Genomic DNA, 230,686 nt, shown 5'->3' with positions numbered 1-230,686 from the left:
TTAATGTACATAGATACATTCCGTAATTAACGTTGCGGTGATGCTCTTTTCGTGAATGACATCTGAAGATATAGAAATTCTTCTTTCTTGGATAGATCACAGGCCGACCTTTGAAACAATCCTATGGAGAAGAGTCTTCTTGTACGAATCCTAACCATTTGGTAAAATATTCACTACCGTTAGATAGAAAGAAAGGGGGAAACTACAGATGCCTAAAGGCGAAGGTAAGGTAATTAGCACAAACAAAAAAGCAAATCATGATTATTTTATTGAGCAGACCTACGAAACTGGAATGGTCTTGCAAGGGACAGAAATCAAGTCCTTGCGTGCCGGCCGTGTAAACTTGAAGGACTCCTTTGCCCGCGTGCAGAATGGGGAAGTATTTTTACACAACCTCCACATCAGTCCATATGAGCAAGGAAACCGTTATAACCATGATCCTCTCCGAACGAGAAAGCTTTTGCTGCATAAAAAGCAAATAAGTCAGCTAGTAGGTCTTACAAAGGAAGAAGGCTATGCATTAGTGCCGTTAAAAATTTATTTGAAAAACGGCTATGCTAAATTATTGTTGGGCCTTGGAAAAGGGAAAAAGAAATACGATAAGCGTGAAGACTTGAAGAAGAAAGAAGCAAAACGAGACATTGAACGAGCATTCCGTGAACGCCAAAAGGGTTAATATAGACTATTTTACAGTAACTTACAATTGAAAAGTTCGCTGAATGTGCTATAATATACTTGTCGCTGATAAACAGAGCGGCATGTTGATAATGGAATAGCCAACTTTTTGGCACGATTATCTCTCCCGTTAAACACCCTTGACGTGTTAGTGATGTAACATTCACTAATACTCTTTAACTAGGACAAAGGAGAAGCTGAGGAAGCTTATCGTTTGACCAAGTTCATCGAGGGGACGTTACGGATTCGACAGGGATAGTTCGAGCTTAGGTTGCGAGTCGGGGGGATCGTCCTCGTTACAAACGTCAACGCCAATATAACTGGCAAAGAAAACAACAACTTCGCTTTAGCTGCTTAATAACAGTCTAATGCGGTTCCTCCCTCCATCGCCCATGTGGTAGGATCAGGGACTCACTCTTAGTGGGCTACGCCGGAGATCGCCGTCTGAGGTCAAAGGAAGAGCACAATCAGGCTAGCTGCAGGGATGCCAGTCGATAGGCGGATCTGACAGCGAAACACTAATATATCGACTACACTCGTAGATGCTTAAGTGGCGATGTTTCTGGACGAGGGTTCGACTCCCTCCGTCTCCATAAATTATTTTGAAGACCGCACTTTTTAGTGTGGTCTTTTGTATGTTATAAAAACCTAGTCTAATACTTATTTTGATTTATTTGGAAGTAGCCCTCCGCACTAGTGTATACTATAATGTATGTGAAAATTTGCGTTTCAAAGGATGATAGGATGCTAGAAGAATATTTAACGAATGTACGCGAACGTTGCCACGTGAATGGTTTAGACCCAAAAGTGATACCCACCTTTGAGCGATTAACTGATGAGGAGCTTGAAAAAATTCAGTTAGAATATAAAGACACACTTGATATTATTCGTTTGTTTATGAATAAGTTCCTAGAAAAAAGCAAAGGAATTCCATTATTAGTAGCAGTGACTGATGATAAATGCAATATTATTGAATACTTAGGAGATCCTAGCCTGGAGGACACGGTGGTCAATCAGGTTGGGTTGAAAAAAGGAGTGCAATTTTCTGAAGAGCAAGCTGGTGTCAATTCTGTTTTAGCTGCACTAGAGCTCGGGGTTTCTGTACAAGTTGTGGGAGAGGAGCACTTCTATTCCTTCCTTGCTGAGACGGCCTGTTATAGTGTTCCTTTAATTCATCAAAATCGAGTGGTTGGGACAATTTCGATCATGACGTTTCTTCAAGTAGCAAATCCTTTGATTATGGCATCCTTGGAAACCGTGGTTGATTCCATCCAACGTGAGCTTGACCTTTTAGAGAAGAATCGCTATCTTAATGAAATGAATCACATGGTACTAGAGCAGTCTAATTCTGGTTACATTATAGTGAACAAATATAGTGAAGTAATAAAGATAAATCCAAAAGCGTATGGGATTTTCGATTTGAATCACAATAAGAAACCATCCTCCATTAAGGAGTTAAACCTATTGAGGGAAGTTCACGACCTTCACTTACAGGGGAATGATATTCATGATTATAAGATTTTTTTCCAGCATGGAAAGGAAACGAGAACTTGTTTGATAAATTTCTTTCCTTTTCAGGAAGGAACCCTTATTCAACTTCATGATATTACGGAATATACAAAAACGGAATCCTATATCCAAAATGCCGAAAAGCTGGCAATTGTCGGGCAAATGGCAGCAGGAGTGGCGCATGAAATCAAAAATCCTCTAACTACATTAAAGGGCTTCATTCAAATATCTCAGCAAACTAATGAGGATAATTTTTATTCTGAGATTATGCTAAAAGAGATTGAAAGAATCAATCAGATTACCAATGAGTTTCTTGTGCTATCAAAACCAACTGTTCAAAAAAAGGATATCTACGATGTTCGTGACTTAATCAGTGAAATGGGTATTTTACTTTCAAGCTTTACGATAGTCAAAAATGTGAATATTATCTATGATTTTGAGGAAGTTCCGTTAGTTTTTATTGATGGCAATCAATTGAAGCAGGTTTTTATTAATTTGGTGAAAAATAGTGTAGAAGCAATGGACAAAAATGGAACACTAACCATTAGTGTGAAAAAGCTTGCTAATAATATGCTTCTTATTTGTTTTGCTGACAACGGCAAAGGGTTTCCTGACGAGATTCTAATGCGTATGGGTCAGCCCTTTTTGACAACAAAGAAGCATGGAAATGGGCTGGGACTGATGGTTTGCAAACGCATTGTTGAAACAATTCATCATGGTGAACTGCATATTAGAAATGCCCAAGACAGTGGAGCAGTGGTGGAAATTCTTTTGCCACAGACTAACTAAAAATCCATTTTTATTCACACCAACGTTCATATTTTACAAATGATAGACCGCACATGGTGTGGTCTTTATTATTGCCAAGTATGTTAAGTCAGTAGGTTGGTTCATCCTCTATCTTTGTCTTCCTTCCCTAGAAAGCGTTATACTATGAAAAATACTATAATTTTGGGAGGATTTTTAAGTGGAAAACAAAATCGTCATTGTCACTGGGGCTGCGAATGGTATTGGAAAAGGCATTGCCGAAGCTTTTATCGAGAAAGGTGCAATTGTAATCCTCGCTGACCTTAATCTTAAAGCTGGACAAGCGCTTCAAAAAGAACTAGGAGATCATTCGCTGTTTGTACAGACTGATGTGCGTAAAGAGGAAGATATCATCAATTTAATGAACACGACGTTGACGCAATTTAACAAAATCGACATTCTCATCAACAATGCAGGTGTTTTTCGGTTTACCCCCCTTCATGAGTTTACCGTGGAAGCATGGGACGATGTGATTCACACGAATTTGCGAAGTGTGTTCATCGCATCAAAGGAAGCATCCAAGCACATGAAAAACGGCGGGTCCATTGTAAATATCGCTTCTACACGGGCAAAAATGTCTGAGCCGAACTCAGAAGCTTATGCGGCCACAAAAGGTGGAATTGTCGCACTTACTCATGCACTGGCTGCATCTTTAAGTGATTACAACATCACTGTAAATGCGATTTCCCCAGGGTGGATCCAGACAGAAAACTATGAGGACTTACGAGAAAAAGATCACACCCAACATTTATCCAATCGAGTTGGGAAGCCTTCGGATATTGCTAAGGCCTGTTTGTATTTAACTGATTCAGAAAACAACTTTGTTAATGGGGAAAACCTGACAATAGATGGTGGCATGACGAGAAAAATGATTTATGAAGGGTAAACTCGAATGAGAGAAAAGGTTAAAAAGGATTTAATCCTTTATCAAAAAGCGCACCAAAACAAATGGAATCAATGGCTTCATTACTTTGCCTTTCTATTTGCATTCTTAGCTTGGATTTTTTTGTTTATTAATTGGTGGGTGACACTTGGGCTTGCTGCATTACACTATGTGTTTTCGTGGGTTGGCCACTTTTACTTTGAACAAAATAAACCAGCATCCTTTAAGTATCCTATACTTGGCTTTTATGCAGGGTTTACTTGGTTTTTTATACGAAGTTTTGAATTGTTATCTGGGAAAAGAATTTTACCGTAATGAACAAAACGCTTCACGGCAGCTTACATACCGTGAAGCGTTTTTACTTTCTATTCTTGAGGTTTCAAATTCCCTTGCCCTTAGTTTTATATATGGGCTTAGAATTGGGTATTCGTTTGATTTTCGAATAATTGAATTCACAAGACACATTAGGCAAAGAAAGGAATAGAATACCATGAAAGATAAAATCCAGCTGAAAAATTTGAGTCATCAAATTTCAAGCAATACATTTCAGATTTAAGTCTTCTGTTTGTTAAACAAAGTAAACATTAGAATTGGAGGGTGAAATATGTCTGGAGGATATGTAGGTGCAGGAGGATTTGCATTAGTAGTAGTGTTATTTATTCTACTAATAATTGTAGGTGCTGCTTTCGTCGGTGGCGGAGGCTACGGTTACTAATATTTCATGAATACTATCATTAATTTTCCTCTTTTTATCTATAAAAGAAAAGGTCTGAATTGAACGATTCTTTTGCAAATGAAGAGGAATATCTAAAATACCTTAAAAGACTGCAGGACGGAAAAACGAATAGTTTTTCGTCCTGTTTTTTCTATTTTATTTAGTAGCACAATGGATTGATTGAAATTGACTGAAAAATAAGTTTTCATTACAATGTTAGTAGCTTAATAAAAATCTTTAACAAGAAGGTGATTATGTGGAAGCAAGAATTAAAATAGTTGAACCTAAAGACGCAGAAGGTAAGCTAAAAGAGCTGTATGACAAATTTAATGGTCAATTGGCCAACATACTCAAGGTGCATTCATTAAATCCTAAATCCCTTGAATCTCATTATGAATATTATAAAGTAATTATGTTTGGAAAATCTCCTTTGCCAAGAGTAACGCGAGAAATGATTGCTACTGTAGTGTCATCAGAGAATGAATGTTTTTACTGAATGGAACATCATGGGGCGGCGCTCCATTTGTTAACGAAAGATCAAAAGCTTGTTAATGATCTTAAGAAAAATTACTTAGAGGTGTCATTAGATCAAAAAACAAAAGCAATTTTGGATTATGCAGTAAAATTGACAAAAAAACCACATAGCATCAGAGATGAAGATGTTGAAAATTTACGATTTAACGGTTGTTCTGATCAAGAAATTCTAGATATATGTCAAATTGCTTCTTATTTTAATTTTGTAAATAGAATGGCTGAAGGGCTAGGAGTGAAACTGGAAAAGATGTAAGTACAAGAAAGGGGTGCTTAACATAGCAACCCTTTCCCATTAATACTAGCACTTGAAGCAAATTGCTCCTACAATGATCAATAGGATGAAAAGGACAACGATTAGAGCAAAACCTGAACCGTATCCGTATCCTCCATAACCATATCCGCCATATCCAAAACAAGACATAAGTTTTCACCTCCTTATTTCGTACACTATATATGTATGTTTCAATTGAATTAACAGATTGGATGTTTGTCTAAGTTTTATTATGAATTATAAAAATACTATTTTTTTCCCAAGATGAATGCCTAATCACAATTGGGAGGTTTTGAATATAGTATTGAAAAGTATGATAAAAACCTCTAGGTAGGAACACTCTTTTTCAAGTGATCTACTTAGAGGTACTAGATTAATTGCCATTCCTAATTAGTAACCACATTTACCAACTGCTGCAGCTCCAACAATTACAAGCAAGATAAACAGCACAACGATTAATGCAAACCCATTTGCATATCCAGACATAATGACACCACCTTTACTAGCTTTAAAGATGAATGAGTTATACCAACAACAAACATCTTTAATATAAAGATATTCGAGATATCTTGGAATGATTGGGTGATTTCCACAGGCTTGGATAACTTTTTACAGTGAAAGAGAAAAATTAGTGGTGTGGTGATAAAGAATTAATTTATGAGGGGGAAACATGGAAAGAAAGAATTAGAAACGTCTTACTCCATGAATCTTAATTTTATGAAGTTTTGAATGGCTAACTTGGAAAAGTATCTTACCGAAGTAAACAAAACGCTTCACGGCAACTTATACCGTGAAGCGTTTTTACTTTTTATTGTTGAGGTTTTGTATAGTTCAAATCCCACTTCACACCGAACTGATCTTGAACGCTTCCGAATTTTGCATTCCAGAAGGTATCTTGAAGCTCCATTAGAACTTTGCCATTTTCACTAAGTTTTGCGTAAAGAGTGTCGATTTGTTCTTCGCTTTCCATTTCCAGCATGAGGGAAACGTTACTTCCTACTTCTACTGTTTGACCTGGGAAGGTGTCAGACGCCATTAATTGCATATTGCCTTTTTCAAAGCGTGCATGCATCACAAGCTCTGCGGCTTCTGGTGGTGTCGGAAAGTCCGCTTCTCCAAATAACATAATGGAAGTGATTTCACCTTCAAACACTTCTTTGTAAAATTCCAAAGCTTGTCTTGCATTTCCGTTAAACGCTAAATAAGGAACAGCTTGATATTTCAACATTCAACACTCCTTTTTATAGAATATGTACTTACTATTTCATTATATAGGACGGTCAAGAAAAAGTAAAGAACATACGTTCGACAAAATAGTGATCTTTTTACTCAGCTATTGATTTTTGAAAAATGCATGGCGTCCTGAGGGAAGATTTGTGTGGCTCTTAGGCTACGCCTGTTCTGGGGTTCCAATGTAGTGGGACGCTTCGTTTTTTCTTCCTATCAACAGCTAGAAAGTATCGGTAATTCACTATGCACTGTTAACATTTTCTAACAAAAACATTGAAAGCGCATTCTTGTGCTCGTATAATATAAAAAGTCGAAACGTTTCAATTATGACAAAAGGGGATGTGACATTCATGGCTAGAATTACTTGTGATTTTTTTTCTGAGGCGTTACAATGCTCCACTTCGATGACGGTTTTGTTGCCACAGCCGAATTCGCATATAGGGGTCACCTCAAAGGTGAAACAGAAAAAGCATCCAACACTTTATTTGCTTCATGGTCTTTCCGATGACCATACGATTTGGACAAGATTCACATCCATTGAGAGGTATGCATCTTCCCTTGGCTGGGCCATTGTCATGCCTGCAGCCGGACGAAGTTTTTATACGAATATGGAGCATGGATATGATTTTTACACCTATGTCAGTGAAGAAGTACCTCAGCTCGCGCAAAGCTTTTTCCCGCTCTCTGAAAAAAGAGAGGAAAACTTTATTGCCGGTCTCTCAATGGGAGGGTATGGGGCATTTAAGGTGGCGTTAAGAAACCCAGAGAAATTTGCTGCAGCGGCCAGTATGTCAGGCTCACTCGATATTAACGAGAGAATGCCGGCGTTTCCACGGGATTTCAAGCATATATTTGGAGATCGTCCGATTGTAGGAAGTGAGGATGATCTATATCATTTGGCAACTAACATCAAGGCACCATCACCAATGTTATATCAATGCTGTGGAACAGAGGATCATAATTATGAGGCGAATGTTCGTTTTCGTGATTATGCGTTACAAGCTGGTCTGAGCCTTACCTTTGAAGATGGTCCAGGGGGACATGATTGGGGTTATTGGGACAAGCAGATTGGGAACGTTCTAGCGTTTTTTGAAAATCAGCTCTAATAGGGGGACTATATGTCATTAATAGAAAGCTATCACTTCACGATACATCCAAAGGGTACCTTATTATTTTTTGCAAAATCAGATATGAACGTAGCTGGTCAGTTTGATGAGTGCTGGCTGGCGATATCAGATAAGGAAATTCTCCTGCTGAATGAAAAGGGTAGTGTATTAAAGAACATTATGTTGGAGGATGTGAACTCATGTAAGCTCGAGCAATATGTTGGTGCCGGGGCACTCATCATAGAAACATGTATTGGAAGAGAAGTGCTGCTTCGTTTTTCCTCCTCCATGCTACAAAAGTTTTCCATAGCGGATAAAGTCATGAGCAGCTTGGCAAAAAATGAACCTGTGCCAACAATCTCAAAAGCGGATCAGCCGAAGCTTTGTCAAAAGTGTCAGCGTCCATTTGAGGATGGCACAGAGGTTTGTTCTGTTTGTGTGGATAGAAAAAAGGTAATTGGCAGAGTGTTAGAATTTGCGAAGCCGTATCGTGGCAAGATGGCACTTGCAGCATTGTTTTTAGTGGCTGCCACCCTTTTGGAGCTTGCACCACCATATTTAACGAAGGTGCTTGTAGATGAGGTGTTAGAACCAAAGGAATTAGGGAGTTCTCTTTTCATTTTAGTCCTGCTGCTTGGAGTTACCGCGCTTACGCTTACCTTAATGCAGTTTTTACAAGGAATCTTAGGTGTTTGGATCGGTAGTAAAATAATGGAGGATATGAGAAGAGAAATCTATGAATCTCTCATGAGGCTTTCTGTGAGCTATTTTGATAGAAGACAAACCTCTCAGTTTATAGGAAGAGTAAACAGTGATGCGGAGTCGATAAGGCAGTTTTTAACGGATGGTGTGTTGTATGTAATTGGGCAAATGATGCTTCTAATCGCTATTATCATCATGATGTTTAGCCTTGATTGGCAGCTAGCGCTATTTGCTCTTCTCCCTTCCCCGCTTGTGGTACTGTTTTCTGTTATCATTTGGCCGCGTGTGCAGCATTTGTGGTATAAGCAATGGCAGTCCATCAATAAATTGAACATGATTGTCGGTGATACGCTGCAAGGAATTCGTGTCGTAAAGGCTTTTGGACAGGAAGGGCAAGAGCAGAATCGCTACATGGAGGGAAACCAGCAGCTTATGCGACAAACGTTGAAAACAGATGGTCTGTGGCAAGGGGTATTTCCGTTGTTTTCGTTTGTGACAGGCTCTGGGATGCTGCTTGTTTGGTATATTGGCGGGCTATCCGTTATTAGTGAGGATATTTCACTTGGGACACTTCTTGCTTTTGTTGCGTATCTTGGAATGTTTTTTGGTCCCCTGCAATGGTTTAATCAAATGATCAGCTGGGTGACAAGGGCAATTTCCTCCGCGAACAGAATTTTTGAAATTATGGACGCACCTTCAGAGGTTCCTGATAAAGAGACTGCAAGGGTGCTGGATAAAATAGCAGGACATGTACAATTGGAAAAAGTAACATTTGGCTATGAAAAACACCTTCCTGTTTTGAAAAACATCAGCCTTGATGTGAAGCCAGGTGAAATGATTGGACTTGTCGGGCATTCTGGTGCCGGAAAGTCAACGCTCATCAACCTGATTACCCGATTTTATGATCCGAATGAAGGCCGAATTTTACTAGATGGTGTAGATCTCAAGGATCTAAAGCAGGAGCAGCTACATCAAAGTATCGGGGTAGTGTTGCAGGAGACGTTCTTGTTTGATGGAACCATTGCCGAAAATATTGCGTATTCCAAGCAGGATGCGACCCCAGAGGAAATTATGAGGGCAGCTAAAATTGCCAATGCTCATGAGTTTATTGTGAAAATGTCCGATGGATATGACATGAAGGTTGGCGAACGGGGCCATCGTTTATCAGGAGGACAAAAGCAACGAATTGCGATTGCAAGGGCGATTTTGCACGATCCGCGGATTTTGATATTAGATGAAGCGACTGCCTCGGTTGATACGGAAACAGAAAGGAAAATCCAAGAAGCCATTTCTAGACTAGTTAAAGGCAGAACTACTTTTGCTATCGCGCATCGTCTTTCTACACTCAGAAATGCAGATAGACTGGTGGTGGTTGATAAGGGAATGATTGCTGAGGTTGGCACACACGAAGAGCTGCTTGAGAAAGAGGGAATCTATTATAAGCTGGTAGAGGCGCAAAAAGAGCTCTCCCAGATTAAAGGAGTAGAGGTAGGATGAGCGAGCTTTACGATATCAAAATCTTTCGGTCTGATGAAGTGGCGTTTTTTAAGTGTGATAGTGGTCCCTTGCAAATGAGAGTTGGAGGGAAAGTATTGGAGGAGATATCGATTCATCGAGCCTTTCCATTTTCTGCTCCTTATGAACACCTATCCGTCTGGAATGGGGAAACCGAATTAGGAATCATCCATAACATAGAGGATTTAGATAAGGAAAGTCAAAAAGCCCTCAAGCAAGAGCTGCATGTGCGTTATGTAATTCCTGAAGTTACTAGAGTCCTTTCGATAAAAGAAGAGCCTGGTTTATGGACTTTCAACTTAGAGACAGACCGTGGGAAAATGAAGCTAATGATGAGAAATATTCATGAACACCTCACAGTGCTACCCCAAAACCGAATTATTATTACCGACATGGACGGGAAAAGATGTGAAATACGTAGTCTAAAATCACTCGATCTCTCTAGTAGAAAAGAGCTTTCAAAAGTAATTTAAACGGAATGTCGTAGATTTATCCTGATTATAAGCAGTACCTAGCTGATGATTGGAGAAAATGGCGGAGACTCCACGCGGGAACGAAGCGATAGACTGGAGACCCCACAGGCGCAGCCGAGGAGGTTTATATATCGCCCCGCAGGACGCGGAGCCATTTGCGGAAATCAACAGCGGCATTCAACGGAAAGTCTTTTCAGATAGTTTTTATCGAATCGATTCTACTAGAGGGATCGGTTCTTTTTTATTTGTTTCACAAACCTAGAAATAAAGGAAATTGATTCCAATCCCTTATGTAGTAAGAACTTTCAAACAAATCTATCAGTCTACGAAAATATTTCGAAAATATTATTGTAATCGTTTTCAAGAGGGAGTATAATGACGTTAGTGAAACGTATCAATTGCAGATGAAACAAAGATAAAAGGTTGATTTTACTCTCCTTTTTATTTTTGCGAACGAATTGAAACGTTTCGATAAGCAGTGAAATAATAAATTGAGGGGTGTATGTTAATGAAGTTGGTAAAGCCTTGGATCGCCATTCTTGCGTCGTTCATGCTTGTGGTTGGGTGCAGTAACAATAATGCATCAAATGAAACAAACGATGAAAAAAGCAAGGAAGATCAAGTAACGATTAAATTTGCAAGCTGGGCTCTTGGAACGGAAGAAGATCAAAATCTTGAGCGTTTAATGATTGATGCATTTGAAGAGGAACATCCAAACATTAAAGTAGAAATTGATGAGTCGATTGCAACGGATGATTGGAACAACTCGTTATCTTCTGCGGCAAGTGCAAATGCGATGCCAGATTTATTTATGGTTTCTCAAGTGCCAACTGGTCTTGCTAATGACTGGTTACTAGATGTAACAGAAATGGCAAAAGCAGATGAGGAATTTGCCAAAATTCCTGAAGTTGTCACAAACTCTGTTACATACAATGAGTCTATTTACGCTATTCCAAGTGCACAGCATTTCCTTGGTTATTTTGTAAATAAAGACCTTTACAACCAGGCAAACCTGGATGTACCTGAATATGGTTTTTCCGTTGATGAATTTACTGAATCTGTACGCTCTATCACAAATGTAAAAAATGGAGTAGTTGGTTTAAACAACCCATTCGCGATTGTTGATTGGTATCCTTCAGCAGTAAACGAAGCAATTGGCTGGTATACCTTTAATGATGGTGAGTATCACTTAGATAGCAATGAATTTATTTCTGGTGTAAACCTAACAAGCAACTTTGTAACAAACGGGTATTCTTATGACAACCTAACGGATGATCAAAAAGCGAACTTTAATGGGGAGCATGCCGGTGAAGTATTTGCTAGCGGTGGAATTGGTCTAAATTGGGACGGTTCTTGGGCAGTAGAAAACTTCTCTAAAAACCTTGATTTTGATTGGGATTTTGTTGGAACACCTGGTGGAAGAACAGTCATCGTAAATGACTTTATGGGAATCTCTAAATCTACAGAGCATCCTGAGGAAGCTTACACATTTGCTAAATGGATGAGCTTTGGTAAAGAAGGATTCTTAAAGCGTATTGATTTAGCGGTAGAACATGAAAAAGCAATTAACAACCTACCTGTTACACAAGACGAAGAAGTATTAGATGCATTCTTTGAAGTGCAGGATATTCCTGGATTACGTACAGCCTATGACAACCTTGGAAAAGGAATTGTAGAGCCTGTGAAAACAGTACCAGGCTTTGTTCAATCAAGATGGGAAGCACCAACTGGTGTCGCTGTTGGAGACAACCCGAACGTCAATATCGCTGGATTGATTGATGCAAGTATTAAAGGCGAACTTAAAATTGAAGATTATGCTGCTCAAATTAATGAATTAGCAAATCAAAAGTACAAAGAAGGTAAAGAAGCGATTGGTCAATAAGATATAATCGTGATGAATGAGCTCAACTGTGAAGGGGATGGGGATTAGATATGAAACGTAAAATGATGTTCTGGTCATTAATATTGCTTTTGCTAGTACCAGGCCAACTCGCATTTGCTGATAAAGAGAAAAGCCTTGAGCAGGTGGCAGAACAAGTCATTGAACCTCGCTATCTATCAATCCTTAAGCAGTGGAATGAAGTGGGACAAGACAACGCGCAAGAAGTCGAGCGCGTTGTTGCTCCCACTGATTTTTTATCCAAGGATGAGAATAGCCTGCTTTCTGGTGCTGAAAGTAAAGAGTATGGGGAACAGGTTTATGCTTGGGGCGATCAAGATGTTATCACGATAGAAGTGGAAGTAGACGAAGACGGTTTATATGAGCTTGGCTTTGATTATTATCCTCTAGGAGAAGGAATTGTTCCTATTGAAGGATCGATTCAGGTGAACGGTGAGTTTCCGTATTATGAGAGCCGCCGTATCATTTTCCCGAAGGATTGGAAAAGTGCCACGAATGATTTTGAGCAGGACCGTTTTGGAGATGAAATCATCCCAGCACAGATGTCGGTTGAAAAATGGCATTTTGTAAAGGCGGAGGATTCCAGTTATTTGCACTCCAGACCTTTAAAGTATGAGTTGAAAAAAGGCAAAAACACGATTACCCTAACGAATTTACGTGGAGAAATGCTGCTTGGCAATGTATACGTAAACAGTGTGGGAACGATCCCTACATATGAAGAATACCAAAAGAAACACGAGGGGAATCTCACCAACGCTGAGACAGTAACAGTCGAAGCAGAGCACCCTTCTATAAAAAATAGCTCTTTTATTAGACCTGTAAATAGACAAGACGCTTCTGTTGTCCCATATAAACGTGACAGACGCCTTCTTAACGCGCTTGGCGGGGATTCATGGCAGACGAGCGGACAACAAGCTTCATGGGAAATAGAAGTAGAAGAAGCAGGCTACTACCAGATTTCCTTAAAGGTCTTACAGGAAAAACAAACCGGGTTTCCGGTGTTTAGAACCGTCATGATTAACGGAGAAGTACCATTTGAAGAAGTGGAGCATTACTCCTTTGAGCAGGAAAAAAACTGGGTGAATGAAACGCTCAGCAACGAAAACGAAGAACCATTATTATTTTACTTAAACAAGGGGAAAAACACCCTAACACTAAAAGTTGATGCCTCACCTGTTAACACGACATTATTTGAAATGGATCAAGTAATGAGAGGAATAGAAGAGCTCAGCTTATCCATTAAACGACTAACTGGAAATAACCAAGATCGCTCACGCGGGTGGAGAATTACCGAGTACATGCCTGAGATTGAAGAAAAGCTTTCTACATGGGCAGATAATTTAGAAGCGGAAAGTGAGTATTTGCTTGAGTTAAGTAATGGAAGAGAATCAGTAGAAATTGTGTCGTTGCAAATTGCAGTGGAAAGACTGCGAGAGCTTGCGGCAGATCCTGATAAAATTCCAGCGCGCTTAACACAGCTTTCTGAAGGCTCTAGCTCTGTCGCGCAGCTTCTTGGAAAAGCAACACTGGACTTGAAAAAACAGCCATTAATAATGGATCGACTATATATTCATGGTGACGATGCGTTACCAAAACCAGAGCTTGGATTTTTTGCTAAAACAAAGGAATCTATTCTTAAATTTTTCCACTCCTTCCAGTCCAATACTTTGGCAACTGAGAAGGTAGACGATGATGTTGTGGAAGTCTGGGTGAACAGACCGCGTCAATATGTGGAATTGATGCAGAACATGGCCGATCAGAACTTTACGCCAGAAACGGGCATTAAAGTCAGGTTCTCCATTATGCCATCGGAGCAAAAACTCATTCTCGCAAATGCTGCGAACAGTCAGCCTGATCTAGCACTTGGAATCAGCAGCTGGCTTCCCTACGAGCTTGCCATTCGTGATGCAGCATATGACCTACGACAGTTTGATGACTTTGATGATACGCTTGGTCATTTTTCACCTGGGGCTTTCCTGCCAATGATGATTGATGATCAAGTGTACGGTATTCCAGAAACACAGGATTTCTTTGTTCAGTTTTATCGGAAGGATATTATGAATGCCCTTGATATCCCTGTTCCTGATACATGGGATGATGTCGTGAACGTTCTACCAGAGCTGCAGCGCTTTGGATTAAACTACTATACCCCAATTGCCGGTGCAGTAGCCTTTAAGCCATTCCAAGCAACCTCTCCTTTCATTTATCAACATCAAGGAGATTTGTATGAAGAGGATGGAATGGGAACGACGATTAATAGTGATGAAACCTTACGTGGAATTCAGCTAATGACGGATTTAAATACAATTTATAGTACGCCGTTGCAGGTGCCAAATTTCTATAACCATTTCCGTTATTCCACCCTGCCAATAGGTGTCTCTAACTTCCAAACCTATGTAGAGCTAACATCAGCAGCCCCAGAGCTTTCTGGTTGGTGGGACATCTCCCCGCACCCTGGTGTGAAGCAGGAGAATGGAACCGTGGAAAGATGGGCAACAGGCTCTGGCCAATCTGGAATGATTTTTAACGGCAGTAAAAATAAAGACGAGGCTTGGGAGCTGTTGAAATGGTGGATGTCCACGGAAACGCAAACCGACTTTGCGACGACCCTGCAAATCATGTATGGTCCTTCCTACATGTGGAATACAGCAAACCTTGATGCCTTTAAGCAATTGCCATGGCCAGAGGAACATAAAGAAGTTATTTTAAAGCAATGGGAGTACTTGAAGGAAGTGCCAAAAACGCCTTACACGTATATGGTGGAGCGCGAAATCAGTAATGTATGGAACCGAGTGGTCTTTGATGGGGAAAATACACGCTCTGCCGTTGATGACGCGGTAGTCACGATAAACCGTGAAATGCGACGGAAAATGGAGGAGTTTGGCTACATGAAGGACGGTAAAGTGGTCAAGCCGTATCATATTCCAACGATTGAACAAGTAGAAAGCTGGGTGGAAGAAAATGAGGAGTAGCCTTCAAAAGCATGCAAGTACATCAATCTTTCTTGCACCATATTTAATCTTTTTCGCTACCTTTATTATCATACCAGTTGTGGTAGCCATTCTCTTGTCGTTTACGTACTTTAACGCAATTGAGATGCCTAGTTTTATCGGCCTTGCTAACTATGTCAGTGTGCTGACACAGGATGAGGTCTTCATGCAAATCGTCCTGCCTAACACGTTAATGTTTGCGGTAATTGTCGGGCCGGGAGGATATATTTTATCTTTCCTGCTTGCTTGGATGCTTGCACAAATTTCTAAGGGGCCGAGAACCATCCTCGCCCTCATAATTTATTCGCCATCGATGACAGCGGGGATTGCAATGGCTGTTGTCTGGACGATTATCTTCAGTGGAGACCAAACAGGATATTTGAATAGTCTTCTTATCACGATGGGGGTTATTTTTGAACCAGTACAATGGCTGCAATCTCCAGATCACCTGATGACGATTATGATTGTCGTTACGCTTTGGGGAAGCATGGGAGTAGGATTTCTTGCCATGCTTTCAGGGGTTTTAAACATAAACAAGGAAATCTATGAAGCTGGCTATATTGACGGGATAAAAAATAGATTTCAAGAAATTCTCTATATTACCATACCTTCAATGAAGCCACAAATGCTGTTTGGAGCTGTCATGGCGGTTGTGGGAACCTTCCAGGCAGGTGCCATTGGAGTAGCGTTATCAGGTGCCAACCCGACGCCGCAATATGCCGGACAGTTGATGGTCAACCACTTAGAGGATTATGGGTTTATCCGATACGAGATGGGGTACGCAGCAGCCATCTCGGTACTATTACTACTAATTGTTTATCTATTTTCAAAGGTTGCCTGGCGTTTATTTGGCGAAAAAGACTAAAGGGGAGGTAATGATGTGTCGGCATTTCATGGAACAAAAATTAATCCAGATCGATTTCACCGAAGTCAATTAAAGTTCTACGCATTTTTAGTACCGCTCGCCATCTTTATGGCTATGCCAATCGTCTTTGTCTTTTCTCACGCCTTTAAGCCGATTGATGAGCTTTTCGCTTATCCGCCACGCTTTTTTGTGCAAAAGCCGACGATGCAGAACTTTATTGATTTAATGAATAACACAAGTACTTCCGGCGTTCCAATGTCACGGTACTTGTTTAACAGTATTTCGATTACCTTGATTGTGGTGTTTGTCACCGTATTAATTTCTACGATGGCAGGGTACGCATTATCCAAGAAACGCTTTAAATTGAAAAAAACGATATTTGAAATTAACACACTTGCGCTGATGTTCGTATCTGCAGCTGTAGTGATACCACGTTATTTGCTCATTGAGAAAGTGGGATTACTGGACACGTTTCTTGTTCATATTTTCCCGCTAATCGCAATGCCAATTGGCCTGTTTCTCGTTAAACAATTCATTGATCAAATACCAAATGAGTTGATTGAGGCAGCTCAGATGGATGGGGCAACAGATTTTCAAATTTTTCGCAAAATCATCATTCCGCTGGTGAAGCCGGCAATTGCCACCATTGCGATATTATCCTTTCAGCTTGTCTGGAATAATACCGAAACCTCAACCTTGTTTGTTGATAATGAAAACTTAAAAACCTTTGCCTTTTATATGTCTACCCTATCATCTGCCACTACAGGCAATACGGTAGCAGGTCAAGGGATGGCGGCAGCCGCATCGTTAATTATGTTTATTCCAAATTTAATCATCTTTATCATCCTGCAAAGTCAAGTAATGAATACAATGGCACATTCAGGTATTAAGTAGAAAGGGGAGAAACGAGTATGAAGCGCATTTTCATAGGCTTACTGACTGTTTGGTTATTTCTCCTTTCTCCTTTGCAGTCTTTTGCTTCCCTGTCGGTTCCGTATAAAACGGAAACAGTGTCTACGGATTGGGAAATCATTGAAACGCAAACCGCCTATATTCCGGTTGGTCTTTTTGGAAGCACGAGTGAGATAGTCAGTCCGGAAGATGTCTATATTGATAAAAATAACCATGTGTATGTGGCAGATTCCGGAACCAAGAAAATTACCAAGTTTGATAAAAACGGCAAAAAGCTTTTGGAAGTAGGAGAAGGAACACTTCAAATGCCTACAGGAGTATTTGTAGATGAAGAAGGTCAAATTTTTGTTGCTGATTACACCAATGAAAAAGTATTTCGTTTTTCAGCAGAGGGTGAAATGCTTCAAGAATACGGACGTCCAGATTCCCCATTGTTTGGAACACGAACTCCATATAAACCGCAAAAAATAACCGTAGACAAACGAGGTAATTTGTACATTATTGGCGAGGGCTCCACAAACGGTATCATTCAAGTGGGGCAGGACGGGACATTCCTTGGATTTTTCGGGGTAAACCGTACAAGACCTTCGTTAATGTCGATTGTTCAGGATGCTCTAACAACAGACCAGCAGCGCTCCAGCATGTTTTTGAAGGTGCCGCCAGCGCCTACCAATATATCAATTGATGAAAAAGGTCTGGTGTACACGATTACAGCTGGGACAAGCTTCGAGGTCATTCGGAAACTAAATATTTCTGGTGGGAATATTTTTTGGCCCGACATTTCGGATGCCACCAATCTTCAAGATATAACAATAGGGCCGCTTGGGAACTTTTTTGTCCTAAGTAAGGATGGCAGAATCTATGAATATGACAGCTTTGGAAACCTGCTCTTTATCTTCGGTGGAAAGGATGATGGCACTAACCGTCTTGGCTTGTTCATGGATCCAACCGGGTTAGCAACAGATAGCTTAGGCCGTATATTTATAACCGATAGAGAGCGTGGCACGGTTCAGCTTTTAGAACCTACTGCCTTTGCAGAAATGATGCATGGGGGAATTGCACTCTACGCTGAAGGGCTTTATCTCGAGAGTGAGGAGTATTGGAGTGAAGTACTTCGGATGAACTCCTCCATTGGGCTAGCTCATAATGCGATGGGGGAAGCCTATTACAAGCAGCAGGAATACGAAAAAGCACTAGAATCCTTTGAGCTTGTTGGGAATGTCTATGGATATTCTGATTCGTTTTGGGAGATTCGAAACAAGTGGATGAATGAAAATCTAGCGTTTGTGTTTGCAATTTTAATAGGTTTGTTTGCCATAAGGGCTACCTTGTTATTTGTAGACAAGAGAAAAGGAATTTTAGCTCCTGTAAGAAATAGATGGCAGAAAATAAAAGATTTCAAGCTTATAAGTGAACTTTTATTCTTAGGAAAGTTCTTACGCCATCCAATAGACAGCTTCTATTATATTAAGCGTCAAAGAAGAGTGTCGATTCTTTCAGCAACGATTCTTTATTTCGTCCTTTACATCGAATTTATTATTGGTAAATACTTTACAGGCTTTATTTTCAGAGGTGGCATCACCTTTGAACAGATAAATTTTGGTGTCGATTTTGTTCTTCTATTCCTTCCTATTCTTCTTTTTGTCATTGCGAATTATCTCGTAAGTACGATCAATGATGGAGAAGGAAAGTTTTCGGACATTTACATAGGAACCATCTATTCTTTGGCTCCTGTTATTCTACTAATCGTGCCTATCACCTTGATGTCGAATGTACTGACCATGAATGAAGAGTTCTTGTATGTGTTTTCGAATCAAATAATGATTGGCTGGTCGCTCGTTATTCTCTTTATCATGATTAAAGAGATTCATGCCTTTGAATTCTGGGGGACAGTACGTAATATTCTCACCACGATATTCTGCATGATCATCATCGTGCTTGTCTGCTTCATCATTTATGTCTTGATGGATCAAGTTATTGATTTTGTTACAGCAATCATTCAGGAGGTGATTCTCCGTGTATAAGAAAATACTGTTAGCCATCCTTATCGTCGTGTTACCTGTTTCTGTCTTTGCTGAGTCGCTCACATCTACTAAGAAGCAGGAAGAAACGGAAGTGGAAACAGAGCTCGGAGAAGAAACTCTCCGCTTTGATTCTAATCAGTTCACACAGCCAGAAAAAGAAAACAAACCATTGCCAAAAGGAACATTGGAAGGCTTTACGAAAGTAACAGAAAATGACCAGCTTGTATTATTCGTTCAGGAAGAGTCACTGGCCATTAAAATTCAAAACAAAGAAACAGGCTATATTTGGCACTCTGGGGTCGATAATGCCGAAAATTATCGCTTAAACAATACTTGGACAGATATGGTGCAATCAGCACTTACCATTGATTATTTGGACCGTCGAGGGAACATCAAGACCGAGAGTATTTTAACAGAGGATACGGTTCCAGAAATCAAAATGAAGAACAACGGCTTTACTGCAGTGGTTGATTTTCGTGGAGCTAGCATTGAAGTGGAGCTAAACGTCACCCTAGAAGAGGATAACATCGTCATTGATATCCCAAATGAAGGCGTACAGGATGGCACCTATAATAAGATTGTTGCCATGAAGGTCTATCCTTTCCTTGGGGCAGCTCATATGGATGATATTACTGGCTATCTATTCATTCCTGACGGCAGCGGCGCGCTGATGCGATTTGAGAAAAGCGCCTTTCGTTCCGATACCCCATTTGTTGGAAGCATCTATGGAGAGGATGAAGGCTTCACAAAACCAAAAAACACAGAAGAAGGAAACACCTATCCAACACAAACCATTTCTGTGCCAGTCTATGGTGCCGTTCATGGCGTGAAGGAAAATGCTTTTATCACTTCTATTGAAGAAGGACAAAGCTATGGCAGAATTTTAGCATATCCGTCCGGAGCATCTACCGACTTTTTCTGGGCAACATCGGATTATCAATACCGCTTTAATTACTTTCAACCTACAAGTAAAAGCATGGGTGGCTTTAATGTTTATCAGGAAGAAAAGAATAGCTTTAACATCAAGCAGAAAGTGATGTTCCTCACAGGGGAAGAAGCAGATTATGTTGGGATGGCAAATAGATACCAGCAGCATTTAGAAGCCTCAGGTTCCCTTTCTAAAAACGACAGTGACAAAGTGGATGTTCGACTGGAGCTTTTAGGTGGGGAAACGAAGAAAGGTCTTCTCTGGAATACGGTTGAAAAAATGACAGAGCTACAAGACATTCCTGCTTTTGTGGAAGAGTTAGAGCAAAATGATGTGGATAACATGCACGTCGTTCTAAGAGGCTGGACAAAAGGCGGATTAACTGGAACACTGCCGAAGAAGTTTCCATTAGAAAAGAAGCTTGGCAGTAAGGGAGACTTAGATGAAACTATTCGTCAGCTAGAGGAAAAGGATATTTCTTTCTACCTGCACACCGATTTCACCACTGCCTTTGATGGTGCGTCTGGCTTTGCTGGTAGCAAGGATATTTCGAAAAAAATTAATGGGCAGCCGATGATCAAGCGTCAATTTGGCTATGGCAGCTACTATCTTAGCCCAACAAAATCCTTAGAAATTGCCAAAAAAGATGTTTCCCACTTTAAAGAACACGGCGTAAGCAACATTGCCGTTGAAACAACAGCAAGCAAGCTATTTTCTGATTTTAATAAAGGCATGTCTTCTTCCCGAGCGGAAATGATCGACCTTAATCAGAAACTTTTCACACACTATCAAGAACACGACATGGAGCTAGCCTTCTATCGTCCAAACAACTATGCCTGGGGCTACATGGATAAGTATCTTGATATGCCAATGTACTCTTCCAACTATATGTTTGTAACAGACACGGTGCCATTTTTGCAAATTGTGTTAAAGGGATACAGCCCGTATTATGCTACCTTCTCAAACTTCTCCCATAATCCAAAGGAAGAAGTGCTCAGAATGATCGAATTTGGTGCATATCCTTCGTTTTATCTAACGAAAGAATCGGCTCAGCTTCTTCTTAAGACACCATCAAAAGGCTTGTACACATCCGAGTTTGATATTTGGAAAGAGGAAGTCATTCGTCAATACAAACTTGTCGTGGACAGCTTAGGGGAAGTGGAAAACAGTGCGATTACCAATCGTATGATCCATAAACCTGGTGTGTCGGAGGTAATGTATGACAACGGCATTTCGATTATCGTTAATTACACGGATGCAGCGGTTACAGTAGATGGAATTACTGTGGAAGCAACATCCTATGAAGTATCAGAAAGGGGGAACTAAGCATGAAACAGTTATCCATGCGCTCGAAGAACTCGCTAACAGGACTATTATTCATCTCACCATGGATTATCGGATTTCTGCTTTTTACTGCATATCCTCTTTTCTATTCGTTGTTTTTAAGCTTTCAAAAGGTGCGAATCACCACACAGGGTATTCAAACATCTTTTGTGAAGTTTGATAATTTTAAATATGCTTTTACGGTGGATGCTCTTTTTACCCAGAAGCTACTTACCTTCTTGCAGGAGCTGGTCCTATCTGTTCCTATCATTATCGTATTCTCGTTAATCATTGCCATTTTACTGAATCAGCCGATTCGCTTTCGTAATTTTTTCCGGATGATCTTCTTCCTACCGGTGATTATTGCCAGCGGACCTGTTATCAACGAGCTGATCTCTCAAGGAGTCACTTCCATTCCTTCTATTAAGGAATATGCGGTTTTTGAGGCAATGCTAGCGGCAGACAATTTTTTTAGTAATGTGCTTGTTTATTTAATGGACAACTTAATCATTATTCTCTGGTTTTCAGGTGTGCAGTTCCTCATTTTTCTTGCCGCTCTGCAGAAGATTGATAAGCAGGTATATGAGGCTGCTAAAATTGATGGAGCATCCAACTGGGAGTGCTTTTGGAAGGTTACGCTACCTAGCATCTTCCCGATGATTGTCGTTAATACGGTATACACAATTGTGACATTCTCGATTTTCTCCTTAAACCCTGTTATTGAGCATATTAAGAGCAATATGTTCCAGATTAATACGGGCTTTGGCTATGCCTCTGCCTTATCGTGGATTTACTTCTTACTGATAGCATTAGCACTTGCCATTTCCGTTGGGCTACTAACAGTTAGAGGAAAGAAAAATTATGCTTAAAGGAGGCCGATATCATGGCAAGCGAATCGCTAGCTAACCGAAAACCAAAAGGCACAAGTATCATCACTAGGTTAAAAAAGCTCGCTTTTGGAATGCAAGGAAACGACGGCCTTCTGTATAAGCTTTTTATCTACGGCTTATTAATCGGAATCGGCTTTGTCTACTTATTTCCGTTGCTTTATATGATTTCATACAGCTTAAAAAGTCTAGATGATATTTTAAATCCATTGGTCAATTGGATTCCGACTCAGCTTTATCTAGATAACTATCAAGCGGCATATAAAGTACTGAAGTTCCTGCCAACAATGGCAGAATCGTTATATGTAACAGCAATTCCAGCGATTGTTCAAACGGCGGTTTGTGCCGTCATTGGCTATGGCTTTGCACGTTTTGCCTTTCCTTTTAAAAGAACAATGTTTGTTCTGGTACTTGCAACTTTCATCATTCCGCCGCAAGTAACGGTCATTCCTCGTTATGTATTTTTTAACGAGATTGGTATCTTAGGAAGCATTCAGGCTTTCTTGCTTCCCGCATTACTTGGACAAGGAATCAATAGTGCGATATTCATCTTAATTTTTTATCAGTTCTTTAAAATGATGCCAAAAGCATTAGAAGAAGCAGCACAGCTCGATGGTGCAGGGGCTTTACGGATCTTTCTAACACTTGCTCTACCGATGGCGGCACCGGCCATCATCATTTCTTTCCTGTTCTCATTTGTTTGGTACTGGAATGAAACGTATCTAGCAGCAATCTACTTTGGTAACTCGTTAACGACCTTGCCTCTGGAGCTACAGAAGTTTGTCGCAACCTATCAACAGATGTATCCACAGAGTGGCGGAGAAACATCTGAAATTAATGAAGGAATCAATATGGCTGGAACTGTAATGACGATTCTGCCAATGCTGGTGGTCTATGCGATTACACAACGCTGGTTTGTCGAAGGTGTCGACCGTTCTGGTATTGCAGGTGAATAGGGGATAAAGAGCGCCGTATGGGCCTCTTTATCGAAATAAATAGAAACGTTTCGAAAAAACAAAGATAACTAACTTTAAAACTGCTTTATTTTATTCATTTTTAACTATAAAAACGTTTCGTGTAATAGTGACAATAATCGAGGAGGTTCCGAGGGATGGAGAAAAACATGGAAAATCTTTTACAACAAATGACCTTAGACGAAAAAATAGCGCAATTGATGCAGTTAGCGACTTTCTTCTACAAGGGTGCAGCAGGTGATGGGGAAATTACTGGACCGCTTCAAGATATGGGAATTACCAATGAGGTAGTAGAAAACAGTGGCTCTGTCCTCGGTGCCTCAGGAGCGAGAGAAGTAACGAACATTCAACGAGAGCATTTAGCACACAACCGTTTAGGTATTCCATTATTAATGATGGCGGATATTGTTCACGGCTTTAAAACCATCTTCCCGGTACCTTTAGCGATTGGTTGTTCATGGGATACAGAGCTTGCCGAAAAAAGTGCAGAGATTGCTGCCAAGGAAGCCTCTGTTTCTGGTGTGCATGTCACATTTGCACCGATGGTAGACCTTGTTCGTGATCCAAGATGGGGTCGTGTGATGGAGTCCACTGGGGAAGATCCATATCTAAACAGCCTGTTTGCAAAAGCCTTTGTTCGAGGCTTTCAAGGCGATAACTTGACAGAGGAAACCGACCGCGTGGCAGCTTGTGTGAAGCATTTTGCTGCATACGGAGCACCAGAGGGCGGACGTGACTACAACACCGTCAACATGTCAGAGAGACAGCTTCGCGAGTCCTATCTACCAGCTTATAAAGCGGCCCTCGATGAAGGCTGTGAAATGGTGATGACGGCCTTCAACACGGTGGATGGCATTCCTGCCTCTGGTAACAAAAAGCTGATGAGAGAGCTGTTACGAGAAGAATGGGGCTTTGATGGGGTCATCATTTCTGACTGGGGTGCAGTGAAAGAAATGATTCCACACGGCGTTGCCGAGGATGAGCGAGAAGCAGCACGGAAAGGCTTAGAAGCTGGAGTGGACATTGAAATGATGACTGCCTGCTATGCAAAAAATGTTAAGGATCTAGTTGAGAGCGGCGAGCTTGCAGAAGCACTCCTTGATGAGTCTGTGCTACGAATCTTAAATCTAAAAAACAAACTAGGTTTGTTTGAAAATCCATATCGCGGAACAAGTGAAGAGCTGGAGAAAGAACTGATTATGTCAGAAAAGCATCGAAGTGTCGCCAAGGAGCTTGCGGTGAAATCCTCTGTTCTATTAAAAAATGATGGAGTATTGCCATTAAGTAAAGAACAAAAAGTGGCGCTGATTGGCCCGTTTGCGAAAAACGGGGATGTGCTTGGTCCTTGGTCCTGGCATGGTTCAAAGGAAGAATCGGTCCAAGTTTATGACGGATTGTTAACCAAAAGCCCTTCTGCCAATCTGACATTTGCAAAGGGTTCGGATATTGAAACAGTCTCACAAGAACAGCTAGCAGAAGCATGTGAAATAGCGAGGCATGCAGATGTCATAGTTCTAGCACTAGGGGAAGCTTCAGCAATGAGCGGAGAAGGTGGCTGCCGCGCGGATATTCGTTTACCAGAAGCGCAGCTGAAGTTGGTTGGGAGAATAAGAGAATTAGGAAAGCCTGTTGTAACCGTGTTATTTAATGGACGTCCCTTAGATCTTCATGGCGTTATCGATCAAACAGATGCCCTGTTAGAAGCATGGTACCCAGGAACTGAAGCTGGATCAGCCATTGCAGACCTTTTATATGGAGACGCGAATCCATCAGGAAAACTAACGATGTCATTCCCATATAGCGTGGGTCAGGTTCCAGTTTACTACAACTGCTTTAACACTGGTCGCCCTCAAGGGGAAAACAAGCAGGAACGCTATGTGACTCACTACCTCGACATTCCTAATGAGCCCTTGCTGCCATTTGGTTTTGGGTTAAGTTATACCACTTTTGCGTATGGTGAAATGAATCTCTCCACCGATACTTTGACAGTAGATTCAGAGATTACGGCATCTGTGAAAGTAACAAATGTTGGCAAGCTAGCTGGAGAAGAAACCGTTCAATTCTACATTCGTGACCTCTCAGGTGAAATTGTCCGTCCATTAAAGGAATTGAAGGGCTATGAAAAAGTATCGCTAAATCCTGGTGAAACAAAGGAAGTAAGCTTTTCGATTACAGAAGCACAGCTTCGTTATTATCACGGCGACCTGAGCTTTAAAAGTGACAAAGGCAAATTTCATGCAATGATTGGACCGAACAGCAACGAGCTAACCATACTTCCGTTTTCACTAATCTAATAGCTTTGTTAAAGAAGCTTGTTGAATTTAAATTGTTTCTAGCTGTTGATTGAAGCAACTGGCGGAGACTCCCATGGAAATGAAGCGATTCCCACAAGCGAAGCCGAGGAGGCTTACAAATCGACCCGCAGGACAAGGAACCATTTTGCGGAAATCAACTACGGCGATTAACAGAGCTAATCAATCAAGCTATTAAAGGAGGACTTCTAAATAATGCAAACAACAACACAACATTCAAAACTTAACATAGAAGCAGGAAATATTCAGTTTACGTTTTTAAACAGTGGAGATCTATTTGAAGCAATGCACAAAGACATCATGATCAACCAATGGATGTCAAATCCACTGGATGGAGCACTGAACAATTTATTCCTACGTGTTCATGGGGAAAACGGGATAGAGGTTTACCCACTGCTTGGGGTACATTCAACAAGCAAGGTGAAACATGCGACACAAGAGATGACGTGGGAAGGAACAGCAGCAAGCATCCGTTACAATATAAGCTTCCGACTATCTGAAAAAGGCATCTGGTTTTGGGATGTACGAGTAGAAGGCACTGGCCAAACGGTAGATGTTGTCTACGGTCAGGATGTTGGTATTGGAAGTAAGGGGCTTGTTCGTACAAATGAATCTTACCTATCCCAATACATTGACCATACCGTCTTTAAGGATGAGAAAAATGGTTATATTGTTTGCTCTCGTCAAAATCAGCCGCAACCAGGGGGTTTTCCATACCTCCAGCAAGGCTCTTTAACGAAAGCAGTAGGCTATTCAACGGATGGCTTCCAGTTCTTTGGGCTTTCCTACAAGGAAACAAACCAACCAGAAGTGTTAACGAAAGAAAATCTTCCAAACGAAATCTATCAATATGAATTTGCCTACACTGGCTTGCAATCTGAAAAGGTGGAGCTTGACGGATCGGAAAGCTTTGTTTTCTACGGATTATTCAAAGAAAACCATGCCGAGGCTGTAACGGAGCTTGCGTTTGCAGACGAGGTAGCTCAAGCGTGGGCGGAAGTGCAGGCACGTAACAAAGTGGAAGCGGAAGAACTTGAAAAAGTAAGCGGAAAAGACCGTGTGTCTGGTGTGCTTTCAGGTGTGTCTTTTACAAAAAATGAGCTAAACACTCTATTCCCTGTTCGTCAGCAGGAGGAATGGGATGGTGATACGCTGCTTTCCTTCTTCACGGATACATATGAGCATATTGTCTTAAAAGAAAAAGAACTTGTCGTAGAACGTCCGCACGGTCATATCATCATGTCAGGCAACAATGATAAGATGACAGAAAATGTGATTACATCAACATCGTACATGTACGGTATCTTCAATTCACAGCTTGTGGTTGGCAACACCTCCTTCCATAAAATGATGACAAATGCGCGAAACGCTTTAAACGTAATGAAAACTTCCGGTCAACGCATTTATGTTGAAGTAGAAGGAAACTACCGATTACTAACCATGCCGTCCCTATTTGAAATTGGCTTTAATTACACCCGTTGGTTCTACAAAACAACCGATGATATAATTGTTGTCACCAACTACACGGTGGTCGACTCTCCTGAAATTCAGTTAGAGGTTAAATCAGAAAGTGGAAAGGCTTATCGTTTTCTTGTTACCAACCAAATTTCCATGAACAACAACGAGCTGGTTGTTGGGTATAACATGGAACAAGACGGAAAAATGCTCAAGTTTACAGCAGTTAATGGATCAGACAGCAAGCATAGATACCCAGATCTTGCCTACAAGATGACACTTTCAGGAGCAGAATTTACCTTAAGCGATGAAACAACACTAGCTGAAGGTGCTGTATCAGGCACCGCATCTTTAGTTGTGCTGGAAACAGAAGCAACACAAGATTTCAGCATCACTGTTCACGGCTTATTACACGGGGAAGCTAGTGAGTTTATAGCACGTGATTTTGCTACAGAGGTAGCTCGTTACCGTGCCTTCTTCCAAAAAGTGATGAATGGCTTCGAATTAACCCTAAGTGGTGAAAAGAAGAAAGAACTGGAAAAAATGAATGCGACAGCATGGTGGTACACGCACAACATGCTTGTCCACTATTCGGTGCCACATGGCCTAGAGCAATATGGCGGAGCGGCTTGGGGAACGCGTGACGTTTGCCAAGGTCCAACAGAATACTTTATGGCAACCCAAAACTACGAGAGTGTGAAGGAAATTATCAAAAAAGTTTACTCGCACCAATACGAGGATACGGGTAACTGGCCGCAATGGTTCATGTTTGATAAGTACTTCCCAATTCAAAGCCAAGAGAGCCATGGGGACATTATTGTTTGGCCATTGAAGGTATTAAGTGATTACCTCACAATTACAAAGGACTTTTCGATTCTTGAGGAAAAAATTCCTTATACTGTTCGTGGCGCTTTCCATTTTACAGAGGAAACAGCAACCGTGTTTGAACATGCGAAAAAAGAAATTCAATATATGAAAGATCACTTCTTGCATGATACTTTCCTTTCTTCCTATGGAGATGGAGACTGGGATGATACCTTGCAGCCGGCAAATGCGCAGCTAAAAAAATTCATGGTATCCAGCTGGACAGTATCGTTAACGTATCAAGTGTTGAATACACTTTCTAAAGTGCTTGAGGAAGTTTCCAAAGAAGATGCAGATGAGCTAAGATCACTAGCAAAAGGCATTGAAATCGACTTTAATAAATACATGCTGGCATCTGACGTAATCCCAGGATTTGTTTACATGGAAGAAAAAGGGAAGCCAGAATTAATGGTCCACCCAGAAGACACAAAAACAGGAATCCACTACCGACTGCTTCCAATGACAAGAAGCATGATCAGTGAGTTGCTAACACCAGAGCAAGCGGAATCTCATTATAGTCTTATCAAAGAAAAATTCTACTGCCCAGATGGCGTCCGCCTAATGAATCGTCCAGCGAATTATGCAGGTGGCGTGAGCACCCACTTTAAGCGTGCAGAACAAGCAGCAAACTTTGGACGAGAAATCGGACTACAATACGTGCACGCACATATCCGCTATGTCGAAGCAATGGCAAAGCTAGGGAAAACGGATGAAGTATGGAAAGGCTTAAACACGATTAACCCAATCAACATCCAAGAGGCCGTGCCAAACGCAGAACGCCGTCAAAGCAATGCGTACTTTAGCAGCTCAGACGGTCAGTTCAACAACCGATATGAGGCCCAAGAAAATTTTGATAAGCTCCGAGATGGTTCTGTTAAGGTTAAAGGTGGCTGGAGAATTTACTCTAGCGGACCTGGTATCTACATGAATCAGCTTATCTCCAATTGTCTTGGTATTCGTTTCCAAGGTGGGGACTTGGTTGTTGACCCAATATTACCAGCAGAAATGGACGGTCTAAACTTTACCTACAAAGTGAACGGTCACGATGTAACTTTCGTCTACCACCTTGGTCAGAACGAAAAGAAGATTCTTCTAAACGGTACAGACGTTTTAGGGGAAACCATCTCTAACCGCTATCGTGAAGGCGGTCTTGTCATCAGCAAAGAAACGCTAAACAACCACCTTACGAACGGTGAGAACAAAATAGCAATTTTTATCTAAGGCATTAAGATATATGCAGAGCAACAAAGTATGCGAAAATAGCCTTATCTAAAAAAATAAAATGGAAATACGGCGTAGCCCTCCTGCGCCGTATTTCTTTATGAGGAGCGAGAAAACGATGCAAAAAATGAAAGTAGGCATCATTGGAACAGGCACCATTAGTGGAATTTACCTCGAGGCACCAGCTAAATTTGATATTTTACAAATTGTCGCTGTAGCGGACCTTGACATTGAACGTGCAAAAGCCAAAGCGAACGATTACCACATTGAAAAAGTATACTCTGTAGAAGAAATGTTAGCAGATCCTGAGATAGAAATGATCATCAATCTTACCATCCCTAAAGCGCATTATGAGGTGACTCTAGCAGCACTAAACGCTGGAAAACACGTTTTCGTAGAAAAACCTTTAACACTTGAAGTAGAGGAAGGAAGAAAAATAGTAGAGCTTGCCAAGCAAAAAGATCTGCGAATTGGCTTTGCACCAGATACCTTTCTTGGAGGCGCCCTGCAAACATGTAGAAAATTAATCGATGAAGGAGCAATTGGACGCCCACTTGCTGCAACAGGATTTATGCTGAACAGCGGTCCAGAAGGCTGGCATCCCGCACCTGATTTTTATTACCAAAAAGGCGGAGGTCCAATGTTTGATATGGGACCATATTATTTGACGGCCTTTATTCATCTTTTAGGACCCATCTCAAGAGTAACGGGCTCCGCACAATCTGGATACCCCGAGCGAACGGTAACTAGAGAAGAAGACTATGGTCGGAAAATTTCTGTGGAAACACCAACCCATGTTGCAGGCATACTCGACTTTGAGAACGGTGCAGTTGGGACCATCATTACTAGCTTTGACGTAAAGGGTGGAACAGAGCTTCCTTGCATGGAAATCCACGGTACAAAAGGAACCTTAAGTGTTCCTGATCCCAATAATTTCGGAGGTGTCGTCCGAGTAAGGGCTGTAGGCGAGCATGAATTTAAATCTGTTCCTCTTAGCCATGGATATTCTGAAAACAGTCGTGGAATTGGAGCGGCAGACATGGCACATGCAATCCGAGCAAACAGGCCGCACCGAGCAAATGGTCAACTCGCCCTTCAAGTGCTTGAGGTGATGCATGGCATTCACGAGTCTTCTATAGAAGGAAAGCACGTACACATATCCCATAAATGTGACCGTCCCGCTGCATTACCTAATGGATTATCCCAAGAAAATCAGCACCTATTTCTAAGCTAAAAGGGTAAACTATTGATTTATGAAAGTGTTTACATTATGCTAGAATAAGGAGATTGAAACGTTTCGAAAGGGAGCGGCATCATCACCGATCCATTCCCATAGGGGGTAAAACAAAATGGCAACAATAAAAGATGTGGCAAAGCTAGCAGGGGTGGCCGTTTCCACCGCTTCCTATGCACTTAACAACGTCAACAAGGTTAGTCCTGCCACGATAAAAAAAGTTCAGGACGCCGCAAGAGAATTAAACTATTTCAAAAACGGCTTTGCGTCTGACTTAAAAAGAACGAAAACCAATACGATCGCACTCATACTGCGTGATCTTTCCGGTCCTTTCTATTCGGAGCTCATCAAAGGAGTGCAGGAAGTTTCCATGACAAATGGGTACGACCTGATCGCATGCAGCTCAGTTGGTGGCGCACAATCCACTGCAGCTAAGTTTTTAAAAGAGAAAAGGGTAGACGGAGCAATTATCCTCGCCCATAACATTACCAATGATATTATTCTAGAATCAGCTCGTGAAGGCTTTCCAATTGTCGTATTAGACCGGAAAATGGACCATAAATATGTGTACGAGGTAGAAGTTGATAATTACCATGGCGGCTTTCAAGCAACCGAATACCTCATTAAAAGCGGACATAAGGAAATTGGCTTTGTTAGCGGGCCGCTAAACTCACATGACAACCAAATGCGCTTTGATGGGTATTTACATGCCTTAACAGAGCATGGCATTAAATATGAAAATAAGTGGAAAGTGTTTGGAGACTTTACCCGAGAAAGCGGCTACCGCGCCACAAAAATGCTAATAGCCCAGCGTCAGCTACCAAAAGCTATATTTTATGCGAATGACGAAATGGCGATTGGCGGCATCCAAGCATTTAAAGAAAACAAAATTAGCGTTCCAGGTGACGTATCCATTATGGGATTTGATGACATTCAACTCTCAGAATATATCGATCCACCACTTACCACCATTCGCCAACCGAAATATGAAGTAGGTGCCTTAGCCGTACACGTTATCTTCCAAGCATTATCAAAAGAAGACACCGTCGATAACACCTACAAACTTTCCACGGAGATTGTGGAGCGCAAGTCGGTGAGGTGAACGAAAGTATGTGCCTGTTCCAATTATGGCGGGGCATATATTGTTTATCAGGCTCCGCACTTCAAGTTTAGTCCAATTTATGCGCTCTAGCATTATTGAAGATATAACGGAAGATTTTGGCCTTTGCACTTAGTGTGAAGGTTTTTTTGTGATGGGATTTGAATTTTATGGGGTGAGTCGGGGTGCGGGAGGTGGGGATTAAGACGTTTTTTGGAGTTAATGTGATACTTCGAGAGGTTATTGTGACTCTTTTTGGAGTTATTGTGACATTTCGAGAGGTTATTGTGACTTTTTTTGGAGTTATTGTGACATTTCGAGAGGTTATTGTGACTTTTTTTAGAGTTATTGTGACATTTCGCATTTCGAAGCATTTTCTATTTCCCGCTGCTCCCCGTTATTCCACCAGCCTCTGAGCAAGCGCCCTCCGCACTTCGTGATGTCTGGCTCCGGCGGCTAGCCCCTCGAGGTCATAAGCATTTTTCTACAGAGGTCAAAAAGCGACCTCTTCCGAAAACTGTCTTATGCTTGTCGGGGCTGAACGAGCCGCCTCCGCACTTCGAGTTGTCCGGCTCCGGGCCCTAGAGGCTAGCAAATTTCCCTCACCTCCTTACGATAAGGCGACATCGAATCGCATTCGCTCTTCGTGTCTTCTTTATCTCATACGGTTCAGTCCAATTTGTACGCCTCTGAGCAAGCGCCCTCCGCACTTCAAGTTGTCCGGCTCCGGCGGCTAGCCCCTCGAGGTCATAAGCCATTTTTCTACAGAGGTCAAAATGCGACCTCTTCCGAAAACTGTCTTATGCTTGTCGGGGCTGAACAAGCCGCCTCCGCACTTCGAGTTGTCTGGCTCCGGGCGCTAGAGGCTAGCAAATTTCCCTCACCTCCTTACGATAAGGCGACATCGAATCGCTTTCGCTCTTCGTGTCTTCTTTATCTCATACGGTTCAGTCCAATTTGTACGCCTCTGAGCAAGCGCCCTGCGCACTTCAAGTTGTCCGGCTCCGGCGGCTAGCCCCTCGAGGTCATAAGCCATTTTTCTACAGAGGTCAAAAAGCGACCTCTTCCGAAAACTGTCTTATGCTTGTCGGGGCTGAACGAGCCGCCTGCGCACTTCGAGTTGTCTGGCTCCGGGCGCTAGAGGCTAGCAAATTTCCCTCACCTCCTTACGATAAGGCGACATCGAATCGCTTTCGCTCTTCGTGTCTTCTTTATCTCATACGGTTCAGTCCAATTTGTACGCCTCTGAGCAAGCGCCCTCCGCACTTCTGATAACAAGTCGGAATTTTACTATTTATTTCGGACTTTAACATTGAAAACGCTTTATTATCCACTTATAATGAAAGTGTTGGTGTGGAATGGGTTTCATGTTCATCAATATGGAAACGTTCCCATAAATACAATCATGTTAGTTTACGAGAGTTAGAAATTTTACTAGAAAAATAGATGAGCAGATTGAAAGGAGCATGTGAAATGATTAGAGTCACCGTTTGGAATGAAAACCGTCATGAACAGACTAATGAAAAAGTGAGAGAGGTTTATCCAGAGGGCATCCATGGCGCCATTGCTAGCTTCCTGAAAGAGGAAGAATATGAGGTGAAAACAGCAACTTTAGATGAGCCAGAGCATGGGCTAACTGAAGAAGTGTTAAACAACACCGATGTTCTGTTATGGTGGGGACATATGGCACATGACGATGTGGAAGATGAAATCGTGACACGTGTAAAAAATAGAGTACTAGATGGCATGGGGCTAATCGTTCTTCACTCTGGTCACTTCTCAAAAATTTTCAAAACATTAATGGGAACTACTTGTGATTTGAAATGGAGAGAGGCAGACGAGAAGGAGCGGATTTGGGTTGTTTCTCCTGGTCATCCCATTGCAGAGGGCATTGGTGAATATATCGACATCGAGCGCGAGGAAATGTATGGCGAGCATTTTGACATTCCAGATCCTGATGAGCTCATTTTTGTTAGTTGGTTTGAGGGCGGCGAGGTGTTCCGCAGTGGGTGTACATATAAACGCGGAAAAGGAAAGGTATTTTACTTCCGTCCTGGACACGAAACGTACCCAACGTATTATCACGAAAAGGTACAAAAGGTCATTACTAATGCTGTTAAGTGGGCAAAGCCAACGATAACAGGCGATGTTGTTTACGGAAATGCAAAACCACTTGAAGAAATCAAAAGTAAATAAGGGGAGGAAATCATGATGACAAAATTACGAGTAGGCGTAGTAGGCTGCGGAAGCATTGCAAAACACCGCCATTTACCTGAGTACCATGCAAACCAAAATGTGGAGCTTGTCGCTCTATGTGATGTTGTTTTAGAAAGCGCGGAAAAAGCGGTAGAAACATATGGTGGAAAAGCGTATGAGAGCTATCAAGAAATGATTGATAGTGAAAACCTTGATATTGTAAGTGTTTGTACACCAAACTACCTGCATGCACCTGTTTCTATATATGCTTCTAAGGCTGGTGCCCATGTGCTTTGTGAAAAGCCAATGGCAACATCTAAAGAAGAAGCGGACGAAATGATTGCTGCTGCAAAAGCATCTGGCAAAAAGCTAATGATAGCCCACAACCAACGTTTTGTGCCTTCTCATCAAAAAGCAAAAAGTCTGATTGAAAGTGGCGAAGTTGGAAAAGTATACAGCTTCCGTACTGCATTCGGTCACCCAGGACCAGAAGGCTGGAGTGTGGATGGAAAAGACAGCTGGTTCTTCCGCAAAGAAGAGGCGTTCATTGGTGCAATGGGAGATCTTGGGGTTCATAAGTCTGACCTCATGCGTTATCTTCTAGGCGAAGAAATTGTGGAAGTGGGGGCATTCATCGAAACATCTGCCAAAGAAAACACAGATGTGGATGATACAGCGGTTTGTGCCCTTCGCACAGAAAGCGGCATTGTTGGAACACTTGCGGCAAGTTGGTCCTACAAGCGTGAAGATAACTCTACCATTATCTATGCAGAAAAAGCAGTCCTTCGTTTAGAGGACGATCCAACTCACTCTCTGGTTGTTCAATATGCAACTGGCGAAGTGGTTCGCTATGAGCTCGGAAAAATCCAAAGCAATGATGCTGGAGGCCAAACTGGTTCTCAAGTAATTGACCATTTTGTTGCAAGCATTCTTGAAAATAAAGAAGTACTTGTGGACGGAAACGAAGGGAAAAACTCCTTGATGGTTATTTTAGGAGCATTAGAATCCAACGAAACCAAGCGCATTGTCAACATCCAAAGCGACTTAAACTAAGGAGGGTGACTTAGAATGAAACTAGGAGTATTCACGGTTCTTTTTGCCGATAAAACATTCACAGAAATGCTGGATTATGTAAAAGGTGCGGGTCTAGATGCAGTAGAGATTGGCACAGGCTGCTATCCTGGCAATAAGCATTGCCCACTTGATACCTTGCTTGAGGATGAAGGCGCACGCAATGCCTATATGGATGAAGTGCACTCTCGCGGTCTTCAAATTAGCGCATTCAGCTGCCACGGTAACCCGATTTCACCAGATGAAGCTTTTGCAAAAGAATCGCATGAAACGCTATTAAAAACCATTGACCTTGCTGCATTAACTGGGGTGGAAGTAGTAAACTGCTTCTCCGGTGTTCCTGGTGACAGCGAAACAGCGAAGGCACCAAACTGGCCAGTTGCTCCTTGGCCAAATGAGTACGGTGACGTGCTAACATGGCAGTGGGAAACCAAGCTAATTCCTTATTGGAAGGAAGTTGGGAAGTATGCAGAGGAACGTAACATCAAAATCGGTCTGGAGCTTCATGGTGGTTTCTTAGTACATACGCCACACACAATGCTGAAGCTTCGTGAGTTAACGTCTCCAGCAATTGGTGCAAACCTTGATCCAAGTCATTTATGGTGGCAAGGAATCGATCCGGTTGCTGCGATCAAAATTTTAGGAAAAGCTGGCGCGATCCACCATTTCCATGCAAAAGATACGTACATTGACCAAGATAATGTGAACATGTACGGCTTAACGGATATGCAGCCATACGGCGAAGTGCAAACGCGCGCTTGGAGCTTCCGTTCGGTTGGTTGCGGCCACAGCGTGCAGGAATGGTCGGATATGATGAGTGCCCTGCGCACATATGGCTATGATTATGTGGTCAGCATTGAGCACGAAGACCCAATCATGTCCATTGAAGAAGGCTTTGCACGTGCAGTGACAAACCTTCAATCTGTATTGATAAAAGAACAACCTTCGGATATGTGGTGGGTGTAATAAAAAATAAGTAACCAAGAGTTTCGTACTCTTGGTTATTTTACTAAGGAGGAATTTTTAGAATGAAGCATAAAATAGCAGCACAGCTATATACAGTACGTGATTTGTTAGAGGAAGACTTCCCTGGTGTATTAAGGGAGTTGAGCGAAATGGGGTATGCTGGTGTGCAAATTTCTGGCATGTTTGGCCATGATCCAAAGGAGATTTTTTCTTTAATGCAAGAGCTCGGCCTTCGAACAGCTGGAATGCATGTGGATCTAAACAAATTCAGAAATGAGTTACCGGCTGTGCTCGAGCAAGCGGAGCTTTTTGAAACAAAGGATCTGATTTTACCTTACTTGGTGGAGGAAGATAGAAATGCAGAAAGCTATATTGCGTTAAAAAAAGAGCTTAATGAGATTGCTAGTAAGCTTCAAGGGGATGGCTATCGCATCAGCTACCATAATCATGATTTTGAGTTTGAAACAGAGATTGATGGGCAAAACGCCTTGGATTACTTGTTAGATCCATCTGAGGATAATTTGTTGCTAGCTGAGCTAGATGTCTATTGGCTGAAAAAAGGCGGCAAGGATATTGTGAGTTACCTGGACACATATTCAAACAGAATGCCAATTATCCATTTGAAGGATATGGCGAAAGATGAAAGTGAGAGCTTTGCAGAGGTAGGAACGGGCTCCATTTCATTTGAGCCGATTTTACGCTGGGGAGAGGAAAATGGCGTGGAGTGGTATGCCGTGGAGCAGGATGAGTGTCAGGGTAACCCGCTTGATAGTTTGCGAGTGAGTATTGGGAATTTGCATAAGATGATTGATAAGCTATAAAATATGTGGTGGTCCCCGTTAATTCGAGCTGTTTGCTTGGATTGGCGGGTTTTTTTTTATGGGTTGATGTGGGTGCATGGTAGTAGTTTGAGAGTGATTGGAGCCGAGGTTACGGCGCTAGAGAGCTTCTGTTTGTGCAGATTTTGCTGAAAGGTGTCGAATGGCCTTTATATATGCTGAGTTGGACAAATAAATGAAAAAGTGGCTCAATTATTGAAAAGTTGGACAGAAAAAACGAAAAGTGGCTTAAATAAGGAAAACTTGGATTAATTCTCACTTACAGCCACTCCCAATATCACAAAAAAAGAGGACCGTGCCCCCAACAGGCCGGTCCTCTTCTACTATGAAAAGTAAACAACGAGCTTATCGTCTACTTTTGCGTGTTTTTTTGATGTAATAAGTATTTTTCCATCCAACATTTCTACAGAATAGCTTTCACTTTCCGCAACTTCCCGAGCTGTCTCCAGACAAATCGTATCCGCACTTTGCGTTAGCCTGAATTCAAAGCTATCTTTTTCTACCTTCAGCACCTCAGCGGTAGAATAAGCAATCGTTACATCGTGATAGCTCACATTCATCGGAAGCATCACGCCGTCCTTGCTTTGAAGGGTAAATCTTCGGCCACCTAACAGCTTCTCACCCTGGAAAGTAAGCTGAATGTCCTTGTCAAATCCATCCAGATTCAATAGATGGATAAAGCGTTCGCCCTCAGCTGCAACAGATGTCGAGAAAATCCCATGATATTCGCAGTCATGTGTGAGTCCAGCCTTTGCACCAAGCCTCCCAAGGGCTTTCTCAACAAAATCCAGATCACAGCGGTAAGCAGCCGCAAGCACAATCGCTTTTCCTTTTCCAACCGTTGACTCGAAGCCACAAATATCGTTTGTTTCGGTAACCCGCATAAACGGTACTACCCCATCCGCAGTCTTAAAGGTTTGCGTAAAATACGTGCGTATTTCAGGCCGTGGTGCCGCCCAAGCCTCTGCAGTGAGTGACATATTGTGGCCATGGTGATTGAACGTAACCCCAACCGGCTCTACCCCAAGTGCATCTGCTAAGGCTGTAAAAGGCTTTCCTTCCATATCAAAAGTAGGTACCTCACCATAAAGGAAAAGACCGCCGCCATTTTCCACATACTGAACAAGCTTTTCTTGCACTTCTCTATCCATATAGCGTGCAGATGGGACAACGATAGAGCGAGTGGTGTCAGGGTTTAATTCTTTATTTTGAATATCAACTGAACCAAAGCGGTAGTTAGCTAACAGCATGGCACGAGCAACAAGTTCCCACGCTCCGGCACCTCGATGCATTGTAACATTATCAATGATTTCTTTCATTTTAGCGCTTTTTGGATAACGATATTCGGTCATGTAGTAATCCGGAATAAAGGCAAAAGCAACTTCATCACGCTCTTCATCCATGCCAGCAAGCTTATCACCGACCGCCATCATCGTTTTGATCGATCTAGCCATTCTTGGGAACGTATAGTTTAGCTTTCCTTCCGGATTTACTGGTGCCGCAAATCCATGGCGTTCTCCAGTGGAAGCAATCCGTCCATTACCATCACCAGCGGCTTCTTCTATCTGATAGTTGTAGCCACCAGTAAACAGATAATAGTTGATAAGACGGTTTCCTTGCGCGACACACATGCGCGTTTTGAAATCAGCTGCTGATACATCATAGCGTGCACCATAGGTTTCGCCAAAGTTTCCATCACCGCAGTTAAACTCTACGGAAGTTAATGGTTGATCAGGGTTATGAACAGCATCCATAAAACCGTTGATCAAATAAAGGTCTTGAAACGTTGTCACATCCAAGTCGCCAAAATAAATATCAGAGCCTGATAGATATCCTTCATCTTGAGTGTAAGACTCATAGAGCTGACTGATTCCAATTGGATAGGTTAAGCCACGGCCGCCACCTGTACCATGAATGTTGACGATAAACGGAACATCCTTAACACCGAATTCCTCTGCGTAGTTACGCAAAATGGCAACATAACGTGCAAAGCGGTTTCTCATGTAATGACCAAGGTCCCTTAAAAGCTCTGGTGCATAATCCTCCGATGGTGAGCGGAACTTTTCCACCCGTACCTCATGCTCTGCCAAGTCGAAGGGATAACGCTCTGCTAAAATTGCTGCTTCGTATTCTTCCATCAGCCAGCCAGAAAAGTCCTCGATTACGTGATCGGTTAAGTCTGGACAATTGCTTACCCACGAAAGCATCCCGATTTCGTTATCAAGCTGAACACCAATAATATTTCCGTTGTTGGTATGAAGTCGCGGTGCAATTACACCCATAACTTCCTTGTACCATTTTTTCGTTTCTGCTAAAAAGCCAGGTGCAAGATAGTCTAGGGTGGGGGTAGTGGCATCGTTGCCATCCCACCCAAGGGGAACAATTTCAGGATGTTTTTTTGCAACCCAATAAGGAATGCCTTCATTTTTCATTTCTGCCATGATAAACGGACCAGGACGAACGAAAAAGTAGAGGTCGTTTTTAGCGCAAAGATCGATAAAGCCGCCAAGATCTAGCTCCGGTCTTGTATGGCCATCAAGGTCAAATTGTCCTTCCACCGGCTCATGACAAAGCCATGGAACATAAGTCGCAACCGCGTTACAGCCTGCTTCTTTTAGATTATCAATGCGATCTTGCCAATCTTTGCGGTTGAGACGGTAATAATGAATCTCACCACACATAATAAGGGTGGGCTTTCCATCAATGATAATTTGCTTATTTTTAATTTCAATCAAGGTGAGTTCCTCCTCAAATGGGGTAGGGGTTCTTTAAGTGCGGTTGAAACGTTTCGTATATTGCTAGCTTTTAAGACGGTTAAATTTAAATAAAGCGTTTACAAAGTAATAGTATCATAGAAAGAAAGTTGTTGAAACGTTTTTATTTAGAAAACAGTTGAAGGAAAGAAAGGGGGATGTTAAGATTGGGATTATAAATAAATTTAATGAATTAATCAATTATCTGATTATGCAACATCCATTCTAAGCAGAGAGGTGTAATCTAAGTGAAACTACGAATTGGAATTATAGGGACAGGACGTACAATCGGAGTAGCAACAGATCATTTGCACGGCATTCAAGCAGTTCCGGAGTGGGAACTCACAGCAGTATACGATTTAAATGCAGAAAACGCGAGGAACTGGGTGGAGCGCAATAGCCTGTCTACCGATATTATTTGTCCAAGTTTGGAAGCGCTTTTAGACAAGGTCGATGCGGTTGCCATCTGTACAGACAACCTCTCCCACGGAACGATTGCTAGAGAAGCAATGAAACGAAGCCTTCATGTTTTATGTGAAAAACCGCTCTCTGTTAACTACAAGGAATCACTTCTTCTTGCAAAAGAAGCGGAAGAGGCTGGTGTTGTGAACTACATGGGCATGCAGTACCGCTACCACCCTTATGCACAAGCAATAAAAGAACGGATTCAAGCAGGAGAGCTCGGGGAGATTTTTTCCTACCGTCATAAGCTTGGTGGAGCAAGAATAGGCAATCCAAATGTCTCAATGGAATGGCGAATGAAAAAAGAAACGTCAGGAGCAGGGGCAGTAGCTGATTTTGGTATTCATCAAGTAGACCTGATAAATTTCTTTCTTTCTGATCTTTGTGGAGAAATCATGGATGTTCAAGCCACACTCGGAACGTTTATTGACAAGCGTCATTCAGAGGACGGACAGGAGACTGTCACAAATGATGACCTTTCTGCAGTTGTGTTGCGACTAGAAAACGGAGCAATTTGTACGTTGAATAACTCTCGTCTGTTGCCACAGGAGGGGGATGGATTAGAGATTGTCGGAACAAAAGGCGCAATCTCCATGAACCAGGAAGGAGAAGTGTTTTTCCGTAGTCGTGCAGAACATGGCGGCTGGGCAAATGAAAAGGTGAAGGTTTCCTTTGAAGAAAGACATCAATTTCCTGGGCTTGCACGTGGAAAGCAGTATGCAGAGTTTCATGGGGCAATCGCAAATAGAGAAAATCACGACCTATCTTTTGCATATGGAGCAAAGGCAGCCAAAGTAATTGATGCAGCGGTTTTATCTGATGCGGAAGGTAGAAGAGTACAACTATCTGAAATCACAGAAGGAGGAAATTAACATGCAACAAACAATGGGGAGAGAACTTAAGCTTGCACCACTATTTAATCCAGAGGAAGGAAAAGCAGTTATTTCACCGCTTGGTTTTGAATCAGGTTATTGGGCGGGGGCACCGACGATTCTTTTTGATGAAAAGGACGATACATTCTATTTATACTACCGTTTGAGAAATCCTCGTGGTTTAGGGGAAAATGAGCGCGGCTTTGAGGTGAGAATTGCAGCTAGTAAGGATGGAGAAAGCTTTACAGATGTATGGAGCCTACATAAAAAGGAGCTTGCTTCAAGTTCTATTGAGCGCTCTGCACTTGTCAAAGTTCATGACAATCTCTACCGTTTGTACATTAGTTACGTGGATTCTGCTGATAATCGCTGGAGAATAGATGTGGTAGAGGCCGAAACGCCGAATTCATTTGATGTGAAAACTCGTAAAAAGGTCTTAACAGCCTCAGACCTTTCGGGAGTCGAGGGCGTGAAAGATCCTTATATCGTGAAGCATGACGGTAAGTATTTCATGTATTTTGTTTATGCAAAAGGAGTCGAGGAAGCAGATCTTAGCGGCATGCATGAAACAGGGGATGTTCATAATACAGGTCTTGCGGTTGCACCGACAGGTCTTGCCGTCAGCACGGATGGGGTAAGCTTTACATGGACGGACACTGTATTACCGGTAAGTGAGAAGGGCTGGGATCAGTATCAATCCCGTCTTACTACCATTGTCCCATTTGAAGGTGGATTTACGGTGCTTTGGGATGGAAGTGTTGGAGTGGAGCAGAATTACGAGGAGAAGCTGGCAGTAGCTTACTCTTCAGATTTAAAAACCTTCGCAAAATTAAATGTCGATGGCCCTGCATTGGAAACAAGCCTAAAGAAAGCTGTGCGCTATGCGGATGCCATCATTCATCAAGGACAAATATGGTATTATTATGAATACACAAGAGAAGACGGTGCTCATGAGCTTCGTTTATGTAAGGTGGAGCTCTAAGCAAAAGTGAACTCCCACTAAGGAGATTTAAGAAATGTCGTTTATTGGTCAAAACACGTTAAGAACAAAACAATTAAATAGAACCCTTGTTTTTCAAACACTATTGCGTTTAGAGGCGCCGTCAAGACAGGAAATTGCCGCTTTTACGAAGCTAACACCTGCTACTATTACGAACATCGTCAGTGAGTTGATGGAAGAGGGCTTTGTGGTGGAGCTTGGCAGTGGTGTCCTTGAGAAAAAAAGGGCAGGAAGAAAAACCGTGGTGCTTGGTTTGAATGAAGAAAAGAACCGAGTTGCCGCGGTTCATATTAGAAGCGACCGCGTGGAAATGGGCATTGTAACGTTAAAGGGGAATGTTCGTGCGGCAACGAGCTTTTCAATGCCATTAGGAATTCAGCAAACGGATTTTCTCCAGCTTTTAAATGAAAAATTGGGGGAGTTTTTACAAACCTACTCCTCCCTACCAGTTTCCTGCATTGGAATTGGCTCAGTAGGACTGGTGGATTATGAAAATGGCGGGATCCTTGAGGCCGAGCATTTGAGTTGGACAAACGTCGAGCTAGTTTCAGAGCTCTCTCGCACTTTCCACATGCCAGTTTACCTAGATCACCATGTTCGCGGCATGACCTTGGCGGAAAAGATGTTTGGCGTATCCAAAACGGACTCCGATTTCCTATGTGTTTATATTGGACAAGGAATTGGCGCAGGATTATTTTTAAACGATCAGATTTACCGCAGCCATATGACAGGTGCAGGGGAAATTGGCCATATGACGTTCGAGCCAAATGGTGTGGATTGCTGGTGCGGAAACAAAGGGTGTCTTGAACGCTACGCCTCTGAGGAAGCACTGTTACATGAATTAGACCTTGCCACTGTTGATCAGTTAATGGATGTTCTTCATAACGGAGAGGAACAAGTGGTTCGTAGTCTACAATCAGCAGGTGAGCGTATTGGAATGGTTCTCACTTCTTTTTTAAACATGTTTCACGTGCAAAAAATTGTCCTAGGTGGAAAGCTAGCGCAGGAGGATTTACCGGTCATAAAAGAAATTCGTGAAACCATCCAGTCTCGTTCTTTTTTAGCTAAAAAAAGAGAGGTTGAAGTAGTACCTTCCTTGTTAGGAGAAGCACAAGGGGTGATTGGGGCCGCAAGCATTGCCTTACTGGATGGAATATTTACAGTAAGCTCTCAAAAATGAGCGAACGGGGGACGAACGAAATGAAACTCGGATATCTTACAAATTCTCTCGTACACCACGGAGTAACAGATATTAATGAAATCGTCAGCTGGTCATTAGATCACGGCTTTAAGCATTTAGAAATTGGACCAAATATTCCATTTGAACATCTAGAGAGAGTAGTGCTAAGCGGACAGATAAACATAGCAGCTCTCACCTATTGCCGTAACTTTTTGAGTGAGAATGAAGAGATAGCTAAAGCTCACCGGAAGGAATTAATTACCCGGATAAAGAAAGCAGGAGAACTAGGAATTCCGACAGTGGTGACATCAACAGGAATTGCCCCGAATACATCAGGTGATTTTTACGATAGCTACGATTCCATTCGACCGAAGCCTGCCTATAGTTTGGATAAGGTAGAAGGTTTTTTTGAAGAGATTGTAGAACTGGCCGAGCGAGTGAAAGTGAAGATTGCTTTTGAAAACTGTCCATTAATGGGCAATATCGCTATTTCACCTGAACTGATGCGCACGCTTTTGGATCGACTGAATTCACCTAATGTCGGTCTAGCATATGACCCTTCCCATCTAATTTGGCAATTTATCGATCCTTATTCGCCTATAAAAGAATTCGGTGACCGTATTTTCCATGTACATGCAAAGGATACGGAGATAAAGGAAGAACAGTTGAAAAGAGTCGGGATCCTCACAGATTTTAGCTGGTGGAGGTATCGTCTCCCGGGTCTTGGGTCCCTCGATTGGACTGCATTCTTATCCGAATTACACACGATTGGATACGATGGAGTCATTAGCATTGAACACGAAGATCCTGTGTGGGGCGGAGATTTGGAGAAAACAAAGCAAGGCTTGCTAAAAGCAAAAAACTACCTTCATGATATACCTGAATTAATAAAAGGATAAGAAGAAAGGGAATTTTAATGGCGAGGCTTGCTGTTTAAATTCCTTTTTTTTGACAAAATACCCAAAGGGGTATAATATGTACTTACATGTTAAGGATAGAAAGGAGGAGGTGTTGATGAAAATGGAATATAGCACTCAAGTAAAAAATCGTCTAAAGCGTGCGGAAGGCCAAATTCGTGGTGTGCTTCATATGATGGAACAGGGTGAGGATTGCCGGGATGTGGTGTCACAACTAAATGCAGCAACCACTGCAATAGAGCGTGCCATCGGGGTGATTGTAAGCTCAAACCTGGAACAATGTGTCAGAGAGAGCGTACAAAATGGAGAAGATACAAGCGAGCTAGTACAGCAGGCTGTGAACCTTCTAATCAAAAGTAGGTAACGAAAGAGTTGACAATATACCCCTAGTGGTATATTATAGCTAATGTAATACCTGGTAGGGTATTTAAATATTTTTTTATCTAATCATATACCCCTGTAGGTATATGGAAATTTATAGAGAAATATATACCCGTGTGGGTATAAAAAATAGGAGGAATAAAACATGAATGTTAATAAAGTATTAGACGCAAAAGGGTTAGCATGTCCAATGCCACTGGTAAAAACGAAGAAAGCATTAAATGAAGTGAATTCTGGTGAGATTTTAGAAGTGATTTCAACAGATAAAGGTGCCAAAACAGATCTAACTGCTTGGTGCAAAGCAACAGGAAATGAACTAGTAGACATGAAAGAAGAAAACGACGTCTTCACTTTCTATATTAAAAAAGCATAATGACAATCAAAAGGAGAGAATCAACATGGAAAAGAAGAAAACAACGATTGTACTTTTCAGTGGTGATTATGATAAAGCAATTGCAGCCTATATTATTGCAAACGGTGCAGCTGCCTATGATCATGAAGTAACGATTTTTCACACATTCTGGGGATTAAATGCACTACGTAAAGAGGAGCTTGTTCCAACAAAGAAGAACTTTATTGAAAAAATGTTTGGAAAGATGATGCCACGTGGAGCGAACAAGCTTCCATTATCCACGATGAATATGGCTGGTATGGGGCCAAAAATGATCAAAGGAATCATGAAAAAGCATAATGTACAGTCTTTACCGAGCTTGATTGAAATGGCAAAAGAACAAGATGTTAAACTTATCGGTTGCCAAATGACGGTGGATTTACTTGGCTTAAAGCATGAAGAGATGATGGACGGTATTGAATACGCAGGGGTTGGCGCATATTTAGGGGAAGCTTCTGAAGGAAATGTAAATCTATTCATCTAAAGGAGCGTGCTTAAATGGAGTTTCTTCCTTATATATTTATGGGGCTTGCAGTCGTCTTTCTAATCAGCAGAATGAAGCCGACTTCCGGAGTCCGTCAAATATCAACGGCAGAATTAAAGTTAGAGCTAAACAATAAGAACAAACAGTTTATTGATGTTCGTACACCGATGGAATTCAAAGGGAAGCACATTCAACAGTTTCAAAATATCCCTTTGAACACGATCGGAAACAGCACAAATATGCTTTCAAAAGATAAAGAGATCATTGTGATTTGTCAAAGCGGCATGCGAAGTAATGCAGCCGTCAAGCAATTGAAGAAAGCAGGATTCACAAAGCTTGCCAATGTCAAAGGCGGGCTGAATGCCTGGTAATTTAAATGGAAAAGGAGCTGCCAAACATGAAAGAGATTACACCACAGGAATTAGAGGCGAAGCTTTCTGCAGGCGAGCAAGTATCGATTATTGATGTTCGAGAAGCAGAGGAAGTGGCTGCAGGGAAGATTCCACAAGCAGTAAACATTCCATTAAGTTTATTGGAGTTCCGTACGCAGGATATTGATAAGTCCAAAACGCATATCATGGTCTGCCGTTCAGGTGGAAGAAGCGGGAAAGCATCCATGTTCCTGACAGCACAAGGCTTTGACGTCATTAATATGATTGGTGGCATGCTCGAATGGGAAGGTAATGTAGAATAATATTTTTTGGAGGAGAGGAACGACGATGAATGTAAACTTGACGATTGATGCAAAAGGGTTGGCATGTCCCATGCCGATTGTGCGTACTAAAAAGGCAATGGACCAGGTTGGAGCAGGAGAGGTCTTAGAGGTATTAGCGACAGATAAAGGGTCAAAAGCAGACATTAAGGCTTGGGCGGATAAAATTGGCCATCAATATTTAGGTACACTAGAAGAAGGCGATGTGCTGAAGCATTATATCCGTAAAGCTAGATCTGAAGAAGAGAAAGAAGAACAAAACTATCCGCATGTTGCGACGAACCAAGAGTTTGCTGCCAAATTAGAAGCAGGGATTACAGTACTTGATGTTCGTGAACCAGCTGAGTATGCATTTGGACATATTCCTGGTGCAGTTTCCGTCCCTTTAGGTGACCTTGAAAATGGGATTTTAAAATTAGACAAAGAAAAAGAAACGTATGTCATTTGTCGTACAGGAAGCCGCAGTGATATGGCAGCACAGAGATTAACAGAACTAGGTTTTACTAATGTTAAGAATGTTGTTCCTGGAATGAGCAAGTGGGAAGGACCAACAGCGTAACGTAAATTTTTTTAATGAAAAATATACCATAGGGGGTATTTAGTATATGTTAAATGCAATGACTGCAAAAGATGTAACGAAAAAGATTTTAGCTAATGAATCATTATTTATTTTAGATGTGCGAAACGAAGATGCATTTGCTGATTGGAAAATCGAAGGCGCAGCTGTTGAGCATAAGAATGTACCTTACTTTGAATTAATGGATGGTGTGGAGGAAATTTTAGACCACATTCCATCTGAAAATGTGTTAGTTGTCTGTGCAAAAGAAGGATCTTCCGTTTTTGTTGGGGAGATGCTAGTGGAAGCTGGCATCAAAAATGTTTCTTACCTACAAGGTGGAATGAAGGCTTGGAGTGAGTACCTGGAGCCCGTTAAAGTAGCAGACTTAAAAGACGGCGGGACTTTGTATCAGTTCGTTCGTATTGGAAAGGGCTGCTTGAGTTACCTAGTGGAGTCAGATGGAGAAGCAATGATTATTGATTCTACCAGAATGGTGGATCAATATACTTCCTTCTTACAAGAAAAAGATTTGAAATTGGTTCATGTAGCTGACACCCACTTACACGCTGACCATATATCTGGAGGCCGTATGCTTCGTGAAGCAACAAATGCGATGTATTGGTTACCTCCTAAAGATGCAGAAGATGTGACATTTGAGTATGAAGCATTGGAAGATGGTGTGGAAATCACAGTTGGAAGCACGAAGGTTGCCGTTCAAGCTATCTACTCACCAGGGCATACGATTGGAAGTACGTCATTCATCGTAGATAACCGTTTCTTATTAAGTGGTGATATTCTTTTCGTAGAATCTATTGGACGCCCTGATTTAGCAGGGAAAGCAGAGGATTGGGTAGCAGATCTTCGTGAGACCCTTTACTCCCGCTATAAAGAATTGTCGGATGATTTAATCGTCTTGCCTGCTCACTTCGGCACGATGACTGAGGTAGGAGATGGTGGACTCGTAGCAGCACGTCTTGGGGAATTGTTCAAAAACAATGCCGGATTAAACATTAAAGATGAAGCGGAGTTCCGAAAGCTTGTTTCTGAAAACCTGCCGCCACAGCCGAACGCATACAAAGAGATTCGCGAGCTAAACATGGGTAAAATTAACCCAACAGACGACGAGCAACGTGAAATGGAGATTGGTCCTAACCGTTGTGCGGTACATGGATAAACGCATAGGGTGGGGTTGGAATAAACCTCACCCTCTTTTTTTGAAAAGCTTAAGAAAAAGTCGGCGTTAAGACTTTTCAAGCTTAGAAAAATTGCCACGTGTTTAAAACTCCTAGGCGAAAAGGGCACGACAACAACATTGATGACGGGTGTCTTAACTATATGCAGTAGCAACAAACTTTGCGAAAACAGTACTTTTTGAAAGGAGGACACAATAATGGAATTTGATCTTCTATGGCTTCTCGTTCTTTTTGCCATTGGTTTTGTTGGATCATTTGTTTCTGGTATGGTTGGTATCGGTGGATCCATCATTAAATACCCAATGCTCCTTTATATCCCACCTCTATTAGGACTCACTGCACTTACCGCCCATGAGGTGTCTGGTGTTAGTGCGGTGCAAGTGTTTTTTGCAACAATATCTGGGGTTTGGGCATACCGAAAGGGTGGGTTTTTAAATAAACAGCTTATCCTTTATATGGGAAGCAGTATTTTAGTAGGAAGCTTCATTGGTGGTTTTGGCTCTCAGTTTATGACAGAGGATGCCATCAATATTGTATATGGTATATTAGCACTTATCGCAGTTATTATGATGTTTTTACCGAAGAAAGGGGTCGATAATATCCCTTTCGACCAAGTAAGCTTTAATAAAATGCTTGCTGCCAGCTCTGCATTTATTGTTGGAATTGGGTCAGGAATTGTAGGTGCAGCTGGGGCATTTTTGCTTGTGCCTATCATGCTTGTCCTCTTGAAAATACCAACAAGAATGACCATTGCTACTTCACTAGCTATCACGTTCATTTCTTCGATCGGAAGTACAGTTGGAAAAATAACAACTGGGCAAGTGCTTTTAGTACCAGCAATTGTCATGGTAATTGCGAGTATAGTAGCGGCTCCACTTGGTGCAAAGCTTGGACAAAAAATGAATACGAAGGTGCTGCAATGGACGTTAGCACTGCTTATTTTAGCCACAACGATAAAAATTTGGCTCGATATCCTGTAAAAAAGGAGGTTACTTTTCATAGAGTAACCTCCTTTTTGCATCGTTATTTTTGACTGAGTAACAAACTAGATGGTCACTGTTTATTTTTTTATAAACAATAGTAGTATTGTTGGGTAAGAAAAGTTTGTAGGATATTAAAGAAGATATGATACGATGGTGAAAGAAAGAAATAATTGGTAAAGTAGGTATTCGCATGCTTGATACGATCGTTTTCTTTTACATAATCGTGCCACTTGTGCACCTAATTCACGAGGTAGGACATGTTGTCATGGCAAAATTGCATCATGTGAAGGGGGCGGAGATTTCAATAGGTATTGGCCCAAAAGTAATAGAATCTACCATTTTTGGTACATCCATTCGAATCCACATCATTCCATTCATTGGAGGATATTCCACCAATAGTGTTGACGGAGAGCTGTCTCCAAAAGTGATAGCTTGGATATCGGCTGGAGGACCAATCTTTAATCTCATTTCTATCATGATAGTCTTACCTTTTTGGTCAGAACCAGCATTTTCTTTCCCAACTCTGTTCATTTTATTTAGCCTTTGGATAGGGTTAGGGAATTTACTTCCATATAAACTTGCCGGAAAACAATCAGATGGCTGGCAATTAACGGCTTCTATTATTAAACTAGTAAAAACAAGATAAAGGAGGATGTGTGATGAAATACTTTATTGTAACTGGAGCATCCAAAGGACTTGGTGAAGCCACAGTAAGGCAATTGCTAAAAAAAGGGCATCACCTTATTTGTATTGCCAGAAATGAAAATGAAACATTAAAAGAGGAAGCGAGACTTGCTGGTGCGGAAATAACCATGCTTCAAGAGGATTTAAGTAAGTCCGAAAGGGTTACAGGGATTGTTCAATATGTGTTGGCGAAAATAGAAGAAGAAAACAGAATGGAAGAAATATATTTTATTAACAATGCAGGGATGGTCGATCCGATAAAACCTGCCGGAAGTGCAGATGGAGTCCTTATGACGAAGGCGGTTCATCTAAACCTCCTGACACCAATGCTTTTTACCAATGAGTTTATTCGCTTAACGGAGGCTTGGGATTGTAAAAAGATGATCGTCAATATTAGCTCAGGTGCTGCAAACAACCCAATGTATGGCTGGAATACGTATTGTTCCACTAAAGCAGGATTAGATATGTTTACAAAATCTGTTGGTCTTGAGCAAAAAGAAGCATCACATCCAACCACTATTCTTGCTTTTTCTCCTGGTGTAATGGATACGGATATGCAGGGGGTTATAAGGGCCTCAGATAAAGAGGACTTTTCCGCTGTAAATAAGTTTCAACACTACTATCAATCAGGAGAATTAAGGAGTCCAGGGTTTGTAGCAGAGAAAATGCTCGACCTCATTCTAACCAAGGATGTTGATAATGGGAGAATATACGATATTAAGGAATTCATTTAAGGAGGTGTGTCGCAATTTGACACACTTTTTTTCTGTTTTTTCTATGAGAATGATTTTCAAAGTCATTGACACCCTCTTCTAATTCTCCTAAACTAAAAGATGGAATTAATTTTGCCTCCGTTAGGCAAATATATATAGATGATCGGCACATTATATCGCTTACAGCTCCCATTAGAGCACCATACCTGCTTTATAAAACGAGAAATAACACTAACGAAAGGGTGGAAGGAACATGAATGCGTTAGAAACAAAAGAGCTTACCTTATCCTATGGCGATTCCATTATTATTGAAGAGCTGGACCTGCAAATTCCTAAAGGGGAAATTACGGTCTTTATTGGGGGAAATGGGTGCGGAAAATCCACTTTGTTACGTTCGTTAGCTCGTTTATTAAAACCAAAGCAGGGCAATGTTCTTCTGGAAGGAAAAGCAATCTCTGGACAATCCACAAAAGAAGTTGCCAAACAGCTTGCATTACTTCCCCAAGGTCCGACCGCACCAGAAGGACTTTCTGTGCTGCAGCTTGTAAAACAAGGACGCTATCCTTACCAAAGCTGGCTAAAGCAATGGTCAGAACATGACGAAAAAGTAGTTTGGGACTCTTTAAGAGCTACTGGAATGGAAGAATTCGCTGAACGAGCAGTAGATTCTCTTTCTGGTGGGCAAAGACAACGTGCCTGGATTGCGATGACTCTCGCTCAGGAAACAGATGTTATTTTATTGGATGAACCTACCACTTATTTAGATATGACACATCAAATTGAAATTTTAGATCTTCTTTTTGAACTAAATGAAACAGAAAACCGAACCATTATTATGGTGCTTCATGATTTGAACCTTGCTTGCCGCTACGCTCATCATATTGTGGCGATTCGTGACAAACAAATCTATGCTCAAGGAAAGCCAGAACAAGTTATCAACTGTGATCTTGTCAGAAATGTGTTCGATATGAACTGTCAGGTAACGACAGATCCCTTATTTGGAACACCACTTTGTATCCCGCATGGCCGAGGTCGATGCCTGGTACCAAACCTAGAAGGATTAAGGGCATGATAAGTACCCTTACTAAACAAGAGTTTCGTTTTTTAGAAGAAAGCTGTCGCTTTGTAGCCGGAGATGCCAAGGTCGAAGAAACTATATCTTTGTCTACCTTAATTCATGAAGGTACAGTGGTGTATTTAAATAAAGTAAAATTGTCATTAGGTACAAATGATTTGGATGTAGCAGCCTCTTTGCTTATGAAGCGCTTAGGGTTTCTCGCCGTTAATTGTCTTGTGACGATGACCGTATTTAATAAAACGATGAAGCTAAACGCGAAGGACATTTGGATAGATTCCTATGTAGAGAATGATATTTGGCTTCCAAAGCTCCGATATACAAATTTGTTAGTGGAAGAAGCACCAAGTCATAATCGTGAGGGCTGGAGACAGCGGCATTTTGAAGCGCTTTTTGGTGGTATTTTTACGCCGTTAATTAACAGAATGGCACAGGAAGCAAAGGTTTCGCGCCAAACTTTGTGGGAAAATGTGATGCTGTACGTGTATTGGATGTATGAATCGGTGTTACCGAATCTGGAACTGGATGCTCCATATCAAGAGGAAGACTTCACGAGTCTTTGTCAGGCCAATCCGTCTATTTTCGGAATGCGTAGAAACCCTGCGGCCACTTTTTACAAACCAAAAACCTTTGTAGAAAAACATCAGACACATATAAGAGTCCGGACAACCTGTTGCTACTATTATAAAACCACCGAGGAAGGAACAAAGTGCTCCACCTGTCCATTGAATTGCGAGAAAAACTAGTGTTTTTTCAAGGAAAGGGTGCCAAAGAAAATGAATGATAAATTAGATCAGCAATTAGACGGTTTGCTTGAAAAATATACAGAGCTTTTGTTAGGGGAAGGCACAGAGGAATACAAAGAGAAGGTAAAAGCATGGGTGCTTTATACATACATTTCGAAATCCATGCCTCCTCTTGTGAAGCATTGGAACGAGCAATACCCTGATGCAAAACAGGAAATGATGACGCTCATAAAAGAAATAAAAGAACTAAACGATGCCCATCGAGCCAAAAAATAAAAAAAGCAACAGACAAGCCATAAACACAGCTTATCTGTTGCTTTTTTATTGAGTCATCCCATTATTTCCATAAGGAAACTGGGTAGAGTAGCCTTGAAACTGCTGGTACTCCTGTTGAAGCTTTGTTTGTTCAGCAGGCTCCAAGCCGTACCAACCCTTTTGGAACATCACGTTATATAACTCGCGTTGACAGTTTTGTGTCTCGTTGAAAATTGCCAACAAATCAGAATAAATCTGTCCATTACTAGCTTCATTTAGGGCGGTACAATAAGAATCTGTCATATATTTTTCAGTTGCCAGCATGTCATTAATAAAGTCACGGTCATTCATCTGTGGTGTTTTAGGAACTTGTGTTTCTGGATTTTGAATTTTCTGCTGGTTCATACCCTTTCTCCCTCCCTATTGAAGTGGTTGCTGCTGTTGCTGCATTTGATTTTGTCCTTGTAAATGAGTCAAGACCTTCTGATAATGACGTTGGTGCATTTGTCCAGCCTTCTCAATGGCGGTTTTTACTTCTTGATCCTGACACTGACTCGCAAAGAAATGCGCCTTTTTCATCGCAAGTAGGTTCCAAGAAAGCATATCGGTAAAATATAAAGAATCCTTAACTGTAACAACTGCAGGCGGCTGAGGAAAATAACCAGACTGTTGCATGGTGTTCGGCTGTTGCTGTGGTTGCTGTTGCATCGTAAACCCTCCCAACATATTCTACAACAGTAGAGTAACCGTTTTTCATAATTTTATGTATCGTATTCGTCTACAAATCACCCTGAAAAAAGCCAACAAAATACACTATTTCCCGACAAATAATTTGTATTCAAATATTTCAAAAGATGATAAAATGAGGATATAATTTCATTTTTTCACTCAATGAAAGCGTTTACTATATATGATTTAGAGGAAAGCAATCAGAGAGGGACACCTAGAGATGAAGCGGAAGGAGCAATACAATGGAACAAGTAATGAGAAACACGTTCTTGTATTTATCAAAAAACAAAGCGCTAACGAAAATGGCTAGAAAATATGGCCTGCGCTTTGGGGCAGCTCGGTTTGTAGCAGGAGAAAGAATTGACCAAGCGGTAAAATGCATTAAGGAATTAAACGAAAAAGAGCTTTGTGTGACCATAGACTATCTTGGTGAATTTATTGACACCGAAGCCGAAGCTAATGAGATGGCGGATAACTCAATTGAAGCTATTCGGGCAATCGGTAGAGAAAACCTTGATTCCCAGCTTTCCTTAAAAATGACTTCTATGGGATTGGACATCTCAGAAGCGGTCGTGATGAGAAATATGCGTAGAATCCTTGAGGCTGCCAAGGAAGAGGGAGTTTTCGTCACCATCGACATGGAGGACTATTCTCGCTGCGGAAAAACCATTGATATTTTTAAAAAGCTACGCGAAGAATTTGATAATGTCGGCACAGTTATCCAATCCTACCTATATCGGACCGTGAAGGATATGGAGGATTTAAATCAGTACAGTCCTAACCTTCGTCTTGTAAAGGGTGCGTATAAGGAATCACCCGAAGTTGCCTTTCCTTTAAAGAAGGATGTGGATGACAATTTCAAAAAAATTATTGAGATGCACCTATTGAACGGGAACTACACAGCGGTTGCCACTCATGATGATGCGATGATTGAATATACCAAAGAGATTGTTAAAAAACACGGAATTTCAAAAGATCAATTTGAGTTCCAAATGCTTTACGGAATCCGTCCGGAACGCCAACTTGAACTAGTTAAAGAAGGCTATAAAATGCGTGTTTATGTTCCGTACGGGACGGACTGGTATGGATACTTTATGCGTCGCTTAGCTGAAAGGCCAGCCAATGTTGCGTTTGTATTAAAGGGAATCATCAAGAAATAATGAACGAGCGTGCGATATGCACGCTCGTTTTCTAGTCTTCCATGTTTTGCTTTCCGTATTGCTGGTTGTTGCTTGTCTTTTTTCCGCTGTAGTCCATTTCCACTGTTGGACCAGCATTACCTTTTACGCTTGCCGCACTTTTGGCTGCTTGAGAAGGTTGTTTTTTCATCTTTGCCATTACCATTCACCTCCACGTCTTCATTTTCTCCATCCGCCATTTGCTCATACAGACGCATCACGGAAAATAAATTGGTAATTTCTTATTTATTTATTGCGAAAATTTTCAAAATACTTTATAGTAAAGACTAAGGAACTCTTAAATAAGGAGATTTTTTTTGCGAGAAAAATGAATGAGTATTCATTCAAAAACCTATCATTAAGGGGGAGGAATAATGAAACAAAGTATTAAAAAGGCTGCCGTTATCGGATCAGGAGTAATGGGATCAGGTATTGCAGCTCATTTGGCGAATGTTGGAATTCCAACGATCCTTCTAGATATCGTCCCTAATACGTTAACGAGTGAGGAGGAAAAGAAAGGCCTATCACTCTCAGATAAAGCAGTACGAAACAGATTTACGAATACAGCACTGCAAAAGCTTTTGAAACAAAAACCGGCACCTCTAACCTCGAAGTCTAATCTAGCGCTAATTGAAGCTGGGAATTTGGAAGATGACATCGCAAAAATTGCGGAATGTGATTGGGTTATTGAGGTTATCGTGGAGAATTTGGATATAAAGAAAAAGCTATTTGAAAAAGTGGATGCGTATAGGAAACCTGGAAGCATTGTGAGCTCCAACACATCTGGGATTTCCATTGAAGCGATGGCTGAAGGACGCTCAGAAGAGTTTCAAGCAAATTTCCTTGGAACACATTTTTTCAACCCGCCTCGCTACTTAAAACTATTAGAAGTAATCCCAACGCAGAAAACTAATCCAGAGGTTGTTAGCTTTATCAAGCAATTTGGTGAAGATGTACTAGGAAAAGGAATCGTCCTTGCAAAGGATACACCAAATTTTATTGCTAACAGAATTGGTACGTACGGCTTGCTGGTAACGGTAAAAGAAATGCTTGAAGGTGGCTACAGTGTAGGAGAAGTCGATTCTGTCACAGGTCCTGTCATAAAAAGACCGAAAAGCGCAACCTTCCGTACCCTTGATGTGGTTGGATTGGATACGTTCATTCATGTTGCCAACAATGTGTATGAAAAAGTAGAGGGCAAAGAACAGGAAGTATTCCGCATTCCTGATTTTATGAACAAAATGAAGGAAAAAGGCTGGCTTGGTTCTAAGTCTGGTCAAGGCTTCTACTTAAAACAAGGTAAAGAAATTCTGGAGCTGAATGCCGAAACCTTAGAATATGAACCTCGCAAGAAATTAAAAACTCCTGCACTTGAAATGAGTAAGCAGGCAAAAGGCTATAGCGATAAATTGAAAGCGCTTGTATATGCAGATGACAGAGCAGGAAATCTTTTATGGAGCATTCTAGCACCTGTTCTAAGCTATTCCGCTGAATTGCTTGGAAAAATTGCGGATGATATTGTCGCGATTGATCAGGCAATGAAATGGGGATTTGGCTGGGAGTACGGACCGTTTGAAACTTGGGATGCCATTGGGCTTGAGAATTCCGTAATGAAAATGAAGGAAGACGGAATACCTGTACCAAAGTGGGTAGATGATATGCTCGCAAATGGCTTCCGTTCTTTTTATAAACAAGATAACAGCGTTACCTCCTACTATGACAATGGAGAATATAAGGCTCTTGAGGTGAATCCAAAGCAAATTCATCTAAAAACGTTGAAAGAAACAAAAGGTGTGATCAAGAAAAACTCAGGTGCGAGTTTAATTGACCTTGGTGATGATGTTGCCTTACTAGAATTCACGTCTCCTAACAATGCCATTGGTTTAGACATCATTCAAATGGTGAACTTTGCATTAGAGGAAGTGGATAAAAACTACAAAGGGCTTGTGATTGGGAACCAAGGGAAAAACTTCTGTGTTGGTGCAAACCTTGCGATGATTTTAATGGAAGCGCAAGACGATAATTATTTTGAAATCGACATGGTTGTGAAGCACTTCCAACAAGCGATGATGAATATAAAATATAGCTCAAAGCCAGTGGTAGCTGCACCATTTGGAATGACACTTGGTGGTGGAACAGAAATCTGCCTACCAACAAGCCAGCTTCAGGCTTCAAGTGAAACCTATATGGGCCTTGTTGAGGTTGGTGTTGGACTAATCCCAGGCGGTGGCGGTAACAAAGAGCTTTACATGAAGCATTTAGCAAGCATGCCACAAGGATTAGACTATGATTTACAAAAGGTTGCTAACAAGGTGTTTGAACAGATTGCTACTGCAAAGGTTTCAACATCAGCAGGAGAAGCAAGAGACCTGCACATGTTAAACAACAAGGATCGCATTAGCTTCAATGGCGACCATCTAATTTATGATGCTAAGCAAGCAGTAACAAGCTTGTATGATGCAGGCTACACTGCTCCAATTCGTAAAAAAGTTCCAGTTGTAGGAGAAACAGGCTACGCTACTTTAATGCTTGGTGCACACAACATGCATTATTCTGGCTTCATTTCCGAGCATGACTTAAAAATAGCTAAAAAGCTAGCCTATGTCATTGCAGGTGGAAACGTACCATTTGGAACAGAAGTAGATGAACAATACCTGCTTGACCTTGAGCGAGAAGCCTTCCTAAGCCTCGTTGGCGAAGCAAAATCACAACAACGCATGCAGCATATGCTTGTCAAAGGCAAACCATTAAGAAACTAATGCGATGGCTGTCTCCAAAAGAGGCAGCTCTTAGCTGAAATATTTAATCGAACTCTACTAAACTATGGGAAAAGCGAGGGGAGCATAATGAAAGAAGCGGTAATTGTGGCTGGAGCCAGAACGCCAGTTGGAAGATCAAGAAAAGGGTCACTTGCGACAGTTCGTCCAGACGACCTTGGAGCATTGGTAGTAAAAGAAACATTGAAAAGAGCGGGAAATTATGATGGTCCCATTGATGACTTGATTTTTGGTTGTGCGATGCCAGAAGCAGAGCAAGGGCTTAACATGGCAAGAAATATCGGAGGATTAGCAGGCCTTCCTTCAAGTGTACCTGCAATCACGATTAACAGATATTGTTCATCTGGTCTGCAAACTATTGCGTATGCAGCAGAACGAATAATGCTTGGTCATTCTGAGTCCATTATTGCCGGTGGTGCGGAATCTATGAGCATGGTACCAATGGTCGGTCACACGGTAAGACCGAATGCAAGGCTTGTTGATTCAGCTCCTGAGTACTATATGAGCATGGGCCACACTGCAGAGCAAGTAGCATCCAAATACGGAGTTAGCCGTGAGGATCAGGACGCATTTGCAGTTAGAAGTCATGAACGTGCAGCTCGCGCGATTCAGGAAGGTAAGTTTGTTGATGAAATCGTGCCTGTAGATGTTACTCTTCGTAAGGTAGACAGTAACAACAAACTAAAGGAGTCAACATTTACCTTCAATCAGGATGAAGGCGTACGTGCAGGAACTTCCATGGAGATTCTAAGCAAGCTACGTCCAGCATTCAATGTAAAAGGCTCTGTTACAGCCGGAAACTCCTCACAAACCAGTGATGGTGCAGCATCAGTGCTTGTAATGGAAAGGGAAAGGGCAGAGGCACTAGGCTTAAAGCCAATCGCGAAGTTCCGATCTTTCGCAGTAGGTGGTGTTCCTCCTGAAGTAATGGGCATCGGACCTGTCGTTGCGATTCCAAAAGCATTGAAGCTAGCAGGCCTTGAGCTATCTGATATCGGTCTTTTAGAGCTAAACGAAGCCTTTGCATCTCAAGCAATCCAGGTGATGAGAGAGTTAGGGCTTGATGAAGACAAGGTAAACGTTAATGGAGGAGCCATTGCACTAGGTCATCCACTTGGATGTACCGGTTCGAAGCTGACACTAACGCTTCTCCACGAAATGCAACGTCGCAACGAGCAATTTGGAATCGTTAGTATGTGTATCGGTGGAGGAATGGGTGCAGCTGGAGTATTCGAACTTCTGGCTTAATTTATTCAAGCAAAGGCTTTGATAAAAAATTGTTGATTTCAAGAAGTCCTAGTTGGTAATTGGAGCAAATGGCCGAGACTCCCGCGGGAATGAAGCGACAATCTTCAGAAGATAGCAGGGCTTAACCCCGAGGAAGCTCAAGGTTGTCGCCCTCAGGACGCTAAGTCATTTTCGGAAATCAACAGCGGAGTTTAACAGAGCAAAAAAACAAATGGGAGGAATTTTTCATGTCAAATACAATTGAAAATATTATCAAAGGCGGAAGCTTTTTATTAGATGATATTGCTGCGGAAAAAGTGTTCACACCAGAGGACTTTTCTGATGAACACAAACTGATTGCCAAAACAACAGAGGAATTTGTTGTAAACGAAGTCGTTCCGAATCTTGAAGAAATTGAGCATCACAACTTTGATATTTCTGTAAAACTCTTAAAGGAAGCTGGTGAGCTCGGACTTTTAGGAGCAGATGTCCAGGAGGAATACGGCGGATTTGGATTGGATAAAATCAGCTCCTCTCTTATAACTGAAAAGTTCTCAAGAGCTGGTGGCTTCTCCCTTTCTTACGGCGCGCATGTAGGAATTGGCTCTCTACCAATCGTTCTTTTCGGTAACGAGGATCAAAAGCATCAATATTTACCAAAGCTTGCTTCAGGAGAATTAATTGCAGCTTATGCCTTAACGGAGCCGGGATCTGGTTCTGATGCTCTAGGGGCAAAAACAACAGCAAAGTTAAATGAAGCTGGTACACACTATGTTTTAAATGGAGAAAAACAATGGATTACAAACGCAGGCTTTGCCGATGTGTTTGTTGTGTATGCAAAAGTGGATGGCGAGCACTTCTCCGCATTTATCGTTGAGCGTGAATACGAGGGAGTTTCCACAGGTCCTGAAGAAAAGAAAATGGGAATTAAAGGCTCCTCCACTCGTACACTCGTACTAGAGGACGCACTAGTTCCAAAGGAAAATCTGCTTGGAGAGATTGGCCGCGGGCACGTTATTGCCTTCAATATTTTAAACATTGGTCGTTACAAACTAGCAGTTGGAACCGTAGGAGGATCCAAGCGTGGAATTGAGCTTGCTGCAACCTATGCTAACCAGCGCTCGCAATTTAAAACACCAATTGCGAAATTCTCCCTCATTCAAGAAAAGCTTGCTAATATGGCAACAAAAACATATGCAACAGAAAGCTCCGTTTATCGTACGGTTGGTCTTTTTGAAGACAGCATGGGCCGCTTAACAAAAGAAGAAGAAAAAGATCCAAATGCAGTGGCAAAAGCCGTAGCAGAATACGCAATTGAGTGCTCATTAAATAAAGTGTTTGGCTCTGAAACGCTTGATTACGTAGTAGATGAAGCTGTCCAAATTCATGGTGGTTATGGCTTTATGGCTGAGTACGAAGTGGAAAGAATGTACCGCGACTCCCGTATTAACCGAATTTTCGAGGGTACAAATGAAATTAACCGTCTGTTAGTACCAGGAACATATCTGCGTAAAGCATTAAAAGGTGAGCTTCCACTCATTCAGAAAGCACAAGCGCTACAAGAAGAACTCATGATGCTTATGCCTGAAGAAGTTGGCGATGGCGTATTAGAACAAGAAAAGTATCTTGTGAAAAATGCGAAGAAAATTGCCATCCTCATGACTGGACTAATTGCGCAGAAATATGGAAAAGCGCTAGAAAGAGAACAAGAACTACTTGTGAATGTTGCCGATATCATTAGCAATGTCTATTCGATGGAATCTGCAGTGCTACGTACAGAAAAAGCAATTGCTAAATCTGGAGAAGATAAAAACAAACTGAAGGTTCTTTACACGCAAGTGTTCTGTCAAGAAGCGTTTAACCAAATTGAAGCAGATGCAAAAGAAACACTTGTTGCTGCAGAGTCTGGAGACACTTTAAGAATGATGATTTCCGCCCTTCGTAAATTCACACGCCACACGCCAATCAATGTGGTTGCCAAAAAACGTGAAATCGCAGCAGCGGTTCTAGACGCTCAAAAATATACAGTATAAAAAGCAAGAACTGTAACCAGGCCATTCCATATGGTCTGGTTATTTTTCTTGTCGAATGAATCAAAAATATTGTGTTGAATATTAGGAGAATTTGATTCTGTTATGCTACAATATATGAGTAAAATCCTGTATTGTAAGGTGGTGCAAAAAGGTTATGGCAATGACATTTTATTGGTATCCTAAATGTGGCACATGTCGAAATGCTAAAAAGTGGCTCGAAGCAAACAACATAGCAATAGAAGAAGTACATATTGTTGAGAACCCACCGTCACGTGATACATTAAAGGATCTCTATAAAAAAAGCGGCCTCGAGCTAAAAAAATTCTTTAATACAAGTGGAATGAAATATCGGGAACTTGGACTAAAGGATAAACTAAAGACAGCTTCTGAAGATGAAATGCTTGATCTTTTAGCATCTGATGGCATGCTAATTAAACGTCCCATTACAACAGATGGAAACAACGTAACAGTTGGCTTTAATGAAAAAAGTTTTGAAGAAGTTTGGAAGTAAGCAAGCCCTTTAAATAGGAGCTATAATATTTTATTTTAATGGAGGTTATTTTAAATGAGCACACCTAAAGATTTACGTTATTCTGAAGAGCATGAATGGGTAAAAGTAGAAGGCGAAACAGTACGTGTTGGAATTACACATTTTGCTCAATCCGAGCTTGGAGACATCGTGTTTGTTGAGCTTCCAGAGGTTGGAGACGAAATCACTGCTGATGAGCCATTCGGTAGCGTAGAGTCTGTTAAAACAGTTTCTGAGCTTTATGCTCCAATTAGTGGGAAAGTGGTTGAGGTTAACGAAGACCTAAGTGATAGCCCTGAATTTGTGAATGAATCTCCATATGAAAAAGCGTGGATGATTGTGGTAGAACCTTCAGATGCTGGTGAAGTTGACAAATTAATGTCAGCTGAGCAATATGAGGAAATGACGAAGGAAGACTAATTCCATTTGGAGAGGGTAACCTAACTTTAATGAACTGAAAGTAAAGAAGGTGACCTCTATGACACTTGAGAATAAACGATTAGATATTACGGACCGTGTTAACGGAAAAATGACAGAGCAAGGGTTTGAACTCTTTGTGGAGAAAGAATCCATTGGTCATTTCACCATTACGGAGCACGGAAATCAATATCGTTTGAACAACGGCTATCAACAAGAAGGAAACAGAATTTATCAAAACGTTCAGGTTCCTTCAAAGGAAGATAGCAAATACGTGGACTGCGATTACGAAAATGGTTGGTGCTGACCATCGCAGGGGTTGGGACTATATTAGTTCCAGCCCTTTTTTTATCATCAAACCAATATATAGAAGCCCTTATTTCCATTTATCAGTGTACTTTCCTAATAAAACGAATAAAAATAATATAAAGCAATCTACCTTTATTCCTAATAAGAACAGGTGATGAATATGGATGCAATTCATGAGGAAAAGATCATCATTGTAGAAGGAAAATCTGACAAAAAGCGAATTCTGCAAGTCATCAATGAACCCGTCCACGTAATTTGTACAAATGGCACGATTAGTGTGACCAAACTTGATGAATTAATGGAAGACCTTTTTGATAAAGAAGTATATATTTTGGTTGATGCGGACGACTCCGGAGAGAAGCTTCGTAAATTATTCAAGCGTGAATTTCCAGAGGCAGAGCATCTTTATATTGATAAAATGTATCGTGAGGTTGCAAGTGCCCCACATCACCATCTTGCCACAGTGCTGCTAAGTGCAAATATCGATATACATGCACAATACTTGTAACCAATCTAGCTGTAATTGAGGATGAGTAAATGAAAGTAATGACAAAAAAAGATTTAGTAGAAGAAATTCAATCCGAACAAACGATGATTATGTATTTTTACACCCCACTGTGCGGTACATGTCAGGTTGCCAAACGAATGCTTGACGTAACAAAAGAACTGTTTCCAGATCTTTCATTTGGAATGATAGATGTGAACTATATGCAAGAACTAGCTGTAGATTGGCAAATAGAAAGTGTTCCATGCTTAATTATTTTTAAAAAAGGTGAAATAAAAGAAAAAGTATATGCCTTTCGATCAGTGGAATATCTCTATGAGCTTTTTAAAAAATACCAAGCATCTTAAACACCTCTCAAGGTGTTTTTTTTTGCGGTTTTAAGGAAAATAATATTGCCATTTTTCAAAAAAAGGAGTAAGTTTTATTTAGGGATGCGAAATAAATAGCGAACAAGGGGCAAAACAAAATGATAAAAACAGAATTCCTCCAAACCATTAAGGGATATAACTCCAACATACGTTTACTTTTCATCGTAAATATCCTCACACAAATTGGTCTTGGGGTTTTTATGGTGGTATATAATTTCTACATAAGAGAGCTTGGCTTTGCTGAAACAGTAAATGGAAAAGTAATCGCCATGTCTTCACTTGCAGCAGCGCTGGTACTCATACCTGCAGGAATTTTAAGTGATAAAATCGGTCGTAGAAAAATGATGATTGTCGGCTTAGGAGTTAGCGGGTTGTTCATGGTTTTAAGAAGTGTATTTGCAACTGAATCACTTCTCCTTTCAAGCGCTTTTGTAGCTGGTATTGCAATGGCTTTTATCCAGGTGACAGGAGTACCTTGGCTTGCAGAGAATTCAACCAAGGAACAACGAGTAAAGTTATTCAGCTATCATTTTGCCGTGATGATGGGTGCTAATGTAATTGGGAATCTTATCGGAGGGACGATGACAGATTTTTTGCTTCATGCAGTGGGAATAACCGAAGTGTGGAGTATCCGGATTACTTTGTTGATTGGTAGCATTATCTTTTCATTGGGGATTTTCCCACTCTTGAAAACAACGGAAACCTACCAAACAAACAAGAAAACGGAATTTTCATTTCGTCAATTGAAAGCATCTTTTCCACAAGGTCAACTAAGAATAATTTTAATTTTTGCCTTTTCATCTATATTAATCGGCTTTGGATCAGGGCTTGTCATTCCGTATTTAAACTTATATTTTGCTGATAGGTTTCAAACTAGCAATTCGACCATTGGGATTGTGCTTTCATTAGGCCAGGCTGTTACTGCAGTTGCCATGATTATTGGACCTGCAGTCGTAAGAAGGGTAGGAGAAATGCGAGCGGTTGTTATTTTGCAAGTACTGTCGCTTCCGTTTATGCTCATCACTGCTTTCACTCAAGTTTTTTGGCTAGCTGCACTTGGCTTTTTATTTAGGCAAGCCTTAATGAATGCGGCCAATCCAATCATTTCCTCCATGATGATGGACAAAGTGGATAACTCTTTAAAAGGTTTTGCTAATTCCATGAATCAAATGGTGTTTTCACTAGGTTGGGCAAGTATGGGGCCGGTTTCAATGGGCATTGTCTTAGTTTATGGGGAATATTGGGGATATTCGATTGTTTTCTCCATTACAGCTGTTCTTTATTTGACAAGCTCTATCTTCTTTTATTTGATGTTTAGGGAAAAATCGACGGTAAGTATAGCAAAAGCCGTTGTTAAGACATCATAGACTGACATATTTCTTGGGAAATGAAGAACAATTATCGGAAATTATCGGTAATTGTTCTTGTTATTTTAAAGGGTTTTTCTTTTGCGAAGAGGAATATTTCTTATAAAGGGGGTGGTTGGTGTGGTAAAAGAAATTCTGGAAATGTTTCTAAAAAGAGCGATGGCAAAATCGCATTTAATGGAAATTTTACCGTATTACAATGTCTGCTGCTGCCTGATTGTAGATGGAGAGAAGTTCATTTTTTCTGTTACCAAAAACCAATTACAGCTAGAAATAAAGCCAGTCTCCATTGACGTTAGTATTGAAGGATCGCGGGAAGAGGTCGTGAAAATGCTTAACGGAACTAAGATGAGGGATCTCAAGAGTCTCCAGTTTAAGGGGTCGTTTAGACAATATCTGCTGATGGATTCATTGTTTACCTTAGTAAACAAGCCAGTGCAAAAAGGCGTGAGCTAAAAAGGATAACCTACTGCTTATAGAGAATATAAAGGGTAGAAAAAGAGAAAATAGGCGGTGGGTTTTTTGTATTTTTTTATTGTCAACAAGATCTCAGGTAATGGAAGAGGTCTTAAGGTTTGGACAAAAATAGAGAAGTTAATGAAAGAAAAAAGGGTAGATTTTCTTGTAGAATATACAGAAAAGCAAGGACATGCTAAGGAAATCATTGGAAAACTAAAAAAAGAGGTTTCAGCTGTTGTGGTAATTGGCGGAGATGGAACGATTCATGAGGTCATAAATGGTTTAGTATATAAAAATATTCCTCTGGGCGTAATTCCATCAGGATCGGGAAATGATTATGCAAGAAGTATGAACATTCCCTTTGCACCTCATAAAGCATTAGAGCGCATCCTTACCTTTGAAGCTAAAAAGATAGATATTGGGAAGGCTGGAGATAGATATTTTCTATCCATAGCTGGGATGGGGTTTGATGGAAAGGTAGCAGAGGTAACAAATGCATCCTCATCAAAAAGCTTCTTAAATAAAATTCGCCTTGGAAGTTTAGCATATATCGTAAATATTTTTAAAGTTCTATTTACCTATCAACCTTCTGATGTTGTAGTTAACATAGACGGCAATGAAAGGATTTATAAAGATGTATGGCTCATTGCCATGGCGAACCTGCCTTATTATGGGGGCGGGTTAAAAATATGTCCAGAAGCGGATGCCCGCGATGGAAAGCTGGATATGTGTGTAGTTTCTGGGATCAGTCGCTTTGAGCTTTTGTTTGTATTTCCCCTAGTAATTAAAGGAGCACATGTAAAACATCGTCATGTTAGTATGACGAGGGGACAGAAAGTGTGTCTTAAACAAACAGGTAAAATGGTACTTCAGTGTGATGGAGAAATTATTAGCCACGAAAAATTCAAATTTAAAATAGAGGAAAAAGCACTAAATGTTTTATAGAAAGTTTTTAGTTGACAGTCTAATTATCACCATGATACGATAGCAATCGTTAATTCAAATTACCCAAACTTTATATTTTATCTCTTATCGAGAGTGGTGGAGGGACGTGCCCGATGAAACCCGGCAACCGTCAACAAGTAATTGTTGAAATGGTGCCAAGTCACACAAAGCGTTATTAATTGCTTTGGCAGATGAGAGGAAGGACCCTTTACATATAATCCTTTCTGCTCATTTGGCAGAAGGGATTTTTTAGTTTGGGGTACGCTAACTAGAGGACTATGAGAAAGCAGGTGTAGGTTTTGATATCACTTCAAGGAGTTACAAAGGTTTTTAAAACTAGAAACGGTCCCGTTACAGCCGTTGATAATATAGATCTATCCATTAATCAAGGAGAAATCTACGGAATCATTGGATATAGTGGAGCAGGAAAAAGTACCTTGATTAGAATGTTAAATGGATTAGAAACGCCAACTGATGGTGTAGTCGATGTTGCTGGAAGAAATTTCGGGAAAATTAAAGGCCCTGAGCTTCGTAAGGCACGCCAAGAAATCAGCATGATTTTTCAACACTTTAACCTATTATGGTCGAGAACAGTAAAAGAAAACATCGCCTTTCCCTTAGAGATTGCAGGTGTAGGACGTTCGGAACGAAATCGAAGAGTGGATGAATTAATTAAACTCGTTGGTTTAGAAGGTAGAGGAGATTCTTATCCATCTCAGTTAAGTGGAGGGCAAAAACAGCGGGTTGGAATTGCCAGAGCACTAGCGAACAATCCGAAAGTTCTCTTATGTGATGAAGCAACTTCTGCCTTAGATCCACAAACAACAGATTCTATTTTAGAGCTGCTTGTGGACATCAATAAACGATTGTCCTTAACGATTGTGTTAATCACTCACGAAATGCATGTTATTCGAAAAATTTGTCATCGTGTAGCAGTGATGGAAAATGGAAAGGTTGTTGAGCAAGGGGATGTTCTTCACGTATTCCGAAAACCAGAACAGGATATTACGAAACGTTTTGTCAAACAGGTAACAGAGCCTGAAGAAACACAAGAAACCATCGAGCATTTATTAGCAGAATATCCACGTGGGCAAGTGATTCAATTAACCTTTGTTGGGACTTCTGCCGAACAGCCGTTAATCACAAATTTGATACGTAAGTTTCCTATAGAAGTAAACATTGTGCAAGGGAAAATATCACAAACGCAAAATGGAGCATATGGTTCTTTATTTGTTCATTTAGATGGTGAGCAGGAAGAGCTTGAACGTGCCCTTGATTTTATTAAAGAGCAGCAAGTGGAGTTGGAGGTGATCACACATGCTTGAGCGGGTAAATTGGGACAAGATGTGGGATGCTACCGTTGAAACGCTTTATATGAGCAGTATCTCTGTTGTCGCTACGTTTGTTTTAGGAATCGTCCTTGGCTTACTGCTTTTTTTGACGGCTAAAGGAAACATATGGCAAAATCGTTTCATCAATGGTTTGGTCGCTGCTTTTGTTAATATATTTCGTTCTATTCCCTTTGTAATTTTAATCTTCTTATTGATTCCATTCACAAGAACGATTATGGGTACGATTATTGGGGCTAATGCAGCGCTGCCAGCTTTGATAATTGGTGCAGCACCTTTCTATGCAAGGATGGTAGAGATTGCTTTACGTGAAATAGATAAAGGTGTCATCGAAGCAGCTCGTTCCATGGGGGCAAAGACTACAGAAATCATTTGGAAAGTATTACTTCCGGAATCGATGCCAGCTTTAGTTTCGGGGATCACAGTTACAGCTATCGCGATTGTCAGTTACACTGCGATGGCAGGCATTATTGGAGCAGGTGGACTTGGAAACCTGGCCTTCTTGGATGGATTCCAACGTAATAATTGGGAAGTAACATTAGTATGTACCGTCATTATTTTAATTATCGTATTTATCATCCAATACATTGGTGATTTAATAACAAACAAATTAGACAAACGTTAACAGAAAGAGGGATGTACAGATGAAAAAGGTAATAAGTCTTTTTGCAGTCTCATTATTAATATTGGTTCTTGCTGCATGTGGAAATGGGGAAAAAGAAGGTGGCTCCAAGATAGAAGAAGGAAAATTAGTGATTGGTGCATCTAATGTACCTCACGCAGAAATTCTTGAAGAAGCAAAACCGTTACTTGAAGAAAAAGGAATCGAACTGGATATCCAAACATTTACCGATTATGTTATTCCAAATCAAACACTTCGTGATGGGGATATTGACGCAAACTTTTTCCAACACGAGCCATATTTAAAATCGCAAATTGAAGAAAATGACTACGATTTTGTAAGTGTAGGCGGCGTTCACATAGAGCCAATTGGTGTGTATTCAAAGAAATATGACAGCCTTGAGGATCTCCCAGAAGGTGCGGAAATTCTGATGAGTAACTCTGTTGCCGACCATGGCAGAATTCTTAGTATGCTTGAGGAAAAAGGACTTATCACGTTAAAAGATGGTGTGGAAACAACATCTGCAACTATTGATGATATTAAAGACAACCCAAAAAAATTAGAGTTCAATACCCAATTTGAAGCAGCATTCCTTCCTCAAGCATATTTAAATGGCGATGGAGACGCTGTATTAATCAATGGAAACTATGCGTTAGGTGCAGACATCAATCCACAAGAAGAAGCAATTGCACTTGAGTCTGAAGAAAACAACCCATATGTCAACTTGATTGTTGCTCGTAAGGAAGACAAGGACAACGAGCAAATCAAAGCGTTAGTCGAAGTGCTTCAATCTGATGAGATTAAAGCGTTTATTGAAAACAAATATAAAGGTTCTGTTATTCCTGCTACTGGGGAGTAAAACCTTATAAAATCCCACTCCTATTTTAGGAGGTGGGATTTTTTTATGAATATAACATATCCTTCTAAACACATACTAACCTTGTGAAAATAAGGATAGGAGATGTTTACAATGGACCAACATTATGAACCGAAAAACTATGCAGATGCAGCAATACATGACTATAAAATGGGACTTGGGATGTTTTCTGAAAAAATGCCAGAGCTCGCTCATCACTATAACGAATTTACCGAAGCGTGCTTTAAAGAGGGTGTTTTAGATAAGAAACAAAAGCAATTAATCGCACTTGGAGTTAGTGTATATTCTCAGGATGAGTACTGTATCGTCTATCACACAAAAGGATGCTTAGACCAAGGAGCAACCGAACAGGAAATTCTCGAGGCGTGTGGTGTGACTGCAGCTTTTGGTGGAGGAGCAGCCATGAGTCAGGCTGTTACTTTGGTACAGTCCTGTATTAGCGATTTTAGCGAGATGAAGCATTAGTAATTGTAAGCATCTAAGAGTAATTAAAAGCTATTGTAAGAAATACTCACAACCATTCACCTGGTGTAATGGTAAAATGTCATACCGCGCTAGAAACTGCCATACCGTATTTGGATAAAACCACCAGCCCTGTTATGATTATTAATGTGTTTATAACAAATACTTTGAGGGTATCAGAAAAACTGGTACACGAAATAAACACATATATATAGGAAAGGAATGGTTTATTATCCATCAGGTACGTGTAAAGTACACAGGAGAAATGGAAAAGGCGATGCATCAAGCACATGGTATGGGGTATGAAGAGTACACGAATAAGGTATCAAAGCTTTTAGAAGTGGAAAAAAGACGTGAAGAGGATTACCAGAAAAGCTTGGAGATCGCTGCAGACATAGACCGCAATTCCAAATGACCTTACTATTAACGTAAAAATAATAAAGCAAAACAAAAAGGGTTCGAATCATTCTCACTACAGAGAATCATTCAGCCCTTTTTGTATTCTATAAATTATTTAATTTAGGGTAATGAGAAATGGTTCTTTATTTTTTCAGATGTTTCTAGCTGATGATTGGAGCAAATGGCGGAGACTCCCGCGGGAACGAAGCGACAATCTTGAGACCCCACAGGGCGTTAGCCCGAGGAGGCTCAAGGTCGCCCCGCAGGACGCGGAGCCATTTGCGGAAATCATCAGCGGCGTTACCCAGTATTTTATCGTGAAAATTAGACTTTCCCCCCTTAAATTAGATATAATTTGATGGTATCTTACACAAGGCGGAAATGGTTGCTATCACTTTCTATTTGTTATAAGATTGTAATGAGAATAAAATGAGAATTAAAACAACAAAATGTGTTTTTATATATAGGAACACAAGAACATTGGAGGTTACAAGTTATGGGTTCAACGTTAACAATTAAAGATTTACATGTATCTATCAATGATAAAGAGATTTTAAAGGGTGTAAATCTTGAAGTAAAAGGCGGAGAAATTCACGCTATCATGGGTCCAAACGGAACAGGAAAGTCAACGCTTTCTTCTGCAATCATGGGACACCCTAAATATGAAGTAACACAAGGTAGCATCACGTTTGATGGCGAAGATGTTCTTGAAATGGAAGTGGATGAGCGTGCACAAGTAGGCTTATTCCTTGCAATGCAATACCCAAGTGAAATCAGCGGTGTGACAAACGCAGACTTCTTACGTTCTGCTATTAACGCACGTCGTGAAGAAGGCGATGAGATTTCTTTAATGAAATTCATCCGTAAGATGGACAAAAACATGGAATTCCTTGAAATGGATCCAGCTATGGCACAGCGTTATCTTAACGAAGGTTTCTCTGGTGGAGAGAAAAAGCGTAACGAGATTCTTCAATTAATGATGATCGAGCCTAAAATTGCAATTTTAGATGAAATCGACTCTGGTCTTGATATTGACGCATTGAAGGTTGTTTCTAAAGGAATCAATCAAATGCGTGGAGAAGACTTCGGTTGCCTTATCATCACTCACTACCAGCGCTTACTAAACTACATCACTCCTGACCATGTACACGTTATGATGCAAGGGCGTATCGTGAAGTCAGGTGGTAAGGAATTAGCACAACGTCTAGAGGCAGAAGGTTATGATTGGATTAAGCAAGAATTAGGTATTGAAGACGAAACTGTCGGCCAAGAAGCGTAAGCAAGGAGGATTATCATGACGTTAGAGACGAAATTACCGTTTGATCAAGACTACCTGAGCAACTACTCCAAAGAAGCTGGAGAGCCTCAGTGGCTGTTAGATCTTCGCTTACAAGCTCTTGCCTTGGCAGAAGAACTGCCTTTACCAAAGCCTGACAAGACGAAGATTACAAACTGGAACTTTACAAACTTCCAAAAGCACACTGTGGAAACTTCTATTTCTTCGGTTGACCAATTACCAGAAGAGGTAAAAGCGTTAGTTGACGGGGAAAACCTATACGTACAAGTGGATAACACAGCAGTTGTGTCCACATTAAACGAAGAACTTAAATCACAAGGTGTTATTTTCACAGATATTATCACTGCTGCAAAAAACCATGGTGATCTTGTGCAAAAATACTTCATGCAGGACGGTGTAAAAGTTGATGAGCACAAGCTTTCCGCTTTACACGCTGCATTATTAAATGGCGGAGCATTCTTATATGTTCCAAAAAATGTTGTCATTGAAGAGCCAATCCAAGCGATTTACCTTCATGACAAAGCAGAGGCTGTTTTCAACCACGTATTAATCGTAGCAGAAGATAACGCTGAGGTTACTTATGTGGAAAACTACTTCTCTAACACAGATGGAGAAGGCTCTATCTTCAACATTATCACGGAAGTTATTGCTAACGGGAACTCTAAAGTGCAATATGGTGCAGTAGATAACCTTGGCAAAGGTGTGACAACTTATGTAAACCGTCGTGGTGTTGTTGGCCGTGACGCGACATTAGAGTGGGCACTTGGCTTAATGAATGACGGAGATACAATTTCTGAAAACATTACAAACTTAATGGGTGATGGCTCTGTTGGCGACACAAAAACAGTGGTTGTTGGCCGTGGCGAACAAAAGCAAAACTTCACAACGAAGGTTGTCCATTTTGGGAAAAACTCCGATGGGCAAATCCTGAAGCACGGTGTGATGAAAGACAGCGCTAGCTCTGTATTTAACGGAATCGGTAAAATTGAGCATGGTGCATCTAAATCTAACGCCGAGCAAGAGTCACGCGTATTAATGCTTAGCGAAAAAGCACGTGGGGATGCAAACCCAATTCTTCTTATTGATGAAGATGACGTAACAGCAGGTCACGCTGCATCTGCAGGTCGTATTGATCCATTACAGCTTTACTACCTAATGAGCCGCGGTATCCCTAAAACAGAAGCAGAGCGCCTGGTTATCCACGGATTCTTAGCGCCTGTAGTAAATCAATTACCAATTGAAAAGGTGAAAAACCAGCTGATTGATGTAATTGAAAGGAAAGTGAAGTAATGAATATCCAGGAGATTCGTCAGCAGTTCCCTATTTTACATCAAGAGGTCAATGGAAACCCGCTTGTGTACTTAGATAGTGCTGCTACCTCCCAAAAGCCGCTTGCGGTTATTGAAGCGCTGGAGAAGTACTATAAAGGGTATAACTCAAATGTTCACCGTGGTGTTCATACTTTAGGTACAAAAGCGACCGATGGATATGAGGGTGCGCGAGATAAGGTGAAAAACTTTATTAACGCGGCACACCGGGAAGAAATTGTGTTCACACGTGGCACAACCACTGCATTAAACCTTGTAGCAAGTAGCTATGCTCGTACCAACTTAAAAGCTGGCGATGAAATAGTTATTACCTACATGGAGCACCATAGTAATATCATTCCATGGCAGCAGGCTGCAAAAGCAACTGGTGCTACATTGAAATATATTCCGCTAGAAGAGGATGGCAGCATCTCTTTGAAGGCTGTAGAAGAAACAGTAACCGAAAACACGAAAATTGTTTCAGTGATGCATGTTTCTAACGTACTCGGTGCTATCAACCCTATTAAAGAAATTACTGCAATTGCTCATAAAAATGGAGCAATTATGGTAGTGGACGGTGCACAAAGTACTCCTCATATGAAGGTGGATGTGCAGGACTTGGATTGTGATTTCTTCGCACTTTCCGGTCATAAAATGGGAGCACCAACTGGAATTGGCGCACTTTACGGGAAAAAGCAGCTTTTAGAAAACATGGAGCCAATCGAATTTGGTGGCGAAATGATCGATTTTGTAGGACTGCAGGAATCAACCTGGAAGGAGCTGCCTTGGAAGTTTGAAGGCGGTACACCAATTATCGCTGGGGCAATCGGACTTGGAGCAGCAATTGACTTCCTGGAGCAAGTGGGAATGGACAATATCCTTGCTCATGAACATAAGCTTGCAGACTACGCGATGAACCGTATGTCGGAAATCGAAGGAATCACCATTTATGGTCCGAAAAAGCGGGCTGGCTTGGTAACCTTCAATATTGAAGACGTACACCCACATGATGTTGCAACAGTATTAGATGCAGAAGGAATCGCTGTTCGTGCAGGTCATCACTGTGCACAGCCATTAATGAAGTATCTGAACGTTTCATCCACTGCACGTGCTAGTTTTTACCTGTATAATACAGAGGAAGAAATTGATAAGCTAGTAGCATCATTAGTGAAAACAAAGGAGTACTTTAGTAATGTCTTTTAATAATCTGGACACACTGTATCGTCAAGTAATTATGGATCATTATAAAAACCCACGTAACAAAGGGTCTATCGAGTCTGACAGTATCACTGTGGACATGAATAATCCGACCTGTGGGGATCGCATTCACTTGACACTCCAAGTAGAAGAAGGAAAAGTGAAGGATGCAAAGTTTGATGGAGAAGGATGCTCTATTTCGATGGCATCTGCATCCATGATGACACAAGCAGTCAAAGGACTAGAAGTGGAAAAGGCTTTGGAACTATCCCAAATCTTTTATGATATGATGTTAGGTAAGGACTATGATGACGAAACAATCGACTTAGGGGACATTGAAGCACTCCAAGGAGTGGCTAAATTCCCGGCACGAATTAAATGTGCGACTCTTGCTTGGAAAGCGATGGAAAAGGGAGTCAAGTCGGAATAGCAAGATAGGGAGTGCAGGTGGCCTTTCTTTATCCGCCTGTTGCTCACCTCTTGAATGGAGGGAATAAAAATGGCAAAAAAAATGCCTGAAATCGGCGATTACAAGTATGGTTTTAAGGACAGAGACGTTTCCATTTTCCGTTCCGGCCGTGGTCTTACGAAAGAAATCGTAGAAGAAATCTCTCGTATGAAAAATGAGCCGCAGTGGATGCTGGACTTCCGTCTAAAATCTTTGGAGCACTTCTATAACATGCCAATGCCTCAATGGGGCGGCGACCTTAACAGCTTAAACTTTGATGAAATTACGTACTACGTAAAGCCATCTGAAAAATCTGAGCGTTCATGGGATGAAGTACCAGAGGAAATCAAGCAAACGTTTGATAAACTTGGTATCCCTGAAGCGGAGCAAAAATACCTTGCTGGTGTATCTGCACAGTACGAATCTGAGGTAGTGTACCACAACATGCAAGAAGACTTAGAAGCGCTTGGCGTTGTCTTCAAAGACACAGACACAGCATTAAAAGAAAACGAAGACGTGTTCCGTGAGCACTGGGCGAAGGTTATCCCACCAACAGATAACAAGTTCTCTGCCCTAAACTCTGCAGTATGGTCTGGTGGATCTTTCATCTACGTACCAAAAGGTGTGAAAGTGGAAACTCCACTACAAGCATACTTCCGAATCAACTCTGAAAACATGGGTCAATTCGAGCGTACACTTATCATTGTAGACGAAGGCGCACACGTACACTATGTAGAGGGCTGTACGGCACCTGTTTATACAACAAACTCTCTTCACAGTGCGGTAGTAGAAATCATCATCAAAAAAGATGCGTACTGCCGTTACACAACGATTCAAAACTGGGCAAACAACGTTTACAACCTAGTAACGAAACGTGCAGTGTGTGAAGAAAATGCAACAATGGAATGGATCGATGGTAACATCGGCTCCAAGCTGACAATGAAATACCCAGCCGTTATCCTTAAAGGAGAAGGTGCGCGTGGTATGACGCTTTCTATTGCATTAGCAGGGAAAGGTCAACACCAGGATGCAGGAGCAAAAATGATTCACCTTGCACCAAACACATCTTCCACAATCGTTTCTAAATCCATCTCCAAGCAAGGTGGTAAAGTAACATACCGTGGAATCGTACACTTTGGTAAAAAAGCTTCTGGCGCACGCTCTAACATCGAGTGTGACACGCTAATCATGGATAACCAGTCTACTTCTGATACGATTCCTTACAACGAAGTGTTCAACGACAACGTTTCTCTAGAGCACGAGGCGAAGGTATCCAAAGTATCTGAAGAGCAACTGTTCTATCTAATGAGCCGTGGTCTTTCCGAAGAAGAAGCAACAGAAATGATCGTAATGGGCTTCATCGAGCCATTTACAAAAGAACTTCCAATGGAATACGCAGTAGAAATGAACCGTCTGATCAAGTTTGAGATGGAAGGTTCTATTGGGTAATCAGTTCAAACAATACCTTAAATAAACACTCATAACCGAATGCATACGTACACATTATGTGGACGTATGCATTCGGTTTTTTTGTTATCATCGACTCTTTAGAACAAAAAACAATTCTTTTTAACAATTGTCTAAAACATAGACATTAGTTTAGACACAACAAATAGGTCTTTCATACTATGGATTGTATATTTATTGAATAGGAGGGATGGAAATGTACTGCAACAGTTCAAATTCTTCTTTTTGCTGCCCTGTTCCATGTTCACAGAATCCTTTTGAAACGAGTGGAACATTAATTGGAATAAAAAGGTGTTTGCCAATACGAACCGAATGTCAGGATAGCGATGGACCCCCGGTGCCAGATCTTTTATACACCGCACCTCCAGGGACACCAATTGAAACCCTTGCAAGTGGGATTATATCGATTATTAACACGAGTTCCACCACTAGCGATTGTACGATGACGTTAAGCATTACTGATGATACAGGAACAAACACGTATGATATAAATGCACAGTCTTCTCAAGTAATTCAGGTGACAAATGTTACAGCCATTACCATAGTGTGTACTTCTGATACTCCACCAGATCCAGCAGTTTATTGCACAGCGACAGTGGAGATAGATTTTCAATATACTACAGGTGTTTAAATATTAATTAATACAAAAAATGCTTGAATTTATTCAAGTGTTTTTTTGTGTTCTTGGAAGATTTAGGATAAAGGACAATTCTAATTTTGTATAATCTACGACTTTCGTCTATACACTTATGTCTAGTAATGCATTTAATGAAACAAATGACTATATTGGGATGTGAAAAAATGACTCTATACATTGAAGATTGCTCATGTAAGGACCAAACATGCAAATGTAACGGTAAAAACCAAAAAGGGGTTTCAGATTTAATAAAAGAAGAAATTTGTGGAGTGTTTAACATTGATCCATTAAAAAATCCATATGCGCCAGTTTGGGAAGCAGATTGTTGTATTGATTTAGTGTTTGGAACCTTATCTGTTTATTATGAATCAGGATTTTGTGAGGAAGTAGAAGTCTTTGTAAACTGTGAAAAAGATTCGGGAGTGTCTGTGCCATTAGGAAACACTCGTACAAGAACTTATGCCAATCTAAGGAAGGTAGCAATTGAAATTAAGGATCTAAAAAAAGAGAGTGGCAGGGTCCAATATATTCCTCCATTAAATAAAGAAACAACCTGTAGAGGTAGATATTGTTTAACGATCTATTACAAAGTAAAAAAACCAAAAAGATGCTAACTGTACTGTTTAGCATCTTTAACAGCTACATTGGTTCTTATTGTTCGAACAATGTTGACAAACAGTAGTAAGCACTTGATTACTAGTTGCTACCTTACCGCAGCTAAAGGTAACTTGCGCATCGTTTAATAAGAAGCAACTGCTGGTTACTACTCGAGCCTTAAATGATACAGTTACTGTCTCATCAACTTGAATTGAATTGATGGAAAATCCTACTTCTGGATCCAAGCCCGGCTGAACAATCCCATTAATCCGGACAGTGTCTGGGATAAATGCTCCTCCTGAAGGTAAATCATCTTCAAAAAATACATCTGTTGCCTCTACGACTCCATTGTTTGTGATAGATACCGTATAGGTTAACACATCACCGGTGTAGGAAAATGTTTTATTAACCTCCTTAACCATGTCCATAACAGGATCTCCTAAATCGATCTGGATTCCAATTCCATTTGGCATATAAGCATCGCCACTCGATGTGAATCGGAGAACTGCACTTGTTTGTCCATTAGGCAAGTAATTGAATGCTGACACATTGGTGATATCCCAGCCTTGTCTGCCTGCAAGAACGTTGGTTCCTGGTGTACCAGGAATTTGATTAAACGTTCCATACGATCCACTTGTATCTAGGTTTCCAGAATCATCTGTAATTTGCGAGCCATAAAAGTTGGTAGCTGGGTTAAGCGGGCCGGAAAGATTCGTTAAAGTCAGATTATCTGGTCCAAAAAGTGTTTCATCTCCAGTAATTTCAGCATCTCCTTCTTGAGCGCTTAAAAGAACCCTGGCGTCGACGTCTCCAGTGGCGGGAGTTAAAAATCCTGTCACATTCACATCGATTTGAGGTTGAGTAGTAAAGACAATATTCTCTGCACCAACAAATAAATTCATGGAACGATTGGGAAGGTTACCATTACTATAAACGACAGCAAGGGTCCAACCTGCGTGGAATGTCTGAGAGATAGGAGGAAATATAAGTGCAGGGACGCTTTCCGCACTATACGTTCCAGCCCCACCTGCTTGAACAAGAGCAGTAACGTTGGCAGATCGCATATAAAATCCGGTTGTTCCAACAGTGAACTGATTAGAAGTAGCTGCGTCTGGTGAAATAGAGACATCAATTAGAGCTGGAGTGGTAAAGAGGATATCGTTATCGATGAGGTTTGAAATATCCTGTGTATCAAAACTGAACAAGCCTCCCCAAATCAGCTCTGCATATAAAACCGTGCTGCCGCTAGGGATGACCAACTGTGCTTCAGAACCATTTTGTGTATAGTCTGTTGTTGTGCCAGCTGATCCAGGAGGGACCGGTGGGGGAAAAGCATCAACGGTTGAAGAGCTGTCCAACGTAATGAATGCTCCAATTGTACCGGTTGTGCCAGCTTCGTTGTCCACACCATCGCCGCTTAACCCTAAGGTGTTACCAGTAAATGTCATTGCTCCACAATCAGCAATAGAAAATCGGTTAACAAATGGCATATCGTTTTTTCCTTTCTAATAAAAATAATGAATTTGGCTAAGTGTTAACATTGTTTTTAACTCTATTAGCCATTTTCATTTATTAATATTATATGAAAGGGGTGGTTTCAAAGAATAAACATTAGTCTATAAAAAGTGAAAAATAGTATAAAAATACGTACATATTTTCCGTTTGTCTTGGCCGCAAGTATTAAATTCATATTATATCCAGACCGAGCCAGTGTTTAAGTATTAGGCGGTTTTAGACTTTAAATCATGCGCATAAAATACAGTTGCATACTAAAAACCAAAATATTACTAAAAGAATAAAAATTTACCATTTTTTATATTGTTTAACTTTTAAGATTAATTTACTATGAAAATGTAAGAAAAAAGACTTATAAAAGGCTCTTATCTAGTAAAAAAAGATAAGAGCCTTTTAAGTAGATGCAAATATCTTTTGTAATTTAACTCATATTAAATGTGGAGAGGAAGACTATAACCAATGATCCTTACACTAGAAAACGTAAATAAATCATTCGGAAAAGAAAAGATTTTAAAAGACGTTTCTTTTAAGATTGAGCAACCATCGATTATCGCTTTGATTGGACCAAATGGTTCGGGTAAATCAACCCTTCTGAGTATCATCACCAATCTACAACGGGCTGACAGCGGGGAAATAAGCGTTCTAAACAGAAGAAATAATGATGTGAATTTATTTAAAGAGGTTTCCTTCATGCAAGACAATACCGTTTTGTATGATTATTTGACTGGCTACGATCACCTGCAATTCATAGGAGATGTACAATCTATACCTAAGAAACATCTGGAGGAAACGGCAGAGCGGATAGGCATTACAAGATATCTTCATAAACGAGTTGGCAATTACTCATTGGGGATGAAGCAACATCTCTTATTGGCTATGGCAATTGTCAACAAGCCTAAATTGTTAATATTGGACGAGCCTTTGAATGGACTTGACCCAACAAGCGCGATTAAGGTGAGGAACCTATTGCTAGAGCTACATAATGAAGGAACTGCTATCCTCTTATCCTCCCATAATCTTTCGGAAATTGACCGCATCACCTCCCAAATATTATTCCTAAAAAAGGGTGTGCTAATAAAAGAAGATATCTCCCAATTTGAAAGAACCTGTTATCACCTTACTGTGGATGACGCTTCAAAAGCAGCTTATCATTTAGCCCAGGAAAACTATGAAGTGGAAACCATTTCAAATCAAAAGGTTTCTCTGTTATTGAAAGACACTCCTCTACATATTCCTCTATCTTTGCTTATGCAAAGTGGGGCTAAGATTGTTGAAATGGAAAAAGTAGTATTTGGCTCAGAGGATCGTTATCAAAATATCTTTGGAACAAAGGATGAAGATCATGAAGATATTTCTATTTGAGCTAAAGAAAATACGGAGGCAAAAAAAATTCCTATGGCTGTCAATAATTAGCCTTCTCTGTACCATGGCTATTTTTTCATCCAATGCGGTGGAACAAGAAGGTATGATGGAAAGAGCACACGAGGGTCTGATGGACTACCAAGAAATTGTCAATGGGGTACAAAGGGAATTGGCAGAATTAGAAATGCAGCAGGAACTGCCCGAGCTCCAACAAAATCAACTAGACCTAACAAAACAAATGAACCTAACCTTGATGCAGTTGAATAGAGTGATGGAAAGAGAAGAATGGGAGAATGTTTATCCGTTAAAGCTTTCCTTCCTCGAATTAGTAGAGCAATACGAAGCAAACGGAGAACCTTTCCCTATCTTAACCGGGCAAGAATTAGAGAAGGAAAAAGCAATGACAGAGTGGTTTATTTCACACAATCTTAGCTATGAAGATGAAGAGTATCCTGTTTCCCCCCATTTAATCGTGAAGGAATTAAGTGACTGGGTATTTAGCTTAGCAGGCCTTTTTGTATTGTTATTGCTATTTGGCAATATTTTCACTAGTGAAAGGGAACAAAGTACATGGCTAACCCTAAATACTCAACCGATAAAAAAATGGAAGTTACTAGTTTCCAAATATATTAGTTTGTTATGTTGCACATTGCTCTTCACGGTTTTATTCATATTTAATGGAATAGTCATTTCCAGTATGTTTACGGATTACTCCTTTAGTGGACAATATCCGATCTTGCTACAAGACTCGGAAACATTCTATATACTACCTGTCATCACTTACATTAGTAGGGTAACCATTTTATTTCTTTGTGCGTCTTTCATCCTGTTTGCATTAGTAACGTTCTTAAGCAGTGTGTTAAAGAAAACGTTTATAACGATTATGGTTGCTTCCTTTATTGTCATGATTGGCTTTAGCGTAACCGAATTAAACCACGCCTTACAGGTGGTAGGAAACCCATTCCAGCTTTTTCGTTTCTCTGCTTTATCTGGCGCGATACCTAATGGGGATGACTGGATATATCCTTTTATTGCTATGCTTTGGAGTTCCATGCTGCTTCTTTGCACCAATTTTATCCCAGAAATAAAAACACCGCCATTTTTACAAAAAACTTCTTACCTTCAACCATTTAAAAGTAAAAATGGATTCACATTTAAAAAAATAGTGCTATTTGAGTGGAGAAAGGTAAGTAGAAAGAAACTGTATGGACAGATTAATATTTTGTTATTGTTGTTTGTGACAGTTGGTTATTTTATTCTTTTTCAACAATCTAGTATCCAACAAGACAAGTATCTAGAAGAGTTGCAAAGCACCGAAGAATTAGATCAATGGATTAAAATTACCGAAGAAATCAAACTTCAGTATGAGGAAATCAAAGAACAAACAGGACAATCTATCTATGATGAATTCATCAAAGAAGCTAACGACACTATTGATTTCTTCTTGAATAGATCAAAGTTAGAAATTGCAGCGGTCTATGAATATAACCGTGGGGATTGGTCATCATTTTATTCTCATCAACTTCTTGATAATCAATCTGCAGCTGGGGAAATTGATACAGGGGGTGCTTATCTGGATGATAGAATGGATTATTTTCTTGGGAAATTCACAGTGGAAGCCAGTATTTCTGAAAAGGAATGGTTGATAGAAAACAATATTCAACCTATATTCACCGGAACTTTCATCCCTACCATTTATCATCAGTTTACAGATGAGGAGAGACATCAAAGCTTTGAAGAAGAAAATAGAAAATTGGATAGTAGCGGTCTATTTTCTTTATATTTGTTTAACAAGTATTATCTATACTTTATTCTTATTCTCTTATGTTTATTCTTGTTTGGTGGGGGCTTGGCTTTAGAGAGAGGAAAAAAACAAACATTACATTTATTACAAACGCAACCACTAAAGTTAAGTAGCATTTTCTTAGGGAAAATAATGACAAGTAGTATTTTAGCGATTGCCAGTGGAGTAGGGTTATTTATAATCATTATTTTGATGGGAAGCTTATTCAATCGTTTTGGGGATTGGCTATATCCAATTTTACATTATAACCATGAAGACATCGTTAATTCTTCCAACTACTCTGGCTTGGTTTCAAGTGGATATGGCTATCATTTCATCCCTTTAGGAGAATACCTTGTCTACAGTATGGTATTTTTGGTTTTATGCTTACTTTTTGTCTTGGGACTTACCATTGTTTTGTCCACTTTCATAAAAAATGCATTGACCGTTTTCGCCGTTTCTATCCTTATCAATGTTTCTGGGTATTATGTTACAACTAAATTTGGAATGAAAGTTGCTCATTTACTTCCATTCACATACTTTGATTACCCTAAAGTAATAAATGGCGAACTATCTATTGTGATGGATAACGCAAAAATCAATGTAATACATGGTTGCCTGGTGTTGTCAGGGTTATCCACCGTGTTCGTACTAATCGGTTATATCGTACTTTATAGAAAGAATAAAACGATTGTTAAAGCTGTTAAAAATCAGGTGACTACTAAGATGTAATCTAGAATAACATTGTTATTGGATGCATAAAGAATAGTGGGCGACCAAGGTAATCCTCCTAAGAAGTTACATTAAAGCAAAGCTAGTAGACTATATTAAGTTAATTTCGAGATGGAAGAAACAATCGGATAATATGCTATTAAAAAACCTTAGCAGACATACTTGCTAAGGTTTAATTGTGGGTTTCAACATTAGATTCTGTTAGCTTTTATGATAAAATGAAAAAAATGAGGTGAAGCGGATGATACTTGTTGGTGTCACTGGCTGGGGGGACCATGATTCCCTTTATACAGGAGGAATCTCCCCGAGGGACAAACTTAAAGAATATGGTGCTCATTTTCCGGTAGTTGAGGTGGATGCATCCTTCTACGCGATTCAACCCAAGCAAAACATAGAAAAGTGGGTGACAGATACCCCGGAACGCTTTCAATTTGTCGTGAAGGCATACCAAGGGATGACTGGACACCAACGCGGCGACATTCCCTTTGAAACGAAAGATCAGATGTTTTCAGCGTTTCAAGAATCCTTACAACCATATGAGGAAGCCGGAAAACTTGCCATGGTACTTTTTCAATTTCCTCCTTGGTATGATTGCAAAAAAGAAAATGTCGACTATTTGCGATGGTGCAAAGAGAGGATGGGGGACACAAAAGTAGCCCTCGAATTCCGCAATCGAACGTGGTTTCAGCCAGAATTCTATGACAAGACCCTCTCCTTCATGGAAGATGAAGGATGGATTCATAGCATCTGTGATGAGCCCCAAGCTGGCACCGGTTCCATTCCTACTGTATTACACCCAACAGACCCAGACCAAACGCTTATCAGGCTCCATGGCCGCAATGTAGATGGGTGGACAAAGGCTGTCTCAGGAAAGGACTGGCGTGAAGTCCGCTACTTATATGATTATAATAAAGAGGAACTCCAAGAGTGGAATGAGCATTTGAAGAAGCTACAGCAACAGACAAAGAACTTATTTGTGCTCTTTAACAACAACTCAGGTGGTCATGCTGCGAACAATGCAAAGCAGATGATTGAGCTGCTGGATATTGAATATACAGGTCTTGCGCCACGGCAGCTAGATTTATTTTAAGAGGAGAGAAACAGCGTGCAGCAGATTAGCATTTTACATACAAATGATATACACAGTCATTTTGAAGCATATCCCAAGCTGGCTGCTTTTCTAAAAGAGAACCCTGTTAATAGCTCAACTGCGCTTGTTGACATCGGAGATAATATGGACCGTTTTCACCCGATAACAGAGGCTACTAGAGGAAAAGCAAATACCGAACTCCTTAATCTTCTTAGCTATGATTTTGCGACAATAGGTAATAACGAAGGGATAACCCTAAATTATGAGGAGCTATCTCAGCTCTATGGACAGGCTGAATTTACTGTATTGCTAGCCAATCTTTTCGAAAAGAACGGTGTGCGTCCGGATTGGGTAAAGCCTTATGAAATAAAAGTTATGGCCGGGATCAAGGTTGCTTTTATTGGTGTTTCCGTATTTTATGAACATTTTTATTCGATACTGGGCTGGAAGCTTACAGACCCATACCTTATGCTAGAAGAATTCCTTCCGCTCTTAAAACGGGAAGCTGACGTGATTGTAGTGTTATCTCATTTAGGTATTTCAGATGATGAGGAAATGGCAAGACGATTTCCAGATATTGATGTAATATTGGGAGGACATACCCATCATGTTTTGCCTGAGGGAAGATGGATTGGAGATACATTGGTTTGTGGTGCCGGGAAATATGGTCAGTATATAGGGGAAGTGAGAGTGGATTTTGATATCCAGTCTAGGAGAATTGTAAACCTAGAGGCCTGCCTCCATAAGCTCGAGTTATATACTCCAAATGCAGAAATGGTAGAGCGTATTAAAACGATGCAAGATGAGGCAAATCTGAGTCTGGATCAGCGGGTTTGTACGATAGCTGAGCCCCTTCCTGTTCAATGGTTTTCACCATCTATGTTTCCTGAATTGCTCGCAGACTTCCTAAAGGATTGGTGTGAGGCAGACGTTGGAATGGTCAATGCCGGAGTGCTTCTCGACGGATTAGAAGCAGGTGATATTACGCTTGAAATGCTACATCGAATTTGTCCACATCCGATTAATCCTTGTCGTGTATCTTTAAGTGGCGAAGAATTTCGAGAGGTTGTTCAACAGGCACTTCATCCCGAAATGGAGCAGCTACGAGTAAAAGGCCTGGGCTTTCGAGGAGAAGTGATGGGAAGAATGGCGTTTAGTGGAGTGAGGTTTGATACCGAACCAATTGCTGATGGAAGCTTTCAGGTGACAGCCATTTACGTGGGAGATAAGCTGCTGTCATCATCGGACAAGGTTTCAATAGGCACGATTGATATGTTCACGTTTGGAAGAATGTATCCTGCTATCATTCGGGCAAAAGAGAAGAAGTTTTATCTTCCAGAACTCCTTCGCGACGTGCTTGCCCACGCATTATCAGGTAAATAACCTATTTTGTACACCCTTTCCCTCTATGCACATAAATTGATAGGGGAAGGGAGCGTGACAAGAGTATATGATTGAAATGACACCAATTTCGATTGATGGTCAAACGTTTACTGCGATTACTGTTCGATTACCTAAAACCAACTTTTTAGCTGTAACAAGTGACAAGGGATACATCATGTGCGGAGCGCTGGATGTTGCCCTTTTGAATGAGAAACTAAAGGACCGTAAAATTATCGCTGGCAGAGCAGTTGGAGTCCGTACCATTGAACAATTGCTAGATGCCCCTTTAGAATCCATCACCTATGAAGCCGAAAACCTTGGAATCACAGTAGGTATGTCTGGCAGAGATGCAATGTTGAAAATGCTTTAATAGAATGGGATGATCCCATTTTATATAGATAAGAGAGCTTTCGAAATCACTACCAGAGGGAACTTTGGTGGTGATTTTACTTTTGTGTAGGGATTAGCGGAGGGGGGAGTTGTGAGGGGAGATTGTCCGACTAAGTGCGTTTCAAAACCTCTTTTGAGGAAAAACCAGCGAACATGGAGCGTAACAAGACCTCTCTTTTGCAACTGACGGGGAGGAAAAATCGCTTAGGAGCGAAAATAACGATTTGTGAGCGAAAATTAGCATTTACGAGTGAAAAATTAATTTTGCGAGCGAAAATTCAAATTTACGAGCGAAAAAATGAAAATACGAGCGATAATCTTAATTTGCGAGCGAACGCACTTTTTTCAAGATTAAGTCCATATAATTGTGTAAAAAGAAAGAGTCATTTTATTCCTTCTTGTCAACACTGTTTTCAACGACGATAAACAATGAGAAGAGGAATAAGAATGACTCAATTACAGTTTAACCTAGATATCGACCTTTTAAAAGATGCAGTAATGAATTCTAATATGGAAGCAGTAGTTAGATCTGCGATTGTACTGGTGCTAAATGAATACATGGAAAAAGAAAGAGATGAATACTTACAAGCTGCTGCTTATGAACGCTCAATAGAGCGTTTGGATTATCGTAATGGCTATTATGAACGTGAATTTACGATGAGTATTGGGAAACTAAAGCTCAAAGTACCACGCACTCGAAATGGTGATTTTTCACCTTCCGTTTTCGAAAAATATGCCCGATGTGACCAAGCCTTCGTTCTCTCCATGGTAGAAATGGTCATTAATGGTGTATCCACTCGTAAGGTGACGCATATTGTGGAACAGCTTTGCGGAGAAAATGTTTCCAAATCGTTTGTGTCTTCTCTTACTCAAAAGCTAGATCCTATCGTTAATGACTGGGCCAAGAGGCCTCTTAATGACACCTACTATCCTTTTGTCTTTGTAGACGCTATGTATACCAAGGTGCGGGAGCACCATCGTGTTGTCTCCAAAGCTATCTATATTGCGACAGCTCTGACGGATAAAAACCAACGTGAAATTCTTGGTCTTCAGGTTGATCATGTCGAAAACTATGAAAGCTGGTCTCGTTTTTTCCAACAGCTTAAATCACGAGGGCTTCAATCACCTAAACTAGTTGTTTCTGACGCTCATCAAGGTCTACAAAAAGCTATTCAACGGGAATTTATTGGTACTAGCTGGCAAAGATGTAACGTACACTTCAAACGAAACATTTTTGAGAAACTCCCTAAGAAAGATTCCTTAGAAATCAGAACAATGATTAAACGTATTTTTGAAGCTGTAACGATTGAAGATATGAGAAACTTCAAAGAGGAACTCATGAGCCAATTTGCGGAGAACACGAGATATGAAAAAGCCTTAAAAGTTCTTGATGAAGGTTTTGAAGATACCATTCAATATATGGAACACCCACAAAACATCCGCCCTCATATTAGGAGTACGAATTGTTTAGAAAGGTTAAACCAGGAGGTTCGTAGAAGAGAAAGAGTAATACGGATTTTCCCTAACACTCAGTCAGCTTTTCGTTTAGTGGGGGCTGTCTTACTACACTATCAACAAACTGTTTACGCAAAGAGAAAGTCCTTTAGTAAATAGTTACTATTGTTTGCGTGACTTCCATCATGGATTGTTTCATAGCCAGAATGAGCTGTCAAAGTGAATAACCTTTGACAGCCCACCCTGGCTATGAAGGGATAATACCATGGAAGTTTCGCTCAAAAAATATGAGGGCAATAAACTATAAACTTTTAACAGTTGAAAACACTTGTAAGGAATTTTACACAATATTAAGGACTTGACTTTTTTCAAAGTCAGGTTGGACTCGCAGCAGCCCCGATGCCGCAGCTCCCCCCGATGCCGCAGTTATCCCCGATGCCGCAGCTCCCCCCGATGCCGCAGCTCCCCCCGATGCCGCAGTTATCCCCGATGCCGCAGCTCCCCCGATGCCGCAACTCCCCCCGATGCCGCAGCAGCCTCGATGCCGCAGCTCCCCCCAATCCCGGCGGCTCCCCCAATGCGCAAAGCGTTCGACATCCCCAGTTACTTCCGCACCTACCACCTCCCTAAAAAAGTTTCCAAACTTTTTTCCAAATATCCACCCAATAACCATAAATTTCAACTATAATAGGAAGTAGATATCTGTCGAACTTTGAAGGCTGTACAAAAGTGCCTTGTAGATAGGAGAAGTTATGAGACTATTACCTACAAAATCAATGAAGCCAGGAATGGTATTGGCCAAGTCTATTTTTAATGACTCAGGCAGGGTCCTTCTTAGTGAAGGAATCTCTGTTACTTCCAAGATGATTTCCCGTCTTCAGAATCTAAATGTTACCTATGTTTATATAAAAGATGCGAGAACAGACGGGTTGGAGATACCTACACTTATTTCTGATACCACTCGCAACGCCGCGGTAAAGACCATTACAGATACGTTTAAGTCCATTGAAAACGAAAAAGAGCTCAGCAAGTGGTTTGTGATGGATAGATCCTCAAAGGACTTGAAATCACTTATTCAGCACTTGTTAACAGATATGAAATCAAATGAAGAGGTTGCCACACTTCTGACAGATGTGTATGTGCATGATAATTATGTATTTACTCATTCTCTTAATGTTACCCTTTATTCGCTTTCGATTGGCCTAAAGCTCGGCCTTTCACAAAAAGACCTGGAGATCCTTGGCTTAGGCGGAATATTACATGATATCGGAAAGATGCTTGTGCCAAATGAAATACTTTTTAAACCAGGAAAGCTCTCAAGTGAAGAGTTCAGCGAAATGAAGCGTCATGCAACATATGGATTTGATATTTTACGCAATATGCAAACTATTCCTCTCATAGTAGCACATTGTGCATTTCAGCATCATGAAAGATTAAATGGAAGCGGCTATCCACGAGGAATTAAGAGCGAAGAGATCCATCTTTTTGGAAAAATTCTGGCTGTGGCAGATGTGTTTGATGCCGTCACGTCTCATCGAGTGTATCGCAGTGCGATGCTTCCTCACGAGGGCCTTGAAATTTTATATTCTGGCTCAGGTACGTTGTATGAACCAGCAATTATTGAAGCATTTCGTAAATCCGTGGCGATTTATGCCTATGGGTTGATGGTCACTCTTAATGATGGAAGAAAAGGAATTGTGGTTGGTCAGAATCAAGATTTAACAGAGCGACCTATCATCCGTATTGTTGAAGAGGCTGGAGATGAATTAGACACGCCTTATGACCTAAACCTAAGAGACCACTTAAATCTAGCCATAGTGGATTGCGATAACCAAAAGAACGTAGCAGCAGTAAGCTAATAGGGTAGTGAAATATTTCCTTTGTCCTATAGTAGGATATATGGTATAGTAAGAGCATAAAATAATATACTTCCCTTATCATACGATGAGGTAGAGGCTGCGCAGCATAAGAGTAATGCTACTGGAGGGTGACACCTAGGATAGTAGAAGAAAGGATGCTGTGCCGAAGCAGTGTGAGTGGTCGAACTCACGTTGCTGGGGTTATCTTGAATAAGGATAACACTGCCATTATGACCGGTACGGACGGGTTTTATAATGGAGGGCTACTGATCGGATGGAGGATAACACATTACATAGGTAATGATAGTTATTTTCTATCATTACTTTTTATTTTGTTCTCTTTCAGTGCCTTCCATTGTTGTCATTCGTTTGCCATCGGTCAAACATATTACAGCTTAATGGGGGTTTTTTTGTTATGGAAGGAACGATTTATTCTTTGATTCCTCCTGTGCTGGCAATCTTGATGGTCATTGTGACGAGAAGAGTATTGCTTTCACTTGGAGTAGGTATTTTAGCGGCCGCTTTGTTGGTGGCAGACTTTAATCCTTTGAAAACTGTTACCCTAATTTGGGATACGGTGCTTGGGTTATTTTATTCTGTTGGAGATAGTGAATGGAACCTGTGGAATATTTATATTCTTGTTTTCCTCTTAATACTTGGTGTGATTACTGCATTTATTTCTATCACTGGGGGAAGCAGAGCGTTTGCTGATTGGGCGCAAACGAAAATTAAAACTAGACGTGGCTCCAAATTTTTAACGGCACTTTTAGGAATTGTTATTTTCATTGATGATTATTTTAATGCGTTGGCAGTGGGACAAATCAGCAGACCTTTAACCGATCGTTATAAGGTTTCACGTGCGAAATTAGCCTACCTGATTGACTCCACTTCTGCGCCAATTTGTGTTATTTCCCCTGTATCGAGCTGGGGTGCCGTAATTATCGGTATTATAGGAACAGATGTGATTGTAAAGCAGAATATTAGTGATTTAACAGCGATTAGTGCATTCATGCAAATTATTCCGATGAATCTATATGTCTTTGCTGCCATTCTTATGGTGATTTTAGTAAGTTATTTTAACGTGAATATCGGCCCGATGAAAACTCACGAAAAGCGTGCGATGGAAAAGGGCGAGCTTTATGATTCAGAAAAAGAGGTCCCTGGTGAGCTAACGGATGACCTTCCAACAAGCACGAAGGGTACAATCGGTAACCTTGTGTGGCCGATTGTTGCTTTATTCGTTGGTGTGATTGGAGCGATGCTTTGGTTAGGGGCGTCTGCACTTGAAGGAGAAGTAACGCTGTTAGGTATTTTTGAAAACACAGATCCATCGGCAGCATTATTTTATGGTGGATTGTTTGCGCTAGTAGTTTCCTTAGTACTTCTATTTGGTCAAATCTCCAAAGGTGGAGTGACTAATAAGGTAGTGGGACGTGGCTTTATGGAAGGAGCAAAATCTATGCTTCCTGCCATTTATATTCTTTTATTTGCTTGGACAATTGCCGGGTTAATCGGTGAGCTACAAACGGGAGAATACATTGCCGAACAGGTGCAAAATTCTAATATGAATATTGCGTTCTTACCGGTAATAATCTTTGTGATTGCTGGGTTTACTGCACTAGCAACTGGAACTTCATGGGGAACCTTCACATTGCTTCTTCCTATTGCTGGGCAAATCGCAGCATCTACTGATGTTTCTATCCTTTTGCCAGCATTAGCAGCAGTACTTGCAGGAGCGGTATTTGGGGATCATTGTTCCCCAATTTCTGACACAACGATTCTTTCCTCAACAGGTGCAGGATGTAACCATATTGATCATGTGTTAACACAGCTTCCATATGCATTAATTTGTGCTGGTATTGCGATTGTGGGATACATTGTTCTTGGGTTAACTGGCAGTACTTTATTAGGATTACTAGTCGTTGTTGTAGCATTTGTTATCATTGGCTTTAGTTTTAAAGCAGTGAAAACGGCTCAATAATGAAATAATACTTTTCAAAAAAAGTAAAAAACACCTCCTTTTTATCTAATCTATGAAAGAGATAAAAGGGAAGGTGTTTTTTTTCTGAAAAAATATTTATACAGGAAATTACAGCTTAAATTCTGCTTTCATGCAAAATTTGACGGATTATATGAATAAATATACGGTGTAGAGTATTGTCAAAACGTGTCGAAACTAGTGAGGAAAAAGTTTGTTTTGACATAGTCATAAAGTCTAGTTATACTATGTATAAATTATATTAAATAATCTGAAAAAATAAAACATTTAGACTCTTTTATCTATTTTCTGGTAATTTATAAGATAATCACTAAGAGTCTGAATAGGGGGAGAGAGAGAATGAGTAATCGACCGCAATGGGGGACAAGAGCAGGCTTTATCTTAGCAGCGGTTGGATCAGCCATCGGGTTAGGAAACATTTGGCGTTTTCCAGCAACTGCGTATGACAATGGAGGAGGAGCGTTCTTTGTACCATATTTATTTGCTCTTCTAACAGCAGGTATTCCGCTTTTGATCCTTGAATTCACAATGGGTCATAAGTACCGTGGATCTGCACCACTATCTTACGCAAGAATGAACAAAAAGTTTGAATGGCTTGGCTGGTGGCAAGTTGCAATTGCATTTGTTATTTCTACTTATTATGCCGTTATCATCGCTTGGGCCATGAGCTATTCTGTTTTCTCCTTAAATTTAAAATGGGGAGACGACCCAACAGGATTCCTAGTAGGCGACTACCTAAAGCTTGCTGCTCCAGGTGAGTTTGGATCCGTTGTACCATCTGTATTACTACCATTAATCATCGTTTGGGTTATTACACTTGGCGTTCTGTTTAAAGGTGTTAAAAAAGGTGTGGAAGTTGCCAACAAAATTTTCATCCCAGCACTTGTTATTCTTTTCTTAATCCTAGTTGTGCGTGCGCTTACATTAGAGGGCGCGATGACAGGCTTAAATGCATTCTTCAAGCCTGATTGGAGCACAATTGCTGACGGAAAAGTCTGGGTTGCTGCCTACGGACAAATATTCTTCAGTTTATCCATTGCTTTTGCAATCATGATTACCTATTCCAGTTACTTACCAAAAAAATCGGATATCACCAACAATGCCTTTATTACTGGCTTCAGTAACTCCGGTTTTGAGCTACTAGCAGGTATTGGAGTTTTCAGTATTCTTGGATTTATGGCTGTACAACAGGGTGTAGGAGTAGATGAAGTAGTAAAAGGTGGAGTGGGGTTAGCCTTTATGGTATTCCCAGCCATTATTAATGAGTTTCCTGCAATGAAGGAGCTCTTCGGGTTCCTGTTCTTCGGATCCTTAGTGCTAGCTGGGCTATCCTCACTAATCTCGATTGTTGAGACATTTGTAGCAGGTGTTCAAGATAAGTTCAAAGTTTCCCGTACAAAAGCGGTTGCGATTGGTGGAGGACTATCAGCAGTCATCTCTATCCTTTTTGCAACACAAGGCGGTTTAAACCTACTTGATGTTGCCGACTACTTTATTAACCAGTTCGGTATCGCGCTTGCAGGTCTGATTCAAGTAATCGTAGTTGTATGGGTAGTAAGACAATTAAAGCCTTTACAAGATCATGCAAATGAAGTTTCTGATGTTAAACTAACAGGCCTATTAGGTGGCTGGTACAGAATTTCCCTTTCTGTCATCACTCCGTTAGTACTTGGTTACATGATGTTTGACCTAATTCGCACAAATATTGCTACAGTATATGGGGCAGGAGATGGATATACTCGTATGTTTACTGTCCAATATGGTGTATCAGTTGCCGTTCTTGCCGTACTTGTAGGTATCGCTTTTTCCATCATTAAATGGAAAAAGGATACGTTAGAAATGCCAGGATCCTCAACAAAGGAGGTCAATAAATAATGGAAGCTAGTTCTATTGTCATGATGGTTGTAGGAATGGTCATCATTTGGGGTGGCCTTGTAGGAAGTATCCTTTGGGCTGTGAAAAAAAGCAGAGAAGCTTAACGCTTTGTTAAAGGTGTTAGGTGATTAGAAAGTAGTAGCTAGCTGTTGAGTGGAGCCATTTGCGAAATCAACAGCGTAGTCATACTGTAATAATCATAAAAAAGCAGGTGGCCTGTTATAGGGCCAGCTGCTTTTTAACGTTTTCGTCTATCGCCACGTTCCCAAGACTTAAGATGTGGGAAAGGATCAAACGACCACTCAGAATAACCGTTATCCTTATACATCCCGTAATGCAAATGAGGAGGAAACTTTCCGGCAGTGCCAGGAGGACCATACCCAGAGCTACCCACAGAACCAATCATCTGCCCAGGCTCCACTACTTGCCCAACCTTTAAGTCCTTTGCAAACCCATTTAAATGAGCGAAATAATGATACGTATTATTGATATCACGGATTCCAAGTCTCCAGCCACCAAACTTGTTCCACCCAATGATTTCAATCACTCCATAGCAAGTCGAACGGACAGGCACACCATACCCAGCAAATATATCTGTCCCTTCGTGCATTCTGCGACCACCCCAACCTCTGGCATCTCCCCATGTGTTTCGATAGCTAAAATTTGCGTGAATAGGAAGAGGAAACGCATGTTTATCAAGTTTAAGGGTCTTGTACGTACTATAAAGCTTAAAATGCCCCATAATTAGACCAACAGTTTTATCTCGTTGATAGTAATCCCATAAGGCAATTTTTAAATTTTCCTTATCTGTTCCGTACGTTCGTAAGTAAGTGGCAAATGTAAACAATACATCTTCATCCTTTGTTGCGTCTGCTAAACCGTCCCCATTCCCATCCAACCCAACTCCTCCAAAGAACTGAATACTTAATGGATTCTTATCCTTAGAATTAGGATTAAGTGGGCCAGCCCACACTTCTGGTTTATAGTATATTCCTGTTACACCTGTTGCTTTTGGGATGTCTTTTCTTACCCTACGGACATTGCGCTCATATTGATCAATTGCCGCAAAATAGTACCAAGGAATTTGGGTAACTGACTGCATTCGTTCATATAGTTCTTGTCTTTTTGCATAGATTTGGTCGTCTGTCATCTCTTTTTCCGCTGCGTAGCTATTGGAAGGAAAACAATTTATGATAAGGATGATGCATAAGAAAACTCGTATCAAGTTCTCACTCCTTTCCTTTGTTACATTCTTTGGATATGTAGTTAGTTTGGTGTGTTTTCCAATTTTTCATTTATACTAATTCATGGAAGGTTCGTGGAAGGTTTTGGACTTGTGTATTGACAGGATGTTTGGTAAAGTGACAGTTGAGAAACATGTCATTTTCCCTATAAAGCTTATAAGAATAGTGAAAATATACAGACAATAACCAGTTAAGTCTATCTTGAAAATAAGACAAGTTGGAGTTGATCATATGGCAAAAAAGGAAGAATACATACGTAAACCAGATTGGTTAAAAATCAAGCTAAATACGAATGAAAACTATACAGGACTGAAAAAATTAATGCGCGAGCATAATTTAAATACAGTATGTGAAGAAGCGAAATGTCCTAATATTCATGAGTGTTGGGCCGTCCGCCGTACAGCGACATTTATGATTCTTGGAGCAGTTTGTACAAGAGCCTGTCGTTTCTGTGCAGTAAAAACTGGGCTGCCAACAGAGCTTGATACACAAGAACCAGAACGCGTAGCAGAGTCTGTGAAGCTAATGAACCTTAAGCATGCTGTTATTACTGCTGTGGCACGTGATGATTTGAAAGATGGTGGTGCTGGAATATTCGCAGAAACCATTCGTGCTGTTCGCCGCGAAAACCCTTTCACTACTATTGAAGTGCTACCTTCTGATATGGGTGGTGTGGAGGAAAACATTAGAATGTTAATGGATGCCAGACCAGATATTCTTAACCATAATATCGAAACAGTTCGTGAGCTTACACCAAGAGTACGTGCAAGAGCAACCTATGACCGTTCCCTAGAGTTATTAAGACGGGCAAAGGAAATGCAACCTGATATTCCGACAAAATCCAGTATCATGATTGGTCTTGGAGAAACAAAAGAACAAATCATTGAAACAATGGATGACTTACGTGCAAACCATGTGGATATTATGGCAATTGGCCAGTATTTACAGCCTTCGAAAAAGCATTTGAAGGTACAAAAATACTACCATCCAGATGAGTTCGCAGAGCTAAAGGAAATTGCCATGACAAAAGGATTTAGTCATTGTGAAGCTGGGCCTCTCGTTCGTTCTTCTTATCATGCAGATGAACAAGTTAACGAAGCGTCCAAAGCTCGCCAAGCACAAGCATAAAAAAGGTACAGCTTCCCTTCAAAAGGAGCTGTACTTTTTTTTACTCATTTTTCATCTGCTTTCGATATTTATCGTTAACGGTTTCTTCGTTCATTTCTCCTTCAGCTTCACCGTTGGCATTTTCACCATTGTTTAAAGCTTTCCCTTGAGGAGATTTTAGCATTTCTTTTATCGTTGCTTCCAAAATTTCATCTACTCTTGGGCTAGAAACTCCAAGTGACTGAAAGCGCTCAATATCATGAATCATCTCTGGGTTATCAGAAATATAGACATGATAGAAGCGTGGAACGATAGAAAGTCCCGTTTTACTTACTTGGTCTGCTACCATTTCACGATCACTACTATCCACATTCGTTTCATACGCGATAAGTACTTCTTCATCTGTCACAAGAGTAGCGGAGTCTTCAATGTTTGGAAGTTGCACGACCATTTTATTAATGATATTGGCAATTTCCTCATAATCAACCGCAGCAATGTTTTCGTTATAGCGATTGGAATTTTTAACAGGCTCAGCCTGATCTCTAACATAACCAAAATGTGTTCGATCATGCTCTTTTCCATCCTGTGCATCGTACATATGATAACGATGCCCAGTTTTTGTGTTCATCCCATAAACCTCACTTCTTGATTTTCTTTCTTGGGGTGTGGGGTCAAAAGCACAGGCTGTTGTCATAGTCGTAACGAGACATAAAGTAGCCATGATGATCAATGTTTTCTTCAATGGAAACACCTCCTTAGTTATAGGATGACCAGTGAGATGAAATTTTGACTTAGAAATTCATGGAGAAAAAGTCTATAATGAAGATAAGAGAAGAAATGGAGGAAAATTTCATGATTTGTGTCGGAAATCACTGTTATGAATTGTTAGAAGAGAATCGCGATGGTTTTAATGAAGAAGCTTTTCGCGCTCGCTACATCGACGTGTTAAATAAATACGACTATATCGTTGGCGATTGGGGATACAATCAATTGCGGTTACGTGGATTTTTTGAGGATCAAAACAATAAATCAACTTACGATACAAAAATCAGTACCTTGCCTGATTATATCTATGAGTACTGCAATTTTGGTTGTGCATATTTTGTTTTGAAAAAAACAAAAAAACAACATGAGGCAAAATAAATTCATCCGAATCAAACGAAGATTTTTCTGAGTATGTTTCGGATGAATTTGACATGTTATTCTTTTTTGTCATGAGTTGGATGTGCTCCAGGGTCCTGCCTTGGCATATCCTCATGAAGATTTTTGTTTTCGTAATTAAAAGCACTATAGTATCGCTGCCCTTTTTGCCAAGGAGTACTTTTATTTTCAACAGGTGTATTCTTTCCGCGTGGAGACCCATAAGGTCCTTCAGGTAATGTTTCTGGAATAAGGTAGTTTTGCTGAGCCTCTACATTAGCGAAGTCAGAATACGTTTCTTTATCTTTTTCATTGTGCATATAACAACATCCCCTTTTTCTAAGATATTTTTTACTATCTCCATGAAAAAGGGGATTATGTTTATACTACCTCATATAAAAATGAACGAAGCTCTTCTGCTTCCGCTTCTGAAAGTTGAAATGCATGTTCTATATAACCAGGCTCATCCAGGTCATCCGTTCCAATGATGGCAAAGCGGTTTCCCTGAATGTCTAGCACAAGACTTTTCCCATAATAGCGGTCAGATTTTACAATGGCTAAATCAAAGCGGCTATGCTCCCCCATAAAACTGACAAATCTTGTTTGTGTATCAACAGTATCATCGTATAAAAAGAATTTTTCTCCCACCGTGTTTCCTCCTTTACACACAATCCATTCTTTTTCTAGTATAGCAAAAATTTATTTATTCTTGTAAGAATAATCGAAGGTCTAAATATATGGGACATTATCCTTATTTTTTATGATAAAATAAAGAAAAATAACTCATTATCCTTTAATAGAGAAGGGAGCCAATGAATGGGGCGAAGCTGGGATCGCATAAAGAGATACTATGACAAAAATGGCTCACATCTTGTAAAATTCATGCTTCCAACCAAATATTTACGCTACTATCCACCTGTCTACATCCTGAGAAATCCAATCGAAGAATGTGTCGCATATACCTTGAAAAAGGGGTTTCAAATTGCAGTCGTTTCCTTTTATTTTCCGGATTTAGAGGGTACTATCAAAAGACTGGGTAAGCGTAAGTATTTATCATGCCGAGAAGTGATAAAAACTCAGCTTAGAAAAGTCATTGAAGAAACGTTTACTGATCATCAGGTGGTGTGTCTTCATGAGCAATATAGCGATGGAATTTCACTGCTATTAAAAGTGGACGTTCAAAGCCAGCGTCAAATTAACCTGGTGGATAAATTAGAACAAGTGAAAAAAATAATGGAAGAACAAACATACAGTCAACTTCAGCAAGATAGCCTGAGGATTCAATATGGTTATGTATTTCTAGAGCATCAGGACTATTCTTTATCAGAATGTATGCTGAAAGCCCACTTGCAGGCAATGGCAATGGCGGAAAAGCAAAATAAACTGGCCTATCAGCAATTGTTATTTCAGATGAATCAAATTATTGCAGGGAAAGATATCACTCTGTTAGCACAACCAATTATGGATGTTACCAAGGGTGGAATAAAAGCATGGGAATTGCTGACAAGAGGGCCAATGGGGTCTCAAATGGAAAATCCGTTGCAGCTTTTTTCTATTGCCAAGCAGACTAACCGTTTATTTTCTCTAGAACTCATTATACTAGAAAAGGCGTTTCAGCTTATCTATCAATGCAAAATGAAGGAAGCCGTTTTTATTAACTTCACTCCTACAACCTTAAATGAAGTGGAATTAATTGAGAAAGTAGTATGGTTACTAAAAAAATATCCTGCCATCATTCCTAAAAATATTGCGATTGAAGTCACGGAACAGGACTCTACAGATGGCCTGAAAAACTTTGAACGCAATATTGATGCACTTAGAAAACTTGGTTTTCAAATTGCCGTAGATGATACGGGAGCAGGTTATGCAAGCTTACATACCATTAGCAAAATAATGCCAGATATCATTAAAATTGACCGGTCCGTTATTCAAGATATTGATAAAAGCCAAGTGAAGGAAAAAATGCTGCAGGGCTTGTTATTGATAGCTCATGAAACAGGTTCCCTTGTTGTGGCAGAAGGAATTGAACGACAAGAAGAAGTACAAGTGTTGTTCCGACATAAAGTGGACATGGCGCAAGGGTATTTTTACGCTAGACCAAAAAAACTTCAACCAGTAACCTAACAACAAGACTAAACAAAGGAGTAAAAAATAATGTACTTTGTTGATCGCGAAAAGATAGAGTGGACATTGCGTTACATAGAAGACAACGTGACTCTTTTTAAGAACGAAGCTACCTGGAATTCTCCTATTGAAAAGAAAGCCCTAGAAAGAATTGCAATAGGAATCATTGAAGGAATGCTTGATGTGGGGAATAGTATGATTGACGGTTTTATCATGCGTGATCCTGGAAGCTATGAGGATATTATTGATATATTAGAGGACGAGAAGGTTGTGACTAATGATATGGCGCAATCATTAAAACAAGTAATTCGCATGCGTAAAACACTTGTACAGGACTATTTATCAATCGATCATGAGGAAGTTATAGGCTGTCTCAATGAAAACGAAGCTACGGTTTATGCTTTTTGTGAGAGTGTACGACGATATTTGGTAAATGAACTTGGTCCTGTTTCCGCCTTTAAAAATTGACCATATCTAGCCTTTCAACCATAAACAGCATGAAAAAGACATCATTAGTGGAGTGTGAAAACCATGAAAAAATATCAAGGCTACTTAATAGATTTGGACGGAACAATGTATCGTGGCAAAGAGAAAATTGAAGAAGCAGCAAATTTTGTTCAAAAGCTATATGAGAAGAATATTCCCTATCTTTTTGTAACGAATAATTCCTCCCGCACCCCAGAGCAGGTTGCCCAGAAGCTTAGAAATTTTGGCATTCCTACCGAAGATGAGCAGGTCTTTACAACTAGTAAAGCGACAGCAAACTTTATTTATGAGGCACACCCAGACGCAAAGATCTATTGCATAGGGGAAGAGGGAATAAGACAGGCACTTTTGGAAAAAGGATTTGAGCTTGTCGAAGAAAATGCAGACGTAGTAGTAAGTGGCATTGATCGTAGTATATCGTATGAGAAATTAGCGCTTGGCGCGATTAATATCCGTAACGGTGCCCGCTTTATCTCAACAAACGGAGATATTGCCATACCAACAGAAAGAGGATTGCTACCTGGTAATGGTTCCCTTACATCCGTCCTTACGGTATCAACCGAAACGCAACCAACCTTTATCGGAAAACCAGAAAAAATCATTATGGAACAGGCATTGAAAGTACTAGGTATTCCAAGAGAACAAACATTAATGGTAGGAGATAACTACCATACGGATATCAAGGCAGGAATGAATGCAGGGATGGACACACTCTTAGTTCATACTGGTGTTACAACGGTACTACACCTACAAACCTATCAAGAGCAGCCAACCTACACAGTAAACTGCTTATCAGAATGGGTGCCAAATTTATAATGTACAGGCTGTGATGATGAGTAGTTTCTAGCTGATGATTGGAGCAAATGCGGAGACTCCCGCGGGAATAGAGCGATAGACTGGAGACCCCTCAGGCGTAGCTTAGGAGGCTAACAAATCGCCACGCAGGACGTAGAGCCTTTGCGGAAATCAACAGTGGTGTTTAAAACAGCTAATGTAAAAAAGAGCCGGGCTTCAAGAAGTCCGGCTCTTTTTTTTACTCTGTATTCGCTGCACGGTGGGCAAGCCTGCTAGAAGCCGCAGCTGCAATTGCACCAACGATATCATCTAAGAAGGTATGGACTTTTCCAGAATGCTTGTCATTAAGAGTGCCGAGTATTCCTGGCTTTTGCTTATCAATATAGCCATAGTTCGTAAAGCCAATGGATCCGTACACGTTCACAATAGATAACGCGAGTACTTCATCTACTCCGTATAATCCTTCATCCTTTTGTAAAATCGTAAGCAAAGGCTCTTGAATTTTCCCTTGTTCCGCTAAAATATCCAGCTCAATTCCTGTGAGAATCGTATTTTGGACCTCACGTTTGGAGAGAACACGGTCAATATTTTCAAGGCATTCCGAGCGTTCCAACGAAGGATGATACTTAGATTGTAGAAAATATACTAAATCTGCAATATCCCCCATGGTTACTCCACGTTCCTCTAAGAGCGTTCTCGCTTTTCGTTCTACCTCATCCATACTTTCAAAATTCTTCATATGCTCACCCGTCTTTTATAATATAGTAAAGAATAAACAAGGAATAAAAAACTCTCTTTACCCTTATTCCCTAAATCGTCATAAAAAATAGCCAAGATTTTCAATTATGTTTCCCTTTTGCTTTTTCTGCAAGTTTCTTTCTCTTTGTTCATATAGTTGGTACTAAGGAGAGGGAGGGAGTAGCTTGAAGCAGACAATCTATGAAAACTATGAATTAAGAGTGGAAAGAAAGCAAAAAATTCGTCAATATGATGCCTTTTGGTCAAATCGGGTTCTTTATACCATCGTACCAGTAGGCCACTTAGAGGACGATGAGCTTGATGAGCTTCAAAAGATAAGTGACTATATGATACGCACACACCAAGATATATATGTTAGTTCTTTTGTGAAAAATAAAAAGGAATCCTTTGTAACAGAGCTGGATGGAAAACGAGTCGCCTTATTTCGGATGCCCTACGATTATAGTTCCCGGCAATTAGTTCCAGGCAAGGAGCTTGCAACCTTTCATTCACAGGCAAGAAGTTATCCATCAAAAGTTACCGCGATCAATAGAATCGGTCAATGGAAAAGCCTCTGGGAAAAGCGGATTGATCAGATGGAAAGCTTTTTCCGCGAGAAAGTGAGAAGCAATCCTGTTGATATCTTTGATACACAGTTTGTGGAGTCCTTTCCATACTATCTTGGGCTTACAGAAAATGCGATTCAGTATTTAGTAGACACCGAACTCGATGATAGTCCCATGATGAATGATGCAGCAACCCTTTGTCATCACCGGTTTACTGACCTTACGTGGCAACAAGGTCAGTGGTTAAAGATGCCTACAGACTGGATTTTTGATCATGCTAGTAGAGATATTTCAGAGTGGATCCGGTCCCATTTGCGAAAAGATGCAGATACCAACCCAGCTAAAATTCAATCTTTTTTACAGGAGTACGAAAGAGTATCACCGCTTTCAAGTTTTTCTTGGCGGCTTTTATATGCCCGATTAATTTTACCCGTTCATTATTTTGAATGCGTGGAGGATTACTATACAAGTGGACCAGTCGCAGATAAGAAGTGGCATGAAGAACGTTTACGAGGAGTTCTTCAATCGTCTACCACCTATGAACAATGGATAGCGGGCTTTTATGATTTTGCTGGTGTTCCTGCAAAAACCTATGGCATACCGGTGCTTGATTGGGTCAAAAAATAAGATACCCGTATTCTCTATATAGGTATGTATCGTCGTTAGGATGAGTGATAAAATTACACTATACAACATACTCAAACTACGAGATGTAACAGGGAGAGACCAGCCATGAAGAAACCATCTGTATTTGTAACTAGAAAATTATCCGAACAAGCCATTGCGCCACTTTATGAAGTTGCAGAGGTGAAAATGTGGGGTAGTGAAAGTGAAGCAGTGCCAAGGGAAGTGTTATTAAAGGAAGCAAGCACGGCTGACGCATTATTGACGATGCTTTCTGATAAAATTGATCAAGAACTGTTAAACCATGCCCCAAATGTAAAAGTCGTTGCTAATTTAGCAGTGGGCTATGACAATATTGACGTGGAAGCAGCTGCAAAGAAAGGTGTGACTATTTGTAACACACCGGATGTATTGACCGAAACAACTGCAGATCTCACTTTTGCGCTCTTATTAGCAACTGCCAGAAGAATCACGGAAGCAGAAAGGTACGTAAAAGAGGGGCACTGGCAAAGCTGGAGCCCCTATCTCCTGGCAGGTGCTGATGTGCACTTTAAAACCATTGGGATAGTTGGCATGGGCAAAATTGGACAGGCTGTAGCAAAACGAGCGAATGGTTTTGGCATGAAGGTGCTGTATCACAATCGAAGTCGTCATGAGGTTGCAGAACAGCAGTTGAACGCTACATATGCAACATTTGAGGATCTGTTAAAACAAGCGGACTATGTCGTTTGTTTAACACCCCTAACAGAAGAAACTCGTCATCTTTTTGATAAAAAGGCCTTTGAACAAATGAAAAAGACCGCATTTTTTATAAATGTTGGCAGAGGACAAGTGGTGGATGAAAAAGCACTTATAGAAGCTCTAGAGGAAAAAGAAATTGCAGGAGCGGGCTTGGATGTCTTTTATGAAGAGCCAATAGGAGAAAATCATCCTTTACTCGCATTCCCTCAGGTTGTTGCGATTCCTCATATTGGAAGTGCAACTGTGGAAACAAGAACAACCATGATGGAACTATGCTCAGAAAACATTGTAGCGGTGCTTCAAGGAAATGAGCCAAAAACAAAAGTTTAATCCAATATAAACGCCTTGATTCACTTTATGAAAAGTGGGACAAGGCATTTTTGATTTATCATCTAAAACAAAAAAAATCTTTTCTTACTCCCTCAACACAGTAAACGCTTACAATTAAAAATGCAGAAAATTTCCCCTTGTCAGGCTCTACAAACCAGCCTATAATGTCCTTTATATAAAAACAAATGTTCACGCTAGAAAAACAATAGTCGGGAGTGGAGCAGAGTGAAGGTAATTTCAGTAGGGTTATTAGGTTTAGGTACAGTTGGTTGTGGAGTCGTGAAAATCGTAGAAAACCATCAAGATAAGTTAATGCACCAAGTAGGCTGTCCTGTCAAAGTAAAAAAAGCGCTAGTGAAAGACCTTTATAAAGAGCGGTTGGTAGACCTTAATCCCGAATTGTTAACCTTACATGCTGAAGAGGTTCTAGATGATCCCGACATTGATGTCGTCATTGAAGTGATGGGCGGAGTCGAGGATACTAGGCATCATATTTTACGAGCTTTGCAAAACAAAAAGCACGTAGTAACGGCAAATAAAGACCTGATGGCGGTTTATGGCTCAGAATTATTAGCCGCTGCAGCCCAAAACGGCTGTGATCTATTCTATGAAGCAAGTGTCGCAGGTGGCATTCCGATTTTAAGAGGACTGGTTGACGGGCTAGCGTCCGACCGTATTACCAAAATGATGGGAATCGTTAATGGTACCACCAATTTTATCCTTACGAAAATGAACAACGAAGGCTCCTCCTACCCTGACGTCCTGAAGGAAGCGCAAGAGCTTGGGTTTGCAGAGGCAGATCCAACAGCAGATGTGGAAGGGCTTGATGCAGCCCGCAAAATGGCGATTCTCTCTACACTAGGCTTTTCCATGAATATTGACCTTCATGATGTGGAGGTAAAAGGAATTAGTCAAGTTTCTGAAGAAGATCTCCTTTTCAGTAAAAAACTTGGATATACTATGAAGCTGATTGGCATTGCTCACAGAGAGCAAGAAAAGGTAGAAGTCAGTGTACAGCCAACGCTTTTACCGAGTGATCACCCCTTAGCGAATGTCAAAAATGAATATAATGCGGTCTATGTGTATGGAGAGGCAGTTGGAGAGACGATGTTTTACGGCCCTGGCGCAGGAAGTCTTCCCACCGCAACTGCCGTTGTATCTGACCTTGTTGGTGTCATGAAAAACATGCGTCTTGGTGTAAATGGCAAAAGCATGGTGACACCGCAGTTTGCCAAAACACTGAAAGAAAAAAGTGAGGTAATGGCAAAGCATTTTCTTCGTGTGCATGTGAAGGATGAGGTTGGGGTACTGTCCCATTTGACCAACCTATTTTCACAAAACGGCGTTAGCTTTGAAAAAATCTTACAGCTCCCTTTAAAAGAGGCTGCTTTTTCTGAAGTGGTGGTGGTGACGCATCTCGCTTCCTTACAGGAGTATGAGAACCTGCTTGGCGAGCTTAGAAACAAGGAGTTTGTAAAAGAAATAAAAAGCAGCTACCGAGTGGAAGGAGAAGTGGCGGTATGAAGTGGAGAGGCTTAGTACAGGAATATAAAAACTACTTGCCTGTTAGTGAGAAAACACCAAACATCTCTCTTCAGGAGGGTCATACACCACTATTATTTTTAGAAAGACTCTCAGAAAAGCTTGGTATTGAGCTACATGCAAAAGTGGAAGGTGCCAACCCGACAGGCTCCTTTAAAGATAGAGGCATGGCACTTGCTGTGGCTAAGGCAAAGGAAGAAGGAAGCAATACGGTAGTTTGCGCATCTACAGGTAATACGTCGGCATCTGCAGCGGCATATGCTGCAAGAGCTGGCATGAAATGTATCGTGGTTATTCCTGAGGGAAAGATTGCTCAAGGAAAGCTCGCACAAGCAGTTATGTATGGCGCGGAAATCTATGCCCTTGATGGGAATTTTGATGAAGCGTTGCAAATGGTACGAAAACTTTCGGAAGAGCTCCCTATTACCCTTGTTAATTCCCTCAATCCATATCGCATTGAGGGACAAAAAACAGCAGCCTTTGAAGTTGTGGATCAGCTCGGGAAAGCACCAGATATTTTAGCCCTTCCAGTAGGCAACGCAGGCAATATCACAGCTTATTGGAAGGGTTTCTTAGAATACCATCAAAAATGGCAAACAGGCCTTCCAGAAATGAGAGGCTTTGAAGCAGAAGGAGCGGCGGCAATCGTTCAAAATGCAGTCATCTCTAAGCCGGAAACTATCGCAACAGCCATACGCATTGGCAATCCTGCAAGCTGGGGGCCTGCAGTGGAAGCGGCAAAGAACTCATCTGGAAAAATTGATAGTGTTACAGATAATGAAATCATCGCAGCCTATCGGTTGCTAGCGCAGTTTGAGGGTGTGTTCCCAGAACCTGCATCTAGTGCTTCCCTTGCAGGTATCTTGAAGCAACTTCAAACAGGAGAAATATCAAAAGGAAAGCAAGTAGTAGCTGTTTTGACCGGAAATGGATTAAAAGATCCTGTTGCAGCTACTGAATATGCTGGAGTGGAAGTGAAAAGTATTTCAAATGATTATTCCGAGTTGATTCGTTCCTTCCAGGGTGTCACGGTATGAATAGGCAGCGGGACGGATTTGTCATTAAAGTTCCTGGAAGCTCTGCAAACTTAGGACCCGGCTTTGATTCCCTCGGGATGGCGGTTAGTAAATATGTGACCTTCATTGTTCACTATGCGGAGGAATGGAAATTTACTAGTGTACCACCTTTAGCTATTCATCATGAGGACAATATGTTGCTAAAGGTATGCAAGGAGCTTGAAGTACTTTGGGGGATAAAGGCTCCACCGGCACATGTGCTTACGTTGAGTGATATTCCGCTCGCACGAGGGCTTGGCAGCAGTGCGGCGGCCATTGTTGGTGCAATCGAAATCATGAACGTGCTATGCAACAAACAGCTCTGTCCTGATGAAAAATTACAGCTGGCGGCTAGATTTGAAGGACATGCTGACAATGTTGCTGCTTCCCTTTACGGTGGGTTGGTGGTATCCACACAACAGGATGGGAAATGGGAGTACATTAAGCTGCCTGCGGATGATGTGGAATTAGTAGCTGTGGTTCCAGCCTTTGAAGCGAAAACGGTGGAAACAAGAGAATTGCTCCCAAAAAACCTTGATTTTACTACTGCTGTAAACGGAAGCAGCCATGCGAATGTAATGCTTGCAGCTTTTATCCAAAAAGATTGGAAGCTTGTAGGAAAAATGATGGAAAGTGATGTGTTTCATGAGCCCTACCGACAGAAGTTATTTCCTGAATATCAGCAACTAAAACAAGTGGCTAATCTTGCGGGAGCATTTGGTGTCACCATAAGTGGAGCAGGACCAACTGTAATCTGTTTTTGTGAAGTAGGAAAGGGAAGAGCGGTTGCGAAGAAAGTGGCTGCTAGTTTCCCAGAGCATAAAGTCGAGGTATTGCAGGTAAGTAAACATGGTAGTGAGGTGCATTCCAATCACCTTTGTCAGGCTTCCTCTATATAAAAGACTTTTTTCACAAACTTTGTTGCTCTGCGTATCATTGAAAAAAGTACCAGTGTCAACTTTTTTCTAGTTAATAGCAACAATCTTTTAGATAAGAGCCATAAAAAAACAAAACCGGAAAGTAGCCTATGTGCTACTTTTCCGGTTTTGTTTGAGTTTGAATTAGAATACTTGCTCTACTTCAACGATACCTGGTACTTCTTCTAGTAACGCACGTTCAATACCAGCTTTTAGTGTAATGGTTGAACTTGGGCAAGATCCGCATGCACCAAGAAGACGTAATTTTACAATTCCATCTTCCACATCTACTAATTCACAGTCCCCTCCATCACGAAGTAAAAATGGACGCAATTTATCTAGTACTTCCTGAACTTGCGCATTAATTTCCGGGTTAGACATAGTTATCGCTCCTTTCCTTACATATTTCCATTATAAATAAAATCTCCAGAAAAATCTATTGCTCTGCACTGGGTCTTTTTAGAAAAAGAAAGCGTTTTAGGGTAAAATAGAAGAAAAGCTGTAAAGAGTGGAGAGGACGCTTATGAAGAAAAAGGTTGAAATTTGTGTGTATGGTGCAGAGGTTCTGTGCCCAAGCTGTGTGAATCTGCCATCATCTAAAGAAACGTATGAATGGCTGGATGCCGCAGTAGCAAGGAAATTCCCAAATCAGGATTTTTCTATCTCTTATATAGATATTTTTCAAACAGAAGAATGTGACGAAGAGAAACGCGATTTTGCAGCAAGAGTAGTGGAAGAGGATATGTTTTATCCCGTGGTTGTCATTGAAGGTGAAGTTGTTGGAGAAGGGAATCCAAAATTGAAAACTGTGTATGCGGAAATGGAGAAGTACGGGTACACTGCTTCATAAAATAGAGAAAGAGGGCGCTTCTAGATGAACAGAAGCGCCCTCTTTCTCTATTTTTACCCGTTATGATATTTATACATCCAAAGAATACCGGACTTTAATAATCTCGCAACACGACCAGTTAAAGGACGTTCATTTACAAGACCAAATCCATGTTTTTTCCCTAAGGAGCCTAATACTCCTTTTAGCTTAATTGCTGGGAATTCTTCTGGTGGAGCTTCCCCATTCCAACGCTTCAATAGTACTTGGACAATTTGCTCTGCTTGCCCTTCAGCTAGCTGGGCACTCGGTGCATGAGGCAGGCTTGCACAGTCTCCAACCACATAAATGTTTTCAAATCCAGGAATATTATGCTGTTTCGTTAAAATCACACGACCTTGTCCATCCTTTTCCACTTCAAGATCACGTACGACTTTATTAGGTTGAATTCCTGCTGTCCAAACGATCACATCGCAATGGATTGGCTCATCGTGGTTGAAAAGCGTGTTTTTTTCGACACGAGTGATGTTCGAGCTATTCACTACTTCCACACCATGCGTTTCAAACCAATTTTGTACATATTTGCTTAGTCTTTCTGGGAAGCTAGACAAAATAATTTTTCCTCTATCAAATAGCTTGATGGATAAATCAGGACGACTTTCACGAAGCTCGCTGGCAATTTCAACTCCGCTTAGCCCGGCACCAACGACAGCGACGACTTTATTAGCAGGGAGATCATTTAAAGCCTTGTACGCTTGACGTGACTTATTTATCGTTTGGATAGAGTAAGTATGTTCCTCTGCACCAGGAACGTTATGGTACTTATCCTCACAGCCAAGTCCAATAATTAAATCATCAAAAGAAAGGATACTTCCATCCTCAAAATGCACAGTTTTGCTATTCATATCAACAGAAGTAACCTCTCCATACTTGACTGAAAGCCTTTCATGCTCTGGAAAAGTGACACGAACATGATGATCTGAAATCGTTCCCGCAGCGAGTGCATAGAATTCCGTTTTCAAACTATGATAGGGAGCCCGGTCCACTAATACAATTTCGGTATCAGATGGTAATTGATTAGGAAGTAAGCGTTGTAATACCCGCATTCCGCCATATCCTGCGCCAAGCACAACAAGTTTTTTCATAGCAGCCAAAACTCCTTTTTAAACTAGTGTAAATCTTAAAATAATTCTTTTTATAGGGAAATCTAGTAAACTATTTCCACTTTTATGTGAAATAACATACATAATAAGATAAAATTGCGCTTTCAAAACGGAAAACGTATAACACGTTTAAACAAAATAACATTAAAAGTATATCGGAATTATGACAAAATAACAACATTCTTTCAGAAAATAGTTATGTTTCCCAATGCTTCTGGATTGACGTTTACTGGAAAAAGAGGTAGCATAATAAGGGCAAATAGAGAGGTGAAAGTAATGAAACCCATCATCGAATTTTGTATTAGTAATCTTGCCAGTGGTTCACAAAAAGCAAGAGAAGTACTAGAGAAGGACCCAAATTTTGATATTGTGGAATATGGGTGCTTAGGCTATTGCGGAAAATGCTTTGAACATCTTTTTGCACTTGTAAACGGCGATGTCGTAACTGGTGAGACTCCTGAACAGCTAGTAGATAACATCTATATATACTTGGAAGAAAATCCAATGTTTTAATAAAAGCACATTTCACGATAAGTGGAATGTGTTTTTTTTGTACAAGGATATTTTCGCAAACTTTGTTACAAACTGCTTAATAGTGAAAGGCTGTTTTTGCATACTTTGTTGCTACTGCGTATAGTTAAGCCACCCAACGTTGCTGTCGTGCTCTTTTCGTGGAGGAAGAATTCAACATGGGACAATTTTTCTTTGGTTAAAAACTGAAAAAAGTCTTTGATTAAAAGCAACAAGCTTTCAGAAATGAGATTTGCACAAAAATAATCCAATAGTCCTAATTCTGTCTGATTTACGATTATTTTTTTATCTTTAAAGACAAAATTGCTATTAATTAAAGAAAGAAACTTCATAAAATCATACATTATTATGAAAAAGTTGGGTAATTTATTTAAGAATGTCTGCTTTTGTACATGCTTACAAAAAGCTGTAACAATTTGACAGAAAAAAAGTTCTTTCAAACGCTTTCATTTCATAGTAAAGTGTAATAGTGATAGTTAGATGTCTGACGACAAACAACTTGTTAGAAATTTCTAATTGAGGTGAATATTATGAATAACATCCTTTGGGGGTTAATGGGGATCGCTGTTCTTTTTGCAATAGCATTTCTCCTTTCAGAAAACAAAAGAAAGATAAAGGTTCGTACCATTATTGGCGGACTGGCAATTCAATTGCTATTTGCATTCATCGTATTGAAGTGGGAAGCTGGTAGAGCTGCTTTCCTAAAGCTTACGGAGTATGTGCAAAACATTATCAACTATGCAAATGAAGGAATTGGCTTCTTATTCGGACCTGTACTAGGTAATCCGGCGGAGGCAACTGGCTTTGTTTTTGCGTTCCACGTATTAACAATCATCATTTTCTTCTCTGCATTAATTTCTGTTCTATACTACCTTGGTATTATGCAAATCATTATTCGCTTCCTTGGTGGCGGTCTTGCGAAAATTCTTGGAACAAGCAGAACAGAATCCTTATCCGCTTCTGCAAACATTTTTGTTGGACAAACAGAAGCACCACTTGTGATTCGTCCTTACATTGCTGGAATGACGAAATCTGAGCTTTTCGCTGTTATGACTGGGGGACTTGCATCTGTAGCTGGTTCTGTATTATTCGGTTATGCAGCACTTGGGATTCCTCTAGAGTACTTGCTTGCCGCTAGTTTCATGGCAGCTCCTGGTGGATTAATTATGGCGAAGATGCTTATTCCAGAAACAGAAGAACCAAAAATTGCGAATGACGCACAAATTGGTGAATCAGAAGACGAGCGTGCAACGAATGTTATTGATGCAGCAGCTCGCGGTGCATCAGACGGTTTGAAGCTTGCTTTAAACGTTGGTGCAATGCTACTGGCATTTATCGCGTTAATTGCGATGATCAACGGTATTCTTGGTGGAGTTGGTGGTTGGTTTGGAAATGACAACTTCTCACTTGACTATGTCCTAGGATATTTATTTGCACCAATCGCGTTTGTTATTGGTATTCCTTGGAGTGAAGCAGTTGCTGCTGGTAACCTCATTGGACAAAAATTAGTGCTTAACGAATTTGTAGCTTACTCTACTTTCTCTGCACAGCTTGATATGTTTAGTGAAAAATCTGTTGCGGTTATTGCGTTTGCACTATGTGGTTTCGCTAACCTATCATCTCTAGCAATCCTTTTAGGTGGTCTAGGAAACCTAGCTCCAAGTCGTCGTTCAGATATCGCTAAATTAGGCTTCCGCGCTATCATCGCAGGTACTCTTTCTAACTTGTTAAGTGCTGCGATTGCTGGAATGTTCTTGTTCTAAAATAAAATGGTCCTCACCCTTAATAGGTGAGGGCTTTTCTTTTAACAGAAAAACCCATGTGAATCCTGTTTCTTCATCGAAACAAGAATCCATGGGTTTTTCATATAAAACGGGGGATATTTCTATTGTGTTCACTCTTTTATGTATTTATACTTGAAGAAATAATATTTATGGGGGAACGCAACATATGAGCTCCTTTTCTTTCACCAAGATGCATGGGTTAGGCAACAATTATATATATGTAAATATGTTTGAAGAAAATTTAATGGAAGAAGAATTAGCGACTCTTGCTGTCAAAGTAGCAAATGTTCATACAGGAATTGGCTCAGACGGTATGATTCTCATCTGTCCTTCAGAGATAGCACCAGTTAAAATGCGAATTTTTAATAATGATGGGTCTGAAGGTAAGAACTGTGGAAATGGCCTTCGCTGTGTAGCAAAATATGCCTATGAGCATGGTTTAGTTAAAGAAACAGTGTTTAAAATAGAAACGCTCTCTGGACTAGTGGAGGCAGAACTAGAAATGGTCGGTGGAAAAGTCACCAATGTAACAGTAGATATGGGACAGCCAAGACTTGCAACTAAGGATATCCCTATCCTAGTGAATGAAAAAGAGCAGCTGGTGGCAGAACCCTTTAAGGTGGCAGGAGAAACCTATACTATTACAACGGTCTCCATGGGAAATCCTCATGTGGTTTTTTATGTAGATGACATCACACAAGCACCACTCACACCCTTAGGTCCAATCGTGGAGAAAGACTCGCGTTTTCCAGAAGGGGTAAATGTAGAGTTTGTGGAAGTGGTTTCTGATCATGAATTACACTTCCGCGTGTGGGAAAGAGGCTCTGGCATCACGCAGGCCTGTGGAACGGGAGCTTGCGCAGCAGTAGTGGCATCTGTCCTTAATGACAAAACTACTCGTAACAAAGAAACCATCGTCCACCTAGCTGGAGGCGATCTGTTCATCACCTGGTCAGATAGCGGAAATGTTAAAATGCGTGGACCGGCAGAAACGATTTGTAAAGGAACATTTTACTATTAATTTTTAAGTCACAAATGCTTGGCCAGACTGCATATACTATTAAAAGCAGTAAAATTGAGAAGATAGATGTTTCACGATATAATAATAGTAACTGGAAATTGTCTAGGAGGTGTATCGTATGAATCAAGTAGTTAACATTACAGAAGCGGCCGCTTTTCAAATAAAAGATATGATGAAAGAACATGGCGATGAAAATGTTTTTCTTCGCGTTGGTGTCAAAGGTGGAGGCTGCAGTGGCCTATCCTACGGCATGGGTTTTGAAGAAGAAAAAGGCGACAAGGATCTGGAGTTTGAACAGCACGGAATTAAAATCTTAATTGATGAAGAAAGCAAACCAATCCTGCAAGATGTTAAAATCGATTTCAAACAGTCCATGATGGGCGGCGGATTCACCATCGACAATCCGAATGCCATTGCAAACTGTGGGTGTGGTTCTTCATTCCGTACCGCGGCAAATGCCGGGAAGCCGGAGGAGTGCTAAAAGGTATTATGACGGGGGTTATGTTGTAAAGTCAGTAGAAGAATTTAAATATAAAGGAATAGCCCAATATTTTGGGCTATCCTTTTATTATACATTCTATTTTCCTTTTAATAACTCGTCTAAAAGCTGATTAATTTTTCTTAATTGGCCTTCATTCAACATCTTTAATTTCTCATGCAACGTCATCTCTTTAGGCTCTTCAAAAGAATCTTGTTTATCTACCAAGTCCCTATAATCTATTGAGAATACATCTGCCATTTTGCAAAGCGTCTCGTAGCTTGCGCTAGTTTCTCCTCTTTCAATACGAGCAATGGTCGCATTGGAAACTCCGATTTTTGATGACAACGCCCTCTGACTATGGAATCCTTTTTCTTCCCTTAAAATCTTTATGTACAGACCAAATTCCTTTGATGCCATTAAACAGTTTCCTCCATTTCTTACGGATCAAATTTTTCAAGGCATTCTCCAATTATTAAGTTCCACTTTATTAAAACCAAGCTTTTTAGAAATTGTAAATGTAGGAGAACCATCATTGTTTTTTATAGTGTACTTTATACATTCATTTTAAGATGTTTCTAGCTGGTGAGTGGAGCAAATGGCGGAGACTCCCGGGGGAATAAAGCGACAATCTTGAGAAGATAGCAGGGCATAAGCCCGAGGAGGCTCAAGGTCGCCCCGCAGGACGAGGAGCCATTTTGCGGAAATCACCAGCGGTCTTACACCACACACAAAAAAAAGGCTGTTCAAAAGTCATCTGCTTATGACTTTTGAACAGCTCCTTTTCACTTTCCGTTCACTTTTAGAATAAGCTAGTACTATGAAGTGGCTGAACTTTCGCTTTTGGATCAATATAGGATTTAGCATTGTTGACTGCGGTTGGTGCTTCGCCAAATCCACAAGCAATCAGCTTCACTTTTCCATCATACGTACAAATATCACCTGCTGCATAAATACCTGGAATGTTTGTTTCCATTTTAGAATTCACGACAATGGAGTTCTTCTCAATCTCTAATCCCCAGTCCTTAATTGGACCAAGAGAGGAAACAAAGCCATAGTTGACGATAACATCATCTACTTCAAGAACTTCTTTATCTTCGGACTTCACTTTTTCCAGGATAACTTGATTGATTGCCTGCTCATCGCCAATAAGCTCAGCAGGAACATATGGTGTTTTCACTTCTACTTTTGAGTTCATTAAGTTTTCTACACTATGCTCATGGGCACGGAACTTGTCACGACGGTGAACAAGGGTGACCTTTTCCGCGATAGGCTCAAGCATAAGCGCCCAGTCTACTGCAGAATCTCCACCACCGAAAACCACTACTTTCTTCCCGGCGAACTTGTTCATATCATCCACAAAATAATGGATGTTTTTGTTTTCGTAGTCTTTTGCATTGTCTAACTCGAGGCGTCTTGGTTGGAACGCGCCGTTACCAGCAGTAATAATCACTGCCTTAGAATAATGCGTTTCCTTGTCAGTGCCAATTTTAAATGTACCATCGCCCATTTTTTCTAGCGTTTGAACCGATTGTTCTAGCGCAACCGTTGGCTCAAATTTAGACATTTGCTCTTTCAGGTTATCAATTAACTCCTGGGCACGTACCTTTGGGAATCCTGCAATGTCATATATGTACTTTTCCGGATATAACGCGGATAATTGACCACCTAACTGTGGCAAACTTTCGATAATTTTGACGCTTGCTTGTCTCATCCCACCATAAAATGCAGTAAACAATCCTGTTGGTCCTCCACCAATGATGGTGATGTCATATACTTTTTGTTCTTCGCTCATCTTTTACCTATCCTCCTAAAAACAAGTGTGATAACGTTCTTCCTTTACTATAGCACAATTTTCTTGCAATTTCTGTTTTCAACAGTGGAAAAAGGGGAACATATACTGAAAATAGGTAGAATTTTTGGAAGATTGAGTCAGATAGTTGAGCTTTTTTCGGAATATTTTAAAGCTTTTTAAAGTAAGATTTTATCTTGAAATGTGTTGCTAAAAAGAATATGATGATAGGTAGGTAATTAATCTTTGTGACAAATTTCGCACTTTTTTGCCGTCTGTTTTCGTGAAGTATTTCACAATCATTTATTTTCATAAATAATTTTGTTTTTGCGGATAGTAAGAATGGGAAAGTGAAATTTGTAAAAGTCCTTATTATTTATTATACAAATCCAATAAAAAGGTGGATGTGATTCATTTGAAAAAGCCAAACATTGTTATCTTAGGTGCAGGTTACGGTGGATTAGTAACAGCGGTCCGACTTCAAAAATTAGTAGGTGTGAACGAAGCGGAAATCACACTTGTGAACAAAAATGACTATCACTATGAGTCAACTTGGTTGCATGAAGCATCTGCAGGTACTCTTCCAGCAGATCGTACTCGTTACAAAATTACCGATGTTATTGATCGCAGCAAAGTCAACTTCTTAGTCGACACTGTAACAGGTATCAACAGAGAAGCAAAAACTGTTGCGCTTGCAAAAGGCGGCGAGATTTCCTACGACTATCTAGTAGTAGGTCTTGGTTATGAAGCGGAAACATTCGGGATTAAAGGCTTAAAGGAGCATGCATTCTCGATTGCAAACTTAAACGTTGCTCGTAAAATCCGTGAGCATATCGAATATCAATTCGCAACTTACAATACAGAGGCACATCGCCGTGATGATCGATTAACAATCGTTGTTGGTGGTGCAGGCTTCACAGGTATCGAGTTCCTTGGTGAGCTTGTGAACCGTGTACCAGAGCTTTGCCAGGAATTTGACATTCCTAAAGACCGAGTTCGTATCGTCTGTGTAGAGGCTGCTCCAACTGTTCTGCCTGGTTTTGACCCAGAGCTAGTGGAATATGCAGTGAACACGCTTGAGCGTAAAGGGGTAGAATTCAAAATTGGCACAGCAATTAAAGAAGCTACTCCTGAGGGAATCATCGTTGCAAAAGACGATGAAGTAGAAGAAATCAAAGCTAGCACAGTTGTATGGGCTGCGGGAGTTCGCGGAAACCATTTAGTAGAGGATTCTGGCTTTGAAAACATGAGAGGTCGTGTAAAAGTAGATCCTTACTTACGTGCACCTGGTCACGAGGATGTATTCATTGTTGGTGACTGTTCCCTTATCATCAACGAAGAAATCAATCGTCCTTACCCTCCAACAGCACAAATCGCGATGCAACAAGGGGAAGTTTGTGCGAAGAACTTGGCAGTGCTTGTTCGTGGTCAAGGAGAGCTTCAAACATTTACTCCTGATCTAAAAGGTACTGTTTGTTCCTTAGGGGAAGACGATGCAATTGGTGTAGTTTTCGGACGCAAGATTTGGGGCTCTAAAGCATCCTTCATGAAGAAAATGGTTGATAACCGTGCGCTTTACATGATCGGTGGAGCAGGTCTGGTAATGAAAAAAGGGAAATTCAACGTATTATAAAATAGATTTTTTGCAAAAACCGTCCTTGTGTAGGGCGGTTTTTTTGATGTACATAATTATAGGAGAAAAAAGCGAATACCGCCCAACGAAGCCTCCAAGCGAGTCCCTTGATAACTAAAATGAGGTAATATTACCACCCCCAAAACCCAAAAAACATGTTCTTCGAGAGTGATAAGTTCTCAACCATACACATCCCTTCAAAATCTTGATAACATAGAAGAAAAGCAAAAAAGGGTGAGATGATGGCCAAAAGAGAAAATGTATGGTTAGCGGTAGCGGGAATAGTGGTGACAGACGATGGAAGATGGCTTGTGGTAAAAAAGAAGTATGGCGGACTTAAGGGGAAATGGTCCTTTCCAGCGGGCTTTGTGGAAGAAAATGAGACAGTTGATGAGGCGGTAAGGCGAGAGATACTTGAGGAGACAGGAATAACCGTTAAGGTAGAAGGTCTTGTAGGGGTTCGCTCTGGCGTTATCCAAGAAAGAATCAGTGACAATATGCTTCTTTTCTTATGCACGCCATTACATGCAAATGTGGTCTACCAGAAATCAGAATTAATAGATGCTGCATTTAAAACAATGGATGAACTGCAGGATGATCCTGATTCTTCCTTGTTGATTCACTATTGCACGAAAATGGAAGGCCTTACTATGTTAAAGGAAACGAAAAGCATGAATCCAGGTGATGTGTTTCAATATAGTAGCTATAAATTATTTTTCTAATAATTCTGTAAATTTACGAAAAAGGAAGATTTAAATAGATTGAAATGGATGTATTCGCTTACATCGGTTTTTTTAGCTGTTTTCGTCCCTTTCACTCCTTCATAAAAGGTGATATATTATCAGAAAATTAGATAAATTAGCTTCTGTTTTAAGACTAATCATCTGGAGGGATAAGGAATGAATAATCAACTGCAAACAGATAAAAAGGATTGCCCGTATTGCTCTGGTAAAGGATATTTTCAACTACTACTTGGTGGATCAGAAACTTGCTCCTGCTGCGGAGGGAGCGGTAGAAAATAATAAGTAAAGGCTGTTTTTGTAAACTTTGTTGCTACTGCGTACTGTTAAGGAACACGTAAGCAAGGTTGCAGTCGTGCTCTTTTCGTGGAGTAAGTTTTAAATATGTGGCAACTTTTCTTCGAATAATGAATGGAAAAAGTCTTAAAGCCGACTTTTTCTTAGGTTTTTAGCAACAATCTTTTAGAAAAGAGCTAAAATAATTACACAACCCCATTTCCATTTCGTCAAATTTGACGTATTTAGGACAATTGTGGTTGTGTTTTTGTTTGTATGGGAAAAGACATTGACTTCCTAGCAAGCCTTTCAGTACACTTAGGAAAGATGTGTAATGGAGGTGCCTGGTATTGAATATACCAATACTACTTATATCGGTTGTTTTATTTTTTGTACTATTCTTTGGAATTGGATTCCTTTTAAATATGCTCCTACGTATGTCTTGGATTATGGCGATTATCTACCCTCTAGTTTGTGTATGGATTGTAGCACAGGATGATGTGAAATTAATAGATTATTTCCGTCAACCTAATCAGGCTTTTTCCACACTTGGGTCTGAGTTAACATCATTGCAGGTCGCTGATGTTACCATTCTTTTAAGCGGTTTAGCAGGAGCTATTTGTTCTGGAATTGTGATAAAAATGCTAAGAAAAAATGGATATCAAATGTTCTAAAGGAAGAATCGGTCTTGGTGCCGGTTCTTTTTTTTTGACCCTCACAAACGTTATTGTCTCGAAAAAAGGAATAAATCCTTTCAAAAGCGGGAAGGAATATCTTGTGAGAGGAGTGTTGATGATTCACATGAAAAATTTGAAAACGGTAATCCGGAGAACGGTAATGGGCTTGTTATTTGTAGTAGCTCTTTTAGTTACCTTTCAATCCATTTCGGGGGTACAAGCTTCGACCATTCATAACTGGCTCAAAGAAAATAAGATATATGCCAGCTATGACGGTGAAAAAGAGTCTGACAATATATTTAAGAAGATGGCAGTGGGCTTTAAAAGCTTAAACTTTCTTTCCGCCACACAAACAAAAGTTTCTGCAGAGGAAACGGTGGAAACACCTTTAGCCTTAGAGGATTTAGATTGGAATGAGTATGAAGCACATACAGTTCATGCGACAGGCTATACCGCTGGTTATGAGTCTACAGGGAAAAAGCCTGGGGATCCAAGCTATGGTATTACATATTCTGGACTTAAAGTAAAAAGGGATTTATATTCGACCATTGCTGCAGATATTAGTGTTTTCCCAATTGGTACTATTCTGTTTATCCCAGGGTATGGCTATGGAGTAGTCGCCGATATTGGTGGAGCTATTAAAGGAAACAAAATTGATTTATATTTCGATACAGTGGATGAAGTGTTTAACGATTGGGGTAAACAAACGATTGATGTTTATCTTGTGAAAAAAGGCGATGGAACCTTATCAGAAGAAGAGTTAACAAAACTAAATGAAGATAGTAGCATGCAGGTTTTTCGTCAAAAATATTTAGGCAAAAAACAATAAATAAAGGTCGTCTTTTCCTTACAAGGAAATGGACGACCTTTATTTATTTTGCATTAAAAGCGTATCTTCCCCGTTGAATTCTGGATACACGGTAGGGTGCAATAGGCTAGAAAGCTTTTGTAAACCCATGATAAGTCTTGGAGAAGGGCGGCAATAGAGACTTTCTTCAAGTACATGTATTTGCTCGTCGAGTACGGCTTTTACCTTGGAAGCATCTTCTCGTTTGATGATATGGTTTGGATTCATTTTCGATTCTTTGACACCCACCCAAATCATCAGGATGACATCAGGGTTCAACGCGGAAACTTCCTGCCACTCGGTTTGATAGCTTGCCACGTTCTTATCTTCAAAAATATTTCTCGCTCCTGCAAGCTGGCTAATTTCTGTAAGCCAATTGATTCTACCTGGTGTGAAAATGGGCTTTGGCCACCATTCAAAATAAATACCAGGTTTTGTAGAGAGTGTAGAAGCAAGCTTTCTATATGTCTCGATAACCCTTCTTATTTCTGCTGCAAGTACGCTTGCTCGCTCGGTTGATTTTGTGAGTTTGCCCACCTCGTGAAGGTCAACGACGATATCTTCCAAAGATTGAGGATTTAAGGTGATATGAGGAATACCTCTTCTTTTTAGCTCCTCTACATTTTTCTCCATGCCAGGCACACTTAAGCTTGCCAGCACCAAATCTGGCTCAAGAGCTTCAAGTTTTTCCATGTTAATATTCAGATCAGGACCTAGCTTGGGTAGCGTGTGAACTTCTGCAGGCCAATCTGAGTAATCATCAATGCCAACGAGGTTCTCGGTAAGTCCGAGGTAATGTAGCAGCTCTGTGTTACTGGGACAAATAGATACTAAACGCATGTTTCTCCCTCCCTTATCCAAGATGAACCAGGTAATGAAGCACAATCGTAAGGAGGATACCCGTGATGGCTCCAAAGAAGACCTCGATAGGTTGATGACCCAAGAGTTCTTTTAGATCCTTCACTTTTTCCTGCTCATTCATGTTAGGCCATTTTTTTGTTTCTTCTACAAAACGGTTAAAATCACCAACCAATTTATTCAATACAGTTGCTTGCTCGCCAGCATGTCGTCTTACACCTGTTGCATCAAACATGACGATGATTGCAAAGACAGTTGCTACTGCAAAGATAGGCGAGTCTAACCCGGTTTCAAAGGCAACCCCTGTTGCTAGTGCCGTCACGGCAGCTGAATGGGAGCTTGGCATGCCTCCTGTACTCGTTAAAAGGGACCAATCAATTCTTCTTGTTGCTATAAATTGAATGGGGACTTTCACGAATTGTGCGAAACCAATGGCCGCAAGTGCTGCCCATAAAGGGAAATTTGAAAATAACTCCATCTGACCGAACCGCCCTTCTTAGCTGTAATTTTTATTACTATACCCTTTCTACTTCTATGTAGTACATGATGAAAGTAGTTTTCTTATTATTATGAATGATATTACTTCTTTTGTTAAGATGGTTATAGGACATTTTTATCGAAGGGGTAAAAATAATGGATATATATCCAGAAGAATACTATGAATTCTTTATTTCTTTTAATGAGGGAGATTATTATACGTGTCATGATTTGTTAGAGGAGATTTGGATGACAGATAAGGAGAACTATTTTCTCAAGGGATTATTGCAAATGACGGTTGCCATTTATCACTATGAGTATGGAAATGTAAAAGGTGCTAGAATGATGATGGAAGCTGGAGGCCGTTATATTCAAAAATATCGTCCGAGATTCTGGGGTCTTGATTTAGAAAAGATTCATCAATATATCCAAGATTGCTTAAATATCCTCCCAACCGACTTGGAAAGCGTTCCATATGAAAAGGTAGACACGTTGCCAAAGCTACCACGTCTTTTTTTATACTTGGAGGATTCTTAGATACTCGAAATATTTTAAGAATTTAGCTATAATGGAAGTATCTTAATTTGGGGGTGTTCAGCCATGTTTGTGGTACATAATGAGATCAATAATGAAAATCAAATCGAAGCGATTGTTGTAGGGTTATCCGAGAAACATAGTAAACTTGAAGGGATTGTTGGGGAACTAGACAATCAGCTAGAAGGACAGCTAACAGCATTACTGAAAGATGGAGATATTTCACCTAAAAGAGGAAAACTATCTAAAATACATACTTTCGGAAAAACAATGTATAAAAGAATTATCATAGTGGGTACCGGAAGAGCGGACAAGCTTTCTTTTGAAGAGCTGAGAAAGGTATTTGGTAAAGTAGGCAAGTCGCTTCAAGAATCGAAATTGCAAAGTGCGGTTGTTGCCATTGACTCCTTCGTAACAAGTGATTTAGCGGTTCATGATGTGGCACATGCCTTAGGGGAGTCTATCCCACTAGCAACCTACCGCTACGATGGATATAAACAAAAATCCAATGAGCCTGAAGTGAAGCTAGAGGAAGTTGTTTTGCTTACAGATGAGGATAAGTCTGAGGTGGAGGCAAGTGTCCATGTTGGGTACGTTTTTGCAAAAGGAACAAACAGTGCCCGTACATTAGTCAACATGCCTGGGAATATGCTAACTGCAACAGAGCTTGCCAATCACGCAGCAGCCCTTGCAGAAAAATATGGCTTTGAACTAGAAATCCTAGAGAAAGAAGACATGGAAAAGCTAGGAATGGGCGCACTTCTTGCAGTAAATAAGGGTTCTGTGGAGCCACCAAAAATGATTGTCCTTAAGCATCAAGGAAAAGAAGAGTGGACAGATGTCATTGGGCTAGTCGGAAAAGGAATCACCTTTGATACGGGTGGCTATTCTATTAAGCCAAAGGATGGAATAGTTGGCATGAAAACTGACATGGGAGGAGCGGCTGCGGTTCTTGGTGCAATGGAAGCCATTGGGGAATTAAAGCCAGAGCAAAATGTTGTCGCAGTTATAGCCTCTACAGATAATATGATTAGTGGTAATGCCTTTAAGCCAGATGATGTGATTACTTCCATGAGCGGCAAAACCATTGAGATTCTTAACACAGATGCAGAAGGACGACTAGTTCTTGCAGACGCCGTAACGTATGCTAAACAGCATGGTGCGAATTATCTAGTGGATGTCGCTACCTTAACCGGAGGGGTGATCATTGCGCTTGGAAATCACACTACTGGTGCGATGACCAATGATGAAGATTGGTTTGAACAAGTGTTAGAAGCATCCTATGAGGCTGGAGAAGAAATGTGGCGACTGCCAATCTTTGATCACGCAAAAGAGCGAGTGCGCAACAGTAAAGTAGCTGATTTGAATAACTCCCCTGGACGTGACGGACATGCTATTTTTGCAGGTGCGTTTATCGGAGAATTTGCTGAAAATACGCCATGGGTGCATTTAGATATCGCAGGAACAGCAACTGCGAAATCAGCTCACGAGCTGGGGCCAAGTGGAGGCACAGGAGCGATGGTACGTACGCTTGTGACTTTAGTAGAACGGTTTGGACTGACAGAGGAATAATCGATTGAAAAAAACACATCTTAAAAAGATGTGTTTTTTTTGTGCTTTCCAAACAATTCCGTTGACAGCTATGATGGTCTATGATAATTTATCTTTTGTACTCTAATTCTCTACCGATTTAACAAACTAAAGCGAATGAAGTAATAATGATCTCTTGAAAGGAAGTCTTTAAAATGAATGCAGTCATCATAGCTGTTCTCGTCATGCTTGTATTAAGCTTACTTAGAATAAATGTTGTACTGGCACTAGTTACGGGTGCTTTTATTGGTGGAATGGTCGGAGGGCTTGGCCTTGAGACAACCATTAATACGTTTACAGATGGTTTGGGAGGAAATGCTGCTGTAGCACTTAGTTATGCATTATTAGGTGCATTTGCGGTGGGCTTATCCAAAACAGGGCTGCCAGATGCTCTAGTGGAGGGAGCAATAAAATTTGTCGGTACGAAAGAAGAAACACGTAAAAAATCACTATCCAAAGTATTGATTTTGTTGATTCTATTAGCGGTGTCTATTATGTCACAAAACGTAATTCCCGTGCATATTGCATTTATCCCTATCCTAATTCCACCATTATTAAAGATTCTTAATGAACTTGGAATTGATAGGAGATTAACCTCTACAATTATTACCTTTGGTTTAACAGCACCTTACATTCTTTTACCGGTTGGATTTGGCGGGATTTTTCATGATATATTAAAAACAAATATGGGGGAAAGTGGTCTAGATATAAGCTTATCCTCTATCCCAACTGCCATGGTGATTCCAGTTGGGGGGATGGTAGTTGGATTATTGATTGCCGTGTTCTTTAGCTACCGAAAACCAAGAGTGTATAAACAAAAAGATATTTCTGAACAAGAATCTGCAGCCTATACGAAAAAATCGCTATTATTTGCTCTTCTAGCAGTTGTCATTTCTTTAGTAACTCAAGTTTACCTTACAGAAGTAGTTGGTGTGCAAGGAATGATTTATGGCTCCCTTGTGGGAATCGTTATTCTATATCTTGGTGGAGCAATGAAGTTTAACGAAACGGATGTGATTCTCACCTCTGGTATGAAAATGATGGCATACATTGGATTTGTGATGATTGCTGCGTCAGGCTTTGCGAGTGTATTAAGGGAGACAGGACAAATTGAAACGCTGGTTTCCTCTGCAGCAGATTGGATTGGCACTAACCAATTACTAGCAGCATTTACAATGCTACTAATAGGACTATTCATTACAATGGGGATTGGCTCCTCTTTCTCCACTATTCCCATTATCGCAGCCATCTTTGTTCCGCTTTGTGCAGAGTTAGGATTTAGCGCGATGGCAACGATTGCGATTGTTGGTACTGCTGCAGCGCTTGGGGATGCAGGATCACCTGCTTCTGACAGTACGCTTGGACCAACTTCCGGTCTGAATGCTGATGGCCAACACAATCACATTTGGGATACTTGTGTACCGACCTTTATTCACTACAATATTCCTTTAATAATATTTGGCTGCATTGCAGCGATGATTTTATAAAAAAACCTGGCTGATACGTTTCAGCCAGGTTTTTCACTATGCAACCTTACGAGTGTAAGGTGTTTTTGCTGTTTTATTTACTACATAATAGAGGCGAGTTGCTAACAATCCGCAAAGGATCGTGAAAACGAAGTCCTTTAAAGAGAACCATGCCATCGTCATCCACGCTGCTCCGTAAGACATTCCTACTTCCATCACATAATTTAAAATGAAGTACATGTAGTTTGTTCCGATGAAGTAAATCAAGACAATACCAGCGAATGAAGCAGTCATAAATGTAACAAGTTGTGGTTTTTCTGCCTTTTCCACAATAAGTCCTGCAACAAAAGCAGTTACTACATAGGATAGTAAAAAACCACCAGTAGGTCCTACAATAGATCCAAATCCAGATCCAAAACCTGCAAATACTGGCGCGCCAGCAATCCCAACCAATAAATAAACAATCATGGATACAGCACCAAGACGTGAACCTAGTAAAATACCAGCCAGTACGCAGAAAAATGGTTGCATCGATAATGGTACGCTACCTATTTGTAAAAATGGCACCCAGGATACAATGTTAGCACCAATAGCCATTAAGGCTACAAACATTGCTGAGTATGTAATATCTAAAGCTGAAAATGAACGTTTCATATTGTAAACCCCTTTGTTGTTTTTAGTTAACAATAAAATGATAATCGAAAAGTCCTAGAACTGTCAACAGTAATTTTGGTTTGGTTTACATTCGGTTAGTTGAATATAACAAGGAGGGAAGCTACAATATTAGTAGGTTTTTAGAGGAGGAATGAAAGTGAAGATACGAAAAGCTAATCTGCAAGTACATACTTTTCAAGTGTATATTCATGAGAATAAAAAAGAAGAACAAACATTGATTGCGATACCGTTCATCAAGTGGTCAACGATTGTTCCATATGAGGAAGGAACAGCAGCTTTGACTAACAGATTAAATGAGGAGTTTCGCTTATCCTTAGATGAAGAGGATGCCAATCACCTTTCTTTAAAGCTAGTTCAATGGGTTCGTGAAATGTAAAGTTATGTAAGAACGCTGTTGATTTCCGCAAAATGGCTTGCGTCCTGCGGGTCGATTTGTGAGCCTCCACGGCTTTGCCTGTGGGGTCACAAGTCTTTCGCTTCATTCCCCCGGGAGTCTCCGCCATTGCTCCAATCAACAGCTAGAAACTTCTTTAAACAATAAAAAAAACGTGAGAAATGTTTAATTTCTCACGTTTTTTTTGGGAATTAATCAGAAAGTTACTTTTATCTTTCCGATTTACGATACCCAGCCGAAATGGCTGCTTCCTCACTATCAAACCACTCCACGGCCTTTGTTACTTGATAGAACCTTCCACCAGGAATATGATAAATCAATTCTCCCCGTGAATTACGATTGCCTTTAATTTTACAGGCTTCCATACTCATTGAGTTTCCTCTATTTGAACTTCCAATTCTAGTAATAAGGGCTCCTACAAGTCCACTAAGAAGCACTCCATTCATCATCAGAAATTTATTCACCATTACGCCTCCCTGCGAAAGTCCTAGTTTAACAACTGAATACCCCTATTGCATCTATAAATAAACATTGCGTTTAGAAAATATTCCTCTCAAGGAATCAATTGCTAATTTAATAGGGAATGTTTCCCTTTGTCAAAAAAATTGTTTAATTTGGGACTAAAGCGTGAATACAACCTAAAACCGAATAAAAATTTTATGAAAGGAAGTGGCAAGTGATGAGCGTAAAAGAAAGTGCATTACAGCTTGGAAAAAATAAATGGTTTACAGGTGCAGTAGTAGGAAGTGTTGCGGCAAGCTCTGCTTTTCTATTAAAAAAAGAACGTCGAAATAAGGTGATGAAATTTTTTCGGCGAAATGAGAGGGAGCTCGAGCCTGAAGGATCTGAAGAAAAAACTGACAAAGAAAGCTAAAGAAGAAGCAACTGAAACCTATATAGAGTATAAAAAGGATAAAACAAAGGAAAAGATACAAAACAAAGCGGATAAACTATCGGACAACCTGGATGACTCGAAAGATAAATTTGCAAACAAAGTTCACAGCAAAGCCGAGGATGTTCAGGAAAAAATACAAGATTCCTTGTTAAAAGTGAAGGACCGGCTCCAGAAGGTAAAAGACGCTGGAGAGTCTTTTCAAGAAAAAATCGGAAAGAACGGGTCCACCAACGGAATCAAATCCTATACAGAAGTAAAAGGTGCAGACAGCCTAAATGGAATGAATTCAGTGAAACGAAACGACCAAATACCAAATGTGAACGACATTAAAGGAGTGAGATAACATGGCAGCAATTCAAAAGAGTACTGATGGATCTAGTCTAGCAGAGGTAATCGATCGAATCTTAGATAAGGGCGTTGTTATTGACGTTTATGCGCGTGTTTCCTTAGTCGGAATTGAACTTGTAACGGTAGAAGCCAGAGTCGTCATTGCAAGTGTGGATACTTGGTTACGTTATGCAGAGGCAGTCGGACTTCTCCGAGATGATTTAATGGACGGAGAATTCCACTTATCTGGTCAATCCAATGAACGTCAAAATGCATAATTGTAAAGGTTAATAGAAATGGAAAAAGACACATACTTCATGTGTCTTTGTTCCGTTTAGTTAAAGGCTGTTTTCGTAGCCTTTGTTGCTAAAACACGCGTAGTCAACGTTACTGTCGTGCTCTTTTCGTTGACGAAGATTTAAATACGTGGCAATTTTTCTTTGCATAATGATTGGAAAAAGTCTTAAAGCCGACTTTTTCTTAGGTTTTTAGCAACAATCTTTAGAAAAGAGCCTTTTTAAAAGGATGGGATCATAGTGAGCATGAAGAAGGTATTAAAGGAAGTGACAGAGTTCTTCACAGAGTACGTAAAGCCTCCATACAAGATAACGGGTGTACAGCCCACAGAACAGGGCTGGGATGTAGAAGTGGAGGTCATTGAAGAAAAAGAATACATGAAAGCATACGCAAAGGACCAAATGATTGGTGTATACCATGCGAAAATTAATAAAGAGATGGAATTAGAATCGTATACGAGAAAAAGCTTGCGCTCTAGAAGCTCGATTGATTGTAACAATGAGTAAGGGCCCTTGACATTGGAGGTTGAAAGCATGGAGATCCAGCTAGAAAAAGAACTGGTTTCACACAAGAAGATAGAGGAGCTTACAGACCGGACGCTGGACTATCTTCATAACGGGTTTTCGGTACATTTTACGGGTCCAACTGGTGTAGGAAAAACATCTACCGCTTTTCATGTTGCGAAGAGCTTAGGCAGGCCAATCGTTTTCTTACAAGGACACGAAGAGTTATCGAATGCAGATCTTCTAGGGGACTTTAACGGCTACACAAAGAAGCTTTTAGTAGATAACTATATTCGTTCTGTCATGAAAAAGGAAGAAACGATGAAGGAATCCTTTCAAGAAGGGCTACTCCTAGATGCAGTGAAAAATGGTTATACCTTAATTTATGATGAATTTACTCGATCAAAACCAGAAACAAATAATCTGTTTTTGGCAGTAATGGAAGAAGGAGTGCTTCCGCTATATGGATCAAAGCATGATGAAAAATGGGTAAAGGTACATGAGGACTTTTCGATTATTTTTACAAGTAATCCAGCAGAATATGCTGGTGTCCATAAAACGCAAGATGCCTTAATGGACAGAATGATCACAATAGAACTGGATTATATGGAAAAGGAAATGGAAACCGAAATAGTGGTAGAACAAACCGGTTTATCTGCCGATGATGCCAAGAAGATTATTCAATTTGTGTCTGCACTTAGGGACAAATGCTTAAGCAAAGGGAAACAAGCGCCAGGTATTCGTGCAGCAATTATGATTGCGACCATTTTAAAACAAAAAGAATTTACTCTTTCATCAAAAGATGAAAACTTTAAGCAGCTTTGTATGGATGTTTTGTTACACCCAGTTCATAAAGGACTTGAATACAAGGAAAGATCTCGGACAATGTCCCTGATTACACAGGAGTTCAAGAAAGCTTTTGGAGGTAGTGCAAATGGAAAATAACTTAGGCTATTATACATTTTGTGTGATTGCAAACCATGAGAACTTAGAGCTTGGAGAGGTGGAGCTAGAAGGAAGAAAAACTGCTTTAGAAGTCTTTAATTATCAGGAGTTCTCCATGATTGTCACGAAGGCACCGATGAAAATATATCATCCGAAAAAAGAAAATCTCCTTGTCCATCAAAACGTGGTGTCTAATCTGATGGAAAAAACGACCGTCATTCCGATGAGCTTTGGGAATGTGTTCGAAACAGAAGCAGATATTGAATTCCTTATGAAATCCCTCTACCCAGACCTGAAAAAAATCTATCAAAAAGTAGAAAACAAAATTGAAGTTGGTCTCAAAGTAATTGGTGACGAGGATTGGCTAAAAACAGAGATGAACAAAAACCAGAAGGCTATGAAGCTTAAGGAGAAAGTCAGTGGTAAATCAGAGGCAGCTTCGTATTATGATCGCATTGAGCTTGGCGAATATGCACAAAAATTTATGAAGGAAAAAATGCAGGTTTGCATGCAGGAAATCTTTCTTCCGCTTGCAGAAAAGGCAGAATCAGCCAAGCAAAACGAAACGATTGGTGGAAGAATGCTCATCAATGCGAGCTTCTTAATAGACCGAGACAAAGAAGAGGAATTTGATGAACTTGTAAATCAAATTTATCAACAGTGGCAAGAGAAATTAGAGTTTAAATATTCAGGACCATGGCCAGCCTATAACTTCATCGACATCAAATTAAAGGCGATGGAAGCATAATGCTACACAAACTATTTACGGCGCCGCTTGGAATGGTAGTCAAGCTCGGGGAGAAAATAAAGGATGAAGTGGACAAAGAAATTTACGATGTTGACCATATTCAAAGACAATTAGTACAACTGGAAATGCTCTCAGAGATGAATGAGATATCAGAGGAAGAATATAACGTAAAAGAGGCAGAGCTGCTACAACGATACGAATTTGCAAAAAGACGAGAGCAAAAGCTTTTCGAGGATTTAAAGAGAGATCGCTAGGGGGATAGTACCATGAACACAACAAAAACGATGCATTCCTTGTTTTATTTATACGGTTTAGTTCCCTCCAAAGAATTGGAGACAAAGCCGCTTGAATCATTGGTTGGAATCGATAACCATCATGAAATTTTCACGTTTAAAATAGCTGAAGTAACAGCACTCATTTGTGAGATTGATGAGAATGAGTTTTCCGAGCAAAAGATTGAGGAAAAAGTGAAAAATGATATGAAGTGGTTAGAAGAGAAGGCATTTCATCACCATGAAACAATTAATCAGCTGCACCAGCATTATACCGTCATTCCCTTGAAGTTTTGTACCATCTACAAAACGATCGATAACTTAACAGATGTGATAGAACAGGAGAAGGAAAGACTGCAAGCTGTGTTTCAAAAGGTTGCTAGAAAGGAAGAATGGAATATCAAAATCTTTTGTGAGGAAGAAGCGCTCAGAAAAGAAGTAGCAGAACAATCCTCTATCATTAAAGAGCAAGAGGCTGCTTTACAGACGCTAACACCTGGTAGACAGTTTTTTGAGAAAAAGAAACTACAAAAATTAATGGACGAAGAAGTCATAATGTTGAAAAGAAGCAAGTGTGAAAGCATACATGATCAATTGAAAAACCTTAGTGCGCAAGCAGAAATAAAGAAAAATTGGACTCAAGATATGACAGGGAAAAAACAAGATATGAATTGGAATGCTGTTTATCTCATCAGTACCGAAGGCAGAGAGGAATTCACAAGCAGGCTAGAGGAAATGCAGCAATCTTATAAAAATGCAGGTTTCACCATCGAATGGTCCGGACCGTGGCCATGCTATCACTTTGCAAACCTTTAGGAGGTAGGGAGCATATGCCGTCAACCTATGGAGCAGATCCCAATCAGGATGTCTCCCTATTGGATATATTAGATGTCATCTTGGATAAAGGAGTGGTATTAAGAGGAGAACTGATCATCTCCATAGCTGATATTGATTTAGTGTATTTAGATTTGCGGTTACTCATTACCTCTGTCGATAAAATGATGCAAACCACTACGCGAAAACCTATAGAGGAGGAAAAGCCATGGAACACCAGCCACAAAAAAGTGGGCGAATACAACTAGATCCTGATAATGTCGAGCAGGGTCTCTCACAATTAGTTCTAACAGTAATAGAGCTTTTACGTCAGCTAATTGAACGACATGCCCTTAGAAGGGTAGAGAGTGGTACGCTAACGGACGAAGAAATTGAAAGACTTGGTACAGCACTCATGAACCTAGAATTAAAAATGGAAGATTTAAAAGAAATCTTTGATCTAGATGATGAAGACTTAAACATTAATCTTGGACCACTGGGGAATTTACTATAAGTTGTGCTTTTAAGAAGGAGTGTTACGTATGACAATGCAAACACCGTCAAATGCCAGTAATCTTGTAGAAGTACTAGAAAAAATCCTTGATAAAGGTGTCGTTATTGCTGGTGATATCAAAATTGGTCTAGCAGATGTCGAGCTTTTAACTATTAAAATTCGCTTGCTTGTCGCATCTGTTGATAAAGCGAAGGAAATCGGGATGGACTGGTGGGAAACGGATCCTTATTTTTCTTCTAAAGGAGTGAATCATGAGTTACAAGCACAGAATGAGAAGCTGTTGGAACGAATCAATCAATTGGAAAAACGTCTGGAATAACTAAAAGGCATTTCATCCGCTATGAACCTAAGATGAAATGCCTTTTTATTTTGCTCAGTTAAACTACGCTGTTGTTTCCGCGAAAGTGGCTCCGCGTCCTCGGCTTCGCCTGTGGGCTCTCCTGTCAATCGCTTCATTCGCGCGGGAGTCTCCGTCTTTTGCTCCAATCACCAGCTAAAAATCACCAGCTATTAAATATTCAGCTCTAACAAAACCCTTATTTAAACATATATTGTTTTGTCCGGAACTTTACACTCATTACCATGCCCATGGCAATCATATTGGTCAGTAATGCACTTCCTCCATAGCTCATAAATGGGAGTGCAAGACCTGTAATTGGCATAAGTCCAATGGTCATGGCGATATTTTGGAAAATTTGAAAGGAAAGTAAACCAATAACTCCTGTTACGATATAAGTTCCAAACGGGTTATCGCAGCTTATGGCGATCATCACCAAACGATAAACTAAGATAAAGTAGATGGAGATAACGATCGTCGCTCCAATAAATCCAAACTCTTCTCCTATCAGGGCGAAAATAAAGTCAGTTTGTACCTCTGGAATACGGCCGCTCTGTGATTGTACGCCATCCAAAAACCCTCGCCCAGACACCTGTCCACTACCAATCCCTTTTAATGCTTCTGTCAACTGGAATCCATAGGAGGATGCATACTCCTCCCTACTAAGCCACCCGTAGATACGCTCTAACTGGTGAGGCTTAATGAACTTGGAAAAGAGCTCAAAATGGTTATTATGTAAGTAAACTAGTGACATCAAACCTGCTATGGCAGTGCCTGCAAACAAGGAAAGTACCCGCCAGGAAGCACCGCTAATAAAAAGCATGGTAACCATAACCGCTCCGATTACTAACGCCGTACCAAGGTCAGGCTGCAGTAAGATCAAAGCAAATGGTGGAAGAGAATAAAGAATGATTTTAACGACTACACTTAAGGGCGTTACGGTGTCTAATTCATGCTTTTCTTTCGTCCATTTATAGATGACACCTGCTAATGCAATGAGTAAAAATATTTTCATAAATTCCGAAGGCTGCAGTAAAAACCCCCCAAGGTTAATCCAGCGTTGGGACCCATTTCTTACTGTTCCAGCAAAATGAACAGCGAGAAGGAGAATAATCCCTAACGAATAGAAGGGTAATGCAAAATTCTCTAAAAGCTCATAGTCAAAGAACATGACGGCAAACATAATGCCTATCCCGATGATATACCAAACAATTTGGCGTTTCACAAAGTAGTAAGGATCATCAGCAAAGTATTGCCCTGAAGCGCTATAAACGGCAAACAAGCTAATGATGAATAATAAAAAAAGCAAAAACAGCAGCGTATAATCAATTCGATTATACGCTAGCTTGTTAGTTTCTGTCCCCATGATGATTCTGTCTCCTCTCTAGCATCTCGCGCCATGGTGGCATGTTTCGATAAGTGGACAAGAATTCCTGCTGCATAAATAGTGATAAGAAGGGATGATCCCCCGTAACTGATAAATGGTAAGGTGATTCCAGTAATAGGTAAGAGCCCGCTAACAGCACCAGCATTAAAGAATGCCTGACTTGCTATTTGAAACGTGATCCCAAATGCAAGCAACTTTCCAAAAGGGTCCTTTATCGCTACTCCAATTCTAACACCTCTGACAAGAACAATTAAGTAAAGTAGAAAGAGAAAGGCCACACCAAAAATCCCTAGTTCTTCTGAAATGACTGCAAGGATAAAATCTGTATGTGCCTCAGGTAAATAACCAAGCTTATGTATCCCGTTACCAAGTCCTCTTCCAAATACACCTGCATCTCCAATGGCAATGAAAGATTCTACAAGCTGAAATCCTGTATCTGATGCATTTCCAAATGGATCGACAAAGGAGGTGAGTCGTTGTAAACGGTAGGTTGCTGTGGTTGCTAAAAATAAAATAGCTCCAACTGCTAATGTGCCAAGCATGAATATATGCTTCCATCTTGCTCCCGAACAAACCAGAATCATCCCGCATGCCATCAGGATGGTGGATCCCGTTCCCAAGTCAGGTTGGAAATAGATCAATGAAAAAACAACAAATAACACAGCTAGCGGAGGCATTACCCCTTTTTTAAATTGATGAATATAGGGTTGTTTCCTAGCATAAACCCTAGCAAAATAAATAATCATAACCAATTTGGCAATTTCAGATGGTTGAATACTAAATCCTACGTCAAACCAACTTCTAGCACCATTGATTTTAACTCCAAAAATTAAAACAGCGATTAAAGAAAGAATACTAACCCCTACCATTAATGGCGTAGCTTTATCATAGATCTTGTAATTAAAGATGATGGCAGCAAGGAAAACTGGTATGCCAATTAACAACCAATTTTTTTGTCTATCATAAAAATATGCATAATTATCGTATCGTTCATAGCCTAAAAGCATGCCTGCACTATAAACCATAATCAACCCGTATATGCATAGCAGAACGATGGCTGCTATTAATATCCAGTCGAATCTTCTCAATTTTGTAATCATTGTCGATACTCCTTATTACTTGAATATAGCGCAGCGTTTTTAAAAAGCTCTTTTCTAAAAGATTGTTGCTAAAAACTAAGAAAAAGTCGTCTTTTAGACTTTTTTCAGTCATTATTCAAAGGAAAGTTGCCACATAGTTAAAATTCCCTCCACGAAAAGAGCACGACAGCAACGTTGATTACGTGTTGCTAAACGATACGCAGTAGCAACAAAGTTTGCGTAAACAGCCTTTTAAAAAGAATCTCCCAATCTAATTATACAATACAACACCATTACAATGAAATTGAGAATATATGAAATTCTGATGACGCCAAGCAAAAAAAGAAGCTAACTAAGCGTAGCTTCTTTTTCTATATACTTTCTAATAAAAAACGCATCTTCCATGGTTGGTGGAGTTGCTTTAAAGTGAGGAGCGGGCTTCGTTTTACTAGCACACCGGACAAAAAGTTTGTTTTTTATTCGAGCAGCATAGACAATCAAATAGTTTTCCATAAAACTGTTATACATACTATCCTCCACTTCTCCACTCCAAATGGATAATGGTAGATTGTGCTTCCACATCGTTTTGCTTCCAGTGTAGAGAAGCTTGCCCTCGTTCATCCAAATAACAGAATGGCAGATGGATTCCCATTCGTTGAGCTCGTGAGCAGCAACAACAATGGTAGTACGGGAGGCAATTTTGGTTACGTAGTTTAGCAGACTTTTTCTTTCATGAATATCCAAGTAGTTTAGGGGCTCATCTAAAAAAACGTATTCAGGTGCGCCTAAAAAGGCCTGAGCTAGGGCTAAACGCTGTTGCATTCCTTGCGAGAGCTTTTTAATTTTAGTTTTTTTTACATCTTGCAGATGAAAAGTAGCTAGGAGCTCTTCTATTTGTCGGTTTGAGAAATCTTTAGGAAGTCCCTTTAACTGAGACAGATAGAGTAATAGCTTTAAAGGAGTAAAGTCGGGATAGAGCTCTACTCCTGTTGGAACATAGCCAATTTTACTTCGAACAGCGACAAGATTTGAATCCATCGTATCGTCATCATATTGAATTTCTCCATGCGTCGGTCTGATTGCCGTTGCTAACAAGCTTAACAGGGTGGATTTCCCGGACCCATTATTGCCAACGAGAACATTTATACCTTTATGAATGGTTAATTCTTCAATTGTAAGAGCAAATTTCTTATACTTCCACTGAATGTCTTGAGCGCTAATCATTTTATTCGCCTCAATTATCGAAACATAGTTTGAATGCTTAAGCTTTTTTTATAGGACATGTAAAGCAAGAGAATACCGGTTATGATAAAAGCACCTTGAATAGCCACAATGTCCTGACTTTGCAGGGTAAAAAAACGATAATAAAATCCTTGATAAATGGAGCCAGCGGCCATAAACCCAACCCAAGCTGTTATCCCAATTCCAAGTCCAAACTTTACGCCTTTACGCATCATCATATAGGCAATAAGGCCATAAATTAACATGCAGGGTGCAATCCAATGCAAAAGGAACGGAAATAGTTCAAAATGACTTATCGTTGTAAAATGTAAATAAACAGAGCTTTTTATTCCCAAAATGATGTTCATGGCAAAGATAATCATCATTCTGCTTAGTAGCAACAAAGCTGGTGGGAATGGCGTGATACTCTCTATGGTCCGCATTTGTTTGTTCCAAGTTTGATACGTATAAAATACACCAACCAGAACGGATAGCGGAATAGTAATTTGGAAGAATACCGTAGCGTCAGAGAACTGTCTATTCGATGTAAGAAGTGTCAACATGACAAAGATAAACGTGCTTGCTACCCAGAAATGCCACTGATAGAAAGAAACTTGCGCTTTAAGCTGAGAAAGAAAGCTTGGTCGTTGCACAGACTCGTGTTTAAATTCTTCAACAGGATGAAAATTTATTTGATCAAAAGCAGGCTGCAATGTTGCCAACAGATTTTTTGTGTCTTGGCTTGAAGGTGCTTTCACTACATAAGAGGAGAATGCTTCTTTTAATTCATCTTCCAGCTGATATAGTTCTTGTTCTTGGTTGTGTTGGTTCTTCATTTACGTTCGCCTCCTTATCCTCTAGTACCCCTTTGAGCTTTTTCAATGCATGAAACAGGTTTGATTTTACCGTACCCAACGGTAACGCCATTATTTCTGCAATTTCTTTTAGTTTCATATCTTGGTAGAATCGAAGCAACACAATTTGTTGTTGCGGCTGTGAGAGATGCTTTAAGGAAGACATAATTTCTTTTCTCGTTTCTTGTTTTTCATATATTTCTATTACGGAAGATTTAGGGTCTACCGTTACAGGCATTTCTTCTTTGGCGGTATCCTCTGAACGATATTGTGCACTTCTCCAGTAATCCTTGCAGAGATTGGATGCTACCCGATATAACCATGCTTTTGGATAGCTTGGAACCTGTTTGTTTTTAAGCTGATTTAATAAACGAATGAAGGTTTCCTGTACAACGTCTTCTGCTTTTTTTGTATCCTTTAACATTCTTTCGACATATTGGTGTATCGGAACATGATACCTGTGAACAAAGGCTTCAAAGGCGGCCTGGTCTCCTTTTGCCATTTGCTCCAATAGTTTTTCATCACTTATCAACGCATTCCCCCACTTTCAAACGAGCTATTCCAATAATGCATCCATTCGTCGTATGTGATTTTTTCTTTTCCTTTAATCCTCATGTCATGGTACACATGTTTAAGCAACGTCTTTATTTTTTGGAGATTCCCTTTTTCTATCTCTACAGCAATCATAAGCACGACGTCATAGCTTTTTTCCATGGTAAACTCATTTCTAAGAAACTCTAATTTTTCTAATTCGTTCGTTCCTTCTCTGTCTGACAACCAATTGATACGTCCTATCATGGAAATTGCATTGAAATAAGATCCATTGAATTCATCAAAATCTTCCCATTCATAGCCGAGGAAATCCTTATATAAAACCAGCAAATAAGCTTCCTGTATCCCTCTTGACACATCTTCTTCATCATACCAATACGAGTAATAGTAACCTTGATTAAATAATACATTTGTAATCAATTGCCCTTGTATTTGGTTATAGGTATTTTCTACTATCTCTCCATCATTTTTTTGTACAGACGATTTCAAGTTGTCTTCTAGTAACAGTATTTGATCGAACCGGTTCATATAATAGCTATCTATCCCAATCCATTCAAGGGAAGGCAAATAAGCCAGCTTAAAGGTAGGTTCTATGGGCTCATCTAACCAGGTAGAAAGATAGGAAAAGGTCCCCTCTAAATCCCTTAACTCCTCTTTCAATTTCTCTGCATTAGCAGGTGTGGCAATGATGGAAAGAGGAAAGGCTTCCTTGGTTTCTATTACATTTTTATCAGAAAGAAAGGATATACCTTTAGCATTGATACTAGAAAATTGCTGAGAACCGTCTATTGCGTTTTCCTTCTTCCCTGTACTAAAAACAGGATGTTCAAAGTTTACTAGCTTTACAAAAAAGTCCGACTCTGAAAGCTTTTGATTTAACTCTAAGGGTCTGTCGTAGAGGATAGATTGAATATAAGAATTCTTTAGGGAATTATCAATGACATAAATAGGGAAATCCCCTGGAAGTGGATACCATCCAATATAATACGGAAAATACATATCCTTCTCATGCAAAAAGGCAAAATTACCTTCGTTATAAAATAAATATCCCCATTCATTTAAACTCCCGCTATAGGTTACTTCCAGCTTATTCAGCTCTTGTTGTTTAAGCTCTTGCATGATGATTAAATGGTGATCTCTTTCATAGAATACTTCCTCTCCATTCCACGTTATCTTTTCTATTTGGAAGGTAGGATAAAGTGTGAAGTGAATATCTTTGTATTGATTTTCTGGAATTAGCAGTTGAGCTTGAACAGAGAAATCTGAATTTCCTTCTCGTACCACTTCCATATGATAGCTATTTATCTCATAGAAATCTTGCATCGTCTCTACCAACTCATTGTTCGTTTGATCATATCGATTGACTGCTCCAGCCTTTAGCTGTTCGTAATTTGCGATTCTCTTTGACCAGAGCGTTCCGTATGGAGTAAAGGATGCAATCGTCACCACTACTACGATGGAAAAGAGCAGCCATTTTTTATTTCTGAAAGAAGTTAATCTATCGGTGGAAGATTTAATAATGGAGATGGCTAATAACAATAAGCTGAAGAAGAAAACAAAGACTTGTGAATACAGCCATTCTTGCTTTCCTAATCGAAATCCCCATGTATCAGAATGAGTGCTTTCAAGAAAGAATTGATTTAAATGAAAGGTCTTTAAAAAATATAAATGATATCGCTGAATAATGAAGCCTTCCATAAAAAATGTTCCAAACATCCAAGCACAAAAGACGATAATGTAAACAATTCTATTAGGAATCAATACGGCAAGGACCATTCCTAACGAGATTGTAATTCCATATGAAAGCTGGCTTTGAATGAACAATGGAAAACCGAGCTCCAACAAATAAGATAAGGATAGTTCGTTACCACTTCCTACCAATAAATAAGTAAAGAAGAAGAGAAGGGAATATGTGCAGCTGTAGAAAAACAAAGCGGCATATTTCGCAAGAATGATTCCCAAAAAAGAGTTAGGTAGCGAATTGGTCCAATCTAACAAAATGGTTTGTTTTTCCCGTCTGATAGCGAGAACACTAGCTAGAAAAATGACCCCAAGGGATAAGGTGTGGCCGATGCCTAAGAATCCTTTTACAGTGGAATAATAATCATGTGAATATTGTCCAAGATAACTAGATTGAAGCTGCTGCTGGTTATGAAACCAGAGAACCATTCCTAAGAAATAAAGGATTGGAGCAAGGAGGAAAAACCAGTTTTTTAATATAAACATTCCCTCAAATTGAAGCTGTCTTACAAATTTCAACGTTCCACACCTCCTATTAAAGCGAGGTATCCATCTTCAAGTGTAGGTTGAATAAGGCTTGCTCCAAAAAACGGCTTTTCATCTGCCAAAATTCTCGCATACACCTTGTCTCCTCTATATTCTGATCCTAGAATCGTTCCATCTGAAAAGGAGTCTAAAAATATAGGAGCAACCACTCCTTCCCAAACTTTGCTGCATGCGATTTCTTTTAGGTCATCTATTGTAGAATCCATAAGCAGCCTGCCATTTTTAAGGACCGCAATATCATAACAGCTGCTTTCAATATCTGTCACAACGTGAGTGGAAAGAAGGATGCTTTTGTTTATTCCCTCCTTAGAAAGGAGGTTTCGAAAACGTAATCTCTCTTCAGGATCTAATCCGACGGTAGGCTCATCTAATATAATAAGCTTGGGGTTTCCGATAAATGCTTGCGCAATCCCTACCCGTTGCTTCATTCCATGAGAAAAGGTCTTTAATTTATCCTTTGCTTTGTGTGTTAAATTTACTTCATGTAACCAATGGTGTATGTGTTCTTTGCGCTCTTTTTTGTTAGTAATTCCTTTCATAACCGCAACGAAGTCGAGAATTTCAATCGGCGTTAGCTGCGGATACACATGAAAGTGCTGAGGCAAGTAGCCAATGAATTGTCGTACCTTCTCAGGGCTTGTATGAATGGAATAAGAATCTATCACAACATCTCCTGAGGTAGGCCTCATTAATGTCGCCAACACTCTCATTAACGTGGATTTACCAGCACCATTTGGACCTAACAAACCGTAAATTCCATTTGAAATTGTGAGATTGATAGAATGAAGAGCTTGATGCTGCTTATAAAATTTTGAAAGATTTTTTATTTCAATCATTGTCTTGCCTTCTTTCACATGCATTAAAATATATGATAGTCTCATCTATTATAACGAAATAGCGGAGAAAAGGTTTAAGTATGAAGGAAAAACAATTAACTATTTCTGGAACTTTATTTTACTGAAAATTCAAATATAACAAAAAAGCAATTGACGCTTGTTCGAAAATATAATATAATCGGTTTCGAAAGCGCTTTCGATAGAGAGGGAACCACTAGATGACTACTATTTATGATATCGCGAAGAAAACTGGTTTTTCCATAACAACAGTGTCAAAGGTATTGAACAATTACTCTGATGTAAGTGAAAAAACCAAGAAAAAAATTCTTGCTGCAGTTGATGAAATGGGGTATTACCCTAATTCACACGCAAGGTCTTTAACGACAAAACGATCCTGGACGATAGGTGTCGTATTTATGGAATCACTTGGAATTGGAATTAAGCATCCATTCTTTAATGCTGTCATAGAAAGCTTTAAACAGCGAGCGGAACAATTTGGTTACGATATGCTATTTGTTTCAAGAAATATTATTACTGAAAAGAAAAGTATCATTGATCATTTCCAACATAGGGGAGTAGATGGAGTGGTGGTTGTCTGTTCTATGACTGATGATCCGGAGGTAGTGAAACTAATGCAGTCCACGCTTCCTACAGTGATAATAGACATGCACAGCTCAAAAACAAGCGTAGTTTACAGTGATAACAGCTATGGAAGTGTTTTAGCTGTCGATTATCTCCATTCATTGGGTCACCGAAAAATTGCTCATATTTATGGGCATCAAGAGACATATGCAGGAACTGAAAGATTAAAAGGTTTTATTAAGGCAACCAAAAAGCATAGTTTAATCATTCCCAAATCCTATTTCGTTAATGGCGAATTCTTTTCCATTGAAGGAGGACAGAAAGCGATGAATGAACTGCTTGCCCTTGATGACCCACCGACAGCAGTTTATGCAGCTGGAGATAGCATGGCAATTGGAGCAATTAAAGCGATTAAAAGCCATGGTTTATCTGTCCCAGATGATATTTCTGTTATTGGGTTTGATGACATTGAAATCGCTCAACACGTGTCTCCGGCATTAACCACTATTAAGCAGGACATGGACCAACTTGGTTCTACCGCTGCAGATATGCTCATTGACCAAATTAATGAAAAATCAAAATTAAGCAAAGCCATTACGATTCCCGTTCAACTAATGATTCGAGAATCTTGTAAGGCAATTGACCAGGATGAGTGAAAAGGGGACTGAATAACAAAGTCTTCTTTTTATCCCATAAAACGAAAGCGCTTTAGTTCATTTATCCATTTTTTCGAAAGCGCTTTAGTGAATTTTAACATTAGGAAAACCAGGGGGGTATTTTTGTGAAAAAGAAGCTTTTAATTCTTATCACTGCTGTTTTGACAATTAGTCTTTTGTCTGCGTGCAGTGACAAATCTTCTTCTAAGAAGGCAGATTTGACAGTATGGTCTTTTACAGATGAACTACAGGAACCAATCAATGTGTTTAAAGAAGAAAATGGAGTAACTGTTGACCTTACCATTATTCCAATTGAAGATTATCCAACACGTTTACGTCCAGTTTTAGAAAGTGGCCAAGGTGCTCCGGATGTATTTACAGGAGAACTTGCTTTCATTAAGGATTGGGTAGAGCAAGATTATTGGGAAGACCTTTCACAAGAACCATATAATGTCCAAGATTGGGAAGAGGATTATATTCCTTATGTATTCGACTTAGGGAAAGATTCGGAAGGGAAAATTAAAGCTGTATCTTGGCAAACAACTCCTGGTGGAATCTTTTATAGAAGAAGCATTGCAAAAGAAGTGCTAGGGACAGATGATCCTACTGAAATCGGTAAAAGAATGAGTACGATGGATGGTTTATTTGAAGTCGGAGAAGAGTTAAAATCTGCTGGCTACCGTTTATTCCCTGATGAGGGAGCTGTACGTTGGTTTGCTCAAGGTCAAGATCCGCAGCCTTGGGTGAACGAAAATAATGAGCTTGTACTTACAGAAGGAAGAATCAACTACTTCGATTATGCAAAAGAACTGAGAGATAAAGACTTAACCGCATTTGCACCAGAATGGTCTCCTGCATGGTTTGCTGCGATGGATGAGCCTATTAACTACAATGCAGGTTGGGAAGAAGTAAAAGAAGACAGTTCGGATCAAACAGAAGTATTTGCATACGCTCTACCAACTTGGGGGCTTCATAGCGTGTTGAAAACGAATACAGAAGATACAGTTGGAGACTGGGCTGTAACAAATGGTCCAAACCCATATTTCTGGGGCGGAACTTGGTTAGGAATTTATAAAGGTTCAGAAAACAAGGATCTTGCATGGAAATTCGTTCAAATGATGACACATGATGAAGAATTCTTAACAGATTGGGCAACGGAAACAGGAGATGTGCTTTCTTACCTTCCTGTTACAGAAAAAATTAAAGGTGATTTCTCAGAGCCATTCTTAGGAGGACAAAACAACTACACGTTCTTCCTAGAAGAAGCGCAAAACATCAACCCAGGTACAGTAACAAGATATGACCAACAGATTGACGGATTCTTTGGATCCATGGTTGGAGAGTATGTGGAAGGGACGAAAACGAAAGAAGAAGCAATCGAAGAATTCTATCGTTTAGTCAAAAATGCATATCCAGATATAAAAACACCTGAATAATGCAACAAAGGATGTGGTGGGAGCTAAAACTTGGCTCCCACCCATCATTTAAAGAAAGAAGGCGATTGATTTGAAGAAAAAAGATCATTATGGCTATCTGTTCATCCTACCATTTTTCATCGTCTTTGGAATATTTAGCATTTATCCAATAATACTAACCTTCTATTATAGTTTCACGAATTACTCAGGTATGGGAGTGCCTGAAGTTATTGGATTAGCTAACTATACAAGACTACTTACTGACAGCTACTTTTTACAGGCATTTTTTAATACATGGTATATATGGGGAGTCAATTTCTTCTTCCAAATGCTAATAGCACTGGGGCTTGCCATCTTGTTCTCCGATATTCGCCTAAAAATGAAAGGGCTTGGTTTCTTCCGAGCAGTACTTTATCTTCCCAACTTAATTACCATTGCATCCGTAGCTTTGTTGTTTGGTATTTTACTAGGATGGCATCATGGTACGTTGAATCATCTATTAATGGATTTAGGATTGATTTCACAGCCAATTAACTGGCTTAACGATCCTACTACAGCAAAATGGTCCGTTGCTCTTATTGGAGCGTGGATGTGGTTTGGTCATACATTTATCGTCTTAATGGCCGGTATCTCAGGTATCTCAAAGGATTACTATGAAGCGGCGCTTATTGATGGAGCAAACCGATGGAAAACATTATTCCATATTACTCTGCCTTTATTAAAGCCAATCATGTTATACATTATGATTACTTCTTTGATAGGCGGATTGCAGATATTCGAACTTCCTATGCTCTTGACTGATGGCATGGGTGCACCGCAAGGGTCATTAAATACGATGGTGTTATATATGTATAATCAGGCTTTTAAATTTAACAACTATGGATACGCCGCAGCGGTCGCATACGGATTATTCTTAATTACGTTGATTTTCTCGTTTGCAACATTTAAAGCTATGTACCGCAAAAGCATGGATTAGGAGTGAGTTAGTGTGAATAAAAGGATTTTTGTCAAAAGCATCCTATACGGGCTTTTAATATTGCTTGCGATTATTAGCTTTATCCCATTTTATATGATGATTATCAATGCAACGAGGTCCAATTCGGAAATTCTTCGTGAAGGATTTACCATGCTTCCCGGGACTTCGATTATGGAAAACTATGAAAGATTAATAAGCTTCGTCAACATTTGGCAAGGCTTTGGTAATAGTGCATTTATCGCAATTTGTGTAACGTTATTAAGCTCATACTTTTCGGCCCTTACTGCGTATGGATTTGCAATCTATAACTTTAAAGGTAAGAATTTTCTATTTGTGTCCGTTTTAATATTAATGATGGTACCAGGTCAGTTAGGATTAATTGGTTTTTATGACCTGAATAAAACATTAGGGACATTGGATAGCTATATTCCATTAATCATTCCGGCTATTGCGAGTCCATTCGTTGTTTTCTTCCTACGACAATTTCTTGTCTCCACCTTGCATCCGACTCTTTTAGAAGCGGCGAGAATGGATGGAGCAAGTGAAATAAGAATTTTTCATCAAATAGGATTACCTATTATGATGCCGGCAGTTGCTACGATGGGAATCTTCACCTTTATTGGATCATGGAACAACTATATCGTTCCATTGGTAGTACTGTTCAGTCCTGAAAAATACACACTACCTGTCATGATGGGATTCTTACGAGGATCAAAAGTAGCAGAAAATCTAGGTTCTATGTATTTAGGAATCGCGATATCCGTTGTTCCAATCATGATTATCTTCTTGTTCCTATCTAAATACATCATTAGCAGTATTTCAGCAGGTTCCGTAAAAGAATAGGTTACAACACTTTACAACTAGATAAATAGAAGAGGTGAACGGCATGTTAAAATTTTCAAAGGATTTCATATTTGGAACAGCAACATCCTCCTACCAAATTGAAGGAGCACACGATGAAGGAGGTCGTACTCCCTCCATCTGGGATGCATTCTCTAGAACACCAGGGAAGGTTTGGAACGGGGATACTGGAGATATTGCTTGTGATCATTACCACCGTTACGAAGAAGACATTAACATCATTAAAAGCTTGGGAGTAGATTCCTATCGTCTATCGATTGCTTGGCCGAGAATTTTCCCTGAGCAAGGCGTCTATAACCAAGAAGGTATGGACTTTTATAAAAAGTTGATTCGTGGCTTGCTGGATGCAGACATTAAGCCAATGGTGACCTTATATCATTGGGATTTGCCAATGTGGGCACATGAGCAAGGCGGTTGGATAAATCGCGAGTCTGTTTCATGGTTCTTAGAGTTTGCCGAGAAGTGTTATGAAGAGTTAGATGACTTAGTCTATTCTTGGATTACACACAATGAACCATGGTGTGCAAGCTTTTTAAGCTACCACTTAGGACATCATGCTCCTGGACATACAAACCTTGAAGAAGGAGTAAAGGCAGCCCATCATATTCTACTGTCACATGGTGAAGCAGTTAAGCTGTTAAAAGGTAAATTTGGTTCTTCCACACCGATTGGAATTACCCTTAACCTTGCACCGTCCTATGCTCCTACTAATTCAATCAATGACCAGATTGCCCGTAACAACTCTGATGGTTATGCAAATCGTTGGTTCTTGGATCCAATTTTTAAAGGGACTTACCCGATGGATATGATTAATTTGTTCTCTAAATTGATTCATAACTTCGATTTCATTCAAGAAGGAGATTTGGAATCCATCTCCACAGAATGTGATTTCTTTGGAATCAATTATTATGCTAGATCATTGGTTGAGTTCGATGCAAGTTCTCCTATGCTCAATAAAGGTGCATACTCTGATTACCCGAAAACGGGAATGGGGTGGGATATTTCCCCACAGGAGTTCAAGGAATTAATTAGAGGTCTTCGAGAGAACTATACCGATTTACCAATCTATATTACGGAAAATGGTGCTGCATACGATGATGTGGTAGTAGACGGCTGTGTGCATGATAACGAGCGTAAAGATTATGTTGAAAAGCATATTACGGCTGTCGCTGAGCTAAATGAAGAAGGAATGAATATCGCAGGGTATTTCTTGTGGTCTTTATTTGATAACTTTGAATGGGCATTTGGCTACGACAAGCGCTTTGGTATCGTGTATGTGGATTTTGAAACGCAAGAAAGAATGTTGAAAGATAGTGCGAAGAGATATCAAGAGATTATTAGTTCAAGAAGCATATAACCACTCAGGTATTGAGTGGTTTTTTTTGAAATTGGCATGAACCTGGTGTGTTTGGGCATCAACTCAGTGCATGAAGGCACGAACTTATTAAAAGGAGGTCATTTTATGAAAAATGTGACGGTTTATCAAACAAAAAAAGAGGCAGGAAGACCATGGAATCAGGTAAGCGATATTGATTGGAATTACAAAGGTAACAGTATCACCTCTATAAAGCTATTTCCGAATCAACAATATCAACAATGGCTTGGATTTGGTGGAGCCTTTACGGAAGCAGCTGCTTATAACTGGTCACAGCTATCAGAAACCAATAAAAGCGCCATCATTCATGCTTATTTTAATAAAGAAACAGGACTCGGATATAACCTTGGTCGTACCGCTATTCACAGCAGTGACTTTGCTCTTGGAAACTATACATATGTGGAAGAAGGAGATGTGAATCTGGAAACCTTCAACATTGAACGCGAACAAAAGTATGTTCTGCCATTCATACAAGCTGCAGAGTCAGAAGCACAAGAAACGATAACTATTTTGGCATCTCCATGGAGTCCTCCGGCTTGGATGAAAACAAATAACGAGATGAATAATGGCGGTAAATTACTGGATGAATACCGTGAAGCATGGGCCAATTATTATGTGAAATATGTAAAGGCAATGGAAGCAAAAGGTGTTGCGATTTGGGGAATATCGGTGCAAAACGAACCAGAAGCAACACAGGTGTGGGACTCCTGCATTTATACAGCAGAGGAAGAACGAGATTTTGTTAAAAACTATTTAGGACCAATTATGGAAAAGAACGGTCTTGGCGATAAAAAAATCATCATTTGGGATCACAACCGTGATGTGATTGTGGAGCGGGCGACAACAGTATTATCCGACCCTGAGGCGGCTAAATATGTTTGGGGGACAGGCAACCATTGGTATGTGTCAGAGGAGTTTGCAAATCTCTCTAAGGTACATGAGGCTTTTCCAGACAAGCATTTATTGTTCACAGAAGGCTGTATTGAAGGAGGGGTTAAGCTTGGAGCTTGGCATACAGGAGAACGCTATGCAAGAAACATCATTGGCGATATGAACAACTGGTTAGAAGGATTCATAGATTGGAATCTTGTACTAGACATGCAAGGTGGACCAAATCATGTTGGCAATTACTGTGATGCGCCAATCATCGTAGACACCGAACAAGACGATGTCCATTTCAACAGTTCGTACTATTATATCGGACACTTTAGTAAGTTCATCAAGCCGGGAGCGAAGAGGATTGCTCACGAAACGGAGCTTGAAGAAGTATCACTTGTCGCATTTAGAAATGAGGATGAAAGCATTGCGGTCGTTCTTTTAAATGAAACAGAAATGGCAAAAGAAACTTCATTAGAGCTTGAGGGGAATGTCATGAATCTAGCTATTCCTGGTAGGTGCATTACGACAGTTGTGTTTACCTGATTACTTTAGGGGGGTGATGATGAGGAGTGAAGGAAAGTAATTAAAATGGGTGAAGGAGGAAGAAATGTGTTAAAAAAAGGATTCACGGTCATGTTGGCAACATGCTTGTTAACAACGGGGTACTCTCCGGCATATTCCAATGATGCTGTAGAGAAAAGCGAGGGCAATCAACCAATGGCAGATGGAGAAAAGGATTGGCAGTTAGTATGGGAAGACCATTTTGAAGGATCAGAATTGGATCAATCCAAATGGTCCCATGATACTGGAAATGGTTTTGTGCAACCAGATGGCAATTATGTACCGGGATGGGGAAATGAAGAGCTTCAGTATTACCAAGAAGAGAACGTGAAAGTGGAGGGTGGAAACCTTATCCTAACTGGAAAAAATGAAACTGCTTCAGATCAGTATGGAACCTATGATTACACTTCAGGAAAAGTTCATACAAAAGGGAAATTCAACCAAAAGTACGGAAAATTTGAAGCGAAAATAAAACTGCCAGCCGGACAAGGATATTGGCCAGCTTTTTGGATGATGCCAGAGGAGGACAAGTATGGTGGCTGGGCTGCATCTGGTGAGATTGATATCATGGAGGCAGCTGGGGAAGACGTGAACAAGGTAGGCGGCGCCATTCATTATGGAAGCCAATGGCCTAATAATACGTATACTGCAAAGGACTATCATTTTGGTGAAGGCTCAGACATCACACAGTTTAATGTTTACTCTGTAGAGTGGGAGCCGGGTGAAATCAGATGGTATGTAAATGGAGAACTGTTTCAAACGTTGAATAACTGGACAAGTTTTAATACAGAAAATGCTACGAAATATGCTTACCCCGCACCTTTTGATCAGGAGTTTTATCTCATCCTTAACCTAGCAATTGGAGGCTGGTATGGTGGAGGTCCAGATGATTCCACTGAATTCCCTGGTCAAATGGAAGTGGACTATGTAAAAGTGTATCAATTGGACGAAGAGCAATATCGTGAGCCTGTGGAGCCGGTTTTTGAAAAAGAGGAGTTACCCGAAGGATCCAAGGCCCCTATAAATGGTAATTACATTTATGATACTGCTTTTGAAAATGGTTTTGTGGAAATAAAGGATGGTACAGAAACATTCAGTGAAGATGAATGGAATTTCGTTCATTTAAATCAGTTCGGAGGAAATGGAAGTGCTTCAGTAGAAGATGGATTTGCAAAGGTGGATATTGGCCAAGCGGGTTCACAACCGCATTCCATTCAACTCATCCAACATGTACCATCTGGAATAGGTCGAACATACAAAATTAGCTTTGATGCAAAAGCTGCTTCTAACAGAAACATGAATCTCAAAGTAAGCGGCGGAGAAGCACGGGGTTGGTCGCTCTATTCCCCTAACTTTGAAGTAGCACTAACACCTGAACGACAAAGCTATGAATATACGTATCAAATGCAAGCGGAATCAGATGCGAAGGCTCGATTGGAATTTAATATGGGGTTAAATGCAAGTACTGTTTGGATTGGAAATGTGAAGGTGGAAGAAATAGATGCCATCGATCCATACAACGAAGACGCAGCGAAGCCACCGCTACGTAATGGCAACCATATTTATAATGGTACCTTTGACCAGGGTCGAATGGATCGGATGACATATTGGAATTTTATCCTAAATGGAGCGGATGCACAAGCATACGTTGCGGAAGATACAAGAGCACTAACCGCGGAAGTAAAAGAAAACGGAGCACCTGAATCTGTAAAACTTGTCCAAAAAGGTATCTCCATTAAAAGCAACCATGAGTATACACTTTCCTTTGATGGAAGTGCAATCGAAGACAGGGACATACAGGTTGCAGTTGTAAGTAAAGATGCTAGTATAAACTACTCAGGCTGGAAGACAATTCCTCTTTCTGAAACGGGAGAAAACAAAACATTTACTTATCAAACAGAAGCTGTAGAGGATTCAGAGGCCCAACTTGTATTTTTATTAGGTGGAAATGCAGGTTTAATAACATTGGATAATGTATCTATGTTTTCGAAGGTATTAGATGCCGATGTCTTGACGTTTGAAGATATATTCCCATTACAAAATGGAAAATTTAATTTCGGTCTTGAGCACTGGAATAACCATGTTCAAGGGTTGTATGATGGTCCGTCTGCTGCTTCATTTGAAACTAGCGAGGATAGAGCTGTCGCAACCATTAAGAATGTTGGGTGGAACCCTTGGGATGTCATCTTCATGCAGGAAGGCCTGAAGATGAAGGGTGGAACCACATACCTTGTTTCCTTTGATGCTTTTTCTAGTCTAGATAGAAATATCGAAGTAGTATTAGAGGACAGTTCGTATAATCGCTCATTGTCAGAGTTGATTTCTCTCACAACTGAGCCAATGACACACACCTTTGAGGTAACATTAGATAATGATAAACAACTGGGTCTTAAATATCTGCTCGGAAACGTTGCAGGTAACGACATAACAAATGAAGAACACAAGGTGTTCATTGATAATGTAAAAGTGGAGATATCGGGAGAAAGGGACAAGCTATTTCCTCTTAAAAATGGCGATTTTTCTTCAAAACTGGAAAACTGGAACCTTCATGTACAAGGAGATTATGATGGTACATCCAAAGGGAAAGTGAAAGCAAAAGGAAATCATGTTACGGTGAGTGTGAAGGATTCGGGGGTAAATCCTTGGGACATCATGTTTTTCCAAGAAAACCTAAAGCTTGCTGGTGGAAGAACGTATGAGCTGGAGTTTAAAGCAAGGTCCAATCATCGAAGAAATATAGAGGTGGTTCTAGACAATGGACTACCATACTATCACAGATACTTTGAAGATGTGGTGAGAATTGGTCCAAAACCTGAAATCTATCAGTTTGAATGGCTGCAGTCAGAAGGAAGCTTGCTAGGATTAAAGTTTCTGCTAGGAAATATGGAAGGAGTTCCATCTAAGAAACAAAAAATTGACTTTAAACATGTGAAACTAGAAGCAAAAGGTGCAAGGGATTTTCTGAACGCGCTGGAAGGAACAGATGAATAGAAAACACTCGGTACTAGGAGAGGCAGCATTTTAGCTGCCTCTCTTCTTATATTTTATCTATCCCCATCTTAATGTAATGGTAAGGTGGCAGCATTCTTGGCCGCTAACCTCTGATGACATGTGAAGGCTAAGTCCATCAGGCGTATAATCTACCTTCACCCCGGCATGGATACCAGTGGATTTTATAAGCTGTTCCACTTTTTCTTTTTGCCCCTGTTGCGCAGCTGTCATTACTTCTGCTGCAAAGCCTTTGGATTCTGATAATCTATGAAGAATGATGCTTGCCTCTTTCATCAGCTGTTCCATCGAAGTGGCCGATTCTGAGAAAGTGGTAGGATCCACTTGAGGATAGGTACGAGCATACCAGTATGCATGGTACATTCTATAGTGGTAAGGATTGATGTAGTAATAATACATAATTGCCCTCCGTTCTAGCTATTACATAATGTATGCATGGTAAGGAGGGGGGGAAAGTTGTCATTTAGAAAGTTGCTTTAATACGAGCTTCTCCCAGAGCTTCCAAGGGAGGAGATGCTTTAAGAATAAAGTAAGCTTTACTCCTTTTCCAATTGTGTAACGTAAAGCAGGTGTGTTTTTTGAGCGTGCAATGTTGAGAACAAGTTTTCCTACCTCTTCTGGGTTCCCATAATTTTTGCTGTCTTTTTGAATTCTTAGGTTTAGTTGTTGAAATGTTTGATAGTATGGTGACTGCTGCTGGCCTGCCCTTGGTGACATATGCGTCCCACTTGACCATATATTCGTTTGAAAGGAACCTGGTTCTACTAAGACAACATCAATGCCAAACGGCTTTAATTCTAGCCTTAAGCTTTCACTATAGCCCTCTAGAGCATGCTTTGATGCTACGTAAGGGGATAATCCAGGGAAGCCTACTAACCCACTGATAGAACTTATATTAATGATTCTTCCCTGTTGTTGCCTTCTCATTATGGGCAGAACGATATTTGTTATTCTGGTAACCCCAAATAGATTGGTTTCAAATTGTAGCAGGTATTCACCATCTGTTAATTCCTCTGCAAACCCTGCTACTGCAAATCCGGCATTATTAATCAAAACATCAACTGAATCGAGTGACTGGACAAACTTTTCGAACTGTTGAACAGAAGTCCTATCCGTTACATCTAACATCTGAATAGAAAGGTGTTGGCTTTCTTCTGTTGTTATTCCGCTCAATACTAGGTTTTTCTTAGCCGTATCCCTTATGGTAGCAATGACATGATAGCCCGCTTGAAGGAACATTTTTGTGAATACTTTTCCGAAACCTCCTGAAGCACCAGTAATAATAACGGTTTTCTTTTTCATAGGCTTAAACTCCATTTCTCTCATCATTATGTTCTATTAGTATAACGTATAAGTAAGCTATCACTCACATAAACTATAAAAAAGAATATGGGAGGTGGCTGATATTCTTCCTCGTAAAATACTTGTCCAAGGGACAGCAAAAAAAGAAGTCCAACCAGACATTGCATATCTTCAAATAGGGGTAGTTACCTCAAACGCGAATGCACAGATTGCTCAAGAAGAAAACAGAAAAATTTCTAATAAAATGATACAAGCACTGTTGCGATATGGTATCTCTCAAGACGATATCGAAACGTCCTCCTACTCATCATTTCCACGTTACGAAACTACTTCTTCAGGAAGCTCTGTGCTTTCGGCATACGAAGTGCGTCATATGTTTCGAATAACGGTTAAAGATATTACAAAAACAGGAGAAGTGATTGATATTGCTTTTGAAAATGGAGCAAATGTTTCAGAAGGTGTGTCCTTTGAGGTTTCCAATTACGCCGAGGTGTATAGAGGGGTTCTTCAACAAGCCGTTATTGATGGGTACTTAAAGGCTCAAGCCATCGCCGCAACATTACGAGTTGGTTTAGTTCCCATTCCGATCAAAGTCGAAGAAGTGCAACAGCCTTCCTTCCCAGGTCCAAGATATGCAGCTTTTGCTGTTCAAGAAAAAGCCGCTACCCCAATTGAGCCTCAGTTAATCACCATTACCGCCACTGTGAATTTAGAATATGTTTATTAAAATGTTCTAAATAATCAATGACCGCGCTGTTCGTCTACTGACGAGTAGACTGGTCTATTTTTTTACCCAAAGGAGGAAAATGTATGGAATGGTCTGCCTTATGGCCAATATTTGTATTATTCTCTGTGTATTTCATGTTTTCCATAGTATTATTAAAGAAGAAAAGAAAATAGGAGGAATTTGGAGTGGAGCTTAAAGATACACTAATAGACCTTTTAGGAATTGAATTAATTGAATTATCTGAAGAAAGAGCAGTAGCTACGATGCCAGTAGATAAGCGCACACACCAGCCTTTTGGTTTGCTTCATGGGGGAGCGTCCGTGGTTTTAGCAGAAACGATTGCAAGTATTGGTACCTTTCACCTCATTGATCAAGAAAACGAAATTTGTGTAGGGTTAGAAATCAACGCCAATCATTTAAAGGCGAAAAAAGACGGAACTGTAACGGCCATAGGGACACCTCTTCACAGAGGAAAAACAACCATGGTATGGGAAATTAAAATTGTAGATGAAAAGGAAGCCTTAATTTGTATTTCAAGATGCACAATGGCAATACTGCAGAAAAAGAAATAGGATGGTAACAAAGAGGGAATAGCCAGGCAGCTATTCCCTCTTTGTTTATGTTAGGTTACCTTTAAACCCTGTCTTTCCATGTGCTTAACCCCTTCTCGACGGCTTAGGGGTGCTAAATCTGTTTTTTGAATAAAGTCCATGACAACTTTAGGAGATGTTTTAGAATATTCCCTCAAGGCCCATCCGATAGCTTTTTGGACAAAAAACTCTTTGGAATTCTTGGTAGATGAAATATAGAAAAACAACTTTTCCTCATCTGTCATTTTCTTATATTTTAACTGATACAAAATGGCGGAGCGTTGTAACCAGAAGTTTGGACTGTTAATCCAGTTATCGGGAAAGCTCCCCACTGCTTTCTTATCTTTTAACAGGATGGTTCCTACGTGATGTGGGGCCAAATGGTCGATCGTGTCCCACCAGGAATTGGAGGTTATTAATTTTTCTAAAAAGGGAAGATGTTGTATCGTTAATGATTTCTTGTGAACATCTATCATGGAAAGTGCTGCATAGTGAAATTCTCTTTCAGGCTGAGCGTACAAAAAATAGGCCAGAGCCTCTAACCATTCAAGCTCTGGTTTTCCATTAATACGGAAAAATTCTTTCCAAAGTTCCTTTCGCTCAGGTGATTTTATCCCCAAAAAAGGAAAGTGATTTCGCATGTAGTTTTCCATAGGCTGTCTGTTTTCTTCTTGAGCATTTGCTCTTAATGTTTCTATGATTGTTTGTCCATAGCTTTCAGCATTTTTCATCAACAAAGAAAACCCTCCTTATTTCCTATAGTTTACAGGAAAATAAGGAGGGCGAAAACTAGGATTCTACTGTTTTTTTGATTCCTTCTTGGTGAAGAATGCTATATAGTAACATCAAGCCAGAACCTAGGAAAATAAAGCTTGTGATATAGAAAACAGAGGATATCCCGTAAAATCCTGAAATGATCCCACCCATTGCAGGTCCAAGTACATTTCCTAAAAATCGAAAGCTAACATTATATCCGAGTACCTCTCCTTGCATGGATAATGGAGCAACATTCCTGATATAAGCTGTCATACAAGGAATCAGTCCCCCTACGACCATTCCAAACAAAAATCGGAAAAGAACAAGCTGCCATAAAGAAGTTGCTAGTGCTTGCGGGATAAATAGCAGCGAACTCGAAAGCATAAGGATCACAATTACTTTGTCATGGCCAATGTTATCCCCAAGTTTTCCCCAATTTCTTGATGCAAGAAGATTCCCAAAGCCTGTGGCAGAAAAAGCAAAGCCTGCTAGCAAAGCAAGGTTGGCGGCACCGCTTGTTAAATCTGTCACATATAAGGCCAGTAAAGGCTGAATGCTAAAATTGCCAGCTTGAATGAGCGTGGAGAGAACCATTAATTTCAATAATAATGGCTGTCTAAAGATGTAGGAAAGAACTTCTTTTCTTGTGTATTGTTTTTCCTTGTTGTCACTTGCTGTTTTTTTCTTTTCTTTAATGCCAAAGGCCACCAGAATAACAGCTCCATAAATCAAGGCTGCTGTTAGGAAAAATGTGTAGGCAAAACCAAAGGAATCAGCGAGTATTCCACCTACTAATGGTCCTAGTAATCCCCCGGATACTGTTCCAGTTTGTAAGGTTCCTAGTGTTTTTCCTGCTATTTCTTTTGGCGTCTGAGATGCAATTAGTGCCATAGAGGTAGGAATAAAACCTGTGGCAAGCCCCATAATCAATCGTAAAACAAAAAGTTCATGAACGGAACTAACTACACTCATCATTAGGATGCTTGTTGCGATGCCAGTGCCTGTAAGAAGCAGTATCGGTTTATACCCATACTTATCCCCAATTCTTCCCCAAATCGGTGAAACAAAAAACGCAGTGAGAAAGGTAATGCCGAAAATAAAACCTGACCAGCGTTGTACATAGGAATCAGAGTAATTCCCAAAGGTTTCGATGAATAAAGATAAGAAAGGGAGTATCATCGTAGCACTTGCAGCAACGAAAAAATTTGCAATCCACATGATGAACAAGTTTCGTGCTGTTGTTGAAATGATCGTCACCTTCTTTAAGTATTTCGGTTACAAAATATTTCGTCTAACTAAATAATAACGTATCTAGCAAAAAAATCAACAATACTGGCTTATTTTTTCTTAATGTACTATAGTAAAATGGTAAAATTCTGAAAAATTAGAAAGGAGGTTTACGGATTGCCTCTGCATCTTTTCATCGATTTTGAATTTACTATGCCTGAAAACAGACATACACCAAAAAATTTTTTCCCGGAAATCATTGAAGCTGGAATTGTTGTGGTAGAAAAAGATAAAATTCTCGAACAATTTTCCTCTTATATTCGCCCTAAAGCGTTTCCTACGCTTACGAAACGCTGCAAGTCGTTTCTAAATATCAGTCAGAAAAACGTAGAGACGGGTGCAAGCTTTGAAGAGCTCGTACAAATCATTAATGGCTATCATGTTCTGGATAAATGTACGGTTGTGACATGGGGGAACATGGATTTGAGGGTGCTTAAAAACAATTGTGAGTATCATGGAATACCTTATCCTGTGCCCTTTAAGTATATTGACCTTTCCATGGAGTATAAGCGTTTTTTTGGGGATCAAAACCAAACAGGCCTATGGAAAGCTGTTCAGGAATATGGAAAGGAAGGAACAGGAAAACACCACAGGGCATTAGATGATGCGTTGACTACCTATAATCTTTTTCGTTTAGTCGAAAAAGACAAAAGGTATTTAGCCAAGCACGAACCTACCACCATTGGAGATCGTATTGATTTATCCAAAATTCTTAATAAATTTGCCTTATAAAAAGCCAAATCCCCATGTAGGAGATTTGGCTTTAATACTTAGAATCGATAGTCCTTCTTTAAAACCTCAAAATTAGCTAGGCTTTTTTTTGACCACAGATTATCTTCGTTCTGTAATGCTTGCACTGCGTTATGCACAGCTAATTTCAGCGATTCCTTATATTCAGGAATTTCCCCTTCATACAGTCTTACCATATTTTTAGGGATATTTGTTTGTTCGTGATAGCTTAACGCGCGTCTTTCATGGAAAAGTGGCACGTCCACTTCTTTTGGCGCATGAAGGTCTCCTTGCTGTGGATGTTTAGCGACGGCTTTTACCTTCACCAAATAATGCATTGGTTTAATTTCTGTCACTTCACCAATATATTTTCCTGTTTTATAAATTCCTGTTACCTTGGAACCAACCTCTATTTCCTCCATCTATAGTCCCCTTTCTGCTTCTTAAAGATGCTTTTTCTCAGATTATTTAGTAATATCTTCTATATAGAAAAAATTTAGTGGAGAGTGAAGCATGTGAAGAAGCTAATTGTATTAATGATGGCATTATTCTTTATTTTAGCAGGTTGTGGAACAAGTACAAACAATGAAAAGGCAAACAGTTCAAACAACGGGCAAGGAAATAGTGGACAAGCAGAACAACCTGAACAAGAAACTCCTGAGGATGTGGGGGAATTCCAGCAATTCACCAACACAAGTGAAACCATTCGTACAGTCGAAATCGAAACCACAAAAGGAAAAATTGTCGTCAATTTATATCCTGACGCTGCACCAAAAGCGGTGGAAAACTTTATCACTCACGCGGAGAACGGTTATTATGACGGCCTAATATTTCATCGTGTTATTCAGGATTTCATGATTCAAGGCGGAGATCCAAAGGGAGACGGAACGGGTGGCGAGAGCATTTGGGGTGAGCCATTTGAAGATGAATTTGATCGTAACATGCTGCATTTTAAAGGCGCTCTTTCTATGGCAAACTCTGGACCAAACACCAATGGCAGCCAATTCTTTATTGTCCATGCTTCAGAAGTGTCAGAAGACATCTTGGACTCCATGATTGAAGCAAAATACCCAACAGAAGTAATTGATTTATATAAAGAACACGGTGGTACACCACATTTAGATTTTAGACACACTGTTTTTGGCCAGGTTGTGGAAGGCATGGACATTGTGGATGAAATCGCACAAGTAAAAAAAGGATCAGCAGATAAGCCTGTTGAGGACGTAGTTATTGAAAAGATGACTGTGGTAAAATAAGGTCAAGCTTGGTTGAAGGGCCTTGTTTTTGGTATAATGTATAGGTTCATCCCTTCTGAAAGGTCGTGTACAAAACGATGCCTGTACCATTTTTATTTCAATTGTTCTTATACTTTCCAGAGGATAAGACCGAATATATCCCAGCAGGAATTACATTTGTTATTTTTACCATTGCCGCTATTATTGTGTTTCAACTCATTTTGAAAGCGTCAAAAAGAGAGAAACAAAAAGCGGAAGAACTAGAAAAGCAATTACGTAAAGACAAGGTAATTAAAGATTAAATGAATTAGGAAGCTTATCTGCCCTAGGGTGGATAGGCTTTTTTGTTTATGCTCAAAGTCATAATCCATCCGTTTTTAGGAAAAGCTTTAAACAAAGGCTCTTTTCTAAAAGAATGTTGTTATATACATGGAAAAAGGCGGCTTTAAGACTTTTTCCAATCTTTATACGAAGAAAAATTGCCACATGTGTAAATTTTCTTCCACCGAAAAGAGCACGACAGCAGCGTTATTACTCGTGTCTTAACAATACGCAGGAGCAACAATGTTTACGAAAACAGCCTAAACGGATGGAGGAGTTCATACATATGCATTTTAGTAGAAAGTTGGTTGTGATAGGGTTCTTGTGTTCTTTTTATTTGACGGGCTGTATGGAGAAAGAGATTACCTCTCTCGATGTTGAAATATTTAATCCTGATGGCGATAGCTTAGGAGTGGCAAAAGTATCAGAAGATCCAAAAGGAGTAAAAATAAAACTAAACTTAGAAGGATTGCCTCCAGGAGAACATGGTGTGCACATTCATGAAAAAGGCTTATGTGATCCACCCGATTATAAAACTGCAGGAAATCATTTTAATCCAGATGATAAAGAGCATGGTCTAATGCACCCAGAAGGTTCCCATGTAGGAGATTTACCTAATATCATTGTTGAGGATGACGGTACAGTTGTAGCAGAATTAATTGCTCCCGCTGCTACCTTAAAGGATGGAAAAACCTCTTTGTTTGGAAAAGATGGTACGGCACTCATCATTACGGAAAATCTTGATGATGGAATGACACAGCCTACAGGGGATTCGGGAGAAAGAATTGCGTGCGGAGCGATTACAGAGAAGGTTGCAAAAGAAGGAAAAGCAGTCGAAGAACCAGTGGATGAAGAAGAAAAAGAATAAGCACGAAAGAAACAGCCTTTGTTAAAGTGCAACGATCGAGCAATCGGTAATGATGTTATGACAGGGGAGCTGTCAAGATACAGGCTCCCCTTTTAAATGATCAATATTCATTGGAAGTATAACGGTCAAGGGGATTACACCTTGACCGATTTTTTTGTGCTGCTGAAAACTGCTGGCTTACTGTTTTGAAGGCAGGGCCGCCTCTAAACTTAGGTGAATGGGTAGCTTGAGCAGCACGGTTTGGTGCTAAGAGTAGAAGTGATGCAATAAACGCGAAAAGTGATGCAATAATGGTAAAAAGTATGCAATAACCTCCAGAAGTGATGCAATCATCCCGCCACGGTAACCTATACAACCTCAAATCGCCGCCAATCCACCCTCCAAAACAGCTATTTACCTCGAAAAACCTCCAGAATCGCGATAACTTGGGTTTGCCAACCATAGAAGTTGTCGCGAAAAGCAAAAATTGCTCCATCTAAGGATGGCTTGAATTCCCGCCCACCAAAAATCCGGATTTCTTTCGTTGTAATCATGGGTAGGTGAATATCAATTATCAAAAGTTTCCAGCTGGTGATGGAGGCTTTTTGCTAAAATCACCAGCGGTGTTCTACTATTTTTTTGTATTATAAAAGAAATATTCGTAATAGTATTGACATACTTCACCATTTTAAGATAATTTTAAATTTATAGAAAAAGGGGGTTTCATCTTTGGAAATACTTATCATTCGACATGGTCAATCAGAAGCGGACCTTCTTAATGTCCATGAGGGCAGGGCGGATTTTCCATTAACAGACCTTGGCAGAGAGCAGGCAAAGAAGTTAGCATGTAAGCTAAATCAGATTAGTCCTCCTGATATCATTTGGTCAAGCACCTTAAAACGTGCAAGTGAAACAGCAGAGATTCTCGCAGATGAAATTGGTTGCATGCTATTACAAGAACCAAGTTTAATGGAATACAACAATGGTGTATTAGCTGGCTTGCCAAGAGAAGTGGCTGCTACTAAGTATCCGTTGCCACCTGGTGGAAGAAAGCCTCATGAAAAAATTCAAAATGGAGAATCTGAGATTGAATTTAGAATGCGCACAGAGATGGCATTAAGCAAAATCTTGACAGAAAGCTCAGCGGTTGTTCGAATAGCCATTGTATCTCATGGCGGAACAATTTCCAAATTACTCAGCGCTATTCTTCAGCTGCCCGTTCATACTAATGTCCACTTTTCCACAGGAGATACAGGTGTACATACATTAAGAAAAAATGATGAAGGAATAAGAATCGTCTCTTTAAATTGTACAGAGCATCTCCATGCAATATAAAAAAGGCATGCTGCTAATGAACAGCGTGCCTTTTATTTTTTTACTAAGCCTCTTTTCTAAAAGACTGTTGCTAAAAACTTAAGAAAAAGTCGGCTCTAGGACTTTTTCCATTCATGAAGTAAAGTAAAATTGCCACATATTTATTTCTACCTTCACGAAAAGAGTACGACAGCAACGGTGATTACGGGTGTCTTAACTATACGCAATAGCAACAAAGCTTGCGAAAACAGCCTTTATTGATCTAATGCAGTTTGAAGCCTGTTTAATCCATCCAATAATACTCCTCTAGAACATGCGACATTCATCCTTAAAAAACCTTCCCCGCCACGACCAAATTTCGTGCCAGGCTCAAGTGCTAGTTTTCCCTTCTTTAATAGAATCCGATGCAACTCCGCATCGGGTATCTCTAGTCCTCTACAATCAATCCATAAGAGATAGGTTCCTTCTGGCATTTCTGCTTTAACATTAGGAATAGAGGAGTTGATAAAGTGTACGGCAGTTTCTAGATTATCTTTTAAATACTGTAAAAGTCCCTCAAGCCATGCTTCCCCATGCATATACGCAGCTTCCATGGCCGTGATGCCAAAAACGTTTAAAGTAAAGAGTCCTTGTTTTTTCATGAAGTTCTCGAGTTTTTCTTTAAATGCTTTATTTTCTGTGATTATGACTGAAGCCTGTATTCCTGCGATATTAAAAGTTTTCGTTGGTGCAGTTAAGGTGATCGTCCTTTGTGCAGTTTCTTTTGAGATAGATGCGAATGGCGTGTATTGGTAAGGGGGAAATGTTAAATCCCCGTGTATTTCATCACTAACGACAAGTACTTCGTGCTTCACACATAATGCTGCAAGCTCGGTTAATTCGTCCTTTTTCCAAACGGTGCCACCTGGATTATGTGGATTGCATACCAATAATAAACGGACATCCTTTTTTAACTGTCTCTCCACTTCCTCCATACACATTTCCATGCGGCCATTATTTTCTATAAGGGGGCAAATGACTAGCTCTCGGTCATTTAGCTGTATCATGTCATAAAAAGGATAGTATACGGGTGCAAACACCATCACCTTGTCTCCTGGCTTAGAAAAAGTCTGGATACATGCACTGAGAGCGGGGACGACTCCGGAAATGTATGTAAACCAATCTTCCTCTAGGTGCCAATTATGCCTTCTTTGGTACCAAGAGATAATGGCATGTGCAGTTGAGGATGGAATAGAGGTATACCCGTAAATTCCATGTTCTGCTTTTGTTTGAATGGCTTCTATCACTTCTGGTGGCGCTTGAAAGTCCATATCCGCTACCCACATCGGCAAGACATCATCTGTTCCAAAAATCCTTTTTCGCTCATCCCATTTGACGCTTGAGGTGTTTTGTCTTTCAAAATATTTATCAAAATCATATTTCAGCATTCTTTTACCTCCCAGAATGGTGTTTTTCTAAACATTATAGTAAATACATTGTATAATATAGCCAGAACAAGAAAGTCAGGTGATACGAAATGGAAAAGCCGAGTCTTAATGTCAGGCTGATGGAAAACCTCCTTCAATGGGACCCCTTAGGTTACGGGGTGGATGCATATGAGACGGAATGTGTGGATGTTGTTCAGGCTGTCCATGAGCTTGATGATATAAATAGTCTTGCAAAAAGGATTCAACAAATATATGAATTTTCCTTTGAGGAATTTATTCCGTTAACTGCTTGTAAGAAAAAAGCGTTGGAATTGCTCGCTTTAAAAAATGAAGATTCTTCGTGTTCACTTTAAAGTGAAAACCGGTCTCTTGGTGGGAGGCCGGTTTTTTTGATTTTTATTTCAGGTTAAGGTGATGCCGGTCAAGCAAAAAAGGGCTTTGTGGAAATTGTCGTTTTGTGTCGAATGGCCTTTATATTGCTTCAAATGGACAAAAAAACGAAAAAGTGGCTTAATTATTAGAAAAGTCGCTCAAATATTGAAAAGTTGGACAAAAAAATGAAAAGTTGGACAAAAAAACCGAAAGTTGGATCAATAATCCGAATGTCGACCTACCTCCCACGAGAAACCTCCTTTATCCTCTCCAAAACACTTTGTCCCGCTCAAGAAGTCGTCAAAAATTTCATGATATTCTCATGCACATGCTCTGGTTTCTCTTCTGGAAGCAAATGACCGGTATTCTTATAGGTGATTAATTGAGAATTAGGTAAATCACCATGCAAGCGTCGTCCGATTTCCACTGGTACCACCTTATCCTCTTCGCCCCAAATTAGAAGGCTAGGTGTTTCAATTTTCTTCAGTATTTCTGATGCTAAATCTCCCTCACGATCTCTTATCATTCGAGTCAATGCGTGAAATATTTGGTCGTCATAAAAAGGCTCTGTATACCCTGCAATCATTTCATCATCAATCAAATTATGGTCGTAAACAACATTTAACAAATTTTTAATGGGTCCTTGTCTTACGAGCCAAAACTTTAAATACAAATAGAAATAAGGAATCCTTGAGCTGAATATGAGCGGTCTATTTAATCTTTTCAAGTAGCCAGAACTGCATAACAATACAACTTTATCAACGACTTCAGGCTTTTGCTTGCTCATGTTTAAACAAATTTGTCCGCCCATTGAATGCCCGATTAGTACCGTTTTTTCAATCGATAACTTTGCTAACAACTCAAGAACTACCCTCGCAAGGTTTTCATAGGAGTAAACAAAGGACTTAGATTTTTCACTTTTTCCAAACGGCGGAAGGTCCACCGCCAAGACAGTATACTCCTTTGTTAACAAAGGAATTAATCTCCGAAAACTAAAAGAAGAGGATAGAAAACCATGAATAAGAACTAGTGTGGGCTTACTCTCAATCGGCGAATTAGGCTGATGATGAAATTCGTAAAATATATTAATGCCTGAAATTTTGATAGTATACTGATTCGAAATCATCTAACCTACCTCCTCCGATATTTTATAGGTATTTTATCCTCTCCTGCACTTTTCAAACCTGTGTAATTTTGTTAATGTGTTTTGTAAATTATTCGTCATACTTTTTTGAAAAATATCTGCTATAATGGGGCAATATTTGTATTGAAGGAGTGAGAGTTAACGATATGCAATTAACAGAAAAAGAATTAGATGTTTTACAAATAATTGAAGAAAACGGAAGGTTAGATATTCAAACGCTTTCCAAAATGGTAGAGCTTTCTGAAGAAGAAACTTCTCAAATCTTGGAACAGTTAGAAAAACAACGTGTGATTGTGGAGTATGGGGCGGTCATTGACTGGCGAAAGGTCGATAATTTTGAAGGAGTTACTGCTATGATAGATGTAAAAGTGACGCCAAAACGTGAAGTCGGTTTTGATGAAATTGCCAAGAACATCTATCGGTTTCCGGAGGTGAAGTCAGTATATTTAATGTCAGGTGCCTATGATTTATCTGTGGTGGTGGAAGGCCGTTCCCTTTCTCAGGTAGCAAATTTCGTTTCTGACAAGCTTGCGACATTGGATTCAGTTATCTCAACCACTACTCATTTTATCATGAAGAAATATAAGCACGACGGAACAATTTTTGAACAGGGAGAAGATGACCGTCGCATAGTGGTGTCACCATGAAAAATAGAATAGCAACCCATGTACAACAACTGCAGCCTTCCGGAATTCGTCGCTTTTTTGATTTAGCGGCAAACATGGAAGGTGTTATCTCCTTAGGGGTAGGGGAGCCGGATTTTATCACATCATGGAATATTCGAGAGGCTTGCATTGCGTCTTTACATAACGGTTACACATCCTATACTGCCAATGCTGGACTACCTGAGTTAAGAAAAGAAATCAGCCGTTACTTGCAGCAGCAATTTCAGCTAGATTACTCGCAAGATACAGATCTTATCGTTACAGTAGGAGCTAGTCAGGCTCTTGACCTGGCAATTCGTGCGATTGTGGACCCAGGTGATGAAATCATTGTACTAGAACCTAGCTTTGTGTCCTATGCACCACTTGTGGAGCTTGCTGGTGGAAGGGCCGTTAGAGTGGGAACAGATCCAAGCAATGGCTTTAAGATAGATTTTCAAGCCTTAGAAAATAGTATAACGGCGAATACAAAAGCGATTTTACTTTGCTTTCCTAACAATCCAACAGGTACCATGCTTTCAAGAGATGAATTGATAAAAGTAAGCAGATTAGTGGAAGAGCATGATCTATTAGTTTTATCGGACGAAATTTATGCGGAGCTTTCGTTTGATGAAGCGTTCACAAGCTTTCCGACGTTGCGTGGCATGAAAGAAAGAACATTGCTAATCTCAGGTTTCTCTAAAGGATTTGCAATGACTGGCTGGCGACTTGGGTTTGTGGCAGGACCTAGGGATATCATTCAAGCTATGCTCAAAATTCATCAGTACGCAATGATGTGCGCCTCGACTATGGCCCAGCATGCTGCAATCGAAGCGTTAAAGAATGGCAGAGAAGATGTGGAGATGATGAAAAAGAGCTACAGAAGACGAAGAAATTATTTTGTCACTTCATTAAACGAAATCGGTTTGCCGTGTCATCAACCTGGGGGAGCATTTTATGCTTTTCCATCTGTTAAGCAGACAGGCTTAAGTTCGCAGGAGTTTGCGGAAAGACTATTGCTAGAGGAAAAAGTAGCAGTCGTACCAGGGGATGTATTTGGAATTAATGGCGAGGGGCATGTCAGATGTTCCTATGCTTCATCCTTAGAGCAACTGCAAGAAGTGATAAAGAGAATGGAGAGATTTACTAAGCAGTTTCGATAAAACAAAAAAAGGACCAAATCCAAAGAGGATCTGGTCATAAACAAAAGGGGGAATACTAGAAAGCCTTGATGGTTTTAGTATTCCCCTTTTTTTAGTTTCTAAACACGTTTTTTTATAAAAAAATTCTAGTCAGAATAGTTGTTCCTTAAAGCACAAACAATAGAGAAGTGAGAGTCTATAAGAAGTATTTTTGATAAAGTTGTTCATTTGTGGTATAATTTTTTATTGCGTTCAATGTGTATAAAAAATCAACGGTTTAGGAGTGTTTTCATGTCTGATAAATTTGAAATCGGAAGTGTATTAACTGGGAAGGTAACGGGAATTCAACCATACGGAGCGTTTGTTGCGCTAGATGAAGAAACACAAGGTCTCGTTCATATTTCTGAAATTACGCACGGATATGTGAAAGATGTAAACGAACATTTAAAAATGGGAGATGAGGTACAGGTAAAGGTTCTTTCTGTTGATGAAAAATCTGGAAAAATCAGCTTGTCCATCAAAGCGACACAAGAGGCTCCTGCTGAGGCTCCAGTTGCAAAAAAACCTAAAAAGCGTCAAGCTACAGTTGTTAAGCAACAACAAGATGATTCTCCACAAGGCTTCAACACGTTAAAAGACAAGTTAGAAGAGTGGATTGAACAGTCCAAAAGAGAAGATTTGATTAAAAAGTAATGGGAAAAAGCACCGCTTGTGATGGCGGTGCTTTTTTTTTGACTTTTTAATTGCGCAGTTGATTTCCAAAAAAGGGTAAGCTTTCAGTGAGGCGACAATCTTGAGCCTCCTTGGCTTTGACTGCTGTGTCTCAAGATTGTCGCTTTCTCAGCTGAAGTCTACTCCTTTAGCTGCAATTAAAAGCTAGATATCTTTGTAACCTACCTAGTAGTTCGTGGTTCTACTTCTCTTTCGTGCTGCTCATTTGGTACAAACAATAAACCGAGGTTGACTAAACCTGCAATTCCTACTAGTCCATAAATGATACGAGAGAGGGCAGCATTTTCGCCACCAAATATAGCTGCAACAAGATCAAATTGGAAAAATCCGATTAGTCCCCAGTTAATTGCTCCAACAATAGTTAATACAAGTGCAATACGTTGAATTGTGCTCATTTCATACCCTCCTTGAGAATATAGTGTGTCCCTCATATAATTTGTAACAAAAACATTTTTATGCATTTCGTATACAAGATATTTTTTAGGTAAAGCTAAATCTTTGCATGCAGCAAAAAAATCATACATAATCAATCCAAAAGGGAGGTATGTATTAATGGAGAACTTTACTTTTTATAATCCTACAAAATTAATTTTTGGTAAGGGACAGGTAGCAACACTTTCTGAAGAGGTAGCACAATATGGAAAGAACATTCTGCTCGTATATGGTGGAGGCAGTATTAAACGAAACGGGCTTTATGATGAAGTGATGGAGCAATTACATAAAGCAGATGCTACTGTTACAGAATTAAGTGGTGTCGAGCCAAATCCAAGATTATCAACAGTAAGAAAAGGGATAGAGCTTTGTGTTAATCATGATATAGATTTCATTCTCGCAGTTGGAGGCGGTAGTGTAATCGACTGTACGAAAGCAATTGCTGCTGGCGCGAAATACGATGGAGATGTATGGGATATTGTTTTAAGAAAACATATTGCTACAGAAGCATTGCCTTTTGGGACCGTGCTTACCTTGGCTGCTACAGGTTCTGAGATGAACGCAGGTTCTGTTATTACGAATTGGGAAACGAATGAAAAGTATGGCTGGGGTAGCCCAGTAACATTCCCACAATTCTCTATTCTCGACCCAGTAAACACATTCTCTGTTCCTAGAGATCATACTGTATACGGAATGGTGGATATGATGTCGCACGTTCTGGAGCAATATTTTCACAATTCCAGTAATACACCGCTGCAAGATCGTATGTGTGAAGGAGTGTTAACAACGGTCATGGACGCGGCACCAAGGCTCTTAGAGGACATGGAAAATTACGAATTAAGAGAAACAGTGCTGTTTAATGGAACAATTGCCTTAAACGGTATGCTTCAGATGGGATACAGAGGGGATTGGGCGACTCATGGAATCGAGCATGCCGTTTCAGCTATCTATGATATTCCCCATGCAGGTGGACTAGCCATTCTTTTCCCACACTGGATGGAGCATGTACTAGATACAAATGTTGCTCGTTTTAAACAGCTTGCTGTCCGAGTCTTTGGTGTTCAAGACAATGGCTCATCTGATAGGGAAGTGGCTCTTGAAGGAATACGCAGGCTAAGGGAATTCTGGTCTAGCCTAGGAGCACCAGAGCGCCTTGCAGATTATGATATTGATGATAAAAACATCGATAAAATGGCAGAACACGTGATGTCTAGAGGAAATGTCGGAAACTTCAAGTCCCTTTCCTATGATGATGTGGTCTCGATTCTAAAAGCATCCTTGTAACAAAAAACAGCTAACGGAAGCTACCGTTAGCTGTTTTTTATTTCTTTTACTATTTTTTGCTTATTTTTTGTTTTTAAATCGTCCTGAACGGTTTTGTCCCATAAAGGAACATTTGTATAGTAAGCTGCCCTAGATATCAAATGACCTGCCACTGGGGAAGTGATGAACACAAAGATGATACCAAGCACTAATCTCGCGCTAAAAAAGCCATCTTTAATCCAAAAATACAATAACGCTGCAACTAGGACAAATAATACACCTAGTGTGGCGCTCTTAGAAGCAGCATGACTGCGACAATAAACATCAGGGAGTCGTATTAATCCAAATGTCGTTATTAAGCTTAGAAGAGCACCTAGGAGGACGATAACACCGATGAAAATACTAATTGTCTCTGTCATACTCGATTATCTCTCCTTTTTGAAGAAACTTGGAAAAAGCAACCGTTCCGATGAAAGCAATAACCCCGATAAGTAGGATTACTTCTAAAAATGCATCTGTGTTAAGCATGATGGACATGATGGCAGTGATGGCAATTAGGTTGATGCCGATAGAGTCCAGAGCCATCACTCTGTCAGGAACAGATGGTCCTTTAATTACTCGATATACAAGACCAAGTGTGGCAACAGAAATGATAAATAAACTGATGGTTAGTAATGTTTCTAAAGGGCTGGAAAACATGCTATCGAGTCACCTCCATGATTGCTTTTTCAAAGGTGTTTTTGATATCTGATATGGCCTGATCAGCATCTGTAATATTCATCGCATGAATGTACAACACTTTTTTGTCATCGGAAACATCCATAACAAGCGTTCCTGGTGTGAGAGTGATGAGTAAAGATAACAAAGTTATCTCCCATTCACTCTTAAGCTCTGTAGGCATAGCGAATATTCCAGGTTCAATATCTAACCTTGGTCGAAGAATGTCTCGAATCACTTGGACATTTGCTAATAATAATTCTTTGAGGAACAGAAAAAGCAACTTTCCTGCAGCGATGATTCGTTCAAAATAAAAGCGTCCTGGCAGGAAGTTTTTCATTGCGAAGATGATAACAAGTCCCCAAAAATAACCCACAAAAAAGTCAGCAAATGTCCATTCGTTTTTCAAAAACATCCAACTAAATGAAATAATGATATTTAATAAAATTTGAAAAGCCATGAGTAACTACTCCTTTAAAACTGCTTGGATATAGATGGACGGGTCCTTTAACGTTTCTGCTGCCTCATAAACGTACGGGTAGACAAACTCCGCACCTAATCCAAGGAATGCAGAGATTGCAATCAGGATAACCGATGGATACACAAGCCCTTTTGTCGATCCTTTTTCTTCTTTTGCAGAAATTGCTTCCTCTCTAAAGAAGCAGTTCATAAATATTTTCATGACAGAGTAGAGTACTAATAGACTGCTAAACAGCATAATCCCAACAAATAGGTAGTGTCCTTGGTCCAGTCCGCCTTGTACAAGTAAAATTTTTCCGACAAATCCGCTGAGTGGTGGAATACCTGCGAGAGCAAGGCACGCTGTGAAAAATAACCAGCCTAGAAGTGGATGTCTTTTTATTAGTCCACCCATTTTTTTAATATTATCTGTGCCAGTGATGGTATACATACTGCCGGCAAGGAGGAATAGTGCCCCTTTAATCACCATGTCATGAATCAAATAATAGATGGACCCGGCGTATCCTGTTTCTGTTGCAATTGCTATACCATAAACGATAACACCGATGGCCGTGACAATATTATAGATCAATATTTTCTTTACATCCCAATACGCAATAGCACCAATAGCACCAATGAGAATCGTAATTCCAGCTAGAACCGCAATGATCGTGTGAGTAATGTGAGGTTCATGGTAAAAAATTAAGGTGAAGGTACGATAAATAGCATACACACCAACCTTCGTCAACAATGCTCCAAAAAGAGCTGTAATTGCATAAGGAGGAGCTTGATAGGATCCTGGAAGCCAGAAATACAGTGGGAAGATTCCCCCCTTTAATCCAAATACTATTAAGAATAGGATCGCAACAACTGTTACTATTTCTGTTTGACCAGCCTGCGCTATTTTTTGAGAAATGTCAGCCATACTCAATGTCCCAACCAACCCATAAAGGTAGGCCAGTGCTACAATGAACAGTCCGGATGAAATCACATTAACTAGTACATATTTCAGAGATTCTCTAAGCTGCGCTCTTGTTCCTCCAATAACAATCAGAACATAGGATGACATCAGCATCACTTCAAAGAAGACAAACAGGTTAAATATATCACCTGTCAAAAATGCCCCCATCACCCCAGTAATCAAGAATTGGGTAAAAGCATAAAAGTAATATTTTTCTCGTGCTTCTCCAATGGAACGAAAAGCAAATAGAATGCAGGCAAAGCTAACAATAATTCCTGTAAGTACCAGAAGGGATGATAGCATATCTGCTACTAATACAATTCCAAATGGAGGACGCCAACCACCAACCTCAAGCGTTTGTATGCCGTTTGTATACACGGTATGAACAAGCGTAAAAGCAGCAGTGGTGGACAACGTTAAACTTATGATACTAATCACTTTTTGAAGCTTTGTCCTCTTTGGGATCAATAACAAAATGGTAGCTGTAATTAAAGGGATTAGTATCGGCATTATTACAAGGTTATTCATGATTTTCATTTCCCCTTAATTTGTCCATATTGTCCGTCTTCAGCTCCTGATATGCTCTATAGGCAAGGACCAGGAAGAAGGAAGTCACCCCAAAGCTAATAACAATAGCTGTCAAAATCAAGGCTTGAGGAAGAGGGTCCGTATAAGAATCTGCCTTCTGCCCAAGCAATGGGGCTGCGCCTTTTTTTAATCCACCCATTGTTAACAACAATAAATGGGCACCATGCGCAAGTAATCCTGTCCCAACAACAATTCTTAAAATACTTTTGGATAGCATTAAGTAGGTGGCGGCTGCAATAAGCACACCAGCTACGATCGTCATAATAATTTCCATTATTCACTCTCTCCTATCGTTTGAATAATGGTCATCGCAACACCGACAACAACTAAATACACACCTAAATCAAAAATGAGTGTGGAAGTAAGGGCTGTCTCTCCTAAAATAGGCAATTCCACATAATCAAAGGTGTGAGTAAGATAAGGAACATCGAAGAACAATGCTGCAACACCTGTCAAAATAGATATTAGCAAACCAGTAGCAGCTACGGTTAAGAAATTGATTGGAAAAATCTTTTTAAAAGTCTTGAGATCAAATGCAAGCAAAATAAGTACTAGAGCAGATGAGGTCATCAAGCCACCGATAAACCCGCCTCCTGGTGTATAGTGTCCTGCGAAGAACAGATAGACCGAAAAGATCAGGATAATAAAAGATAAAAGAGTGGTTACTGTTTGTAAAATCATGTCATTAACTTTCACCTTTTACGCCCCCTTTCTTATCGTTAAGGCGCAGCTTTATCATCGCAAATATTCCAAAAGCAGCGATGGTCAACACGGCGATTTCAAATAAGGTATCAAGCCCACGGAAATCAACAAGAATGACGTTAACCATATTCTTACCGCCAGCTTCGGCATAGGACGCTTCTTCAAAATAGTCTGAAATGGATTCAAACAGACGAGAACTATTAACAGAAAGTCCGATGAAAATAACGACCAGTCCCACACTTACAGAGATGATGAAGTTGGTTAGGCGAAAACGAAGTCGATTCATTTCTTTTGCAATCTCAGGCAAGTGATAGAAGCACAACAAAAATAGCGCAACTGACACAGTTTCGACAATCAATTGAGTTAAAGCAAGGTCTGGTGCCCGGAACAATACAAAGAATAGGCTCATCGCATAACCTACGACACCAAGTGAAATAATGGCAGTTAGTCTTGATTTTGTAATCAAGGTCGTCAGTGCAGCTGCGACCATTACCAATGCCAGGATGACTTCGTAGAGTCCAACTGGAGCAACATTCGTTAGGTTTGTTTCAAATGCACCAGTGGAAAATAAGAGAACTCCTAAAAGCACAACCATAAATCCGAAAATCATCACAAGATAATCTCGAATAAATCCTGTCATATGCGATTTTGTGAAAGCTGCTGATCCCCGTTCTAGACCAATTAATCCCCCATCATACAATTTGTTGAGGGTGAGCTTTTGTGGAAACCACTCATAAATCTTGCCCCATTTAGCCACCGATAAATAAAGCAGGACGCCGAACAAAACAACACCGAGTGTCATAAACAATTCTGTATTAAATCCGTGCCAATGATAGATTTTCACTTCAACTGAAAGCACATTGGAAGGAAGAATGGAGTATAAAGCAGGCTCAATAACTCCTTTAAGTAGCATTGGAAAGAAACCAAATATGACCACAAGGGAAGCAAGAATGATTGGCGGTATGAGCATGCCAATGGGTGCTTCATGGGGTTCCTTATCCAATTTCTCCACTTGGAGTTTTCCTGTAAAGGTTTTAAAGAGCAAGACCATACTATATATAAACGTAAATACACTAGCAACCCAAGCGAGAACTGGAAAGATGATACCAAATGTATCCATGTTCCATGCGCTAATATCGATGGCCTTTAACATGCCAGTAAAGAACATTTCCTTGCTCAAAAAGCCGTTGAATGGAGGCAAACCTGCCATCGAAAATGTTCCAATTAGCGCCAGAGAGAAAGTAATGGGCATCACATTCATTAGACCGCCAAGTTTTCTGATGTCTCTTGTTCCTGTTTCATGATCCACAATTCCAACAACCATAAACAAACTTCCTTTGAAGGTTGCGTGGTTAATCAAATGAAAAACAGCAGCAAGCGTAGCAATCGTATAGGCATTTTCTCCGATATAGTCATAGTATGCTGCTGCACTTCCCACACCAAGTAGGGACATAATGAGACCTAATTGACTGACCGTTGAGAAGGCAAGGATTGATTTCAAATCGGTTTGCTTTACAGCGGTAAAAGACCCCCAAAAAAGCGTGACAATACCAAACCCTGATACGAGCCAGAACCATTCCGGTGCCCCGGCAAAAACTGGGCTCATTCTGGCTACTAAGTAAATACCCGCCTTCACCATCGTTGCAGAGTGAAGGTAAGCACTTACAGGTGTCGGAGCTTCCATAGCATCGGGCAGCCAGATGTGAAACGGAAATTGTGCAGATTTCGTAAATGCTCCTAACAAAAACAAAAGAAGCGCTGGAACGAATAACTCATGGCTTGTGACCACATCAACATTGGCAATGATTTCACGAATGCTGAAACTGCCTGTCATTATGTAAAGCAGGATGATCCCAGCTAGCATAGCAAGTCCACCAAAAACGGTAATCAGCATTGATTTTAGTGCACCATATCGGGATTTTTCCCGGTGATACCAATAGCTGATAAGTAAAAATGAAGAGATACTTGTTAATTCCCAGAAGGAGTACATCACAATTAAATTATCAGAAAGAACTACTCCAAGCATGGCACCCATGAACATAAGCAAATACACATAAAAGGTGTTTAGTGCTTCTTTTTCTTTCGACAAATAATAAATGGAATACAGGACAACCAACGCTCCAATTCCAGTTATTAATAAGGCAAAAAGTAAGCCTAAACCATCCACATAGATTGTAAAATCTATTCCAATGGAAGGTATCCATTTCATTGAGCTTGTGTAAGTTTCCCCACTCATGGTAGTGCCTAAGTATTGAAGGAAATAAATGAACAACACAAGTGGTAATACTAATACAAACCACCCTGTATGTATTTTCTTAAAATACTTATGTAAAAACGGCACAAGTACCGCCACTAATAATGGCGATAAAATCACTAAATGAATCAGTGACAAGATACAAACCTCCTCTGTTTCTTCTATAAAAAATAGTATTCCCTTTAAACATAAGAAAACAACGCTAAATACCATATTTTAACCAATCGGTAACTGCCTTGTTTTGTAAAAAAGGAATTATTATTTATAAAGAAAAATTACTAAATCAAATTATATACTAAATTATTTTCACTTGCATCCTTGGAGATTGTTAGCATGGACCAATTTCGGCCACTATATTAAATATGATAGAAACTAGGTAAATCGCTCCATAAAAAATTTTTTTACCTGCATAAAATGTAGATTTATTAGCCACCCTATAGGTAGGTGGTGGTAGTTATGGTCAAACGAAAAGTAGCTGTTGCGTTGTCTATTTTTTCTACTCTCTTTGCAGGCGCATGGTGGTTAAATGCAGAGCAAAAGGTAAAAAATATGGAGCAATACTCCAATAATAATTCTTCCATTGTGTTGATTGGTTCAAACCAGCAAAATGGAATAGATATTGTCCAACCCTTTAAACCACGAGAATATATTCGTATTGTCGTGGCGAAAAAAGAAAAAGAAAAAGAAGAAGTGGAACCGACATAACGAACGGTTATACGTGATGTATAGCCGTTTTGTTATGCAAGGGATTAAAAATTTAATTGCAATCGCTTACAAGGAAGTACCAACCTTGAATTCTTTTGCGGGATTCTGTAAAGTGAAAATTGGCATGTAAAATTGTTTTGGAGGTTAATAATATGACACATATTCGCTTTGATTATAGTAAAGCTCTTTCCTTTTTTGGAGAGCATGAAATTACATATCTTCGTGATGCGGTAAAAGTAGCCCATCATTCCTTACATGAAAAAACAGGTGCAGGCAATGACTATTTGGGCTGGATAGATCTGCCGACAGAGTATGATAAAGAAGAATTTTCGAGAATTGTGTCAAGTGCAGAAAAAATTAAAAACGATTCTGATGTGCTCCTTGTGGTTGGTATTGGAGGCTCCTACCTTGGAGCAAGAGCAGCCATTGAGATGCTCAATCACTCTTTTTATAATGCATTAACAAAAGAACAGCGAAAAACTCCTCAAGTTATTTTTGTTGGAAACAATATTAGTTCTACCTACATGAGAGATGTAATGGACCTTCTCGATGGAAAAGATTTCTCCATTAATGTTATCTCTAAATCAGGCACAACGACTGAACCAGCACTAGCATTCCGAATTTTCCGTAAGATTTTAGAAGAAAAATACGGAAAAGAAGAAGCTCGTAAGCGAATCTATGCTACGACCGATAAAGCTCGCGGTGCATTGAAAACGTTGGCAACGGAAGAAGGGTATGAATCCTTTATTATTCCTGATGATGTAGGTGGCAGGTATTCTGTGTTAACTGCTGTTGGATTATTGCCAATCGCTGTTTCCGGGGTGGACATTGAGGCCATGATGAAGGGTGCGGCAGAGGCAAGTCAGGATTTCTCCGCTTCTGAATTAGCAGAAAACCCTGCTTATCAATATGCGGCAGTAAGAAATGTGCTCTACAACAAAGGAAAAACCATCGAAATGCTCATCAACTATGAGCCAGGGCTTCAATACTTTTCTGAATGGTGGAAGCAATTATTTGGAGAAAGTGAAGGAAAAGACCAAAAAGGTATATTCCCTGCTTCTGCAAACTTCTCAACTGACCTACATTCCCTAGGTCAATATGTACAAGAAGGACGCCGAGATCTTTTTGAAACCATTATCAAGGTTGACACCCCAAGACATGAATTGTCGGTAGAGGAAGAAGCAGGTGACTTGGATGGTCTGAATTACCTTGCAGGAGAAACCGTCGATTTTGTAAATACAAAGGCGTATGAAGGAACAATGCTTGCTCATACTGACGGAGGAGTTCCAAACCTAGTTGTGAACATACCAGCTATGGATGCATACACGTTTGGCTATCTTGTTTATTTCTTTGAAAAAGCTTGTGCCATGAGCGGATACCTTCTTGGTGTAAATCCATTTGATCAACCAGGAGTAGAAGCATACAAAGTAAACATGTTTGCCCTCCTTGGAAAACCAGGCTTTGAAGAAGTGAAAGCAGAGCTTGAAAAACGTTTAAAATAAAAAGAATTCCTTGTGAATTTTAAGAAGTTTCTAGCTGTGGATGGTAGCAAAGGCGGAGACTCCCGCGGGAATGAAGCGAAAGAATTGTGACCTCACAGGCACAGCCGAGGAGGCTTACAAATCGCCTTGCATTACGCGTGGAGCCATGCCATTTGCTGAAATCAACAGCGTAGTATAACAAAGCAAATAATAAAAAGATGGCCTTCATGCATCATAAGGGCACTCTTTTTTTGAATGAAAATTTATGCTAAGGGCAACCTACTCCTATAAAAAAAGGAGGGATTGCCATGATTCCTATTCCTTCTAAAATAGAAGGCGCAGAGTTTCAATTATACAAACTTGAGCAGGAACTAAAGCCACTAGGTTATTCGATAGGTGGAAACTGGGAGTATGACCACGGATATTTCGATTACAAAATTGATAGTGAAGTGGGCTATCAATTCTTAAGAGTTCCTTTTCAGTCTGTAGATGGTCAATTGGATTCCCAAGGTGCCACTGTCGAGCTAGGAAGGCCGTTTCTACTTTCCCATAAATATCAAATAGGGATAGATGATCACGCACATGTTGGTAACGGCTCCGCTTCGTTTAATCAATTTTCTGAGCCTGAAGATCCGGATGCATCTTTTCCTGAGGAATTTGTTGAGCTTGGGCACACACTAGTGCACGAACTAGAAGCAGTATTAGGAAGAGATTAATCCTTAATAACCAGTAAGCAATCATCATGTTGGATTAACGTGTATAAAGGAGGGTTGACCATAGTGTCCTCTCCTCTTTTTATGCCAATAAGCAAGACCTTTTTTTGAAGCATTTGGTTGCTAACCTTTTCAAACGTATCTCCAACTTGCCCTTTATCCACATTTAGGTATTTAAGCTTGCTGCCTTTAAGTTGATCAAGCATTTTTAAAAGTGTCCCAGACATGCCGTTCGACATCATGCTATTAATCATTACATAGCTTGTAAACATGTTTGTTTGAATTACTTCATTTGCGCAAGCTCGCCAGGCATTTTTCACTTGATGGGAGGTAAGAATTTCAATGATCGTGTAAACATCTGGATTTAGGCCTTTCACTGTCAATAGAGTTAAAACCGAATTCATATCTGCTTGAACTTCATCTTTACTTTGGTCTGCTGAAATCAGCACAAATGCTGCCTGTTTTATGTTGGCGGCAAGCATCGTCTGATCATAGCTTGGATTTCCTTTAATAAAATGTACATTTTCGTCATGAAGTGGATTTTTAGAGAGTGTTTGATCAATAAGTACAATAGATAATGGTTTTTTGCTCATTAAATTAATTTGACGGAGTGTTTCTCTTACCCTTTCATTCCATCCAACAACGATTATATGTTCTGATCCACGATAATCCACTTTGCCCTCCAAATAATCATTTTGTGTGGCTATGGCACTTGCTGCTAATGTGACAAAATAGGTGGTAACAAACCCAGTACCAAAAAGAATTAAAACAATTGCTAGAGACCGCCCTGTCACCGTAACGGGTACATAATCTCCATAGCCTAACGTGGCCGTTGTCACAAGTGCCCACCAAACACCATCAAATAATGTTGGGAACTCTTCAGGTTCAATATAACGAATGAGCGCACCAAACGTAATATTTATCACAAAGATAATGATGAGGATTCTGGCAATTAGAGGCCAGTGAATAAACCTAAAAATTAAGGAAGTCTGTTCTTTTATTCTTTCCATCAGCTATCCTCTTTTGAAATGAAAGAGAGTACCTCTTTCATGATGGTATTGATTCTTTGACTAAAAGCTTCTGTTCCGTATTTTTCCTTTCCAGCTTCTAATAAGGATAAGACTTCCTCATCAAAGGAAATGATCGGGGTATCGTCCTCTGATTCATTGTAGTACTCAATAAACACGTCCAGGCTCTCATTCATTTTATCAATGGCTTCACTTAACTGTTCTTTTTCCTCTTTGCTCAGTTTCATCCGATTCACCTCTACCCTCTATTCTTGACAAGAAGTAGGAGAGATTAAACTTAGAGGCATAAAGATGATGGATCTTAGGGAAAATAATGTGGATAAATGAACAGGAAACTTATGAGAGCAGGAGTGACAAAGATGGAAGAAAGACGTGCAAGACAAATATTATCCTCAAAAGCGATAACGGAGGTAACCTTTCAAGGAACAAAAGTGTGGATTGATTCCATCAGTGAAGATGGAGCAACTGCAACCGTGCATCTTCGTGGCCCAGGTGAGGAAAGAACACAAGTATCCATAGCTGATCTAGAAGAATTAGAGTAGAAGGCTATCTCTTTTGAACAGAGCACATTTGAAAATCTCAAATGTGCTTCTGACCGTTTTAGGTTTTGTAATAAGGGTATTCATATTCTATCAATTAGATGAGGTGATTATGATGACATCCTTTAATGAAACCGCGATTATTTCTTATGTAGAATCGAGAATAAAAGAATATTACAAGGAAAAGGAAGGCCTAACGCCTGGAGAGTCAGACTATCTCGTTATGGAAGGGAAAATTGAGGCCTACAACGAGTTTTTAGAACAATTTGGATACTCAAAATTAAGTTCTGGAAAGTAAAACAAACCAGGTGAATCTGCATGTCGCAGACCACCTGGTTTGTTTATTTAGAAGATGTGAATGTATCCACTGCATTAGCAATGGCGCCATCTCCCGTTACGTTACACGCAGTACCAAAGCTGTCTTGAGCAAGGTAAAGGGCAATCATTAATGAAACCATAGTAGAATCAAAGCCAAGCATCGTTTGTAGCAAGCCGATAGCCGCCATGACAGCGCCACCTGGTACACCTGGAGCAGCAATCATGGTAACACCAAGCATCATCACAAAAGGCAACACCGTCAAAAAGGAATAATCCATTCCGTTAATGAACATGATAGCCATCGCACACGATACAATGGTGATGGTGCTACCGGAAAGGTGAATATTTGCCAGTAACGGCACAGTAAAGTCAGCTGTTTTTTCTCTCACACCCATATTTTTTGTGCGCCGTAAAGTTACTGGAATGGTGGATGCTGATGATTGGGTACCAAGTGCAGTAAAGTATGCGGTCATCATCGTTTTCAGCATCGCAAAAGGATTCTTTTTTGACATGGCACCACTTATAGAATATTGAAGCAATAGCATAGTCCAGTGCAACAGGATAATCAACACAAATACTTTGGCAAATACGCTGATGATGGTTTGAACCTGGCCACCATAGGTCATATTTGAAAATATTCCAAGGATATGAATAGGAAGCAATGGGATAATTACTTTAGAGATAACCAATTCAATAATGCTTCTAAATTCAATCATATTGTTTTGCAATGCATTGCCTTTAATAGCTGAAATTCCTAATCCTAGCACAAAAGCAATGATCAAAGCTGTCATCACTTCAAATGGCGCAGGAATCTCTAAATCCAAAAATGGTTTTAATAGGGCCTCCTCAGGGTTTTCCATTTCTCCTGCTAAGCTGGCACCTTTTAAAAGGTAAGGATACAAAGAACTTGCTGCTAAATATGCCAAGACTCCTGCAGCAATAGTGGAAAGATAGGCAAGAGCGGCAGTTAGACTAAGAAACTTCCCTGCTCCTTTCCCTATTTCTCCAATACCTGGAGCAATAAAAGCAATGATAATGAGTGGGATGGCAAAGCCTAAGAAGTTCCCGAATAATCCACTGAATGTAACAAATATTTTTACAAACCATTCTGGTGCATAGCTCCCAATAAGTACACCTAATAGAATGGCGACAATAATTCTTGGTAAAAGTCCAAATCTCCTCATGATGTCCTCCCTAAAAATACAAATGTTTTCTCTAAGTTGATATTTAATTATCTTACAAAATCTTTCCGAAAAAGAAAAGGTAAAGAACAGAGAACACCTAAAAAATATTTTCCAATAACATTGGAGAATGTTATCTTTTTCTGTCGAATTATTTGGTATTTAGTAGAAACAGTAAAATAAACTTGATTTTTGTTCGCATAAGGACTATGATTAAGCTAATTGTTTTTGTTCGATAAAACTGAAAGAAGAAATCAACTTTTAAAGTTCTATTTCGTCTGTAAGGTTATGCAGAGCAAGAATGGTAATTTTCTGTGGATGGCAATTATCCACTATAGGAGGAAACACAATGTTAGAAGGTAAAGTAAAATGGTTCAACGCTGAAAAAGGATTCGGATTCATCGAAGTAGACGGTCAAGACGATGTATTCGTACACTTCTCTGCTATCCAAGGCGACGGTTTCAAAACTTTAGAAGAAGGTCAAACTGTAACTTTTGAAGTTGAGCAAGGAGCTCGTGGACCACAAGCTGCTAACGTTCAAAAGTAATTTGAACGCACAAAAGAACTCTCCATTTTGGAGGGTTCTTTTTTTTTGTCTAATGCTGTTTTCGCTACATTTTTTGCTACTGCATACAGGAAAAACACCCATAATCAACGTTGCTGTCGTGCTCCTTTCGTGAAGGAAGTTTTTTTTCCTCACATAATAATTGCTAAGAGTCTTTAAAGCCGACTTTTCTCTTGGAAAAGTCTTAGAGCCGACTTTTTCTTTAAAAAGTCTTAAAGCCGACTTTTTCTTAGTAAAAGGCAACAATCTTTTAGAAAAGAGTGTTGTCTAAAAACTCCACTTCCACCATTTCATCAATTTACACACACCTTAGAAGCGACTCTACTATACTATATAGAATCTATTAAATTCTGAGAGATTTATTATTCAACATACTTATTAAAAAAAATGCAAATGAAAAAAAGAGGAGGTTTACTATGGGAGGAAAGGATTTATTTAGCTTGGCTAATAAAACGGCGATCGTGACAGGAGGCGGAAAAGGACTCGGAGCGCAGATAGCACACGGATTAGCTGAAGCTGGAGCAAATGTAGTGGTATGTTCAAGAGATATTGCTTCTTGTGAGAAAGTATCTGAAACATTGATAGAAAAAGGAGTTCAATCGAAAGCATTTCCCTGTGATGTTACAAAAGAAGAAGATATCCAATTTGTCATTGATGAGACAGTAAAACATTTCGGAAGTATTGATATTCTTGTCAATAATAGCGGAACCTCTTGGATGGCTCCCACCCTTGATTTACCTGCAGATAAATGGGATAAAGTGATGAATGTAAATTTAAGAGGATTATTTCTCTTTAGCCAAAGAGCAGCAAGGGTGATGATGAAACAAGGTTATGGGAAAATCATTAACATTGCCTCTGTGACTGGGATGGGTGGAACAGATCCAAAGCTGATGGATACAATCGCCTACAATACGAGTAAAGGTGGAGTCATTACGTTTACAAAAGATCTTGGAGTGAAGCTTGCTCCTAATAATATTCAAGTAAATGCTATTGCCCCAGGCTTGTTTCCTACAAAAATTACCCAAGGAATCCTCGAACATTCTTCGCCATTTATTAAAGAGCAAATTCCCGCAAAACGTTTCGGTACAGAAGATGATCTAAAGGGTGCAGCAGTATTTCTCGCTTCCGAGGCATCTAATTATTGCATCGGTCACATTCTCGTTGTGGACGGCGGAATGACATCGTTAATTTAAAACCTAAGAAAATGTATTTCTCTACGAAAAGAGCACAACAGCGACTTTTGTTAACAATGTGCTTTATTTACGCAGGAGTAACAAAGTATACGAAAAAAGTTTTTATAAAATGAAAGGGTGATTCACACATGAAGAAAGAAGTGCAGAAAAGGCTAAAAGTTCAAGCCTTACGTGTAGAAAATGATTTAAATGAAACCATAAAAAACAGTTTGAATAACGAAATGATTTACCGCATTTTAGGGAAGAAAAGTGAAAAAAATGCGGAAAAACTCAGATCAATAAGAGAACAAGTAGAGGTGCTTTCCCTTCAATATAATTTTCCAACAAAAAATGACGTTGCCAATTTAGCAAAACTTCTTATTCAAATTGAAGAAAAGATAGACAAGTTAGAGGAAAAAATGATCAACCAAAATAAAAGTCTGCCAAGCAAAAAACAAAATTGTTCCTCTAGCACTTCTACAATTTTAATTGAAAATGCTAAGTATAAAGCTGCGATTGTTTCCAATATTCCAGGACTTGAGGAAGAGCTTAAACGTCTTAAAGATGTGAAAGTTTATGACTCGTGACTTGAATGCTTGGAAGGCACAAATGAGTCAATATAATGATACACCTTTCAAGGATGGTGTCACTCTTAGAAAAGCAGTTTGGAAAAAGAATAAGGCAACACTCTGGTACTACCCTTCCTCCACTAAGAAATTCAAAACTCCTGTGTTTATCACTTACTCCTTAATCAATCAACCGTTTATTTTAGATCTATTACCAGGAAAAAGTACCATAGAGGCACTTGTTAAGAATGGTTTTGACGTATATTTAATTGATTTTGGCAAGCCTAGTCTTGAAGATCAACAGATGACGTTGAGTGACTACGTTTCCTCCTACATTCACCAAGCGGTTCAAAAAACGCTTCAGCATGCAAGAGTGGAAGAACTAACGATGATAGGCTATTGCCTCGGAGGGACACTAGCTGCCATCTATGCCTCCATCCATCCCAAAGCTATTAAAAACCTTATTCTTTTAGTCACACCAATTGACTTTAGTAAGTCACCATATTTTGATAAGTGGGTCATGAGATTAAGGAAAGAAGGGACTGCTTCTTTTGCGTATATGGAGGAGCTCGGTATTATTCCTTCCTCCTATGTAAAAGCCGGTGTGAGATTAGTTACCACACCTGTTTATTTTACTCCATATATTTCTTTGTTACTGAAAGCTCATGATCGAGATTATGTAGAAAAATGGATCAGGTTTCACACGTGGACAGAGGGGCATATCCCAATGACAAGTGGGGTTGCCAAGCAAATGATGGAGGATTTCACTTTAGAAAATAAGTTGATAAAGGGAAGCTTTTCCATCCAGAGCAAAAAGGCTAAACTATCGAATATTACAGCAAACCTTTTGGTTGTGGGAACAGAAAATGACCGTCTTGTTCCACTGCACCAAATGATGCCCATTATGGATAAAGTTGCAAGCAAAGACAAACATGTTCATGTACTTAAAGGAGGACATACAGCGGCTACCGTTGAAAATGGCCAGCTACCATCTTATATGGACGATTGGTTAACCAGCAGATCGATACTAGCAAGCAAATGAAAAGGAGATGAGGAAAATGGTTGCGGTATACAATCTTCTAAAATGGGAGATTGATCCTTATTTAGAGTATTTGGGGTTTGGAGCTATTGTTTATAAGCACTTTCTACTCCAATTAATAGATGAAGAGAAAAGTTAGTAGCTTTTCTCTTTTTTAGGTAAATATTGTCACTCATTCACGAAAAAATACTATTCTATTAAAGAGATTTGAGAATTTCATCATGATAAGTAATATGCAGGAAAATGCCTTTGAAATAAGTGATTTTAGGTTTGTTTGATGGGAAAATGATATGCGAAAAGCGCTTATGAAGGTGGTTGCTCAATAGTATTTAGATGTAAAATAATCTAGGATACATACAAAATAGGACTAATGAAATTTTAAATATTTTATTATAAAGGCTATAATGCAAGTAATACAAGTTTTAATATGTTACCATGCTGCCATAATAAATCATGGAGAAGGAGCTGAAAAATTATCGGAATAAATGATGTATCCACCTTAATCTATGATGAACTTCTCCCTTCTACCTTGAATAAGGCCGTCATTTTCTTTCATTCCGACTTAAAAGTCAGTTCCATTAATGCTGGGGCGGAAGAAATGCTGAAGGTATCTGGAGAATTAGGAAATGAAAAACACCTTCAGGATATTTTTCATTCCCAATTATATCAATCTATTCTTCCCGACATTTTTTCTGTTATAGAAACAAAAACGTTTATCCAAAAGGATGTACAAATATGCCAACAACTAAATCAGTGGCTGAGATGCTTTATTTTTCCAAATGAAAACCAGCATTATATTCTACTTATATTTGATATAACGGAAGAGAGAAATCGCAAAAATAAAGAAGAATTGCTTATCGCCAAGAAAGAAAAAGCAGAAAAACAAAGTAAAACAAAATCGAACTTCCTAGCGATGCTTAGTCATGAGATTAGAACGCCATTAAATTCTGTCATGGGATTTGTGCAAATTTTACTTGATGACAAGGAAGACCCTTTAACAGCTAAGCAAAGAATAAAGATGAAAAAAATAGGAGCTTCTAGTAAACAACTGTTAAAGCTGATAAATAATATTTTGGAATTAGTTCGAATGGACAATTCATCACTTGATAATAAAAGCAAAAAGTATTTAGTCAACATTAGAAAGGTGGTTGACGAATGCTTCCAAACGAATCAAGAGCTCGCAAAAGAAAAGCATCTGTCTTTAGAGATTGAAAAGAGTGCACAAGACATCGAGATTGAAATTGATTCCATCCGTTTTCGACAGGTGTTGGAAAATTTATTAATCAATGCCATCAAATACAATGTAATAGGTGGCCAAATAAGTGTTTATTGGCGAGTAGACGGCAGGGATTTGGCTATATTTGTTAAAGATACTGGAGTAGGAATTCCCGATACGTATCTCGAAAGTATATTTGAGCCATTCTTCCGAGTTTTATCTAAGGAGAATGAGATAGAAGGAACAGGGATAGGACTGACGCTTGTAAAACAAAACGTACAAGAGATGAATGGGACATTGGGTGTATATAGTAAGCAAGGAGAGGGGAGTACCTTTTGGGTTAAGGTGCCTGTTTCCACTTCTGAAGGAAAGGAGCTACCTTTAAGTGAAGCCAATTAATGTATTAATTGTGGATGATAATCAGGATTCACTTGAGATCATATCGTCTTTTATTGGGGAATTGGACGATTATCGTATTCTCGATGTATGTAACAATGGAGAAGAACTAGTAGACAGAGTAATGAAAAATAAGGTAGATGTATTAATTGCGGACATTCAAATGCCTAAAAAGAATGGGATGGAAGCGATAAAGGAATGCTTGCATTTCCAGCCACATTTATCTGTAATTTTTGTTACAGGCTACGAAGAGTTTGCTGTGGAAGCTTTCTCGATCTCAGCTGTTGATTATATTTTAAAGCCGTTGGAGAAATTTCGATTATTTCAAGCATTAGAGAAGGCAAAATCACATATTGAACGAACAGATAATGAGGATATGAAGGTTACAGAAAAAAGATTAACAGTGCGATCCAATAGCAGCACCTTTTATATTCCGTTTGACGATATTATTTTTATAGAAAAATCAGGGAAAAAGTGTATTATTTATACGGATAAAAAAACGATTGAAACCTACGAAAATATTAGTGAAATTCATCAACAACTCAATGAAAGTTTCTATCGTACCCATCGTTCTTATGTTGTTAATCTCAAAAAACTCTCTCATATTACACCGAAAAACGAGACGTATTTTGCCTATTTTCATAATCATGATAAATATGCTCATATTTCGAAGCTGAAAATAAATGAGGTACAGGACCTGCTTGCTTAGACAAAAAAGGGGGATTTTCATTATGTATATCGTGCACTCTACATTTGTTGTGCCTCCCGAAAAGGCAGAAGAGGTCATCGGGATTTATCATAACCGTTCTAAATTGGTGGATAAGGCACAAGGCTTTCAACGCTTTTTGTTACTTCAAAATGAAAAAAAACAAGGAGAGCTTACTGTCTTTATGGAATGGGATTCTAAAGAAGACTTTATTCGCTGGGTTAGCAGTGATGAATATAAGCAAATCCATGATTTGGAGAAAAAGTACCCAGATAAAGAGCTGGCTGCCATCATTCCAACCATTACGAAATTTAAGGTGGTGGCAAATTGACGCATTTACTCTTAACCCCCAATGTCCAGAAAATAAAAGCAGATATAGGGGACATAGAAGTAGCACCCATTGTGGAACGTGCAGTAAAAGAAATGTATGAGGAATTCCCATTTTTAGATGAAAAATTTGGAGAAAAAGGGAAAGCAAAAACAATTGAAGATAACTTTTATCATTTCCTTTATTTACATACAGCGTATAAACTTAATGATATCGATTCCTTTATCGACTACACTCTGTGGTTGAAAAGTGTGTTAGTGAGTAGAGGAGTGGGATCAAATTTAATTACCTATAATTACAAGAAGTTATGTGTTTGCATGGCAGGGATGCTGGATACGGACATAGAAAATAAATTTCAACAATACCTTACAGCAGGTATTCAGGCACTTGAAATGGAAGAATAGGTTTCACAGGATTGTCAGATATGATGACTATCTAGGTGCAAGCATTCCTTTATAATGTAGCTAAGATAAAGGCTAATTATAGGGAAAGGCAGATGGTATCATGACAAAATCCGCAATGGACCGTTTTAGAATGATTGGTTTAGTCGAAGGTGGCTCACTTTTAGTCCTTCTTTTTATTGCAATGCCCTTGAAATATGGATTTGATATACCCATGGCTGTAAGTATAGTAGGAGCATTACATGGCTTCTTATTCATCGCATATATCTTGTTTGTAGGCTACATTACCTTGAAAATTAGATGGTCTTTCAAATGGGCAACCTGTGCTGTCATTGTCGCATTTATTCCATTTGGTAATATGGTATTTGATAATTACCTGAAAAAAACATCATATGTGAATTAAGAAAAGAGGCTGGGACAAAAGTGTTTTAGCCTAAATAAAAACCGAACTGATTGGAGTATGATCCAATCAGTTCGGTTTTTTTAGTATTACAATATGCTTTTACTTCTTAGATGACACCAGCGGTTGATTGGAGTGCAAGACGTAGACTCCTGCTTAAAGATTGGCCAATGTGAGACCCCGCAGGCGAAGCAGAGGAGGCTCACGGGTCACCCGCGGAAAGCGAAGTCTTGAACGGAAATCAATAGCGGTATTTAATGCCGGCATTAATATTGTTCGTCTTTTTGTTTGTGTTTTTAAGTTTTGTCCCACCATCTTTCTTTTTTCAAAAACCCTTTTTTTCGGATTTTTTCTTTTCATGAAGAATATGTTGAATTAAAGAGTAACCGAAGGAGGGATAAAGGTGCCAAAAATCATAAAAAAAGACCGAGCGGAGCGTTTACCAAAATATATTGATGCACTTCCTATTCCACCTGTTTTAAAGCCTATCAAGAAGGGTTCAGATTTCACTTATTATGAGGTTTCAATGAAAGAATGCCAAGTTTCCATTCACAGTGAACTTCCCAACACTACAGTCTGGGGATATGAAGGAATGTTTCCTGGGCCAACTATACAAGTAGAAAGTGGAGAAAGGGTGTATATTAAGTGGAAAAATGACTTGCCAAGCAAGCATTTATTGCCTGTTGATTTTACGGTACATGGAGCGCATCATGACGTACCGGAAGTCAGAACGGTAGTACATGTACATGGAGCCGTGGTGGAGGCAGAAAGTGACGGATATCCCGATGCTTGGTTTACGAATGGATTTCAAGTAGTTGGAAAGAAGTTTGTAAAGGAAATCTATCAATATGATAATTACATGAATGCTTGCACTCTCTGGTATCACGATCATGCTATCGGAATTACAAGACTTAATATCTATGCTGGCTTAGCGGGGATATTTATTGTTACAAATAAACAAGAGCAAGAGTTGAATTTGCCTTCAGGTAAATATGACGTACCGTTATTATTACAGGATAGAACCTTTCATAAAGATGGTTCTTTATATTATCCAACTCAACCAGAAAACCCAGTGCCAGAGCTTGAAACATCGGTGGTTCCGGAATTTTTCGGCGATACGATTGTGGTAAATGGGAAGGCGTGGCCTTACATGGAGGTAGAACCTCGAAAGTATCGCTTTCGAATCGTAAATGGTTCAAACAGCAGATTTTATACGCTCAAGTTAAACAGAGGGCAACTTATGTATCAAATTGGAACAGATAGAGGTCTGTTGGAACACCCAATAGGCATTAAGGAAATTACGCTCGCCCCTGCAGAAAGGGCAGATATGATCATAGATTTTACAAATCTAGAAGGATATGAGGTATTTATGACGAATGATGCTCCTGCCCCATTTCCAGAAGGTGATCTGGCAAACGAAGTGTATGAGGTAATGAAATTTAAAGTAACAAAACGATTACATTTCATTGATACAAATGTAATTCCTTCCTATTTAGAGGAGATTCCAAAGCTTTTAGTATCTCAAGCAATTAAATATCGCCATTTAACTTTAGATCACCTGCTAGATAAATACGGAAGAGAAATCATGCTGTTAGATAATAAAAACTGGGATGCCCCCATATCGGAAAAACCAAGACTCGGAACAATAGAAATTTGGTACCTTATTAACCTAACACCAGATACCCATCCCATTCACATTCATTTAATTGATTTTCAAATTTTAGATCGCAGGGAATTCAACGTGGATAAGTTTAACAAGGATAGAGTTGTGGAATATTTAGGACCGAGCATGCCACCAGAACCGCAAGAACAGGGCAGAAAGGATACGGTTCGCGCAAATCCCAGTGAAGTCACAAGAATCATCATGCGTTTTGGCCCATACACAGGACTTTATGTGTGGCATTGTCATATGCTAGAGCATGAGGACTATGAAATGATGAGACCTTATATAGTCATTCAATAATTGGAAATGGTGGTTTAAACATGAAGAAAGAGGAGGATGTGGGAAAAAGCTTAGTAGGTTCATGGGTGCAAGCACTCGGAACCATTTTGGCTGCAGTAGGAAGTACTCCCTCCTTAGTGGAACAAGAAGAACTGGAAAGAGATTTCGGATTAGTTGGTAATGTCCTTCAAGCGACTGGAAATGGACTAGAAGTTGACAGTCAAGAAGATTGGGATTTTGGTAGCTATGGAGGGATTATACAGGCTACGGGTAATCTCACGGTGACAACTGCCTATATAAAGGATGTTAGCGAAGTTACAGAAATAAAGTTGTTTATTACGGGAAATTTACTACAGGCTTTAGGAGCGGTGACAGCCTTAGAAAGTGTAGAAGAAGCATATGAGGTAGTTGGATTTTATTTACAAGCAATAGGAAATTCTCTGCAGGCACTTGGAGATAGCAGGAGATTGAAAATAGACGATACTATTTTCATGTCTAATCCAGATGTAATCGTTGCAGTAGGTAGCTGGATTCAAACGATTGGAACGATATTACTTGCACTTGGTAAAACATATGAATGGACGAACAAATCCCCCGATTAGAGGAAACGGGGGATTTTTTTTTGCGTCTGTTAGGTAATTTCTTTAAACACCTATTGATTCGGCAATATTTTTTTGCCTTAAATAATCTGCAAGGAGATCTGGAGCGGTTAAATAAACAAGGCCATTGCCCTCCAGTGATTTTGGATATCCAAGTGGTATGGTTCTTTTTATGAGCTGTGCATAAAGCTCTGGCTCTGATAAAACTCTTGAGAATTCTTTTTCTGTGACGGATTTAATTAAGGCGAGTGCCCCAGCTACATGTGGAGCGGACATAGATGTTCCACTATAAACGGCATATCGGCCATCTGGAATCGTTGAAATAATTCGTTCACCTGGTGCTACAAGGTCAATTTCATTATTAGAGTTGGTAAAATAAGAGGATTTTCGTTGAAGACTAATTGACCCAACGGATATGACTTCTGTGTAAGCGGCTGGATAGGAAAATTCATCTGTATGATGATTTCCGTCTCCTTCATTGCCCGCAGCACATACAACAAGAATGTTTTGGTTTACGGCAGCTTTTATTGCATCATGAAGCTCGCTAACATCAAGAGGTCCACCAAGGGACATAGAAATAATGTCGACATTCTTAGAAACGGCGTAATTTATAGCATTTACAATCCATTCGTATTCTCCAGAGCCATTTTTTCCACCTAACGCTTTTAAAATTATTAGCTTTGCTTCAGGGGCTACACCTACGACTCCGGATGCTGGATTGATTGCTGCGATTGTTCCGGCAACGTGCGTACCATGACCATTATAATCTGTGATGTTGTCCTCGGCTCCATTATCATCATCTGTGAAGTTCTTGCCTTCTAAAATTCTTCCATGGAGATCTGGATGTTTGGTATCACAACCAGTATCTATAACAGCAATGACCATGTCCTTTCCTTTGTAGCCTTGCTGCCAAAGGGAAGGTGCTTGGATTAACTCAATGCCTTCTGGAATTTGATGAGTTTCAAATAATTGGTTGTCCAATCTGTAGGGAATTAAATGAACTAGCTTTTCTTTTTGCATACAAAACGCCTCCTAATCATTTTTTTTACAGGTAAAAAAGAAAGAAGGTGTTGCATGTTACAGTTATTCTTTCGGAATATTCTATCAATATTTCTCCATTAATACAAGGGAAGATATTCCTAATTGAATTGATTATCTTTACATAAAATTGAAAATTTTGTAAATAAGCTTCCAAATCATCGTTGTCTGAGTACTATGATAAAGTAATTTTGGGAAATTAAAAGGAGGAGTATAAATGGGTTTTTACTCAGAATGTTATAATAAACGCAATTTGCCCACAACGATAAATATTACCTGCACAAGTACTTCTGATGGCAGTGGAGGAGGAACAGTAGGTCCTCAAGGGCCACAAGGTCCTCAAGGTGAAGTAGGACCCCAAGGACCACAGGGTGAGGTTGGTCCACAAGGTCCAACTGGAGCAGACGGAGCGGATGGAGCGCAAGGACCTCAGGGAGCCCAAGGACCAGCAGGGGCAGATGGAGTAGATGGAACAGATGGTTTAGATGGAACAAGTGCTATCATTCCTTATGCTTCTGGTGGACCAGTAGAATTGGTTACAGTGCTTGGTGATACTATTAACACAGTAGGATTATTAGGATTTGGATTCTCAGAAACGGCAGACGTAGTAGCTGGAGAGCCAATTAATATTTCCGATAGTGGGGGAGTATCAAACTTTGCATTCCCTCTACCGCGTGATATTACAATAACTGGTATTAGTGGTTTCTTTAGTGTAAGCTTAGGAGCTACATTAGTAGAGCCAGTTACGATAACCGCAACCATTTATGCTGCACCTCCAGGAAGCAACGATTTCACGGAAACCGCCGCTAGCGTCGATTTGGGAGAGCCATTAGTAGGAGTCTTAACAGCAGGAGAAACTAGGGCGGCAACTTTAAATGATGTAAGCGTGGACATTGAGGCAGGCTCTAGATTATTATTAGTCTATTCCTCAGATGCAGAAGGTTTAGCTTCCGCTGTTACTGGATTTGCGAGCGGAGCTATCACGATAAATTAACGAAAGAAATCAATAAGGCTTACAAAAGGTGGTGAGATTCGCCCTTTTGTGAGCTTTTTTGTGTTTGACCTAGTCCCTGTAAGCCTCAAGTCTTATTACAAAATATGGCTGTGGCTCATTATAACGATGACATAAAGAAGGTAAGCTAAAAGCATAGAAAGGAGGAAAGCCAAATGAAGAAATTTGGACTGTTATTGTTAGGTGTCATTGCATTTTTTATCTTACTTGCCAATATTGGCCCGTTGCTTGGGTTGGCAGTAAGCTTAGTGGTTACTTATTACGCAGTGAAAGAGTTTTTCCGGACAGATTCTACCGGGACTAAAATTTTATGGGGAATCATTGCCTTTATTGCCGTTGCATTTTCCATTGCGAATGTTCCGGCATTGTTGGCTGTTGTAGCTGCGTATATTCTGTATGTTGTTTATAAAAAGTGGAACAGAAGTGAACGAGAAGAAATCATCGAAACAAACGATCCTTTCACAAATTTTGAGAACCAATGGAAATCATTAGACAAATAAGCTCTTTTCTAAAAGGTTGTTTCTATTAACAGGAAAAAGTCGGCATTAAGACTTTTTTCAATCAGAGCAACACGTATAAAAACCTCGCTATGAAAAGAGCACAGCATCAACGTTGCTTACGAGATTTATAAAGATACGAAGCAGCAACAAAGTTTGCGACAACAGCAAAAAAATGAGATGAAAGAGAGGAAGAAGGAAATGACCAATATCTTTTCAAGAATTAAACAGTCTATAACGGCAGATTTTCATGACGCTTTAGATAAAAAAGAGCAAAAGAATCCTATTGCTATGTTAAATCAATATTTGCGTGATTGTGAAAAAGAGGTAGAAAAGGTAAAAAAACTAGTAGAGCGGCAGAATCTCTTAAAGGAAGAGTTTGTTCGTGAGTTGAGTCTAGCAACCAATCTTTCTGAAAAAAGGCAAAGTCAGGCTGCAATTGCAGAAAAGGCTGGAGAAAGAGAGCTATATGAATTTGCGACTCGTGAGCTTCAGCAATACAATGATCGTGCTAATCAGCTAAAGCAATCTCTTGAAAAAGTAACCGATGATCTTGTGAACCTTGAGCATAAATATGAAGAAATGAAACATCGCCTTAAGGATATGTATATTAAAAGGTTGGAATTGATGGGAAGGGAAAACATTGCACGAGCTACTTATCGCATGAACCAAGTGGTGAACCCTAACAAGGTAGAAAATTCTTTTAGCAAATTTCAGGAAATGGAGAGCTATTTGGAGCGGTTAGAGCAGCAGGTGAACACTTCTTATCATCATCATACCATTGATGAAAAAATAGCAAAATTAGAAAAAGACTTGGTTATTTCTGAAGAGAAGACTCATTCTCTTTCCCAATAATATAAAAACTGCTATTCTAAAAAAGGCGTGCATATTACGCCTTTTTAGATAGGCTCTTTTCTAAAAGATTGTTGCTAAAAACTTAATAAAAAGTCGGCTCTAGGACTTTTTCCACTCATTAAGTAAAGGAGAATTGCCATATATTTATATCTTTCTTCACGAAAAGAGCACGACAGCAACGTTAATGACGGGTGTCTTAACTATAAGCAGTAGCAACAAAGTTTGCGAAAACAGCCTTTAGATATGTAGAAAACAAAGTGGTAAGGGAGGGATAAGGTGCATGTTGAATAGAATGAAGTCTGATTATGTAAGCTTTATTATTTTAGTTGGAGGTATCTTCTTTTTTATTGAAGTGCTGTTTTTCAATACGGGCCTTATCTTTTCCTTTTTGTTTTCTGGAATTCTATTGTACTTTGGGAAAAGAAAATGGAATGGGATAGTCGGAAAAGCCTTATTTTTAATCGGGTTGATTTCGTTCATTGTTACGATTTTTAACATGATGGCGATGAGATTTATCCTACTAGCCACCGTTGTATATTTTATATATAAATTTTTTCAGGCAAAGAAACAGCCAGTTTACTTGGAACCTACTATATTAGAAGCAACAAAAGAAGTGGTGCATAGACAAGAGCAAAGATGGTTTACCAATAAGCTTATTGGTAAACAGAACACTCCAGATACCTCCTATATTTGGGACGATATCAACATTCAATGTGGCATAAGTGATACGGTCATTGATCTAAGTAATACTGTTCTTCCAAAAGGAGAAGCACTTATTTATATTCGCAATTTGGTGGGCAATATTCAAATTCACATCCCTTATGAAGTGGAACTGAGTGTAAGGCATTCTGGTTTGGTTGGTTCATTAGTGATCCTTGAGATGGAAGACAAAAGTATTTTTAATCAAACCATTCATTTTCAAACAGAAGATTATAAGGATGCAACCCAAAAAGTGAAAATTGTCACCTCTGTTATGGTCGGAAGCTTAGAGGTGAAGCGAATATGACTCTTCTACAAAGGCATGTTTTGTTTGCAATAGGACTAGGTTTCATAAGCTTTCTTGTCGTTGTTTTACTGTTCTTTTTTTTCTTCCCAATGATTAGCTTAAAGGATTTATGGAATGAGAAGATAATCGATTTGCCTTTCATTTTATTTGCTGGAATGATAAGTATCGGGATAGGTCTTGTGGCTGGATTATTCTCTGGACTTTATTGGCAAAAGCAGCTTGCAGCTCTCTCAGAAGAGCTATCTTTCATCGAGCAAGGAAAAAATTTACCGAACAGTCCAAGAAGCAATATTCAAGAAGTCGCTCACTTAGAAGATAAGGTTTTGCGATTGCACAGCTATTTTCAGGAGCAAACGAAAATTTCACAAAAAATCGCTACAGAAAAAGCAGAGCATTTTGAGAACAGAATACAGGAAATTGTGTCTCAGGAGCGAAACAGATTAGCAAGAGAACTTCATGATTCGGTGAGTCAGCAGCTTTTTGCTGCATCAATGCTGATGAGTGCATTAACAGAATCAAAGGAAGAGACTAATACTAGTGAAGCAAAACAGTTGCGCCTAGTAGAGGAAATGATCCAGCAATCCCAGCTCGAAATGAGAGCTTTGCTTTTACACTTGCGCCCAGTGGCATTAAAAGGGAAGACTTTACAGGAGGGAGCAGAGGAGTTACTCGTTGAGTTGATGCAAAAGGTTCCGATGAATATTAAATGGAAACTGGAGAATTTTCCTATAGATAAAGGAATTGAAGACCATCTATTTCGGATTTTGCAAGAAACGCTTTCTAATACATTGAGGCATGCGAAGGCCACGGAAGTAGAGATTCTGCTTATTCAGCGTGATAACCTTATCATTCTTAGAATAGTAGATGATGGTATTGGGTTTGACGTAGAAAAGGCTAAAGTCGGCTCCTATGGTATTCAAAACATGCATGATCGTGCGGTGGAATTAGGCGGAACTTTGAAAATAGTGAGTGTCGTAAAAGAAGGAACAAGACTTGAGGTAAAAGTGCCGATCATATCAAGTGAGGAGGGATAAAAATGATACGCGTATTGTTTGTAGATGATCATGAAATGGTTAGAATTGGTGTAACAGCCTACTTGTCTGCTCAGCCTGATATCGAAGTCATTGCAGAAGCAGATGATGGATTGCCCGCTATTGATTTGGCACTAGAACATAAACCAGATATTATTCTTATGGACCTAGTGATGAAGGAAATGGACGGAATTGAAGCAACTAGAAGGATAATGGAGGCGTGGCCAGAAGCAAAAATTATCATTGTGACAAGCTTTTTGGATGACGAAAAAGTTTATCCTGCACTTGAAGCTGGTGCCACAAGCTACATGCTGAAAACCTCAAAGGCAAGCGAAATAGCAAACGCCATCAGATCTACCTTTAAGGGACAGTCAATTTTAGAACCAGAGGTAGCCGGAAAAATGATGCAACGGATGCGCAGAAAGAGCGAAATTCTTCCCCATGAAGAACTTACCTCAAGAGAAATGGAAGTTCTTCTTTTGATGACGCAAGGCAAAACAAATCAAGAAATTGCTGATGAACTTTTCATAGCTTTAAAAACAGTGAAAGTACATGTAAGCAACATACTAGCAAAGCTTGATGTTCAAGATCGTACCCAAGCTGTCATCTACGCCTTCAAGCATTCATTAGTACACTAGCAGAAAAAAGGATGAATCTATTGTCAACTTCATATGTTTATACGTTAGGATATAGCAAAGAAGAGCACTCCTTATGTTTTTTGGAAATGAGAGCTCTTTTTGGTCAGGTTACAGAACAACCAATCATAAAAAGCAAGGTAGGAATTGATCCAAGCCGCAGTCCCTTTATAAGAGAACGAATTGAGATACTTTATGAAGGAGAAACCCTTCAAGAAATTATCAATCAAGTCAAAAACATTCATATGCAAGATAAAACCTTCAAAGTCATTTTTTCAAAAATCAATGACCGTAAAGAGTCGGAATCCATACAATACCAAGAGCGGCGAGAAATTGAAAGACAAGTAGGCTGGGTCATTGAAGGGGAAGCTGACGTACATAAGCCTGATCACACGTTTGGCATGGCCACCATGGATGGACGTTGGTATTTCGGCCACTATCAAAAAAGTGATGCCGTTTGGCTAAAACATGTAAAAAAGCCAAGAGAATATTCCACAGCTTTAAGTACCAAGGATGCTAGAACGATTGTAAATATTGCAGTACCAATTGTAAAAGATACTCGTGTTATCGATCCATGCTGCGGGATTGGTACCGTTTTGGTAGAGGCATTATCAATGGGAATTGATATAGAAGGAAGAGACATTAATCCTTTAGTAACAACTGGAGCAAGGGAAAATATCGCATATTTTGGTTTTCAAGGAAGGGTAACCCTTGGACCTATTCAAGATGTAGAGGATACATTTGATGTAGCCATTATTGACCTTCCCTATAACATTGCTACACATGCCACAAAGGAAGAGCAGGCTGCCATCATTCAGCACGCCCGCCGCATTTCCCAAAAAGCAGTCATTATTACCGTTGAGCAAATGGATGAGGAGATAGTACAGGCAGGCTTTCACATCATGGATCGTGGATTTACGCAAAAAGGCAGATTTAAGCGCGAAATTCTCGTTTGTGAAGCACAGGGTTTATAGGCCAATTCTGCTCCAATCAAAAAGCGAGCCAGGATCACTTTTTCTAACAGGAGCATATTCATCATGCCCAATGATGTGCTCTCTGTCTTTTTTAATTCCAGGGTTACGCTTTAAAATATCATCAAGCAATAGATTCAAGGTCTTATATTGAGCATCTGTATATCCAATATCAGCAGGTGCTATTTGGTCATACACGTCACTAGGTATATTAGGGCTCATTTCCTCTTTTGTTCCAACCGCTAATAACTCAATGCCTATGGAATAATCATTAAGTCCATAATGATAATCCTGATAGTTTAAAAGATGTCCCTTACCGGCATGAAAGGCAGCACGGTCTTCTGGAACTAATAAATAAATTTCTCCTTCTCTATCAATCAAGTAATGTGCGGACACTTCATACTCTTCAAAAAGCCCATATATTTTATCAAGATCATAAGGCTCTTCTGGTGAGCGCTGGGCATCATTGATAAAATGGACCATCACATGTGAAACATGGGCTCCACGGACACGTGAATTTTTTTTCGGTAATAGCCATTCTGTCATATCTAATCGGGAAGCTTCCATAATGATTTTCTCTTCTGCTTTCTCAATCGACTCAGAAGGCTTTGATATGGTATCTATTGTATTGACTGTATTCTTGGAGCATGCATTTAGTAAAAATAAAATAAGCAAGAGTAGTAGAATTTTTTGCATCGATGACGGTTCCTCACTTTAATAGATGAAATAATTGCTCTCTACATAATTCTTCTTTTTCTGCGAATCTCCTTTATAAGAATGGTTGGTAGTTTTTGTTGTTGTTATTGTGGGAAAACTAATGTTAAAAGGAGTGATTATTACATGCCCTACGATTCTTTGAAGGATTTACCTGTTGGCGTGAAGGACAACCTGCCAAAACATGCCCAAGAGATATACAAAGAAGCTTTCAATTCAGCATCTGAACAGTATGATAAAGAGGAAACAGCTCACAAGGTTGCATGGAGTGCAGTGAAAGAAAAATATACAAAAAACAATAATGACACTTGGGTCAAAAAATAGAACTGGGAGCTCACGGTTCTTTTTTATGATTAGCTCTGTTAAACACAGTTGTTCATTTATGGAAATAACTCCGCATCCGCGGAGCGATTTGTATGATTCCTCAGCTTCACAAGACTTTCGCTTCATTCCCGAAAAGAATCTCCCCCTTTGCAGCAATCAACAGCTGGAAACAACTAATGATCAACATTCTCCTTAACCACACCCTAATAATTAAAACTACTAAATATTCAAAATAGTCAAAATGTCCTGTGGGTTTCTGAGGAAATACTACCTTAACAGGACTTATGTGGTATAGACATCTATACGTTTAAACTCATACACTAGATTTATAGAATGTAAGCCTTTCCAAATGAAGGAGGAATTATGAAAAAGAAAACGCTATCCATTACATTGGCCGCAGTTTTATGTACCTCGCTCATTCAAGCTCCTATTTTCGCACAGGAAGGAGGAAAGAACATCACTCCAAATGCTGCAGCCAAAAGTTCAGTAGAAAGGGTGCATCCCTTTTTTACTTGGAACAATCCTGCCCCATCTTTACCTGTGTTACTACGGGGTTCAGCAAAAAGTGCGGGAATGCTTCAGGGTACTTTGGACGAGATTGACCCTTTAATGGAAGGATTGATTAATGATGGTGTCATGCCTGGGGCGGTAGCATTTGTTGCCAGAAGCGGTCAAATTGTAAAGCATGACGCATATGGCCATGCCTACCGATATAAAGATAATCAATTCACGGAAGCAGAAGAACCTATTGCGATGACAGAAGACACCATCTTTGATCTCGCATCTATTAGTAAAGTCTTCACCACAACAGCAGCGATGGTTCTATATGAGCAGGGACTGTTTCAATTAGACGATCCAGTTGCAGAGCACTTGCCTGAATTTGCAGCCAATGGTAAAGAAAATGTCACGATCGAGCAACTGATGACACATACTTCTGGATTTACTGCGTGGATTCCACTTTATGCACAGGGGAAAACAAGAGAAGACCGAATTCAACGAGTGCTTGCCCATCCACTCGCAAACCAACCAGGTACCACTTATACATACAGCGATTTAAACATGATTACACTTGGTACGCTTGTGGAGAGATTATCTGGACAGCGTCTTGATGAATTTATACGAGAGCATTTGACAGAACCACTTGGAATGCATGACACGATGTACAATCCTCCATCCTCATTGAAACATCGGATTGCTGCAACAGAGTACCAACCAGCAGTTGGCAGAGGGCTTGTTTGGGGAGAAGTGCATGATGAAAATGCCTGGTCACTTGAAGGGGTTGCAGGTCATGCAGGCGTATTTTCAACTGCAAAAGACCTTGCTAAGCTTGCTCATATGTTTATAAAAGAAGGACGCTATGGGAAGCAACGCATTTTACAGCCTGAAACAATAAACCTGTTAACAGAAAATAGAATTCCAGAGTTTCCAGGTGATGACCATGGACTTGGTTGGGAGCTGAATCAAGGCTGGTTTATGGATGCCTTATCAAATGAAGGATCACTTGGGCATACTGGTTACACGGGCACTTCCATTGTTGTTAATCAAGAAAACGACACAATCGCTATTTTGTTAACCAACAGAGTACACCCATCGAGGAAGACGGTATCAACAAATGTGGCACGAAGACCCTTTGCACGGCTTGTTGCCGATGCCATTCCAATAAAAATAGATCAGCGCAAAAAAGCCTGGTTCGCCGGTTACGGAGATAATCTAGAAAGAGCACTGACTACAGAAATTGAGCTAGAACAAGCTGCAACTCTTTGTTTCGATACCTGGCACCATATTGAAAACGAATCTGATTACGGATTTGTCCAACTTTCTACTGATGGACAAAATTGGACAACTATTCATTCCTTCACTGGAAACGATGAACAATGGTCCAAACAAAAACTACAAGTACCTGAGAATACGAGATTTATTCGTTTCACGTATAAAACAGATGCTACCGTTAATGGCCGTGGATGGTACGTAAAAAATATTCGTCTTGTGCTAGGTAATGGTAGTAAATATGAAACAGAATTTACTAGTGAAGAATGGACGAAAAGAAACCACTAATAAAGGAGAGTATATATGAGCAAATCCTTAAAAAATTTTTGTTTCACCGTTCTCACCCTGACCCTCCTACTTTCAGGAATTCCAATGAAAAGCGCGCAAGCAACTAATCACGTAAAAGATTTAGTTCTCTATCAAAATCTCCCGCAAGTTGAGGTAGATGACATAGGAGATAAGCTCCAGCTAAAAGCACTTCATGTATATAAAGAAGGAAACTTTATGGTTACAGTGCATAACTTAAAATGGAAATCTTCAAATAAAAAAGTAGCTAAAGTTGATAAGGAAGGCAATGTTACCTTTACTGGTAAAAATGGCAGAACTTACGTAACCGTATCGGATGAAAAATCTTCTGATAGAATCGCTATCCATGTAAAACCTGAGCGTAAAGAGAAACGCAAAAAGGGTAAACCAGAATCGAAAGTAACCATTATAAAGAAAAAGGGTAAAAAATATGACCTAGTATCTCATGCTTTGAAAAATATGACACTAGAAGAGAAAATTGGCCAAATGCTAATGCCAGACTTTCGGAAGTGGAATGGCCAAAACGTGACAGAAATGCTACCAGAAATTGAACAGCTAGTGAAGGACTATCATCTTGGTGGAGTTATTCTATTCCGAGAAAATGTGGTAACAACAGCACAAACAACACGCCTGGTTGCCGAATATCAAGAAGCTGCTGAAAAGTATGGCTTGCTGATGACCATTGACCAGGAGGGTGGTATCGTCACCCGCCTTCAATCTGGAACAGACATGCCTGGAAACATGGCATTAGGCGCAACTAGATCTCCCGAAATTGCTCACCATGTCGGAAGGGCGATTGGTGAAGAATTATATGCTCTTGGAATCAACATGAACTTTGCCCCTGTTATGGATGTTAATAACAACCCAGATAACCCGGTAATCGGAGTTAGGTCCTTTGGAGAAGATCCAGAATTGGTAGCCCAGATGGGTGTGGCATACACAAAAGGACTTCAATCAACAGGTGTTGCAGCAACAGCCAAACATTTCCCTGGTCATGGGGATACGGCAGTAGATTCCCATCTTGGATTACCTGAGGTACCTCACGACAAAGAACGCTTGATGGAGGTGGAACTTTACCCTTTCCAAAAGGGAATGGAAGCAGGAATTGATGCCATTATGACTGCACACGTCACATTTCCAAAAATTGATGATACCAAAGCCATTTCCAAGAAAACTGGTGAAGAAATTGCCATCCCAGCAACCATGTCTCACAAAGTTTTAACAGAATTGATGCGCGATGAAATGGGTTATGATGGTGTCATCACAACAGATGCCATGAATATGGGAGCCATTACAGAACATTTTGGACCCGTGGATGCAGCAATTCGCGCAGTACAGGCTGGAACAGATATTGTGCTCATGCCAGTCGGGCTAAGTGAAGTCAGACAAGGGCTATTGAATGCAGTGGATGAAGAAGAATTATCAGAGGAGCGAATCGAAGCTTCTGTAAAAAGAATTCTTTCTTTAAAAATAAAACGCGGCGTGATAAAAGAAGAAAATCCAACTTCCATTGACGAAAAAGTTGAAAATGCAGAGGAGGTTGTAGGGTCAGCACAACATAAACAAGTTGAAAAAGAAGCAGCAGAACGCTCTATCACCCTTGTAAAAAACAATGAAGTATTACCGTTAAATGTAAATGCAGAACAAAAAATAGTGGTAGTTGGGCGTTCAAATCTTCAGGATTTAGCAAACGCTGTGAAAACCTATCATGCGGACGCTACCATTCTTGAGGTAGGCTCAGACTTTCGCTTAAACGAGGCTCAGCTTGCTGAGGTAAGAGATGCTTCTGCAGTCATAGTCGGCACAAGTACCTTTAATGTTGCTGGAAGGTCGCCACAACATGCTCAGATGCAAATGGTACAAACGCTTTCTGCTGAAACAGAAGCACCAGTGATTGCAATCGGAATCCGAAATCCTTATGACATCATGGCCTATAACGAGGTAGATGCCTACCTTACACAATACGGTTTTCGACCAGCTAGCTTCTTAGCAACAGCTGCTACCATTTTCGGGGAAAATAACCCAACTGGAAAACTACCTGTCACCATTCCAGACCTAGAAGAAGGCGTTTTATATGAATTTGGCCATGGATTGAGTTATTAGAATAAGGGGAGGGGAAACCGTTGAAAAAATGGATCGTTACACTTTTAACAACCGTACTAGTCCTATCTTCACTAAGTGCAGTGTTTGCCCATAATAATGGGCATTGGAAGGGGAAGGGAAAAGAAAAACACTTCAAGCTCGGAGTAGAAGTACTTCTGGAAAAAGAAAAACATCTTATTGAAGGCAAACGAGTGGGCTTGATTACGAATCCTACAGGAGTCGATAAAGAGCTTAATAGTATCGTGGATACGCTTTTCAATGATCCTGATACAGAATTAACAGCACTTTATGGACCAGAGCATGGCGTACGAGGCGATGCACAGGCTGGTCAATATGTAGATTTTTATATAGATGAAAAAACAGGTCTTCCTGTTTACAGTCTCTATGGTCCAACGCGAAAGCCTACACCTGAAATGCTAGAAAACATTGATGTATTACTTTTTGATATCCAGGATGTCGGAACACGTTTCTACACATATATTTACACGATGGCCTATGCAATGGAGGCGGCAAAAGAAAATGACATCCCATTTGTTGTCCTTGATCGTCCTAATCCACTTGGAGGGCTAAAAGTAGAGGGACCTGTACTTGATATGGAATACGCATCCTTTGTTGGGAACTATGCGATTCCACTTAGACACGGAATGACAGTGGGTGAGCTAGCAAAATTATTTAATGAGGAATTTGAAATCGGTGCAGATTTGACAGTGGTGAAGATGAAGGGCTGGAAGAGGTATATGTATTATGATGACACACCACTTGAATTTGTCCTGCCATCTCCAAACATGCCAACCTTCAATACGGCACTTGTATACCCAGGGTCTGCACTAATTGAAGGAACCAATGTTTCAGAAGGACGTGGAACCACCAAGCCATTTGAGCTGATTGGTGCTCCATTTATCAATGCAGATCAACTTGCCACCAAGCTTAATGACTTGAATTTACCCGGTGTAACGTTTAGAGCAGCATCCTTTACCCCTACATTTTCAAAACATGCTGGAACGCTATCTCATGGAGTTCAGCTTCATATTATCGACAGAGACGACTTTAAGCCAGTAGAAACAGGGCTTCATATTGTTAAAACAATCCATGATATGTACCCGGAGGATTTTGCATTTCGTGCTGAAAATAGTAAAGGCATCTCCTTCTTCGATAACCTAGTAGGCAACAAGTGGATTCGACAAGGAATAGAGGAAGGTAGATCAGTTGACGAGCTTGCTTCTGACTGGAAAAAAGAATTAAAGGAGTTTCATAAAGTACGTCGTCAATACCTGCTTTATAAGTAATGGTGATAAAGAACTTGAGGCAATTGCCTCAAGTTCTTTTCCCTAAGCTCTTTTCTAAAAGCTTGTTTGCTAAAAACCTAAGAAAAAGTCGGCTTTAAGACTTTTTCCTATCATTATGCAAAGAAAAATTGCCACCTGTTTCAAACTACCTCCACGAAAAGAGCACGATAGCAACGTGGATGACGAGTGCCTTAACTATACGCAGTAGCAACAAAGTTTGCGAAAACAGCTTTTACTAAGCTCTTTTCTAAAAGATTGTTTGCTAAAAACCTAAGAAAAAGTCGGCTTTAAGACTTTTTCCTATCATTATGCGAAGAAAAATTGCCACCTGTTTCAAACTTCCTCCACGAAAAGAGCACGACAGCAACGTGGATGACGAGTGTCTTAACTATACGCAGTAGCAACAAAGTTTGCTAAAACAGCCTTTACTATAAAAAATAGAAAACTAGACCACTAGGCTGGTACTAGCTTTCTAAATAGTTACATAAAATAGTAGTATTCTGGAAGAAAAGAGGTGCTTTTATGTTAGGTTTTTTACAAAAAATCGGTAAATCACTCATGCTACCTATTGCCATCATGCCTGCTGCTGCCCTGCTCCTTCGTTTGGGACAAGAGGACTTATTAAATATTCCGTTTATCTCTGCAGCGGGGAACGCGGTATTCGGCAATCTTGCCTTGCTTTTTGCAATTGGGGTGGCAATTGGATTCTCAAAGGATGGAAGTGGAGCAGCAGCTCTTGCGGGAGCAGTAGGATATTTTGTCCTTACTAACGGGGTAGCTGCCATCAATGAATCAATCAATATGGGAGTTCTAGGTGGTATTATTTCAGGTATCATTGCCGGTCTGCTCTACAACAAATACTATAATATTAAACTCCCAGACTGGCTTGGGTTCTTTGGTGGAAGACGTTTTGTCCCAATCATCACGTCCCTTGTTATGCTAGCATTGGCGTTTCTCTTCGGTTATCTCTGGCCACCAGTGCAAGCAGGTATTGATAGTATTGGGGAATGGATTATCGGAGCAGGAGCGACTGGAGTAGGAATCTTTGGTTTCTTGAATAGACTTTTGATTCCTCTAGGGCTACATCATATTTTAAACACCGTTGTTTGGTTTGAATTTGGTTCGTTTACGAATGCTGCAGGGGAGGTAGTAAAAGGGGATTTATGGCGATTCTTAGCAGGTGACCCTTCAGCTGGTATCTTTATGGCAGGCTTTTTCCTAATTATGATGTTTGGACTTCCGGGTGCAGCACTTGCGATGATTGCCGCTGCAAAGAAAGAGCGCAGAAAAGCAATGGCAGGTGCATTATTCGGTCTCGCATTTACTTCCTTCTTAACTGGAATTACCGAACCTATTGAATTTTCGTTTATGTTTTTATCTCCTGTTTTATATGTCATTCATGCCATATTAACAGGAACCGCTATGTCTGTTGCCTATCTATTAGATATCCACCATGGATTTGGATTCTCTGCAGGTGCAATAGATTATCTATTAAACTTTGGAATTGCCCAAAAGCCTATCTTACTAGCTGTAGTGGGTCTTTTATACGGTGGTCTTTACTTTATTATCTTTTACTTTTTAATTACTAAGCTTGATTTAAAAACACCTGGCAGAGAAGATGAGGTTGCTGGTGAATTCGAGCAAAGCGCAGCCAAAGGAGATTATGCAGAGCTTGCTGATGGGTATCTCGCAGCGCTTGGTGGAAAAGAAAACGTATTAGAAATAGACAACTGTGTCACAAGGCTGCGCTTGAAAGTAGCCGACTCAACTCTAGTGGATGAGGGGAAACTAAAGCAGCTTGGTGCAAAAGGTGTCATTAAAATGAGTAAAACAAGTATGCAAGTGATTGTCGGAACAGATGTAGAATTCCTTGCAGATGAATTAAAGAAGAAGTAATAAAAAGAGGCTGGGACAAAAGTGTTTTATCCCAGCCTCTTTTTTAAATAGTAAAAACTTTTTAAAAAATATAGCTGGATTTATGTTAATTACAAAAGATGTGTAGTATAATCAAATAAATAATTCTTTATAATGAACATTCTGTTGTGAGGTGAACAAATTTTAATCATGAAAACAATATTTTTTTTGTTGTATTGTTCTTTATAACGAATAAAACTCTAACTTTACCGAATACCTTATCCATTTCAGGAGGTTATCTTTATGGATGATAAAATGAATTTGAAAAAATTCTTACAAGTTTTAAAAAGAAGATTTAAAACAAGTTTTATTACATTTACACTCTTTTTTCTTGTAACGTTAATTGCTGCATTATTTGTTATAAAGCCTACTTATGAAGCAACATCTACCATTTTGGTTGGAAAACTAAATACTGATTCACAAGGTGAAATCAACATGCTGATGGCATCAACGATGGATTTGCTCAAGAGTCCAATCGTTCTAAATGAAGTCAAATCAAAAATGAAACTGGACATCGACTTAGAAGAGGAAGTCTCCTTGCAAAATAATAAGAACTCTCAAATCATTAATGTAGTGATGAGAGATCATGATAGTGAGTTGGCAAAGGAGATTGTTCACACCATTTCTTCTACTGCAGTATCGTTTATGAGAGAAAGCTTTGAAATGAAAGAAATTCAAGTATTAAATGCCACTGATATTGAGCCGGAAGAAGTGGGAAGTCTGGCACTTAATATTGGTATTGGATTTGTTTTAAGTATCTTTTTAGGAATTGGAGCTGCAATCATGCACGAAGACCTCGATGATGCAGTGAAACAATCCAAGGAAGTGGAAGAGCTAATAGGCCTTCCGTTGCTTGGTACCATTGATTTAAAACAAAAGATGAATAATCCCCTCGTGATGGATGAAGAAGGTAGACATAAGAAAATAATGAAAACGAAGAAAAGGAGGGAAGTCCGTGTTTAAGCTAATAAAAGATAAATGGGGAAAAAAAGTATCCTTAATGGAAAACATGGTCAGTACCGATCAAATTAGGATTATTCGAACGAATATTGAGGATGAACTACAAAAAGAGCGTATTTTCCTTACAGTAACATCACCTAATTTAGAGGATCAAAAATCCGTTATCTCCGCTAAACTTGCTATTTCATTTGCAGAGCTCGGGAAAAAAGTGCTGCTAGTTGATGCCAATTTACGCAGACCTTCGCTTCATAAATTTTTTAATGCGAGTAATGCTAGCGGCTTGGTAGATGTGATTGAAGAAAAAGGAAGCATTAATCTTTATGCCAAAGTAACCTTTACCCAAGGGCTGTTTTTGCTTCCATCCGGAACAGCGAAAGATAGCTCTTCCAATACAGGACTTTTGAATAAAGCAGAAGAGTTGATGGCAGAGTGGGGAAATTCTTTTGAGGTCATTATTCTAGAGGCTCCTTCGTTTCTAAAATCCTCTGACGCTCATATTCTTTCAAGAAAATGTGATGGAGTTATTTTGGTAATGAAGGAACATAGTACGAAAAAAGACGAAGCAATGCAAACGAAACATTATCTTGAAAGGTCGAATAAGAAGATCGTCGGGGTAATATATCAAACAGCTTAGTTAGTAGAAAAGGGGCAAGAAATTCTTATGAAGAATAAAAAGGGGAATTCTATTGCCATTAATATTTTTCATCTGTTTTATAGTACTGCTCTATCCAGCATTCTAAATGCAGGCGCACTGATTATGCTTGCTTACTATTTACAATCCTATCACTATGGGTTGTTTAGTGTTGTATTAGCATTTGCCATGATCATGGGCTATTTTACAGATGCTGGGTTGAGTGACATTGTTCTAAGGGAAGGTTCAGCAAAGGGAGTCGATCTTCCGAAAGTAATTACTTCGTATGTGAAAATGAGGCTACTGCTGCTGCTTCTTACATTTGCGATAGGGTTTTTACTCATAGAAATACTGCATTCAAGTAATACAGAACTGATAAAAACAGCCTACTTTCTCGTTTTTCCAATGGTAACAGGAATTGCGTTACAAAGTATTGGCATTACTTTTTTTCAACTGAAGGAAAAAATGCAATATTGTGGGCTAATACGAATCTTCTCAGCTGCATGCCTAGTTAGTTCAGTATTTCTTGGATTGATAGTAGAACTGTCTCCATTAGTAGTTACGTTACTGTATGGTTGTTCCTATTTGGCAGCTGGAGTATTGGCATTTGTTTTGCTTTCTCGTCATGTAGCATTTGTCTGGAAAGCGAGATTTCATAAGGGCTTATATAAACATTGGGGAGCATTTACGCTTGGTGGATTGTTGTTTGTTCTCCTGCCTCATCTAGGCCCTCTCGTTTTGGAGCGAACGCTTACCTTAGAGGAGGTTGGTATGTTTGCTGTGGCATACCGAATTCCCCAGGCACTTCAGCAGGTTACTTTTATAGTAGCAGGAGCATACTATCCAGTTCTATTTAGGTATTTTAACAGCGGGAATTTTCTAGAGCATTTAAGATTATTATTGCTGCAAACCAAGCTGATGGCGCTTATTGGAATGGGATTGTCTTTGCCATTTTACTACCTTTCTGAATTGATTGTGCCGATATTGTTTGGTGATGCATGGTTGGGAGCAATACTTCCTTTAAAAATACTGTCGGTGTTATTGATGCTGCAAGGGGTAAATATTGCTTTGGCCGATGGATTAACGACAATGGGAAGGCAGAGACATAGGACCGCTGTCCAATTTGTTGCCGTCTTATCAGGAGTATTCTTATACCTGTTTACTAGTCTTCAATATGGAATAATTGGTGCTGCGTTTGCAGGTATCGTGATGGAGCTTTTTGCCTTGATTGGATTTTGGATAGTTTCATCCAACAGAAGGACAGTTGCTAGAAAAGTAGTTTTACCATATCTCATTATCTATTTTACTACCTTGACTTTCTTAGATATGATTTTGCATCATCATCCAGTTTTTGCCCTTATTCTTCATGGTTTCAGCTTACTGTTATTTTTCTTTTTGGATAAAGAACTAAAAGCGACAACGATTAATCCATGGATGAAGAAGTATTATTCGCGGGAGGTGGAGAATGAAGCTTTCATTGGAAAAGCAAAATGACCAGTATCATTTTACGATATTTTTCATGATATTGCTTGTCACCTTAGCAAGATACAGTATTCCATTAGGGTTCTCGTTAAAGCCATATATGATTTTTCTCCTATTTTTCATGTTTATCCATCTGTTCTCCTTTCACTTTCAGCGCTTGCAATCATATGAAGTCGCGATGTTACTTTTTTATTTTGTATATTGCTATACAGGTGTGTTTGCGCTTCATCCTGAATCCAGCTTAAGAATACTTCTTGGTATCATCTTGTATCTAACTTGTTACTTTATTATGAAATCTGTTTTTAGCTACGCGAGCTCAAACGTAATTGAAAAAGGCCTTTCTTTTGGAGGAATCTTTTTTAATATAGCTAGTTTGGCGCTTTATGTAATTGGTCTGCAAAAAGTCGACTTAGCTCTAGATGGGGAAAATGTGATAAGTTTTGGTGTATTGTCCGATCGCGGCTATCCAAGGCTAATAGGTTTACTCGAAGATCCAAATTTCTTTGTTTTTTACAATACAATTTTCTTTGCATATTACCTATGTCACGCCGATACGTGGAGAAATAAGTTTGGCCTACTTCTCTGTGTTGCTGCTAATATTCTCACCTTTTCTAGAGGTGGTCTGGCTGCGCTAATCATCGTTTTTCTTGTCTACCTTTCATTAAATAAACCTCTAAAACAACTAAAAATATTGCTTGGATCGATTCTTTCATTAAGTTTGTTGGCGTATGTCATTATCATAAAATTTAAGTTTGATGCTATAGGAATGATTGAAGCTAGAATGGAAGACTTCTCAAGCGATGGTGGGAGCGGAAGATTCGAGCTTTGGGAACGAGCGTGGGATATGTTTTCCAACCATATGGTACTAGGAGTGGGTGCCTTTAATTTCTCTGAATATAACCTTTTTTACTATAATGACACGCTCACTGTTCATAATACGTTTCTAGATATTCTTTCTGAATCTGGTCTTTTCGGTTTTTCATTTTATTTCGCTTTTGTCATTTTAGTATTGATGCAACTTTGGAAATTTCAAATTTATAAGAAGAAACAGTATCTCTTTTTAACCTATATAGGTTTTATGCTTCAAATGGTTTCCCTTTCGGTCATTATCAATGACATGTTTTTTCTGTATCTGGCAATTCTCTCTACGTACATCCATACCATTGGACAGCAAGAACAGGCTTTTATTTCATCAAGAAAAATAATAAGAGAAACATCCACTTCTATATACAAGGGTGCTTCTTAAAGGAGGTGTAATCTATGCTAAATATCCTATGTGTGACCGATAAATTAATGGTCGGTGGGGCAGAGAATTATTTTTGTAAATTAGAAAATCACTTACAACATCCGAACGCGACGTTCTATTTCGCTGCTGCTGATGGAGAACTTTATTCCAATATCTATCATAGAGAGAAATTTACTCTTTTGCAGAAAAAGCAGTATTTGCAAAATCTTATGACTCTCTCAAAGCTTGTGCAAAGCAAAGATATTCATGTTTTCCATGCTAATAGCCTGAGAATGGTCATGGTTGGCGTGCTAGTTAAGGTTCTTACCAGAAAGGATTTTTGTGTTTTTTACACAAAGCATAATGTGACATTGCTAGAAAAATATGTTCCGTTCCTTTTTAAAAAGCTTCTTCATTTGTCCATCATTCAACGAGTTATCACGGTAAGTGATTTTGAAAAGCTTCAATTGATTGATTATGGAGTAAGAAGTGAAAAGATAAAAACCATTTATAATGGAGTGGACTTAAGGGAGTTTCAATATTACAAAAAGAAGCAAACAATTCCCAAAAAAATAGGGATTCTAGCGAGGCTTTCTAAGGAAAAGAACCATCGTTTTTTTCTAGAAGTTGCCAAAGCATGCCGTCACAATCCAAACTATCACTTTTATATTGCAGGTGATGGGCCTCTGCGTCCATACATTGAGCGTATGATACAAGATCTAGCGTTAACAAAGAAAGTGACAATGTTGGGAGAAGTGAAGAAACCACAAGAATTCATTAAAGAAATGGATATTCTCTTGCTAACATCCGAAAGGGAGGTGTTTCCAATGGCAATCCTAGAAGCGATGGCGGTTGGAACTCCCGTTGTTTCCATTAATAAAGGTGGAATACAAGAAGCAATAACGAATGGAGTCACAGGGTTTTTAACCAAAAAGCATTCCGTGGAGGAGTTTCTAAAATATGTTCATACTCTATCGTCTAATGACTTTCAACGACTTCAACTATCAAAGGAAGCGAGAAAACAAGTTGAAAAGAAGTTTTCTTTAGAGAAAATGATTGGGGAAACAGTAGAGGAATATATGCTGTTTGACAAACAAAGAGAAGCTAGCCCCACCACTAATTCAGGCAAACACCCACCATCTTATCGAGGTGTTGAATAGTGAACAGGAAAAAAATTCGCTTTGCTATTATCATTAATGAAACATTCATAGAAAAATGGAAGCTTAACTGTATAGATCAAATGATTGAAATGGAAGATATGAGACTAGCTTTGGTCATTATTCACACTCACAATAATAAGGCTACATCAAGGCTATATCGCCTGTATGAAGCGTATCTTTCCAAACGCAGTAATCTATTCAAAAAAGCTCACATTCATTCTACCGCTTCAAAAATACCAATCCATGTATGCACCCTAACAATAAATAAACGAGACACATTTTCTAATGATGATTTGAAGTTTATGAAAGGAATGGATCTTGACTTTATTTTAGACCTTGGTTCCCATCATGAAAGTAGAAAACTGACTGATGTGGCAAAGCGCGGTGTGTGGACCTATCACTTTTCAAGCTCAGATGTAGAATGGAATGCTCCAGCAGGCTTAAAAGAAGTACAGGATAATCTAGTGGTGAATGAAGTAGGACTGTATATGCATGGTGAAAGGGAGGAATATTGGATTCCACTAAAAAAGGGATATTTACCAACAATTTCTGAATCCTTGCGAAAAAACACCGAATCTTTATACAGAGCAACGGCAGGTTTTCCAGCACAGGTTTGCAAAGAAATGTTTTTTAAGAAGAATTACACTTTTGCTTTAAAGGAAGAATATTCACCAATCTATACATCAAGGCAAATAACAACAGGAGCGAAGATTGGAGAACTTCTCTATCAAACCACTATTCGAAAAGCGAAGAGACTGTTCAAAAAAATGTTTTGTTATGAATTTTGGAATATAGGAATCGTTTATCAGCCAATTGATGAATTTTTAAAGGAAAAGCATCCTCATATTCAATGGATTCATCCAGGAAAAAGGTGTTACTATGCAGACCCTTTTGGGTACCACAAAGATACTAGTTTAAGGATATTAATGGAGGAAGTAAACCATAAAAAAGTGAAGGGCTTTATATCTGATATTCACTTTAGGGAAGTATCTGCAAGTAACGAAAGCTCAAGCTGGAATCAATCCATCATGAAGATGGATACGCATATGTCCTACCCTTACATCGTAAAAGATCAAGATGCCATTTATTGCATCCCAGAAACCTCAGAGAAGAAGGAAGCAAGTCTTTATAAGGAGGTGGGAGGAAAGTGGAAGAAATGCAAAACGATTTTAAAAGATTTTGCAGCAGTTGATTCTACCATCATTAAGCATAAGGGACGTTATTGGCTTTTTTGTACAAAAGCAAATACAGCCCCGGGAAGTGATAACTACGAGCTGCATATCTTCTATGCCAACAAACTTTTTGACAACTGGCTTCCCCATCATGCCAATCCTGTAAAAATGGATATACGCTCTAGCAGACCAGCAGGAACTCCATTCATAAAGGATGGTGTATTATATCGTCCTGCACAGGACTGTTCAAAAACTTATGGTGGTCGAATTGTAATAAATAGAATCATTACATTAACTCCAGAAAATTTTCAGGAAGAATCTGTTGCGTATGTAGAACCAAGAAAAGATAGTATCTATCCTGATGGAGTTCATACTATCTCTTCAATAGGGGATGTTACCATATTTGATGGGAAAAGAATGGACTATAGTTTTAGTCACTTGTTTAGAAAAATATATAAATTTAAACCTATTATAAAAAGAAATAGGTGATTTTAGAATCGAAACAACGTTCTTCATTAAGAACAATAGAATCATCATTAAGAATATCACCTTAGATTAGAGAAAGGAGTTTCGTGGAATGCGAGACCATTTCAATATAAAACTAAGGAAATTATCTAGTGTGATTATGGACTTAATCCTGATGTGTGTGGGATTTCAACTTTCATTTTTGTTGTATTTTCATGAGGAAATGACCTTAACACAAGTTATTGTGTTTCTCTCGCTCGGGATTATGATCTTTTATTTATTTAACTTGTATGAGGATTGGAAAAGAAAAAGTTTAAAAAATTTGATTATGTCGATATTTTTGGCAACCATATTTTTTGCATTTCTAGTTTGGGTAATTTCTTTTATTCTACCGGGAGGATTGGAGATTTATGTAATCGTAACAGGGGCTTGTTTCTTGTTTACTTTGATATCCCTTTCTAGGACAGCGATTTGGTTGATTCAAAAATACAAATTAGGTCAAAAAGCGGTTTTAATAGTTTGTAAATCTAATGAAGATGGAAGTAGAATAGCGGAAAAATTTCATGCTCATCCAAAAGGCTGGTTCAACGTAGTCGAAGTGTGTACAACGCAGAATAAAGGCATCATCAATAAAAACCTTAGGGTGGTTGATGTTGTCATAGTAAGCCCTGAAGTAGATAGAAGTACACAGGGCTTAATAACAAATATGTGCATGAAGTTTGGCAAAGAGGTGCTCCTAGTTCCCAAGCTCTATGAACTGGTAATCATAGAAGGACAGATGCAGCAGGTAAACGATATGCTCACTGTTTCCATTTCCTCACCAGCTTCATCACAAAAAGGTTACCAGTATTGTAAAAGAGTAGTAGATATCGTGTTTTCTCTCTTTTTGCTTGGTCTTACAAGCCCAATATTCTTCAGTCTCTATATTCTTATTCCATTAACGTCTAAAGGGCCGGCGTTTTTCAAACAAGAACGAATCGGACTAAATGGTAGACCGTTTCAAATTATGAAATTCCGAAGCATGGTCTCGAATGCAGAGCAAATAACCGGACCTGTCCTTGCTGCAGAGAATGATCCCAGAATCACACCTTTTGGAGCAAGGTTACGATCGTTAAGAATAGATGAACTCCCACAATTAATTAATGTTTTAAAAGGAGAAATGAGTCTTGTAGGGCCACGGCCTGAAAGAATGTATTTTATTAATCAATTCAAAAAAGAAGTCCCAGAGTATATGCAACGTTTGGATGTAAAGCCAGGAATCACAGGGCTTGCGCAGGTGTCTTCTAATTACAGCTCGGAAGCAGAAGAAAAGTTAAGGTATGACCTCTTTTATGTCCGCAATGCATCTATTCTATTAGACATCAAACTACTACTACAAACCATGAGGGTAGTGTTACTAAGAGAACAAGCTAAAGGTGTAGTCGTAGGGAAGGAAAAAGTCAACAAACATAAACTTAGTGGTATTCGAATCGCAAAGCACAATTAAAAAATGGAGAGGGAGAATAAAAATGAGAACAAACGCTACAGATTTGGTTTCTGTTATCACTCCGACCTATAATGCCTCCAAGTATGTGTTAGATACCATTCGCTCCGTTCAAGCACAAACATATAGTAACTGGGAAATGCTTATTGTTGATGATTGTTCGCAAGATAATACATGTGAAATCATTAAAGAAGAAATGAAACAGGATTCCAGAATAAAACTAAAAGAGTTGAAAACTAATGGCGGACCAGGTCATGCACGAAACACTGCTTTTAATCTGGCCAAGGGCAAGTATATTGCATTTTTGGATAGTGATGATCTTTGGCATCCTGAAAAGCTTACGAAACAACTTGCTTTTATGAAGGAACATGACAGTGTTTTTTCCTTTACTGCCTATAGAATCATGAAGGAAAGTGGGGAGAAAACAGAGGTGGTGTTCAGAGCACTTCCAACTGTGACGTATAAAACATTATTGCTGAATACTGCTATTGGAACGCTAACAGTGGTCTTAAATAAACAGAAGCTAGGCAATTTTCAAATGAAACTATTTCGCGATTGCTCAGAGGATTACGGGCTATGGCTATCTATTCTGAAAGAAGGAATTACTGCCCATGGTCTAAATGAGGAGCTTGCAGTCTATAGGAAATGCGAGAATTCCTTATCAAGCAACAAGTTTCACTCTGCCAAGAAAACGTGGAACACTTACAGAAAAATTGAAAACAAAAATGTAATATTGTCTTGTTGGTACCTCATGAATTATAGCTATCATGCCATAAGAAAACATGCTAAAACGATTTGATATGGATGCCTCCACTTCTTTAAAAAGGATTGTGGAGGTTTCCTTTTAGTTAGGCTGTGTTAAAGATGAATGTTGATCATGAGTTGGTTCTAGCTGTTGATTGTAAACTTTACGAAAATAGGCTTTAGCTAATAAGCTGAATTTCAACATTTAGATAATTTCACCACTTGTAGGAATATTTACTCAAAAATAATTTAAATTTTTTAAATTGAAGGAATATTAAGAAAAATGTCAAAATAAACAATGGAATGTAAAAAAGAGGAGTGTGTTAGGTGAAGAGAAAAAGGAGCATGACAAAATCGTTGTTTGCATCTATGTTGTCTTTGCTACTAATTTTTAGTGCATTGGCGAGTACTGTAGGTGCAAGAGAGGTAGAGGGAGCGGAAGTTCTTCTCAAGTCTAAGGGGAATCAAGATGAAGTAACCGTTCAGGAAGAAGTTTATGAGGCATTTAAACAGGAAGAGTTTGTAGAGTTAATTGTCGAAATGAAAAATCAGGTTGATACGTCTGTAGTAGCACTTCAAGCAAGGGAACAGATGAAATTTCAACAACATGTTTCTCCCTTCCAGCAAAACCTCCAATCACGTTATGCAGTAGTTGATGCATTAAAATCCACAGCAGAAATTACACAAAATTCCTTACTTCAATCCTTAAAATCAAGCAAGCATGTAGAAGAAGTGAAAAGCTTTTACATAATGAATGTGATGTATGTTAAAGCATCAAAAGCAGTGCTAGAAGAAATTAAAAAACACCCAGAAGTAGCCAATGTTCGACTAGATGAAAAAATTGAGGTCGATTGGCCGGAAATATCAGCCACTCCATCTGAAAACCAATATGTGCAAAACCATAGTGAAAGTGTGCTGCAAGAGGGTGACAGCAGCATCGAATGGAACATTAACCATATTGATGCTCCAAGTGTCTGGAGTGAATTTGGGATTAATGGAAGCGGCGTTGTTGTTGGAATGATTGATACGGGAGCACACTGGCAGCATGAAGCCTTGAAAGAAAAATGGCGTGGGTTTAACCATATGGATCCCAACAACCCAAATCCAGTAGGGAACTGGTTTGATGCTGTATCTAATCAGAGTATGCCATATGATTTAGCTTCGACTCCACACGGTAGCCATGTAATGGGGACTATCCTCGGTCAAGACCCAGCTGGGAAAAATAAAATAGGAGTCGCTCCTGGTGCCAAATGGATTGCTGCAAGGGCATTTACTGAACAAGGTGGCCAAGATTCCTGGTTACTAGCTGCAGGTCAGTTCATGCTTGCACCAAACGGAGATCCAACCCTTGCTCCAGATATTATCAACAATTCTTGGGGAGGGGGAGCAGGATTGGATGAGTGGTACCGACCAATGGTACAGGCGTGGAGGGATGCAGGAATTCTTCCGGTCTTTTCGGCAGGTAATGCTTATCCAAACAAAGTAAGTGCTCCAGCAAATTATCCGGAAAGCTATGCTGTTGCAGCCACCGATATTAATAACAAAAAAGGAAGCTTCTCAAGTGTAGGACCTGGACCGTATTCTAAAGACTTAAAGCCTGATATTTCCGCGCCAGGTGTAAACATTCGTTCTTCTGTGCCAACGGGATATCAAGGTGGATGGAATGGAACCTCCATGGCAGCACCGCATATCTCTGGAGTTGCGGCATTACTGCGTTCAGTTGATGCCTCCTTGACGGTAGATAAATTAGAAGAAATTATAAGAGACACCTCCAATCCACTTACTGACAATCAATATCCAACCGTCCCTAACTATGGATATGGACATGGATTAGTAAATGCATACGAAGCCGTTGCTTCTATTGCAACAGGAATGGGTGGTATTTCTGGACAGGTATTAAAACAAGGGGAGGATAATGAAGCCCCAGTTATCACGCATGAGCCATTTGAGTTTGGCTATACGGGGTTAAATGTCGTACTTGATACGCATGTAATCGATAATGTTTCAGTTGTAGGTGTAAATCTATACGTCCGTGAACATAAAGATGCTGACTGGGTAGTGATCGAACATACACGCACTTCAGGTGATTTTACAAATGGCACTTATCAAGTGGAAGTTCCTATGGAGTATGTTAAGGACCCTGGTTTCGAGTACATGATAAAAGTGGAAGATTTTAGCGGTAATGAAGCAACAACAGATATTTTTAATGTAGAAATAAGCTTTGGTATTAATCCAAATGACGTGTTTGAAAGTAATTTTGATGAGAAGGTAGATGGAATGCTGTTATCAGGTGATTGGGAATGGGGAGTTCCAACTGTTGGAACAACACCAAGAAGCGGTGTGAATCTTGTCGCTACTAAACTTCAAGATAATTACTCTGGAAATTCCAGCAGTCTTCTACAATTTCCACCAATTGATGCAAGAAATGTGGAAAATATCACGTTTTCCTTCAAGCATTGGTTTGATATAGAGTATTCCTATGATATGGCTAAAGTCGTCGTAACAAACGATATTCAAAGTGGAGAATGGCAAGAAGTAGAAATGTTTACAGGAAGAGAAAGAACATGGCAAGACCTTGCAATAAATTTAGATTCGTATGCAGGATCGGAGAATCAGGTTTTTGTAGCAATTCAATTTACTTCCGATGAGAAAATTGAACATGCTGGTCTGTATTTAGACGAGCTTTCTATTAACAATGTTGCACAGCCAGACAGGTTGGAGGTTTCTGGTGTCAAAGCTTCCATAGAAAAACCTAAATTCCATCATAAAACGACTGAAGAGAATAAACCAACGGTAAAAACAAACAATTCCGGTCTGCCAGTGGAGGCATATGTCACGGTGGTAGAAACAGGCAGAACGGTTAAGACGAGCCTAGAGGATGGCTCTTATCATATTCTTCACCGTGCAACTCCAGAAGGTGAAAAATATACCCTACGCGTAGAAACATACGGGTATTTTGCTCAGCAAGAAGAATTTGAGTTGAAGGATGAAGAAGTGCTGACAAAAAACTTTATGTTAGCTGAAATTCCAAAAGGAGAAATTTCCTTCACTGTCATTGATAAAAAATCACAAGAACCTATCGAGGGTGTGGAAGTGAAGGTAGTAGAGGATGGAAGATTGCCGATAGAAGTAACAGATGAAAACGGTTCTTCTAATATCGAAAATGTCTTGGAAGGCTCCTATACTGTCACCTTCTCTCTCCCTAATTATCACAAAGAAACAATTGCCATGGAAGTGGTAGGAGCTGAAACAACTGCCATGACAGTAGAATTAAATTCATTCCCAGGAAAAGCAATGGGATATGATGATGGAACTGCTGAAAATGCGAAAGCTTATTATGAAAGTGGTTTTGGTTTTGTGACAAAAATGACACCTGAAAAGCTTTCAAAATTAGCAGGCATAAGTGTTTATCTGTGGGAACAAAATTGGCCGATGCCGGGTGGGAACGAGTTTTCTGTTACCATTCATGAGAGCAATGATGAAGGAAATCCAGGTAAGAGAGCCTTCGCACCTAAACAAGTGCAAGGAAAAAGAGGAGAATGGAATTTCGTTGACTTAAGTGAATACGATTTTGAAACGGATAAGGACTACTTTGCAGTGGTTATTCAAACTGGTAACTTTCCAGATGTTCCTGGTGTAGGAATTGATGAAAGTTCTCCTTTTGCAGACCGATCCTACCAGATGGATAAAAATGGGACATTCACTAAGCTTAGTTCTTCTAATGGGAATTTTATGATTAGGTCTCATATGTACCATGTCGTCCATGTACCAGATCTGGATGATGCTACATCCATTAAATATACCAATCAAGAGAATTACTCCCTTTCTGGTCACGTTACCGAAAATGGTTTAGTTAATATCTACAATAATGGTGTTTTTGTGGGCTCTGTCCAAACGGACAATCTGCAGTTTGCAACGGAGGTTATTCTTGATGAAGGAGACAATAACATTTATGCAACACTGACAGTTGATAACATGGAGTCATCTCCTTCAGAGACTTTAAAAATTGTTAAAGATGTTTCTAATCCAATTATTTCTCTTGAATCCCCAACTAAAGGCTTGGTAACGAGAGAACAGAAAATAATAGTGACTGGGGCGGTTACGGACAATCATCTTCATAACGTAACATTAAATGATGAAGAAGTATCTATTGGTGAAAATGGTGAGTTTACCCATGAAGTAACCCTAGTTGAGGGAAGTAATGACATTTTGATAACAGCAAATGATTTAGCAGGAAATGAGGAAAGTACAAAAATTGAAGTGATCCTTGATACGAAGGCTCCAGTCATTAATGAGGCAAACCCAGGTAAAGATCTTCAGAAATTTCCAGGGGAAACTGTGAAGGTATCCATACAAAGTGATACAAGAGATGGTACTGCAACGGTAAAAATAAAAGATGAAAATGGTCAAACAATTGATGAGCTTCAAATGAATGAAGTACAACCTTTTGTGTATGAGGTAGACTGGACTATTCCTAAGGACGCTTCTTTTGAAAACGTCACCTTCCACATTGAACATTTCGATGAAGCAAGAAATAAAACAGAACTATTAGTAGATGGTAAAATCCACTTGATTTTAGAAAAAGTCTCAAGATTGTATGGTCCAGACCGCTATGAAACTGCTATTAGCATAAGCAAAGAAGGTTTCCAATCAGCAGAAATAGTCGTTTTAGCGAGGGGAGACAAGTTTACGGATGCGTTAGCAGGTGTACCTTTAGCACATAAATATAACGCGCCAATCCTATTAACTAAAACAGAACGTCTTCCAAACGCTGTAATGAATGAAATAGAACGTTTAGGTGCGAGCAAAGTGGTTGTGCTTGGTGGAACACAAGCAGTTAGTGATGAGGTCATTTCTTCATTGGAAGATGAAGGACTAGAGGTAGAGAGAATATCAGGTGCTACTTCCTCAGAAACCGCTGCCATGATTGCCAACAAAGTTGCACCAAATGGCTCAAATAAGGCAATTATCGTATATGGGAAAAACTTTCCAGATGCTATATCCATTGCTTCTCATGCTGCAATAGAAGGGATTCCAGTACTACTTGCCGATACGAATAAGCTCCCAAATGGCACAGTGAAGGCAATTAGTCATTTAGGGGTAAAAGAAAGTATTGTGGTTGGTGGATCACAAGCCATAAGTGATGAAGTAATGAAAAAGCTTCCTAAGCCTATGAGAGTAAGAGGAAAGGATAGATATGAGACAAATGTGGAGGTAGCAAAGGAGTTTGGTGTGGAGAATAATCATATTTACATCGCTACAGGGAAATCCTTTGCTGACGCTTTAACAGGTGCTGTGTTAGCTTCTAAAAACGGCAGTGGAATTCTTCTAGTAAAACAAGATTTACTACCAGAAGTGACAAAAAATTATATGCAGAATTCCACTTTTAACAGAGTAACTATTTTTGGTGGAAAATCAGCTGTTTCACAAGATGTTGAACGTAATTTAAAAGCTCTACTAAAGTAGTATATTGTTGAAAAAAGGAGGAATGCTCCGCAGTACTACAGCATTCCTCCTTTTTTATTCAGATTTTTCAATATATATAGAAAAATTGAAATTTTCTATATATTTTAGTAGGAAATTTATTTTCCTTGTCGAAATAAATATATAGCAAGTTGAGCTTAGAAAGTTAACCTTCAAGCATTCACCATGAAACGTTAATGAAGCTGAGATTTTCACATCCGAATAAGTCATCCATCACCCTTCTTTTACCCATCCAGAGCTTGAAAAAGCTTAACTAGTTTAGTTTAGATGAGAGAAAGAAGGGAGGATGCAGGAGTAAAGTCTCAGTTGAAAAAAAACACGGGGGTGCGAAAGGCTTGAGTTCATCTTACATTATGAGGAAAAAGAAGTATTTCTCTCTTTTTATGATCTTTTTAATGCTTATAAGTTTGTTCATGCCAGGGTTGGCCGATGCTCAGATGTCTGAGGATGTGACCAATTTAACAGTAGAGCAAGAAAAGCAATTAGAAAAAGAAAGAGAACAAAATGTTCAACATAATTTAGAAGGATACAATAGTGAAGTTTCGGAAAATGGAATCCCTAGTTTGTTAGATGGAATAAACTTATCCTCTGAACCAGAATATGATGAGGATGATTTTGTAATAGAAGGTAAGGTAGAAAAAGATATTATAAAAGAACTAGATTCAGAGGGCAAGGTTAATGTCATTATCCGCCTAACGGATGCTGTAGATATGGCGGAGTTGTCTGCGGAGGTTTCATCTATAGATAACAGAGCAGATAGAGTAAAAGCTGTGGTGGACAAATTAAAAAGCATTTCTTTAGCCTCACAGAATAAATTAATGCAACAATTACAAGAGTTCGAAAGTAATAAAATGGTAAGCGATATTCAGACACTTTGGGTCATTAATGGATTGTCAGCTACCATCAATAAAGAAGCATTAGAGGTAATTGCTCAAAGAGAAGATGTAAAAAGAATTACATTAGATAGAGAAATAAATGTTCCGGAAATACAAGTGGAAGATACTCCGCCACGCCTACCTGAATGGGGATTAGAGAAAATTTTTGCTCCAAAGGTATGGGGAGAATACAAGCTCCAAGGAGAAGGAATTGTTGTAGGTATCATGGATACAGGGGTTTCTGGGAATCATGATGCACTTAGCCACAACTATCGTGGTCGTGATGGCAATCATCAATACTCTTGGATCGACTTATCTGGACATGGATACACGACACCTAATGATGGACATGGTCATGGAACACACGTAGCCGGATCTGCAGTAGGTGGCGGTGCAGGAGAACCAATAGGGGTAGCTCCTGGCGCGGAATGGATTGCAGCAAAAATCTTCAATGATTCTGGTGGGACAACTGCATCAGCAATTCACCAAGCATTTGAATGGTTTTTAGCTCCTGGTGGAGATGCAACGAAAGCTCCACACGTGGTTAATAATTCTTGGGGTAGTGCGGATACATACCGTACGGAGTTTTTAGAAGGTGTACGTGCATGGGTAGCTGCTGGAATATTTCCACTCTTTTCAGCTGGCAATGAAGGACCTGGCGCACAAACAGTAGGATCGCCAGGTAGCTTTCCAGAATCGTTTGCTATTGGAGCATCTGATGTAAATGATCAAATCGCTTCTTTTTCAAGTAGAGGACCGGTTTCATGGCCAGATGAAAATGGAGAACTAGTGAGATATGTGAAGCCAGAAGTAACAGCTCCTGGTCATCAAATTTATTCCGCTTGGCCAGATGGTGGCTATAACACAATTAGTGGAACATCAATGGCAGCTCCACATGTTACTGGAGCGATTGCCTTAATTTTACAAAGTCAACCTGACTTAACCATTGATGAAGTCGCAGATTTGCTAGAAAGAACAGCTCGTACGGAAAGTCATATGGGAGCTTTACCTAATGACAATTATGGACACGGTATTGTTAACGTATATCAGGCTGTCACGGAAGCGGCTTTTGCTGGAGAAGTAAAAGGTACATTAAAAGATACAGCTGGAAATCCTATTTCTGGTGAAATTTTCTTACCAAAAGAAGAGCTTCGTGTGGAAGTAAAAGAAGATGGTCAATTTAGCTTTAAGGTTCGTGAGGGCAAGCACGAAGTTATTGTTAGTTCATTTGGTTTTCATTCCATTACGGAAACGATGGACGTGACAAAAGGCAGTGTTGTAGAAAAGGCATGGGCACTAGAAACTGCAGCAAGATTTAATATCGAAGGGACGGTTAAAAATACAGAAGGGTCCCCTGTCCCTTATGCGTATGTACGTGTAGTGGATACTCCACTGCAAACCGTTAGAACCGATGCTGAAGGGAAGTTTTTCATTGAAAGCGTACCTCAAGATAAATACACGATAGTTGTGAATGGGAAGGGTATAAAACAAACCTCTCAGACAATCAATGTAGATAAAAATACAACGGTAAATTTTGTGGTTGAAGCTACTTCTGTAACAGCTTTGGAAGATTGGGCAACCTCTAAGAATAACTATTCTAGAAATGCAGTTACAAATGCAGAAGTAGATGCAGAAAATCTAGAAGAAACTTGGTTCTATGAGTCTAGTGGTCAACTATTATTTAATTCTCCAGTTATTGCGGAAGGAAAAGTAATCTTCACTACTGACCGTGGTTATGTGGTAGCAGTAGACCAACGTACTGGTGAAGAAGTATGGTCCATTAGAACAGGAGGTACGAATCGTTCCACGCCTACAGTTGTAGATGGAATAGTTTACGTTGCTGGAGGCGCGGACAGTAAAATTTATGCAATCCATTTAGAGTCGGGCATGACTAAATGGACGGCAAGTGTGGAGTTTCCAGCCATTTATGAAACACCAATCTATCATGATGGGGTTATATATATATCCTCTTATATGGAAGAGAATGCAAAGGCTGTAGCACTTGATGCTGAAACTGGTGCAAAGCTTTGGGAGAGCGCTATAGGTGACGGATCGTTCTTTGGAGCTGCAATGGGTGAGGGTTTCCTATATGTAGGGACATATGATTCTAAATCTTTATCAGCACTTTCTTTAGCAGACGGAAGTGAGAAGTGGAAAATCACCCTAGAAGATCAAGGGTTCGCTTCAAGTCCAGTATATGTAGATGGAGTAGTGTATGCAGTTAGCACGAACTTCAATAAAGGTACTGGTACATTAAACGCTTTTGACGCTGCAACAGGCAATTTGTTATGGAGTGCAGCGGATATTGGTGATACACAGGCTGGTTCTCCTATCGTTTATGACGACTTAATCATCATTGGTTCTTCTGCAAAACCAGTTATAAAAGCATTTAATAAAACCAATGGAGAGCTTGTGTGGCTAGCACAAAATGGAAGCACGATGGTGAACAGTGGAGCTGTGTCTGGTAACGGTTATCTATTTGTCGCAGACCTTGCTTCAAACCTTCAAGTGTATGACGTTTATACTGGTGAGAAGCTTCATACCTATAGCTTGAAAAACGTCAGTACAACAGGCGTAGCTATTACTGATGGACAAGTTGTGGTTGGAGATCATTCTGGTGTCACCAGTTTTGAAGCACCTGGGAAATTAACTGGTACAATTACAAATACCGATGGACAACCTGTTCAAGCAAAGCTAACGATCATGGAAACTGGAGTGTCTGTTGAAGCGGACGAAAACGGAGCTTACACACTTCACGCTTCCCCAGGAACGTACAATGTGAAGGTTGCTTATTACGGATTAAAGCAAAAAGTAGAAGAAATAACGTTTGTTTCAGGTTATAACACGATAAAGAATTTTGAGCTAGAGGCTGCTGCATTAGGTTCCGTCTCTGTTGAAGTGAAGGATAAAAGAACAAAGCATGCTTTAGAGAATGTTTCCATTACTATTTTGGATACACCACATGAGGGTAGCTCTGGAAATGATGGGAAATTTAATTTCTCAGAGGTATATGAAGGATCATATGCTGTGCAATTTTCTTTTGCAGGCTATGTAGATGAAGTAATAGAAGTAAAAGTCAAAGCAGGAGAAAATACCGCTGTTAGTTATGAAATGACTCCTGTTGATGTAGCTGTATTGGATGATTACAATGGAGAAATTACAAGATTCTTGAATAACAATGGCATTCCTGCTGAACAACGTGGATGGGACATTGTGGATGAAATTGGTAGCTATCAAGTTTTATACATGAATGGTGCTTATACTTCCATGGGTGAAAAACCTAGTGAGGAAGCGTTTGAAGAGCTTGTAGCAGCAGCGGATGAACATGGAGTTAGCGTCGTATTTGCTGATACTTGGGGCATAAGCTATGGTAGTTTAAGACATCTTTGGGAGTTTAGAAATGACCCAGCTCAATACGACTCTGACTATAACCCAGCGACTATTCGCCTACGTGTAAACGAAACGCATCCTATCTTGGAAGGACTAGATGTTAATACAAACTATGATCTTCACCACAATGGAGACTTTGTTTGGTTTAATCAATACTCCGGTCGCAATCTTGCAAGCGTAGGAAGCACAAGACTTGGCTTTGTTGGAGCAGGTGTTGCGTATAAAGGTGTAACAGAAGATAGTGCCCATTTACTATTATCTACAGGAGCTGCATCTCCTTGGGTATCTCCATTTAATGGATGGTTGCCAACGCAACAGCAAATCATGCTGAACGGTGTTCGATATGTGATGGATGCTGAATTTGGTGAAGTGAGTGGTTCTGTTGTTGATGAGAATGGAAATCCTTTGGATGTTACGGTAGAAGTTGTTGACACTGGAGTGCATGTTCCATCAAGTGGCGGAGCATATAAACTATTCCATGACGAAGGCTTGTTTGAAGTTGCCTACCGAAAAGCTGGCTATGAAACGAAAACAGCCACAGTTGAATTTAAAAATGGCGAGCCAGTTGTTAATAATATCGTTATGGGTGTTTCTAATAGTGGTACAGTATCGGGACAAGTAACCAATAAGATTACTGGACAAGCGATACCATATGTAGAAATCAACTTGTATGATGAACAAGGCAATCTTGTCGCAGAAGAAGTGAGCTCTATTAACGGTGCATATGATATTGCTGGGTTAGATGAAGCAACCTATCGATTAGAAATTATTCTAAGAGATTATGTAACGTATAAACAGACAATCGAAGTTGCAAGTGAACCTATTCAGTTAAATATTGAGCTTTATCCTTCTCCTGACGTTGGTGTGATCGGAGATTCGTCATTTGGATCCTTGAGAGAGCTTTTAGAGGGCCATGGTATAGAAGCGACTGATTATTCTAATATCAGTAGCATTTTACCTGAATTACAAAACCTGGATGTAGTATTTTTTAACGACCAATCTACCACAAGTGTAACCTTGGAAGTGTTAGAGGAATTCTTAGCTGAAGCAGACAAACATGAGGTGAGTGTCATTTTTGGTGACACATACTGGTCTGGCTCCGGTTTGAATCATCTTGTGAATAGATTCCAAGATCCAGAGTCACGTACCACTCATAGAGATCGCAATAGTTCAGCTGGTTACGTGGTATTAGAAAAAAATCCGATTTTTGGAGATTTAGAGCCTGGGGATTTTGTTGATATTCTTTTACCAAACCGAAGCGATATTGCATATTTCGAAGGGTATTCTGGCTATCCAATTGCCAATATCAAGCATGAAGCTCATGAAGAAGCGCATGGTTCAGGTATTGCATACAAACCAAGAACTGGAACGAGTATGGAGCTGTTAATGAGTGGGCATGGTATATCATTCACTCATGATAATAGACACTATACCGAAAGCGGAAAACAAATTTTTGTTAATGCGATCCTTTGGGCAGCTTACATTGAATACAACACGATTGAGGGATACATTACGGACGAAGAAGGAAATCCACTCTATGCACATGTACAGGTGGAAGGGGAAGGTTTAAGTTCATGGACTGACCCAGAAACAGGCTACTTTAGCATTGCCGCCTTGGATGGGGATTATGATTTAGAAATAAATTCTTTCGCCTATCAAACTGCAGCAAAATCAGTAACAGTCAATGAAGATCTTGGACAGTTCACAGTAAAAATGGCACTTCAAGAAAGCATCGGTTCCATTGAAGGGAAGTTCTTCGACGAGAATACACTTGAAGGAATTCAAGGTGTTCATATTGAGGTGAAAGACCATCCACGTGAAGCTACAACAAATGTGAGTGGAAACTTTACCATGGAGCATTTTGTCCCTGGAACATACTCTTTAGTGGTGAAAAAAGAAGGCTATGTACAACAGGAGATGGAGGTAGAAGTAAAAGCAGATGAAGCAACAGTGCTGAATCGTAAAATGAAACCATCACCAAAAATCGGGGTGATTGTGGATGGACAGCTCTCATCGGTTGTAAATTTAAAAGATTATTTAACTCCTAGAGGTTATATAGTAGAAGATCTCTATTACACAGATCTAGATAGAATTAGTGATTATGATCTGATTTTTGCTAATTCCGACTACAATAATAGCCTAAACCCTGAAAAACAGGTATTTCTTGATTTCGTTAAAGAACTGGACAAAACAGAAACGTCCGTTATCTGGACTGGTAATGGAGGTCCTAGGGGAAGTATTCGATTCCTTGTCGATTATGTAGGAGATCCAGCTATAGAACGAGCTGGAAGTCTGTCTTCCTCACAGAATGTACTAACAGTTGATATTATTGAGGATCATCCATTGTTTGAAGGAGTTAAACGGGATGAAAATGGTCAATTCTCGTTTGCTGGTCGTTATTATTATGGATTTGATGGCTACACAGGGAAAACTATTGCAACCGTTTCTCACCCAGGTCAGGGAGAGTTAGGAAGCTTTGCTGCCTATGGCGGACGAACACTGAACAGTGTGGAAGTTCTATTGTCTAACATGACAATAGGTTACGGTTTTACAGAATCCACTTACTTTGATGAAAGCAGGGAACGTATTCTAAATAATGCGCTTGTTTGGGCATTAGATAACACCGAACCTCTTGTTGGGGAGATTCATGGTCAGATTAATAACAACTTTGACCGAGGGGTATCCTCCGTCATTACAGTAGAGGAAACTGGTTATACCTTCAAAACAGAGCCAGATGGTTCATTCTTCTTGGCGCTTGACACAGGCACCTACACATTGAATGTAGAGGCATTCGGACATGAAGATAAGAGCTTTGAAGTTAATGTGGTACGTGGTGAAAGTAAGGAAGAAACATATGTTATTACTTCAGAAAATGCAGGCCTCATTAAAGGGCATGTGAAGGCGGAAGATACAAATGCTGGAATTAAAGGTGCGCTAATACGATTAGAAGGAACACCTTTACAAACTACCACAGATGAAAATGGCTACTATGAGCTACAAGCTCCTGCTGGTGTGACGTATCAAGCACGTGTAACAGCGAATGGATATACGCCACAGGTGGTTCCAGCTCAGGTGGAGAAGGATGAAGAAGTTACTCTTAACTTCACCTTGGGTATCTCTCAAAAAATTGCTGTAGTAGGAACGTCTACTAATAATGGCAGGCTTGTACCATTCCTTGAGCAACAAGGATATGAAGCGATTGCTTGGCTAAATGGTGATGTAGATCAATTAATGGAAGAGTTAGAGGAATATGTGCTAGTTATATTAAATGATAGAAATTCTTCGGCAATGCCAGAAGCGAAGTTTAAAGATTTCCTAGACTTGGCTGATAGTTATGGGGTAAGTACTATCTTCACCAGCCAATTTGCTGGAGGAACAATTCGTGATTTGAGTAGTTTCTATGGAGATCCAGCATCTGTGACTCAAGGATTCTCTCCAGGACATATCAATTACACGGTTGTAGAGGATCACCCAATTTTTGCAGGATATGAAGTTGGAGATGTCATTCGAATTGCTGACAATGGCGAATCGAACCAGCAATGGTCTTACTTCACTGAATACAGTGGTACAAAGCTTGCTGACCTTACGCATGACGAAAAAGGGACGCTAGGTGACGGTGTTGCTTACAAATTCAGTACTGCTAATTCTGTTCATGTACTCCTAGGAAGCTTGCATGCAGGCTCTTATGGACACCCTAACTCAAGGTGGACAGAAGACGCCAAACGAATTTTTGTCAATGCAGTAGATTGGGCAATGTCTGCTAGTCTTGGTGAAATAGTGGGTACTGTTCAGGATCAAGAAGGAGAGCCGATTGCAGGAGCAACTGTATCTATTGAAAGTGAAGGGTTAACCACACAGACAAACGCTGAAGGACAGTACCGTATAGGTATTGGAACTGGCAGCTATGAAGTAAAGGCTCGCGCTCACGGCTATTCTACTCAAACCGTAACAGTAGATGTGGAAGAACTTGGCCAAGCTGTAGAATTAAACTTTGAAATGGAAAAAACCGATCGTATGAGCCTCTCCGGTAATATTACGGATCTTGATGGAAAAGGCATTAATGGTGCCATGGTTACTCTGAAAGAGAAAGAGGGATTATACGAAGAGTCAGTGGAAACAGATGATACAGGCTCTTATGTATTTGAAGAGCTGATTGCAGGCGAATATGAAATCGAAGTGAAAGTAAATGGCTATCAGACCATCACCCAGGCAGTTAGTATTGAAGATGGTGCAAGCGTGGAATTAGACTTTAAATTAAGTGATTTCAACGTAGCTGTACTAGGAGATGTGAAAACATCGCTAACTGACTTCTTGAATGAAAATGGTTTTGCAGCACAAAGTCGTAATTGGGATATTGTAGACGATGTTTACAATTATTCTGTCATCATTGTCAATGAAAAAGATGCAACGGAAGAACAAATAAATAAATTGATTGAAGAAAGTGATAAAAATGAAACAAGCTTAGTCTTTACAGACACTTGGGGAGTGGATGGATCCATCCAACTATTAGAAAAAGTGTTTGGCAGTCCTACAGTAGCAGAACATGGATATAATGAAGGAGCTATCCATGTAGAGGCACTTCAAGAGCATGGCATCTTCTCCGGATTAGATGGTGAAACGATTAAAATTCATAGTGAGAAGAGCCCTTACGCCACTTTTGAAAATTATGAGGGTGTTACACTAGCTTCACTTAAAGTGGACGGAGAAGATAAGGGTGCAACCATTGCCTATGACTTTAGAAGTGAAAACCATATGCATCTATTATTGTCCACTTATGCAGTTAACAACATGATCAGCCCAACTCAAGGCTGGACACAGCAAGGTAAACAACTATATCTTCAAGCGATTGAATGGGCTAGAGATGGAGTACAGGAATTACCAGAAGCTCCAATTGCAGATGAGGAAGAGATTATCTCAACCGATGGTAATGTGAAAATTACTGGTAAAGCGGAATATAGAAGTACGGTCACTCTTTTAAATGGTGAAGAGGTTCTTGCTACAGCATCACCAGAAAAAGATGGAACATTCAGTATCGAGGTGAGCGGTCTAGAGGATAACGAATATGAGCTAAATTTAGTTGCTCATAATTTTGCTGGAGAAGTTATTTCTGATACGAAGGTGATGGTGATAGTTGATAGGGAAGCGCCACAGCTAAATGTGACCTCACCGGTAAACAACATGGTAACAGGCAAAGAAGTTGTAGATGTAAATGGCTCTGCTACTGATGCCAACTTAGACGAGGTATTAGTAAATGGAGAGAAAGTAGAAGTAAATGATGCTGGAGAGTTCTCCACTAGAATTATTCTTGAAGAAGGTACACATACAATCACAGTGGAAGCTACGGATTTAGCTGGAAAAGTCACGAAGGTTGAGCGACAGGTGACAGTGGACTTAAGTACACCAGAAATGACGGATTTATCTCCGTCTGCTGATCTTTATGTGAAAACTGGAGATAAAGTGGACATTTCCTTTAGAAGTGAATCAGAAGGTGGAACGGCAACTTATTCCATCAAGCTTCCAGCGCAGTTCACTACGCAGACTACGGGCAATATGATGGAAGAAGTAGAGCCTGGAGTTTATAAAGGGACTTGGACGGTTCCTGCTAATGTGGATCTTCAAGGTGCTGTAATTGAAGTGGAATTCATGGATGTTGCAGGCAACAGAGTTGTTCAAGAAACAGCTGGTAAATTGTTTATTTCGAAAGAATCTATTAGTCGAATTTCAGGGGCAACTAGATCACTAACGGCAATCGAAATCAGTAAAAATGGTTGGACTTCAGCGGACACTGTCGTATTGGCTCGATTAGACAATTATGCTGATGCTCTAGCTGGTGCACCGTTAGCATATAAACTAGGAGCGCCGATTCTATTAACGAAAACCGCTAAGCTATCTGATGGAGTGTTAGATGAAATTCAGCGTTTAGGTGCTACTAAAGTTGTGGTGCTTGGAGGAACAAAGGCAATTAATGATGGAGTGGTAGATGCTCTTAAAGAGGAAGGATTAAAAGTGTCCAGAATCTCTGGGTCAGATCGTTATGAAACTGCATCACTCATCGCAAATCATGTTGCGCCAAAAGGAACAACTAAAGCGGTTGTTGCCAATGGCCGTAACTTCCCTGATGCCCTTTCCGTTGCTTCCTATGCAGCGATGCAAGGTCTACCAATACTGTTAACAAAACCGGATGAATTACCTTCCAGTACAAATAAAGCCCTAAAAGCTTTAGGGGTCACAAACAGTATGGTGATAGGTGGAACAGCGGTGGTTAATGAAAAAGTAATGGATAAGATTCCAGGATCCATCCGAGTAAGTGGGAAAGATAGATATGAGACGAACATTGCAGTAGCAAAAGCATTCAATATGGTTAGTCAAAACATGTATGTAGCAACAGGCAGAAACTTTGCCGATGCACTAACCGGATCAGTTTTAGCAGCTAAGAACAACAGCGGTATTTTATTAGTAGGGAATAACGTATCTACCGCACTGTCTCAATACCTGAAGGAAAATAACGTAAATAGACTTACCATGTTTGGTGGTGAGAAGGCTGTAAGTGAAGAGGTTGCAGCAGAATTAGAAAAAATCATCAAATAAAAGAAGGTAGAAAATGCCCTGGGGTTCCCCTAGGGCATTTTCACTATTTAATAGAAAGAAAAAAACACCACTGCACTTTATGCAGTGGTGTTAAATATGGAGCATAGGGGGCTCGAACCCCTGACCTCTACGCTGCCAGCGTAGCGCTCTCCCAGCTGAGCTAATGCCCCGTTGCGACTGAATTTATTTTATCAAAAAATTCCAAGTTTGCAAATACTTTTTTTAATCCAAGTTTTCCACTTCTGCTTGGATAACGCCTGTTAAGGACTTAATATCACTGTAAACATCCGTTGTATACACCGCTTTTTTCGTTGTAACGATACAATTAAGAACGATATCATCCTTTTCTTCTTTAATCTTCACTCTTTTTATGGAGAGGTTTTTCTCTCTGATCTCTTTCATTATATTAGTAAGATTTACGCTCTTCTCTATAAAAATCTTCACTTTAATTTCTTTTTCTTTTAGTTTTTTTGGACCTACTAGATCAAAAAGGGAAGGAATCACTTTGACACCAAGAATAATAAAAATAACGCCAAAAGCTCCTTCAATAAAAAATCCTGCGCCAATTGTGATTCCAAGTGCTGCAGATGCTAACACTAATGCTGCGGTTGTTAGACCTGAAATAGCCTCATTGCTTCTTCTTAATATTACCCCTGCACCTAGAAAACCAATGCCGCTTATTACATATGAAGGAATACGTCCTGGATCCATCGGACGAGAATACTCTTTGGAGTAAAGAAAAGCAGACTCATAGGAAACAATCGTAAGTAAGCAGGCCATGACAGACACAATAACACACGTCTTTAATCCAAGCGGTTTTCCCTTTAATTCTCGCTCTAACCCAATTATCACTCCAGCGATGGTAGCAAAAGTTAATTTAATAATGAAATCATTTGTCTCAAGATGTTCTAAAAAAAACTCCATGTGCCCCCTCCTGACATTATTACAGCAGAAAATGAAAATAAATTGTTAGAGAAGTATAACAATATTCTGTACAATTAGAAAGTATCTATTATATTTAAGTTTGGATTGGTGATTAAGAATGAATAAATGGTTGAATCCATATATGGCACTCGCAGTCGGGGTTATTACTGTTTCTGCATCGGCTATTTTTGTAAAACTAGCCGATGCTCCTGCAGGCGTAATTGCATTCTATCGGCTTTTTTTCTCCGTAATTTTTCTTTTACCCATATTTTTATGGAAGTATGTTGGTGAATTAAAAAACATCACCAAAAGAGATTGGTTTTTTTCTGCAATAGCTGGTACATTTTTAGCTTTTCACTTTATTTTATGGTTTGAATCCTTGAACTATACCAGTGTTGCAAGCTCTACAGTATTGGTCACCCTCCAGCCACTCTTTGCTTTTTTGGGTACCTACATCTTTTTTCGTGAAAGGCTGAGTGCACGTGCTATCATATCTGGTATTCTTGCAGTTACTGGAAGCTTTATTATAAGTTGGGGTGATTTTAAAATTAGCGGGATGGCATTGTTTGGTGATTTTCTTGCATTAATTGCCTGTGCCCTTGTAACCGCCTATCTTCTATTTGGCCAGGATGTCAGAAAGAGAGTTTCCATCATTACCTATACGTTTATTGTGTATAGTTTTAGTTGTCTGACATTGTTTATCTATGTTCTTATTTCAGGAGATTCGTTCACAAATTATGCTGCATCAGATTGGTTTTGGTTTATCATGCTAGCAATTTTCCCGACACTCTTAGGGCATTCTTTATTTAATTGGGCAATTAAGTATATCAGTACGAATGTAATTTCTATGGCTATATTATTTGAACCAATTGGGGCAGCAGTTCTAGCTTATTTCGTTTTAGAGGAGATTGTTACATACAGTCAATTTGCCGGTGGACTACTAGTGATACTTAGTGTTGGCTACTTTCTACGTAGCAATCGTAAAAGAAGAGTTGAGCCTACTTTACCTGTAGGGGGAGAATAGGAGATAGGAGCAAATTTTTATATGGAAGTACCTACTAAAGCAATAAAGCCGACTTCCTGAAGTCGGCTTTATTGCACTAGCTACTAAGTTCATTTGCCATTAATGCAAAAAATAGAGCAAGAGAAAACCCAAACACCATACCTTCTCCATATACCTTACCAGTTTGATTGCAAATTCTAATTGTTTCAAAATATGAAAACAAGAACAACCCTATTGAGGTGCATAATGCTACTATAAATGCTGTGATTTTTACTAGATCCATTTCATATCCCCCTGAACATATCTGTTACTAGATTATATGAGAGAATTTATAAAACATGCGATTATCTTAAAAGAACAAAAAAGCTAGCCACGAGGGCTAGCTTTCAAGAGAAAGATTTATTCATTGTGAAAATTCGTGGAACAGCTCTTATTAATAGGATAGTAACAATTGTAGAGAGGATGAAGCTTGGTAACATATAGCTTCCGTTATATAGTAGAGAAAAGAGCCATACAGGCTGTCCTTCTGGCGCAAAATGTCCGAAAAAGATTATTCCAGCTGTAAAGTGGGCCAAAAAACGGACTAAGCACCCGATAAAGGAAGCTAATGTTACATACACAATTAATCTTTTAAACTGTTCTGCCTTGGCAGCGTTTGTTACTTGTTTTGCAAAAATACCAGCCAGCCCCAGACCAACAAACGCGACTATGTAATCTAATAACAACTGCACAATATTCACACCAATAATTTTCCCTATTATTATTTGAAGGAGTCCAAGTAGTAAACCAGAAAGTAAACCGCCTTTCAGTCCCCACCTAAATGCAATAATAAAAATTGGCACCATGGAAATGGTGATCGATCCACCATTTGCTAAACTAAAAGCTCCTGCCAATAAATCTAGTAAATAAGCAAGAGCACCAAAAATGGCAACCTCAGCTAAAAACAAAGTGTTTGTTCGTTTCATCTTTTTTCCTCCTCTATTCATCTAAACGCAAAAAAAGCAATAAAGGAAGGCCCCTTTATTGCTTATAATAAGAAATAAAACTGCCACATCCCTACGATAGTACTAACTAACAGGTTCAAAGGGTCAGAACTATGGTTCACTCTCAGCCAAACTGGCTCCCCTCGTGGATAGACTATATGCTTTTCATTACTTTTATCATACATAAAGGATGTATCAACAACAAGCACAAATTACTATTTAAATAGAGAAATGGAAGAATGAATCATGATAATCGAAAAAAATGAAAAAAAGTATTGCAATATAGTTGTAGGGGTGGTATATTTAATTTCGTCGCTGCGAGGCGCAAGTGCTTTAACTACTGAAACGACTAGGTTTTTCAATTATTTTTCGCTTGACTTACTTATAGAAAATTGATATTATAAGGAAGTCGCTTTAAAGCGAACTTTGTAAGAAAATGTTCTTTGAAAACTAAACAAAACAACAGCGTCCACGTTGACCTTACGAGGTTAACATGAACGAATTTAAGTAACAAGCTAGCAACAAATTTTGAGCAACAGCTCAAACTCTTTATTGGAGAGTTTGATCCTGGCTCAGGACGAACGCTGGCGGCGTGCCTAATACATGCAAGTCGAGCGAACTTCTTAAAAGCTTGCTTTTATAGAAGTTAGCGGCGGACGGGTGAGTAACACGTGGGCAACCTGCCTGTAAGACTGGGATAACTTCGGGAAACCGGAGCTAATACCGGATAATACAAGAAACCTCCTGGTTTCTTGTTGAAAGATGGTTTCGGCTATCACTTACAGATGGGCCCGCGGCGCATTAGCTAGTTGGTGAGGTAACGGCTCACCAAGGCGACGATGCGTAGCCGACCTGAGAGGGTGATCGGCCACACTGGGACTGAGACACGGCCCAGACTCCTACGGGAGGCAGCAGTAGGGAATCTTCCACAATGGACGAAAGTCTGATGGAGCAACGCCGCGTGAGCGATGAAGGCCTTCGGGTCGTAAAGCTCTGTTGTTAGGGAAGAACAAGTGCGAGAGTAACTGCTCGCACCTTGACGGTACCTAACCAGAAAGCCACGGCTAACTACGTGCCAGCAGCCGCGGTAATACGTAGGTGGCAAGCGTTGTCCGGAATTATTGGGCGTAAAGCGCGCGCAGGCGGTTTCTTAAGTCTGATGTGAAAGCCCACGGCTCAACCGTGGAGGGTCATTGGAAACTGGGGAACTTGAGTGCAGAAGAGGAGAGTGGAATTCCACGTGTAGCGGTGAAATGCGTAGAGATGTGGAGGAACACCAGTGGCGAAGGCGACTCTCTGGTCTGTAACTGACGCTGAGGCGCGAAAGCGTGGGGAGCAAACAGGATTAGATACCCTGGTAGTCCACGCCGTAAACGATGAGTGCTAAGTGTTAGAGGGTTTCCGCCCTTTAGTGCTGCAGCTAACGCATTAAGCACTCCGCCTGGGGAGTACGGTCGCAAGACTGAAACTCAAAGGAATTGACGGGGGCCCGCACAAGCGGTGGAGCATGTGGTTTAATTCGAAGCAACGCGAAGAACCTTACCAGGTCTTGACATCCTCTGACCACTCTAGAGATAGAGCCTTCCCCTTCGGGGGACAGAGTGACAGGTGGTGCATGGTTGTCGTCAGCTCGTGTCGTGAGATGTTGGGTTAAGTCCCGCAACGAGCGCAACCCTTGATCTTAGTTGCCAGCATTCAGTTGGGCACTCTAAGGTGACTGCCGGTGACAAACCGGAGGAAGGTGGGGATGACGTCAAATCATCATGCCCCTTATGACCTGGGCTACACACGTGCTACAATGGACGGTACAAAGGGCAGCAAAACCGCGAGGTCGAGCCAATCCCATAAAACCGTTCTCAGTTCGGATTGCAGGCTGCAACTCGCCTGCATGAAGCCGGAATCGCTAGTAATCGCGGATCAGCATGCCGCGGTGAATACGTTCCCGGGCCTTGTACACACCGCCCGTCACACCACGAGAGTTTGTAACACCCGAAGTCGGTGGGGTAACCTTTTGGAGCCAGCCGCCTAAGGTGGGACAGATGATTGGGGTGAAGTCGTAACAAGGTAGCCGTATCGGAAGGTGCGGCTGGATCACCTCCTTTCTAAGGATAAAGACGCTTGTTGTTTTGTTTAGTTTTGAGAGAGCATTCTCTCATGCTTCTAGCATCATCTATGATGTTAATGAGGCACCCATAAGGCAAATTAGAAGCGAGAAGGTCGAGGAAGCAAAGGAATGAACACCGGAATGTGCTCTAGCACATGAGGATGTGAATGACTGCAGCTGACGAAGAGATTCGACGCTTATCATTTGTCGATTGTTCCTTGAAAACTAGATAATGTAACTAATATCAAGATATTCACAAAATATCGTTCATCTTAGTAATTTTCTAATAGATATCATCGCTGATATCGACACAAGACCGTTTGGTCTGAGGTTAAGTTATTAAGGGCGCACGGTGGATGCCTTGGCACTAGGAGCCGATGAAGGACGGGACTAACACCGATATGCTTCGGGGAGCTGTAAGTAAGCGTTGATCCGGAGATTTCCGAATGGGGAAACCCACTGCTCGTAATGGAGCAGTATCCTTATCTGAATACATAGGGTATGGAAGGCAGACCCGGGGAACTGAAACATCTTAGTACCCGGAGGAAGAGAAAGCAAATGCGATTTCCTGAGTAGCGGCGAGCGAAACGGAATTAGCCCAAACCAAGAGGCTTGCCTCTTGGGGTTGTAGGACACTCTACATGGAGTTACAAAGGAACGGGGTAGATGAAGCGACCTGGAAAGGTCCGTCATAGAAGGTAAAAACCCTGTAGTTGAAACTTCGTTCCCTCCTGAGTGGATCCTGAGTACGGCGGGACACGAGAAATCCCGTCGGAAGCAGGGAGGACCATCTCCCAAGGCTAAATACTCCCTAGTGACCGATAGTGAACCAGTACCGTGAGGGAAAGGTGAAAAGCACCCCGGAAGGGGAGTGAAATAGATCCTGAAACCGTGTGCCTACAAGTAGTTAGAGCCCGTTAATGGGTGATAGCGTGCCTTTTGTAGAATGAACCGGCGAGTTACGATCCCGTGCAAGGTTAAGTCGAAGAGACGGAGCCGTAGCGAAAGCGAGTCTGAATAGGGCGCATGAGTACGTGGTCGTAGACCCGAAACCAGGTGATCTACCCATGTCCAGGGTGAAGTTCAGGTAACACTGAATGGAGGCCCGAACCGACTCACGTTGAAAAGTGAGCGGATGAGGTGTGGGTAGGGGTGAAATGCCAATCGAACCTGGAGATAGC

219 protein-coding genes, 1 tRNA gene, 2 rRNA genes, 1 other RNA gene, 1 pseudogene and 3 riboswitches (1 of these 227 cut by a window edge) are annotated in these 230,686 nt (G+C 39.9%); of the genes and pseudogenes, 172 read left to right on the top strand and 52 right to left on the bottom strand.

Annotated features, from left to right (window positions below; genetic code table 11):
• Window positions 1-208 precede the first annotated feature (208 nt).
• The 7 genes from smpB to FIU87_RS21680 all read left to right on the top strand — a co-directional run bounded on the left by smpB (window position 209) and on the right by FIU87_RS21680 (window position 5,376).
• Window positions 209-676, top strand: coding sequence for an SsrA-binding protein SmpB (gene smpB / locus FIU87_RS17600; protein ID WP_152445773.1), 468 nt, complete (start codon window positions 209-211; stop codon window positions 674-676).
• 230 nt (window positions 677-906) lie between these two features.
• Window positions 907-1,271, top strand: a transfer-messenger RNA (tmRNA) gene (gene ssrA / locus FIU87_RS17595).
• Window positions 1,272-1,383: 112 nt separating this feature from the next.
• Entirely contained in the window at window positions 1,384-2,973 is a 1,590-nt protein-coding gene (locus tag FIU87_RS17590; protein ID WP_152445772.1) for an ATP-binding protein, read from the top strand.
• 178 nt (window positions 2,974-3,151) lie between these two features.
• The gene (locus tag FIU87_RS17585) at window positions 3,152-3,877 is read left to right on the top strand and encodes an SDR family NAD(P)-dependent oxidoreductase (protein ID WP_152445771.1); all 726 of its coding nucleotides are present in this window, start codon (window positions 3,152-3,154) and stop codon (window positions 3,875-3,877) included.
• A gap of 6 nt (window positions 3,878-3,883) precedes the next feature.
• Window positions 3,884-4,189 (top strand): DUF962 domain-containing protein, encoded by a 306-nt coding sequence (locus FIU87_RS17580; protein ID WP_152445770.1) that lies wholly within the window; start codon window positions 3,884-3,886, stop codon window positions 4,187-4,189.
• Between the two features lie 289 nt (window positions 4,190-4,478).
• On the top strand, window positions 4,479-4,589 hold the full coding sequence (locus tag FIU87_RS17575; RefSeq protein ID WP_152445769.1) for a YjcZ family sporulation protein: 111 nt from the start codon (window positions 4,479-4,481) through the stop codon (window positions 4,587-4,589).
• 256 nt (window positions 4,590-4,845) lie between these two features.
• Window positions 4,846-5,376, top strand: a complete 531-nt coding sequence (locus tag FIU87_RS21680) for a peroxidase-related enzyme (RefSeq protein WP_367643895.1) — start codon at window positions 4,846-4,848, stop codon at window positions 5,374-5,376.
• Between the two features lie 45 nt (window positions 5,377-5,421).
• On the opposite strand, the gene FIU87_RS17560 is transcribed toward FIU87_RS21680, so the two are convergent.
• The 3 genes from FIU87_RS17560 to FIU87_RS17550 all read right to left on the bottom strand — a co-directional run bounded on the left by FIU87_RS17560 (window position 5,422) and on the right by FIU87_RS17550 (window position 6,619).
• Window positions 5,422-5,544 (bottom strand): YjcZ family sporulation protein, encoded by a 123-nt coding sequence (locus tag FIU87_RS17560; RefSeq protein WP_152445766.1) that lies wholly within the window; start codon window positions 5,542-5,544, stop codon window positions 5,422-5,424.
• A gap of 240 nt (window positions 5,545-5,784) precedes the next feature.
• Window positions 5,785-5,880 (bottom strand): YjcZ family sporulation protein, encoded by a 96-nt coding sequence (locus tag FIU87_RS17555; protein WP_152445765.1) that lies wholly within the window; start codon window positions 5,878-5,880, stop codon window positions 5,785-5,787.
• 322 nt (window positions 5,881-6,202) lie between these two features.
• Window positions 6,203-6,619 carry a VOC family protein gene (locus tag FIU87_RS17550; RefSeq protein ID WP_216647577.1) on the bottom strand — a complete coding sequence of 139 codons (417 nt, stop codon included), beginning with the start codon at window positions 6,617-6,619 and terminating at the stop codon, window positions 6,203-6,205.
• Between the two features lie 355 nt (window positions 6,620-6,974).
• Between FIU87_RS17550 and FIU87_RS17545 the strand changes: the two genes are divergently transcribed.
• From FIU87_RS17545 to FIU87_RS17455, 19 genes are all read left to right on the top strand, one after another.
• Window positions 6,975-7,730 (top strand): alpha/beta hydrolase, encoded by a 756-nt coding sequence (locus FIU87_RS17545; protein ID WP_152445763.1) that lies wholly within the window; start codon window positions 6,975-6,977, stop codon window positions 7,728-7,730.
• Window positions 7,731-7,742: 12 nt separating this feature from the next.
• On the top strand, window positions 7,743-9,929 hold the full coding sequence (locus tag FIU87_RS17540; protein WP_152445762.1) for an ABC transporter ATP-binding protein: 2,187 nt from the start codon (window positions 7,743-7,745) through the stop codon (window positions 9,927-9,929).
• Complete coding sequence (locus tag FIU87_RS17535; protein ID WP_152445761.1) at window positions 9,926-10,420, top strand: DUF1854 domain-containing protein; 495 nt, start codon at window positions 9,926-9,928, stop codon at window positions 10,418-10,420. Before FIU87_RS17540 ends, FIU87_RS17535 begins: the two co-directional genes overlap by 4 nt.
• A 508-nt stretch (window positions 10,421-10,928) precedes the next feature.
• Entirely contained in the window at window positions 10,929-12,302 is a 1,374-nt protein-coding gene (locus FIU87_RS17530; protein ID WP_172971094.1) for an ABC transporter substrate-binding protein, read from the top strand.
• 50 nt (window positions 12,303-12,352) lie between these two features.
• Window positions 12,353-15,292, top strand: a complete 2,940-nt coding sequence (locus FIU87_RS17525) for an extracellular solute-binding protein (protein WP_253905452.1) — start codon at window positions 12,353-12,355, stop codon at window positions 15,290-15,292.
• A complete protein-coding gene (locus FIU87_RS17520) occupies window positions 15,282-16,175 on the top strand; it encodes a carbohydrate ABC transporter permease (RefSeq protein WP_152445759.1) in 894 nt (297 codons plus the stop codon). Before FIU87_RS17525 ends, FIU87_RS17520 begins: the two co-directional genes overlap by 11 nt.
• A gap of 15 nt (window positions 16,176-16,190) precedes the next feature.
• On the top strand, window positions 16,191-17,069 hold the full coding sequence (locus FIU87_RS17515) for a carbohydrate ABC transporter permease (RefSeq protein WP_152445758.1): 879 nt from the start codon (window positions 16,191-16,193) through the stop codon (window positions 17,067-17,069).
• 17 nt (window positions 17,070-17,086) lie between these two features.
• Window positions 17,087-19,111: a YIP1 family protein gene (locus FIU87_RS17510; protein ID WP_152445757.1), complete on the top strand. Its 2,025-nt coding sequence runs from the start codon at window positions 17,087-17,089 to the stop codon at window positions 19,109-19,111.
• Window positions 19,104-21,365 carry a DUF5696 domain-containing protein gene (locus FIU87_RS17505; protein WP_152445756.1) on the top strand — a complete coding sequence of 754 codons (2,262 nt, stop codon included), beginning with the start codon at window positions 19,104-19,106 and terminating at the stop codon, window positions 21,363-21,365. The genes FIU87_RS17510 and FIU87_RS17505 overlap by 8 nt, the downstream gene beginning before the upstream one ends.
• Window positions 21,366-21,367: 2 nt before the next feature.
• Window positions 21,368-22,231, top strand: a complete 864-nt coding sequence (locus FIU87_RS17500; RefSeq protein WP_152445755.1) for a carbohydrate ABC transporter permease — start codon at window positions 21,368-21,370, stop codon at window positions 22,229-22,231.
• A gap of 14 nt (window positions 22,232-22,245) precedes the next feature.
• Entirely contained in the window at window positions 22,246-23,205 is a 960-nt protein-coding gene (locus tag FIU87_RS17495; protein ID WP_152445754.1) for a carbohydrate ABC transporter permease, read from the top strand.
• 155 nt (window positions 23,206-23,360) lie between these two features.
• A complete protein-coding gene (bglX, locus tag FIU87_RS17490; protein ID WP_152445753.1) occupies window positions 23,361-25,517 on the top strand; it encodes a beta-glucosidase BglX in 2,157 nt (718 codons plus the stop codon).
• Window positions 25,518-25,730: 213 nt separating this feature from the next.
• Window positions 25,731-29,075 carry a GH36-type glycosyl hydrolase domain-containing protein gene (locus FIU87_RS17485; protein ID WP_152445752.1) on the top strand — a complete coding sequence of 1,115 codons (3,345 nt, stop codon included), beginning with the start codon at window positions 25,731-25,733 and terminating at the stop codon, window positions 29,073-29,075.
• 118 nt (window positions 29,076-29,193) lie between these two features.
• Window positions 29,194-30,309, top strand: coding sequence for a Gfo/Idh/MocA family protein (locus tag FIU87_RS17480; protein WP_152445751.1), 1,116 nt, complete (start codon window positions 29,194-29,196; stop codon window positions 30,307-30,309).
• 115 nt (window positions 30,310-30,424) lie between these two features.
• Window positions 30,425-31,411 (top strand): LacI family DNA-binding transcriptional regulator, encoded by a 987-nt coding sequence (locus FIU87_RS17475; RefSeq protein ID WP_152445750.1) that lies wholly within the window; start codon window positions 30,425-30,427, stop codon window positions 31,409-31,411.
• A gap of 1,470 nt (window positions 31,412-32,881) precedes the next feature.
• Window positions 32,882-33,604, top strand: a complete 723-nt coding sequence (locus FIU87_RS17470; protein WP_152446641.1) for a ThuA domain-containing protein — start codon at window positions 32,882-32,884, stop codon at window positions 33,602-33,604.
• A gap of 15 nt (window positions 33,605-33,619) precedes the next feature.
• Window positions 33,620-34,657, top strand: a complete 1,038-nt coding sequence (locus FIU87_RS17465; protein WP_152446640.1) for a Gfo/Idh/MocA family protein — start codon at window positions 33,620-33,622, stop codon at window positions 34,655-34,657.
• A 15-nt stretch (window positions 34,658-34,672) separates the two neighbouring features.
• Entirely contained in the window at window positions 34,673-35,641 is a 969-nt protein-coding gene (locus FIU87_RS17460; protein WP_152445749.1) for a sugar phosphate isomerase/epimerase family protein, read from the top strand.
• 62 nt (window positions 35,642-35,703) lie between these two features.
• The gene (locus FIU87_RS17455; RefSeq protein ID WP_152445748.1) at window positions 35,704-36,462 is read left to right on the top strand and encodes a sugar phosphate isomerase/epimerase family protein; all 759 of its coding nucleotides are present in this window, start codon (window positions 35,704-35,706) and stop codon (window positions 36,460-36,462) included.
• A 341-nt stretch (window positions 36,463-36,803) separates the two neighbouring features.
• On the opposite strand, the gene FIU87_RS17450 is transcribed toward FIU87_RS17455, so the two are convergent.
• Window positions 36,804-39,215, bottom strand: coding sequence for a beta-galactosidase (locus FIU87_RS17450; RefSeq protein WP_152445747.1), 2,412 nt, complete (start codon window positions 39,213-39,215; stop codon window positions 36,804-36,806).
• Between the two features lie 266 nt (window positions 39,216-39,481).
• Between FIU87_RS17450 and FIU87_RS17445 the strand changes: the two genes are divergently transcribed.
• The 17 genes from FIU87_RS17445 to FIU87_RS17365 all read left to right on the top strand — a co-directional run bounded on the left by FIU87_RS17445 (window position 39,482) and on the right by FIU87_RS17365 (window position 51,861).
• The gene (locus tag FIU87_RS17445) at window positions 39,482-40,567 is read left to right on the top strand and encodes a Gfo/Idh/MocA family protein (protein ID WP_152445746.1); all 1,086 of its coding nucleotides are present in this window, start codon (window positions 39,482-39,484) and stop codon (window positions 40,565-40,567) included.
• Window position 40,568: 1 nt separating this feature from the next.
• On the top strand, window positions 40,569-41,549 hold the full coding sequence (locus FIU87_RS17440; protein ID WP_152445745.1) for a glycoside hydrolase family protein: 981 nt from the start codon (window positions 40,569-40,571) through the stop codon (window positions 41,547-41,549).
• 34 nt (window positions 41,550-41,583) lie between these two features.
• Window positions 41,584-42,747, top strand: coding sequence for an ROK family transcriptional regulator (locus tag FIU87_RS17435; RefSeq protein ID WP_152445744.1), 1,164 nt, complete (start codon window positions 41,584-41,586; stop codon window positions 42,745-42,747).
• 20 nt (window positions 42,748-42,767) lie between these two features.
• A complete protein-coding gene (locus FIU87_RS17430) occupies window positions 42,768-43,646 on the top strand; it encodes a sugar phosphate isomerase/epimerase family protein (RefSeq protein ID WP_152445743.1) in 879 nt (292 codons plus the stop codon).
• Between the two features lie 121 nt (window positions 43,647-43,767).
• Window positions 43,768-44,028, top strand: coding sequence for a metal-sensitive transcriptional regulator (locus FIU87_RS17425; protein ID WP_152446639.1), 261 nt, complete (start codon window positions 43,768-43,770; stop codon window positions 44,026-44,028).
• 162 nt (window positions 44,029-44,190) lie between these two features.
• Window positions 44,191-44,418, top strand: coding sequence for a sulfurtransferase TusA family protein (locus tag FIU87_RS17420; RefSeq protein ID WP_152445742.1), 228 nt, complete (start codon window positions 44,191-44,193; stop codon window positions 44,416-44,418).
• A gap of 19 nt (window positions 44,419-44,437) precedes the next feature.
• Window positions 44,438-44,920: a DsrE/DsrF/DrsH-like family protein gene (locus tag FIU87_RS17415; RefSeq protein ID WP_172971174.1), complete on the top strand. Its 483-nt coding sequence runs from the start codon at window positions 44,438-44,440 to the stop codon at window positions 44,918-44,920.
• Between the two features lie 14 nt (window positions 44,921-44,934).
• Window positions 44,935-45,291: a rhodanese-like domain-containing protein gene (locus FIU87_RS17410; RefSeq protein ID WP_152445740.1), complete on the top strand. Its 357-nt coding sequence runs from the start codon at window positions 44,935-44,937 to the stop codon at window positions 45,289-45,291.
• 26 nt (window positions 45,292-45,317) lie between these two features.
• Window positions 45,318-45,614, top strand: coding sequence for a rhodanese-like domain-containing protein (locus FIU87_RS17405; RefSeq protein WP_152445739.1), 297 nt, complete (start codon window positions 45,318-45,320; stop codon window positions 45,612-45,614).
• 25 nt (window positions 45,615-45,639) lie between these two features.
• The gene (locus FIU87_RS17400) at window positions 45,640-46,191 is read left to right on the top strand and encodes a sulfurtransferase TusA family protein (protein ID WP_152445738.1); all 552 of its coding nucleotides are present in this window, start codon (window positions 45,640-45,642) and stop codon (window positions 46,189-46,191) included.
• A gap of 46 nt (window positions 46,192-46,237) precedes the next feature.
• Window positions 46,238-47,365, top strand: a complete 1,128-nt coding sequence (locus FIU87_RS17395; protein ID WP_152445737.1) for an MBL fold metallo-hydrolase — start codon at window positions 46,238-46,240, stop codon at window positions 47,363-47,365.
• Window positions 47,366-47,581: 216 nt separating this feature from the next.
• The gene (locus FIU87_RS17390) at window positions 47,582-48,364 is read left to right on the top strand and encodes a sulfite exporter TauE/SafE family protein (RefSeq protein WP_152445736.1); all 783 of its coding nucleotides are present in this window, start codon (window positions 47,582-47,584) and stop codon (window positions 48,362-48,364) included.
• 193 nt (window positions 48,365-48,557) lie between these two features.
• Window positions 48,558-49,013: a site-2 protease family protein gene (locus FIU87_RS17385; RefSeq protein ID WP_152445735.1), complete on the top strand. Its 456-nt coding sequence runs from the start codon at window positions 48,558-48,560 to the stop codon at window positions 49,011-49,013.
• Window positions 49,014-49,026: 13 nt separating this feature from the next.
• Window positions 49,027-49,785: a (S)-benzoin forming benzil reductase gene (locus FIU87_RS17380; protein WP_152445734.1), complete on the top strand. Its 759-nt coding sequence runs from the start codon at window positions 49,027-49,029 to the stop codon at window positions 49,783-49,785.
• Between the two features lie 232 nt (window positions 49,786-50,017).
• Complete coding sequence (locus tag FIU87_RS17375) at window positions 50,018-50,836, top strand: ABC transporter ATP-binding protein (protein ID WP_152445733.1); 819 nt, start codon at window positions 50,018-50,020, stop codon at window positions 50,834-50,836.
• Window positions 50,833-51,585 (top strand): IucA/IucC family C-terminal-domain containing protein, encoded by a 753-nt coding sequence (locus FIU87_RS17370; RefSeq protein ID WP_172971093.1) that lies wholly within the window; start codon window positions 50,833-50,835, stop codon window positions 51,583-51,585. The genes FIU87_RS17375 and FIU87_RS17370 overlap by 4 nt, the downstream gene beginning before the upstream one ends.
• A gap of 30 nt (window positions 51,586-51,615) precedes the next feature.
• Window positions 51,616-51,861, top strand: a complete 246-nt coding sequence (locus FIU87_RS17365) for a YusU family protein (RefSeq protein WP_152445732.1) — start codon at window positions 51,616-51,618, stop codon at window positions 51,859-51,861.
• Between the two features lie 45 nt (window positions 51,862-51,906).
• Here the strand turns inward: FIU87_RS17365 and FIU87_RS17360 are convergent, their stop codons facing one another.
• Both FIU87_RS17360 and FIU87_RS17355 read right to left on the bottom strand, forming a co-directional pair.
• Window positions 51,907-52,245, bottom strand: coding sequence for a spore coat protein (locus FIU87_RS17360; protein ID WP_152445731.1), 339 nt, complete (start codon window positions 52,243-52,245; stop codon window positions 51,907-51,909).
• Between the two features lie 15 nt (window positions 52,246-52,260).
• Window positions 52,261-52,548 carry a hypothetical protein gene (locus FIU87_RS17355; RefSeq protein WP_152445730.1) on the bottom strand — a complete coding sequence of 96 codons (288 nt, stop codon included), beginning with the start codon at window positions 52,546-52,548 and terminating at the stop codon, window positions 52,261-52,263.
• Window positions 52,549-52,811: 263 nt separating this feature from the next.
• Between FIU87_RS17355 and FIU87_RS17350 the strand changes: the two genes are divergently transcribed.
• A complete protein-coding gene (locus FIU87_RS17350; RefSeq protein WP_152445729.1) occupies window positions 52,812-53,729 on the top strand; it encodes a proline dehydrogenase family protein in 918 nt (305 codons plus the stop codon).
• A gap of 31 nt (window positions 53,730-53,760) precedes the next feature.
• Here the strand turns inward: FIU87_RS17350 and FIU87_RS17345 are convergent, their stop codons facing one another.
• Window positions 53,761-53,907: a YuzL family protein gene (locus FIU87_RS17345; protein ID WP_152445728.1), complete on the bottom strand. Its 147-nt coding sequence runs from the start codon at window positions 53,905-53,907 to the stop codon at window positions 53,761-53,763.
• A 214-nt stretch (window positions 53,908-54,121) separates the two neighbouring features.
• Between FIU87_RS17345 and FIU87_RS17340 the strand changes: the two genes are divergently transcribed.
• The 23 genes from FIU87_RS17340 (at window position 54,122) to FIU87_RS17235 (ending at window position 75,359) form a co-directional block, all read left to right on the top strand.
• A complete protein-coding gene (locus tag FIU87_RS17340) occupies window positions 54,122-56,506 on the top strand; it encodes a 3-hydroxyacyl-CoA dehydrogenase/enoyl-CoA hydratase family protein (RefSeq protein ID WP_152445727.1) in 2,385 nt (794 codons plus the stop codon).
• An 87-nt stretch (window positions 56,507-56,593) separates the two neighbouring features.
• Window positions 56,594-57,772, top strand: coding sequence for an acetyl-CoA C-acetyltransferase (locus FIU87_RS17335; protein WP_152445726.1), 1,179 nt, complete (start codon window positions 56,594-56,596; stop codon window positions 57,770-57,772).
• 227 nt (window positions 57,773-57,999) lie between these two features.
• Window positions 58,000-59,784: an acyl-CoA dehydrogenase FadE gene (locus FIU87_RS17330; protein ID WP_152445725.1), complete on the top strand. Its 1,785-nt coding sequence runs from the start codon at window positions 58,000-58,002 to the stop codon at window positions 59,782-59,784.
• Between the two features lie 154 nt (window positions 59,785-59,938).
• A complete protein-coding gene (locus FIU87_RS17325) occupies window positions 59,939-60,295 on the top strand; it encodes an arsenate reductase family protein (RefSeq protein WP_152445724.1) in 357 nt (118 codons plus the stop codon).
• Between the two features lie 54 nt (window positions 60,296-60,349).
• Window positions 60,350-60,733 carry a glycine cleavage system protein GcvH gene (gcvH, locus tag FIU87_RS17320; protein WP_152445723.1) on the top strand — a complete coding sequence of 128 codons (384 nt, stop codon included), beginning with the start codon at window positions 60,350-60,352 and terminating at the stop codon, window positions 60,731-60,733.
• A gap of 58 nt (window positions 60,734-60,791) precedes the next feature.
• Window positions 60,792-61,037 carry a YusG family protein gene (locus FIU87_RS17315; protein WP_152445722.1) on the top strand — a complete coding sequence of 82 codons (246 nt, stop codon included), beginning with the start codon at window positions 60,792-60,794 and terminating at the stop codon, window positions 61,035-61,037.
• 162 nt (window positions 61,038-61,199) lie between these two features.
• Window positions 61,200-61,547 (top strand): toprim domain-containing protein, encoded by a 348-nt coding sequence (locus FIU87_RS17310; protein ID WP_152446637.1) that lies wholly within the window; start codon window positions 61,200-61,202, stop codon window positions 61,545-61,547.
• Between the two features lie 29 nt (window positions 61,548-61,576).
• The gene (locus tag FIU87_RS17305) at window positions 61,577-61,891 is read left to right on the top strand and encodes a thioredoxin family protein (RefSeq protein ID WP_152445721.1); all 315 of its coding nucleotides are present in this window, start codon (window positions 61,577-61,579) and stop codon (window positions 61,889-61,891) included.
• Between the two features lie 119 nt (window positions 61,892-62,010).
• A complete protein-coding gene (locus FIU87_RS17300; protein ID WP_152445720.1) occupies window positions 62,011-63,279 on the top strand; it encodes an MFS transporter in 1,269 nt (422 codons plus the stop codon).
• A gap of 120 nt (window positions 63,280-63,399) precedes the next feature.
• Window positions 63,400-63,735 (top strand): hypothetical protein, encoded by a 336-nt coding sequence (locus tag FIU87_RS17295; protein WP_152445719.1) that lies wholly within the window; start codon window positions 63,400-63,402, stop codon window positions 63,733-63,735.
• Between the two features lie 57 nt (window positions 63,736-63,792).
• Window positions 63,793-64,683: a diacylglycerol/lipid kinase family protein gene (locus FIU87_RS17290; protein ID WP_253905451.1), complete on the top strand. Its 891-nt coding sequence runs from the start codon at window positions 63,793-63,795 to the stop codon at window positions 64,681-64,683.
• A gap of 81 nt (window positions 64,684-64,764) precedes the next feature.
• A riboswitch (SAM riboswitch) is annotated at window positions 64,765-64,881 on the top strand.
• A gap of 101 nt (window positions 64,882-64,982) precedes the next feature.
• Window positions 64,983-66,008, top strand: coding sequence for a methionine ABC transporter ATP-binding protein (locus FIU87_RS17285; RefSeq protein WP_152445717.1), 1,026 nt, complete (start codon window positions 64,983-64,985; stop codon window positions 66,006-66,008).
• Window positions 66,001-66,657 (top strand): methionine ABC transporter permease, encoded by a 657-nt coding sequence (locus tag FIU87_RS17280; RefSeq protein ID WP_152445716.1) that lies wholly within the window; start codon window positions 66,001-66,003, stop codon window positions 66,655-66,657. Before FIU87_RS17285 ends, FIU87_RS17280 begins: the two co-directional genes overlap by 8 nt.
• Window positions 66,658-66,676: 19 nt before the next feature.
• A complete protein-coding gene (locus FIU87_RS17275; RefSeq protein WP_152445715.1) occupies window positions 66,677-67,513 on the top strand; it encodes a MetQ/NlpA family ABC transporter substrate-binding protein in 837 nt (278 codons plus the stop codon).
• Window positions 67,514-67,624: 111 nt separating this feature from the next.
• Window positions 67,625-67,996 (top strand): carboxymuconolactone decarboxylase family protein, encoded by a 372-nt coding sequence (locus tag FIU87_RS17270; RefSeq protein WP_152445714.1) that lies wholly within the window; start codon window positions 67,625-67,627, stop codon window positions 67,994-67,996.
• A 262-nt stretch (window positions 67,997-68,258) separates the two neighbouring features.
• Window positions 68,259-68,408, top strand: a complete 150-nt coding sequence (locus tag FIU87_RS21105; protein WP_172971092.1) for a YuzK family famiily protein — start codon at window positions 68,259-68,261, stop codon at window positions 68,406-68,408.
• 480 nt (window positions 68,409-68,888) lie between these two features.
• On the top strand, window positions 68,889-69,671 hold the full coding sequence (gene sufC / locus FIU87_RS17265) for a Fe-S cluster assembly ATPase SufC (protein ID WP_152445713.1): 783 nt from the start codon (window positions 68,889-68,891) through the stop codon (window positions 69,669-69,671).
• A 15-nt stretch (window positions 69,672-69,686) separates the two neighbouring features.
• Window positions 69,687-70,979: a Fe-S cluster assembly protein SufD gene (sufD, locus tag FIU87_RS17260; RefSeq protein ID WP_152445712.1), complete on the top strand. Its 1,293-nt coding sequence runs from the start codon at window positions 69,687-69,689 to the stop codon at window positions 70,977-70,979.
• The gene (locus tag FIU87_RS17255) at window positions 70,979-72,199 is read left to right on the top strand and encodes a cysteine desulfurase (protein ID WP_152445711.1); all 1,221 of its coding nucleotides are present in this window, start codon (window positions 70,979-70,981) and stop codon (window positions 72,197-72,199) included. Before sufD ends, FIU87_RS17255 begins: the two co-directional genes overlap by 1 nt.
• On the top strand, window positions 72,189-72,623 hold the full coding sequence (gene sufU / locus FIU87_RS17250) for a Fe-S cluster assembly sulfur transfer protein SufU (RefSeq protein ID WP_152445710.1): 435 nt from the start codon (window positions 72,189-72,191) through the stop codon (window positions 72,621-72,623). Before FIU87_RS17255 ends, sufU begins: the two co-directional genes overlap by 11 nt.
• A 69-nt stretch (window positions 72,624-72,692) precedes the next feature.
• Window positions 72,693-74,090: a Fe-S cluster assembly protein SufB gene (gene sufB / locus FIU87_RS17245; RefSeq protein ID WP_152445709.1), complete on the top strand. Its 1,398-nt coding sequence runs from the start codon at window positions 72,693-72,695 to the stop codon at window positions 74,088-74,090.
• 208 nt (window positions 74,091-74,298) lie between these two features.
• Complete coding sequence (locus tag FIU87_RS17240; protein ID WP_367643894.1) at window positions 74,299-74,739, top strand: S-Ena type endospore appendage; 441 nt, start codon at window positions 74,299-74,301, stop codon at window positions 74,737-74,739.
• A gap of 137 nt (window positions 74,740-74,876) precedes the next feature.
• Window positions 74,877-75,359 (top strand): S-Ena type endospore appendage, encoded by a 483-nt coding sequence (locus FIU87_RS17235; protein ID WP_172971091.1) that lies wholly within the window; start codon window positions 74,877-74,879, stop codon window positions 75,357-75,359.
• Between the two features lie 18 nt (window positions 75,360-75,377).
• Here FIU87_RS17235 and FIU87_RS17230 read toward each other — a convergent pair whose 3' ends face one another.
• Complete coding sequence (locus tag FIU87_RS17230; protein WP_152445706.1) at window positions 75,378-76,832, bottom strand: DUF11 domain-containing protein; 1,455 nt, start codon at window positions 76,830-76,832, stop codon at window positions 75,378-75,380.
• A 484-nt stretch (window positions 76,833-77,316) separates the two neighbouring features.
• Here FIU87_RS17230 and FIU87_RS17225 point away from each other — a divergent pair, with 484 nt between their 5' ends.
• From FIU87_RS17225 to FIU87_RS17180, 10 genes are all read left to right on the top strand, one after another.
• Window positions 77,317-78,219, top strand: a complete 903-nt coding sequence (locus tag FIU87_RS17225) for an ABC transporter ATP-binding protein (RefSeq protein ID WP_152445705.1) — start codon at window positions 77,317-77,319, stop codon at window positions 78,217-78,219.
• Window positions 78,200-80,734, top strand: a complete 2,535-nt coding sequence (locus tag FIU87_RS17220; RefSeq protein ID WP_172971090.1) for an ABC transporter permease subunit — start codon at window positions 78,200-78,202, stop codon at window positions 80,732-80,734. Before FIU87_RS17225 ends, FIU87_RS17220 begins: the two co-directional genes overlap by 20 nt.
• A 241-nt stretch (window positions 80,735-80,975) precedes the next feature.
• Window positions 80,976-81,824 (top strand): DUF72 domain-containing protein, encoded by an 849-nt coding sequence (locus FIU87_RS17215; protein WP_152445703.1) that lies wholly within the window; start codon window positions 80,976-80,978, stop codon window positions 81,822-81,824.
• 15 nt (window positions 81,825-81,839) lie between these two features.
• On the top strand, window positions 81,840-83,207 hold the full coding sequence (locus FIU87_RS17210; RefSeq protein ID WP_152445702.1) for a bifunctional metallophosphatase/5'-nucleotidase: 1,368 nt from the start codon (window positions 81,840-81,842) through the stop codon (window positions 83,205-83,207).
• A gap of 67 nt (window positions 83,208-83,274) precedes the next feature.
• The gene (locus FIU87_RS17205) at window positions 83,275-83,577 is read left to right on the top strand and encodes a YunC family protein (RefSeq protein WP_152445701.1); all 303 of its coding nucleotides are present in this window, start codon (window positions 83,275-83,277) and stop codon (window positions 83,575-83,577) included.
• Window positions 83,578-84,044: 467 nt separating this feature from the next.
• On the top strand, window positions 84,045-85,211 hold the full coding sequence (locus tag FIU87_RS17200; protein ID WP_152445258.1) for an IS256 family transposase: 1,167 nt from the start codon (window positions 84,045-84,047) through the stop codon (window positions 85,209-85,211).
• Between the two features lie 593 nt (window positions 85,212-85,804).
• Window positions 85,805-86,911: an HD-GYP domain-containing protein gene (locus tag FIU87_RS17195; protein WP_152445700.1), complete on the top strand. Its 1,107-nt coding sequence runs from the start codon at window positions 85,805-85,807 to the stop codon at window positions 86,909-86,911.
• An 83-nt stretch (window positions 86,912-86,994) separates the two neighbouring features.
• A riboswitch (Lysine riboswitch) is annotated at window positions 86,995-87,185 on the top strand.
• Window positions 87,186-87,326: 141 nt separating this feature from the next.
• Window positions 87,327-88,892 (top strand): Na+/H+ antiporter NhaC family protein, encoded by a 1,566-nt coding sequence (locus FIU87_RS17190; protein WP_152445699.1) that lies wholly within the window; start codon window positions 87,327-87,329, stop codon window positions 88,890-88,892.
• A gap of 357 nt (window positions 88,893-89,249) precedes the next feature.
• Window positions 89,250-90,785 carry a sodium-dependent transporter gene (locus FIU87_RS17185; protein WP_152445698.1) on the top strand — a complete coding sequence of 512 codons (1,536 nt, stop codon included), beginning with the start codon at window positions 89,250-89,252 and terminating at the stop codon, window positions 90,783-90,785.
• Complete coding sequence (locus FIU87_RS17180) at window positions 90,785-90,889, top strand: methionine/alanine import family NSS transporter small subunit (protein ID WP_152445697.1); 105 nt, start codon at window positions 90,785-90,787, stop codon at window positions 90,887-90,889. Before FIU87_RS17185 ends, FIU87_RS17180 begins: the two co-directional genes overlap by 1 nt.
• 134 nt (window positions 90,890-91,023) lie before the next feature.
• Here the strand turns inward: FIU87_RS17180 and FIU87_RS17175 are convergent, their stop codons facing one another.
• Window positions 91,024-91,989 carry a M23 family metallopeptidase gene (locus tag FIU87_RS17175; RefSeq protein WP_253905601.1) on the bottom strand — a complete coding sequence of 322 codons (966 nt, stop codon included), beginning with the start codon at window positions 91,987-91,989 and terminating at the stop codon, window positions 91,024-91,026.
• A gap of 271 nt (window positions 91,990-92,260) precedes the next feature.
• Between FIU87_RS17175 and lipA the strand changes: the two genes are divergently transcribed.
• A complete protein-coding gene (gene lipA / locus FIU87_RS17170) occupies window positions 92,261-93,157 on the top strand; it encodes a lipoyl synthase (protein WP_152446635.1) in 897 nt (298 codons plus the stop codon).
• 40 nt (window positions 93,158-93,197) lie between these two features.
• Here the strand turns inward: lipA and FIU87_RS17165 are convergent, their stop codons facing one another.
• Complete coding sequence (locus FIU87_RS17165) at window positions 93,198-93,878, bottom strand: YhcN/YlaJ family sporulation lipoprotein (protein ID WP_152445696.1); 681 nt, start codon at window positions 93,876-93,878, stop codon at window positions 93,198-93,200.
• Between the two features lie 110 nt (window positions 93,879-93,988).
• On the opposite strand from FIU87_RS17165, the gene FIU87_RS17160 reads away from it, so the two are divergent.
• Window positions 93,989-94,279 carry a YutD family protein gene (locus tag FIU87_RS17160; RefSeq protein ID WP_152446634.1) on the top strand — a complete coding sequence of 97 codons (291 nt, stop codon included), beginning with the start codon at window positions 93,989-93,991 and terminating at the stop codon, window positions 94,277-94,279.
• A gap of 56 nt (window positions 94,280-94,335) precedes the next feature.
• Here the strand turns inward: FIU87_RS17160 and FIU87_RS17155 are convergent, their stop codons facing one another.
• Both FIU87_RS17155 and FIU87_RS17150 read right to left on the bottom strand, forming a co-directional pair.
• Entirely contained in the window at window positions 94,336-94,596 is a 261-nt protein-coding gene (locus FIU87_RS17155) for a cytosolic protein (protein ID WP_152445695.1), read from the bottom strand.
• 61 nt (window positions 94,597-94,657) lie between these two features.
• Window positions 94,658-94,924 carry a DUF3055 domain-containing protein gene (locus FIU87_RS17150; RefSeq protein WP_152445694.1) on the bottom strand — a complete coding sequence of 89 codons (267 nt, stop codon included), beginning with the start codon at window positions 94,922-94,924 and terminating at the stop codon, window positions 94,658-94,660.
• 168 nt (window positions 94,925-95,092) lie between these two features.
• On the opposite strand from FIU87_RS17150, the gene FIU87_RS17145 reads away from it, so the two are divergent.
• From FIU87_RS17145 to FIU87_RS17135, 3 genes are all read left to right on the top strand, one after another.
• On the top strand, window positions 95,093-96,400 hold the full coding sequence (locus FIU87_RS17145; RefSeq protein WP_152445693.1) for an EAL domain-containing protein: 1,308 nt from the start codon (window positions 95,093-95,095) through the stop codon (window positions 96,398-96,400).
• A gap of 30 nt (window positions 96,401-96,430) precedes the next feature.
• The gene (locus tag FIU87_RS17140; RefSeq protein ID WP_152445692.1) at window positions 96,431-96,868 is read left to right on the top strand and encodes a DUF86 domain-containing protein; all 438 of its coding nucleotides are present in this window, start codon (window positions 96,431-96,433) and stop codon (window positions 96,866-96,868) included.
• 63 nt (window positions 96,869-96,931) lie between these two features.
• The gene (locus tag FIU87_RS17135; protein WP_152445691.1) at window positions 96,932-97,702 is read left to right on the top strand and encodes a TIGR01457 family HAD-type hydrolase; all 771 of its coding nucleotides are present in this window, start codon (window positions 96,932-96,934) and stop codon (window positions 97,700-97,702) included.
• 217 nt (window positions 97,703-97,919) lie between these two features.
• On the opposite strand, the gene FIU87_RS17130 is transcribed toward FIU87_RS17135, so the two are convergent.
• Window positions 97,920-98,420 carry a phosphatidylglycerophosphatase A family protein gene (locus FIU87_RS17130; protein ID WP_253905450.1) on the bottom strand — a complete coding sequence of 167 codons (501 nt, stop codon included), beginning with the start codon at window positions 98,418-98,420 and terminating at the stop codon, window positions 97,920-97,922.
• A gap of 184 nt (window positions 98,421-98,604) precedes the next feature.
• Between FIU87_RS17130 and yutH the strand changes: the two genes are divergently transcribed.
• From yutH to thrB, 5 genes are all read left to right on the top strand, one after another.
• The gene (gene yutH / locus FIU87_RS17125) at window positions 98,605-99,612 is read left to right on the top strand and encodes a spore coat putative kinase YutH (protein ID WP_152445690.1); all 1,008 of its coding nucleotides are present in this window, start codon (window positions 98,605-98,607) and stop codon (window positions 99,610-99,612) included.
• A gap of 105 nt (window positions 99,613-99,717) precedes the next feature.
• A complete protein-coding gene (locus FIU87_RS17120; protein WP_152445689.1) occupies window positions 99,718-100,680 on the top strand; it encodes a 2-hydroxyacid dehydrogenase in 963 nt (320 codons plus the stop codon).
• 225 nt (window positions 100,681-100,905) lie between these two features.
• Window positions 100,906-102,204 carry a homoserine dehydrogenase gene (locus FIU87_RS17115; protein ID WP_152445688.1) on the top strand — a complete coding sequence of 433 codons (1,299 nt, stop codon included), beginning with the start codon at window positions 100,906-100,908 and terminating at the stop codon, window positions 102,202-102,204.
• A complete protein-coding gene (gene thrC / locus FIU87_RS17110) occupies window positions 102,201-103,259 on the top strand; it encodes a threonine synthase (protein ID WP_152445687.1) in 1,059 nt (352 codons plus the stop codon). The genes FIU87_RS17115 and thrC overlap by 4 nt, the downstream gene beginning before the upstream one ends.
• Window positions 103,256-104,176, top strand: a complete 921-nt coding sequence (thrB, locus tag FIU87_RS17105; protein WP_152445686.1) for a homoserine kinase — start codon at window positions 103,256-103,258, stop codon at window positions 104,174-104,176. Before thrC ends, thrB begins: the two co-directional genes overlap by 4 nt.
• 162 nt (window positions 104,177-104,338) lie before the next feature.
• Here the strand turns inward: thrB and FIU87_RS17100 are convergent.
• Window positions 104,339-104,598, bottom strand: a pseudogene (locus FIU87_RS17100) (NifU family protein).
• 119 nt (window positions 104,599-104,717) lie between these two features.
• Between FIU87_RS17100 and FIU87_RS17095 the strand changes: the two are divergent.
• Entirely contained in the window at window positions 104,718-105,044 is a 327-nt protein-coding gene (locus FIU87_RS17095; protein WP_152445684.1) for a DUF1462 family protein, read from the top strand.
• A 53-nt stretch (window positions 105,045-105,097) separates the two neighbouring features.
• Here the strand turns inward: FIU87_RS17095 and FIU87_RS17090 are convergent, their stop codons facing one another.
• On the bottom strand, window positions 105,098-106,165 hold the full coding sequence (locus FIU87_RS17090; RefSeq protein WP_152445683.1) for an NAD(P)/FAD-dependent oxidoreductase: 1,068 nt from the start codon (window positions 106,163-106,165) through the stop codon (window positions 105,098-105,100).
• A gap of 294 nt (window positions 106,166-106,459) precedes the next feature.
• Between FIU87_RS17090 and FIU87_RS17085 the strand changes: the two genes are divergently transcribed.
• From FIU87_RS17085 to FIU87_RS17070, 4 genes are all read left to right on the top strand, one after another.
• A complete protein-coding gene (locus FIU87_RS17085; RefSeq protein WP_152445682.1) occupies window positions 106,460-106,696 on the top strand; it encodes a YuzB family protein in 237 nt (78 codons plus the stop codon).
• Window positions 106,697-107,244: 548 nt separating this feature from the next.
• Entirely contained in the window at window positions 107,245-108,477 is a 1,233-nt protein-coding gene (locus FIU87_RS17080; protein WP_152445681.1) for a NupC/NupG family nucleoside CNT transporter, read from the top strand.
• A gap of 187 nt (window positions 108,478-108,664) precedes the next feature.
• A complete protein-coding gene (gene dapF / locus FIU87_RS17075) occupies window positions 108,665-109,519 on the top strand; it encodes a diaminopimelate epimerase (protein ID WP_152445680.1) in 855 nt (284 codons plus the stop codon).
• A gap of 118 nt (window positions 109,520-109,637) precedes the next feature.
• Entirely contained in the window at window positions 109,638-110,000 is a 363-nt protein-coding gene (locus tag FIU87_RS17070) for a HesB/IscA family protein (protein WP_152445679.1), read from the top strand.
• A gap of 96 nt (window positions 110,001-110,096) precedes the next feature.
• On the opposite strand, the gene FIU87_RS17065 is transcribed toward FIU87_RS17070, so the two are convergent.
• Window positions 110,097-110,417, bottom strand: coding sequence for a helix-turn-helix domain-containing protein (locus FIU87_RS17065; RefSeq protein ID WP_152445678.1), 321 nt, complete (start codon window positions 110,415-110,417; stop codon window positions 110,097-110,099).
• Between the two features lie 382 nt (window positions 110,418-110,799).
• Window positions 110,800-111,792 carry an NAD(P)/FAD-dependent oxidoreductase gene (locus tag FIU87_RS17060; protein WP_152445677.1) on the bottom strand — a complete coding sequence of 331 codons (993 nt, stop codon included), beginning with the start codon at window positions 111,790-111,792 and terminating at the stop codon, window positions 110,800-110,802.
• Window positions 111,793-112,195: 403 nt separating this feature from the next.
• On the opposite strand from FIU87_RS17060, the gene FIU87_RS17055 reads away from it, so the two are divergent.
• The 5 genes from FIU87_RS17055 (at window position 112,196) to FIU87_RS17040 (ending at window position 115,944) form a co-directional block, all read left to right on the top strand.
• The gene (locus FIU87_RS17055; protein WP_172971089.1) at window positions 112,196-113,422 is read left to right on the top strand and encodes an NAD(P)/FAD-dependent oxidoreductase; all 1,227 of its coding nucleotides are present in this window, start codon (window positions 112,196-112,198) and stop codon (window positions 113,420-113,422) included.
• 242 nt (window positions 113,423-113,664) lie between these two features.
• Window positions 113,665-114,144, top strand: coding sequence for an NUDIX domain-containing protein (locus tag FIU87_RS17050; RefSeq protein ID WP_152446632.1), 480 nt, complete (start codon window positions 113,665-113,667; stop codon window positions 114,142-114,144).
• Window positions 114,145-114,321: 177 nt separating this feature from the next.
• On the top strand, window positions 114,322-114,444 hold the full coding sequence (locus tag FIU87_RS21100; RefSeq protein WP_172971088.1) for a YuiA family protein: 123 nt from the start codon (window positions 114,322-114,324) through the stop codon (window positions 114,442-114,444).
• A gap of 338 nt (window positions 114,445-114,782) precedes the next feature.
• A complete protein-coding gene (locus FIU87_RS17045; protein WP_253905600.1) occupies window positions 114,783-115,112 on the top strand; it encodes a YuiB family protein in 330 nt (109 codons plus the stop codon).
• Between the two features lie 127 nt (window positions 115,113-115,239).
• Window positions 115,240-115,944 (top strand): 3D domain-containing protein, encoded by a 705-nt coding sequence (locus FIU87_RS17040; protein ID WP_152445674.1) that lies wholly within the window; start codon window positions 115,240-115,242, stop codon window positions 115,942-115,944.
• A 39-nt stretch (window positions 115,945-115,983) separates the two neighbouring features.
• Here FIU87_RS17040 and FIU87_RS17035 read toward each other — a convergent pair whose 3' ends face one another.
• Both FIU87_RS17035 and FIU87_RS17030 read right to left on the bottom strand, forming a co-directional pair.
• Entirely contained in the window at window positions 115,984-116,802 is an 819-nt protein-coding gene (locus tag FIU87_RS17035) for a cobalamin-binding protein (protein ID WP_152445673.1), read from the bottom strand.
• Window positions 116,803-116,815: 13 nt separating this feature from the next.
• Window positions 116,816-117,298, bottom strand: a complete 483-nt coding sequence (locus tag FIU87_RS17030; RefSeq protein WP_152445672.1) for a divergent PAP2 family protein — start codon at window positions 117,296-117,298, stop codon at window positions 116,816-116,818.
• A gap of 155 nt (window positions 117,299-117,453) precedes the next feature.
• Here FIU87_RS17030 and FIU87_RS17025 point away from each other — a divergent pair, with 155 nt between their 5' ends.
• The 3 genes from FIU87_RS17025 (at window position 117,454) to FIU87_RS17015 (ending at window position 120,908) form a co-directional block, all read left to right on the top strand.
• Window positions 117,454-117,834, top strand: a complete 381-nt coding sequence (locus tag FIU87_RS17025) for a DUF309 domain-containing protein (protein ID WP_152445671.1) — start codon at window positions 117,454-117,456, stop codon at window positions 117,832-117,834.
• Between the two features lie 63 nt (window positions 117,835-117,897).
• Window positions 117,898-119,403: a leucyl aminopeptidase gene (locus FIU87_RS17020; RefSeq protein ID WP_152445670.1), complete on the top strand. Its 1,506-nt coding sequence runs from the start codon at window positions 117,898-117,900 to the stop codon at window positions 119,401-119,403.
• A gap of 173 nt (window positions 119,404-119,576) precedes the next feature.
• Window positions 119,577-120,908, top strand: a complete 1,332-nt coding sequence (locus FIU87_RS17015) for a Na+/H+ antiporter family protein (RefSeq protein ID WP_152445669.1) — start codon at window positions 119,577-119,579, stop codon at window positions 120,906-120,908.
• A gap of 36 nt (window positions 120,909-120,944) precedes the next feature.
• On the opposite strand, the gene FIU87_RS17010 is transcribed toward FIU87_RS17015, so the two are convergent.
• Window positions 120,945-121,541, bottom strand: coding sequence for a biotin transporter BioY (locus FIU87_RS17010; protein WP_152445668.1), 597 nt, complete (start codon window positions 121,539-121,541; stop codon window positions 120,945-120,947).
• A gap of 157 nt (window positions 121,542-121,698) precedes the next feature.
• Between FIU87_RS17010 and FIU87_RS17005 the strand changes: the two genes are divergently transcribed.
• On the top strand, window positions 121,699-121,938 hold the full coding sequence (locus tag FIU87_RS17005) for a YueH family protein (protein WP_152445667.1): 240 nt from the start codon (window positions 121,699-121,701) through the stop codon (window positions 121,936-121,938).
• Window positions 121,939-122,165: 227 nt separating this feature from the next.
• On the opposite strand, the gene FIU87_RS17000 is transcribed toward FIU87_RS17005, so the two are convergent.
• On the bottom strand, window positions 122,166-122,423 hold the full coding sequence (locus tag FIU87_RS17000) for a sunset domain-containing protein (RefSeq protein WP_152445666.1): 258 nt from the start codon (window positions 122,421-122,423) through the stop codon (window positions 122,166-122,168).
• 212 nt (window positions 122,424-122,635) lie between these two features.
• Here FIU87_RS17000 and FIU87_RS16995 point away from each other — a divergent pair, with 212 nt between their 5' ends.
• From FIU87_RS16995 to FIU87_RS16945, 11 genes are all read left to right on the top strand, one after another.
• Window positions 122,636-122,830, top strand: coding sequence for a hypothetical protein (locus FIU87_RS16995; protein ID WP_152445665.1), 195 nt, complete (start codon window positions 122,636-122,638; stop codon window positions 122,828-122,830).
• The gene (gene gvpQ, locus FIU87_RS16990; RefSeq protein WP_152445664.1) at window positions 122,775-123,194 is read left to right on the top strand and encodes a gas vesicle protein GvpQ; all 420 of its coding nucleotides are present in this window, start codon (window positions 122,775-122,777) and stop codon (window positions 123,192-123,194) included. The genes FIU87_RS16995 and gvpQ overlap by 56 nt, the downstream gene beginning before the upstream one ends.
• A gap of 1 nt (window position 123,195) precedes the next feature.
• Complete coding sequence (gene gvpA / locus FIU87_RS16985; RefSeq protein WP_152445663.1) at window positions 123,196-123,456, top strand: gas vesicle structural protein GvpA; 261 nt, start codon at window positions 123,196-123,198, stop codon at window positions 123,454-123,456.
• 264 nt (window positions 123,457-123,720) lie between these two features.
• A complete protein-coding gene (gvpO, locus tag FIU87_RS16980; RefSeq protein ID WP_253905449.1) occupies window positions 123,721-123,981 on the top strand; it encodes a gas vesicle protein GvpO in 261 nt (86 codons plus the stop codon).
• A 27-nt stretch (window positions 123,982-124,008) separates the two neighbouring features.
• Window positions 124,009-124,923, top strand: coding sequence for a gas vesicle protein GvpN (gene gvpN, locus FIU87_RS16975; RefSeq protein ID WP_152445661.1), 915 nt, complete (start codon window positions 124,009-124,011; stop codon window positions 124,921-124,923).
• Window positions 124,913-125,671, top strand: a complete 759-nt coding sequence (locus tag FIU87_RS16970; protein ID WP_152445660.1) for a GvpL/GvpF family gas vesicle protein — start codon at window positions 124,913-124,915, stop codon at window positions 125,669-125,671. Before gvpN ends, FIU87_RS16970 begins: the two co-directional genes overlap by 11 nt.
• Window positions 125,671-125,925, top strand: a complete 255-nt coding sequence (locus tag FIU87_RS16965) for a gas vesicle protein GvpG (protein ID WP_152445659.1) — start codon at window positions 125,671-125,673, stop codon at window positions 125,923-125,925. The genes FIU87_RS16970 and FIU87_RS16965 overlap by 1 nt, the downstream gene beginning before the upstream one ends.
• Window positions 125,926-125,937: 12 nt before the next feature.
• Window positions 125,938-126,759, top strand: coding sequence for a GvpL/GvpF family gas vesicle protein (locus tag FIU87_RS16960; protein ID WP_152445658.1), 822 nt, complete (start codon window positions 125,938-125,940; stop codon window positions 126,757-126,759).
• A gap of 14 nt (window positions 126,760-126,773) precedes the next feature.
• Window positions 126,774-127,025, top strand: coding sequence for a gas vesicle protein (locus FIU87_RS16955; protein WP_152445657.1), 252 nt, complete (start codon window positions 126,774-126,776; stop codon window positions 127,023-127,025).
• Complete coding sequence (locus tag FIU87_RS16950) at window positions 126,986-127,270, top strand: gas vesicle protein K (protein WP_152445656.1); 285 nt, start codon at window positions 126,986-126,988, stop codon at window positions 127,268-127,270. The genes FIU87_RS16955 and FIU87_RS16950 overlap by 40 nt, the downstream gene beginning before the upstream one ends.
• Before the next feature lie 28 nt (window positions 127,271-127,298).
• On the top strand, window positions 127,299-127,589 hold the full coding sequence (locus tag FIU87_RS16945; protein ID WP_152445655.1) for a gas vesicle protein: 291 nt from the start codon (window positions 127,299-127,301) through the stop codon (window positions 127,587-127,589).
• Between the two features lie 217 nt (window positions 127,590-127,806).
• Here FIU87_RS16945 and rodA read toward each other — a convergent pair whose 3' ends face one another.
• From rodA to FIU87_RS16910, 7 genes are all read right to left on the bottom strand, one after another.
• Window positions 127,807-128,973, bottom strand: coding sequence for a rod shape-determining protein RodA (gene rodA, locus FIU87_RS16940; RefSeq protein WP_152445654.1), 1,167 nt, complete (start codon window positions 128,971-128,973; stop codon window positions 127,807-127,809).
• Window positions 128,949-130,094: a putative lipid II flippase FtsW gene (ftsW, locus tag FIU87_RS16935; RefSeq protein ID WP_152445653.1), complete on the bottom strand. Its 1,146-nt coding sequence runs from the start codon at window positions 130,092-130,094 to the stop codon at window positions 128,949-128,951. The genes rodA and ftsW overlap by 25 nt, the downstream gene beginning before the upstream one ends.
• Window positions 130,095-130,421: 327 nt before the next feature.
• On the bottom strand, window positions 130,422-131,297 hold the full coding sequence (locus tag FIU87_RS16930) for an ABC transporter ATP-binding protein (protein WP_152445652.1): 876 nt from the start codon (window positions 131,295-131,297) through the stop codon (window positions 130,422-130,424).
• 14 nt (window positions 131,298-131,311) lie between these two features.
• Window positions 131,312-132,130, bottom strand: a complete 819-nt coding sequence (locus tag FIU87_RS16925) for a hypothetical protein (RefSeq protein ID WP_152445651.1) — start codon at window positions 132,128-132,130, stop codon at window positions 131,312-131,314.
• A complete protein-coding gene (locus tag FIU87_RS16920) occupies window positions 132,081-132,680 on the bottom strand; it encodes an RNA polymerase sigma factor (RefSeq protein ID WP_152445650.1) in 600 nt (199 codons plus the stop codon). Before FIU87_RS16920 ends, FIU87_RS16925 begins: the two co-directional genes overlap by 50 nt.
• Window positions 132,677-134,959, bottom strand: coding sequence for a hypothetical protein (locus FIU87_RS16915; RefSeq protein WP_152445649.1), 2,283 nt, complete (start codon window positions 134,957-134,959; stop codon window positions 132,677-132,679). The genes FIU87_RS16920 and FIU87_RS16915 overlap by 4 nt, the downstream gene beginning before the upstream one ends.
• Entirely contained in the window at window positions 134,956-135,822 is an 867-nt protein-coding gene (locus tag FIU87_RS16910) for an ABC transporter ATP-binding protein (RefSeq protein WP_152445648.1), read from the bottom strand. The genes FIU87_RS16915 and FIU87_RS16910 overlap by 4 nt, the downstream gene beginning before the upstream one ends.
• A 218-nt stretch (window positions 135,823-136,040) precedes the next feature.
• Here FIU87_RS16910 and FIU87_RS16905 point away from each other — a divergent pair, with 218 nt between their 5' ends.
• The 7 genes from FIU87_RS16905 to FIU87_RS16875 all read left to right on the top strand — a co-directional run bounded on the left by FIU87_RS16905 (window position 136,041) and on the right by FIU87_RS16875 (window position 146,118).
• Entirely contained in the window at window positions 136,041-137,060 is a 1,020-nt protein-coding gene (locus FIU87_RS16905) for a LacI family DNA-binding transcriptional regulator (protein ID WP_152445647.1), read from the top strand.
• Between the two features lie 125 nt (window positions 137,061-137,185).
• Window positions 137,186-138,496, top strand: a complete 1,311-nt coding sequence (locus FIU87_RS16900) for an ABC transporter substrate-binding protein (protein ID WP_152445646.1) — start codon at window positions 137,186-137,188, stop codon at window positions 138,494-138,496.
• Between the two features lie 70 nt (window positions 138,497-138,566).
• The gene (locus tag FIU87_RS16895; protein ID WP_152445645.1) at window positions 138,567-139,451 is read left to right on the top strand and encodes a carbohydrate ABC transporter permease; all 885 of its coding nucleotides are present in this window, start codon (window positions 138,567-138,569) and stop codon (window positions 139,449-139,451) included.
• Window positions 139,452-139,463: 12 nt separating this feature from the next.
• Window positions 139,464-140,294, top strand: a complete 831-nt coding sequence (locus tag FIU87_RS16890; RefSeq protein WP_152445644.1) for a carbohydrate ABC transporter permease — start codon at window positions 139,464-139,466, stop codon at window positions 140,292-140,294.
• A 43-nt stretch (window positions 140,295-140,337) separates the two neighbouring features.
• Window positions 140,338-141,669 carry a GH1 family beta-glucosidase gene (locus FIU87_RS16885; RefSeq protein WP_152445643.1) on the top strand — a complete coding sequence of 444 codons (1,332 nt, stop codon included), beginning with the start codon at window positions 140,338-140,340 and terminating at the stop codon, window positions 141,667-141,669.
• A gap of 105 nt (window positions 141,670-141,774) precedes the next feature.
• Complete coding sequence (locus tag FIU87_RS16880) at window positions 141,775-143,109, top strand: glycoside hydrolase family 30 protein (RefSeq protein WP_152445642.1); 1,335 nt, start codon at window positions 141,775-141,777, stop codon at window positions 143,107-143,109.
• 66 nt (window positions 143,110-143,175) lie between these two features.
• A complete protein-coding gene (locus tag FIU87_RS16875; protein WP_152445641.1) occupies window positions 143,176-146,118 on the top strand; it encodes a carbohydrate binding domain-containing protein in 2,943 nt (980 codons plus the stop codon).
• Window positions 146,119-146,175: 57 nt separating this feature from the next.
• Here FIU87_RS16875 and FIU87_RS16870 read toward each other — a convergent pair whose 3' ends face one another.
• Together FIU87_RS16870 and FIU87_RS16865 are read right to left on the bottom strand one after the other, a co-directional pair.
• The gene (locus FIU87_RS16870) at window positions 146,176-146,535 is read right to left on the bottom strand and encodes a YuzC family spore coat inner layer protein (protein WP_152445640.1); all 360 of its coding nucleotides are present in this window, start codon (window positions 146,533-146,535) and stop codon (window positions 146,176-146,178) included.
• 60 nt (window positions 146,536-146,595) lie between these two features.
• Window positions 146,596-147,438, bottom strand: coding sequence for an SDR family oxidoreductase (locus tag FIU87_RS16865; protein ID WP_216647576.1), 843 nt, complete (start codon window positions 147,436-147,438; stop codon window positions 146,596-146,598).
• A 94-nt stretch (window positions 147,439-147,532) separates the two neighbouring features.
• On the opposite strand from FIU87_RS16865, the gene FIU87_RS16860 reads away from it, so the two are divergent.
• Complete coding sequence (locus FIU87_RS16860) at window positions 147,533-148,165, top strand: SIMPL domain-containing protein (RefSeq protein ID WP_172971087.1); 633 nt, start codon at window positions 147,533-147,535, stop codon at window positions 148,163-148,165.
• A gap of 185 nt (window positions 148,166-148,350) precedes the next feature.
• Window positions 148,351-148,737 (top strand): hotdog fold thioesterase, encoded by a 387-nt coding sequence (locus FIU87_RS16855; protein WP_152445637.1) that lies wholly within the window; start codon window positions 148,351-148,353, stop codon window positions 148,735-148,737.
• Between the two features lie 50 nt (window positions 148,738-148,787).
• Here the strand turns inward: FIU87_RS16855 and FIU87_RS16850 are convergent, their stop codons facing one another.
• Window positions 148,788-149,486, bottom strand: coding sequence for a DNA alkylation repair protein (locus FIU87_RS16850; protein ID WP_152446631.1), 699 nt, complete (start codon window positions 149,484-149,486; stop codon window positions 148,788-148,790).
• 58 nt (window positions 149,487-149,544) lie between these two features.
• The gene (locus tag FIU87_RS16845) at window positions 149,545-150,729 is read right to left on the bottom strand and encodes an MFS transporter (RefSeq protein ID WP_152446630.1); all 1,185 of its coding nucleotides are present in this window, start codon (window positions 150,727-150,729) and stop codon (window positions 149,545-149,547) included.
• Window positions 150,730-150,915: 186 nt separating this feature from the next.
• Between FIU87_RS16845 and kapD the strand changes: the two genes are divergently transcribed.
• Window positions 150,916-151,530, top strand: coding sequence for a 3'-5' exonuclease KapD (kapD, locus tag FIU87_RS16840; protein ID WP_301538635.1), 615 nt, complete (start codon window positions 150,916-150,918; stop codon window positions 151,528-151,530).
• A gap of 38 nt (window positions 151,531-151,568) precedes the next feature.
• Here kapD and FIU87_RS16835 read toward each other — a convergent pair whose 3' ends face one another.
• Window positions 151,569-151,949: a kinase-associated lipoprotein KapB gene (locus tag FIU87_RS16835; protein ID WP_152445636.1), complete on the bottom strand. Its 381-nt coding sequence runs from the start codon at window positions 151,947-151,949 to the stop codon at window positions 151,569-151,571.
• A gap of 93 nt (window positions 151,950-152,042) precedes the next feature.
• On the opposite strand from FIU87_RS16835, the gene FIU87_RS16830 reads away from it, so the two are divergent.
• From FIU87_RS16830 to FIU87_RS16815, 4 genes are all read left to right on the top strand, one after another.
• The gene (locus FIU87_RS16830) at window positions 152,043-152,783 is read left to right on the top strand and encodes a peptidylprolyl isomerase (protein ID WP_152445635.1); all 741 of its coding nucleotides are present in this window, start codon (window positions 152,043-152,045) and stop codon (window positions 152,781-152,783) included.
• Between the two features lie 77 nt (window positions 152,784-152,860).
• Window positions 152,861-153,064 (top strand): hypothetical protein, encoded by a 204-nt coding sequence (locus FIU87_RS16825; protein ID WP_152446628.1) that lies wholly within the window; start codon window positions 152,861-152,863, stop codon window positions 153,062-153,064.
• 305 nt (window positions 153,065-153,369) lie between these two features.
• Window positions 153,370-153,951 carry a superoxide dismutase family protein gene (locus FIU87_RS16820; protein WP_152445634.1) on the top strand — a complete coding sequence of 194 codons (582 nt, stop codon included), beginning with the start codon at window positions 153,370-153,372 and terminating at the stop codon, window positions 153,949-153,951.
• Window positions 153,952-154,659: 708 nt separating this feature from the next.
• Window positions 154,660-155,265 carry a histidine phosphatase family protein gene (locus FIU87_RS16815; RefSeq protein WP_152445633.1) on the top strand — a complete coding sequence of 202 codons (606 nt, stop codon included), beginning with the start codon at window positions 154,660-154,662 and terminating at the stop codon, window positions 155,263-155,265.
• Between the two features lie 233 nt (window positions 155,266-155,498).
• Here FIU87_RS16815 and FIU87_RS16810 read toward each other — a convergent pair whose 3' ends face one another.
• Entirely contained in the window at window positions 155,499-156,671 is a 1,173-nt protein-coding gene (locus tag FIU87_RS16810; protein ID WP_152445632.1) for a MalY/PatB family protein, read from the bottom strand.
• Between the two features lie 89 nt (window positions 156,672-156,760).
• On the opposite strand from FIU87_RS16810, the gene FIU87_RS16805 reads away from it, so the two are divergent.
• Window positions 156,761-157,024 carry a DUF1871 family protein gene (locus tag FIU87_RS16805; RefSeq protein ID WP_152445631.1) on the top strand — a complete coding sequence of 88 codons (264 nt, stop codon included), beginning with the start codon at window positions 156,761-156,763 and terminating at the stop codon, window positions 157,022-157,024.
• Between the two features lie 308 nt (window positions 157,025-157,332).
• On the opposite strand, the gene FIU87_RS16800 is transcribed toward FIU87_RS16805, so the two are convergent.
• Window positions 157,333-158,169, bottom strand: coding sequence for an alpha/beta fold hydrolase (locus FIU87_RS16800; RefSeq protein WP_152445630.1), 837 nt, complete (start codon window positions 158,167-158,169; stop codon window positions 157,333-157,335).
• Window positions 158,170-158,333: 164 nt separating this feature from the next.
• On the opposite strand from FIU87_RS16800, the gene FIU87_RS16795 reads away from it, so the two are divergent.
• The 3 genes from FIU87_RS16795 (at window position 158,334) to yugI (ending at window position 160,663) form a co-directional block, all read left to right on the top strand.
• Window positions 158,334-158,834, top strand: a complete 501-nt coding sequence (locus tag FIU87_RS16795; RefSeq protein ID WP_152445629.1) for an Lrp/AsnC family transcriptional regulator — start codon at window positions 158,334-158,336, stop codon at window positions 158,832-158,834.
• Window positions 158,831-159,991, top strand: coding sequence for an aminotransferase (locus FIU87_RS16790; protein WP_152445628.1), 1,161 nt, complete (start codon window positions 158,831-158,833; stop codon window positions 159,989-159,991). The genes FIU87_RS16795 and FIU87_RS16790 overlap by 4 nt, the downstream gene beginning before the upstream one ends.
• Window positions 159,992-160,261: 270 nt before the next feature.
• Window positions 160,262-160,663: a S1 domain-containing post-transcriptional regulator GSP13 gene (yugI, locus tag FIU87_RS16785; protein ID WP_152445627.1), complete on the top strand. Its 402-nt coding sequence runs from the start codon at window positions 160,262-160,264 to the stop codon at window positions 160,661-160,663.
• A 200-nt stretch (window positions 160,664-160,863) separates the two neighbouring features.
• On the opposite strand, the gene FIU87_RS16780 is transcribed toward yugI, so the two are convergent.
• Window positions 160,864-161,097 (bottom strand): DUF378 domain-containing protein, encoded by a 234-nt coding sequence (locus FIU87_RS16780; protein ID WP_152445626.1) that lies wholly within the window; start codon window positions 161,095-161,097, stop codon window positions 160,864-160,866.
• Between the two features lie 157 nt (window positions 161,098-161,254).
• Between FIU87_RS16780 and FIU87_RS16775 the strand changes: the two genes are divergently transcribed.
• Window positions 161,255-162,418 (top strand): iron-containing alcohol dehydrogenase, encoded by a 1,164-nt coding sequence (locus FIU87_RS16775; protein WP_152445625.1) that lies wholly within the window; start codon window positions 161,255-161,257, stop codon window positions 162,416-162,418.
• A gap of 26 nt (window positions 162,419-162,444) precedes the next feature.
• Here FIU87_RS16775 and mnhG read toward each other — a convergent pair whose 3' ends face one another.
• From mnhG to FIU87_RS16740, 7 genes are read right to left on the bottom strand one after another with little or no spacing between them, the layout of a single operon-like run.
• Window positions 162,445-162,816 (bottom strand): monovalent cation/H(+) antiporter subunit G, encoded by a 372-nt coding sequence (gene mnhG / locus FIU87_RS16770; protein WP_152445624.1) that lies wholly within the window; start codon window positions 162,814-162,816, stop codon window positions 162,445-162,447.
• On the bottom strand, window positions 162,800-163,096 hold the full coding sequence (locus FIU87_RS16765) for a Na(+)/H(+) antiporter subunit F1 (RefSeq protein ID WP_152445623.1): 297 nt from the start codon (window positions 163,094-163,096) through the stop codon (window positions 162,800-162,802). Before FIU87_RS16765 ends, mnhG begins: the two co-directional genes overlap by 17 nt.
• A 1-nt stretch (window position 163,097) precedes the next feature.
• Window positions 163,098-163,574 carry a Na+/H+ antiporter subunit E gene (locus FIU87_RS16760; protein ID WP_152445622.1) on the bottom strand — a complete coding sequence of 159 codons (477 nt, stop codon included), beginning with the start codon at window positions 163,572-163,574 and terminating at the stop codon, window positions 163,098-163,100.
• A gap of 6 nt (window positions 163,575-163,580) precedes the next feature.
• Window positions 163,581-165,062 (bottom strand): Na+/H+ antiporter subunit D, encoded by a 1,482-nt coding sequence (locus tag FIU87_RS16755; RefSeq protein WP_152445621.1) that lies wholly within the window; start codon window positions 165,060-165,062, stop codon window positions 163,581-163,583.
• Window positions 165,055-165,396 carry a Na(+)/H(+) antiporter subunit C gene (locus FIU87_RS16750; protein WP_152445620.1) on the bottom strand — a complete coding sequence of 114 codons (342 nt, stop codon included), beginning with the start codon at window positions 165,394-165,396 and terminating at the stop codon, window positions 165,055-165,057. Before FIU87_RS16750 ends, FIU87_RS16755 begins: the two co-directional genes overlap by 8 nt.
• Window positions 165,396-165,803, bottom strand: coding sequence for a Na(+)/H(+) antiporter subunit B (locus tag FIU87_RS16745; RefSeq protein WP_172971173.1), 408 nt, complete (start codon window positions 165,801-165,803; stop codon window positions 165,396-165,398). Before FIU87_RS16745 ends, FIU87_RS16750 begins: the two co-directional genes overlap by 1 nt.
• A gap of 4 nt (window positions 165,804-165,807) precedes the next feature.
• Window positions 165,808-168,216: a Na+/H+ antiporter subunit A gene (locus FIU87_RS16740; protein ID WP_152445618.1), complete on the bottom strand. Its 2,409-nt coding sequence runs from the start codon at window positions 168,214-168,216 to the stop codon at window positions 165,808-165,810.
• 318 nt (window positions 168,217-168,534) lie between these two features.
• Here FIU87_RS16740 and FIU87_RS16735 point away from each other — a divergent pair, with 318 nt between their 5' ends.
• From FIU87_RS16735 to FIU87_RS16725, 3 genes are all read left to right on the top strand, one after another.
• Window positions 168,535-168,783, top strand: a complete 249-nt coding sequence (locus tag FIU87_RS16735) for a hypothetical protein (protein ID WP_152445617.1) — start codon at window positions 168,535-168,537, stop codon at window positions 168,781-168,783.
• A 152-nt stretch (window positions 168,784-168,935) separates the two neighbouring features.
• Window positions 168,936-170,285, top strand: a complete 1,350-nt coding sequence (locus FIU87_RS16730) for a glucose-6-phosphate isomerase (protein ID WP_152445616.1) — start codon at window positions 168,936-168,938, stop codon at window positions 170,283-170,285.
• A gap of 287 nt (window positions 170,286-170,572) precedes the next feature.
• The gene (locus FIU87_RS16725) at window positions 170,573-170,980 is read left to right on the top strand and encodes a YugN-like family protein (protein ID WP_152445615.1); all 408 of its coding nucleotides are present in this window, start codon (window positions 170,573-170,575) and stop codon (window positions 170,978-170,980) included.
• Here FIU87_RS16725 and FIU87_RS16720 read toward each other — a convergent pair.
• The gene (locus FIU87_RS16720; protein ID WP_152445614.1) at window positions 170,977-171,987 is read right to left on the bottom strand and encodes a potassium channel family protein; all 1,011 of its coding nucleotides are present in this window, start codon (window positions 171,985-171,987) and stop codon (window positions 170,977-170,979) included. The genes FIU87_RS16725 and FIU87_RS16720 overlap by 4 nt on opposite strands.
• The gene (locus FIU87_RS16715; RefSeq protein WP_152445613.1) at window positions 171,987-172,232 is read right to left on the bottom strand and encodes an atypical membrane-integrating protein (Mistic protein); all 246 of its coding nucleotides are present in this window, start codon (window positions 172,230-172,232) and stop codon (window positions 171,987-171,989) included. Before FIU87_RS16715 ends, FIU87_RS16720 begins: the two co-directional genes overlap by 1 nt.
• 132 nt (window positions 172,233-172,364) lie before the next feature.
• On the opposite strand from FIU87_RS16715, the gene FIU87_RS16710 reads away from it, so the two are divergent.
• Together FIU87_RS16710 and FIU87_RS16705 are read left to right on the top strand one after the other, a co-directional pair.
• A complete protein-coding gene (locus tag FIU87_RS16710) occupies window positions 172,365-172,547 on the top strand; it encodes an H-type small acid-soluble spore protein (protein WP_152445612.1) in 183 nt (60 codons plus the stop codon).
• Between the two features lie 13 nt (window positions 172,548-172,560).
• Window positions 172,561-172,842: a hypothetical protein gene (locus tag FIU87_RS16705; protein WP_152445611.1), complete on the top strand. Its 282-nt coding sequence runs from the start codon at window positions 172,561-172,563 to the stop codon at window positions 172,840-172,842.
• 43 nt (window positions 172,843-172,885) lie between these two features.
• Here the strand turns inward: FIU87_RS16705 and FIU87_RS16700 are convergent, their stop codons facing one another.
• Complete coding sequence (locus tag FIU87_RS16700; protein WP_152445610.1) at window positions 172,886-174,046, bottom strand: dicarboxylate/amino acid:cation symporter; 1,161 nt, start codon at window positions 174,044-174,046, stop codon at window positions 172,886-172,888.
• A gap of 346 nt (window positions 174,047-174,392) precedes the next feature.
• Between FIU87_RS16700 and FIU87_RS16695 the strand changes: the two genes are divergently transcribed.
• The 11 genes from FIU87_RS16695 (at window position 174,393) to FIU87_RS16645 (ending at window position 183,376) form a co-directional block, all read left to right on the top strand.
• Complete coding sequence (locus tag FIU87_RS16695) at window positions 174,393-174,590, top strand: cold-shock protein (RefSeq protein ID WP_152445609.1); 198 nt, start codon at window positions 174,393-174,395, stop codon at window positions 174,588-174,590.
• Window positions 174,591-175,024: 434 nt separating this feature from the next.
• Entirely contained in the window at window positions 175,025-175,801 is a 777-nt protein-coding gene (locus tag FIU87_RS16690; RefSeq protein ID WP_152445608.1) for an SDR family oxidoreductase, read from the top strand.
• 128 nt (window positions 175,802-175,929) lie between these two features.
• Window positions 175,930-176,367, top strand: coding sequence for a hypothetical protein (locus tag FIU87_RS16685; RefSeq protein WP_152445607.1), 438 nt, complete (start codon window positions 175,930-175,932; stop codon window positions 176,365-176,367).
• A gap of 22 nt (window positions 176,368-176,389) precedes the next feature.
• Entirely contained in the window at window positions 176,390-177,388 is a 999-nt protein-coding gene (locus FIU87_RS16680) for an alpha/beta fold hydrolase (RefSeq protein WP_253905448.1), read from the top strand.
• A 526-nt stretch (window positions 177,389-177,914) separates the two neighbouring features.
• Entirely contained in the window at window positions 177,915-179,000 is a 1,086-nt protein-coding gene (locus tag FIU87_RS16675) for a PAS domain-containing sensor histidine kinase (RefSeq protein WP_152445605.1), read from the top strand.
• Entirely contained in the window at window positions 178,987-179,706 is a 720-nt protein-coding gene (locus FIU87_RS16670; protein ID WP_152445604.1) for a LytR/AlgR family response regulator transcription factor, read from the top strand. Before FIU87_RS16675 ends, FIU87_RS16670 begins: the two co-directional genes overlap by 14 nt.
• 22 nt (window positions 179,707-179,728) lie before the next feature.
• Entirely contained in the window at window positions 179,729-180,034 is a 306-nt protein-coding gene (locus FIU87_RS16665) for an antibiotic biosynthesis monooxygenase family protein (protein WP_152445603.1), read from the top strand.
• On the top strand, window positions 180,031-180,435 hold the full coding sequence (locus FIU87_RS16660) for a hypothetical protein (protein WP_152445602.1): 405 nt from the start codon (window positions 180,031-180,033) through the stop codon (window positions 180,433-180,435). Before FIU87_RS16665 ends, FIU87_RS16660 begins: the two co-directional genes overlap by 4 nt.
• Window positions 180,436-180,535: 100 nt before the next feature.
• Complete coding sequence (locus tag FIU87_RS16655; RefSeq protein ID WP_152445601.1) at window positions 180,536-180,835, top strand: DUF3817 domain-containing protein; 300 nt, start codon at window positions 180,536-180,538, stop codon at window positions 180,833-180,835.
• Window positions 180,836-181,235: 400 nt separating this feature from the next.
• Window positions 181,236-182,795, top strand: coding sequence for a multicopper oxidase family protein (locus FIU87_RS16650; protein ID WP_253905447.1), 1,560 nt, complete (start codon window positions 181,236-181,238; stop codon window positions 182,793-182,795).
• A gap of 20 nt (window positions 182,796-182,815) precedes the next feature.
• Window positions 182,816-183,376: a DUF6944 family repetitive protein gene (locus tag FIU87_RS16645; protein WP_152445600.1), complete on the top strand. Its 561-nt coding sequence runs from the start codon at window positions 182,816-182,818 to the stop codon at window positions 183,374-183,376.
• A 42-nt stretch (window positions 183,377-183,418) separates the two neighbouring features.
• On the opposite strand, the gene FIU87_RS16640 is transcribed toward FIU87_RS16645, so the two are convergent.
• Window positions 183,419-184,393 (bottom strand): S8 family peptidase, encoded by a 975-nt coding sequence (locus FIU87_RS16640; RefSeq protein WP_152445599.1) that lies wholly within the window; start codon window positions 184,391-184,393, stop codon window positions 183,419-183,421.
• Window positions 184,394-184,628: 235 nt separating this feature from the next.
• Between FIU87_RS16640 and FIU87_RS21605 the strand changes: the two genes are divergently transcribed.
• From FIU87_RS21605 to FIU87_RS16605, 7 genes are all read left to right on the top strand, one after another.
• Window positions 184,629-185,405, top strand: coding sequence for an exosporium glycoprotein BclB-related protein (locus FIU87_RS21605; RefSeq protein WP_152445598.1), 777 nt, complete (start codon window positions 184,629-184,631; stop codon window positions 185,403-185,405).
• A gap of 173 nt (window positions 185,406-185,578) precedes the next feature.
• A complete protein-coding gene (locus tag FIU87_RS16630; RefSeq protein ID WP_152445597.1) occupies window positions 185,579-185,923 on the top strand; it encodes a lmo0954 family membrane protein in 345 nt (114 codons plus the stop codon).
• 198 nt (window positions 185,924-186,121) lie between these two features.
• Window positions 186,122-186,775: a PspA/IM30 family protein gene (locus FIU87_RS16625; protein WP_152445596.1), complete on the top strand. Its 654-nt coding sequence runs from the start codon at window positions 186,122-186,124 to the stop codon at window positions 186,773-186,775.
• 280 nt (window positions 186,776-187,055) lie between these two features.
• On the top strand, window positions 187,056-187,781 hold the full coding sequence (liaF, locus tag FIU87_RS16620) for a cell wall-active antibiotics response protein LiaF (RefSeq protein WP_152445595.1): 726 nt from the start codon (window positions 187,056-187,058) through the stop codon (window positions 187,779-187,781).
• Window positions 187,778-188,815, top strand: a complete 1,038-nt coding sequence (locus tag FIU87_RS16615; RefSeq protein WP_152445594.1) for a sensor histidine kinase — start codon at window positions 187,778-187,780, stop codon at window positions 188,813-188,815. The genes liaF and FIU87_RS16615 overlap by 4 nt, the downstream gene beginning before the upstream one ends.
• Window positions 188,816-188,817: 2 nt before the next feature.
• Window positions 188,818-189,450, top strand: coding sequence for a response regulator transcription factor (locus tag FIU87_RS16610; RefSeq protein ID WP_152445593.1), 633 nt, complete (start codon window positions 188,818-188,820; stop codon window positions 189,448-189,450).
• An 11-nt stretch (window positions 189,451-189,461) separates the two neighbouring features.
• On the top strand, window positions 189,462-190,421 hold the full coding sequence (locus FIU87_RS16605) for a TRM11 family SAM-dependent methyltransferase (protein ID WP_152445592.1): 960 nt from the start codon (window positions 189,462-189,464) through the stop codon (window positions 190,419-190,421).
• On the opposite strand, the gene FIU87_RS16600 is transcribed toward FIU87_RS16605, so the two are convergent.
• Window positions 190,416-191,114, bottom strand: a complete 699-nt coding sequence (locus tag FIU87_RS16600; RefSeq protein ID WP_152445591.1) for an N-acetylmuramoyl-L-alanine amidase — start codon at window positions 191,112-191,114, stop codon at window positions 190,416-190,418. The two genes, FIU87_RS16605 and FIU87_RS16600, sit on opposite strands and share 6 nt — an antisense overlap.
• 144 nt (window positions 191,115-191,258) lie before the next feature.
• On the opposite strand from FIU87_RS16600, the gene FIU87_RS16595 reads away from it, so the two are divergent.
• The 15 genes from FIU87_RS16595 to FIU87_RS16525 all read left to right on the top strand — a co-directional run bounded on the left by FIU87_RS16595 (window position 191,259) and on the right by FIU87_RS16525 (window position 224,491).
• Window positions 191,259-191,456 (top strand): ChaB family protein, encoded by a 198-nt coding sequence (locus FIU87_RS16595; RefSeq protein WP_152445590.1) that lies wholly within the window; start codon window positions 191,259-191,261, stop codon window positions 191,454-191,456.
• 363 nt (window positions 191,457-191,819) lie between these two features.
• Window positions 191,820-193,511 (top strand): serine hydrolase domain-containing protein, encoded by a 1,692-nt coding sequence (locus FIU87_RS16590; protein WP_152445589.1) that lies wholly within the window; start codon window positions 191,820-191,822, stop codon window positions 193,509-193,511.
• A 15-nt stretch (window positions 193,512-193,526) separates the two neighbouring features.
• Window positions 193,527-195,632 (top strand): glycoside hydrolase family 3 protein, encoded by a 2,106-nt coding sequence (locus FIU87_RS16585; protein WP_152445588.1) that lies wholly within the window; start codon window positions 193,527-193,529, stop codon window positions 195,630-195,632.
• A 20-nt stretch (window positions 195,633-195,652) separates the two neighbouring features.
• On the top strand, window positions 195,653-196,918 hold the full coding sequence (locus tag FIU87_RS16580) for an exo-beta-N-acetylmuramidase NamZ family protein (RefSeq protein WP_152445587.1): 1,266 nt from the start codon (window positions 195,653-195,655) through the stop codon (window positions 196,916-196,918).
• A gap of 522 nt (window positions 196,919-197,440) precedes the next feature.
• Complete coding sequence (nagE, locus tag FIU87_RS16575; protein ID WP_152445586.1) at window positions 197,441-198,814, top strand: N-acetylglucosamine-specific PTS transporter subunit IIBC; 1,374 nt, start codon at window positions 197,441-197,443, stop codon at window positions 198,812-198,814.
• A 261-nt stretch (window positions 198,815-199,075) separates the two neighbouring features.
• Window positions 199,076-199,795, top strand: coding sequence for a YveK family protein (locus tag FIU87_RS16570; RefSeq protein WP_152445585.1), 720 nt, complete (start codon window positions 199,076-199,078; stop codon window positions 199,793-199,795).
• Entirely contained in the window at window positions 199,788-200,426 is a 639-nt protein-coding gene (locus FIU87_RS16565) for a CpsD/CapB family tyrosine-protein kinase (RefSeq protein WP_152445584.1), read from the top strand. Before FIU87_RS16570 ends, FIU87_RS16565 begins: the two co-directional genes overlap by 8 nt.
• A 27-nt stretch (window positions 200,427-200,453) precedes the next feature.
• Window positions 200,454-201,917: an oligosaccharide flippase family protein gene (locus FIU87_RS16560; protein ID WP_152445583.1), complete on the top strand. Its 1,464-nt coding sequence runs from the start codon at window positions 200,454-200,456 to the stop codon at window positions 201,915-201,917.
• A complete protein-coding gene (locus FIU87_RS16555; RefSeq protein ID WP_152445582.1) occupies window positions 201,889-203,151 on the top strand; it encodes an O-antigen ligase family protein in 1,263 nt (420 codons plus the stop codon). The genes FIU87_RS16560 and FIU87_RS16555 overlap by 29 nt, the downstream gene beginning before the upstream one ends.
• Before the next feature lie 14 nt (window positions 203,152-203,165).
• On the top strand, window positions 203,166-204,290 hold the full coding sequence (locus tag FIU87_RS16550) for a glycosyltransferase family 4 protein (RefSeq protein ID WP_152445581.1): 1,125 nt from the start codon (window positions 203,166-203,168) through the stop codon (window positions 204,288-204,290).
• Window positions 204,290-205,951, top strand: coding sequence for a glucosamine inositolphosphorylceramide transferase family protein (locus FIU87_RS16545; RefSeq protein WP_152445580.1), 1,662 nt, complete (start codon window positions 204,290-204,292; stop codon window positions 205,949-205,951). Before FIU87_RS16550 ends, FIU87_RS16545 begins: the two co-directional genes overlap by 1 nt.
• Window positions 205,952-206,039: 88 nt before the next feature.
• Entirely contained in the window at window positions 206,040-207,413 is a 1,374-nt protein-coding gene (locus tag FIU87_RS16540; RefSeq protein ID WP_152445579.1) for a sugar transferase, read from the top strand.
• Between the two features lie 22 nt (window positions 207,414-207,435).
• Entirely contained in the window at window positions 207,436-208,209 is a 774-nt protein-coding gene (locus FIU87_RS16535; protein WP_152445578.1) for a glycosyltransferase family 2 protein, read from the top strand.
• A 272-nt stretch (window positions 208,210-208,481) separates the two neighbouring features.
• Window positions 208,482-213,620: a cell wall-binding repeat-containing protein gene (locus FIU87_RS16530; protein ID WP_152445577.1), complete on the top strand. Its 5,139-nt coding sequence runs from the start codon at window positions 208,482-208,484 to the stop codon at window positions 213,618-213,620.
• Between the two features lie 401 nt (window positions 213,621-214,021).
• Window positions 214,022-224,491: a carboxypeptidase regulatory-like domain-containing protein gene (locus FIU87_RS16525; protein ID WP_216647492.1), complete on the top strand. Its 10,470-nt coding sequence runs from the start codon at window positions 214,022-214,024 to the stop codon at window positions 224,489-224,491.
• Between the two features lie 97 nt (window positions 224,492-224,588).
• On the opposite strand, the gene FIU87_RS16520 is transcribed toward FIU87_RS16525, so the two are convergent.
• Both FIU87_RS16520 and FIU87_RS16515 read right to left on the bottom strand, forming a co-directional pair.
• A tRNA-Ala gene (locus FIU87_RS16520) sits at window positions 224,589-224,661 on the bottom strand.
• A 52-nt stretch (window positions 224,662-224,713) separates the two neighbouring features.
• Window positions 224,714-225,415 (bottom strand): MgtC/SapB family protein, encoded by a 702-nt coding sequence (locus FIU87_RS16515; RefSeq protein WP_152445575.1) that lies wholly within the window; start codon window positions 225,413-225,415, stop codon window positions 224,714-224,716.
• 118 nt (window positions 225,416-225,533) lie between these two features.
• On the opposite strand from FIU87_RS16515, the gene FIU87_RS16510 reads away from it, so the two are divergent.
• Entirely contained in the window at window positions 225,534-226,439 is a 906-nt protein-coding gene (locus FIU87_RS16510) for a DMT family transporter (RefSeq protein ID WP_152445574.1), read from the top strand.
• A gap of 76 nt (window positions 226,440-226,515) precedes the next feature.
• Here the strand turns inward: FIU87_RS16510 and FIU87_RS16505 are convergent, their stop codons facing one another.
• A complete protein-coding gene (locus FIU87_RS16505) occupies window positions 226,516-226,701 on the bottom strand; it encodes a hypothetical protein (RefSeq protein WP_152445573.1) in 186 nt (61 codons plus the stop codon).
• 103 nt (window positions 226,702-226,804) lie between these two features.
• Window positions 226,805-227,383 (bottom strand): energy-coupled thiamine transporter ThiT, encoded by a 579-nt coding sequence (gene thiT, locus FIU87_RS16500; protein ID WP_152445572.1) that lies wholly within the window; start codon window positions 227,381-227,383, stop codon window positions 226,805-226,807.
• 71 nt (window positions 227,384-227,454) lie between these two features.
• Window positions 227,455-227,555: riboswitch (TPP riboswitch) on the bottom strand.
• A gap of 395 nt (window positions 227,556-227,950) precedes the next feature.
• On the opposite strand from thiT, the gene FIU87_RS16495 reads away from it, so the two are divergent.
• Window positions 227,951-229,503, top strand: a 16S ribosomal RNA gene (locus FIU87_RS16495).
• A gap of 331 nt (window positions 229,504-229,834) precedes the next feature.
• Window positions 229,835-230,686: ribosomal RNA gene (locus tag FIU87_RS16490) — 23S ribosomal RNA — on the top strand; it runs 2,082 nt beyond the window's last position.
• Together the 16S and 23S rRNA genes form the textbook arrangement of a ribosomal RNA operon.

Source organism: Bacillus sp. THAF10, assembly GCF_009363695.1.
Lineage (GTDB): Bacteria > Bacillota > Bacilli > Bacillales > Bacillaceae_I > Sutcliffiella_A.
This window is presented reverse-complemented; position numbering and strand designations above follow the sequence as displayed.

What these genes read in the sequence shown, in the direction of transcription:
- smpB (WP_152445773.1), top strand. Translation starts at nt 209, where the DNA reads ATGCCTAAAGGCGAAGGTAAGGTAATTAGCACAAACAAAAAAGCAAAT.
- FIU87_RS17590 (WP_152445772.1), top strand. Translation starts at nt 1,384, where the DNA reads ATGTATGTGAAAATTTGCGTTTCAAAGGATGATAGGATGCTAGAAGAA.
- FIU87_RS17580 (WP_152445770.1), top strand. Translation starts at nt 3,884, where the DNA reads ATGAGAGAAAAGGTTAAAAAGGATTTAATCCTTTATCAAAAAGCGCAC.
- FIU87_RS17575 (WP_152445769.1), top strand. Translation starts at nt 4,479, where the DNA reads ATGTCTGGAGGATATGTAGGTGCAGGAGGATTTGCATTAGTAGTAGTG.
- FIU87_RS17560 (WP_152445766.1), bottom strand. Translation starts at nt 5,544, where the DNA reads ATGTCTTGTTTTGGATATGGCGGATATGGTTATGGAGGATACGGATAC.
- FIU87_RS17555 (WP_152445765.1), bottom strand. Translation starts at nt 5,880, where the DNA reads ATGTCTGGATATGCAAATGGGTTTGCATTAATCGTTGTGCTGTTTATC.
- FIU87_RS17545 (WP_152445763.1), top strand. Translation starts at nt 6,975, where the DNA reads ATGGCTAGAATTACTTGTGATTTTTTTTCTGAGGCGTTACAATGCTCC.
- FIU87_RS17540 (WP_152445762.1), top strand. Translation starts at nt 7,743, where the DNA reads ATGTCATTAATAGAAAGCTATCACTTCACGATACATCCAAAGGGTACC.
- FIU87_RS17535 (WP_152445761.1), top strand. Translation starts at nt 9,926, where the DNA reads ATGAGCGAGCTTTACGATATCAAAATCTTTCGGTCTGATGAAGTGGCG.
- FIU87_RS17530 (WP_172971094.1), top strand. Translation starts at nt 10,929, where the DNA reads ATGAAGTTGGTAAAGCCTTGGATCGCCATTCTTGCGTCGTTCATGCTT.
- FIU87_RS17525 (WP_253905452.1), top strand. Translation starts at nt 12,353, where the DNA reads ATGAAACGTAAAATGATGTTCTGGTCATTAATATTGCTTTTGCTAGTA.
- FIU87_RS17520 (WP_152445759.1), top strand. Translation starts at nt 15,282, where the DNA reads ATGAGGAGTAGCCTTCAAAAGCATGCAAGTACATCAATCTTTCTTGCA.
- FIU87_RS17510 (WP_152445757.1), top strand. Translation starts at nt 17,087, where the DNA reads ATGAAGCGCATTTTCATAGGCTTACTGACTGTTTGGTTATTTCTCCTT.
- FIU87_RS17500 (WP_152445755.1), top strand. Translation starts at nt 21,368, where the DNA reads ATGAAACAGTTATCCATGCGCTCGAAGAACTCGCTAACAGGACTATTA.
- FIU87_RS17495 (WP_152445754.1), top strand. Translation starts at nt 22,246, where the DNA reads ATGGCAAGCGAATCGCTAGCTAACCGAAAACCAAAAGGCACAAGTATC.
- bglX (WP_152445753.1), top strand. Translation starts at nt 23,361, where the DNA reads ATGGAGAAAAACATGGAAAATCTTTTACAACAAATGACCTTAGACGAA.
- FIU87_RS17485 (WP_152445752.1), top strand. Translation starts at nt 25,731, where the DNA reads ATGCAAACAACAACACAACATTCAAAACTTAACATAGAAGCAGGAAAT.
- FIU87_RS17480 (WP_152445751.1), top strand. Translation starts at nt 29,194, where the DNA reads ATGCAAAAAATGAAAGTAGGCATCATTGGAACAGGCACCATTAGTGGA.
- FIU87_RS17475 (WP_152445750.1), top strand. Translation starts at nt 30,425, where the DNA reads ATGGCAACAATAAAAGATGTGGCAAAGCTAGCAGGGGTGGCCGTTTCC.
- FIU87_RS17470 (WP_152446641.1), top strand. Translation starts at nt 32,882, where the DNA reads ATGATTAGAGTCACCGTTTGGAATGAAAACCGTCATGAACAGACTAAT.
- FIU87_RS17465 (WP_152446640.1), top strand. Translation starts at nt 33,620, where the DNA reads ATGACAAAATTACGAGTAGGCGTAGTAGGCTGCGGAAGCATTGCAAAA.
- FIU87_RS17460 (WP_152445749.1), top strand. Translation starts at nt 34,673, where the DNA reads ATGAAACTAGGAGTATTCACGGTTCTTTTTGCCGATAAAACATTCACA.
- FIU87_RS17455 (WP_152445748.1), top strand. Translation starts at nt 35,704, where the DNA reads ATGAAGCATAAAATAGCAGCACAGCTATATACAGTACGTGATTTGTTA.
- FIU87_RS17440 (WP_152445745.1), top strand. Translation starts at nt 40,569, where the DNA reads ATGCAACAAACAATGGGGAGAGAACTTAAGCTTGCACCACTATTTAAT.
- FIU87_RS17435 (WP_152445744.1), top strand. Translation starts at nt 41,584, where the DNA reads ATGTCGTTTATTGGTCAAAACACGTTAAGAACAAAACAATTAAATAGA.
- FIU87_RS17430 (WP_152445743.1), top strand. Translation starts at nt 42,768, where the DNA reads ATGAAACTCGGATATCTTACAAATTCTCTCGTACACCACGGAGTAACA.
- FIU87_RS17425 (WP_152446639.1), top strand. Translation starts at nt 43,768, where the DNA reads ATGGAATATAGCACTCAAGTAAAAAATCGTCTAAAGCGTGCGGAAGGC.
- FIU87_RS17420 (WP_152445742.1), top strand. Translation starts at nt 44,191, where the DNA reads ATGAATGTTAATAAAGTATTAGACGCAAAAGGGTTAGCATGTCCAATG.
- FIU87_RS17410 (WP_152445740.1), top strand. Translation starts at nt 44,935, where the DNA reads ATGGAGTTTCTTCCTTATATATTTATGGGGCTTGCAGTCGTCTTTCTA.
- FIU87_RS17405 (WP_152445739.1), top strand. Translation starts at nt 45,318, where the DNA reads ATGAAAGAGATTACACCACAGGAATTAGAGGCGAAGCTTTCTGCAGGC.
- FIU87_RS17400 (WP_152445738.1), top strand. Translation starts at nt 45,640, where the DNA reads ATGAATGTAAACTTGACGATTGATGCAAAAGGGTTGGCATGTCCCATG.
- FIU87_RS17395 (WP_152445737.1), top strand. Translation starts at nt 46,238, where the DNA reads ATGTTAAATGCAATGACTGCAAAAGATGTAACGAAAAAGATTTTAGCT.
- FIU87_RS17390 (WP_152445736.1), top strand. Translation starts at nt 47,582, where the DNA reads ATGGAATTTGATCTTCTATGGCTTCTCGTTCTTTTTGCCATTGGTTTT.
- FIU87_RS17385 (WP_152445735.1), top strand. Translation starts at nt 48,558, where the DNA reads ATGCTTGATACGATCGTTTTCTTTTACATAATCGTGCCACTTGTGCAC.
- FIU87_RS17380 (WP_152445734.1), top strand. Translation starts at nt 49,027, where the DNA reads ATGAAATACTTTATTGTAACTGGAGCATCCAAAGGACTTGGTGAAGCC.
- FIU87_RS17375 (WP_152445733.1), top strand. Translation starts at nt 50,018, where the DNA reads ATGAATGCGTTAGAAACAAAAGAGCTTACCTTATCCTATGGCGATTCC.
- FIU87_RS17370 (WP_172971093.1), top strand. Translation starts at nt 50,833, where the DNA reads ATGATAAGTACCCTTACTAAACAAGAGTTTCGTTTTTTAGAAGAAAGC.
- FIU87_RS17365 (WP_152445732.1), top strand. Translation starts at nt 51,616, where the DNA reads ATGAATGATAAATTAGATCAGCAATTAGACGGTTTGCTTGAAAAATAT.
- FIU87_RS17360 (WP_152445731.1), bottom strand. Translation starts at nt 52,245, where the DNA reads ATGAACCAGCAGAAAATTCAAAATCCAGAAACACAAGTTCCTAAAACA.
- FIU87_RS17355 (WP_152445730.1), bottom strand. Translation starts at nt 52,548, where the DNA reads ATGCAACAGCAACCACAGCAACAGCCGAACACCATGCAACAGTCTGGT.
- FIU87_RS17350 (WP_152445729.1), top strand. Translation starts at nt 52,812, where the DNA reads ATGGAACAAGTAATGAGAAACACGTTCTTGTATTTATCAAAAAACAAA.
- FIU87_RS17345 (WP_152445728.1), bottom strand. Translation starts at nt 53,907, where the DNA reads ATGGCAAAGATGAAAAAACAACCTTCTCAAGCAGCCAAAAGTGCGGCA.
- FIU87_RS17340 (WP_152445727.1), top strand. Translation starts at nt 54,122, where the DNA reads ATGAAACAAAGTATTAAAAAGGCTGCCGTTATCGGATCAGGAGTAATG.
- FIU87_RS17335 (WP_152445726.1), top strand. Translation starts at nt 56,594, where the DNA reads ATGAAAGAAGCGGTAATTGTGGCTGGAGCCAGAACGCCAGTTGGAAGA.
- FIU87_RS17330 (WP_152445725.1), top strand. Translation starts at nt 58,000, where the DNA reads ATGTCAAATACAATTGAAAATATTATCAAAGGCGGAAGCTTTTTATTA.
- FIU87_RS17325 (WP_152445724.1), top strand. Translation starts at nt 59,939, where the DNA reads ATGGCAATGACATTTTATTGGTATCCTAAATGTGGCACATGTCGAAAT.
- gcvH (WP_152445723.1), top strand. Translation starts at nt 60,350, where the DNA reads ATGAGCACACCTAAAGATTTACGTTATTCTGAAGAGCATGAATGGGTA.
- FIU87_RS17315 (WP_152445722.1), top strand. Translation starts at nt 60,792, where the DNA reads ATGACACTTGAGAATAAACGATTAGATATTACGGACCGTGTTAACGGA.
- FIU87_RS17310 (WP_152446637.1), top strand. Translation starts at nt 61,200, where the DNA reads ATGGATGCAATTCATGAGGAAAAGATCATCATTGTAGAAGGAAAATCT.
- FIU87_RS17305 (WP_152445721.1), top strand. Translation starts at nt 61,577, where the DNA reads ATGAAAGTAATGACAAAAAAAGATTTAGTAGAAGAAATTCAATCCGAA.
- FIU87_RS17300 (WP_152445720.1), top strand. Translation starts at nt 62,011, where the DNA reads ATGATAAAAACAGAATTCCTCCAAACCATTAAGGGATATAACTCCAAC.
- FIU87_RS17280 (WP_152445716.1), top strand. Translation starts at nt 66,001, where the DNA reads ATGCTTGAGCGGGTAAATTGGGACAAGATGTGGGATGCTACCGTTGAA.
- FIU87_RS17275 (WP_152445715.1), top strand. Translation starts at nt 66,677, where the DNA reads ATGAAAAAGGTAATAAGTCTTTTTGCAGTCTCATTATTAATATTGGTT.
- FIU87_RS17270 (WP_152445714.1), top strand. Translation starts at nt 67,625, where the DNA reads ATGGACCAACATTATGAACCGAAAAACTATGCAGATGCAGCAATACAT.
- FIU87_RS21105 (WP_172971092.1), top strand. Translation starts at nt 68,259, where the DNA reads ATGGAAAAGGCGATGCATCAAGCACATGGTATGGGGTATGAAGAGTAC.
- sufC (WP_152445713.1), top strand. Translation starts at nt 68,889, where the DNA reads ATGGGTTCAACGTTAACAATTAAAGATTTACATGTATCTATCAATGAT.
- sufD (WP_152445712.1), top strand. Translation starts at nt 69,687, where the DNA reads ATGACGTTAGAGACGAAATTACCGTTTGATCAAGACTACCTGAGCAAC.
- FIU87_RS17255 (WP_152445711.1), top strand. Translation starts at nt 70,979, where the DNA reads ATGAATATCCAGGAGATTCGTCAGCAGTTCCCTATTTTACATCAAGAG.
- sufU (WP_152445710.1), top strand. Translation starts at nt 72,189, where the DNA reads ATGTCTTTTAATAATCTGGACACACTGTATCGTCAAGTAATTATGGAT.
- sufB (WP_152445709.1), top strand. Translation starts at nt 72,693, where the DNA reads ATGGCAAAAAAAATGCCTGAAATCGGCGATTACAAGTATGGTTTTAAG.
- FIU87_RS17240 (WP_367643894.1), top strand. Translation starts at nt 74,299, where the DNA reads ATGGAAATGTACTGCAACAGTTCAAATTCTTCTTTTTGCTGCCCTGTT.
- FIU87_RS17235 (WP_172971091.1), top strand. Translation starts at nt 74,877, where the DNA reads ATGAAACAAATGACTATATTGGGATGTGAAAAAATGACTCTATACATT.
- FIU87_RS17230 (WP_152445706.1), bottom strand. Translation starts at nt 76,832, where the DNA reads ATGCCATTTGTTAACCGATTTTCTATTGCTGATTGTGGAGCAATGACA.
- FIU87_RS17225 (WP_152445705.1), top strand. Translation starts at nt 77,317, where the DNA reads ATGATCCTTACACTAGAAAACGTAAATAAATCATTCGGAAAAGAAAAG.
- FIU87_RS17220 (WP_172971090.1), top strand. Translation starts at nt 78,200, where the DNA reads ATGAAGATATTTCTATTTGAGCTAAAGAAAATACGGAGGCAAAAAAAA.
- FIU87_RS17215 (WP_152445703.1), top strand. Translation starts at nt 80,976, where the DNA reads ATGATACTTGTTGGTGTCACTGGCTGGGGGGACCATGATTCCCTTTAT.
- FIU87_RS17205 (WP_152445701.1), top strand. Translation starts at nt 83,275, where the DNA reads ATGATTGAAATGACACCAATTTCGATTGATGGTCAAACGTTTACTGCG.
- FIU87_RS17200 (WP_152445258.1), top strand. Translation starts at nt 84,045, where the DNA reads ATGACTCAATTACAGTTTAACCTAGATATCGACCTTTTAAAAGATGCA.
- FIU87_RS17195 (WP_152445700.1), top strand. Translation starts at nt 85,805, where the DNA reads ATGAGACTATTACCTACAAAATCAATGAAGCCAGGAATGGTATTGGCC.
- FIU87_RS17190 (WP_152445699.1), top strand. Translation starts at nt 87,327, where the DNA reads ATGGAAGGAACGATTTATTCTTTGATTCCTCCTGTGCTGGCAATCTTG.
- FIU87_RS17185 (WP_152445698.1), top strand. Translation starts at nt 89,250, where the DNA reads ATGAGTAATCGACCGCAATGGGGGACAAGAGCAGGCTTTATCTTAGCA.
- FIU87_RS17180 (WP_152445697.1), top strand. Translation starts at nt 90,785, where the DNA reads ATGGAAGCTAGTTCTATTGTCATGATGGTTGTAGGAATGGTCATCATT.
- lipA (WP_152446635.1), top strand. Translation starts at nt 92,261, where the DNA reads ATGGCAAAAAAGGAAGAATACATACGTAAACCAGATTGGTTAAAAATC.
- FIU87_RS17160 (WP_152446634.1), top strand. Translation starts at nt 93,989, where the DNA reads ATGATTTGTGTCGGAAATCACTGTTATGAATTGTTAGAAGAGAATCGC.
- FIU87_RS17155 (WP_152445695.1), bottom strand. Translation starts at nt 94,596, where the DNA reads ATGCACAATGAAAAAGATAAAGAAACGTATTCTGACTTCGCTAATGTA.
- FIU87_RS17145 (WP_152445693.1), top strand. Translation starts at nt 95,093, where the DNA reads ATGGGGCGAAGCTGGGATCGCATAAAGAGATACTATGACAAAAATGGC.
- FIU87_RS17140 (WP_152445692.1), top strand. Translation starts at nt 96,431, where the DNA reads ATGTACTTTGTTGATCGCGAAAAGATAGAGTGGACATTGCGTTACATA.
- FIU87_RS17135 (WP_152445691.1), top strand. Translation starts at nt 96,932, where the DNA reads ATGAAAAAATATCAAGGCTACTTAATAGATTTGGACGGAACAATGTAT.
- FIU87_RS17130 (WP_253905450.1), bottom strand. Translation starts at nt 98,420, where the DNA reads ATGAAGAATTTTGAAAGTATGGATGAGGTAGAACGAAAAGCGAGAACG.
- FIU87_RS17120 (WP_152445689.1), top strand. Translation starts at nt 99,718, where the DNA reads ATGAAGAAACCATCTGTATTTGTAACTAGAAAATTATCCGAACAAGCC.
- thrC (WP_152445687.1), top strand. Translation starts at nt 102,201, where the DNA reads ATGAAGTGGAGAGGCTTAGTACAGGAATATAAAAACTACTTGCCTGTT.
- thrB (WP_152445686.1), top strand. Translation starts at nt 103,256, where the DNA reads ATGAATAGGCAGCGGGACGGATTTGTCATTAAAGTTCCTGGAAGCTCT.
- FIU87_RS17095 (WP_152445684.1), top strand. Translation starts at nt 104,718, where the DNA reads ATGAAGAAAAAGGTTGAAATTTGTGTGTATGGTGCAGAGGTTCTGTGC.
- FIU87_RS17090 (WP_152445683.1), bottom strand. Translation starts at nt 106,165, where the DNA reads ATGAAAAAACTTGTTGTGCTTGGCGCAGGATATGGCGGAATGCGGGTA.
- FIU87_RS17085 (WP_152445682.1), top strand. Translation starts at nt 106,460, where the DNA reads ATGAAACCCATCATCGAATTTTGTATTAGTAATCTTGCCAGTGGTTCA.
- FIU87_RS17080 (WP_152445681.1), top strand. Translation starts at nt 107,245, where the DNA reads ATGAATAACATCCTTTGGGGGTTAATGGGGATCGCTGTTCTTTTTGCA.
- dapF (WP_152445680.1), top strand. Translation starts at nt 108,665, where the DNA reads ATGAGCTCCTTTTCTTTCACCAAGATGCATGGGTTAGGCAACAATTAT.
- FIU87_RS17070 (WP_152445679.1), top strand. Translation starts at nt 109,638, where the DNA reads ATGAATCAAGTAGTTAACATTACAGAAGCGGCCGCTTTTCAAATAAAA.
- FIU87_RS17065 (WP_152445678.1), bottom strand. Translation starts at nt 110,417, where the DNA reads ATGGCATCAAAGGAATTTGGTCTGTACATAAAGATTTTAAGGGAAGAA.
- FIU87_RS17060 (WP_152445677.1), bottom strand. Translation starts at nt 111,792, where the DNA reads ATGAGCGAAGAACAAAAAGTATATGACATCACCATCATTGGTGGAGGA.
- FIU87_RS17050 (WP_152446632.1), top strand. Translation starts at nt 113,665, where the DNA reads ATGGCCAAAAGAGAAAATGTATGGTTAGCGGTAGCGGGAATAGTGGTG.
- FIU87_RS21100 (WP_172971088.1), top strand. Translation starts at nt 114,322, where the DNA reads ATGAATAATCAACTGCAAACAGATAAAAAGGATTGCCCGTATTGCTCT.
- FIU87_RS17040 (WP_152445674.1), top strand. Translation starts at nt 115,240, where the DNA reads ATGAAAAATTTGAAAACGGTAATCCGGAGAACGGTAATGGGCTTGTTA.
- FIU87_RS17035 (WP_152445673.1), bottom strand. Translation starts at nt 116,802, where the DNA reads ATGCGTTTAGTATCTATTTGTCCCAGTAACACAGAGCTGCTACATTAC.
- FIU87_RS17030 (WP_152445672.1), bottom strand. Translation starts at nt 117,298, where the DNA reads ATGGAGTTATTTTCAAATTTCCCTTTATGGGCAGCACTTGCGGCCATT.
- FIU87_RS17025 (WP_152445671.1), top strand. Translation starts at nt 117,454, where the DNA reads ATGGATATATATCCAGAAGAATACTATGAATTCTTTATTTCTTTTAAT.
- FIU87_RS17020 (WP_152445670.1), top strand. Translation starts at nt 117,898, where the DNA reads ATGTTTGTGGTACATAATGAGATCAATAATGAAAATCAAATCGAAGCG.
- FIU87_RS17015 (WP_152445669.1), top strand. Translation starts at nt 119,577, where the DNA reads ATGAATGCAGTCATCATAGCTGTTCTCGTCATGCTTGTATTAAGCTTA.
- FIU87_RS17010 (WP_152445668.1), bottom strand. Translation starts at nt 121,541, where the DNA reads ATGAAACGTTCATTTTCAGCTTTAGATATTACATACTCAGCAATGTTT.
- FIU87_RS17000 (WP_152445666.1), bottom strand. Translation starts at nt 122,423, where the DNA reads ATGGTGAATAAATTTCTGATGATGAATGGAGTGCTTCTTAGTGGACTT.
- FIU87_RS16995 (WP_152445665.1), top strand. Translation starts at nt 122,636, where the DNA reads ATGAGCGTAAAAGAAAGTGCATTACAGCTTGGAAAAAATAAATGGTTT.
- gvpQ (WP_152445664.1), top strand. Translation starts at nt 122,775, where the DNA reads ATGAGAGGGAGCTCGAGCCTGAAGGATCTGAAGAAAAAACTGACAAAG.
- gvpA (WP_152445663.1), top strand. Translation starts at nt 123,196, where the DNA reads ATGGCAGCAATTCAAAAGAGTACTGATGGATCTAGTCTAGCAGAGGTA.
- gvpO (WP_253905449.1), top strand. Translation starts at nt 123,721, where the DNA reads ATGAAGAAGGTATTAAAGGAAGTGACAGAGTTCTTCACAGAGTACGTA.
- gvpN (WP_152445661.1), top strand. Translation starts at nt 124,009, where the DNA reads ATGGAGATCCAGCTAGAAAAAGAACTGGTTTCACACAAGAAGATAGAG.
- FIU87_RS16970 (WP_152445660.1), top strand. Translation starts at nt 124,913, where the DNA reads ATGGAAAATAACTTAGGCTATTATACATTTTGTGTGATTGCAAACCAT.
- FIU87_RS16965 (WP_152445659.1), top strand. Translation starts at nt 125,671, where the DNA reads ATGCTACACAAACTATTTACGGCGCCGCTTGGAATGGTAGTCAAGCTC.
- FIU87_RS16960 (WP_152445658.1), top strand. Translation starts at nt 125,938, where the DNA reads ATGAACACAACAAAAACGATGCATTCCTTGTTTTATTTATACGGTTTA.
- FIU87_RS16955 (WP_152445657.1), top strand. Translation starts at nt 126,774, where the DNA reads ATGCCGTCAACCTATGGAGCAGATCCCAATCAGGATGTCTCCCTATTG.
- FIU87_RS16950 (WP_152445656.1), top strand. Translation starts at nt 126,986, where the DNA reads ATGGAACACCAGCCACAAAAAAGTGGGCGAATACAACTAGATCCTGAT.
- FIU87_RS16945 (WP_152445655.1), top strand. Translation starts at nt 127,299, where the DNA reads ATGACAATGCAAACACCGTCAAATGCCAGTAATCTTGTAGAAGTACTA.
- rodA (WP_152445654.1), bottom strand. Translation starts at nt 128,973, where the DNA reads ATGGGGACAGAAACTAACAAGCTAGCGTATAATCGAATTGATTATACG.
- ftsW (WP_152445653.1), bottom strand. Translation starts at nt 130,094, where the DNA reads ATGATTACAAAATTGAGAAGATTCGACTGGATATTAATAGCAGCCATC.
- FIU87_RS16930 (WP_152445652.1), bottom strand. Translation starts at nt 131,297, where the DNA reads ATGATTAGCGCTCAAGACATTCAGTGGAAGTATAAGAAATTTGCTCTT.
- FIU87_RS16925 (WP_152445651.1), bottom strand. Translation starts at nt 132,130, where the DNA reads ATGAAGAACCAACACAACCAAGAACAAGAACTATATCAGCTGGAAGAT.
- FIU87_RS16910 (WP_152445648.1), bottom strand. Translation starts at nt 135,822, where the DNA reads ATGATTGAAATAAAAAATCTTTCAAAATTTTATAAGCAGCATCAAGCT.
- FIU87_RS16905 (WP_152445647.1), top strand. Translation starts at nt 136,041, where the DNA reads ATGACTACTATTTATGATATCGCGAAGAAAACTGGTTTTTCCATAACA.
- FIU87_RS16885 (WP_152445643.1), top strand. Translation starts at nt 140,338, where the DNA reads ATGTTAAAATTTTCAAAGGATTTCATATTTGGAACAGCAACATCCTCC.
- FIU87_RS16880 (WP_152445642.1), top strand. Translation starts at nt 141,775, where the DNA reads ATGAAAAATGTGACGGTTTATCAAACAAAAAAAGAGGCAGGAAGACCA.
- FIU87_RS16870 (WP_152445640.1), bottom strand. Translation starts at nt 146,535, where the DNA reads ATGTATTATTACTACATCAATCCTTACCACTATAGAATGTACCATGCA.
- FIU87_RS16865 (WP_216647576.1), bottom strand. Translation starts at nt 147,438, where the DNA reads ATGAAAAAGAAAACCGTTATTATTACTGGTGCTTCAGGAGGTTTCGGA.
- FIU87_RS16850 (WP_152446631.1), bottom strand. Translation starts at nt 149,486, where the DNA reads ATGAAAAATGCTGAAAGCTATGGACAAACAATCATAGAAACATTAAGA.
- FIU87_RS16845 (WP_152446630.1), bottom strand. Translation starts at nt 150,729, where the DNA reads ATGTGGATTGCAAATTTTTTCGTTGCTGCAAGTGCTACGATGATACTC.
- FIU87_RS16835 (WP_152445636.1), bottom strand. Translation starts at nt 151,949, where the DNA reads ATGGAGGAAATAGAGGTTGGTTCCAAGGTAACAGGAATTTATAAAACA.
- FIU87_RS16825 (WP_152446628.1), top strand. Translation starts at nt 152,861, where the DNA reads ATGCCTGTACCATTTTTATTTCAATTGTTCTTATACTTTCCAGAGGAT.
- FIU87_RS16820 (WP_152445634.1), top strand. Translation starts at nt 153,370, where the DNA reads ATGCATTTTAGTAGAAAGTTGGTTGTGATAGGGTTCTTGTGTTCTTTT.
- FIU87_RS16810 (WP_152445632.1), bottom strand. Translation starts at nt 156,671, where the DNA reads ATGCTGAAATATGATTTTGATAAATATTTTGAAAGACAAAACACCTCA.
- FIU87_RS16805 (WP_152445631.1), top strand. Translation starts at nt 156,761, where the DNA reads ATGGAAAAGCCGAGTCTTAATGTCAGGCTGATGGAAAACCTCCTTCAA.
- FIU87_RS16800 (WP_152445630.1), bottom strand. Translation starts at nt 158,169, where the DNA reads ATGATTTCGAATCAGTATACTATCAAAATTTCAGGCATTAATATATTT.
- FIU87_RS16795 (WP_152445629.1), top strand. Translation starts at nt 158,334, where the DNA reads ATGCAATTAACAGAAAAAGAATTAGATGTTTTACAAATAATTGAAGAA.
- FIU87_RS16790 (WP_152445628.1), top strand. Translation starts at nt 158,831, where the DNA reads ATGAAAAATAGAATAGCAACCCATGTACAACAACTGCAGCCTTCCGGA.
- yugI (WP_152445627.1), top strand. Translation starts at nt 160,262, where the DNA reads ATGTCTGATAAATTTGAAATCGGAAGTGTATTAACTGGGAAGGTAACG.
- FIU87_RS16780 (WP_152445626.1), bottom strand. Translation starts at nt 161,097, where the DNA reads ATGAGCACAATTCAACGTATTGCACTTGTATTAACTATTGTTGGAGCA.
- FIU87_RS16775 (WP_152445625.1), top strand. Translation starts at nt 161,255, where the DNA reads ATGGAGAACTTTACTTTTTATAATCCTACAAAATTAATTTTTGGTAAG.
- mnhG (WP_152445624.1), bottom strand. Translation starts at nt 162,816, where the DNA reads ATGACAGAGACAATTAGTATTTTCATCGGTGTTATCGTCCTCCTAGGT.
- FIU87_RS16765 (WP_152445623.1), bottom strand. Translation starts at nt 163,096, where the DNA reads ATGTTTTCCAGCCCTTTAGAAACATTACTAACCATCAGTTTATTTATC.
- FIU87_RS16760 (WP_152445622.1), bottom strand. Translation starts at nt 163,574, where the DNA reads ATGGCTTTTCAAATTTTATTAAATATCATTATTTCATTTAGTTGGATG.
- FIU87_RS16755 (WP_152445621.1), bottom strand. Translation starts at nt 165,062, where the DNA reads ATGAATAACCTTGTAATAATGCCGATACTAATCCCTTTAATTACAGCT.
- FIU87_RS16750 (WP_152445620.1), bottom strand. Translation starts at nt 165,396, where the DNA reads ATGGAAATTATTATGACGATCGTAGCTGGTGTGCTTATTGCAGCCGCC.
- FIU87_RS16745 (WP_172971173.1), bottom strand. Translation starts at nt 165,803, where the DNA reads ATGATTTTACAAACAGTAACCACTCTTTTATCTTTTATTATCCTGATC.
- FIU87_RS16735 (WP_152445617.1), top strand. Translation starts at nt 168,535, where the DNA reads ATGGTCAAACGAAAAGTAGCTGTTGCGTTGTCTATTTTTTCTACTCTC.
- FIU87_RS16730 (WP_152445616.1), top strand. Translation starts at nt 168,936, where the DNA reads ATGACACATATTCGCTTTGATTATAGTAAAGCTCTTTCCTTTTTTGGA.
- FIU87_RS16725 (WP_152445615.1), top strand. Translation starts at nt 170,573, where the DNA reads ATGATTCCTATTCCTTCTAAAATAGAAGGCGCAGAGTTTCAATTATAC.
- FIU87_RS16720 (WP_152445614.1), bottom strand. Translation starts at nt 171,987, where the DNA reads ATGGAAAGAATAAAAGAACAGACTTCCTTAATTTTTAGGTTTATTCAC.
- FIU87_RS16715 (WP_152445613.1), bottom strand. Translation starts at nt 172,232, where the DNA reads ATGAAACTGAGCAAAGAGGAAAAAGAACAGTTAAGTGAAGCCATTGAT.
- FIU87_RS16710 (WP_152445612.1), top strand. Translation starts at nt 172,365, where the DNA reads ATGGAAGAAAGACGTGCAAGACAAATATTATCCTCAAAAGCGATAACG.
- FIU87_RS16700 (WP_152445610.1), bottom strand. Translation starts at nt 174,046, where the DNA reads ATGAGGAGATTTGGACTTTTACCAAGAATTATTGTCGCCATTCTATTA.
- FIU87_RS16695 (WP_152445609.1), top strand. Translation starts at nt 174,393, where the DNA reads ATGTTAGAAGGTAAAGTAAAATGGTTCAACGCTGAAAAAGGATTCGGA.
- FIU87_RS16690 (WP_152445608.1), top strand. Translation starts at nt 175,025, where the DNA reads ATGGGAGGAAAGGATTTATTTAGCTTGGCTAATAAAACGGCGATCGTG.
- FIU87_RS16685 (WP_152445607.1), top strand. Translation starts at nt 175,930, where the DNA reads ATGAAGAAAGAAGTGCAGAAAAGGCTAAAAGTTCAAGCCTTACGTGTA.
- FIU87_RS16680 (WP_253905448.1), top strand. Translation starts at nt 176,390, where the DNA reads ATGAGTCAATATAATGATACACCTTTCAAGGATGGTGTCACTCTTAGA.
- FIU87_RS16665 (WP_152445603.1), top strand. Translation starts at nt 179,729, where the DNA reads ATGTATATCGTGCACTCTACATTTGTTGTGCCTCCCGAAAAGGCAGAA.
- FIU87_RS16655 (WP_152445601.1), top strand. Translation starts at nt 180,536, where the DNA reads ATGACAAAATCCGCAATGGACCGTTTTAGAATGATTGGTTTAGTCGAA.
- FIU87_RS16645 (WP_152445600.1), top strand. Translation starts at nt 182,816, where the DNA reads ATGAAGAAAGAGGAGGATGTGGGAAAAAGCTTAGTAGGTTCATGGGTG.
- FIU87_RS16640 (WP_152445599.1), bottom strand. Translation starts at nt 184,393, where the DNA reads ATGCAAAAAGAAAAGCTAGTTCATTTAATTCCCTACAGATTGGACAAC.
- FIU87_RS21605 (WP_152445598.1), top strand. Translation starts at nt 184,629, where the DNA reads ATGGGTTTTTACTCAGAATGTTATAATAAACGCAATTTGCCCACAACG.
- FIU87_RS16630 (WP_152445597.1), top strand. Translation starts at nt 185,579, where the DNA reads ATGAAGAAATTTGGACTGTTATTGTTAGGTGTCATTGCATTTTTTATC.
- FIU87_RS16625 (WP_152445596.1), top strand. Translation starts at nt 186,122, where the DNA reads ATGACCAATATCTTTTCAAGAATTAAACAGTCTATAACGGCAGATTTT.
- liaF (WP_152445595.1), top strand. Translation starts at nt 187,056, where the DNA reads ATGTTGAATAGAATGAAGTCTGATTATGTAAGCTTTATTATTTTAGTT.
- FIU87_RS16615 (WP_152445594.1), top strand. Translation starts at nt 187,778, where the DNA reads ATGACTCTTCTACAAAGGCATGTTTTGTTTGCAATAGGACTAGGTTTC.
- FIU87_RS16610 (WP_152445593.1), top strand. Translation starts at nt 188,818, where the DNA reads ATGATACGCGTATTGTTTGTAGATGATCATGAAATGGTTAGAATTGGT.
- FIU87_RS16605 (WP_152445592.1), top strand. Translation starts at nt 189,462, where the DNA reads ATGAATCTATTGTCAACTTCATATGTTTATACGTTAGGATATAGCAAA.
- FIU87_RS16600 (WP_152445591.1), bottom strand. Translation starts at nt 191,114, where the DNA reads ATGCAAAAAATTCTACTACTCTTGCTTATTTTATTTTTACTAAATGCA.
- FIU87_RS16595 (WP_152445590.1), top strand. Translation starts at nt 191,259, where the DNA reads ATGCCCTACGATTCTTTGAAGGATTTACCTGTTGGCGTGAAGGACAAC.
- FIU87_RS16590 (WP_152445589.1), top strand. Translation starts at nt 191,820, where the DNA reads ATGAAAAAGAAAACGCTATCCATTACATTGGCCGCAGTTTTATGTACC.
- FIU87_RS16585 (WP_152445588.1), top strand. Translation starts at nt 193,527, where the DNA reads ATGAGCAAATCCTTAAAAAATTTTTGTTTCACCGTTCTCACCCTGACC.
- nagE (WP_152445586.1), top strand. Translation starts at nt 197,441, where the DNA reads ATGTTAGGTTTTTTACAAAAAATCGGTAAATCACTCATGCTACCTATT.
- FIU87_RS16570 (WP_152445585.1), top strand. Translation starts at nt 199,076, where the DNA reads ATGGATGATAAAATGAATTTGAAAAAATTCTTACAAGTTTTAAAAAGA.
- FIU87_RS16560 (WP_152445583.1), top strand. Translation starts at nt 200,454, where the DNA reads ATGAAGAATAAAAAGGGGAATTCTATTGCCATTAATATTTTTCATCTG.
- FIU87_RS16555 (WP_152445582.1), top strand. Translation starts at nt 201,889, where the DNA reads ATGAAGCTTTCATTGGAAAAGCAAAATGACCAGTATCATTTTACGATA.
- FIU87_RS16550 (WP_152445581.1), top strand. Translation starts at nt 203,166, where the DNA reads ATGCTAAATATCCTATGTGTGACCGATAAATTAATGGTCGGTGGGGCA.
- FIU87_RS16540 (WP_152445579.1), top strand. Translation starts at nt 206,040, where the DNA reads ATGCGAGACCATTTCAATATAAAACTAAGGAAATTATCTAGTGTGATT.
- FIU87_RS16535 (WP_152445578.1), top strand. Translation starts at nt 207,436, where the DNA reads ATGAGAACAAACGCTACAGATTTGGTTTCTGTTATCACTCCGACCTAT.
- FIU87_RS16525 (WP_216647492.1), top strand. Translation starts at nt 214,022, where the DNA reads ATGATCTTTTTAATGCTTATAAGTTTGTTCATGCCAGGGTTGGCCGAT.
- FIU87_RS16515 (WP_152445575.1), bottom strand. Translation starts at nt 225,415, where the DNA reads ATGGAGTTTTTTTTAGAACATCTTGAGACAAATGATTTCATTATTAAA.
- FIU87_RS16510 (WP_152445574.1), top strand. Translation starts at nt 225,534, where the DNA reads ATGAATAAATGGTTGAATCCATATATGGCACTCGCAGTCGGGGTTATT.
- FIU87_RS16505 (WP_152445573.1), bottom strand. Translation starts at nt 226,701, where the DNA reads ATGGATCTAGTAAAAATCACAGCATTTATAGTAGCATTATGCACCTCA.
- thiT (WP_152445572.1), bottom strand. Translation starts at nt 227,383, where the DNA reads ATGAAACGAACAAACACTTTGTTTTTAGCTGAGGTTGCCATTTTTGGT.